Genomic DNA, 226,700 nt, shown 5'->3' with positions numbered 1-226,700 from the left:
TTGCGAGTTGAGTGGGGTGTATTGAGGTCGTTTCTGCCCACGATAGTACGGGTATTAAAGATAAAAGTAATGGGCTGCTTTGTTTTAAAATTTCAACAGTAATGAGGTTTTTGCGTGGGGAGAAAGCAGACATAGAGATACCTGAGCGATACAAAAAATCGGGTTAATGCAGGAGCGGCATAAACTTATTGGGCTGAAAGGGAGAGGTTTAGCATGCAATAAGCGGCTTAAGTATAGTTAAATAGGAATCATTTACAATAATGGTAGGGTTTATAAAAATTAAAGTATTGATAATGCATTTATTATTTTTGCTAATGAATGCTATTCATAGTTAAATATTTAAATAAATCATTTTGTTCATAGTGCTTTGTTCAGTAGGCTAAAGTCTCTAACAGTAGATTGAGAACAATAGACAGATGTCATGGATGCACATCATTTCAGATTTTATATGCTGAGCTTATATCGAGTACAACAATGACAAGATTAGATTTTGAAATCATTGATCCGCATATTCATCAGTGGGATCCTTATCACGCACCACATTCAGCAGCCTTATTGGTTAAAGCTTTGGGGAAATATCCTGTTGTCATGGATCGAGTGGTCAGATTGGTCAAGCCAAAGCCTTTATTGGATACTTTAGGCCTAACAGAATATGCCTTGCGTCCTTATTTACCTGAGCATTATCAGGCAGACACTTCGCCATTTTCAGTAGAGAGTGTAGTTCATGTCGAAGCCAACTGGCATCACCACAAAGGCTTTGGTGTAGTGGAAGAAACCCAATGGATTCAGCAACTAGATTTTAATGTACAAGGTCTAAAACTAGGCGCTATTGTTGCAACGGCTGATCCAAAAGATCGAAAGTTCAAAGATATTCTTAAAGCCCATCAGCAGGTGAGTCCACGCTTTCGCGGTATTCGTAAAATGGCGGCTTGGCATCAAGACAAGGGTGTTTACCGTTGGTGTGATCGGCCACATTTATATCAGAACAAGAGTTTTCTCAAAGGTTTTGAACAACTGGCAAAACTGGATTTATCTTTTGATGCATGGGGCTATTCTACTCAGTTAACAGAAATAACCAGTCTGGCGAAACAATTTCCTGAAACGGGTATTGTGGTTGACCATCTGGCGACACCTGTTGGTCTGTTTGGAGCCGTAGGCAAGAAAACGGGAATTACACAATCGCAGCGTGATGCCATTTTTAAACAATGGCAACAGGATTTGGCACGACTCGCAGAGCAGAAAAATGTCCATGCCAAAATTTCAGGTTTGATGATGCCCGTATTAGGACACCGCTTTTATCAGCAAGATCGAACGGCGAGTGTAAGTGAGATGGTGAATTTACTCACGCCGATGATTCAACATGCGATCACGGTATTTGGCACCGAGCGGATCATGTTTGCATCCAATTTTCCCATGGATAAGCCGAACACGCGTTTAAATGACTTAATCCATGCCTATATTCAAATGCTCAGTCCTTATGGTGAGCAGGCTTTGCATGCCATGTTTAGACAAAACGCTGCCAATTTTTATCAACTTTAAATAGAGTCATCACATGAAAAATTTTAATCAAAAAGTCGCTGCCATTACAGGCGCGGGATCTGGTATTGGGCAACAACTGGCGATTTTATTGGCACAGCAAGGTGCAGATTTAGCGCTGAGTGATGTCAATGAAAAAGGCTTGGTAGAAACACAGGCATTGCTGCAACAGTATCCAGTTAAAGTCACTTTGACTAAATTGGATGTATCTGATCAACAAGCCGTTCGTGACTGGGCAGAAGATAGTTTCAAAGCACATGGCAAGATCAACCTGATTTTTAATAATGCAGGTGTTGCGCTCGCCAGTACCGTTGAAGGTATGAGCTATGAAGAATTGGAATGGATTTTCAAAATCAACTTTTGGGGCGTAGTTTATGGCACCAAAGAGTTCTTGCCTTATCTTAAGCAAAGTGGAGAAGGGCATATTATTAATATTTCCAGTCTGTTTGGCTTAACCGCACAACCAACTCAAAGTGCTTACAATGCCACTAAATTTGCGGTTCGTGGTTTTACTGAAGCTTTACGACAAGAGCTCAAACTTCAGAATGATGGCGTGAGTTCAACCTGTGTACATCCGGGAGGAATCCGCACCAATATCGCCAACAGTGCGCGTATGAGTGACAGTATTCGCAGTTTAGGCATGAATCCTGTCAAGGCGAGTCAGGCATTTAACAAGGTTTTAAAAACATCACCAGAGCAGGCGGCTAAAGTCATTCTAGATGCGGTGAAAGCGGATAAAGCACGGATATTGATCGGTAACGATGCCAAGGTGCTTGATCTGATTCAACGCATTACCCCAACGCATTATTCGCATGCGCTAAGCTTTTTCACTAAGAAGTCCAAGAAAAAGAAAGCTTAAAGCATTCAGATAGGTATTGAAATCATTGAGATTAGATTCAGTTTTTAGACGACAACTTGATGCTTGGAACGTGCATAAAAGAAGGTTTAACTGAACTTTCTTTTATGCATATTGCGTTTAATCCAGACTTTCTAAAATACGGATCATTACCTCAGCATCATATTAAAATTTTGATTTTAGACAGTTCTTATTTAAAATTATAAAAGACAAGCGATACCCTTTATTACATTCTAGAGCCCTTTATCACGGTTAGTATTTTGTGGTTTTGCATAACTAAAACACTTATCGCTGAAATTTGCACGGGCGAAATCATCCTTGATCTTTGCAATGTTTTCATGTTTGCAGTTTTCATCATTCACCTCAGGCATCTTTTCTGAACAAGCCGAGACAAAGAATGTAAAAAGAAGAATAAGGCCTAATTTTTTCATATAAACAACCTTTATATTTTAACTGTCTATTCGTTTCTGGGTTGGGTGAAATTGATTTTTGGGGGTATCACCATCTATGTTTAATTTTTATGGATGAAGGCATTGCTCATTGTTAAACAAGGAGCGTTATAGGGTGAGCAATGCTTTCACATAGATCATATAAAACTGACGATCATTTGCAATAGAGAGAGCAAAATTGTCCCATCTTGTTCGTTTTAAAGGGTTTAATGGTGGTGTAGAGCGTGATAGAAGAGAAAGAGCTGAATAACTAAAGTCAGATTATGCATGTCATATGATTTTAAAACAGCAAAGATTGGCTACTTCGAACCAAGACAATATCTGATCGCCAAGCACAATGTCCGAGAGGAATGCCTATTAAAAAGCAGCTAGAACGATATCACTACAATTCTAAAGTCTCCTGAATGCAAAAATAATTCAAAATGTTGCATGAAAGCTTAAAAAACGATCCAAAATAGGGACTACTATTTATTTGCTAAATATTGAATCGGTTTACATACAGTTAGATTATTCGGTTTCGAGCTCTGATTAGTGTAAATTATTGCCCATGCCAAAGCGCTTTTTTAAAGTACTTCAGCGAATCCATTTTTTGTACATTCGAGAGAGAGTCTAAAGAGTAAAGTATGTCTGTGAGCCTTAGTAAAATCAAAAAACCTTTATATATTCACTATGCTGGAAACGCTCTTTTAGAACTACCTCTGTTAAATAAAGGCTCTGCTTTTTCTGAAGAAGAACGAGAGAATTTTAACTTACATGGGCTAGTTCCATACAATATCGAGAATATTGAAGAGCAGACGCAACGTTCATATCAGCAGTACCTTTCATTTGATAGTGACTTGAATAAGCATATTTATTTGCGAAATATTCAAGATACTAATGAAACCTTGTTCTATAACTTGTTGAGTCAGCATTTAGATGAAATGCTACCGATTATTTATACTCCAACGGTTGGCGAGGCTTGTCAGCGCTTCTCAGACATCTATCGTCGCCATCGCGGTATTTTTATTTCCTATCCAGAGCGTCAGTATATTGATCAAATTATCCATAACGTGAATAAGAAAAACGTTAAAGTGATTGTGATTACCGATGGTGAACGTATTTTGGGTCTCGGCGATCAGGGCATTGGTGGCATGGGTATTCCAATTGGTAAATTGTCGCTGTATACCGCCTGTGGTGGTATTAGCCCTGCCTATACCTTACCGATCACCATTGATGTTGGCACCAATAACCAAGAATTGCTTGATGATCCAATTTATATGGGGTGGAAACAGCCGCGTATCCGTGGTGAGCAATATTATGAATTTGTTGAGCAAATTATTACGGCAGTGCGTCAGCGTTGGCCAGATGTGTTGATTCAATTTGAAGATTTTGCGCAAACCAATGCCATGCCATTATTGACTCAGTACCGCGATAAAATTTGCTGTTTCAATGATGATATTCAAGGCACAGCAGCAGTGACTGTCGCCACATTGATCGCGGCATCACGTGCGCAAGGCAAACAGCTAAAAGATCAAACGGTTACTTTTGTTGGTGCAGGCTCAGCAGGTTGTGGGATTGCTGAACAGATTGTTAGACAGATGATGGACGAAGGTCTGAGCGATCATGAAGCACGTTCGCGTATCTTTATGGTGGATCGTTTCGGCTTGATGACCGATCAACAACCGAATTTACTCGATTTCCAGCAAAAACTTGCCACACCAGTCAATGCAATTAGCACTTGGGAATATACAGGTGAGAACGTCGCTTTGTTGGATGTGGTCAAGAATGCCAAACCAAGTATTTTGATTGGGGTTTCTGGGCAGGCAGGTTTGTTTAGTGAAGAGGTCATCAAAACCTTAGCTAAATATTATAAGCATCCGATTGTATTGCCGTTGTCGAACCCGACTTCACAAGTTGAAGCACAACCAAAAGATATTATTGAGTGGACGCAAGGCGCTGCAATTGTGGCAACAGGTAGTCCTTTTGCGCCAGTTTATTTCCAAGGCAAAGTGTATGCCATTGCACAATGCAATAACTCCTATATCTTCCCAGGAATTGGTCTGGGTGTCATTGCCTGTGGTGCAACCCATATTAGTGACTCGATGTTGATGGCTGCAAGTACCGCCTTGGCAGATTGTTCGCCACGTTTGAAAAATGCTGCAGCGGATTTGTTGCCGAATATTAATGATATTCAACAAGTGTCTAAGTTTATTGCCTTTAAAGTGGCAAAAGCAGCGATGGCGGATGGCTTGGCTGTGCCATTGAGTAATGATGTGTTGAAACAAGCGATTGAAGATAATTTCTGGACGCCAGAGTATCGTAACTACCGTCGTGTTAGTTATTAAGCCATTTAATTTAAAAAGGGACTCTAGCTAGAGTCCCTTTTTTTAGGTCTTATAGGTGGAGAGCAGGATACTGGTTTCACTATTGTAAATCCCTGAAATATTTCGGATTCGCTCTAGGGCTTTATCAAAGTTTTCCAGACTATCTGACTGCAGTTCAACCAGAATATCCCATTTACCGTTGGTGGTATGCAGACGTTCAACGGCTGATTCTAGGCGTAGCTCTCGAATCACGGCCTGCGCTCGGGTACCTTCCACCATGATATTCATCCATGCCCGAATGATGTTTTTTTCAGCATTGGGACGGAAACGCACGGTATAACCTGTGATAATCCCCGTTGATTCCATATATTCAATTCGCTTCTGTACTGTAGCACGGGACACACGTGCTTTTGCAGCCAAGTCGGTAATCGACATCCGTGCATTGTCTTTGAGTAGGCCTAATATAATATGATCGATATTGTTCATTTTGATTCTTTCTATTAGCAAATTGATAAAAAATAATTCATTTTAATCATTATAACGAATTTTGTGAATCAATTTGATTCTTAATAATAATAACAATACAACACCCCAAGCATTTTCACTTCGGCACGAAAGAAGCTGAATGCACATCAGGGAGGATGGGGGTAGGACGCCCTTAAACAAAGGGAATCTGTGAATAACAGGGACAATTGATTAATTAAGGAATAGATGATGTCTTTATCATATGCGGCTCAAAATGGCAGTGCTTGGCAAACTTTTCTCACTCAAGTCGATCGAGTGGCACCTTATTTGGATGCTAATCTCAGTAACTTTGTTAACACACTGAAAACGCCAAAACGTACTCTGATTGTCGATGTACCAATCGTCATGGATGATGGCTCAATTCGCCATTTTGAAGGTTACCGCGTACAACACAATTTATCACGTGGTCCAGGTAAAGGCGGTATTCGTTATCACCAAGATGTTGAATTGAATGAGGTAATGGCGCTGTCTGCATGGATGACCATTAAAACTGCAGTGTTGAACCTGCCGTTTGGTGGTGCCAAAGGTGGTATCCGTGTCAATCCAAAAGAATTGTCACCGCGTGAATTAGAGCGTTTAACCCGTCGTTTCACCAGTGAAATCAGCCCAATTATCGGTCCTCAAATTGATATTCCTGCACCCGATGTCGGTACCAATGCCAACATTATGGGCTGGATGATGGATACCTATTCAAGTATTAAAGGTCATACCGTAACAGGTGTGGTAACAGGTAAGCCTGTTCATTTAGGCGGTTCACTTGGTCGTGTTCGTGCCACAGGTCGTGGCGTATTCGTAACGGGTATGCAGGTTGCAGAACGCATTAAATTACCAGTCGAAGGCAGCAAAGTTGCGGTACAAGGCTTCGGTAACGTGGGGAATGAAGCGGCTTATTTGTTTAGCCATGCAGGCGCAAAAATCGTTGCTGTACAAGACCATACCGGTACCATTTTCAATGCAGAAGGCTTGGATGTCAAAGCATTGCAAAAGCATGTGCTTGAAACTGGTGGCGTGATGGGCTTTGCCGATTCAACTGTGATTTCAGATGAAGAATTCTGGACAGTTGATATGGATATTCTGATTCCAGCGGCATTGGAAGGTCAGATTACGGTCGAACGTGCACAAAAACTGAAAGCGAAAATCGTACTTGAAGGTGCGAACGGTCCAACCTACCCAGAAGCAGATGATGTATTTGTCAGTCGCGACATTACCGTTGTCCCTGACGTGATCTGTAACGCGGGTGGTGTAACTGTCAGTTATTTTGAATGGGTTCAAGATATGGCGAGTTACTTCTGGACTGAAGATGAAATCAATGAACGTCTTGATAAGTTGATGATCCAAGCGATTGCTGATGTTTGGAACACGGCAGCACAGAAGGAATGTAGCTTACGTACTGCAGCTTATATTTTGGCCTGTGAACGTATTCTGAAAGCGCGTAAAGAACGCGGTATTTTCCCAGGTTAAGTCATTTATAAAATTAAAGTGAAGGGCTTGTTGAGCATTCAACAAGCCTGAAGATTAAACAGGAAGTGAGTAAATAAAATGAGCGAAGTCGCAATTACACGTAGCAATTTTAATGATTGGATGGTTCCAGTTTTTGCCCCAGCAAATTTCATTTTAGTGCGTGGCGACGGGTCACGTCTGTGGGATCAAAACGATAAAGAATATATTGATTTTGCAGGTGGGATCGCGGTAAATGCCTTGGGTCATGCACATCCTGTTGCAGTAAAAGCCTTAACTGAACAAGCACAAAAGCTATGGCACATTGGTAATGGTTATACCAACGAGCCTGTATTACGCCTTGCGAAACAATTGGTGGATAGTACTTTTGCTGACAAAGTCTTTTTCTGTAACTCTGGCGCAGAAGCCAACGAAGCTGCATTAAAACTGGCGCGTAAAGTCGGTTTGCTGAGTGGCAATGCAAATAAGAACCAGATTGTTGCATTTAAGAATGCCTTCCACGGTCGTACTTTGTTTACCGTAACAGCAGGTGGTCAGCCAAAATATTCTCAAGACTTTGCACCTTTACCAGGTGGTATTGAACACACTGCGTTTAATGACCTTGAAGCAGCAAAAGCAGCGATCACTGAAAATACTTGTGCAGTTATTGTCGAGCCGATTCAAGGTGAAGGTGGCGTTCTACCTGCAGATATCGAATTCTTAAAAGGCTTACGCGCACTCTGTGATGAAAAAGGTGCTGTGCTGATTTTTGATGAAGTACAAACGGGTGTGGGTCGTACAGGTTCTTTGTATGCCTATATGAATACAGGGGTAACACCTGACATTTTGACCACTGCAAAAGCATTGGGTGGTGGTTTCCCGATTGGTGCAATGATCACTACAGATCATTATGCCAACATGTATGCTGTAGGCGATCACGGTACCACTTATGGTGGTAACCCATTGGCTTGTGCAGTTGCTGGCGCGGTATTTGAATTTATCAATACAGCAGAAGTGTTAGACGGCGTTAAACAACGTCACCAATATTTCATTGATGCCTTAAACAAAATCAATGCTGAGTATGGATTGTTCAAAGAAATCCGTGGTCAAGGTTTGTTAATTGGCTGTGTGTTGAAAGATGAACATGCTGGCAAAGCGAAGAATATCGTGACTTTAGCGGGTGAAGAAGGGCTATTGGCCTTGGTTGCCGGTGCAGATGTCGTACGCTTTACCCCTTCACTGATTATTCCTCAACACGATATTGATGAAGGTCTAAGCCGTTTTGTTCGTGCATTAGCACGCCTCTAAGTCTGCTGTGAGCATCTGCCCATGATGATTGTTCGACATGCAGCGCATCGGGACTTAGATGATATTTATCGTTTAGCGCAACGAGCGGGGGAGTCTGGCATTGGCCTGACTTCCTTACCACAAAATAAAGAAATCTTGGCTGAACGTATTACACGTACCACTCGCACTTTAGACGGCTTATCCGAAAAGTGCGAGGCAAGTTATCTATTTGTATTGGAAGACACCAGCATTCACAAAATTGTGGGTGTGAGTGCAATTGAAGTTGCGGTTGGATTGAATGAACCCTTTTACAACTTCCGTGTGGCCAAACAGGTACATGCCTCTAAAGCTTTAAATGTCTATAAAACTTTAGACACCTTGTTTTTAAGTAATGACCATACCGGTTGTAGTGAACTCTGTACCTTGTTCCTCGATCCTGAATATCGCAAAAACCAAAACGGAAAATTTTTATCCAAAGTTCGTTTTCTGTTTATTGCCGCATTCCGCTCTTTTTTCGAGGAAAGATTGATTGCCGAAATGCGTGGTTTCTCGGATCAAAACGGACAGTCACCGTTTTGGGATTCCTTGGGCTATTTATTCTTCAATATGGATTTTGCTGCCGCGGATTATCTCAGTGGTGTGGGGCAAAAAGCCTTTATTGCAGAGCTAATGCCGAGATTTCCAGTCTACGTTGACTTGCTGACTTCTGAGGCACGTAAGGTGATTGCAGAGGTGCACCCACATACACTGCCTGCGGCAAAAGTGTTGATGTCAGAAGGTCTTAAATATCAAGGTTATGTGGATATTTTCGATGCTGGGCCAACACTGGAAGCCAATACTGCCGATTTACGTGCGGTGAAAGAGAGTCGCTTGCTTAAAGTCATACTCACAGAACAAGTCGAAAGTACTGAGACACATTTTTTGGTTGCCAATGACCAATACCAAGATTACGCCGTGTTGCTGATCAATAACAAAGTCGGTACAGCTGATACTTTGCATATGACCGCAGCACAAGCACAGGCACTGAATATTGCTGAACACGATCAAGTCCGTGTTTTAGCATTAGAAAAAATGGAGAACAACTAATGTCACAAGGTGCATTATTAATTGATGGTGCTTGGGTTCAAGGACAAGGAACCACATTTGAAAAAACCAATCCTGTCAGCAATCAGCAAATTTGGGCGGGGCAAGAAGCAAGCCCAGCCGATGTTGAACAGGCATGCCATGCGGCGCGTCAGGCCTTTCCAGCATGGGCACGTTTGCCATTGGAAGAGCGTATTGTAATCATTGAGCGCTTTGCGGGCTTACTTGAACAGCATAAAACTCAATTGGCTGAAGTGATTAGCCAAGAAACCAGTAAACCACTTTGGGAAACCTTGACTGAAGTGCAGTCGATGATCGGTAAAGTGGCGATTTCGATTCGTGCTTATCATCAACGCACTGGTTTTAGCGAAACTGAAATGCCAGATGGCGTGGCTTCACTACGTCACCGTCCACATGGTGTTTTGGCTGTATTTGGTCCTTATAACTTCCCAGGTCATTTGCCAAATGGTCATATTGTTCCGGCATTGATTGCGGGCAATACTGTGGTGTTTAAACCAAGTGAACTCACCCCTTGGACGGCGGAAGAAACTGCAAAATTATGGCAGCAAGCGGGTCTACCAAACGGTGTGTTGAATATCGTACAAGGTGGACGCAGCACGGGTGAAGCACTTGCAGCAGCAGAACAAATTGATGGTTTGCTGTTTACGGGCAGTGCCAATACAGGCTATCACCTACATAAACAAATGGCAGGCGCACCTGAAAAAATCCTTGCTTTGGAAATGGGCGGCAATAATGCTCTGATCATTGATGAAGCAACCGATATTGATGCCGTGGTGAATTTAGCCATTCAATCCGCTTTCGTTTCTGCGGGGCAACGTTGTACCTGCGCACGCCGAATTATTGTCAAGCATGGTGCCAATGGTGATGCCTTCATTCAACGTTTTGTTGAAGTGGCAAAGAGTTTGGTCGTAGGTCACTGGAATGCTGAACCTCAACCGTTTATGGGGGGAGTAATTTCTGCGCATGCAGCGGAACAGATGTTGGTAGCGCAAAACAAACTGATTGCCTTGGGCGCAAAACCATTGTTAGAAATGACCCGTCCACAAGCGGATAGCTCATTGCTTACCGCGGGTATTTTAGATGTTACTCAGGTGACCGATATTCCAGATGACGAATACTTTGGTCCACTCACTACGATCTATCGCTACAACAGTTTCGATGAAGCCTTGAATATTGCCAATAACACCCGTTTTGGTTTGGCTGTTGGTCTAGTTTCACCTGACCGTGATTTATTTGATCGTGTACTGATTGAAGCACGTGCAGGCATTGTGAACTGGAATAAGCCATTAACAGGTGCTTCAAGTGCTGCACCATTTGGTGGTGTTGGAGCGTCTGGGAACCATCGTGCTAGTGCCTTCTATGCTGCAGACTATAGTGCATGGCCAATGGCATCGCTGGAAAGTGACAGCGTTACTTTACCTTCAAAATTATCACCGGGCATTGTGCTCTAAGACGGATCGCATCGGGACACAGGGAGAATAAAATGTCAGGTTATGAAATCAATTTTGATGGTTTAGTGGGGCCGACGCATCATTATGCAGGCTTATCGTTTGGTAATGTTGCATCGACCAAGAACCGTAATAATGCGTCAAATCCTAAACTCGCAGCTAAGCAAGGCTTAAAGAAAATGAAAGCCCTTGCTGACTTAGGCTTGAAGCAAGGTGTGTTTGCCCCACAAGAGCGTCCGCATGTACCAACGCTACGCCGTTTGGGTTTTACCGGCAGTGATATTGACGTGATAACCCAAGCCATGCGTACTGCGCCAGCTTTATTATCTTCGCTGAGTTCGGCTTCTTCGATGTGGACGGCCAACTCGTGTACGGTATCACCATCGGCAGATAGTGCTGATAAACGTATGCATTTTACCGCTGCAAACTTAAATAATAAGTTCCATCGATCAATTGAGCATCATACGACTACCCGTATTCTTCAAGCCATGTTCAATAATGATGTATATTTCGCGCATCACGAAGCACTGCCTGAAGCCGCTTTGTTTGGTGATGAAGGGGCAGCCAATCATAACCGTCTTGGTGGTGGATATGATCAGGCGGGTGTACAGGTCTTTGTTTATGGACAGCAACAACTGGGTGGAACAGTTGCACCGCAGAAATTCCCTGCGCGTCAAACCCGTGAGGCAAGTGAAGCGATTGCACGTTTGCATCGTCTGGATGCGAAACGCACCGTGTTCATTCAGCAAAATCCAGATGTGATTGATCAAGGTGTATTTCATAACGATGTCATCGCCGTGAGCAACCAGCAGGTCTTGTTCCACCATCAACAGGCATTTTTGAATCAGGCTGTGGCCTTGGATGAAATCCGTCACAAGATGGCAGGGATCGAACAAGATTTTATCTCGATTGAAGTCCCTAATAATCGTGTCAGTGTTGAAGATGCAGTCTCGACTTATTTATTCAACAGCCAGCTTTTAACCCGTGCAGATGGTGGCATGAGTATTGTGGTACCTGAAGAATCACGTCACAACAAGGCGGTATGGAGCTACTTGAATGACATGATTCAAATGGGTACGCCAATTGATGACATCAAGGTATTTGATTTGCGTGAAAGTATGCGTAATGGCGGTGGACCTGCATGTTTGAGATTGCGTGTTGCAGTGAATGAGGCTGAACTGAATGCGGTGAATCCAAACTTATTTATGAATGATGCATTATTCAAAACACTGAATCAGTGGGTCGATCAGCATTATCGTGATGAGTTAACACAAGATGATTTGGCTGATCCAAGCTTGTTGATCGAGAGCCGTACTGCACTCGATGAGTTAACCAAAATTTTAGCTTTAGGTTCGGTTTATCACTTCCAAAGATAAACAGTAAACAACGGCTTTTAAGGATGAAAGTACATGGTTGATCTATTAACGTTGACTTTAACGCAACGAATGCCTGTGCAGATGCAAGGTGAGACGACGGGATTTACATGGCAGTGGTTAGGTGAAGGGCTACTGCAATGTACACCGAAGACAAACTATGAAAAGACCATGCTGCTTTCTGCTGGAATTCATGGCAATGAAACGGCACCTATCGAGCTATTGGACCAGATTATTCATGATCTATTTGCCGAGCGTTTAACGCTTGCAGTACGGGTACTGTTTGTGCTGGGGAATCCTGAAGCGATTCGACACGGATTGCGCTATTTGGAAAATGATATGAACCGCATGTTTTGTGGTGCCTATCAGCAATTAGCCCAAGATCAGGAAACCGAACGGGCTGCTCACTTAGAGCAAGTGACAGCACAGTTTTTTGAACAAAGTCAGCCGCAGGCACAGCGTTATCACTATGATCTGCATACTGCAATTCGTGCTTCATTGCTGCCCGTTTTTGCCCTATTTCCATATCAAACACATGCCTATGATGAATTCCTCATCCAAAGTCTAGAGGCTGCTGATTTGGATGCTTTGGTCTATCACAATGCCGCAGGCAAAACCTTTACTCACTTTACGGCTGAAAAATTTCAGGCAGCCAGTAGTACTTTGGAGCTAGGTAAGGCCAAACCTTTTGGGACCAATGATTTAGTCCAGTTTGCCAGTACTGACCAGATGTTGCGCGCAGTCCTTGCAGATCAAGCATTGCCGATTAGACAGAAATCCGACATTCGACAGTTTAAGGTGGTGGATTCAGTAGTAAAACAAAGTGAAGATTTTCAACTCAAATTGAGTGCTGACGCACCAAACTTTTCTACTTTTCAGAAAGGTGAGTTGATTGCAATACAACAGGCTGGGGATTATGTTGCGCATGATCAACAAGTCTGGATTTTATTTCCAAACCCTAAGGTAAAAACAGGGCTTCGGGCTGGACTGATTTTAAAAGAAATTGAATAAGCAGTCGCCGCTTTAATAGTTTAACTGTCGGCAAGGAATAGATGAAATGGAGTTTGAATATGGATGTTCAATAGAACAAAACGTGTCAAAGAATATCGTTTAGATATTCGTTTTTATGAAAGTGAAACAGCAAGGACAGGTTGTCATAAGAATACAGTTGGAGTGACCGTGTATGAGTAACAATAACGAAAAGACATTTCCCTCAGGCCAAGCCCTGAGTGGACAATATGTACCACAGCAGGATGTTGCCAGTTTATCGCAAACTTCGAGCGCAGAGATTGAGGTGGGTAAACCATTGAAACGTGCCATGACCAAGCGTCATCTGGTCATGATTTCTTTAGGTGGTGCAATTGGAACAGGGCTGTTTTTAGGCTCTGGTGATGTCATTTCTCAGGCTGGTCCAGTCGGTGCGATTCTCTCTTACCTACTGGGTGGTGTAATTGCATACATGGTGATGTTGTGTTTGGGTGAACTCGCTGTACAAATGCCAGTTTCTGGTTCTTTTGGTGAATATGCCAGAACCTATATTGGCCCAGGCACAGGCTATATGATCACATGGTTATACTGGCTGACGTGGACTGCAACCTTAGGAACTGAATTTACAGCCGCTGCTTTATTGATGCAGGAATGGTTTCCGTCTATTTCCATGTGGACCTGGACCTTATTATTTGCAGGGCTGGTATTTAGCTTGAATGTCAGTTCGACACGGCTATTTGCTGAGTCAGAGTTCTGGCTATCTTTGGTTAAAGTCCTGACCATTATCTGTTTTATTGGATTGGGTTTAGCCGCTATCTTTGGCTTTATTTCTTATCATGGGCATGAGTCTGCACCGTTGTTCAGTAAGTTGACGGAACATGGCTGGTTTCCAAATGGTATTTTCCCAATTTTTGCGACCATGTTGATCGTGAACTTTGCATTCTCAGGTACAGAGTTGATTGGTGTCGCGGCAGGTGAAGCAGAAGAACCTGCGAAAACAGTACCTAAAGCAATCAATGCTGCGATTTGGCGTTTGTTGATTTTTTTTGTGGGTACCATTGTGGTGATTTGTGCATTACTGCCTTATGAAATGGCAGGTATAAATGCCAATAGTGTCAGCAATAGCCCATTTGTTACCGTATTTAATTATATTGGGATTCCATACGCAGAAGACATTATTCGTTTTGTGATTATTACGGCACTTTTATCTGCTGCAAACTCAGGTTTATTTGCTGCATCGCGGATGATGTGGTCATTGTCTGCAAAGAATCAGTTACCGAAGGTGTTTTCAAAATTGACCCGTTCAGGCACACCGATTATCGCGATTATTGTGACCATGTTTGGCGCGATTCCAGGGTTATTATCGGAACATTTTGCACCTGAAACAATTTTCAAAAATTTATTGGGTGTTGCCGCTTTTACCATGGTGGTGGTATGGATTTCGATTTGTGTTTCCCAATTTAACTTCCGCAGACAATGGATCAAATCGGGTAAAACAGTCAAAGACTTAAAATTTGCTGCACCATTATTCCCACTCACCCCGATTTTAGGAGGTGTGTTCTGTGTGATTACCTGTATCAGTATGGTGACCGATCCATCAATGCAAGTCGGTTTTGTCTGTTGTGTATTATTTATTATCGCCTGTTATGCGAGCTACAATATTTTTTATAAAAACAAAGCCATTTAAATAACATTTTTATTTAAAAATAAACGTATAGACGAATAGGTTGTAGGCGTGATCTGCAACTTATTCGTCTTTTTTATGTATGATGATAGGGCGATCTCTCGGTCGGTGATAGACTACCTATGCCTGAGCTTTGCTCTTTCAGATAAAGACTGAATAAGCCATCAATCGATATGATTAAGAATGCTTTTAGATGATGATTTGTTTACATATTGTGTAAGAAATATAGTCCTTGGTTGTGATTGCAAAAATAAAAGGTATAAATGGGTTAAGTCGATTTCTTAAACAACAATGAATCTGTGTAATGAGTTTGACTTTATGGCGAATAAAAATAATCCATCCTTAGTGATTGGTCAGCAAGTCAGACTCACTGAACTGGCGGGTTGTGAAGAATGCGATGCAATATATCGTAGGGTTGAGCTTGCATCGGGTGAACGAGCATATTGCACCTGTTGTGGTGCGGAGTTATATCGTCGAAGTCGATCTTTTTCGTCTTTGCTTGCCTTAGTCATTACCGCTTTGATTGTTTTTGTGATTGCCAATAGTTTTCCCATCGTTATTGTTGAGCTACAGGGCAATACCTCGCAGACCACTTTAATCGGTGCTGCATGGACCATGTTTCATATTGATCGTGCATTGGTCGGTGTTTTAATTCTGATTACCACTTTTATTGTGCCTTTGGTTGAACTGTTATTGTTGAGCTATGTGCTTTTCTTTATTAGTGTGTTGAAGGTTAGGCCTCAATTTTTGACTTTGGCACTGAGAGCCTTATTTCTGTTTCGGACATGGGGAATGGTTGAGGTTTTTTTAATTGGTGTACTGGTAACCTTGGTCAAACTTGTGGGGATGGTCACCGTCATTCCTGGTGTTGCACTGTGGGCATTTACATTATTGAGCGTGCTTTTGGTCTATATTGCTTCGGTCAAGATTAAAGATATCTGGGATGAAGTTGATCGGAGTTTGGGATGAAGCAAAAACACGACCATGACACCGAGATCGGTTCAATTGTAGAACACCTTTCCGATGTTGATTTACAGATCAAAAATTATGTCAGAGCAAAACAGGTCGGGCTCATTCAATGTCATTGCTGTGGATTACTAAATTCTGTAGCGACTCATGCAGATCAGCACAATCATGTTCAATGTTCGAGATGTAAAAGCACCTTGCACTCGCGTAAACCACAAAGTTTAAATCGTACTTTTGCTTTGGTGGTCGCTGCAGCAATTTTATATATTCCAGCAAATGTGCTACCCATGACGGTAACAGATTCTTTGTTGGGGCGTCAGCAAGATACCATTATCAGTGGTGTGATCTATTTTTGGCAAAATAGTGATTATCTGGTGTCCGTGGTTATTTTTATGGCCAGTATTTTTATCCCGATTTTAAAATTATTGATTCTGATTTTTTTATTAATTTCAGTCTATATGCAGTCATCATCGAGATGGCATTTTACCCCTGAACAATGTGCGCTGATGTATCGTATTGTTGAATTTATTGGGCGGTGGTCGATGATCGATGTTTTTGTGGTTGCATTGCTGACTGCATTGATTCAAATTCAGTCATTGGCAACTATTTTGGCAGGACCTGGCGCAGTTGCTTTTGGTGCTGTGGTGGTGTTAACCATGTTTGCTTCACTCAGTTTTGATCCAAGAATTATTTGGGACAATTATTTCAAGGCGCGTCACGCGAATGCGCAACAATCAAATCATTTGAAAGGAACGGCGATTCATCAATTAAAAAGTTAAGATTGACGATGAGCCTTATTTTTGACCTATAAAAGAAAGATCACTATGTCAGAAAATACCCCGAATAGCCAAGATTCTGAAGAAAACACTACGGTGTTGACGCAGAACGATGCAATCTTTGACGAACCTGAAAAAAAGAAGGGACGTTGGAGACCTGCGCTCATTTGGCTGGTTCCATTTGTTGCGCTTTTAATCGCACTTTCGCTTGCAGCAAAAGCCGTTTTGGATACAGGTCCAACCATTGAAGTGTCTTTCCGAACAGCAGAAGGCTTGGTTGCAGGGAAAACCACGGTACGCTATAAGCAGGTTGATATTGGTTTGGTTCGACAAATTGATCTTTCGGATGACCGATCTCATGTCATTGCCAAAATCGAATTACGCAAAGATGCCAGTAATTTTGCTGCCAAAGATTCGCGTTTTTGGGTGGTGAGACCTCGAGTAGGAACGGGCGGTATTTCTGGGATAGATACCTTACTCTCAGGGGCATACATTGAAGTCGATGGGGGAAAGGCTGAGCAGAAGCAAGAGAATTTTACTGGGCTTGAAGTTCCACCTGTCGTGTCATCGGATATTCCAGGTAAGGTATTTTTCTTAAAAGCACAGGACTTGGGATCACTTGATGTTGGCGTGCCGATTTACTATCGCAGAATTAATGTCGGGCAGATTACGGCATATAAATTGGCAGCTGATGGAAAAAGTGTTGAACTACAAACCTTTATTCAATCTCCTTACGATAAGTTCGTAACCACAGATGCACGTTTTTGGCAGGCCAGTGGGGTCGATGTGACCTTAAATGCATCAGGATTTAATCTGGATACGCAATCGCTTGCCAGTATTATTGCGGGTGGTATTGCCTTTGGTTATCCAGAAAATTCTGCTGGTGCTATTGCACCAGACAATAGTTATTTTACTTTGTCTGATTCTCGCAAAGAGGCCATGAAAGAGCCTGATGGTAAGCCGCGTCCAATTATTATGTACTTTGATCATTCGCTTCGTGGTTTAACCGCGGGTGCACCAATTGACTTTATGGGTATTGAGATTGGTAATGTCAAAGCGATCAACGTCGAATTTGATCAGTCTTATACACATTTAAGAATGCGCGTGGATGCAGTGATTTATCCATCGCGTTTAGCGCATGGCAAAGAGCTTGATCCAGATGGCGAAATTTTTAAATATTTTATTGAGAGAGGTTGGCGTGCGCAGATGCGGACGGGTAATTTATTAACAGGTCAGAATTATATTGCCTTTGATAAGTTTCCAAAAGCCAAAGCCGCTTCTTTAATCACGAGACCAGATGGGCGTGTTGAAGTACCGACCACGGCAACAGAATTGAGTGGCTTACAGGCACAAGTGTCCCAAATCGCGGATAAAGTGAGTAAGTTCCCACTCGAAGAGATTGGGCAAGATGTTCGTAAGACGCTTAATAATATGAACACCACCATCGAGTCGACAGACAAACTGGTGAAACAGTTGGATGGCAAAGTTGCACCAGGCTTACAAGCGACGCTGAATGATGTACGTAAAACCATGCAATCGAGTGAATCCATTTTATCTAGTGATGCACCAATGCAGCAGGATGTGCGTAAAGCATTGCAGCAAATGACTCGAGCTGCGGCATCCTTACAATTAATGGCTGATTATATTGAACAGCATCCTGAATCGCTGATTCGGGGTAAAAAAGCAGAGGCAAACAAATGATAAGAACAATCATCGCTAAACATTCATCTGCTGTAGCCGGAGTGCTCAGTAGCGTGAGCATCTTATCTGCTGCTGTATTGCTCACCGCTTGTTCGGGTTCACTCACACCGAATTATTACACCTTGGCAAGCAAAGTCTCTCCATTGCCAAGTTCAAAGGTCAAGGTCATTGAAGTATTGCCTGTTGGATTACCAGATCGTATCAATCGTGCGCCTATCGTGATACAGGATGCAGCAGGTAAATCTAAAATCATGGAAAACGAGCGTTGGACGTCCACGCTTGGAGCTGAATTAAGAGACAACCTGTCTGCTGGTCTACAGCAAAAGCTTGGTGCGGTTGACCGTTATAATAGCGGTATGGTGGGTGGCAAGGTGTCTTATCGTGTCGCAACCGATTTTGCACATTTTGATATCATTAATACATCCGATATCGCGAACAAAAATGTTGAAGTTTCGGTTGCGTGGATCATTAAGCGTAATGATCCAAATATCACCCTAGATCAAAACTCAACCCAAAATCAGCAGTTGGCATGTCGTATGACCTTTACTCAGCCAGTATCAAGTAAGAACAATCAGATACAAGATATTGTGAGTGGTGCGAGTAGTTCATTAAGTCGAGTGATTGATGCAATGGCATTGTCAATTGTGTCCTTAGATGCAAAAACCTCACCCAACATAAATGGGGTAATTTGTTCATAATTTGACTGAAAAGTGGTCGGATTGATCATTTTTGTTTTGTTCAGGTTTTATTGTTTATTCAGACATCACACTTTAATGTTGTTTTAAGTTGCTCTCTTTAATTTACCAGCTAATACGAACACCTCATTTCGTCTTTGGCTAAATCAAAACATTAAAGAGAGCATAAAAATGAATCAATGTGTGATGAGCGCAAAAAATATTATTCGTGGTAAGCACCACCCAGAATTTTTACAGCATGAAGTCCTTGCTGATATTTTTATTCAGACGGCACAGACATTTCCAGAAAAAATTGCCTTGATCGAGGCGGAACAAAAGCTGAGTTATGGCGAGCTCTACCAGCAAGCCTTGGTCATGGCACAGCATTTAACCCTTAAGGGGGTAAACGCTGGCGATATCATTGGCTTATGGCTGCCGCGTGGTATCGAACTATTAAAATCACAGTTAGCAATTTGTTTAAGTGGTGCGGCTTGGTTACCATTTGATATGGATACCCCCGCAGATCGAATCGCCGTTTGTCTTGAAGATGCTGCTGCGGTGGGCATGATTACCAGTGATGAATGGTATGAACATCTACAAGACGTCCCACAGAGCAAATGGACCAATACTGAATTACAGCGACCACTGCATGAGACTGTGGAATTAGCCAAAACTACGCCTGAACAGCCTGCATATATTATTTATACCTCGGGTTCAACAGGAAAGCCGAAAGGGATTGTGATCACCCAGAAGAATATTTGTCATTTCCTGCGCAGTGAAAACAGTATTTTAGGGATTCAGGAACAAGACAAAGTCTATCAGGGTTTTTCTGTTGCTTTTGATATGTCCTTTGAAGAAATCTGGTTGTCTTACCTCGTTGGAGCAAGCTTGTGGATTGCACCAAAATCCTTAGTGAGCGATCCAGAGCGACTCTGCCAAACACTAAAACAACAACAGATTACCGTATTACATGCGGTACCCACCTTGTTGGCGCTATTTCCTGAAGATGTCCCGAACTTGCGCATTATCAACTTGGGTGGGGAAATGTGCCCTGATTCATTGGTTGAACGTTGGGCCTTACCGCACCATCAAATGTTTAATACCTATGGACCGACTGAAACGACAGTATCGGCTAGTTTAGAATTATTACAGCAGGGTAAGCCCGTGACCATTGGTAAGCCATTACCGAATTATGGCATGTTGGTGATTAATGCAGAGCGAGAGTTATTGGCTCAAGGCGAAACGGGTGAGCTGTGTATTTTTGGTCCAAGTGTGGCACAAGGTTATTTAGGCCGAGCTGATTTAACCGCTGATAAATTTATTGAGAATCCTTGGGCAAATAATGAGGATGAAATCAGCTTGTATCGCACAGGAGACCTCGCCAAAATTGATGAATTTGGTCAGGTGCATTGTTTGGGCCGTGCTGATGATCAAATCAAAATTCGTGGTTTCCGAGTTGAACTTGGTGAAATTGAAGCAGCACTATGTGATCTGGATGGAATTGGAACGGCAGCAGTTATTCTAAGAGCTGAAGATGGTATTGATCAGCTGATTGCTTTTATTGCACCTGAGTTGGAGGCAAAACAAAGCATTGAGGTTAAACAGCTTCGACATCATCTGAGTCAGCGCTTACCGCCGTATATGGTGCCAAATCGCTTTGAAATTATTGAAGAAGTGCCACGACTATTATCTGGGAAAATTGATCGTAAGGCATTGAAGGCTCGCCCATTAACCAGTGTGATTGATCGGAGTGAATCAGACCAGCCACAGAATGAAGCTGAACAGATTTTATTTGAGATTCTAGGTCGTTTATTTCCGAATATCCCAATTAAGTTAGACTCAGATTTTTTTGATGATCTCGGAGGTCACTCCTTACTCGCTGCGGTATTGATCTCGAATTTACGTGAACACCCTCAATATAGCCATCTAACCATTCAAAGCTTATATCAGGCCAGAAAAGTTGGGGCGATTGCAGCTTTAATGTTAGAACAGCCTGAACCTTCCTTATTTGATCGTCAGATTGGGCAAGGTAATCCACGCAATCAAAGCTATAAATGGCTGTGTGGAATTGCACAAGCGGTGACGATTCCTGTACTGATCTCGATCAATATTCTGCAATGGTTGGCACCATTCTTTACTTATCACTATTTCACTGGGGGGACACGAGACAGTATTCCTTATGCGATCGCGCTGTCGTTATTGGTTTATATCAGTGTGATTATTGCCAGTTTTGCAGTTTCAATTACGGTAAAACGTTTACTGATGTTAGGGGTTGGCGCAGGTCGTTATCCATTATGGGGAATGACCTATTTCCGTTGGTGGTTAGCTGATCGGATCAGCAGTATTTCACCTGTGTATTTACTGTCTGGTTCAACCTTACTAAATTTATATCTCAAAGCACTTGGGGCGAAGATTGGGCATGATGTCACCATTAGCTCTGTGCATATCCGTATGCCATCACTATTAAAGATTGAAGATGGGGTCAGTATTGGATCTAATGTAAATCTGGAAAATGCTAAGGTGGAACACGGGCAGTTGGTATTAGGTTCAATCCAACTCAAACAAGACAGTTATGTAGGATCTTATGCAGTATTAGAAGAAAATACCGTGTTAGAACCGCAAGCGCATGTCAATGCTTTAACCTCAATTGAATATGGCACGACGGTACCTGCAGGCGAAATTTGGGATGGAACACCAGCGAAAAAAATAGGCCATATTGATGAGTTAGAATCATTGGCAGCACGTCCAAAATTATCTTTAATGCGCAAATTTTCTGAATATGGCTATTACAGTGTCAGTGCTTTAATCATTGCGTGTTTGTTCTTTATCCCGATTTTTCCAAGCTTTTTATTGGTCGACTGGTTAGATGTCAATGTGTTTAATATTGACCCCAATAATCATGTGCAAATCGCGCTGTATTATTTCATTCTTGCCATTCCTGCCAGTGCAATGATGATGGTGATCACTGCATTGATTTCATCAGCTATACGTAAAGTGGTGTTGCCGCGTTTAGAGACAGGCACTTATGCCATACATGGTGGTACTTATTATCGTAAATGGTTCGCAGCTCAGATTTTAGAAACCAGTTTACAGACTTTACATGGCTTGTTTGCAACCTTATATGCTCCGACATGGTTCCGGATGTTGGGCGCAAAGGTGGGTAAAAATACAGAAATTTCAACCGCTACAGGTGTGATTCCTGAAATGTTGACCCTAGGTGAAGAAAGCTTTATTGCAGATGCGGTGATGTTGGGCGATGAGGAGATTAAAGGCGGATGGATGTCGTTAAAATCTACTCAAATTGGGAATCGTAGTTTTGTTGGGAATAGTGCCTATATCGCGGATGGTACGGTATTACCGGATAATGTCTTGATTGGCGTGCAATCGAAAACGCCAGATAATCGAGAAATGTATTCAGGTCAAACATGGTTCGGTTCGCCACCTTTATTGTTGCCAGCGCGTGAAGCAGCAGCGCAATATCCAGATCATCTGACCTTTAAACCAAGTATCAAACGCCGTTTCATGCGCGGGTTGATTGAGGGTTTACGTATTGTATTACCGACAGCACTCGCCATTGGTGTAGGTTATATGATTGTTTTAGAAGTGATTGATGTCATTAATGACTATAGTATTGCGATGGGGCTATTGGCTTTAACGATGGCTGGACTGTTATATGGTGTCGGTTGTTTTGTCATCGTGACCGTATTGAAATGGGCTTTAATTGGACGTTATCAACCACGTTCAGCACCAATGTGGACCATGTTCGTTTGGTTAAGTGAAGGCATTACCAGTCTTTATGAATCTGTTGCGATTCCGAACTTTTTGAATTACTTAAGAGGGACACCGATGTTGCCTTTCTTCTTGCGTCTTTTAGGCGTCAAGATTGGTAAGGATGTCTATTTGGATACGGCTGATATTACTGAATTTGACTGCGTGAAGATTGGAGACCGTGCAGAATTTAACAGTTTCTCTGGACCACAAACGCATTTATTTGAAGACCGCATCATGAAAATTGGTCAAGTCAATATCGGCAGTGATGTCGTAGTGAATTCGCGTAGTATCATTTTATACAATGCCAATGTGGCTGATCATGCGGTATTGGGTCCACTGACATTGGTAATGAAAGGAGAGAATATTCCTGCAAAATCAGCATGGATTGGCTCACCTGCAGTACCTTGGAAACATAATTAATTTATTTCTAAGTGATCACTAAAAGGGATAAGAAAATAATTTTTCTTATCCCTTTTCTATATGTGCAGTGAAGAGGACTGAAGAAAGATTTAATGCGCTGTTGAAGCCAGTTTGGATTTAAAAAACACTAAACAGACAAGGATAAAAGCCAATAACACAAAAGAAGCACCGAATCGACTTAAATCCAGCCCACCATGATCAAGTGGTTTATCTAAGAAGTCACCTAAGACAGCACCGAGAGGTCTGGTTAAAACAAAAGCTGACCAGAATAAAAATGTTCTAGAGATTTTGGTCCAATAATACAAGACAATCAAGACAAGCAGTAATGAACCAAAGATCAGGGCAGCCCCTGTATAACCTAGGCCTTGGGTATCTGCTGTCCAGTCACCAAGCGCTGTTCCTAGGGTTTGAGAGAACATAATAGTGACCCAGTAAAAGGCTTCGGTCTTTGCGGACTGGACACTGTTCACTGCAATGTTGCCACAGCTCCAATACCAGATCGCAAGCGAGCTAAGCAGTAGGGTGAGTAAAATAATACTCCCCCCGAGATAGCCTATGCCTAGAGAGCGATCGACATAATCAGCAATGGTGGTTCCCAGTGTTGTGGTTGAGATAATGGTTGCCCAATATAAGAAGGGTTTGTATTGTTTGGCTTTCATTTGCAGTGAAACAAAGCCAATAAAAATAATAGAAAAAATACATGTACTTAAGATATAGCCCAGATTGAGCGACATTGATAAAGCATCGCCAGCCGTTTCACCGAGTGTTGTGGCTGCAATTTTTATAATCCAGAACAGCAATGTCACTTCAGGCACTTTGCTTAATACTTCGGGTAGCCTATTTTTGTTATCCATAATTCACTCCAATTTAAGGGTAGATCAAATTTAGGATTTTTTTATTAATAGCGACTTAAAACTAAATTGTAATTTTGTTTGGTTTTTTAAGAGTATTTAATTTTATTTTAAGCTGATATTTTTATATTTGCATCGTCAAAACATCATGGAACGATTGACGATGTCAATTGAAACTATCGATATCAGCTTATTTAATTGGATTAACTCGGTTGCAACTCAAAATCCTATTTTAGATAAAGTTGCATTATTCGCATCACATAATTTAATTGCAGTATTATTTGTATTTTTAATTGCTTCATTGTTTTTTAAGGATAAGAAATATCGAGTGCAGTTTATCAAGATGCTCATTACCATCGTTGCTTCATTACTCGTGACTCAGATCATTCATGCGGTCTACTACCATCCACGTCCTTTTGACATGGGAATCGGACACATCCTGACAGGACATGGTTCATCTTCTTCATTTCCAAGCCAGCATACCTTGACGGTGGCAACCATTGCTTTTTCCTATCTACTTTCAGGATATCGAAAAATAGGCAGTGCAGCTTTGTTATTGGGCTTAATTGTAGGTTGGTCCAGAATTTATATTGGTGTTCATTTCCCTTTCGATGTACTGGGATCATTTGTGATTGCTTTTATACTGGTATCGGGGGTGAATATCATATTTAAGGAATTTATTTTTAAAGTTAAAAAAACAGTTGCTATATCTGTTATTGATTAAGGTAATTTTAATTTTAGTATGCTATATGTTTAATTAAAATATTTAAATTTGATGTTGAAATAAAGCCTATCTATATAAAGGGGGAGGTTTTATTTTATTTAATTATGTTCTAGATATATTTAAGACTCATCTGCTCTTGCAGTTAATTGACCTTCCGCAGTCAGTTGTTCTGCCATTTCTTTGGTTTTTCTTAAACCCGGCATACGGTACTCAGTATGGCCATAATCTTTAATCGATTTCCAGCGACCGCCCCAAGTCAAACCAACGGATTCAGCCACTTGCCCATAGAGTTCATAACCACGCATCGCCCAAGGATCACGTTCCGTAATGACCACTTTGCCATTGCGTTTAAAGGCAACATCGGCAGCTAAACCGAATTGATGATAGCTTTGGTAACCTTTGGCGCGGGTTGTATTCGGATTCCCCGCCAACATATTCTGGCGGTTTGGACTACGGTAACCCTCCAGCAAGACCAACTCATAACCGTGTTGCTCTTTCATAATTTTAAAGACCATGAGCAGGCGTTGCTTATAACGAGGATTGATTTTGTCCCATTTACGATCAACCAAGGATGAATCTAAACTGCCATGTGAATGTGTAAGTGGAATCTCAATTTGAGAGGCATCAATACTCGGATCTGTCGGGTGCTGTGCTTGATACGCTTGTTCTAGACGGGTTGCTTCGACAATTGCATCTTGGATCAGTGTATCGTCAACATCAGGTGGAGGGCTTAGCATTTCACCATTAAGTAAGGTGTAAATTTGTGGATCTGTTTCTTTTAAATACTCGGCTTCAATTCGTGTGGAATTGATCGGGCGGGTAAACGCAAAAATCAAAATACTGGCAAATAAAAAGAAACCAGCGATTAAAATCCACCACTGCTGTAAATGCCAATGTGATTGCAATTTTTCTGGCGAAGCTGCTTGATGCATATGTTCTGCGAACTGCATGGCATTAACAATTTTCTTTTTGCTACTCGGTAATAATGAATGCAGTAGCTGTTTGCATTTATAGCGCAGCTCGTAAGACATGAGCAGCGTTAATCCGATCGCGACAGCGACGAAGCAAAAGAAAATAAGAAAAATCATGCTTTATTGCAGTTCATTCACAGCAAAAGGCTTTTGTGTGACTTTGATTTGTACCGTTGCCTCAGGTGCTTCCGCTTCTACCTCAGGTGTTTTAGCAGGCGCGGTAGTCTTTGTTGTTTGAGGAGCAGTCTTAACTACTTTATTCGTTGCTGCAGGGACTGCTTCATTCTTCCCAGAAATAGGTTTGGTTGGCGCTACAGCTTGTGCGGATTTTGCATTTGGCTCATTGGCAAATGGGGAAACGTGCTGTCCAGTCGGTGTTGGTGCGGCGGCTGGAGGTGTGCGTTGGAAGAATTTATTTAAATCATTACTACCGGGTTGAGTGAAATTATTATCCTCTACTGATTCGGCTGTTTCATGATGACTAGCTGTCGTTTCCTCTGAGCTTTGAGTTGTCGTTTTGGTATTATGGGCTTGAGCACGATTATTTTCTTCTACAGCTTGCTCTTGTTGCGTTGTAGCTGTATTGGTTCTACTCGAGTCCGTAACAAATAACAGAAAGAAAACCAGTGCTGCAAATATAACTCCTGAAATAAATCCAATCAGTAAATAAATGACAGGCGATAAGGTTTTTTTCTTATTGGTCTGTAATATGCGTAAAGAAGTTGCTCTTTCCTGAGTCATACGTGATCAACTAAGGCAAATGGATGGTGATATGTGCTTCTTCAGCAGGTGCTGAAATCACATTTTGATATGGGTTTAAAGTATTCTGGTTTTGCTTTGATAACATAAACTTAAGTCCAGCAAAGGTCAGTGCAGCAAACATGAGTAAGAAGATCAGAATCCAGAAAAAAGGCAATTCATGATGAATAATATGTTTAATTTGATCAGGAATTGCTGCAAATGGAGAAAAAGCTGCTTTTTTCCCTTTGAGATAATCAATCTCATCACCAACCCGAGCGACAAGATGGTTTAAGCTCTCAACTGATTCCAGACGATATTTTCCTTGAAAACCGAGTAATAAGCAGTAGTGGAAAACTTCAAGCGAAGCTAAACGCTCTTTACCACGACTGCGCAGTTGTTCCAAGATTTCAAAAAAACGATAACCAGCCAGTTGCGAGCCAAATAAACTCAATTGAAGTGGACTAATCAGCCAAGTATTTTGCAAGTTAAAGTAAGCAGGATCTTGTTGCGTAGCAATGGTTTCATCAATCAATGCACAAAATGCATATTTCGAATCATGAATATCATCAGCAGAAAATTGTAAGCGTTTGGCTTGTTGCTCAAATCGGTTCAATAAATCTACAATTTTTTCACGAAAATCATTTGGATTCGATGGGATATAACGGTTACGAAGCAAGAAGACTAAATAAAAACCGTCATGTAATAGATCAATCAAGTTAGTTGTTTGCACTTTATTTTGTGGTTGGTCAGACGTAGGGAAGCCTGAACCAATTTTTCCATCATCAAATAAAGAAGGGATGCCTGTTGGTTGAGTCATTGTGATTCTCTTAACTATTCATTACGGCAATGAGTTCAATACTGATATCTTGGAATCCAGCGGGTACATAGACACAGATCGATTCTGACTCAAGCATGCGTTGATACAATTCGTGATGTGGTTCGATTTCAAAATAGCTCACTCCAGAACGTACTGGAATTGCAGTTGGCACCTGCATTAAATGATGGAGTGGAACCGCTGGAAGAGCGGCAATAACACGTTGTTCTACATCAATTGTGCTACCCACTTTAAAGCGCAATGGAACGATTTGGATCAATTCATGGGTTTGCATCATGCTGCTTGAAACCGCGATATAGAGACGAGTGTCACGGGTAATTTTGTCAGACTCAAGACTACCAACCCAATACGATGGTCGTGTTTCTTTTAAAGCAATGCTGAAATAACGGCTCGAAATAATGGTGTCTAATAAATCTCGCAGGATGAGATCAAGCTGCTGAAAACTGTCTTGTAACTGATGATGTTTATACTGTGGCAAATGATCCACATCATAGGCAGTAGAGAACGTCAGTAAAGAACCCGTTAAACGTAATAATTCTGAGAATAAACGTTCAGGGTGAATGAGTGGGTATTGGAGTAAATGATTCAGTCCTGCATATGCCGTGTTTAAAGCATTGATCAACCAGAACGAAACAATATCACCTGAACGGAACTCAATCAGTTTCTGTTCATTTTCACGGTTATTACTTTGAATCATCTTAATTTTTGCCTTAATCACGTTCAAGGTACGTTTTAGGTTGTTCATTAAAGATTCTGACGCAGCAATATGTAAAATTGGCGGAATAAACTTATTATCTAATTCAAAATGACCTGAGCTTTGGCGTTTAATTCTAGCGACAGGGACATATAAGAAACCATCTAAATTTTGGCTCGGCTGAATATGTTGTTCAAGCAGCTTGAATTCGGCACGACGACGCAACAGATTTAGTTCAGCAGGGCTGGCATCGGTAAACAGATCATGAGTTTCTGTCAAATAGTTATGATAGCGACTAGAAACTGAGCGTGTTTCATCCGCGATATTCTTCTTATTGGCTTGTAAGATTGGGAGCGCCAAATAAACCGTCATCTCACCTTGTAGATTAAGATCATCCAGCAATAATGGCTCTGGCAATAAGTCTTGTGCAGGAGCGTGATAAATCTCGCCGTCTTGCCAAATGATTTCGACTTCTTGGAGTGCCAGAATATGGGTAGAAAGTTGAACCTCGTCAAATTTTAACTTTTGTACGCCATAGGCATGTGGAATCATCGCCCGAATCGTATGATTCAAACGTTGTTCATGATAGGTATCTTGGATCTGAAAATGCTGAGGACGTAAAAATAAGCCTTCACCCCAAAGAATCTTTTCTGCTTTAAACATATGTATTTACCAACAATTATTCGTATTCATTCTTTGGCTGAACACCAAGAGTGTCCTGTAGCATTTGTAAAGGATGCTCATCCTTAATCACCTGAGTTAACCATTCATGTAATGGCATCTGACTCCATTTAATCGTTTTTTGCAGCATATAGCTGACAGGGCTATGTGGCTCATTTTTCTGAAAATAAGTGGCAATTTCTTGTAGTACACGCATGGCCTGTTCACGGTTTTCGACATGCGATTGGACTTGGGGTTGGAAAGACAGTTGGTTTTGGGGTGCAGTAGATTGTGTCGTCACGGGTTGTACCATCGGCGTTGTCGATGTTTCGATTTCTGTCATGACAGTTTGAGTTGCCTGTTCAAACAGATCGGTCTTATAAATCTTTTTCAGCGTGATATGAATGGTGTCTAAGCTTGAATCGATTGCCGCAAAACTCGGTGAGTCTAAACCAAGCAGGGCATCTAAAACCTGTTTCAATGTTGCCCATTGTTGCAAGATTTCATTAAAACGTTGATAGTTTTGACGCTGAAAATTTTTATCTGTATTTGATAAGGCTTGTTCAAATTGCTCTAATTCTGTTGAACCACTTGAACCTTCATAATCATCGCTTTGTTTACGACGGATATTTTCGTGATAAAGAAAGTTGTCGTAGTCGAGCAAATGATAATAAGGCGCATGATTGATCAAAGAGACTTTTTTGATCAGTAGTGGCAGTTGGTTAATCAAGCCCTGTAATAAGCCAATACGTTGATCCAGATCCTCATCTTCAACTTCGGGATGTAGTGTTAACCAATATTGTTCTAATAAGCGATGACTGAGTTCCAGACTTTTGGAAACTCCTTCAAAACCATAAAGATTTGCCCAAGCTTCAGACAACCAAGTAAGTAAACGGATATCTTTACTTTTCGACTGGAGTAAATCTATAGATGTCATTGCGACAAAGTCCCAATCGGCCTGTTTGGGTTCAGTCACCCAATCACCCTGATCAAGCAGTACATCATCTTGGGTCTTTGCTTTTTTAATCGCATGGAACTCATTTGAAAATGAGTAATCTTCACCACAAGGTGATTGCTCATTAATTGGCGTTAGTAAAGATAAAATATCCATATGCATCACAAATTTGGCTCAATCTTAAAATTTACACTTCAGCTTTGGTTTTTTTACTCGAACGTTTCTTGCTTACTTTCTCAGCAGGATCTAATTGATAGGTAATTTCATCATCTTTGCTATCAATCACTATCAGTTTTGGTAACTTATGTTCAGCTAAAGCCACTAAAATTTCAGTTGCCAATGCAGGAAGGACGGTTGAGTTGAGGATGTTATCCACATTTCGCGCACCACTATCCACTTCAGTACAACGGCTTAACAGCAACTCGATTAAATCATCAGAATACTGAACCTTGGTTGCATACTGCTTTTCAATACGATCAACAATTTTCCCAAGCTTGTGTTTAATAATCCGAACCAATAACTCATCATGCAGTGGGAAGTAAGGCACAATGCGCATACGACCAATAAAGGCTGGTTTAAACTGCTTATATAAACTTGGTTTTAGATGTTCGATTAAGTCTTCGGCATGTGGCCATTCTTCTACAGGTTGATTTAAGCATGCCTGCATAATTGCACTTGAGCCTGTATTTGAGGTCAGGATGATTGTGGTGTTTTTAAAGTCAATCACACGACCTTCGCCATCTTCAAGCATTCCCTTGTCGAAGACTTGATAGAATAATTCTTGAACATCACTATGTGCTTTTTCAATCTCATCTAATAGCACCACACTATAAGGATTGCGACGAACGGCTTCGGTGAGAACACCACCTTGACCATAGCCGACATAGCCAGGAGGGGCACCTTTTAACGATGAGACAGTATGTGCTTCCTGATATTCAGACATATTGATGGTGATGAGATGATTTTCGCCGCCATACAGCTCATTGGCGAGCGCAAGGGCAGTTTCAGTTTTACCCACACCACTTGGGCCAATCAATAGGAACACACCTTGTGGTTTATTAGGATCTTCTAATTTTGCTTTAGAGGTTTTAATGCCTTGCACCAATTGAGTAAGCGCATAATCTTGACCCATGACGCGTTCGCCAAGCTTGTCTTCAAGGCTTAGAATTTGTTTGATTTCATCATTCACCATTTTCCCAACAGGAATACCGGTCCAATCTGAAATGATTTCATTGATGATTTGTGCATTGACACGTTCAAATACCAAAGGTGTTTGACCTTGTAATTGTGCTAAATCCGCTCTTAGTGAAGCAATGTGTGTCTTATTGTCCTGTTCTGTATGTGCATTCAATTGCTGGATTTGTTTAACCAGTGCTAATTCTTGCTGCCATTTAGTTTCAGTGTCTTGAATTTCTTTATCTAAGTTTGCAAGTTGCTGATTAAGATCATCTAACCGTTCATGATGGATCGGGAACTGTTGATGTTCGTGGCTAATAATTTGATGTTCTAATTTAAGATTATGTTGTTGTGCTTTGAGTTGATCCAGAATCACAGGTTGTGCATTCTGAGTTAAAGCAACACGGGCAGAAGCGGTATCGAGTACGCTTACTGCTTTATCTGGGAGTTGGCGACCACTGATATAGCGATGAGAGGCTTGAACTGCAGTAATAATGGCTTGATCTTCAATATGCAAATTGAAGTGACTTTGCATCACTGGAATCATGGCGCGTAACATATCGATCGCCACTTCTTCGGTCGGCTCTTCAACTTTGACCACCTGAAAGCGACGGCTGAGGGCTGCATCTTTTTCAAAGTATTGTTTGTACTCAGCCCAAGTTGTAGCAGCAATGGTTCTTAATTCTCCACGTGCTAATGCCGGTTTGAGTAAGTTTGCGGCATCATTTTGTCCAGCTTGCCCACCAGCACCAATCATGGTGTGTGCTTCATCAATAAATAAGATGATTGGGTGAGCAGAGGCTTGTACTTCTTGAATCACTTGTTTTAAACGATTTTCAAACTCACCTTTAACGCTTGCACCTGCTTGTAACAGACCCATGTCTAAACTATGAAGCTGTACATTTTTGAGTGCTTCGGGTACTAAGCCTTGTGCAATTTTTAAAGCTAATCCTTCAACAACAGCAGTTTTACCTACACCAGGCTCACCCGTCAAAATTGGATTGTTTTGACGACGACGCATCAAGATATCCAGCATGAGTCGGATTTCAAACTCACGACCAATAACAGGATCAATACCCCCTTGTTTTGCTTTTTCAGTCAGATTAATCGTGTATTGATCAAGGGCAGGTGTTTTTGCAGCAGTGACGGTAGATTCAGTATTTGATGTTTGTTCAGCATTGTTAGAGGTGTTTTCTGTTTGTGGTTGTTCGCTACTTTTTTCACAAATATCGAGAAACTTATGTTTCATTGTGTCGATTGGAAAACGTTCAAATAAGCTTGATGCTCTAAATGCGATTTGTTGTAAATCAGGCGCAGTTAACAATGCTATCAATAAATGACTACTACGTATTAAAGGCGTTTGTTCTGCAGAAGCGAGTAACCATGCTTGTTCAAATAACCGAATGATTGATTTTGCAAAGATGGGCGTACGGGTATTACCTTTAGGTAAAGAAGCAATGGTTTCTTTTAAATCAGTAATTAAGGCATCAGCAGAGATATTATTTTTTTTTAATAAAATGTGTAAATCATTGACTATGTTTTGATTTAATAATTCAACGAATAGATGTTCAATCTCAATTTCATAATTCAATTGGTTAATACAATAGTTTGCAGACTTTTCTAATGCAGTACGAGTAGGAGCTGATAGTTTTGTAATTAAAACTTTTAAGTTACTCATTTATTACTCACAATAATTTTTAAATACCAAGCGCTATTTACTAACTTCTAACTTGGTATGGTTGTTTTTGCTAGAAATATTTTTTGAATAAAATCAAAAACTTAATATAACTCTGCTCGAGTATACAGATTATTCTACAACAAAAAATGTCACTTTTAAACAAAAAATGCACTAGTTTTAAATTTTTTTTTACAGGAATGTCTGTCATGAAAATTTAATAATGTTAATAAACGTAACTAGTATTGACTTTGTATGTGTTTTTTTTGTTAAATTCGCGGAAATGATGTAAATGTACAAAAATTGACGAGTAAGAGGGTTTTTTAACAATAATTGTCAGCTCTTCAATTATAAGTTAAATAATGACGAGGCATATTTTGAAAAAAGGTATTGTAATATCAATTCTTTGTATAACAGCAGGTTTAATCGGTAATTCTGCTTTTGCTGATGATAAAGAAATAAAACCAATTAAGTTAAAAAGTAAATGTCTAAAACAGAATCCGTTGGCAGTAAACCAAACGGATCATGCTTTATTAGATATTTATCAACAAGTTTGTGACAAAGATAATGCTTCGCGTGTAAACGATTTATTGGCTCAAGCAGCAATGCGTATGTATGAATTAAAGCAACCGATGAATGCTTTAAAACTGGCAACGCAGTTACAAGAGCAAAATGTACGCGGTGCTACTTTAACGGATGTTACTTTTTTAGCCAGTGTTCAAATTGCCAATGAAGCATTGCAACATATGCGCTCAAGTGAAATGCGCTATTTGAGTAATGAGCTCACTTATCCACCAGCAAAACAGCTCAGTGACAGCATCCGTGTTGCTTTACCTGCTCCAGATACCTCAACGAGCAAGGCGATCACCGATGAATCAGTAAAAAATGAGATGCGAAATACGTCGACCAATAACACAACGCGACGTACAACGAACAGAAAAGTACGTACAACTCAACCAACACGTAGTACTGTTACTCAAACAGTTGCACCGGTAAAACGTCAAACGGCTGTAACACCAATAGTTAGCAAACAACCAAATACTGTTCAAAAGGCAGGTTCGAATCCATTCGATTCGTTGAAATAATAATCAAGGGTGAAAAGTTATGGCAAAGAGAGAAAGCGTACAGAAGAAACTGCAACGCATACGTCCCCCTCGTGTACAGCTGACATACGATGTCGAAGTTGGTGATGGTAAAGAGTCAAAAGAACTCCCTTTTGTTGTGGGTGTAATGGGAGATTTCTCCGCTGCATCAGAGCTAGAAAAGACCAAGTTAAAAGACAAAAAATTTATCAATGTTGATTTAGATAACATTGATGAAGTGATGGAATCTTTGGCTCCGCGTGCGGCTTTCCAAGTTGAAAATACTTTGACGGAAGAAGGTGGGCGCATGTCGGTTGACCTTACTTTCAACTCAATGGAAGACTTCCGCCCAGAGCAAGTGGTTCAACAAGTAGATCCATTACGTAAGCTGGTAGCAGCACGTGAGCGTTTGACTGATCTGCGTAACAAGATTTCAAACAGCGAACGCTTAGAAGATTTGTTAGATGAAGTGTTAAAAAATACGGATCAAGTCCGTCAACTCAGTGCGGAGGCTGAAAATGAGTAATTTACAAGCAGCTGCTGCAGCGAGTGTTGAAGCTGAGTCAGCAAATTTGTTGGATTCAATTGTTGAACAAAGCCGTATTGCCCGTAATGACGATGAACATGTTCGTGCAAAAAGCTTAATTGGTGAATTGGCCAAAGAAGTCATGGCAGGAACAATTACTGTTTCTGAAAATATGACCTTGTCGATTGATAAGCGTATTGCAGAAATTGATGCCTTAATCTCGAATCAATTGAGTGAGATTATGCACCATGAACAGTTCCAAACAATTGAATCGACATGGCGTGGTCTTTACTATTTTTGCCAAGAAACACCGTCTAACTCGATGATTAAAATTCGTATGTTGAATACGACCAAAAAAGAGTTGGTGAAAGACTTCCAAGGTGCAACAGATTTTGATCAAAGCACCTTGTTCAAAAAGATTTATGAAGAAGAATACGGCTCATTTGGTGGTGCGCCTTATGCAGCACTGATTGGTGATTTCGAATTTGATCGTACACCGTCAGATATGTATTTATTGGAACAAATTTCTCATGTTGCTGCAGCAGCACATGCGCCATTTGTTTCGGCAGCAAGCCCAAGCATTCTTGGTCTTGAGTCGTTCACGGATATTGATCGTCCACGTGATGTTTCAAAAATCTTCGAAACAGCTGAATACGTGCAATGGCGTTCTTTCCGTGACAGCGAAGATTCTCGTTATGTCGCATTGACCATGCCACACGTGTTAGGTCGTTTGCCATACCATCCGAAAGAAGGCACTGCAACTGAAGGCTTTAACTTCGTTGAAGATGTTTCTGGTGAAAACCATGATGATTATTTGTGGATGAATGCCGCTTATGCGTTCGGTACACGTTTAACCAATGCCTTTGATATGCATGGTTGGTGTGCGGCGATTCGTGGGGTTGAAGGCGGTGGCTTGGTTGAAGGCTTGCCAGTACACACCTTTAAAACCTCAGATGGTGAAGTGGTTTTTAAATGCCCAACGGAAATTGCCATTACAGACCGTCGTGAAAAAGAACTCAGCGACCTTGGCTTTATTCCATTGGTTCACTGCAAAAACACAGATTATGCAGCCTTCTTTGGTGCACAGTCTGCTCAAAAACCAAAGAAATATGACAGTGATACGGCGAATGCAAACTCTGCACTTTCTAGCCAAATCCAATACATCATGGCGGTATCGCGCATTGCACATTACTTAAAAGCAATGATGCGTGACAAAGTGGGAAGTTTTGCATCTGCAGGCAATGTCGAAGCGTTTTTAAATGAATGGCTCTCGCAATATGTCTTGCTAGATGATGGTGCATCTCAAGAAGCAAAAGCACAATATCCGCTTCGTGAGGCATCTGTAAAAGTTGTAGAAGATCCTGCTCAACCAGGTCACTACAAGTCTGTGGTTTTCTTAAGACCACATTTCCAGCTGGATGAGTTGTCTGTTTCTTTACGACTCGTGACTGAACTACCTCAGTCCTCAAATTAACAATGAGATCAGCTAGATAATAACTTTAAATAAAATAGAGGTAATTTTTAAATGAAAGATATATATGTTGAGTTTCGTGGTAAGTACAAGGTAGACGGAGAATCTCGCGATTCTGAACACAAAGGTTGGCTAGAAGTTAACTCTTGGTCTCATAACATTCGTCAACCTAAATCTGCGACTTCTAGTAGCGTAGGTGGCCATACAGCTGAACGTGTTGAGCATTCAGACATGATTTTCGTTAAAGATTTGGACGCAACTAGTCCTAAACTTTGGGAAGCGTGTTCTGCAGGTTATACATTTGATGAAGTACAGATCGATTACTACCGTGCAAATGGTGATAAGCGTATCAAGTACTTACAAATCAAATTGAAACACGTTCTTGTTTCTAGCGTAACACCGACTGTAAACGAAGAAGGTGTTCCGACAGAAACATTTGGTTTGAAATACGCTGCTGTTGAGTGGACTTATAACCAACAAGACATTAACGGTACTGCGAAAGGTGCTGTTACTAAGAAATGGTCACTTTCTAATAACACAGCTTCATACGCTGCGTAATTAGGATCGTGATTTTCTAATAGAGGTTAATAGGTGCCTATTAGCCTCTATTTTTCCAAGATGCTGTTCTTATAAAAATGAATTTAGATCATCTATATCCTTATGGATTCAGATCAACATTATTTGATCGTTTAGTACCAGAGCAAGAAGATTATTTAAGAGGGATGTCGATTCAGCAGTTACGAGAGTCAGTTGCTCGTGATTTGGAAGACTTGTTGAATAGTCGGGTCGCACAATTTGATCGAGATATGGATGAATTTCCGCTGGCAAAAAAATCAATTTTGCAGTTTGGAATTATCGATTTCGTCGGCTTGTCGACGGCCAATCCATTGGATCGAGATAAAATTTGTCAATCGATTGAGCAGTCCATTGCAGCGCATGAGCCGAGATTGCGGCAGATCAAAGTTGAGATGTTATTAGATGGGCATAATATGGGATCGCTGTGTTTGAGTATTCAGGCTTACTTAAATATTCACCCATTATATGAACCTGTTTTTTTCGATGCTTTACTCAAACCAACAACACAACAATATGTTATTTCTGCCAGAACTTAGTGTGAGCGAACAGTGATAGAGCAACTTTTACCGTATTATGAAAAACAACTACAAGAATTCGGTCAACAATCTCGAGAGTTCGCGCAGAAATATCCGAAGATTGCGCAACGTCTATCGCTCAACCAAGAACAAATTGATGACCCGCATATTGAGCGCTTAATTCAGGCCTTTTCACTGATTGCAGCGCGTATTGATAAAAAGTTAGCTGATAGCTATGAGCTATTTACCCATTCTTTATTTGAGGTCATGTTTCCTCAATATTTACGCCATTTTCCTGCTTGTACTGTGGTTAGTTTTGAAGATAGCAATAAACTTAAACAATTAACTGCAGCACATTTGATTCCGCAAAAAACCGCCTTGAAGTCACGCAGTTTTAAAGGTGTGCAATGTGAGTTTAATACCAGCAATGAGGTTCGATTATTACCAATTGAATTGACGCATTTGGAGTTTCAAACCTCACCGAGCACGCATATGCATTTGAATCAAAATGCGACCTTGAGTTTGAAATTTGAAATATTTAATGATGCTCAACAATGGATTTTGGATGAAAAATTACCGATCTATTTAGATGCGATTTCAAATTTTCCATTGCAAGTTTTGGATAGTATTTTTCGTAAAGATACAGGTTTTGCAATTCGGGTTGGGCAGCGCGTCATCGAGGTGAGTAATCCTTTTGAGGTGATGGGTTTTAGCGAGCAAGAAAGTCTATTGCCGATTGATCAGCATACCCACCACGCTTATCGCTTATTGATGGAATATTTTTGCTTCCCTGAGAAGTTTAATTATCTGAATCTTGATTTAAGTGTGCTCAAGGGATTATTACAGCAGCAGAACAGCTTTGAAATTTTGATCCATCTCAAACTTAATTTGAATGATCAAGCGGTGGTTCGCAATTATTCCGAGCTCAATATCGCTAACTTTAAATTATTTACGACACCAGCAATTAATCTGTTTGAAAAGCAGGCCGAACCGCAAAAGATCTCACATACGCAACTACAATATCCATTGGTCACGGATGCGCATCATCCTGAGTTGTATCAAGTCTATTCTATCCTTGAGATGAATATGGTGCGTGAAAAGACCAATCAGGATCAAACCCATCTCCCTGTATTGCCATTTTTTGCAATGAGTCATTATCACAATGATAAGGTGCAGTTTTTCTATTCTTTAAATTATCTGCCTTCTCAGACGAAAATTATGCAAATGGGGTATTCGATTGTTTCCAAACATTTGAAACCTTATGAAATCAAATCAGATTTTATTAGTACGCGGTTGCTGTGCTCCAATGGCGATTTGCCACATGAAGCCTTAAGTCAGAGCAATAATATTCTGAATCTCAATGACAGTAGTTTGGCAAGACGAGCCTTGATTTTAAAGCGTCCGACATCGCCTTATCATTTTGATAAAAACAGCAATGAGCAATGGCGCATTATTTCTCATCTTTCGTTGAATACTTTGGCCTTAATGAAAGGGGATGCATTGAGCCATGTGAAGGAGCTTTTGGCTTTATATAACTTACCGCATTCCAAAGAAAATATTTTATTGATTGACGCTCTGAAACAGCTCAACTTCTCAACCACCAATAAATTGATGAATGCAAAACCTTTCCCGATGTTCATTCGTGGGGTTAAGGCAGAGCTCTCGGTGAATAAGAGCGTTTTTCGTGGACATAGTCTCTATATTTTCAGCCAGTTATTAAGCCATATTTTTAATTTAAAGGTTCAAATCAATAGTTTTGTTGATGTGGTCGTCAAAGACAGTCTTAACCAGCAGGAGATATACCAATGCGTGCAGAACGTTGGTGGCAAGACTCTTCTGTAGTCGATCAAGTTTTTAAAAAGTCAGGTTCATTTGAATTTATTCAATCCACACGCTTGTTACGCCATCATCCACAGGCATCACAAGTAAAGCGTTGGTCTGAGGATTTTAAATTTGGCACCTCATTTAGTTTAAGTTTCCCTGCGACTGAAATTGAAGAACTCAGTTATCAAGATCAGCGTATTCATTTAACCAATCTGGTGGTCGGACTTACAGGGACACAAGGGGCACTGCCTTATACCTATACCAATAAATTAAAACAAAGTAGCCGACAGCAACGACTCGAGATTAAAGAATTTTTAGGTCTATTCAATCATAAGCTGACGGCCAAATATGTTGATGCTAGCTTGGCCTATAACTTGGCAGTGCGTTATGAGATTGAACAAGACAATCATTATCTGGATATTTTGCATGCTTTAAATGGTTATATTCGCGCCCAGCATGAACAACAAGATCTAGATGAGTATTTTGCAGAATTTTCTGGTTTGATGCAGGGGCAAAACAATACTGCGCATGCGTTAAAAACGGTGTTGACATGTGTGTTTAATCAACAGGTTCAGATCCAAGAATTTGTTAAAGAAACTTTTTATTTGGCTGATGAGCAGAAGACCCGCTTAGGCGGCAGCAATCCAAGCCTACTGGGTGTGAATACCTTTTGTGGAGATAAGGTTCAGCAAATTGATGGCAAAATCGAGATTCAAATCGGGCCATTACCCCGAGAACAGTATTTAGCTTTTCTGCCTGACCAGCCTTTAAATAAAAAGTTAAAACACCTAATCCAGACATGGTGCAGCCCAACACTGTTTATTGATGTACGTTTGATTTTGGATAAACGTGAAATCAATCCAATTTGTTTAAATTCTGGGCATCAGACTGGTCTGGGTCAAGGGGCATTTTTAATGCCATCTGAACAATTACAACATAACACGGAAACACGTTATGCACTTTTAGGAGCCGCATAATGGTGAAGAAAATTTTAGCGACACTCATCAGTTGCTTTATTTTGGTCGGCTTGGTGGTGGTTTATTACTGGCGTGATATTCAATATCAGCCAGAATCTGCCGATTTAATTAATTATTTCTTGATCTTGCCAGTTGTCATTACCTTGGTGTTACTGTCACCTTGGTTGATCTATAAAGCTTATCAACATCATAAAGAAAAAAAGCAACACGCTTTGCAGGCCGAACAAAACGCAGAGCAGAACACCACTGAATCACAACCGACTGTGTTAGAGAGTAAATGGTTAAAACTAAATCTCTATGCGGCAGGTGCATATAGTGCATTAGGTGAAAATGATTCGATTCTGGAGGGAATCAAGCAGTTTAGCAGTCCTCAATTAGATCAAGATCTGGTGAATTTTCATGGGATACCCATTCTCTCTTATCGCATTGCAGACTTAGATCAACAGGTGCAAAGCGAGGATGATGAGGAATTGCAGTTCTTGTCGGTTCGACAGCAGCGCATCATGGCTTTGATTCACCATCAAATTGAACAGCACACTGAACTTTTGGCTTCGATTTCAGACCACTTAAAGCGGTCTAGTTTGTTTTATGAAAGTCAAAATCTACATGAATACAGGATGCACCCTGCATGGATTGATCCAAGTTTCTCGGACGATGAAGCGCATGAATCCATTCAGGTAGAGCAGGTCTATCGTTTGGATAAATTAAATCTACACATTTTATTGTCTGAAGATGTGGTGCATACCTGGAATGACTTGAGTAGCAATGAAAGTATTCAGGCCATTTTTTACGATCTTAGCATCATTCCCCAAAAGTTCCATATTGAATATCACTACCTCAGTGCGGCATCGACTGAGCAACATCTGCTGGAGTTACTTGAGCGGATTCAAAACCAAGCTCATGAAATTTCATTGATCATTGCGGCAGATTCAGAAATTGATCAAGAAATTATTGATGAAAGATCTTGGGGAGCAAGTGCTTATATCCCTGCGGAATTTGTGAGCAGTAGTTGTCTAGCGAATCCTGCGGTGCAGCTAGAACAGTTACAACCCGAGAAGACCTTTAAGCTGGTCAGCAACCAAAATAATATCGATCAAATTTTCAAAGAGCTGGGGATTGATGACTTACCCCAGTATCAGGCTGAAGACCCTTTTGTATTGGTGGTTGAGGATGGTGCTGATGTCAAGGTGTCCAAAAAATTGGAACAGTTTTTTAAGCAAAGTCCAGTCGAGGCACACCATTACTTGTACTGCAAACCGATTTTTGGACACACCCAAAACGTGGCAAAACTGTTTGGATTAATGTTGGGGGCGCATTTTTCTGAGTCACAGGTTGCCTTTGTTTATGGACAAAATTTACAAGCATTTATCCAAGCTGTTCCTGAGATCACACCAGATCAGGAAAGTGTAGCAATTGCTGATTAATTAACTTTATTAAGAATTCGAGAACTCAATGTATATCATTTTAGGTTATCTGTGGCAGTACATCACGAATCCTAAAGCTATTATTGCTTTATCCTTATTCGTGGCACTGATTTCTTCATACTCGTCTATTCCTCGGCATATCTTTTGGGCATTGGCAGCAACCTATGCATTGGGTTTAATCATCTATGGCATCTATTGGCTGATTCAAAGAAAACGCCATGCTGAACAAGGTGAAGAACTGGCCAATGCGATTGAGCAAGACAGCCAAGCTGAATATGGTCAACATAAAGACAAAGCCGAGCTACAGTTAATTCAGCAGCAGATGAAAGAATCAATTCAATTGATTCGTAAATCTAAATTGGGTGATAAAAAGGGCAATGCCGCATTGTACGAATTGCCTTGGTATATGGTGATTGGTAATCCAGCTGCGGGTAAAAGTTCTGCAATCTATAATTCTGGTTTGAAGTTTCCCTTTGAAGAAACACATCAGAAAATGGTTTCAGCGGGTTTAAGTGGAACACGAAACTGTGATTGGTTTTTTTCTACAGAAGGGATTTTGCTGGATACCGCAGGGCGTTATTCGGTTTATTCCGAAGATCATTCTGAATGGTTGGGTTTTTTAAATATTTTAAAGAAAAATCGTTCCAAAGCGCCTGTTAATGGTTTGGTCCTGATTGTCAGTATTGCTGAATTGATCAGCCAGAGTCCTGAGAACTCAATAAAATTAGCCAAAAATCTGCGCGCTCGAATTCAAGACTTAACAGAAAAACTTGAGGTCGTGGTTCCTGTTTATTTAGTCTTTTCTAAAATGGACTTGATTGCAGGCTTTACAGAGTTCTTTGATTGCTATGAGTCACAAGAATATAATCAGGCATGGGGTGCAACCTTACCTTATGAGCAGAATTCATCTCAGAATGCAGTGGAATTATTCGAAAAACATTACAGCATTCTTTATGACGGTTTAAAAAGTGTCAGTACTACGCATTTAAGTCGTCGCCATTCGCAGAATATTTCGCCAAGTGTCATGACCTTCCCATTGGAATTTAAAACACTCAAACCTGCGCTAAAAAGTTTTGTCGGCACATTATTTGAAGATAACCCATACCAGTTCCAACCGATTTTCCGTGGTTTCTATTTTACCAGTGCCTTACAAGAAGGTGTGATTGAAAGCCCAATGACGGAGAACATTGCGCAAGAGTTTCAACTGCAGCAAGTTCAGGGCAATAGCCAAGACAGCGTAAATGCTTCGCTTGCACCCAACCATGGTTATTTCTTACAAGGTCTATTCTCTAATGTGATTTTGCGAGATAAAGATCTGGTGAAACAGCACATCAATCCTGCCAAAAAACGTCAGCGCTATATTGGCTTTATTGCGGCATTGGTTGGGGTTTCTTTGGTCTTGGGCGTTTGGGTCTGGTCATATCGCAATAACCAGCAATTGATTGCGGATGTACAGGCTGACTTAGATAAAGTGGTGCATCTGGAAAAAACCTCTGGGCAGCAATTATCGACTCAACTCGAAGCCTTATTGATTCTGCAAGAACGCTTGCAGCAGCTCGATGAGTTTGATGAGCATCGTCCGCTTAAATTCAGCTTTGGCCTTTACCAAGGGAATCAATTACGCGAGAGCTTAAAAGCCGAGTATTTGAAAGGGATCAAGCAAATTGTTCTGACCCCAACACAGCAAAATATTGCGCAATATTTACAGCGTGTTAAAAATAACGAGGCAACTTTAAAAGCCAATCACGTCAATGTCGAAATCAAACAAGTTGCGAAAACACAGCAGTATTTAGAGCCTTCGGATAGCAATCCACAAGATGCTTATAATGCATTAAAAGCCTATTTGATGATGAGTAACCATGAATATATGGATACCAGTCATTTAAGTGACCAAGTATCTCGTTTCTGGCGCTCTTGGCTAGATGCCAATCGCGGACAAATGCCGCGTGGTGAGATGATTCAGGATGCAGAGAAGATCCTTTCTTATGCCATGACTTTGGCCAATCAAGACGGCTTCCCTGTACTTGAAACTGATGCCCAAGTGGTCGATCAAACCCGTCAGGTTTTATTGTCAGTGATTCGTGGTATGCCAGCACGTGACCGTGTCTATAACGAGATTAAGATGCGTGCAGCGGTACGCTTCCCAGCAGTCACGGTTGGGCAAATTGTGGGTGAACAAAACCGTGCCATTGTTTTGGGTAGCTATGCATTACCAGGTGTGTTTACGCAAAAGGCATGGGATGAGTATGTTGAAAAGGCAATTGATGAAGCTGCGAATAAGCCAACAGACAGCAAAGATTGGGTATTGAATAGTCGTCAATCGGATGATTTAACCTTCTCTGGTAGCCCAGAACAAATCCGCAAACAATTGGTCGCATTGTATAAGCAAGAATATGTGGCGGAATGGAAAAAATTCCTGAACGGCATTTATTATGCCAAAAACGATCAATTTGCTCAGCAAGTGAAGAGTATTGATGTTTTAGGCGAACCACAAAATTCACCAATTCGTACTTTAGTACAACGCATTGCAATTGAAACAAACTGGGATAATCCAATTGTACAGGCGGAACTGGCTGTTCCTGAAAAAGGCTTTGTCGCTTGGTTTAAACGTAAAGTTCTGAACAATTCAGATGATAGAGCAGCAGCTCAAGCGATGGATCGTGCCCAAGGTGCAATTTCGCAAGAATATCAAATGTTCTATCAGTTGGTACGTAAGCGTGATGATTTACAAGATAAATCATTATTCGATGAGTACATGAACAATCTTGCCCAAGTGCGTAGTAAGTTCAATGACCTGAAAACCGCAGGTGAGATTGGTCCAAGTGCGATGGCATTGGTGAAACAGACCATCAATGATCAAACTTCAGTTTTTAATACCACACAGAAATATGTGGATGAGAAGATGATGGTGGGGCTGAAAGACACCGATCAACAGCTATTACAAAAATTGTTGATGACGCCACTGACGCAATCATTTGCCAGCTTGATTGTACCGACTCAAGATGAGTTGAATAAATTGTGGGGTATCCAAGCGTATCAACCATTTAAAACCAATTTAAGTCAAAAGTATCCATTTAATTCGGGTGTGACTTTACAGGCCACCAGTAGTGAAATTGGTCAAATCTTTGGTGAGACGGGTAGCATTGCGCGCTTTGTGAAAGAAGCATTAGATCCATTTGTGATCCGCCGTGGTTATGTCTTGACCTCGAAAACATGGAAGGATCTAGGGATTAGCCTAAATCCACAATTTGTCATGGCATTCCAGCAATATGTGGCACCGATCAATGGCATGGCAACAGGCAGCCTAGATCAACCTGCGGCTGCACCTGTATCGAATCAATCGAACTTCCAGTTCTATCCATTACCAAACCCACAATACTTGTCGTATACCATTGATATTGATGGTCAGCGCATGGTGTTTGAAAATGGGATCCAGCAATGGGTGAACTTCGTATGGCCGAACCAAGGTGCAATTCCGGGCGCGCGTATTACTGCAGTCGATTTGGAAGGTAAAACCCATACGATTTTTGAAGAACCTGGTGAATATGGGATTAACCGTTTGATCGATGCGGCGCAGCGTAAAGAGCAAAATGGTAGTTTTGAAATGACATGGACCAGCAAAACTGAACCATCTTTAACATTGAAGGTGAATTTCCGCCTCATTAGTGGTAATAGCTCGGGCAGTATTGGCTCTAGCCGTGGTTATGCAGGCTTACAATTGGTGGATAAAGTGGTGACAGAGAAAGCGGTACGTGTGGTCTCTGCGCAAGCAACACCTGCGGGGGCTGCTGCAGCTGTCGCACCAAAGCCACAAACCACTGCGCCTGCACAGTCAGGAGTAACGCCGTAATGTTCGGGATGATCAGGGAACAGCAGGAGGTGCTTGGATGCAGCAAGTAAAAACGACAGCTTTGTACTATGGAAAGACACCCGCTCGTGGTGACTTTCTGAAATCCAAAGGGCAGTATGCATTAATTCAAGTGCTGGATCAGTGGATTACGGAAGCACTTGAACATGCCATGCGCAGCCCTGAGTTCAAGCAACGTTATGAGTCTTTACCTTCTTTGGATTTTTTTATTGCTAATCCTGCCGAGTCGATGTTTTTAGCTGCAAACTTGATTACTAGTCAAGACAGCTCAGGACGTGCATTTCCGATGGTATTGAGTCAATTGCTTGAAGTTGAGCAGCCTTATCAAAATTTATTATTGGCGCCGTTTTATTACAAGTCAGTTTTGGTCGATTTATTCCAGCGTAATCGGGTATTACGCAGTATTCGTGATACCAATATTATGCTGGAGAAGCTCAACAACCTACCGAATGTGGTTCAGATTTTCACTGCCGAAGAATGCAATGGTTTTTATGAAAATCACACCATGCATTCCTTTGCCCAATTGATGAAAATCAATGTCTATGAACTGGCACAGAGCATGATCGGATTGGGACTTTTACTACAACCGATCTTAAAAAATGGTACCAGTCGTTTAAATAAGGTACTGATCCTACCGATCAATAACGCGATGTACTGCTATGAAATCGCAGCGTTTTGGGTTGGGATGATTGGACGCTTCTTAGGCATCAATAATACTGAAATCCTGATCGGCATCTTGCATCGTGAGGAGCCGATATTATTCATTGGTTTTCAAGGCGCGGACATCATGGCACTCAGCGATATTTTTACCCAAAACATGCAGAGCGAGCATTGGGTATCCTTAATCCAAGCACAATGGATTGATGCCTATTTAGAGCAGAATGCAGGCCTTGCCACACTCGAACAATCACTTTGTCAGCGTCAGTTGAGCCTTAACCAAGGTTTGAAGCTGTTCAGACAAACTTTTTTAGATGAATGAATATGAGAAATAATCCGAAATCTATCTGGGCAAGTTTACTGTTTGGCTTATGTATTTTAGGTCAAAGCCATCTACTCCATGCTGCGCCGATTGTGGTGGAGGGTGTGGTGCCCAATGAGGAGAGTAAGCAGGCGATCTTAGTCAAGATGCAGTCTGTTTATGGTGCAGATCAAGTCGTAGACAAAATTCAGGTACGTCCAGTGTCTGCGCCGAGTGGTTGGAGTGATTCAGTGACTCGTGTCATCACTCCTGATCTAAAAAAGATTTCACAAGGTCAGTTACGAGTTAGAGGAACTCAGGTTGATTTAACTGGTAAAATGACCGACCCAAATCAGATTCAACCGACCACCAATAATTTTCAGGCCTTGGTTCAGCAACCGTATCGCTTTAATGCACAACTTTCAGTGAATCAGGCCGAGCAAAAAATCATTGATGATGCTTTGAAGAACCGAATCATTGAATTTGAATCAGGTAGTGCCATTCTGACTGCGGCAGGACAACAGATTCTGGATGAAATGGCAGTGGCATTAAATAAGGTTGGTGGCAAGAAAGTCAAAATTATTGGCCATACTGATAGCTCTGGTGATGCCAATAAGAATACGGTGTTAAGTCAGCAACGTGCTGCAGCGGTACAAAGTTACTTGGTCAGTAAAAGTATTGCCGCAGATCGTTTAAGTACCGAAGGTAAAGGTTCAAGTCAACCTGTTGCAGATAATGCAACTGCAGACGGTCGTAAGAAAAACCGCCGAATTGAATTTGAAGTACTTTAATTATTTATAAATCCAAATGTGAGGGATGGGATTATGGCAACACCCTATATCGTTGTTGGTTGCCCAACCACAGGTGGTGGGCAGGTCATCAGTGGAAATAGCAGCTTTCTCATAGAAGGTATTCCGATCGCTTGTGTTGGGGATAAGGCTACTTGTCCAAAACATAAAACTGTGGCGACGATTGTTGCTGGTGATCCAAATATGCAAGTCATGGGTAAAGCCGCTGCTAGAGTGAATGACCCACTCTCTTGTGGCTGTAAATTATTGCCGAAACAGAATTTAGCGGTTAGAGATTAAGGCATGCTTTAAGCTTCAAATCTTGTAAAAGCTTAAAAATCATTTGGCACATCTTTTGCTGAAACAGAACAAGGGTAGCGATCTAGGCTATCTTTAGAAATAGACAAAGGCGTCTATTCAGCACCATTCAGTTGGTGTTTGGATAGGCGTCTTTTTTATTTTGGAAAGCAAAATATGGCTAATCGCTATATTTTTCGGTAAATAACGATTGAGTGAATGTTTGATCTATCGCTTATATCGGAATTTATATGGAGATGCACTAAATTGGCGAGAAACTGATTTTTTGCACCAAATAATGATCTTGATGCCAATTGTTAGATCATTTTGTTTCTCTATACGCAGATGATGGATTAAGGATAACAAGACTGGCGAATTGTTATTTTTAGTGTATCTTTATTAAGCGATATATTCTTAAAAACATATCGAAATTTGAGGACAAAACAATGCCAATAATGATGAAAAAAACCTATCTCTGTGCTGTCGCTTTCGGGGCCAGTTTATTGATGCAGAGCTATGCCGTAGCCGCGGACGCAATTACTGTGTACGCAGCGGCAAGTTTAACCAATGCAGTGAATGAACTCGATGTGATTTACGAGCAAAAGAATAAGACTGAGGTCAAAACCTCTTATGCAGGTTCTTCAACCTTAGCCAAGCAAATTGAAGCTGGCGCACCTGCAGATGTGTTTATGTCAGCCGATGTACAATGGATGGATTATTTACAGAATAAACAGCTAGTTGCACCAACCGATCGCATCAATTTACTGGGCAATCGACTGGTTGTAATTACGCCTAAAGAGCGTCCGATTAAATTAAAAATGGATAAGAGTTTTGATCCAACTCAAGTGATTCAAGGCAAGCTGTGTACCGGGGATACCAAGAGTGTGCCGGTCGGGAAATATGCTAAACAGGCGTTGACCTCACTAGGGTGGTGGGACAAAGTTCAACCACGATTGGTTGAAACAGAAGATGTACGTGCTGCTTTAAACTTTGTGGCCCGTGGTGAATGTCAGGTGGGGATTGTGTATGCGACGGATGCGGCCATCAGTAAAGATGTGGTTGTGGCGGGCATCTTCCCGGAAAATACGCATCCACCGATTATTTATCCCGTGGGTTTAACCAAGAAGAATGCGGAATCGGTTAAATTCTATAAATTTCTACAAAGCGGACAGGCAAAAACGATATTTAAAAAATATGGGTTTAGCGTGTTGCAGTAATTAAATGATGATCTTAAGCCCTGAAGAAATTGAAGTTCTCAAGCTGTCCTGCAAAGTGGCAGCAGCGTGTCTGGTGTTTAGCTTAATTCCTGCAACTTTAGTGGCTTGGGTATTGGCCCGCAAAGAGTTTTGGGGAAAGTCACTATTTGAGACCTTGGTGTTCTTACCTTTGGTTTTGCCACCTGTCGTGCCTGGCTACTTATTGCTGCAATTGTTTGGTAATCGGGGACTGTTGGGGCAATATCTTGCACCGCTGGGTTTAGAGTTTGCTTTTAATTGGAAGGGCGCGGTATTGGCTTCCGCGGTGATGGGCTTTCCTTTATTGGTGCAATCGATTCGACTGGCGATCGAACTGGTCGATCAACGCTTGGAACTGGCTGCGAAAACCTTGGGTGCATCTTCCTTTGGGGCATTTATCCAAGTGACATTACCGCTCGCCAGTAGCGGTATTTTGGTCGGTGCTATTTTATGTTTTTGCCGAAGTTTAGGTGAGTTTGGTGCAACCATTACCTTTGTCGGCAATATTGCTGGCGAAACCCGCACCTTACCGTTGGCAATGTATAGTTTAATGCAGCAACCCGATACCGAAGCCGCGGTATGGCGATTGATTATCCTGTCTTTATCGGTGGCGTTCTTTGCCTTATGGTTTGCACAGTGGTTCAACCGTTATCAGAAAAATAAGCGTGGATTTTCAACATGATTGATTGTCATATACAGTTACAACAAGGGCAATTTTGTCTGGATCAACGCTTTCAGTCTGATCAGTCGGTGATTGGTTTATTTGGAGCTTCGGGTTCGGGGAAAACCACCATATTACACAGCATTGCGGGCTTAATCCGACCTCAATCGGGTTGGATTAAAATCCAGAATCAGACTTGGTTCGATCAAGGTCAGAATATTCATCTCAGTACGCAACAGCGTCGTGTCGGTTTGGTCTTTCAGGATGCGCAATTATTCCCACATAAAAACGTCAAACAGAATTTACGGTTTGGCTTTAAGCATATTCCGCCACAACAACGACAGTTTGAAGTGGACTATATTGTTGAGTTACTCAAATTGGGGCATTTGCTGGAGCGTATGCCGATTAAACTGTCTGGGGGAGAAAAACAGCGAGTGGCATTGGGACGAGCCTTACTCTACTCGCCACAATTACTGCTTTTAGATGAGCCACTGTCTGCACTGGATACAGCGCATAAAGCTGAGATCATTCCCTTTTTTCAACGCGTTAAACAGGAGATCAAAATTCCGATGTTATACGTGAGTCATGATCATTCCGAGATTGAACAACTCACGGACGAAATCTGGTATTTATAGATAGCGTTGTAATAAGGTGAAAAACTTTTCGACTTCTTCTTCATCCACATGATCAGCACCTTTTAATACATGTTCTTTTAGGTGTTGTTCGATCAATTGGTTCATTAAACCATTCACCGCACCTTTGACTGCCGCAACCTGCTGTAGAACTTCTATGCAAGAACTTTCAGGATTTGTGAGCGATTTCTCGACTGCTGCGAACTGCCCTTGAATCCGTTTAAGACGATTTAAAATTTTTTTATCTTGATGGAGGTGAGACATACTTTTTTTCCTAAAAAAATATATACTAGGGGGAGTATATTGGAAGACTAAAATAAATGCAGCATAGTAACCTAGAACGACGTCATTCTCATCAGTTTGATCAAGGAAATCCTTTAGCACAAAAAAGAATTTTGATTGCCACTATTTTAACCGCAGTGATGATGGTCTTGGAAATTCTGGGCGGCTGGTTTTTTAATTCAATGGCTTTACTTGCCGATGGCTGGCACATGAGTTCGCATATGCTGGCCTTGGGACTTGCGTATTTTGCTTATCGTATGGCAAGACATTATGCGCAGGATCAACGTTTTAGTTTCGGCACATGGAAAATTGAAATCTTGGCGGGATACAGCAGTGCGATTTTACTGATGGTAGTGGCGCTGTTGATGGGGATTCAGTCACTCGAGCGTTTATTCAATCCTGTCACCATTCATTTTAATGAAGCGATTCCCATTGCGATTGTGGGGCTGATCGTCAATCTAATTTGTGCATGGTTACTACATGATGGGGGACATGAGCATCATCACCATCATTCACATCATCACTCTCATGGTGACGCAGATCATCACGGCCATGATCATCATCATGATTTGAATCAAAAAGCAGCTTTTTCACATGTGGTTGCTGATGCCGTGACTTCGGTTCTGGCGATTATTGCCTTATTTGCGGCCAAATATTTTGGCTGGAATTTTCTGGATGCTTTGCTGGGGATTGTCGGGGCATTGCTGGTTGCAAAATGGTCTTGGGGCTTGATGCAGGAAACAGGAAAAACCTTATTGGATGCAGAAATGGGGCATCCTGTGGTTGAAGAAATACGTGAGGTGATTGCCCAGTTTTCACAGGTTGAAATTACCGATCTGCATGTATGGAAGGTCGGGAAAGGCAAGTTCTCTTGCATTTTAGGACTGGAAACTACAATCACTGATCTCAATCCTGATCAGGTTAAAGCTGAATTGGCGATTCATGAGGAAATCGTGCATGCTTCTGTGGAAATTCACCATATTTAAGATTGAGTTACATCGAGTAGTGTTTCGATCTACTCGATACATTCAATTAAGCGCCAATATATAAAATTAAACCGCAAAAGGCCGATGCAAAAATCACATACAACACATTGAGCTGAAATTTGAATAAAGCAATCAGTGCAGCAACGGTAATAAAGGCCGCTTCATAATTAAACGGGTGATTAAAGCCATTTGGCCAGAGCACATGATAGCTAAAGAACAAAGCCAGATTTAAAATCACCCCGACTACGGCTGCTGTAATGGCAGTGAGTGGCGCAGTAAATTTTAGTTCATTGTGCGTAGATTCAATAATTGGTGCACCCGCTAAAATAAATACAAAGGAAAATAAAAAGGTAAACCAAGTGACAATCACCGCACCAATTGCACCTGCTAAAAAGAGTTGATCAGCCCCCAATAACGCATGGTTATAAGCCCCCAAAAAACCCACGAAAGCGACTACCATGATTAACGGGCCAGGAGTACTTTCACCGAGTGCTAACCCATCAATCATTTGAGTGGGACTCAGCCATGCATAATGATTGACTGCACCTTGATACACATAGGGCAATACCGCATAAGCACCGCCGAAGGTGAGTAGGGCTGCTTTAGTAAAGAACCACGCCATTTGGGTATAGCCATTTTGCCAACCGAGACTTAGGGTTAACAGTGTGATTGGAATGAACCAGAGTAAGGCTGCAATGATCACGATTTTAATAAGATTTGACCAATGGAAAATTGCATGGGCAGGTGTTGGCGTATCATCATCAATTAGAGCGGTCCCATAACTTTTATGACTGTTTTGATGGGAATTCTGAACCGTAAATAAATCTGGTTTTTTCTTACTCAGTACATAGCCTGTGATAGCAGCTGCTAACACGATCAGGGGAAAAGGGATGTTAAACACGAAGATGGCAATAAATGCGGCAGCAGCAATACCCCATAAAAACGGATTCTTTAATGAGCGACTGCCAATACGATAAGTCGCATGAAAGACAATCGCCGTGACCGCAGGTTTAATCCCATAAAACAATCCTGCAATAATTGGTACATCACCAAACTGCACATAAATCCATGATAGGGCGATCAGGATAAACAGTGAGGGGAGAACAAACAGAATACCTGCTACAAGCCCGCCCATCGTTCGGTGCATAAGCCAACCAATATAGGTGGCGAGCTGTTGTGCCTCAGGACCGGGAAGTAACATGCAGTAATTCAGCGCATGTAAGAATCTTTTTTCAGAGATCCAACGTTTATTTTCAACTAGTTCCTGATGCATTACTGCAATCTGTCCAGCAGGACCACCAAAGCTGATAAATCCCAATTTCAGCCAGAACAAAAAGGCTTGCCTGAACGGAATTGTTGGCGTTGGATTGGTAGGATCAGCTGATTGCATGATGTATTCCAAAGAGTTTTCTTTTTATTTCTAGATGATAAATAAAATTGAGTATTGAGTTTATAAATTTTAGTGAGTTAATAATTCAAAATGATGAAATTATTGAATTTAGATGAGTTAATCATTATTTTTTATTGGTGAGCTCTGTTGAACTAAAATCGGTTCTGCGGCTAATTTTTCTGCTAAATATTGAATGAATACACTCAATTTCGGTGGCACATGACGGGTAGGTGGATAGAGCAACCATGCGCCACCGCTATAGTGGGTTTTAAAATGCCAATCAGGTAAGACCTGAACAAGTGTGCCTTGCTCCAAAGCATGGCGTGCTACGAAGTACGGCAAACTGGCAATGCCTAAATGTTGTAAAGCGGCACTGAGGCGCACGCCTGTATGATTGGCAGCATAACGACCACGGACGGCAACGGTAATGGATTTCTGTTCTTGCTGGAACTTCCATTTCGAGTCATTCGGTTGTTCACCCAAATAGATACATTGATGCTGCTTTAAGTCGTGTGGATGCTGTGGTGTGCCATTCTTGTGTAAATATTCAGGTGTGGCACAGATTAAATGATCAATATCAATCAGTTTTCGCCCCATCAATCCACCTGGGGGGTGCTCGGTAATGCGAATCGCCAGATCGACACCATCATCAATCAAGTCAATATAGCGGTCTTCCAACAGCAGTTGGATATCAATTTTTGGATATAGGGCCAAGAATTCGGGCAGATGGGGATGCAGCATAAAATGCCCAACGGCCTTGGGCACGCTGATCCGAATAATGCCCTGTGGCTCAATATGAAACTGTCCTGAACTTTCCATCACCGCTTGCGCAGCATTGACCATGTCGACACAGCGTTCGTACACCTGTTGACCACTTTCACTTAAGCGCAGTTTACGGGTAGTGCGATGTAATAAGCGTGTGCCTAAAGCCCGTTCTAAACGTGCAATCGCACGGCTTACGGCAGAAGGGGTTGAACCGAGCTGACGTGCCGTTTCAGAAAAGCTTTCGGTTTCGACAACTTTGACAAAGGTTGCCATTTCATTTAACAGAACCAGACTTTGATTTGTGCTCATGAAGCAAAAGTTATTTGGAATTTGATTGGATTATCGCGCTTTAAAAAGCGCAATACAATCTTTTTCCTGTAGTCATGATGGAGATAAATCAAATGTGGCAGTTGTATGGACATGAGTTTCTGGCCTTGGCTTTGATCCATTTTATGGCCGTTGTTTTACCGGGTCCTGATTTTATTATTACAGTACGGCAGAGTGTTCGATATGGCTATCTAATTGGCTGTATCACTGCAATTGGTATTGGTGTCGGCATTTCGGTGCATGTGTTTTACACCTTGGTCGGGGTGGGCGTATTGATCCAGCAAAGCGTTTGGTTAATGTCGGTATTACGTGTAGCAGGGGGGGCTTATTTGATTTATTTGGGCTGGCAATGTTTACGTAGTCAACCGAATGCCAATCTGGATATTTTAGCTGGCGAGGTGATGGATAAACCGAGCTTAATTCAAGCCTTTAATATGGGTTTTCTAACCAATGCTTTGAATCCGAAAGCGACGATTTTCTTTCTGGCGATTTTTACCACCATTGTCAATCCGACCACACCGTTAAAGGTTCAAATTGGTTATGGCATTTGGATGTGTCTAGTCAATGCATTATGGTTTATTTTAGTCAGCATCATGTTTGCACAACCGATTGTGCGGAAACGCTTTTTGGAGTTCGGGGTGTATTTTGAACGGGTGATGGGGATTATCTTGAGTGCAGTTGCAATACGATTGATCTGGAGCGTTGCCTTTACTTGAACATAAAAAAGACTGCACTGAGGCAGTCTTTTTTATTGGAGAGGGGTTAGGTACTGCGCTTGTTTCTGGTCAGTTGATGCAAGACCGACACCAGTAAATCAATTTCTTCAGTGGTGTTATAAAAGGCCAAAGAAGGGCGCACAGTTTGCTCTACTCCAAAACGACGCAAGATCGGTTGAGCACAATGATGCCCAGAACGCACTGCAATCCCATGTTGATTCAGTGCCTTACCCACTTGCTCTGTCGAATAACCTTCAAGAGTAAAGGACATTACACTGGCTTTATTTCTCGCCGTACCAATTGGTCTTAACCCCGTGACACTGCTTAACGCATGCTGGCCATATTCCAGCAAGTCATGTTCATAACGCGCAATATTATGAATGCCAAGGCGTTCAACATATTCCAATGCAGCGCCTAAACCTACTGCATCGGCAATATTGCCTGTGCCTGCTTCAAACTTATTGGGGGCAGGTTGGTAAACCACTTGTTCAAAGCTCACATCCTGAATCATATTGCCGCCGCCTTCCCAGACGGGCATGGTCTCTAGGATTTCAGGCTTGGCATAAACTGCACCAATACCTGTTGGCCCAAACACTTTATGTCCTGAGAATACAAAGAAGTCGGCATCAATCGCTTGGACATCAGTTGGCATATGCGAAACCGATTGGGCACCATCAACCAAGACCCGCACACCTTTGGCATGCGCGATTTTGATCACTTCTGCCACAGGCGTCACCGTACCTAAGGCGTTGGACACTTGGGTAATCGAGATCAGTTTGGTCCGTTCATTGATCAGTTTTGGCAGTTCTTCCAAAATGATTTGTCCAGTATCATCCACAGGAATAACACGCAGTTTGGCGCCGACTTTTTTGGTGAGTTGGAACCACGGAACGATGTTGGCGTGATGTTCAAGATGCGAAACAATAATCTCATCACCTTCAGCAATATTCTGTTCACCCCAGGTCTTGGCAATCAGATTAATACCTTCGGTGGTGCCACGAACAAAAATGATCTCTTTGGATGATTTTGCCCCAATAAAACGGGCCACCACATTACGCGCATGTTCATAGGCATCGGTTGCACGTGCTGCCAGCTCATGTGCAGCACGATGAATATTGGAATTTTCGTGCTGATAAAAATAGGCAATACGATCAATCACACTTTGCGGTTTCTGCGTGGTCGCTGCATTGTCAAACCAAACTAAGGGCCGTCCATTAACGCGTTCTTGCAGAATGGGGAAGTCACGACGGATCGCTTGAATATCCAAGGGCTGAGCGGCATTGGCAACAAACTGTGGCTGAGAAGCTTGATAATTGCCATAATCTGCATTGTGTTGCGGCAGATCTAAGAAATAAAAACCTGAAGACGCATTATTTTTTGCTTGAGTAGAAGCTTGATTATCTTGCTGCAACAGACTTTTTAATGCATCGCCATGAGGCAATTGAAATGATTGTGCCGTGGCAAAATTGGCAGCATCAAATTCAGAACTGGATGAACTCGGTGCTGTAAAATCATTCAAAAAATAAAAGGGTGACGCATCACTTGTTGACGGGCGAGAGGGTTCAACTAAAGGAACGTTTGGTGCACTATGAACCGCTTGCGGAAAATTAGGTTCAATCGGTGGACGTGGTAAATTGGCACCACCCACGACTGGCGCCGAGGCGATCGCACGACGTTCAGGATAGTCAGGATAGTTCGGAATATGCTCAGGATATTCAGGGTTTAAACTTTTTTCATAAGCAATATTGGGCGCACGACCACTGAGCGCAGCTAAAGGTTCAGCGGGCTGTGGTTGATGTGGGGGCCCAACATGAGGTAAGTCCAAATTCAAACCAGAGGAATGACCACTGCCAGAATTTGGCAGGGCAGCAAAAAATTCAGAGGCAAGCCGTGAAAGTGTTGCTTCATCTGGGAAGTTGGACGGTGGGCTAACACCGACCACTTCAGAACCCGTTGGACTACCGTGTAAATTACTTGTAGTTAACTGGGTAGTCATGATACTTGTCCACCTCCACATCTTCGAGCACAGCCAATGCATCCTCAGTCAATACCGCCAATGAGCAGTACAGTGAGATCAGATAAGACGCAATCGCGTTGCGGTTGATGCCCATGAAGCGTACAGAAAGGCCTGGAGATTGTTCGCCAGCCAAGCCCGGTTGGAATAATCCCACCACACCTTGGCGTTTTTCACCCACACGCAGTAACAAGATTTTGGTTTTACCATCTTCTACAGGAATCTTATTTGATGGAATCAGTGGAACACCGCGCCACGTGATGAACTGTGAACCGAATAAGCTCACAGTTGGTGGTGGAACACCACGTCGGGTACATTCACGACCGAAAGCAGCAATTGCATCTGGATGGGCAAGGAAGAAACCAGGTTCTTTCCAGACCTTACGCAGTAAATCGTCAAAGTCATCGGGTGTTGGGGGGCCATTCAAAGTAGAGATACGTTGGTCTTCTGCGACACTGGCCAATAAACCATATTCAGGGTTATTGATTAGCTCACTTTCCTGACGTTCTTTAATGGTTTCAATGGTTAAACGTAATTGTTCTTTAATCTGATCATGCGGGCTGCTGTAAAGATCAGCAACACGGGTATGGATATCTAAAACAGTCGAAACACCATTTAAGAAATATTCACGTGGTTGTGCATCATAATCCACAAAAGTTTGTGGCAAAGTGGCCTCATCACGTTGGGTGCACGCGACTTGGATATCATCAGTATTGCTGACACGGTTAACGCGATAAATACCTGCTTCAACAGGAATCCATTGCAATAAATGCGTGAGCCAACGCGGGGTAATGGTCGATAGTTGTGGAACGGTCTTGGTGGCATTTGCAAGCTGTCTGGCTGCGTGATCACCAAGTGCAAGTTGGACTTTATCTGTGGTTTTTGCCATGAATCAATTTTCCTGTTGTTTTTGGCTTTGTTAATAAAATTGGTTTATTGCAATAATGTTGAATGATTTATTTAGTTAGACTAGAGACTATTTAGTATTTTTAAAAATATTATTATGAGATAAATAATCGTGAATTATTTACTTATTACTCATAAGAATATATTTATATGAAATAAATATAAGTATTGAATATACGTTTATTTATTCTAAGAACTATTTAAATAATTCATTCATTTAAACTTTACTATTGTGGAGTGACTCACTGGGTGACTGTAAAATCTGACTGCCTGCAGTAACGCTATGGGTGAGCCAGACATTACCGCCAATAATTGACCCTTTACCAATGGTGATACAACCTAAAATCGTTGCACCTGCATAAATCACCACATGATCTTCAACAATCGGATGACGGGCGTAATCTTTTTTCAAGGCACCATCTTCATTCAGTTCGAAACGTTTTGCACCGAGGGTCACGGCCTGATAAATACGCACATATTCACCAATCACTGAGGTTTCACCAATTACCACCCCTGTACCATGATCGATAAAGAAGCCTTTCCCAATTTGCGCACCTGGGTGGATATCAATCCCTGTGGCTGAATGGGCCAATTCAGAAATAATTCGTGAAAGTAGCGGAACGCTGTGATAGAGCTGATGTGCCACACGATGATGGATGATTGCCAAAATACCTGGGTAGCAGAGCAGGACTTCATCGACACTATGTGCGGCTGGATCTCCTTCATATGCGGCACAGACATCTGCATCTAATACGCGACGGATATCAGGCAAGGTATTGGCAAAGTCCTGTACGATGGTCTGTGCCAAAGCGATTTGCTGTTCATAAAGCAGACGTTCATTGCTTGAAACAGGGATCGGTTTGACGCGACTTTTGGTTTCGTAATTTAAGGCCAGTTTTACCTGTGAAAATAATTCATTGAGTACGCGGTCTAGGGTATAGGCAATATAGTAATCCTCAGTTTCTTGACGCAGATCACTGGGGCCAAGTCGCATTGGAAACAGAATTCCACACAGATCATCTAAAATTGACTTCAGCGCATCCTTAGATGGGAGTTCGCGTCCACCAAATTCTTTGATGCGATGTTGACGCTCTCTCCATTCGTGTCTCGCTTGTTGCAAACCTTCAACGACAGGCTGTATTTTCCATTGGCTCACGAGAATTCCTTGCAAATCAAAGTTATGAATAAATCGTTAATTTTTTGCTTAAGAAAGCAGCATTAATCTTGTAACCAAGGTAATTGGTGGGTACGCCAGCCATTACTTTGATTGCGCTGCTGCTGTTCGTTTAAATCACCCTCAAAACCTTCCAGTACGTTATAGACTTGTGCAAAACCTGCACTAAAAGCTGCTGTTGCAGCTAAAGCAGAACGTTTACCGCTACGACACAGCAATAAAATTGTTTTGTCTTTGCCGACTTTGCTATCCAGTTCTTTTAAAAAACGAGGATTGCGGTTAAAAGATGTACCTGTTGCCCATGCGACGTGGATACTTTCAGGCACATAGCCGACAAATTTACGTTCTTCATTGGTTCTTACATCAACCAAGACAGCATGGCCTTGTTGAACCAAATACCAAGCTTCGCTAGGAGGGATGCTGCCCGTGAAATCAAGTTCATTTTCTTCAGCATATTGCTGAGCACGTTGTAGGATATCTTGTGGATTGTTGAAAGAACCGTGGGAAGTAATGTTGGATTCCACAGCTTGAGTAGAATCAAATTGAGCATTCATTTTTACAACCTTTATATACATCAGCGGGATGATGTTTTTATCTTAGGACGGTTTTTATATTCAGGAAAATAAGCAAAATTTATTTATATATCTATTTTTGATAAATAATGAGCATTTATCGGCTTATTCGGAATATGGTTTAAAACCTAGCTTTAAATTGAATGATCTTATTTAATTTAAAGATGAAATTATCGAGATTAAATATTTTACTTTTCAATTAAGTTGGATGATAAATATTTAAAAGCATGATTTGGAAAATTAAATGCAAGCACATTAAAAATATCGCACTTGATGATAAAAGCAGCACAACATTGTCTAAGACTTATTCTTATCTCATAAAGGAATAAGCAAGTCACTTTTTCTTATTTTTAATCATAAAGCATGCCGCATACCATAAGCCTATATTGTTGAAAGATCATCTAATTATGGGCATCAAGAACACCAAGCCGTTAATCGTAACAGCGATCGTCCTTGTGGCGATTGTTGCTTTTATTGTCTATCAAAATCAAAAAGATGCTGCACCTGTTCAGTCTAAAAACAACAAAGCGGTGGTGATTGCCTACCAAACAGGTGTTGATCCAACCAAGGTTGCGCAGGCCAATGGTGATTATGAACGTAATAGTAATCAAGCGATTCAGTGGCGTAAGTTTGATGCAGGTTCTGATGTGGTCAATGCATTGGCTTCGGGCGATGTGGTGATTGGGAACATTGGTTCTAGTCCTTTGGCGGCAGCGGCAAGTCGAGATTTACCGATTGAAGTATTTCTTGTGACGGCTAAATTAGGTGGTTCTGAAGCCTTGGTGGTCAGCAATAAATCTGGCATTCAAAAACCACAAGATTTGATTGGCAAAACCATTGCCGTACCCTTCGTTTCAACCACACATTACAGCTTATTGTCAGCTTTAAAGCATTGGAATATTGCGGATAACCAAGTCAAGATTATTAACTTACGTCCACCTGAAATCACTGCCGCTTGGGAGCGTGGTGATATTGATGCGACTTATGTTTGGGAACCTGCGTTAAGCAAAGTCAAAGCCAGTGGCCATGTCTTAACCGACTCAAAACAAGTCGGCGAGTGGGGCGCACCAACTTATGATTTATGGGTGGTTCGTAAAGATTTCGCTGAGAAAAATCCAGAGTTTTTAAAGGCCTTTGTGCAAACCAGCTTGAAACAAGTTGAGGCGTACCAGCAGGATCCAAAAGCATTTGAGCAGAATGCTGACCATATCCAGAAAATCGCGCAACTGACGGGTTCTGATGTAAAAGATATTCCATTGTTGCTTTCAGGAAATATTTATTTGGATCGTCAGCAGCAACAAGCGACTTTATCAGGTGAGTTTGCCAAAAATATTTTCGACACCGCAACTTTCTTAAAGAGCCAAGGCAAGGTCGATCAAGTCAAACCTGATTATCAAGATAATGTGACCACCAATTTCTTACAGCCATAGGAGATCGAAATGAGCGTATTAGCTGCGGAGCATCTTCATTTAACTTTTCCAAAGCAGACCGTACCTGTCTTGCAAGATATCAATCTGAAGATTGAAGAAGGTACGTTGACTGTGATTTTGGGCGAGTCGGGTTGTGGGAAAACAACATTGCTGAATATTCTGGCGGGTTTTCAAAAGCCAAGTTCAGGTCAAATTACACTGGACCATGAAGTGGTGACTGCACCTGATGCGCGCCGTGCGGTGGTGTTTCAGGATCATGCTTTACTACCTTGGTTAAATGTCTTTGAAAATATTGGTTTTGCTTTGCAGCTCAAAGGTTTAAAAGCACATGAAATTCAACAGAAAGTCGATGCAATTCTTAAAATTGTCGGCTTGAGTCATGTGGCTAAAGCCAATATTTGGGAATTGTCAGGTGGCATGAAACAGCGTGTCGGTATTGCCCGTGCCTTGATCAGCCATGCAGCATTCATTTTATTGGATGAGCCTTTTGCTGCACTTGATGCATTTACCCGTGAAACCATGCAGCAGTTGGTGCTGGATTTATGGATTGAACAAAATAAATCCTTTTTCCTGATTACCCATGACATTGAGGAAGCACTTTTGCTGAGTAATCAATTGGTGTTGATGACGGCTCGTCCAGGTAAGATTGTCGAAACTTTAAAACTGGATTTCGCTGACCGTTATAAGCAAGGTGAATCCATCCGTGCGATTAAATCGGATCCTAAATTTATTCAATTACGCGAGCAATTGTTTGAACGCCTGCGTGTGCAGAAACAAGCAGGGCATGAGGTGGCTGTATGACGGGGCAAGCAAAAAATACAGCTTATGAGGTGAGTAAGGCCGAGGAACTGCAATCGACGAATCAAGCACAGTCGGGTTCGGTTTTTAGTCCAATTGGCGCCTTTTTTACTCGCCATCGTAGTTTGTTGTTGAGTTTATCGAGCGTATTGAGTGTCTTGATCATTTGGTATTTGATCACTGCATTAAAAATTGTCCCAAGTTTATTTCTGCCGAGCCCACAAGCGGTATGGCAAAAGTTCCTTGAAGTCAGCCAACAAGGCTTTATGAAAGCCACCTTATGGCAGCATTTGGCGGCGAGTATCTCGCGTGTTTTGTTGGCTTTAGTTGCCGCGATTGCTATTGGTGTGCCTTTAGGTTTATGGATGGGCTTAAACAAGTGGGTGCGTGCGGTGCTTGATCCATTGGTTGAGTTATTGCGCCCGATTCCACCGTTGGCTTATTTACCATTATTAGTGATTTGGTTCGGGATTGGCGAAACCACCAAGGTGCTTTTGATTTTCTTTTCGATCCTTGCACCTGTGATTATCAGCAGTACCCATGGCGTACTCAGTCACCAGCTCAATCGTGAACGTGCCGCCTTATCTTTAGGGGCAAGCCAATCACAAGTGTTTTGGCATGTGATTCTGCCGACGGCCTTACCGCATATTTTAACGGGTATTCGTATTGGTCTTGGCGTGGGCTGGTCAACTTTGGTGGCTTCGGAATTAGTTGCAGCAGATCGCGGTATTGGTTTTATGGTGCAGTCAGCGGCACAGTTCCTGATTACTGATACAGTGGTTCTCGGCATTATTGTGATTGCGATCGTCGCGGTTAGTTTTGAATTGTTTTTGCGTTGGTTACAGAAGCAATTATCTCCTTGGTATGGCCAACAGTTATAAGTGTGAGTAGTAGAAAATGACCTTAAATATTGAAGTTATTAAACCAACAATCGGTGCAATTATTCACGATGTTGACTTAAACACGGCTGATGAAAATACTACGCAACAAATTCAACAAGCTTTGCTGGATCATCATGTGATCTTCTTCCGCAATCAGCAGCTTGCACCTCAGGCACAAGCGGAGTTGGCGCGTGGTTTTGGTTCTTTGCATATTCATCCGATCTATCCATCAGTTGCGAATGTACCCGAAATCATTGTATTGGATAGTTGGAAACAGGATTTACGTGACAATGAACTTTGGCATACCGATGTGACCTTTAGCCAAAAACCACCATTGGGCTGTGTCTTACAAGCGATTAAGATTCCGCCTGTAGGTGGCGATACGCTGTGGTCGAGTGGAGCAGCTGCATTTGCTGCGCTAGATCAAGATTTACAGACGAAGTTAAAAGGCTTAACTGCAACGCATGATATTCGCCAGTCTTTCCCGATTGAGCGTTTTGCACATAATGATGTTGAGCGTCAAAAGCTGGAAGACACATTTAAGCGTAATCCACCCGTTGTTCACCCTGTGGTGAGAACACATCCAGTCACAGGTCAGCCAATTTTGTTTGTGAGTGAAGGATTCACCACGCGTATTAATGAGTTAGATGAAGCTGAAAGTGCTGAGTTGTTGCAGTATTTATTTGCGCATGCCACCAATGAGCGGTTCCATTTGCGTTGGCAGTGGCAAGCGGGTGATGTGGCGATTTGGGATAATCGTTGTACGCAGCATAAGGCTTTATTTGATTATGGGGAGGCGCACCGGATTATGCATCGTGCCACGATTAATGGTGATGTGCCGTTTTATCAGGCAGCAAGTTAAAATTTAGTTTTAATTTTTTGCTTCGGTGGAATCTTATAGAGATCTCATCTTATTTTGGATAAGCATCCGTTTTCTCTCTTACTTTTCAGGGATGAAAAGTAACAAAAATCCTTTGTTTGGCTGATGATACTTCCTTGTATCACAGCCAAACTGGCGGCATCCATGCCGCCGAGCGCGGTAGTGAATATTTGCGAGAATTTTAAATTACAAGAAAAAGCATTTACGGTTCGGTTTTATCTACATCTGCGCTTGGAAATTTCTAGACAGTTTTTATTCTTAGGCATTATGTAAAATGCTCTCTTGTTTATAAACCGAAGGCGCTTGCCCAGTCCAGCGTTTAAAGGCACGTCGAAATTCACGTAATTCACTAAAACCTAATTGTAGGCTAATCTCACTCATGGATAGGTTCTGTTCCAGTAATTGTTTAGCTTTCCGCTCCAACACATTTTGCCGAATTTGTTGAAAACTCAAACCTTCTGCCAATAATTGTCGTCTTAAATGACGCTCGCTGAGGTGTAATTGTTCGGCAGCTTGTTGCATCTCAAAACGTTCAGGTAAATGCTGTTCAATCAAATGATCAAGTAAATGGACGTAGCCGACTTGATTGAGCTGGTCTATTTCTTTTAACGCCTGTTCACAAATGTTTAGTGCAGTTGCATAGTTGGCGGGGCTGTAATTTTTTAAGTTACGCTGCAATAGGCGACTACTAAAACGCATGATATTTTTATCACGGTTAAATTGGACAGGGCAGCCAAAGAGATCATTATATTGTTGTTGATATTCGCTTGGAAAATAGCTGAGTTCAAGACTCACTACATCATCATGATCGCCCAGCATTGCATTTAAACAGGTGATGATGCTGCTAAATAATTCATCATAGAAAAAAGCTTTGAGTTCATTGCAGGGAGAGGTTTCAGTGACTTCTAATTCACAGAGATCAGCGTGGATGGAAAAGTTGATATTTAAGACGCTGCCTGAAATACGATGATAACGCAGCGCAATGTCTAAAGCATCTGCAACAGTCTTGCAGGATTGCATGGCGAAACCGAGAATCCCCATTGAAATTAAACCTTCACTACTGCCAAGCTTTAAACCGAGGTCGGGTTGTTGGTAGGCTGTCATGGCCTGACGTATCACATCACACAATTGAGAGAAGCGAACCACGCCTTGGGTTTGCTGTATTTGTGCAATGTCTAAACCTGAATGCTGAAACCATGCAGCATAATTCCACTGTTGTTGCTCTGCATAATGGATCAGGCTGGCCAGAATGGTGGGTGGAATATATTGCTGTGTTTCAGCGCTATTGATGAATTGTTTAGGCATAAGTCCGTTTTGCCCCCCAAAGAAAAGTGTCTTTAACCCTGTTGGGTATCGCATAATTTTGATTAACTTTCAACAGGCTTTAACACAGTTAGAAAAAGAACTGAGAAAGGGACGCGCCAATGTATCAAGTGGGCTGGGATAAACAACAAATCAAAGTTACACCGAAAGGCTATGCCATGTTTGGTTATGGGCAATGGTCACATCGGGCCTATGAACAGCGCACAGCTTTATTTGCACGTAGCGTGAGTATTGCCGATTCATCCGATCATCGACTGCTGCTTTGTTGTCTTGATTTAGGTTGTATTACCCATGCCATGCGCAGCCAAACGGTAGCGCGACTCACGCAAATCATAGGTACGCCATTTGATGAAAATCAACTGGTGTTAATGGCAACCCATACCCACTCTGGGCCTGGTGGTTGCGGTTATGAAGCTTTATATAATATGCCAACACCCGGTTTTGTGCCTGAGCATCTCAGTGCAATTGTTGAGGCGATTGTACTGAGTATTCAAAATGCGATTGCATCTGAACAAGACACCGAGATTTTCTTGGGCACGCAACATTTTTCAGAACATACCGCTGTGGCGTGGAATCGTTCGATCAAAGCCTATAATCGTAATCCAGAGGTTTTGCCACGCACTAATGCTGAAACGCATTTGGCTTTGAATCGTGAAATGCAATTGCTTGGTTTTTATCGTGAACAAAAATTGCAGTCCTTTATTTCATTATTTGGGGTACATGCGACTTGTTTGGGAAATTCCTTAAACGCCTATGATGGCGATAATAAGGGTTATGCAGCTGCATTTTCTGAGCAGGCTTTAATTGAGCAAGGAGTTGATAATCCAGTCACGATTTTTGCCCAAGCAACCGCTGGGGATGTATCACCGCATTTCCATGGTAAAGATCAGCTCAAGATTCGCAATCAAATTAAAGGTGAGCAGGAGTATCAATATGCGCAACAAAATGGGCGTTATCAGAGTGAATTGGCTTTAACTAGCTTACAGGGGAATATTGCTAAAAATTTGCAAAAAGTTGAAGGCAAGATCGATGCTGTTTTGTCCTATGTAGATCTGAGCAATATTGAGATTCCCGATGCATTTGCAGATGGTCAAAAGCATGCAAAGACCAGCCAGCCTTGTCATGGCACCGCATTTTTTGCAGGTACGCCTGTCGATGGTCTAGGTGCACCCAAACCCTTAATGATGGGGATGCAATTTTTAGCCGATCAATTTCGCAAACAAAAAATCAAACATCCCAAAGCAGCAGACTTTGTAGCATATCAGCAGCTGTATGCATCTCAAGGACCGAAACGGATTTTACTAGAATCAGGTGCCAAAAAGATTCTAGGTCAACCGATTGGTTTTCCACCGAGTATTCTTGATCCGTTGATTGCAGAAATGAACCGACAAGTGAAAGCTGGGGCGATTCAGCAGAGCCCTTTAGTCCCGAGCGTGGTTCCCTTACAAATTGTGCGATTAGGGTCTCTGGCATTGATATGTTGTCCGGGAGAGTTTACCACTATTGCAGGGCAGCGTGTGGTTGATACGGTTAAACAGACGCTTGCTGCACAGGCTTCGATTGAAAGAGTTTGGTTAGCATCGTACTGCAATGATTACATGGGTTATGTCACCACCTATGAAGAATACCAAGTGCAGGCGTATGAAGGTGGGCATACCTTATTTGGTCAATGGACATTGGCAGCCTGTCAGAGCAAGTTCCAAGGCTTAGCAGAACAATTATTGTTAGAAAAAGATAAACGTCATTACGATGAAATGACACGACCGCCGCATATTCCAGTGCAGGAACTCGCAAAACGCAGCAATCATGGCAATTTAAAAACTGCCGTTAGCCAAGGAGAGGCAGTATGAGTGATTTAACACAAGGCATCTGGACAAACTGGTCAGGTTTTCAAAAATCTATGCCGCAACAGATTTTGCAACCTGCCAATATTCAAGAACTACAGGCTATTGTGCAAGCGCAGAAAAAAATACGGGTAGTCGGTGCTGGGCATTCTTTTACGCCGTTGGTGTGTACCGATGCAACCTTATTGTCTTTGGATCATATTGCAGGAATTGCATCGACTGATCTTGACCGATGTCAGAGCAGTATTTATGCAGGCACACGCTTATATGACCTAGACCAACATTTACAGCAACAATCCATCAATCAGGCTTTAATGAATCAAGGAGATATTGATCAGCAAAGTCTGGCGGGTGCAGTCTCTACAGGCACACATGGCACAGGTGCAGATTTACATTGTATTTCAGCCTATGTTGAAGCTTTTGAGCTATTGACGGCTTCGGGTGAAATCCTAAAATGTAGTCGCACAGAGCATCCTGAAATCTTTGCCGCAGGGCGAGTCTCTTTGGGTAGCTTAGGCATCTTGACCCAAATCACTATGCAAAATCGTCCGCGCTATAAACTCAAAGAACACATTCAACTTTGTCCTGTAGAGGACATGATGCAGCATATTCAGCAATGGAAGCATCAGCATCGGCATATTGAGTGCTTTGTATTTTCCTATGAAAAGCAGTTGATGTTAAAAACACTGGATGAGACCGATGAGGAAATTCTGCCACGGAAGGAGAATTTCCCTTCCGACGATACCTTGCTCACTTTATGTTCTGAGCTGACCAAAAATTTTCCTTCGTTGAATCCTTATTTACAGAAGCTACTCGGCATTTTTGTTAAACCGACGACTTATATCGATTGGTCGAGCAAGATATTTCCAACACCGCGTAATACCAAGTTCAATGAAATGGAGTATCAGATTCCTGTTAATCGCGGATTAGAGTGTTTGGATGAAGTGTTGCATGCCTTAAGAACGTATAAAGTGGCCACATTTTTTCCGCTCGAATTCCGCTTTGTTAAAGGTGATGATATTTGGCTCAGTCCTTTTTATCAGCAGGATTCCATTTCGATCTCGGTTCATCAATATCATAAGCAAGACCCGCGTTTGATTTTTGATGTGGTTGAGCCAATCTTGCAAAAATATAAGGGGCGTCCGCATTGGGGTAAAATGCATCAAATGAACAAGACACAGCTTCGGGCTTTATATCCAAAGTGGGATGATTTTATGGCTTTGCGTCAGCAGCTTGACCCAAAAGCCAAGTTTTTAAATCCCTATCTGGAAAAATTGTTCTTAGGTTAAATCGAATTTTTATGAGTTGAAAGTGCTTAATGGAGTCATATCGGGTTCTCATCCAATTAAGGGTTAAGCTTTTCAGCTGGACTTACTTTGGCTCCGCCCTGAGAAGTGTTTGAAGCTTCGTAAGATGTATTTAAACTCTTGCGTTTTGCCAAAGCTTTGGTCGCTTTGGCTTGCTCAGGTTGTAGATGACATTCCCTCGTATAAGATGGTTTTTTAGGCTCACGATTAAATAAAAAAGGTATAGCCATGTTGGATCATTATTTTAAACAACTCAATCTCGATCTGAAAAAACAGGGGATTGCGACTCCGCAACTCATTATCGATGAAGCAGCGTTAACACAAAATATCCAGCATGTTCAAATTCGTCTTGCTCATGCCAAACACTTAAAAGCACGCTTGGTGGTAAAGTCTTTAGCGAGTTTAGATTTACTCAAACTGTTATCTGAACAGATCAATACACAACGCTTTATGGTGTTCCATCAACCACATATCATTTCAATCTTAGAAAATTTTGCTGAAGCCGATATCTTGTTGGGTAAGCCGATGCCCGCTCAAGTAGTACGCCATTTTTTTGAACAGCATACAGAATGGTCGAATGCTAAAATTCAGTGGCTGATTGATAGCAAGCAACGCTTACAGCAATATCTCGAGATCGCTCAGCTCTATTCTCTGTGCTTAGATGTGAATATTGAAATTGATGTGGGCTTACATCGTGGTGGGGTACAATCGACACAACAGCTGACCGAAATCTTAAAGCTGATTCAGCAGTATCCACAGTATTTAAAACTCTCTGGTTTGATGGGCTATGATGCGCATGTCACTAAAATCCCAGCCATCATTAAAAAGCCTGAATTGGCTTATCGAAGCTCGCAACAGACTTATGCCGATTACCAAAAGCTGATTCAAAAACAGTTCTCAATGCTATGGCGTGATGAGCTTTGCTTTAATGGTGGTGGTAGTCCAACCTTTAGCTTTCATACGACTGAAAGTGTCTGTAATGACTTGTCTTTTGGTTCAATGTTGTTAAAGCCTAGTGATTTTGACAGTGATTTTTTAAGGGTATTACAACCTGCATTCTGGATCGCAGCGCCTGTGTTAAAAATATTGTCATTTACTCAGCTTCCTTCAATGTCTTTATTGGATAAATTGCCACATAGATGTAAGGCGCTGTTTATTTATGGTGGCTATTGGCTGGCTAATTATGTCTATCCTGATCAAGCACATACCCACGTATTGTACGGGCGTAGCAGTAATCAGGAATTGGTCAATGTACCTAAGGATTGTGATATTCAGGTCGATGATTTTGTATTTTTAAGACCCACACAAAGTGAAGCGATTATCCCTCAGTTCTCTGAGCTAAAGCTGTATCGCAAACATGCTTTTGAGACATGGCAAACGTTTAGTGAATAACGGTATTGCGATTACCAATATTTGATCTAAAAGTCTGCCGCGTATTTTGAGCCTTAAAATAAATCACTCAAATGGCAGCTTTTTGCTTCAGTCAGATTGTCAATGGACTCGACCAGTAAAACATTGGTATCCTTTTCGCTTTTATATGCTGCAATCACTTCTGCATAAATCGGCTGTTTGAGTGTCGTGGCTTTAGATAGAAAGCCTGAAACCGCCTTTTCCTTAGACCAGTCCGCATCTTTCAACACATATTCATTCTGTGCAATATCGCATCGCGTTAAAATGGCTTTGTTATCCTTTATCGTTAAGGTGCCCATAAAAATATCCATACTTTCTTTGGGATCAGTCGGATTGGCATAAGTGGTAAAAGGAAAAACTAAGCTAGATATAAATATTGAAAAGACAAGAGCGTTTTTTTTCATTGGATTTTTCCTAGAGATGACATTCATTATTAAAATAATGCTTTGAGATTCTAAGCTAATCCGTTGATTGAAAGCCAGAAAATAGCCAAGTAGGAGCAAGACCAGAAGCAGATCTGTTCCTATTTGGCTTGATGAGATGTCGTGATTAAAAGTGATAGCCTATTTTCAAACCATAAGCGATTGCACTGTTATCTTTAAAATCGGCCTGTTCAGCAATCGGTTTAATCCCTGGTACAGGAATGTAATAGGTACCGTCTTCGGCAACCACATCACCTAACCAGAAGTATTTAACTCCAGCCGCAATAAAATAGTTCGGGGCAGGATTAAACTGAGCGCCTAGACCAATACCCCAAGACCCTTTGGTTGGATTCAACGTGGATGCAGGGTCGCCTGTACCCGAGTCCCAACTGACTTCAGTTGATGCACTCCATTTTTCAGTAAACTGATGTCCAAGTCCGACATTGACCGTCCACTGATCCTTTTGGTAGCTATCCAGATCAAAACCACCCGTATAGCTTCCTTCGCTGATCAAACCTGTCAGATACTCCGTAACTGCGCCAAATTGAGTCGGTCGAATATGAAAATCTTTCCAGTTGACCCAACGTAGATTGGTATAGAGCAGGGTGTCTTTATACACACCCGTTTGAAAATCAACATTCACCGATTGTGGTGTTGAAATTCTGGTTTTACTTGGCGTAGTGACTTGCAAAGGTTGACCAAACATGGTCTCAGTCACCTGCATATCGTGGTCAATCTTGGAGCGATAGGTCACAGCGGCTTTTAAGGCAATATCTGGGATTTGATAGCTCAGGCCAGCCAGCCAACCGACCGCATGATCCTGTTTAAATTTGGCATCATAGCCATTAAAGGCTTCACTGTATGAATTACCACGCAGCGCGACATCACCTTTGACCGATTGATAGACAGCTCCGCCATAGAGTTGAAAGTTGCTAAACGGACTCACACCTAAAATCATGCTAATGCTTTCAGTATCAACATTGACCGATGTGCCTTGCTGGGTAAATTCATTGTCCGAAAAAGTATTGTTGGACTGCATCGGATAGGTAATATCAGCACCAAAAGGTTGGTCATAGAGCAGACCAAAGCTGATTCGATCAGTCAGTTGAAGTTTGAGCGCGGCACTATAATATTGAAAGCTATTGCCCATATTGCCTGAGTTAAGATTCTGCGGATCATTGACCAGTTCTGGACGATTACGAATTTTTCCTGAAATATCAGCATCAACAGCTGTGGCATTGACCTCGACATAATTGCCATTTTCTAGAAAAGGGAGAATGGATTGTCCCGATTGATCCAGTGCTGCTGCGTGGTTTAATGTACTGATACATATCCCACAGAGGCCAATCACCATTGGGTTGAGTTTCATATTGATCATCCTTGTAAAACCGTGTCTTATTCTTAAACATGCTGTTTTTATTGACGGTCATTTTTTCTGGCGATAGTAAGCTGATTCGACTCACTATTTTGACTTGAAAATAAATGTCCAATTGCTAGTGAAGCATCTTTTACACGGCTGGAATAGGGTTGAAAATGATCAATATGGGGGGTGGAACGGTCATTTCCCTAACTTTGAGGCAATAAAAAAAACCTTGTATCGAGACACAAGGTTTTTTAGTTCAAGCAAACAGTTATTGCTTCACAATCAGCACTGGAGTATGTGATTCTGTTAAAACAGCACGCGCCACACTACCCAACAATAAACGTTTTACGCCTGTGCGGCCATGTGAACCCATAATAATCAGATCAGCACCGACTTCATCTGCAACAAAGATAATCCCTTCACTGGCTGAGCCATGATGAATTTTGGTATTCACCTGAATGCCATCACGGACAAAGGATTGAGAAATGTCTTGTAGTTGTGTTTTGGCTTGTGCCTCGGCTTGCATAAAATAATCGGTCACCGCAGGGGCAACTTGATAAAAATCCACACCGATAAATGGGTCAACCGCAACCACACTGAGAATGGTGACCTTTGCCCCAGAGAGTTTTGCTAAAGAAAGCGCATGTTCGACTGCGGCATAGGAAATTGGAGAGTCATCAACAGGAACTAAAATATTTTGATAAGACATATTTACTCCTTATAGTTTATCGTTGTAAAAAATAGAAAACATAACAAGGTGATAACATATTGAGCCTGTGCTAGCAAATCAGCACGGCTTAAAAATATATGATAAAACTGAAAATAATGTAGAAAAACAGCGTATTCCGCAGCAAAATAGCGGTATAAGAAAATCACTGTATTTTTGTAATTCAGTTGAGAGTCAACAATGAAATTTAAGCACGATTTAAATCAGAAGGACGCTTTGTGTTATTCAGTTTAGAGGCATTTAAACAACAAAAATTTGACCAGATGGCAGCCAAAATTATGGCTGATCCAGCGTTTTATTTGGATTTTGATTCGGTTTCAGATTTCTACAAAGCGGCATGGTTAGATGAGTTTCCGCAAGGCACCACGTGGTCAGCGACAGGGTTGGATGATGGAGCAGAACATTTTTATGCAGTAATTGAATATGGCGATCATTATCTTTATATCAGCAGTATGGAACGGGTTACGGTCAAATTAGGTATACGACATCATTACAATAAAAATAACTAATCCATGCAGTCATCCTTTTTTATCTGATCAGATTTAGAGATGCAAATGAGAATGCTATACTTTTGTGCAATGATGAAATCCTAATAAAACGAAATGGACATTTAAAAATGGCACATCAATTTACGGTTAATGAAACAATTCATGGTGTTTCAATTGAAGACTTTTCAAGACTGGTGGCGGATACTTCATTGCATGAAGCAGTATGTAAACGTATTCCGGGTGAGAACTTGGAAATTATCGAATCGAATATTAATGGTGATATTTATACCTTACGCCGTGAATATAATCTGGATGTCAATATTCCAGAGGTGGCAAAAAAATTATTAAAGAATGCATTCCGCTTAAAACGTGCTGATGTGACGCATTTGAAAAACTTAACCTCTACGGTTGAATTGGGTGCAAATCTACCTTTGGAAGCGAAGGGCGAGCGCAGTGTGACGGGTGATAGTGAGAAGGTGAATATCTCTTTAACATGGACTGTTAAAGTTAAAGTGCCATTGATTGGTGGGATGTTAGAGAAGCATGCAGAAGGTGAAATTCGTAAATTCAGCACGCTTGAAATCGAGATCGTAGCCGATGAATTAAAGAAACACCTTTAATTTTCGCAGAAAAGAAAGCTCTCCATTTGGGGAGTTTTTTTTGTTTTAGAAGCGCAGGAAATAGGGAACAATCGAAAGGACCACCCCAATGATACTGATCATGGTGGTGCTATCAATAAAGTAGGTGAAGAGCATCAAGACCAAACCACAGACCAAAGGCACGGTCATTTTTTGCTTTTTGCCATACATAAAATAGCCTAAGCCAATTGAGCTAAAGATGACACCTAGAAATAGTTGGGTTGCATTCATGTGCTTTGCCATGCGTTATTTTTATCGCGAATATATTATGACAAGATTCTTAAATGAAAATTATGGTAACGCGATAAAATATCCAATACGATAATATTCACTATTTGGTCAAAACAATTATAAGGGCGTGGGATGAGTGTAGTTCTACCAGTAGCACAACGTGGTGAAGAAGTTTTAAAAATTAAAGCGGCTGCTGTCGCGAACGGGGAATTTAACAGTGAGTGGCTATTGCAACTGGCATCTGCGATGCATGCGACCATGCTGGAGCGCAATGGGGTTGGGATTGCGGCACCACAAGTTTATATTTCTAAGCGATTAATTATTGTGGCATCTCGTCCCAATCCACGCTATCCCGATGCGCCTGAAATGGATGCGGTGGTGATGGTCAATCCTGAGATTTTGGCATTTTCTCAAGAATCTTGTTTGGGCGAGGAAGGTTGCTTAAGTGTGCCAGATGAGCGTGGGCAGGTTGAACGGGCGCAAGCAATCAAAGTACGTTATTACACTTTACAAGGTGAAGTGGTTGAAACCGCTTTTGAGGGTTTTCCAGCACGGATTGTTCAGCATGAGGTGGATCATTTGGATGGAATATTATTTGTAGAACGTCTGAGTTAGTTGTGTATGTAAGCTCATAAAATCATTACAAAAGCTATAATTTTAATATGATCAGTCCTCTGTACTATAAACGCTTATCCAAATTAAAACTTGAAACATTTAAAGGCTAGATGACCATGAAAACTCCACTTCCTGATTATTTGGCGCATGTGATTGATGCCTGCGATATCGATAACAGTGGGCATCTCGCAGATTATATTCCTGAGTTAGCCAATGCCAATCCAGATCGTTTGGCGCTGGCTTTGTCGACCGTCGATGGTGAAATCTATTCCGTTGGGGATGATGAAATTGAATTCACCATTCAGTCGATGTCTAAACCCTTCACGTATGCCTATGTGCTGCAACAGCTTGGAATAGATGCTGTATTAGAGAAAGTTGGGGTTGAGCCTTCGGGTGAGGCATTTAATGAAATTTCACTGGGGAAAGATCGCCGTCCTAAAAATCCAATGATTAACTCAGGTGCAATTACTACGCATTCACTCATTCCTGCCAAAGAAGGTGTATCAGGCGCAGAAATTTTACGTCGATTTATGAGTGAGCTGGCAGGACGTGAGCTGCAATTTGATCATGCGGTATATGAATCTGAGGTAAAAACGGCTTATCGCAATCTCTCGATTGGTTATATGTTAAGAACTGTGGGGATTTTGGAATCCGATCCTGAAGAGATTGTGAACGGCTATATTCGCCAATGCGCGATCTTGGTGACGGTCAAAGATCTGGTACGGATGGGCAGTGTTTTTGCTAATGGCGGGGTAGATCCTAAAACTGGAAAACGCTTATTGAATCGTGCTGTAGTACGCCAAGTCCTGAGTGTGATGATGAGCTGTGGGATGTACGATGCCGCGGGGGATTGGCTCACAACGGTGGGTATTCCTGCCAAAAGTGGCGTCGCAGGTGGAATCTTGGGTGTGTTGCCAGGTCAGGTCAGTATTGCCGCTTTTTCTCCTCGCCTCGATGAACATGGCAATAGTGTACGTGGCATTGATATCTTGGAACGGCTCTCCCGTGATATGGGCTTGCATTTGATGGAAGGGACACCTTCTGCACAAACCATTGTGCAGAGTCATTATCGCACTGGAAAAGATGCTTCTTTAAGTGTGTATGTGCTTCGCGGTGTATTGAAATTTACTGAAGCGGAAATGTTATTACGAACCTTGCAATGTGAGCCTGTCGATAAAAGTTCTATTGTGATTGATTTAACTCAGATTTCACTAATTCATGATGTCGGAAAACGGATGTTTTTGGAAGGGGTTGATCGTCTGATCGATGATGGTCACACCTTGCTGTTGGTTGATCCTGAGCAGCGTCTGGATCATGCACGAACGCATAAAGATCGGGTGTTGCATGTTTATCAGAATCTTGAGGATTTGATAGAGAAGCATAAAGAGCTGTAGTAGGAGAGAGCCTATATTGAAATGATATTGGCCTAAAATTATTGTGATGTTTTTCCGATGTAAGGTTTAAACATCGTATTAAATAATATTGTTGGTTGAATTGTCGCTTGTGGGGCGTATTTACTTCAAATTTTATTTATACTGAGCCGATTAGTTTTTGCAGAATATCTAAAATGAAAAATATAATATTGGGTTTAGCATTGATGAGTATGGTTTCACAGCCACTCTTTGCAGCTCCATTTGTTCAACCTGTGATTCAGGGTAAAACGTACAATAATTGGGAGGTGCCTATACGTTCATTGGGTAAACCGAAAAGTGTTGTTAAAGGAAAACCAGATGAATGTAACGGTGGCTATTTCCCTGATGAATATGATTATGGCAGTTTTAAACTTTTAGACACGGGTGTCATTAAAGAGGTTTATTTTAGTCAGAACAATGCGCTAGTATTTCATGGACAAAAGATTCGTAGTGGGATAGATCAAAAGAGTTTTATGCAACAATTCAAAAAATATGAATTGTGGATGGACGCTGAAAATAAGAATGTTGTTTATAGTGGGCTGGCTGAAAGTGGAAATGATTCAATAGAATTTGTTTTTAAAAATGGAAAACTTCTAAAATATAAGTTGTTCTTTGATGATTGTTAATTGTGAAAGATAAACTATATAGAATCTGTAAGCTGGAGATTTAAAAGCCTTTTGTTTGCTAATTCTATTCTAAAGCTGAACGAACGGACTCGATGTCACCTTACAATAAAAATCTAAAACAGGCTTCCCGAAATTTAAGAAGTCATATGACAGAAGCTGAGCAATTGCTATGGCAACAAGTCAGACGTAAACAGATACTAGGATTACAGTTTTATCGACAAAAACCGATTCTAAACTTTATTGTGGATTTCTATTGTCCCGCAGTAAGTTTAGTAATTGAATGTGATGGTGGGCAGCATTACACCGAAATAGGGTTGGGAGCCGACCAAAATCGTGATCATGCTTTAAGTGAATTAGGGCTGATCACTTTAAGATTTAGTAATCATCAGATTTTGACTGAGCTTGATGTTGTAGTAGAGCAGATTTATTATGTGGTTCGGCAAAGGTTAGAACCCTTATAATCCCGCTTTATAAGAGGTAAGCTTTGCTGTGAATTGGATCTATGTCGTGGATTCGCGCGGCTCCCTCCTTTTTAAAGGAGGGTTGGGGAGGATTAAGAATTTCCTTCGTATATTTTTTTAGCTTCTACTGCTTTATCTAGTTTTCGATGAATAAGAGAAATCATTGATAAAATATCAAGAGCATCTTGTTCATTAATTTCCCATGTTATTTTTGGAGCATGTGCTGTAGTGTTTCTAAAAGTTCCAAAAACCCCTTTTAATAAATTCATGAATCCTTTTTGCTCGCTTTCATGACTGGCAGTTGTTAGGTTATTTAATGCTAAATAAGGAATTTTACCTTTATATGAAAAAGCATGATCTATTAATTCTGAACCGTCAGTAGTTAAGTCAGTTTCTATTCTAATTTTTTCTGCAATACTTTTAGTTGCTTCAAATACAGCATGAAAATAATTATCGACAAGTAATTCCGCTTTGCAAAAAGTAAGGACGTCAGAATGAATTTTTCGGTCTAATAATGTTTTTCTTAAATTTTGAGCTCGTTCTTCAGCTTCAGAAAAAGTTTTTACTCTATCTGTTGCTCTAATATCACCACTTTCAGTTAGTTCAAAGCCTTCAAATGACAATACATAATTTAGTTCCGTTCTTATGTTTTTAAACCATTCTTTTCTATGGATGTGTCGGGATGGGCGTAGAACATATTTAATAAATGCTAGAACATTGTTGGAACAGCGATCTTCACTTTGCTTGATACTAAGAGCATCATACAAACGCTTCCATTTTGTAGAGTTTAATTGTGGATCTTTGATATTTGTTTCAGCCAGATATTTGGAAATTTCAGTTCCTGAAATCCCATTATTTGTATCACCTAAAATTTTACAAATACTTTCTAGGCTACCAAGATCAATATTTTTAATTATTGCCATTATTTACTTTAATTTTTAAGGATGCGTATATTCTAAGTATATGTTTTTGGAATATCAATTCAATCCCTCCCAACCTCCCTTTGAAAAGGGAGGAGCAGTCACGTAATTCATTTGATACGCAAAAGTTCCCCTCTTTTTAAAGAGGGGTTAGGGGAGATTATAAGAACTCTAAATTAACCAATCGAATCATCTAAATTCGGTGCTAACCAACGCTTCGCCTCATCCAGTGTCCAGCCTTTACGTTTCGCATAATCCTCAAGCTGATCTTGAGAAATCTTGCCCACATTAAAGTATTCACTTTCAGGGTGTGAATAATAGAAACCACTGACAGAAGAAGGTGGCATCATCGCAAAGTGTTCAGTCAACTTGGTACCGATCTTCGCTTCCGAACCTAACCAGTCAAATAACACCGCTTTTTCTGAATGCTCTGGGCAAGCAGGGTAACCCGGTGCAGGACGTATACCGACATACTTCTCTTTGATCAATTCTTCATTGCCCAAAGTCTCATCAGCTTTATAGCCCCAGAATTCTTTACGAATACGCTCATGCAAATGCTCGGCAAATGCTTCGGCAAAACGATCAGCCAAAGACTGAACCAAGATTGCTGAATAATCATCACCTTTGGCTTTATATTCATTTGCCAATTCTTCAGCACCAAAGATCGATACAGTGAAACCACCCAAATAATCAGTATTGTCTTTAGAAGTGCTAATAAAGTCCGCGAGAGATAAATTCGGTTTGCCTGTGACTTTGTCAGATTGCTGACGAATATGCTCAAAGGTATGCGTAACATTCTGACCAGATTCATCAAACACGCTGACGGTATCCGCAGCTGTACGTTGTGCAGGGTATAGACCAAACACCGCACGCGCATCAAAACGATGATTCTCGATGATGTCTTTCAGCATCTCTTGTGCTTGGTTATATAAATCAGTTGCCGCTTCACCCACGACTTCATCTGTCAGGATTTTCGGGAATTTACCCGCCAAGCTCCAAGAGATAAAGAATGGTGTCCAGTCAAAATATTCAACTAAGGTCGCCAATGGGTAATTGGTAATCACTTGCGTACCTAAACGATTTGGAATCGGTGGCACATAGTTGTCATCCACCTTGAAACCATTTTCAATTGATTCGGCATAGCTGAGTTTGGCTGCTTTCGGTTGCTTATTGGCTAGGCGTTCACGAATCTTGGCATATTCAGCACGATGTTCTGCTATAAAATTGCCACGCATTTCTTTTGATAATAGGGTAGTTGCCACGCCAACTGCACGAGAAGCATCGGCCACATAAATCACAGCATCATTCTGATATTGCGGATCAATCTTCACTGCGGTATGGGCTTTCGAGGTGGTTGCACCACCAATTAATAAAGGAATGTTAAAGCCTTTACGCTGCATTTCTTTGGCAACAAACACCATTTCATCCAAAGATGGGGTGATCAAACCAGACAAACCAATGATGTCACATTTCTCATCAATCGCAGTTTGCAGGATTTTTTCCGCAGGGACCATCACGCCAAGGTCAACGATGTCGTAACCATTACAGCCCAAGACTACGCCCACGATATTTTTACCAATATCATGTACGTCACCTTTTACGGTTGCCATTAACACTTTACCTTTAGACTGGCTACCCGTTTTTTCAGCTTCAATGTACGGGTTCAGCCATGCCACGGCTTGTTTCATCACGCGTGCAGATTTCACGACTTGCGGCAGGAACATTTTACCTGAACCAAACAGGTCACCAACCACGTTCATGCCATCCATCAATGCGCCTTCAATCACATCAAGAGGACGTTTGGCTTTTAAACGGGCTTCTTCGGTATCTTCATCAATATACGTGGTGATACCTTTAACTAAGGCATATTCAAGACGCTTTTCAACCGACTCATTACGCCATTCTAGATTTTCAGCTTCGCGTTGCGCACCCGTATGACCACGGAATTTTTCTGCCACTTCAAGCAGTTTCTCTGTCGCGTTTTGACCTGATTCACCTTGGTTCTGGTTTAGAACAACATCTTCAACGGCTTCTTTCAGTTCTTTTGGAATATCGTCGTAAATTGCCATTTGACCCGCGTTCACGATACCCATAGTCATGCCTTGTTTGATGGCATGGTATAGGAATACCGAGTGAATCGCTTCACGCACAGGCTCATTACCACGGAAAGAGAACGAAACGTTAGAGACACCACCTGAGATCATGGCATGCGGCAAGTTCTGTTTAATCCAACCTGTGGCTTCAATAAAATCGACGCCATAGTTGTTGTGTTCTTCAATCCCTGTTGCCACGGCAAACACGTTCGGGTCAAAAATAATATCTTCAGCAGGGAAGCCGACATCATTGACCAAAACATCATAAGAGCGTTTACAGATTTCACGCTTCCGTGCAGCGGTATCGGCCTGACCTGTTTCATCAAAGGCCATCACAATAATTGCAGCACCGTACTGACGGCATAGGCGCGCTTTTTCGACAAACTCGTCATAACCTTCTTTCAAGGAAATTGAGTTAACAACAGGTTTACCTTGTACACATTTTAAACCTGCTTCAATGATTTCCCATTTCGATGAGTCAATCATGATCGGCACACGAGAGATATCTGGTTCAGATGCAACTAAATTGAGGAAATGCACCATCGCATTTTGCGAATCGAGCATGCCTTCATCCATGTTGATGTCGATGATCTGTGCACCAGCTTCAACTTGTTGTTGAGCTACTTCTAAAGCTTCGGCAAAGTTCTCTTCACGGATTAAACGTAAGAATTTTTTTGAACCCGTCACGTTGGTACGTTCACCAACATTCACGAATAATGAATTTTCATCAATGTTAAATGGTTCTAAACCACTTAAAAGGCAAGCAGGAACAGTTTCAGGCACTTGGCGTGGCTGAATGTCTTTGACTGCATTATAAATAGCACGGATATGGTCGGGTGTGGTACCACAGCAACCGCCCGTGATATTGATCAAACCACTTTCAGCAAATTCTTTGATGAATGCTGCCGTTTGTTCAGGTGTTTCATCATATTCGCCGAAGGCATTCGGTAAACCAGCGTTTGGATGGGCAGAAATAAAGGTATCTGCAACATCAGAAATCGTTTTCACATGTGGACGCATGGCATCTGCACCCAAGGCACAGTTAAAACCAATCGACAGTAAATCACCATGACGCACCGAGTTCCAGAACGCTTCTGCGGTTTGACCTGTTAAGGTACGGCCAGATGCATCGGTAATGGTGCCTGAAATCATCAACGGCAGTTCATGACCAAGTTGCTTGAAGACTTCTTTGACTGCGAAGATTGCGGCTTTACAGTTTAAGGTATCGAACACGGTTTCGATCAAGAGAATATCTGCACCACCTTCAATCAAGGCGTGGGCAGCTTCAATATAATTTTCTTTTAATTCATCAAAGGTAATATTACGGAAGGCTGGGTCGTTAACATTCGGTGAAATTGAACAGGTACGTGAGGTTGGGCCAAGTACGCCTGCAACAAAACGTGGTTTCTCTGGAGTTGAATATTTTTCACATGCTGCTTTAGCTAAACGTGCCGCTTCACGGTTGATCTCTGGAACAAGGTCTTCCATGTGGTAGTCAGACATTGAAACACGGGTGCCGTTAAAGCTGTTGGTTTCGATAATATCTGCACCTGCATCCAAATAAGCTTCATGGATGCCTTGAATAATCTGAGGTTGGGTTAAAACCAATAAGTCATTATTGCCTTTAAGGTCTGATGCCCAATCTGCAAAACGTTCACCACGATAATCTTCTTCTTCTAGTTTATGGCGTTGAATCATGGTTCCCATTGCACCATCAATAATCAGGATGCGTTGGGCAAGAAGTGATTGTAGGGTGGTAAGCGTGGACATTCAGAAACCCCAGTCGATGATCAAGATAAAAAGCAGGGGCATTGTAACAGAAGCTACGTCAAAGCGCGTATTTTCAGCAAGCTAGAACAGTGATTCATCGGGTCACTTAGAAAATGTCATAAAATGTTCATGAAGTTGTCACAATTGAATTGAATAATGCTTAAAAAGAAAACATCCAGTTCGAAATGTGACAGTTTAATGTCATATTTCGTAGCATTTGTTGCAAAATCAGACAAACAGTTCTATCGCTGTTTTTTGTTTTATAATGCATTGTTTTTTATTAATTAAAATAAAACATAAGGTGGGTTTATTACTGAAAAATACAAAAAAATGTGATGAAAACATGAAATTTTGGCTTTATGTGACAGTCCTTTGTCATATAATTGTCATAATTTAATTAAACAATACAGGGGATTTTATTATCCTCTAACCGTCTACATGAATTCTAATCTTCCTCCTGTTTCGGATTCACCGCTTGCCAGCTCTCAGGCAAAATCGACGAATGTACATGTACCAACACCGAAATTCTTTATGCCGGTGTTTTTGACAATTATTGTTGCAACACTGATTTATATCGGTTTTCAGCTCAGTGCTGATTTGGCACATGTACCGCCTTTAAGTTTATATTCAGTTATTCTTTTATCGACGGCACTTTTCATTGCTTTAGGCTTTGAATTTGTAAATGGTTTTCACGATACGGCGAACGCTGTAGCGACGGTTATTTATACCAACGCACTACCTGCTCCAGCAGCAGTAATGTGGGCTGGCTTCTGTAACTTCCTTGGGGTTATGGTCGCGAGTGGTGCGGTTGCATACGGTATTATTGCATTACTCCCTGTAGAAATGATCATGAATGTCGGCAGCGGCGCTGGCTTTGCGATGGTTTTTGCATTATTAATCGCGGCGATTCTATGGAATTTAGGAACGTGGTTTTTGGGGATTCCTGCATCAAGTTCACATACCTTAATCGGATCGATTTTGGGTGTGGGCATCATGAACCATATCTTAAATGCTTCAGCTGGTGCGACCAGCAGTGGTATTGATATGGATCAGGTGATTAAAGTTGGTAAGGCATTATTATTCTCACCATTGATTGGTTTTGCATTTGCAGCAATTCTATTCTTGTTGGTGAAGAAAGTATTTAAACGCCAAATGGAGCTGTTTCAGCCACCAGAAGGTAACAAGCCACCACCACCAGTGATTCGCGCAATTCTAATTTTTACTTGTACAGGTGTGAGCTTTGCACACGGTTCAAACGATGGTCAAAAAGGCATGGGTTTAATCATGTTGATCTTGATCGGTTTAGTTCCATTGGCTTATTCATTGAACAAAAATTTAGACGCACAGCATTTACAGTCTTTTGAACAGCTTTCTGCAAAAACGGCGACGGTTTTAAACGTTAATCAAAACGAGCTGACAGATGAGAAAGCGCGTGAAGTATTAACCAAATATATTCAAACCAAAGAACAAACTGCTGAGGTTGTGCCTGCGTTGGCAAGTATGACAGAGCACTTGGGTACACGTGTTGCTGGCTATGGCGATCTTAAGGCGATTCCTGAAGCTGCTGTTAGTGAAATCCGCAATGACATGTATTTAAGCACCACAACGTTTAAGCGTTTAGATAAAGCTGAAGCTTTGCCAGAAATGGATAAAGACCAAGCCAAACTTGTGAAAGAATACCGTAGTAGTTTAGATTCATTCCTTCAGTACATTCCAAACTGGGTGAAAGTTGCAGTTGCACTTGCGCTTGGTCTAGGGACCATGGTGGGTTGGAAGCGTATTGTTGTGACTGTCGGTGAGCGTATTGGTAAGAACCATATGACTTATGGTCAGGGTATGTCTGCTGAGCTTGTGGCGATGAGTACCATTGCTGCGGCAGATGGCTTGGGTATGCCAGTATCAACCACACACGTGTTAAACAGTGCGGTTGCAGGTACGATGGTTGCCAATAAATCAGGTTTAAACTTCGCAACAGTTAGAACGATTCTTTCTGCGTGGATATTTACCTTGCCTGCAACGATTGCCTTATCTGGCGGCTTATACTGGTTGTTCTTGCAGTTCGTTTCATAATGTTGAATCCTTAAGTTTAAGATAGAATTTAAAGGCTTTGCTTCGGCAAAGCTTTTTTATGTCTATTATTTTCGTTTTCTCCAAGATTGTCTGATTTTAGCTATGAGTTGTCCTTTTAAAGTGGGTCAGCATACTCCTGTCAATTTATGATGCGCTGAATGGCGGCTGAATGGCGGCTGAATGGCGGCTGAATGCGGTGTTAGCTTGGGATAAATGATCGCAATAAAGTTGCTTTTATTCCCCAAAAGAGGAATAGTTTTTCTTTAAGCTTATCCGTTAGTATGAATAGACAGATCGTGCTAGGTTGTGTTTTTTATTCTAATAATAAGTAATGTTGGTTCTATTTACACTCCGCCATTCTCTGATATAGAGAGTGGCTTTTTTTAGCTTTGATTTTAATGTAAATGTTTTAAAGACTTGAAACAACAAAATAAATACAATACTTTTATGTGTAGGTGCAACTGAAACATAAATGAAATGGAATTACTTGAAAATTATTATAATGACTTATGTGAATTAATTTATCAGATTCCCTTAAATAAAGATGGGTGGTTTAATTTTTCCAAACAGCTCCTTAAGGTTTTGGATGTATCTTATGTGCATATTCAAGCCATCGACTTTTCTTATAACGTACTATCTTTTAGTAATGGGGTTGGTTTATTACCATTAGATAGCTATGCCGCGGCTGAATTGGCTTATCTACGTTATCCAGCTGAAGTAGATCCACGTTGGGAAAAATTTCTAGACCCTGTGCGACAGGGATGGTACCAATGTCATACTCATGTACCAGAAAAGTTTGTGGCAGAGTCTGATTTATATCAAAAAATATTACTTCCAATTGGCTTACGCTTTGTTGCTACGCATGAACTGATTTGGGATGAAAAACTGTGTGTGTTTTGGAGTATTAGTTCATCACAGCAACGGCAGCCACTCAATTCACAGGAGTTGGAGTTTCTAGATCGTTTGTTGCCACATTTAAAGCGTATCGTCATGGCACAGCGGCATTTATATGAATTTTCTTTAGATCATATCGTTGGCTATAATCTGATTGATAAGTTGAATCAACCTATTATGCTGTTAAATCTGTCAGGGCAAGTGGTACATCACAACCCAATGATGCAATGCCTTTTGGACGAAACTGAATCAATACAGATCATCAAGCAAAGACTGATTTTACCTGACTGTGAGCAAATAGAATTTTTAGAAAAACTCTATCAAATAGAAGAAGCATTCCGATATAAACAGGCACAATTGGAACAATACAAAGATGTAAAATTTTCAATAGCGGGAATAGGTCAGCGCTGGCTGTGTACAATCAATTTGCTGGCCTCGGAAAAAGAAATGTCCTTTTTTGGTATTCGTCCATTGGTGATGTTACATTTTGATGATTCTCAAGTTGTACTCAAAAATAGTCAGGAAGCTGGACAAAAATATTATTTAAACCATAAGCATCTAAAACAAAATTATAACTTGACTAAAAGAGAGTTGGAGCTTTGCGAGTTGTTTGTCAATGGCATGAATTTGGAGCAGCTAGCACAACATATGGGGCTGACCCGGAGTTCAATACGAACTTATCTTCGTAATATCTTCGCCAAAACACCTTGTAACTCTCAGGTCGAGTTAATGCAATTGCTGATGAGTCTTCGTCGTTAACTCTTGGTTCGAATAGAAATTAATTTTCAGCAAAAGCTTAATTTTTGCTGAAAACATCCTTAAATGAGGATATGTGCCTATTGTGTGACTCAGTTAGCATGAATCTGTGTACGATTTAACTCGGGGGATACACAGATGTTGGCTGAACAAGAAAATAAAGTTATTGGCATGATTTATGAAGCTGCTTTAAATCCAGTGCTATGGCAGGAGGTGCTGGCTGAAATTGTGGACTTTACAAGAAGTAGCACTGCAATTTTTACTGCAACAGATCAGTTAAGCCCAAATTATGATTTTCTCTTTACGCACAATATAGCGCCTGAAAGTATGCGTGCCTATCAGGATGAGCAGGTAAAAGTATTAGATATGCGTTTACATGCACCTTATTGGGCAGAAAAAGCATTGGGTGATACTGTGTTGAACACTTTTGCTCATTATGCTGCTATGCCCGAGGAAACTGATGAATTTCTTTTTTATCAGAAATGTGCCAAACCCACCAATGTCAGTCATGTGGCAGCAGTTATATTAGAGCGAAGCGCATATAGTTGGGCGGTATTTGCAGTACATCGTGCACCACAATTAAATGAATACACTGAACAAGAGGAAAAAATATTAAAGCGTTTAGGGGTTCATTTACGTCGTGCATTACAAATTTATCGTCAGATGATAATATTAAAAGAAGATAGAGATAATATTTACCAGGTGTTAAATAATTTTAAAATTGGGGTGGTTTTGATTAATCAGGATTATCATCTATGTTATTCAAATTCAATTGTAAAAGAAATATTTGAAAAAAAATCTATATTGGAACTTGATAGAAACAATAGTTTAAAGACCTTAAAAATCTTTCAGGAAAAACTAAATCAACTGATCCGTAGTGCCTTGTTTGAGGGTGATGATTTGAAAAATGAAGCGGGGGGCATCTTGGCACTTTATGATGATAATAATTCACTGATGCTCAGTATATTACCTTTTTCAGAAACAGAAGCGCAATATCATCAAAAACAAGCCATTATTTTTGTGACTCAAACTAATCAACCACAATATTTAGCTAAAGATTACCTTATCCAAAAATATAAACTGGCTAAACGTGAACTGGAAGTTTGTGATTTATTTGTCAATGGTCTCAGTCTGGAACAGATTGCTGAACACATGAATATTACCTATGGTTCTATTCGCGTTTATATTAAAAATATTTTTGCTAAAACAGGGTGTACTTCCCAAACTGAATTGATGCAGTTATTGATGGGAGTAACACTTGAGTTTGAGCATATTTAATACCTTTTTTATAGTTTTATGAAATAAGGAATACTTCATAGTTGTTTTACCAATATTATTTAAATCATTTATCTTTTAGTTAAATATGGTAGAGAGGGGCTTCTCTATTCCATATTATTCTATTTAACTGGTTAAGTTTTGTTAGTGTACTTTAATTTTTTATGGCTTGATATTCCCATTTGGGAGTGTCTGTGAATTATATGATTAGGTTAGCATATTTGTTAATATCTATTGGTGGGGAAAATTTATGAAACGTTCATTAATTTATACAGCAGTGTTTAGTGCCATGTTGATGGTGACAGGGTGTGGAGGTGGAGGTGGAGATGAAGGTGTTACAATCACGAATCAACCTGCTAATCAAGTTGATAAGGACAATAAAGGCGAAGATAATACTAAAAATATCGATAATGATGAAGCCGAGATTATCCTAACCACAGCTTTAGAAACGATAACAGCACCTTATCCTATATCTAAAGCCAAAAAACTTAGTATTGGTCAATCTGTGGAAATTTCTAATGAAGCTGATATCTATTATGCAGTTGAATTGACTGAATTAGGGCTTTATTCATTTGATATTGGTACACTAAATGAAAAAAATACAAATTATAATGGAGGGTGGGAAATATATGATGCGACAGGTACAGAAATTGATATGAATATGAGTTATAACTTGGGTTATTCTTTTAGTTGGAGATGGACGCCACCAGCAGCAGGTATTTATTATATCCGACCAAAACAAGGAACGGTACTGAAAATCAAGAAACATGGCACTGCAAGCGCTGATCCTTATACCATAGGTAAACAGTTTTGGGTTTTTGATAAATTAACTCTAACTGGTAATAGAGAGGAATATAAATTTTCTCAACAACTTACTAATTTGTATGCGAATGAAGTTTATCGTATTAAGTATAGGAATTCAGGGCCAGAGGGTGATATGTCACTCACAACAGTAAGTGGCAAAGAAATATATTCATCTAAGATTGGGAACAGTGAAACTCTAACGCTACAAGTAAGTGGTCTAGATTCGGATACTTATATTATTGGATTTAAAGGCACATCAAGAGTTACAGGAATAACTATTGATCGTTTACCAGATTCTGATGGAGATGGTGATCCTGATGAAACTGATCCATATCCAAATGATCCTGTAAGAAATAGTAATAGTGGCAATAATAATACTAGTGGTGGTAATGGTACTGATGATAAGAAGATAGAAAATTGTAAAAAACCATATACTGGTGATTCATCAGACCCTCAAGTTTATACTTTCGATTATATTGCTCAGGTTGCGCAGTGTTCGTATCGAGCAACAGGAAATACTAGCTATTTAACATATGGTGATACACAATGCCAGGTATTAGATGGATTATTGTCATCTATAAAAAATAAATTTAGACCTCAATATTGTTCTGGTTCAAAAATGATAAGGTAGTTTGTTGTTGCTATAATATCTTTATATCAAATATCCAGCCTGCCGAAGTGGCAGTATAAAAAATGGCACAAAATATGATAGTAAACAACATTACCAATGTAAAGATTGTAAGCATCAACTCATTGGTGACTACGTACTTGGCTATCGAGGTTACTACTTAGACATTACAAAAAATATTACATCTCATAGTTAGAGGTGGTGGAGTAAGAGATATATACGAACAGAAAATTAAATTATATAAAAATGGCTACCTTAAAGTAGCCATTTTATTTATTTAGTAGGTTTTAAGCTTGTTGGATACCTGCAACAACCCAATCTTGTTGTGAACCAGCAGGCTTCACAAAATGCCAGATTTCAGCAAATGGTTGAGGCAAGCTGTTCAAGTCTTCACTCACAGTACCGGTAAAGCGTACGCTAACAAGATATTGACCATTTTCAGTGGTGCTTTCAACAACCATTGCATTGAGGTTGCTAAATTCAGCAACGTCTTGGTCTTGGTTCGCCATAATGTCGCTGTACATTGAATTATAAAGTTCAGGTGTCAAATAACGACGAATTTCTTCAACATTGCTCGCACTGTTTACCGACTGAATGTGGTTAAAACGTTGACGCGCAATACGCAAGAATGCAGCAGGTTCAGTACCATCTGGTAATTGGTTACCACTACTCATTGATGCAGCACCAAATGGCGCCTGTGGAGCAGCAGCGCCACCAGCTACAGATTGACCAAAGATGTTGGTGTTATCATTTGCTTGACGTGCAGCAGGCTGCGGTCGGGTTTGACGGCCAAAGTTATTTTGACCGCCATTGTTTGGTGCATATGGATTATTGGCTGCTAATTTTTTTTTTGCGCCTAATTTGCGGAAAACAAAGAAGGCGATCGCTGCAGCAAGAAGTACCCAAAGCCAGCTAGGGATGCCACCTTTTTCTTCCTGTTGTTGCGCTTGTTGAGTTGCTTGTTGCTCAGTTGCCGTTGGGTTCTGTTGCTTATCATCTGCCAACGCATTCGCTGCAACTGCACCAACTGCAGCACCTGCGACACCCGCAGCAACCATCGTACCTACGCCTGGACCAGATTTCTGTGGTGCAGTTTGTTGTTGAGGTGCTGGAGTTGCTTGGCGTGATGGTTGGTAAGATTGGCTAGATGAACTAGATCTGCTCATGCCGTGGCTTTTACCGCCACCTGCACGTTTTGCTTCCGCAAGCGGTGCAGCAACCAAAGTTGCCATTAAAAGAGCTGCCATCAAGCCACGCTGGTGTACTTGCATCGAAAATTCCTATTTAAATCCAATTTGTAAATGTATTTATGCATGTATTTCGATGGAATTTCAATAACAAAAGTATGTTTTTTTATGTCAAGCCATTACATTAGCCCAACTCATCACTTAACTGCATAGCTTCGGTCAGTGCTTCATGTAAGCGTGCCACGGCAATGATTTGTACGCCATCAATTGACTTCTGTGGCGCGTTGCCTCGAGGTAAGATCACATACTTAAAGCCATGTTTTGCTGCTTCTTTTAGGCGTTCTTGACCATTTGGTACAGGACGAATTTCGCCAGAGAGTCCGACTTCACCAAAGACCGCCAATTGCTGCGGTAAGGCTTTGCCTCTTAAACTGGAAGCACATGCCAGTAGTACCGCGAGGTCAGAACCGGTTTCGGTAATTTTCAAACCACCCACCACATTGACATAGACATCTTGTCCTGAGGTCTGTACGCCACCATGTCTGTGCATCACTGCCAGTAGCATATTTAAACGGTTTTGTTCCAAGCCAAGTGCTACACGACGGGGTTGTCCATGAGCATCATCAACCAGTGCCTGTACTTCAACGAGTAGTGGACGTGTCCCTTCACGGCTAATCATTACGATAGAACCTGGAATGGCTTCATCATAGCGACTTAGGAAAATCGCCGATGGATTGGCAACTTCACGTAGACCTTTATCGGTCATCGCAAATACACCGAGTTCATTGACTGCACCAAAACGGTTCTTTACAGCACGTATCATGCGATAACGAGAGTCAGATTGCCCTTCAAAATAAAGTACACAATCGACCATATGTTCTAAAACACGTGGACCTGCTAATGCACCTTCTTTGGTGACATGACCCACAAGGAATAAAGCAGTGCCGCTATTCTTTGCAAACCGAGTTAGCAGGGCAGCAGATTCACGGATTTGTGAGACACCACCAGGTGCTGATTGCAGTGTTTCGGTATATAAGGTTTGAATTGAGTCCAAAATTGCAACAGCGGGACGTTCTTGTGCCAGCACTTCACAAATGCGCTCGACACAGGTTTCCGCCATCACCTTAAGTGAGTCTGTGGGTAGATCTAAACGTTGAGCTCGTAAGGCAACCTGTGAAAGTGATTCTTCACCCGTCACATAAAGCGCCGAGCTTTTTTTACTGGCCATATGGGTTGCGGTTTGCAACAGGATGGTTGATTTACCAATCCCAGGATCACCACCGATCAATACAACTGAACCAATGACTAGGCCACCACCAAGCACACGATCGAATTCGCTAATTCCTGTCGGAACGCGGGTTTCATTGGAGACGGTGACTTGATTGAGCGTGGTAATACTGGCTGCTTGCCCCGCATAGCCGCCTATTTTAGGTTGACCACGATGGGTAACCACTGGTTCGACACGGACTTCCAGTAAACTATTCCATTCGCCGCATTCAGAACATTGCCCAGCCCATTTGGGATGATCTGCACCACATTGTTCACATCTGTAAACGGATTTAATTTTTGCCATAAGATAAAATTGAAAACTTTCTTAAAATTAGATAAAAAAGAGTCAGGACGAAAATTTCTAACAACGCTGATCGTTCTTTATAAGGATAAAACAAGAAGACAGTACGGTTTCGTCGCAGATTGGTTAAAGGGAAGTGCTCAGAAAAATAACATGATATACAACTTTTACAAGTTATAGACAGTGTGTTTTTAGCAATCGCTTTTTTTGTTCAATTCACTTTTTCCATGGATGGTGTTGGTGTGTTCGCTTATTTGTTGTCATGAGGTTTTGATCGAATGGCATAGATATTGCTCATGCTCAGACGAATGGAAATTTAGCAGTGGCTATTTTTTCAAAATATATAATAAAGGTTGATGTCTATGAGTGCAGCAGAAATTGTAAATTGGGTAAATGGAATTATCTGGAGTCCAGCGCTGATCTATTTATGCCTAGGCGCTGGTTTATTTTTTTCTATTTTAACTCGGTTTGTGCAGGTTCGCCAAATTAAGGAAATGGCAAAGCTGTTAATTAATGGTTCATCCTCCGCGCAAGGGATTTCCTCATTCCAAGCGCTGTCAGTGTCCTTATCTGGACGTGTCGGGGTCGGTAATATTGCGGGAGTGGCGGCGGCAATTGGGTTTGGTGGTCCAGGCGCTGTATTTTGGATGTGGTTGGTTGCATTTTTGGGTGCAAGTACCGCGTATGTCGAATCCACTCTCGGCCAAATTTATAAGGTCGAATACCTAGGTGAATATCGTGGTGGGCCTGCATTTTATTTTGATCGTGGTTTAGGCCAGCGCTGGTTAGGGATTCTCTTTGCAATTGCTGCAATTGTCTCCTGTGGTTTATTCCTGCCTGGCATTCAAGCGAATGCGGTGGGTAATGCGTTTACCCAAATTACAGGTCAGGGCGCCATCGTATTTGGTAATGTCGGGACTTATAAATTATTAGCCTTAATCGTGATCGTCTCTTTATTGGCAATTATTATTTTTGGTGGAATCAAACGTATTGCTCGCTTCGCAGAGCTGGTTGTTCCATTTATGGCCTTGGGTTATATCTTGATGGCTGTCATTATTGTTGGGATGAATATCCAAGAATTGCCTGGCGTGATCAAACTCATCTTTGAAGATGCATTTTCGCCAATGGCAGGGATTGGTGCCGCCATTGGTTGGGGGGTAAAACGTGGTGTTTACTCCAATGAGGCAGGACAAGGGACTGGACCGCACGCTGCTGCAGCCGCAGAAGTTCAGCATCCAGCACAACAAGGTTTTGTGCAAGCCTTCTCCATTTATGTCGATACGCTATTTGTATGTTCAGCAACAGCCTTTATGATTTTGATTACAGGCATGTATAACGTACAGGGTACCTTAGAAGCTGGGCAGTTTATCGTGCAAAATGTAGCAGCTACCACTGAAATTGGTTCACCTGCATTTACACAAATGGCAGTGAGCACCGTATTTGGTGGTTTTGGTCAAATCTTTGTTGCCTTGGCGGTATTCTTCTTCGCCTTTACCACGATTGTGGCGTATTACTATATTGCTGAAACAAATATCACTTATCTGAGCTATATCACTAAAACGCCATCTCTTTTATTTATCACCAAATGCTTCATTATGATTTCTGTGGCGTATGGCGTACTCAGCGCAACAGGTTATATTTGGGGGATCGGTGATATTGGGGTCGGTCTGATGGCATGGATTAATATCATCGGTATTATCGTGACCTATTTTGTATGGAAACCGACCATTAAGGCTTTACGTGACTATGAAGAACAACAAAAAGCAGGAGTTAAGGAGTTTACATTTGATCCAATTAAATTGGGTATCCGCAATGCAACTTTTTGGGAGGAGCGTCTTAAAAATAAACAGAAGCAAACTTCTAATGATTGAATTATAAATCAATATTTTCTCGAGTAGAAAAAGAGTGGCTTAAATCGCCACTCTTTAATTTTGAAGTACCTTTTTATGACTGATGAGTTGCCCTCATAAGTTCATTGTATTGTTTTGGCCTTGTGCGTATGATCGAATTCGATTGTATTTCACTTGAAAAAAATACAGGTAAAACACTTCTTAGCTAAAGCAAGCCAACTCATGAATAACGAGAAAAGATACTGAAAATGGTACGAATCGTTGTTAGGCGTTGTTTCAGCTAATGAACTAAAACACTGGAGAGTTTTTGTAAAATGTCGAATCAAAATCTGAGTGAGGCTGCTGAACAAAGCGGACTTCACCGTAGTCTATCTAATCGACATCTGCAGTTGATTGCGATTGGCGGTGCCATTGGAACAGGGTTGTTCATGGGATCTGGTAAAACCATTAGTTTAGCTGGACCATCAATTCTATTTATTTACATGACCATTGGTTTGATGGTGTTCTTCGTAATGCGTGCATTAGGGGAGCTGTTACTATCCAACCTTAACTACAAATCTTTTATCGATTTATCGACGGATTTAATTGGTCCGTGGGCAGGTTATTTTGTTGGTTGGACCTACTGGCTCTGTTGGGTCACGATTGGTATCGCAGATTTATCAGCCATTATTTACTATCTAGAATTCTTTAATGGCGGTGAGTCATTTACACCATTGGGTGGTTTGCTGATTAGTACTGTCGCTATTGCTTTTGTGCTTGGCTTGAACTTAGTCACCGTAAAATTATTCGGTGAAATGGAGTTCTGGTTTGCGATGGTGAAGATCACAGCGATTATTGTCCTGATTGCTGTTGGTCTATGGATGATCTTTACTGGGTTTACTAGCACTACGGGTACGGTTGCAAGTGTATCTAACCTTTGGACACATGGCGGCATGTTCCCTAAAGGTTTAGATGGTTTCTTGGCGGGTTTCCAAATTGCAATTTTTGCCTTTGTTGGGGTGGAATTGGTTGGGACCACGGCTGCTGAAACACAAGATCCGAAGCGTAACTTACCGAAAGCGATTAACTCGATTCCAATTCGTATCATCATTTTCTATGTGTTGGCATTGTTCGTGGTGATGTGTGTGACCCCTTGGGATCAGATCAATCCTAAAGTCAGTCCATTCGTCAATATCTTCTCACAAGCAGGTATTGCTTCTGCCGCGATTATCATGAACTTGGTGGTGTTATCGTCAGTCATGTCATCAATGAACAGTGGTGTATTCTCGACCAGCCGTATGTTGTTTGGTTTATCAGGGGATCAACAAGCACCAAAACTATTTGCGAAGCTTTCTAAATCTGCGGTTCCTGCAAAAGCATTGATTTTCTCATCAATCTGTATCTTTATTGGTGCATTTGTTCAGTTTGTTTATAAATTACAAACGGGCACCAATGATGAAGTGACGGCGTTTACCTTAGCAACAACGCTCTCTACGATTCTGTTCATCTGTGTATGGATGATCATTATGTGGAGTTATATCAATTACCGCAAAAATCGTCCTGAATTACATGCGCAATCAACATTTAAATTACCTGGCGGCGTGTTTACTTGTTGGGTGGTGATTATTTTCTTCCTTGCAACGATCTACTTCCTTGCCTTGGATGAAACGACGTTGGAATCACTTAAAGTTAGCCCGATCTGGTTCGTTATTTTGGCGATTGGTTATTTCTTCTATAAGAAGAAAAAGTAATTATTTGGCCGATTTAATCCAAAACGCCGACTTCAAAGTCGGCGTTTTTTTATGGTTATTGTTTGAATCGTTCAAGTTTAGACTTTAGCCGATCTAATGATCACGCTATACTGCTCCGAATTGTAAAAGTTAGGTGCACAGATGCTTAAAGTCATTTGTTCTATCAGTGTGTTGCTGAGCAGCGTTATTTTAACTGCATGTGGTCAGTCAGGTGCATTGCAATTACCGTCTGATCAAAATCAGGATAAGCGCGCTAAATATCTGCTTTATAAAAATGAAGCACCTCAGGCTAAGGCTTCATCTGACGCAAAAGCAGATCAAGCAGAGGTAGAACGCCAAGTAATATCGTCAACGACTCAATCACAGACCATCTCACCTTAAGTTTGTAAATAAGGACATCTTCATGAGTTTCACTCGCATTAATGGAGTATTGCACGCTGAGCAATGTTCACTGGATCAGCTCGCACAGCAATATGGCACGCCTTTATATGTGTATTCAAAAGCAACTTTTGAAAAGCATTATTTGGATATGCACCGTGCTTTTGATTTTATTGATCATCAAATCTGTTTTGCAGTGAAGTCAAACTCAAATATCGCTGTTCTGCGTGTATTGGCAAAAGTCGGTTCGGGTTTTGATATTGTGACCGGTGGAGAATTAGCACGTGTTCTGGCGGCAGGTGGTGAGCCTTCGAAAATCGTGTTTTCTGGTTTAGGTAAATCTGAAGCAGATATCGAAAAAGCCTTAAATGTTGGGATTGCTTGTTTTAATGTAGAATCACATGCCGAGCTAGATCGCATTCAAAAAGTAGCAGCGAAATTAGGCAAAAAAGCACCGATTTCTTTACGTGTGAATCCAGATGTAGATGCCAAAACACATCCTTATATCTCAACAGGGTTGAAAGAAAACAAGTTTGGTATTCCAAGTGATGCGGTGAATGAAACCTATCAATATGCAGCGTCGTTACCAAATCTTGAAATCATCGGGATTGATTGTCATATCGGTTCACAGTTGACCGAGACCAAGCCTTTTGTGGATGCACTTGATCGTGTCATTTTGATGATTGAGCAATTGAAAAGCTTGGGGATCAACCTCAAACATATTGATATCGGTGGTGGTTTGGGGGTTCGTTATAAAGATGAAACCCCGCCAAGTGTTGCAGAATATGCTAATTCGATGCGTCCAGCTTTAGAAAAGTTGGGTCTCAAAGTCTATATGGAACCTGGGCGTAGTATTTCTGCCAATGCAGGCGCATTATTAACAAAAGTTGATTTATTGAAACCAACAAACCATCGTAACTTTGCCATTATTGATGCGGCGATGAATGATTTAATTCGTCCTGCTTTATATGAAGCATGGATGGATATTCAGTCGGTCAATCCAAATCCTGATGTTGCAGTTAAAACTTGGGATTTGGTGGGTGCCATCTGTGAAACAGGCGATTTCTTGGGGAAAGAGCGTGATTTAGCACTTCAGGAAAATGATGTGTTGGCGGTATTGGGTGCGGGTGCATACGGTTTTGTGATGAGCTCTAACTATAATACCCGTGGTCGTGCCGCTGAAGTTATGGTCAGTGGTGATCAAGCCTATTTAATTCGTGAACGTGAAACCATAGAATCACTCTGGGAAAAAGAGCGTTTGTTGCCTGAGGAGTAAATTAAGATGTATTTAGAATTTACCAAAATGCATGGTCTTGGCAATGATTTTATGGTCGTTGACCTTGTGACCCAGCGAACTTATTTAGATACAGTCACAATTCAGCGTTTAGCTGATCGTCATTTCGGTGTGGGTTTTGATCAACTACTGATTGTTGAACCGCCTGATTTGCCAGATGTCGATTTTAAATATCGAATCTTTAATGCCGATGGTTCTGAAGTCGAGCAGTGCGGTAATGGTGTGCGTTGTTTTGCGCGCTTTGTACATGAGCGTCAACTCACGACCAAAACTAAAATCCGCGTGCAAACCAAAGCAGGGATAGTTGAACCTGAATTGGGTGCCAATGGTTGGGTTCGCGTCAACATGGGACCACCAAAATTTCTTCCAGAAGAAATTCCATTTGTGACCCAAGAACATGAAGATATTGAAGGTTTATACGCATTAGAACTTGCTGATAATCAGAGCATTAATATTGATGTGGTGAACATGGGTAATCCGCATGCGGTCACCATTGTTCCTGATGTATTGACTGCGGATGTTGAGCGAATTGGTCCACAAGTGGAATCACATGCACGTTTTCCTGCACGTGTGAATGCTGGATTTATGCAAATTCTGGATGAAAAGCATATCCGTCTACGTGTGTTTGAACGTGGTGTAGGTGAGACTTTGGCTTGTGGTACAGGGGCTTGTGCCGCAGCGGTCAGTGGTATGCGCCGTGGTTTGCTAGCAAATGAAGTTGAAGTTCAGCTTGCAGGTGGTAAGTTACATATCGCTTGGCGTGAAGGTGATGTGGTGTGGATGACTGGTCCAACCACGCATGTTTATGATGCCCGTTTGGATTTACGATATTTTCAAGGCTAAATTAGGCTGATTCTAGGTAAAAAGTCTGAAATTAGACTTTTTACCTTTTATTTTTACAATAATAAAATGAGAGAAAATGAAAAATAAGATTCGTGGTGCTATTTATGGTTTATTAATCGGAGATGCGGTTGGTGTGCCTTATGAATTTAACTTACCTGAACAACTCCCTCATATTGTTGATATCGATATGATTCCGCCTAAAAATTTTAGTCGAACCTATCCTGATATTCCAATTGGCACATGGTCAGATGATGGAGCACAAGCTTTGTGTTTATTGGCATCTTTACTTCATTGTCAAAAGTTAGATTCAGTTGATTTAATGAATCGCATTGCGAATTGGTATCAGTTTGGATATATGGCTCCTGATTATCATGTATTTGATGTGGGTGTGCAGACAGCAACAGCCATTCGGCAATATTTACAAGGCACGCCAATTATGCAAGTCGCGATTGATGATGAACATGCTAACGGCAATGGGGCATTGATGAGAGTTCTACCATTAGCGTTGTGGCATCAAGGGACAGACGAGGCATTAATTTTAGCTGCCTATTTACAATCTCATATTACGCATGCGCATCTACGCTCAAAAGTATGTTGTGCTTTATATTGTTTATGGGCGAGATATATTTTAAAAGGAATGACGGTTAATGCAGCGTGGTCACATGCTGTGACTATCTTAAGAGGATATTATGGAAATCGACCAGATGAATTGGAGCAATTAGAATTTTTCATCCGCCCTGATGATTTGGAGGGAGGAACGGGAAGCGGTTATGTTGTGGATTGCCTCAAATCAGCTTATTTAGCCTTACAAGAGTCCAGCTACCAAGCCGTGATAAAAAAAGCAATTTCTTTGGGGCGTGATACGGATACAACAGCATGTGTGGCTGGTGGATTGGCAGGACTTGCTTTTGGGTATGAGGATATTCCTGCTGTATGGTTACAACAGTTAAGAGCCAAGGAAATGGTTGAGCCTTTGCTTGCACAATTGATAGAAGACTGATGAGATGAACATCGTCTTTCTTGCTGGTGCATCAGGCAATACACAATTTTGGAATTCGCTGATTGCACAGCTTCCTCATAATTATACGAAACAGGTGATTGCTTACCCTGGGTTTCATGGGGTGGCAACAGACCCTGATATTCACAGTTTTAATGATCTGAGCAATTATGTGCTTGCACAAATTCAACAACCTTCTATTCTGATTGCACAATCAATGGGTGGAATTTTTGCGATTGCAGCAGCATTACAAAAATCAGATCTGGTTAAAGGTTTGGTATTGATTGCAACTTCTGGTGGAATTAATTTAGACCGATTTCAAGTTCAAGACTGGCGTCAGTTTTATCAGCAAGCATATATTGAATATCCTGACTGGTTCGTGACAACGAAAGTCGACTATGAGCAAAATTTACCAGATGTAGAGATAGAAACCTTACTAATCTGGGGTAATCAAGATCCGATTAGTCCGATTGAGGTTGGACAATATTTAAATCAGATCTTGCAAAAATCTGAACTCTATATTGTTGAAGGTGGTAATCATCAGTTGGCAGAGCAATGCGCTGATGAAGTCGGCATACAGATAAACGATTATTTAAAAAAATTAGAGCGTAATTGAAATTGGGCGTGCTGATCACAGCACGCTTTTATATTGTTTATCGTTTACTCAATGCAAGTTTGAGTGCAAATAAAATGAAAATACTGCCTGTGATGCGATCCATATAGCGAATAAATTTAGGTTGTTTTAAATAAGCAGAAATGGACTGCATCGCAGCGATCAGAAAAATTGACCAGATCAAGCCGATTACGACATGAATCATCACCAGTCCCATGGTCCAAATAATTGGAGATGAAGACTGTGGAATAAACTGAGGTAGGAAAGAAATATAGAAAATACCGACTTTGGGATTGAGTAAATTGCCCCAAAAACCTTTAATAAACCAGTTTTGTGTTGTCATTGTTGAATCATTTAGATTCGCAAGTTGGCTGCGGGGTTTTAAAAGGAGATTAAGTCCTAACCATGTCAAGTAAATTGCACCCATCCATTTCAAGGCATTGAAGGCCAGATCCGAAGTCATCAGTAATGCACCTAAACCACAAGCCACAATTATTCCCCATACAATACAGCCGAGATTAATCCCTAAAGCCGCTTGGAATGCTTTGGCTTTACCTTCTAATGTAGCGGTTCTAATAATCAGCGTAGTATCTAAACCAGGTGTAAGCGTGAGCAGGGTAATTGCAATGAGATAAGGAATAAGCATGGCTGTCATCGGTCAAGCACCATATAAAACTTGAAAATGATTGTAGTACAGAGCAATAGATTCTTCGATATTTGTTTAATGATAAATAGAAGTAAAATTTGTTAGACTGTCTTTGTTGGTATCGGCATAACACTGGAGAGCAACTTGGAAAGCCCTGAAAAACTGCTGTCCATGTGGTTAAAAGAACGGATCATTCAAAATCAGTCTGAACATACCATTGCAGCCTATCAGCGTGATTTAACCGAATTCTTTAAGTTTTGTGTATACAAGCAACTGCAACTGCAAGATGTTGAAGCCTCTGATTTGCGGGAATATCTGGCTGCAAGGGTTGAGCGAGATCAACTGAGTAGCAGTAGCTTACAGCGTCATTTAACGTCAATTCGCCAATTTATGAAGTGGGCGGAACAAGGTCAATATCTGGAGCAGAATCCATCCGAAGATTTTAAATTAAAGCGTCAACCACGACCTTTACCGGGGATGATTGATATTGAAACGGTCCACCAAATTTTAGATCAAGCAGCGCCAGAAAAGCCGATCGAACAACAATTATGGTTACGTGATAAAGCCATGCTCGAATTGCTCTATTCTAGTGGTTTACGTTTGGCTGAATTACAAGCACTGACTGTTAAAGATGTCGACTTTAACCGACAGCTTTTACGGATTACAGGTAAGGGTAATAAAACGCGTATTGTTCCTTTTGGCTTGAAGGCCAAAGACAGTTTAGTTGAATGGTTGAAAATCTATCGAATTTGGCTAGGTGGTTTTAATGCCGACTCAGCTGTTTTTATTTCGCAGCGTGGTAATGCTTTGACACCGCGTCAAATTGAAAATCGAGTCAAACTGCAAGCTCAGCGTGCAGGTGTAAATGTCGATTTGCATCCACATTTATTAAGACATTGTTTTGCCAGCCATATGCTATCCGCCAGTGGTGATTTACGTTCTGTACAAGAAATGCTTGGACACAGTAATTTGTCGACTACCCAGATTTATACCCATGTTGACTTTGAACAACTGGCAAAAGTGTATGATCAGACCCATCCACGTGCGCAAAAAAGCTAAATCTTGATATATTATGTTGCAAAATTGAGCGTTTAATAGTCGACTACTTTTCCCGTTTATTTCTGGTATTCGTTTAATTGCTGTTCTTACTTAATTGCCACGTTTTTGTAAAATCCAAAACACTTGTAATTTTGCTAGAAACGATCCGTTACAGATCATCCTTATTTAAATCAAAATGCCTGTTTTAGATCGTTGAATTTTATAAAATATTAAAAAAATCAAAGTTTAATATTCATCACATTTATAAACTAAATTTGTAGCACCAATAATTATTTTCAATATGTGAACTGAGCGTTTCATCTTTTTTATTGCCATAGCGGAAATTGTGACTTGACCGAAATGCCAAATACATTGCAAGATAGGGCACCTAAAAAGTTTCAATCGAAGAGTTAGAATGCTCTTCATTACATTTACTTGCTTAGAACAGCCGAGGATTACATGAAGGCTCTTGTCGCTGTAAAACGTGTGGTTGATGCCAACGTAAAAGTTCGTGTTAAGCCGGACAATAGTGGGGTTGACCTTACCAACGTTAAGATGTCAATCAACCCATTCTGTGAAATCGCAGTGGAAGAAGCGGTTCGCTTAAAAGAAAAAGGAACAGTTTCTGAAATCGTTGTTGTTTCAGTGGGTTCTAAAGACGCTCAAGAACAAATTCGTTCTGCAATGGCTTTAGGTGCTGACCGCGGTATTTTAGTTGAAACTGCTGATGAAGTTGGCGCTTTAGAAGTTGCTAAAATCTTGAAAGGCGTTGTTGATGCTGAAAAACCAGAACTTATTCTTCTTGGTAAACAAGCAATTGATGATGACTCTAACCAAGTAGGTCAAATGCTTGGTGCTTTACTTGGTGCTGGTCAAGGTACTTTCGCATCTGAAGTTAAAGTTGATGGCGGTAAAGTTCAAGTAACTCGTGAAGTTGACGGCGGTCTACAAACTGTTGAGCTTGCACTTCCTGCAATCATCACCACTGACTTACGTTTGAATGAGCCACGTTATGCTGCTCTTCCAAACATCATGAAAGCGCGTAAAAAACCGCTTGATACTAAGTCACCTGCTGATTATGGCGTTGCAACAGGCACTAAGCTTAAAACAATTAAAGTTGAAGCTCCTGCTGAACGTAAAGCTGGCGTGCAAGTGAAGTCTGTAGACGAGCTTGTTGAAAAATTGAAAAACGAAGCGAAAGTGATCTAATACAGAAGGATAAAATCATGAGTATTTTAGTTATCGCTGATCACAACAACCAGACACTTAACGGTGCAACTTTAAACGTTGTTGCGGCAGCTCAAAAAATCGGTGGTGATATTACTGTATTAGTTGCTGGTTCTGGCGCTCAAGCAGTTGCGGATGCTGCTGCTAAAGTTGCTGGTGTGAGCAAAGTATTACTTGCTGACAATGCTGCTTATGCAAACCAATTGGCTGAAAACGTTGCTGGCTTAGTTGCTGACATCGCGAAAGGTGGATACAAATACGTATTAGCTGCTTCTACAACAACGGGTAAGAACCTTCTTCCACGTGTTGCTGCGCTTCTTGATGTAAGCATGATCTCAGACATCATTGCTGTTGAATCTGCAAACACGTTCAAACGCCCAATCTATGCAGGTAATGCGATTGCAACTGTTCAATCTGACGAAGCTATTATCGTTGGTACAGTTCGTGGTACAGCATTTGATGCAGTTGCTGCTGAAGGCGGTTCTGCTACAGTTGAAGCTGTTGCTGAAGTGAAAGATGCGGGTATTTCTAAGTTTGTAAGCGAAGAAATCGTGAAACTAGATCGTCCAGAATTAACCGCTGCACGTATCGTTGTTTCTGGTGGTCGTGGTGTAGGTTCTGGTGAGAACTATCACAAAGTACTTGACCCATTAGCTGACAAGCTTGGTGCTGCTCAAGGTGCTTCACGTGCTGCGGTAGATGCTGGCTTCGTACCAAACGATTTCCAAGTGGGTCAAACGGGTAAAATCGTTGCTCCAGATCTTTATATGGCGATTGGTATCTCTGGTGCGATTCAGCACTTGGCAGGTATGAAAGATTCTAAAGTTATTGTTGCAATCAACAAAGATGAAGAAGCGCCAATCAACAGCGTTGCTGACTACTGGTTAGTGGGCGATTTGAACACTGTTGTGCCTGAATTGGTATCTAAACTTTAATTCTTTGTGAATCAAGTTTGAAAAACGCTCCGAAAGGGGCGTTTTTTTATGTGGTTAAAAAAGATTGAGATATTTGATTTAATATAAGACATCAATTTTGTTTTATTAATATCTGGAGATATTAAAAAGCTAAGTTGTATTCACTTGGCACATCTATCTAGTTTTTGTTCTTGTCTTCATTGAAGAGAGTGCATATATGCTCTCATGTGTATTGCATTGAAGTTATACGAGCGATACAGGGCTTCCTATACACCAACTACTGATATAGTCAAAATTATTAGTAGATCAAAGGAGTGGCTCTATAAGGGGGAGATAATAAATAGTCGTGAATATTCGAGGGATGACTTATGGGTATGCAGGATTTTTATTAAAGATGTACTATGTTTTTCTTTTAGCGGAAGCACTTTGCTTTGTTTGATATTTTTTCTCGAACTAAACTGTGGGATCTTCAACGCATTCTCATAATATGAATCCTTATTTCTGCATTTATGGGGGGTAATGAGATTGATCTTAAGAAAAAGATAAATCTCATTTAATTCAACACTTTTATTCTATTACTTGACGATCTTTTGCCCAAAACAAGAAAGATTCAACTTTTATCGATTGAGTTTTGATTTGGTAATTTTAAGTTATTAATTTATATAATTTTTTTATTGTAAAAAAATGCTATTTTTAGATGTGTAAACTCACAGTTAGTGAGTGCTTTGTGCTATAATTTTTCGCTGTATTTTTTATTTTTAGTTCAAGCCCTTGAGCTAAATTTTTGCAAGATTGAAGACATAAAAACAGGTACAACTCTCTACCTGTAAACAAGGAGTATGCATGAGCGTATCGGAAATCAGACCGATTGCCATTGAGGACGAACTCAAGCATTCATATCTAGATTACGCGATGAGCGTAATCGTATCTCGTGCATTGCCAGATGTTAGAGACGGTCTAAAACCTGTTCATCGTCGCGTATTATATGCGATGCACGAATTGGGCAATGATTATAACAAAGCGTACAAAAAGTCTGCTCGTGTTGTCGGTGACGTGATCGGTAAATATCACCCTCATGGTGACAGTGCAGTATACGAAACAATTGTTCGTATGGCGCAGGACTTCAGCTTGCGTTACATGTTGGTTGATGGTCAGGGTAACTTCGGTTCAGTCGATGGGGATAGCGCGGCAGCAATGCGTTATACCGAAGTTCGTATGCAAAAACTCACCCATGAAATCTTAGCTGATCTAGAAAAAGATACGGTTGATTGGGAAGATAACTACGACGGTTCTGAACGTATTCCTCAGGTGATGCCAACGCGTATTCCAAATCTTTTGATTAATGGTACGACAGGTATTGCGGTAGGTATGGCGACCAATATGGCGCCACACAACATGACTGAAGTAGTCAATGCATGTTTGGCCTATGCTAATAACCCGAATATTTCTATTGAAGGTTTGATGGAGCACATTACGGGCCCAGATTTCCCTACAGGTGGTATTATTTACGGTAAATCAGGCATTGTAGATGCTTACCGTACGGGTAAAGGTCGTTTACATATTCGTGGTAAGTATCACTTCGAAGAAGACCAAAAAACAGGTCGTACCACGATTGTTTTCACTGAAATTCCATATCAAGTCAACAAAGCAAGAACCATTGAGCGTATTGCTGAGTTAGTCAAAGAAAAGAAACTTGAAGGTATTTCTGAGCTTCGTGACGAATCTGATAAAGATGGTATGCGTATTGCCATCGATTTGAAGCGTGGTGAAAACGCTGAAGTTGCGGTAAATAATTTATTCTTGCATACGCAATTGCAAAACTCGTTCAGCATCAACATGGTCTGCCTAGACAATGGTCAGCCAAAGTTGATGAACCTGAAAGATATTATTGCGGCATTTATTCGTCACCGCCAAGAAGTGGTCACGCGCCGTACCATGTACGAATTGCGTAAAGCACGCGAGCGTGGTCATATCTTAGAAGGTTTGACGGTTGCATTAGCCAATATTGATGCAATTATTGAAACTATCAAAACGTCTGCTAACCCAGCTGAAGCGCGTGAGCGATTACAAGCAGGTGAGTGGTCAGGCGGTGGTGTGGTTGCATTGCTCGAAAAAGCAGGTGCGATTTCTGTTCGTCCAGATGAGATCGAAGGCGAAGACCCAGCGCGTCCATTTGGTTTGTCTGGTGACGTCTATCGTTTGTCACCAACACAAGTAGGCGCGATCTTAGAATTACGTCTTCACCGTTTAACGGGCTTGGAACAAGACAAGTTACACGCAGAATATACTGAAATCTTAGGTCAAATTGCTGAATTAACTGCAATTCTGAATGATTTTAATTTGTTGATGAATGTGATTCGTGAAGAACTTGCGTTGATCTTGCAACAATATGGTGATGGTCGTCGTACTGAAATTGTAGAGTCTGGTGTTGATTTCTGCCGTGAAGACTTGATTCCTGAAGAGCAAGTTGTATTGACCGTTTCTCAAACTGGTTATGCAAAAACTCAACCACTTTCTGATTATCAAGCGCAACGTCGTGGTGGTCGTGGTAAGTCTGCAACAGCAATGAAAGATGATGATATCATCCAGCATTTAATTGTTGCCTCGAACCATGCAACAGTACTGTGCTTTACCAATGTGGGTAAAGTTTACCGCTTACGCGTATTTGAAGTACCTCAGGCGTCTCGTGGTGCAAAAGGCCGTCCGATTATTAATTTGCTTCCATTGGATGCGAATGAAACCGTAACCGCAATTTTACCGCTGACAGAATTCCCTGAGAACCATTATGTGTTTATGGCAACTGCGTCAGGTACGGTCAAACGTGTAGAACTTGCACAATTTAGTAATGTTCGTTCAAACGGTTTACGTGCGATTGAACTGAATGAAGAAGATACCTTGATTGGCGTTGCGATTACCGATGGTAACCAGCAGATCATGTTGTTCTCGAATGAAGGTAAGGCAATCCGTTTTGCTGAAACTGATGTTCGTGCCATGGGTCGTACTGCTAAAGGTGTACGTGGTATGCGCGTCAGCTTCGCCAGCAATACGATCGAAGCTGAAGATGCTGATGTTGAAAATGATGACAGCGATGACAATGATGATTCATCAGATTCAAACTTAGTCAGCCGCATTGTTTCACTCGTCGTTGTGCCTGAAACGGGTGAAGTGCTGTGTGCATGTGCCAATGGTTATGGTAAACGTACCCCAGTTGATGACTTCCCAACCAAGAAACGTGGTGGTAAGGGTGTAATTGCGATTAAGACCAGTGAGCGTAATGGTGAGCTTGTCGGCGCAGTATCAATTGATGAAAGCAAAGAACTGATGTTGATTTCTGACGGTGGTACATTGGTGCGTACGCGTGCTGCTGAAGTTGCAACCACAGGCCGTAACGCGCAAGGTGTTCGTTTGATCCGTTTAAGCGATGCTGAAACTTTAGTTGGTGTTGTTTCGATTGAAGCGGTAGAAGATGACGAAGAGTTAGATGCTATTGATGAAGTAGAAAATACCGAAGCTGAAGCAATCACTTCTGAACAAGTCGCTGTTGAACCGAAAGATGATACGCCAGAAGCGTAAGCAATAATTTTTTAAAAAACCCAAAGTTATCTTTGGGTTTTTTTATGCTTATTACGAAATTGACTTTGTTTTCTATATATTGGTCAATCTAATATTTTTAATTTGAATGTATAAGATATATTGATAAAAAATAAAGGGAATATAAAATGCAAAAAAACTATGCACCAATCTATCCTCATGACCCGATTATTGAAATTTTTGAAAATATTTATTTATTAAGAGGAAGTATCAGGCTTGGAATTGGGCTTTCCATGAATCGCAATATGATTATTATTAAGCAAAACAATGAGCTGACATTAATCAATGCAGTTAGGATGTCTGAAACAGAATTAGAAAAACTGGAAGCCTTAGGGTCGGTTAAACATATTATTCGCTTAGGTGACTTTCATGGCTTAGATGATCAATTTTATATTGATCGCTATCAGGTAACATTTTGGAGTCAACCACACCATGTGAACTATCCAGATTTATTTCCGACAAAGACTATTCAATCAGATGCTATTCCACCCATTAAAAATGCTGAATTCTTTATATTTGAACAAGCAACTTGTCCTGAAGCGATTTTATATATAGAGGATAAAAAGCTGTTAATCACGACGGATAGCATTCAATACTGGAGTGATTGGAAATATTTTAGTTTACTGAGCAAAATCATCATTTACCTTATGGGATTTCGACTCGGTTTATTTATTGGTGGGCCTTGGTTAAAACGTGTTACCCCTAAGCATGGAAGCTTGAAAAGTGATTTTGATCGCTTGTTGCGACTCGATTTTCAGCATTTAGTTGCAGCACATGGCACAGTTCTAGAAAACGCAGCTAAAGAAAAACTAGTAAACGTTGTCAAAAAGCAATTTGGTATCTGATGATAAAAAGGAAGCTATTCAGCTTCCTTTTTTATTGGTTCGATCATGACTAAGCGATAATAAGAAATTGCCAATAATATTGCAGCGACTGTCGCAAGATAAATCAGTTTTGGCACAACAATGGATGTAGGTACACCCATCTGATTGAGTTGTACAAACATTTGTACACCATGCGTTGAAGGCAGTGTCCATGCAAACCATTGCATCCAATGCGGCATGGCTTCATGTGGCCATGCGGTACCTGTCAGCAAGAATAAGGGTACTGAAGTCACTACAATCAAATGACCAACCCGCTCTGGCATATCAACCAGTGAACCGACCAACATACCCAAACCAATTATGCAGCTGACATAAATCGGTACGGCAAGTAGCATGCCCCAGAAATTGCCGCCATGTGGATATTCATATAGCCAGAAGGTAAAGCCAAATAAATACAGGCAACCCAAACAGCCTGTGGTAAAGATGGCTGCAAAAGTTGCCCAGAACTCGATGGGTTCTGCCACCCAGCCTTGTTCACGGTAACTGGCAATCAGCATCGCGAGACCCAGTAGAATAGTCTGATGAATAATCAAACTGGCGACAGCAGGAAAAATATAACTGCCATAACCCGACAGGGTATTAAACAAAGGAATTTGATGAATTGAAATTTCTGGTTCAAAAGCAGAAGCACTGCCGAATTTTTCCAGATGCTCTTTTAAGGTATATTCAATAGAACCTGCTAAACCTACACCCACTTCTTTGGTTCGGATGAAATAAGCCGTACTCAAGTATAAGCCAATGCCGCCCATCTCACCACGTTTTAAGCTATTGGTGAGATTTTCAGGGAGTAACAAAATACCTTCAGCTTGCTGGTTTTTTACCATGCGCTGTGCTTCGAGAAAGTTATCTGTCACCGTCGTGATTTTGATATGTGGGCTATTCGATGCTTGGCCGATGATTTTTGAGGTCAAAACGCTCTGTTCTTCATCCACAATCACAATCGGAATATCTTCTGCCGATTGTGCTTTATAGGCAGTTGGATAGAAAAAACTATAGAGTAAGATCGCCGCAATCAGGGTGGTAAACACCGAGCTATTGGCAAAAATGTTTTTAAAGGTCTGTAGGTAATAGCCGAAAAATGATTTCATGAGCATAGCTCCTGAGTATTTTTCTTTAACAGACGGACACTTAGCACAAAAAATAAGCCTGCAAAGATCAGTAATACCCCTAATGGAACCAGTGAAACATACAGATCACTGCCAATAATCCATTGCTCGGTTTGTAGTTTGGCATAAGGGGTGTAGGGAATAATCATCGACCAGAATTGAGTAAATGCGGGTGCATTATTCAGTGGTAATGTAATTCCAGAAAAGCTTGGCGATGATCCACCATAAAGCGCGATAAAACCAAAGGTTTTGGGTAAATTCTGGGTAGCTAACACCACTGTACTGCTAATCACGGCATAGGCAAAATACAGCAAAAACTGTGCAACCAGAATGAGCATCAGTGAACCCGCGATAAAGTAACCACGTATATGTGCGAGCCAGAACATCCAGCACCACGTCCATGCACAGAAAATAAAGACATAGAGCAGAATTTTACCGAGTAGACTGGAGATAATTTGTTTTGAGTTTACCCATTCGCCAACGGTCTTGCGCTTAAATTCCTGACCAATGGCAAAAGCCACACAGCAACATAGGAGTAAATGTAAAACTGCTGGCACCATAAAAGGTTCCAGAAACAACTCATAACTCATGCTTGGGTTATACAAGGTTGAGATCTTGATGTGCGGTGTTGGCATATCCAAATAGGGAATCGTATTGGCCAAATAACTGTGCCCCATATAATCAGCCAGACCATTTAAGGTACTGATCAACATGGCAGAGGAAATGGTATTACCGATACTAAAAAAAGACTGGTTATAGGCAATACTGATCTGCGCATCTTGGGCTTTGACCAGACGTTGCTCAGCCCCCTCAGGGATCATCACGAATCCCCAAGCTTCGGTTTTATTGATGAGTCGTTCGGCTTCATCTTGGCTAGCGGTAATTGTTTTAACCTTCAAGGTATGATTGATACTGAGTGCATGAATTACCTTGCGGCTCATTTCACTTTGATCTTGATCAATCACCACAATCGGTAAATGTTCCGCTTTACCCGCGGAAAACATACTGCCAAATAACAGAATCACTAGCAAAGGAGCAATAACTGCCATAAACAAATCAACTTTATGGCGTTTTAAATAGCGCAATTCCCGCAGCATCACTGCAAACATCGCTTACTTTGCCTCTTCAATTTTGAATAGTACGCTCATACCGACTTTTAAATCTGGAATACTTTGCTCTGGAACCAAGTGGAACTTAAAACTGCGAATATCATAACCACCAGTTTGGCGCGTGGTTTTGATGGTTGCAAAGTCACCTTCAGCATCAATATTTTTGACTTTAAACGTGGCTTTTCGATTGAGGGCCGGTATAAAGCCTTCTATCGTTTTCATTTTATAAACAGAGCTATACAGATCTTCGCGGACATTTAAGCTGACCCACAAATCATGATCTTCGATAATGCTGACCACAGGAACTGCAGTTGCTACCAATTCTGTTGGTTTACCATAAGTCTTAGATACGGTTCCATCTGTTGGTGAATACAGCTTGGTTTCTTCAGTTAAGGCATTGGCTTCTTTTACTGCGGCTTGCGCCATCGCAACTTGTGCATCGGCAGTTGATTTTTGTTGTTCAGTACTGCCACGTTTGGCACGGGCATATTGTTGATAAGCTGCCTCGGCTGTTTCACGGGCAGAGGTTTGTGCTGCGAGCATTTCATCACGGCGTTGACGCGAGATTACACCTTGTTGAAATAAGGTTTCACCACGCTTATAAGTTGTTGCTGCTAACTCCGCTTGAGTTTTCAGGGCTTGCCAATTGGCATATAGCGTCTCGATATTCTCTTGTTGTGCACCACGATATACGGTTGAGTGAAAGGCAGTTGCACTTTGTAGTGCCGCTTGTGCCTGTTCCTTTTTCGCTTCTAATTCTGGGCTGACAAAACGAACCAGTGCTTGACCTTTTTTAACAGCTTGACCTTCAGATACGTAAAACTCTTCAATTCGGCTCGGGACTTTGGTGCTGATATGTACCGTTTCTGACTCAACCCGACCTTGTAACTCAATTGCTTGCGGTTGATAGGCTTTCCATAAACCAAATGCAATCAGACCTAAAAGCAGAATTAAAATAATTAAGCCGATGATTTTTGCCTTGCCTTTTTTGGGTGGTTCGGTAGGTGGTTGCTGTGTATTTGAGTTTGAGGTCTCAGATCTCGGCTGTTCTACCTTTTCTGTAGAGGTCACTTGTGCTTGAGATGGTTCAGAAGCTTGAGTCTCAGTCTTATTTTCCACTTGATCTGTATCACGTTCTGAATTGGATGCTGATTGATCTTGGCTCATAAATTTCTCCAATTAACGGATATAGTCAGTACGTGGTTGGTTAACATAAAGTTTGAACTCATCAATCGAGCCGTAACTTTGTAATAAAGTCGCTAAAGATAAGATGTATTTATAGGAATTTATCGCCATCTCACTTCTTAATGCACTGAAGGCATTTTGTGCATCAATCACTTGAGTCGCAGTGCCCATACCTTCTTTAAATGAAAGCTGTTGGATACGTAAGTTCTCTTGTGCGGCTTTGGTGTTTTGGGTTAACAGTTGATGGCTGGTCTGAGACGCATTTAATTCGCTATAAGATTTGTACAGCACATTTTCGACTTCTTGCTTGGTGCGCTCTGTCATCAATTCTGCAGCGTATTTTTTCAGTTCGGCAGCACGAATATTTTTATTGTTATCAATGCCCGAGAATAGATTGTATTTGGCCATCACACCGACAATCCAATTCTCTTTATTGTCCAACCCATATTCACCAAAGGCAAACAGGCTTGGTTTTTTCGCAGACTGTTGTACTTTGATATTTTCATTGGCAAGCTGAGTGTCCATTTGCAGCTTTTTAATCAAACTTGAGTTTTGATCGTAATTTGCGAGCAGTTTATCCAAAGAGTGATTTTGGCTCGTATTTACAAACAGGGGAGTACTTAGGTTTAAAACTTCTTTACTCTGTAGGAGGTTTTTGAGACTAAACTGACTCGCTTGCAGATTCGACTGCGCATTTTGATAGGTGCGTTCTGCATTATTGCGCGCCACTTCAAACTGCATACGTTGCCCTTTATTAATAAAACCTTGTTTCTCTAATTTAAGTGCATTGTTATAGTGTTCTTGCATCGCATTTAAATTAAACAGGCTGGCGTTGAGTAACTGTTGTTGTAATTGCACATTAAAATAGGATTGAATCATCTCAAAGCGTTGTGAATCTTGTTGTTGTTTTTCACTGATATTTGAGCGTTGTGCTTGAATGGTGGCAATCTGTTTGGCACTGTTAATTTTACCGCCAGTATAGAGTGGCATCACCATTGAAATTGAAGTGCGTACATCATGGTCTTTCACCGTGACATCCAGATTGTTGGGTACCTGATTTAAACCTTCATGGACCGTCTGATCAAAACCTTGGCTGACTTGATCAATCACTTCTGGCGGAAGCACATTGCCCCATTGTGATAATTTGTCGTCAAATCCGCGAGTGAGTGAATTTTCGAGTCGACGTTTACTTGATTCTAAGGGCACGCTGGTTTCGCTATGAAATGAATAGGCGCGGGCATTTAAATCAATACGAGGTAAACCGAGGTGTTTGACAGCTTCCATTTCAAGTTGGGAGGCCTGTTGTAAGGCCTGTTGAGCTTGTGTTGAATAGGCATTTTCCACAACATATTGTTCAGCTTGGCTATAACTCAATGTTTGTGCAAATAGGGCCGTAGGAAATAGGGCACAGCTGATTAAGCCTATACTCAAGCTTAACATTTTAGGAAAGCGCTGGACCTTAAAACTCGGTCGATCATGTCGTTTCAACATTTGGTTATGTCGCAATTTAATAATATCCTGAGTAAGTCTAAATTCTTTTTATAAAATTGAAATAATATGTTTTTAATTAAATAGTTATATCGACACTTTTGGTGTAGTGAAATTGTAAAAAGTAGAGTTTTTAATCTAAATAAACCTCAGAAAAAACATGAAAATGAGCTGTTTTAATCGACTGTTGAGGCTTGGCCTAAAATATTATTTATGAACCTAACAGGATTGAAAAATTAATATTATTTTCTCGGTTAAATTGAAATATTTAGGTGATAAGCTGCTGCAAGCTTCGCCAATCTATGGTTAAATTCCCATTCCAATTTGTTCCACTTTAACAAGGGAAAAACTCATGCGTGCTTATAATTTCTGCGCTGGTCCTGCTGCATTACCTACTGCCGTTTTAGAAAAAGCTCAACAAGAATTGTTGAATTGGCAGGGCAAAGGTCTGTCGATCATGGAAATGAGTCATCGTAGCAATGACTATGTTGCTGTGGCAGAGAAGGCTGAAGCTGATTTACGTAAGCTCATGAACATTCCTGAAAATTATAAAGTCTTGTTTTTACAAGGTGGTGCATCTTTGCAATTTTCAGCGATCCCACTGAATTTATTGGGTAAAAACAACAAGGCGGATTATATCCATACGGGTATTTGGTCTGAAAAAGCACTCAAAGAAGCCAAACGTTATGGCGATATTAATATCGTTGAAGCGGGGACTTTAATTGATGGTAAACATGCAATTACTGAACAGAGTACTTGGAACCTTTCAAACGATGCTGCTTATGTGCATTATGCGGATAATGAGACTATTGGTGGCTTGCAATTCGCGGCTATTCCAGATGTGAATGCACCGTTGGTTTGTGATTATTCATCTAGTATTCTGTCTGCGCCATTGGATGTCAGCAAATTTGGTTTGATCTATGCGGGTGCACAAAAGAATATTGGCCCAGCAGGTCTAACTATTGTGATCATTCGTGATGATCTATTAGATCAAGCAAAACCTGAAATTCCAAGCATCTTAAAATATGCCGATCAAGCTAAAAATGGTTCAATGGTGAATACGCCTGCGACCTACGCATGGTATTTATCTGGTCTAGTATTTGAATGGTTGCTTGAGCAGGGTGGGGTAGATGCGATCTATAAAGTGAACCAAGAGAAAGCCAAACTGCTTTATGGTTATATTGATTCTAGCGATTTCTATAACAACCCAATTGCCATTCCAAACCGTTCAATGATGAACGTACCTTTTACTTTAGCGGATGAAGCACTTGAAAAGATCTTCTTGCAAGAAGCTGAACAAAATCACTTACTGAACTTGGCAGGCCACCGTTCAGTGGGCGGTATGCGTGCAAGTATCTACAATGCTGTACCCTTAGAAGGTGTTCAAGCATTGGTGAACTTTATGGATGATTTTGCGAAACGTCATGGTTAAGCCATAGAGTATCGATAAAATAAAAGCCCTCAACATTGAGGGCTTTTATTTGCGAATAGGGTAGTGGTCAAAAAGTTTAAAAAAAGCCAATTCGATGAAACATGAGTGCTGCTAAAAACATACCAAGTAAAAAAAAGCAAAAAGCACCAACATCAAGTTTAAGACCTTGATCACTCGAATGAATCAGACTGGTGGTCGTTTGTTCTGGTATAATTTTCATTAGAACGCCTAAAATGCCATTTATGTGATTTTTTGTCACTTATGTGCAGTTTTAGCATAAATATTAGTATGAATAAAGATCAATTTAACTTTATTACATACCATTTCACAAAAAACATATAAACTTCAATTCTCAGCTTGTTTCACCATTACCAACCATTTCATAATACAACACTCTATTTCATGTCATTTGTGTACATATTCGTGTACATAATGGCTTATTACGATTTTTAAATCGATTGTGTGTACATATTATTTTTAGAGTTTGAAATGGCATTATCTGAAGCTTGGCTAAAAGCAAATAATGGTAAAGAGCGAGAAGCGGTTGAAGTAGTTGCCGACCGTGACTCTATGAGTGTAAGAATATCACCGAAAGGTAAGATTGTCTTCCAGTTGAGGTACAGATTCAATAATAAACAAGAAAGGGTTGATCTTGGTACCTACCCACACATAAGCCTCAAAGATGCACGCTTGGAAGCTACACGGCTTCGTGGCCTGTTAGATCAGAATAAAAATCCAAAGTTGGAATTGCTGGTAGAGAAAGAAAAGAATATAAACCCCGTCACATTCAAAGAAGTTTTTTTAATGTGGTATGAATCATATTGCTCTAAAAATAAAAAAGAACATGAAAGCATTAAGCGCATGTTTGAGAATCATCTATTTAATAAGCTGGGTAATCACCCTATAGATCGAATCGATATTAGTGATTGGTTAGGGATTTTTGAGGAATTAGCAGGGCGTATACCAGGCACAGCAAAAAACCTTTTATCGAACACAAAACAAATGCTGAAATGGGCCGCTAAACGCAAATATATTCAAACCAATATTCTTGCTGACGTTTACCCTAAAGCCGATCTTAATATTACATCGATACCAACAAAGCGCGTTTTAACTGACGATGAAATTGTGGTTTTCTATGAATGCTTAAAATGGTCGAGATTGACTACTAAAAATAAAATCTTTTTAGAATTGTGCCTGATCTTTGCATGTCGTAATGGCGAACTTAGAAGGGCGGAAAAGAAACACTTTGATCTAAAGCGGAAAATTTGGAAGGTGCCGCCATCAAACCACAAAACAGGGTACAAGAACGATAAAACGCTGATACGTCCTATTTTGCCGTATATGGAAGATTTGATCCGTGAGGCGATGGAACTAAGCGAGGGTAAGTATTTATTCAGCAATGGCAAAAACATTGACGAATATCTGACTGATCCAGCATCCACAGCATTGCCTAACAGTGTGATCGGCTGGGTGAAGCGATTCAAAAAAGAAACGATGGAGCATTGGTCATTACACGATCTACGCAGAACAGCACGCACAAACTTTAGTGCATTCTCAAAAAATAGAGATATTCACGAAATTATGATTGGGCATGTTCTACCCAACAACCAAGAGGTATATGACTTATATGGTTATGTCTTGGAGCAAGCGGAAGTTTATGAAAAATGGATTGAGAAGTTACAACATTTGAAGGGATAAAAAAAGCGGCTCATGCAGCCGCTTTCTTTTTTGTACACTGTTTTATCCAGTTATCTACATCAGATTGCAAGTAACGTTTTGGTGAACCCCCAACAGAGGGAAACGCAGGCGCTGGGAATGGGATTCCCCATTGTGTTTTTTCCTCCCAACGCCAAAGTGTGACTTTTTCAATACCAAACATTTCGCACACTTTATTTGAAGTAATATATTTAGCCATTCGTTGCACTCTCCGCATCCGCTTTTGCTTTTTTAGCTGCATCTGTTAATTCTTCAATGGCTTTTACAATGTCGTCGATCTCAAAATCTTTTCGGGAACTGACATCGAATAAACCGCATAAATGCCCATGTATTTTATAAATGCCACGCTCCCAGCGATCTTTCCGAACAATCTTGCCATCATCTCTAAATTCGAAATGCTCTGGCTTTAGATCTCTATTCTGAAACTCAGGGCAGCGCAGATCGAATTCTGTTACTTCACGCTTACTCATTTCCGCCCCTTGCTGCTTCTACCATTGCCTTATAAATGAATACTGGTAAATCAGCAGTTGCAAATGCATGCTCTGATTCCCAATTTGGTACTTCTTTGTTTAGCCATTCAGGGATTTCATCCGCAAACATATCCAAATGACGTTTAAGGGTTTTAGGGCAATATCTATCTTTGTTTTGCATATATCGACCAAGGATACGGGCTAAGCCACCCCATTGATCTTCTGTCGGCTCAACAGGCACCACCACGCTGCCTTCAAGTTTTGCTTCTGCATGAATGGCAGAGGCTTGCCAAGATTCCCATGCAAAATTCATTGATTCTGGGGCAGAGTCTGGGCAAAAATCCTCATTTGGATAATACGAATTAGTATCTTCAGAGTACCTAACCCAATCCTGATCCAAAGCAAGCTTGGCAAGTGGTAGAGCCTCAAAAGCCTCTCGTTCTTTATCGATATTCATGCTGCCACCTTATCCTTGTTGCTGAATTGCTAGATTTACTGCATTGATGTCATTTGAAGGTGCTTTTTTCCCTTCTGATAACTCTTGCTCGTTCTTCTCAGCCATGACGGTTTGCCATGTGGTTTCACCGTTTTTGATTGCACCAAATACAGCGCGTAATTCATCAATTTGAGCAGGTGAGCATTGATCAAGAGGGCAGCCGATATAATCAACAAGGTTTTGCGCTTTAACGCCAATGTTGTTGAATGAATCTACTATCTGTTTGCGATACTTCTCTGGATCTTCTTTGATGCCACTTTGCCGTGTTTGGAGAATTAAGCTTTCTGCTTCATCCTGCAAGTCACCAGGAATAATACGCAAACCGGCATTACGAATTGCCTTTGAAATTGCAGCATTACGCTTATTTAGCATTTCATCCTCAGTAGCAATTACTACAAAGATTTTTTGCCCTGAGCTATTCAAACGCTCACTGACAACTTCACGACCTGCACTAGATTTGCGTTCAACCGTTTTATTAATTTTGATGTCTTGAGGGTAAGTGGTATTTGACTCAAGATCAGTGACAGATACCCGGTGAATCTCTTTATGATCATCTTCAAAGATCATGGTGGTTTCGGTAAGGATGTTTGTCATACAGCGAATAGCTACTTCAACAAAGCGGATACCTAAACCAGTCACAGATGAGCCACCGCCAACAGGCTTTTTGTAGTAGGTAGATGTATTATCAGCAAATGACGGGCGACGGCATTCTTTTAAAAGGTCTTGACGCACAGCATCCCAATTTCTAGGACGATGCATAGCCATCATATAACGTGCTTCAACTTGTGCCTTTGCTTGAGCTGCAAGTACATTTGCCGCTGTTTCAGCTTGAGGAACAATGCCTTGATTTAATGTTGCAAGCATATTCATTGTTATTCTCCTAGAAATTCTTTCTTAGCCCATAAAGGCAAATCAATTGGTTGAATCTGTTTTGTATAGCCTTGCCACTCATTTGATTCTTTGCATTGCAGTAGAGTTAGCATTGCAGATCGGCGTTTTTGCTCACCAATAAACAGCATTTCCTCAGTTGCGTAATAAATGATTGACTCATGTGGCTTGTCTTCTTCCACTGCAAAAAATAAGAAAGAAGGGTTGTAATCTTCACCGTAATAAGCTTTATAACCATTGATATACATGGCTGCAGAAAGTGAGTAATCGTAGTTCTGACAACTTCGTGAAAATGCATTTGCACGAGCATCAGTTGTCTTCTTAATATCTACAATTAACCCATTAGGGAAGAACTCACTTGTTTCAGGTGCTACATGCCAATCTGGGCGGATACGACATTCAAGACCTGTTTCCTCATCATAAAAAAAGATAGAAGCTTCACGAATACCGCCCGATAAAATCATGTTGTACATTGGGTGGCGTTTCATTGCTTCCGCAGCTTTAGCGGCTGCTTGATATTGTTCTTCTGTAATGATCGACTTGTTAACGTTCTCTACCAAGAACTTAGTAATCGCTTCTTTACCTGCATTTGTTCTCTTATTGACAATTGGCTCTATAGCTATCTCATCATTAAAAGCTTCTGGCTCAAGGAAAAGAACATGCACAGCCGTGCCAAGTGCCATTGCTGGAGTCTGCTTGTGTTCTTTCTCTGCCATGTGTTCTGCTAAGAAGTGTGCAGGAGAACGTAAAATGGTTTTAAGCTGAGAGCTACTAACAGCCGAATGAGCGTGATAAGCTGCATTAGACATGTTATGAACCAAGACTGGCGCATTCATAACTATCTCCTAAGCTGCTAAAACTTTTAAAAGTTGTTCTGTTTTTTTGGCTTCGACATTTCTGATAGTCTCTTGCCATTCACGGTATTCTTGAGAGCTGATCACATTGAACTGAAAAGCGAACTCGACTACTTGTTCAAGTGAGTTGAAATCTTTCTGTGACAACTCTTTGATGTATGATTGAGCGTTCATTAGCAAACTCCTTTCATATCAATAGTTTTGGTTACACCAACAAGAGAGCGCCAAGTATTTTTCGCCCAATCTTTATTTTGTTTGCGAATGCCACGGCAAAACTCTAGAGTCACCCATTGGCCATCGTCGTACTGTCTACCGCAATTTAAACAAGTGGTATGCCACCCATGCCAATGCTGAAAGAATGCTAGGGCAAAAGTCTTTTTCTTACAGTCCAGACATTCAAATCGATAGCAGTCTTTTGCTGCATAACGAGGGCGATTAATGTGAATGTTCATCCCTTAATCCCCCTCAGCGCTGCAACAACTTGCTTGATTTCTTCTTCGGTGCGCCAAGCTCCGAATTGAATCCACATATCGGAAAAAGTACCTTTCTTATAGCCAAACTTATCGCCCATCCACCCAGAATCATTACATGGCTGAATTACATAAAATTCATCGCCTTCCTTCGGCTCAAAAGGAGCTGGAATCTCTAGGCTCAGGGTTATGGTGTGGGGTTTGAGACGGAACTTTGTGTTGATACGTTCGGCATCGTCTGAACAAACGAAATAACCACCAAAAAATTCTTTTGCACTCAAACTGTCTGCGGTATCTTTCCAACCTTGATTACCTTTAGATGGGTTATAAAACTCAACCTCTTTCCCATCCGCCAAAGCTCTTAACGCATCAGCTCCACTAATCAGGCCTTGTTCTGGTTCTGTTGGTTGTTGGGTTTGTTCTTTGATTAATGTAATTGGCATATCAACAAAAGTTGAGATATCCCCATCAATCGTATAAAACACTGCTTCATGCTTATGAAAGAAATGCCAATCGCCAGAGCTATCTAAGAATAGATACGTTCCACAAGCTGCTTCATGAGTCGTATCCTTCACATCATTACGATGCAAAACAACAAGGTCGCGAAGCTGAGGTAGGGTGAGTTCTTTATATTCTTGTTTATGGCAAAGACCTGTGCCCGTAGTCAGATGCTCACCATCAAAAAAAATAAATTCACCATTGTTCACTTCATCAAAAAAACAAGTTCTTCCACTAGCCCATACAGCACCAATGGCAAAAAACAACTCCTGAGCCTCTTTACTTTCAGCCTCATCATTCGCTTTGATTTTGTAGTTTTTCATCTCAATCACCTATTCAATTCCAAGACCAAGATAAATGGCGCTCAGATCTTCAATAACTTGCTCAAAGTTGCTTGCATGATCATCTGTATTCCAACTTCCATCGATGTGAATACTTGCTCGATATAATGTGTTTTTACTGTCGACATCCCAGTTTTTATAAACTTCAATTTCTAGAAGGTTGCAGTGGGCTTGGAAGTTACAGAAGGCATCAATTTTCTTTTCCACCTTCAACTCAACACACTTCTTCATGATTAGAGCTGTTAAATGAGCTTTAGTTTTCATCTCAAACTCCCATCACAGCAGGGCAGATATGCGCATACAGAACATAAAGGAAAGCGATAAACACCATAAAGAACACAACCATTAAGGCTTTGATTGATTTTTGTTGGTCGATCATTGTGGTTCTCCTGTAGGACGTTGCTCTAAAGTGTTTTCCCAAATCGCACAACCATTTAGATCTGAATCCAAAAAACCAAGTGGGATGCTTTTATCAAAAGAGTGCCAGCAATTAGCAAGGATCATTAAAAAAGTCTCAACCACATAACCGTGTTTTCTGCCATTTGCATCAGTAGCAATAAAATTGACCTTGTGTGGAACCTTTGACCAATCATATTTAGTAGTCATTCTTCTTCTCCGAAGCCATTAAGCGGGCTTTCTCAATTCTTGTTCGATTACTTGGACGATCTCTTGCACATCAAGACGATCAACATAGGCGTTTAGTACTTCGCCATCTTCGTTGTATACGTGGATGTCTTTAATCTGGTGGACTTCTACTTCATCCCAGTTGTGACCTACGCCATTGCTGTGATTGGTGTATGTAGATTCAAAATCCACTTCTAAGACATACTCAGAATTAGCAGTCTCAAATACAGCCTGATCTTTCTTCTCGAATTCAACGAAAGTGAAAGGAGCCATTACATAGACTGGTTCAGTTGGCTTAGCAGGTTGGAACGCATAAGCTGCTGTTAATGCACTTACTACGCCTGCAAAGCCGATGGATTTGACCAAACTGTTTTTTATGTTCATACTTATCTCGCTCTTTGAGTAAAAGCCCTTTGGATGTCGAGTCTGGAAGGGCTTTTTTGTGACTTGATAAGATTTATAATAACGATGTTATTATTTTAGATCAATAGCATTGTTATTAAATTTACAATTATTTTACTAACACATCTTTTTTTAGTTATTAAAAAACCCGCACAAGGCGGGTTTCAATAGAATTGTTATTAACTTCTTAGTGGAATGTCGTGCATATGTCGACTTGGCGGAACAATATCAATGATAGGAACAATAGCTTCAATTTCATTCATATCGTAGGTGAGCCGAACCTCTCCATTTACCCCAATTAGATGCAGAACATTATTTACAATTGTGATGTATTCTTTAATTGTTCTGCGGCCATCTTTAAAACGAACTTCAACAAATTCAGTAGATACTGGGTTTTCGTCAGGATCGCATACAGCAAACCATCCGTGCCTAATCTCTGGATACATTGATAATCCGTTACCCTTAACTGCATAGGCATTTGGTCCAGCTGTTAAAGATGGTACAAACCCATCTCCACCATCACCCAAATAGCCCATATCCTGATAGTAACCGTCATCGCCCATTTTGCTGTAAGCCTTTACTGGCACCCATCTCCCAGCCCTCTTGTTAGTAGTAATCATTTGTTTATCGTTATTTTCTTGTTCTATAGATACAGATTCTATGCCTGTGGCAAGTGATGGGCTAATCTCAGCAGGATTAACACCAAAATATTTTGAAAGTTTAATTAGAGCGTCTAGGTTTAATGGAGTCCTTGCGTTCAAGTAAGCACTGAATGCTCCTTGCGTTCCCCATCCACACGCAAAAGAAACATCTTCTTGCGTTACTTTACTGCCTTCCGACTTTTGTGATTCACGAAAAGCAGCCCAAACCTTTTTTAATCGGTCTGCATCCTGTTGACGTTCCAGCGATAGTGGTCTTCTAGCCATTATGCACATTTCTAATTTTAGCCCTTGATGGTCAAATCATAATAACAGCGTTATTAAATAACAAATAACAATGTTATTGCAAGTACTAAATAGCAGTGTTATTATTTTAATTGTTTTAACTAGCATAGTTATTATTATGGAAACAGTTCCTTTAAACACTTTGATTGATAAACATGGGCGTGAGGCAGTTGCTGAAATGGTTGGTTGCCATTTAACCAATATAAATCATGTTTTAAAAAATAATCGTGAAGTGTACGCAGTTTTAGAAGACGGTTCGCAAATTGATCATTGTTATGAAGTGCGTAAATTTCCGAATAGAAATATTTCTAAAGCAAAAAAACAAAAAGCCCTTAGCGGTAACTAAGGGCAGTCATTCACACAGGAGTAACTGTATGAACTATCAAATATTAGCAGACATTGAACTAAATCGGAAGATTAGTTTGTTTCAGAAAGCGGTTGAGGCTTACACGCTTAATCGGACACTCGAAAATTCAGTTGCTTTGGCAAAAGCTAAAGCTGACTTGGCTTGTTTTGTGTGGGGTGGCTGATGAGTGCATTAAAAATTATGCCTTTGGAGAATGTAGACATTCATCCAAGCACAGCAAAAAGGAATGAGCAAAAAGCCATGTCCAAAAAAGAAGATGGTTATACACCATTGCCTAATTTTGTTTGTGATGAAGGTTATTTAGCTGTTTTAAGTGGTGAGGCCATCAAGTGTCTAGTTTTGCTTAATAGGCATATCAAGGGCTTTCATGAAGAAAACAAAGCTATTGGTGAATCATTAATCTTGAAATTAGCAGGCTTTAAAGACAAGAGAACTGTCAGAAAAGCTATGTCTGATTTAGCAAAGTACAACCTTGTAAAAATCACAAAAACTTTGGGGAAATCTAAAAGCTATGAAGTAACTTTTGAGTCAAGATTTTCTATTGAACTAGTAACATCAAATGATACTGGTGCATTAAAAGTAGTTACATCAAATGTACCTAGACTAGTAACATCAAATGATACTGGAACTAGTAGCATCAAATGTCACTCTGTAAAAGAAAAGAAAATAAACTTAAAAGAAAGTGATGAGCATGGAAATCCAGTCGATGAAGTTTTAAATATTTGGCAACCAGATTTACATCAACTCAATTCTTGGATGCAAAGATCAGGGTTGCCAAAAATCAATCAAGCTCAGGTCGAAGAATTACTACTTGAAATTAATCCTCATTACGAAAGCAAAATCCATACTGGTGCAGTAACACCAAACCAAATGTATTCAAACTTCGTGAAGTGGGTGAAGCGAGATTTCAAACTCACTGAAAAACTATTCAAACAAGCTGCACAAGACAACACACAAGCTATCAATCCTGAAAGCTTTGAAGCTGACATGGGGGATTGGTAATGAGTCATATCCACAATATCCCAATGGAACAAGCTGTACTTACAGCACTCATGACAGTTGCGAACTCGTTTGATGTGGTGAGCAATGATCTTGATGAAGAATGCTTCTTCCCAGAGCGTCATAAGCAAATTTTCAAAGCAATTGCTGAATTGGCCAATGAAAGCAAACCGTATGATTTCGTAATGGTTGAACAACAGCTTAAACAGAAAAATGTAATTCATTTGATGGGTGGTTCTGAATACTTGCTTCAAATGAGCAGTGAAGCACCTTCGAGTTTTTACAATCTTGAGTCGTATACGGCTGAACTCAATAAGTTCAAAGCTCACCGTGAAGTTGAGAAAATGGGTGAAAGTATCGCTCAAATTTCGCAAGACCTAACCATTCCAGATATTCACATTGCAGCTGAATCGATTCTTGATGGGAAAAAGACTGGAAATGATGTTGAGAAGTCTAGTTTCACATTTGAGGAAGCTATCACACGCGCGACTGATCGGCTGATCCAAAAGGCTGAGGCTAAGGCAAACAAGCAATATACTGGTGTGCAATTCAACCTTACTCATGTTGATCACCTGATAGGGATGATTCAAAAGGGTCACTTCTGTGTCGTTGGAGGTCGTCCAGGCTCAGGTAAGTCAACACTCGCTCAAATGCTTGTGATCCAGACTGCAATCCAGTACCGAGAACCAGTCCTTGTGGTATCAGCGGAAATGGATGTTGAGACATTCACAAATCGTTGTATCTCAGCTTTGACGTATATCCCGTATGACAATATTCACAATGCAGAGCTGTTTGATGGGATGTTAGGCCAGTTTGCGGATGCTCAAAAGCGTTTCAGCCAATTACCAATTCATATCGAAGATAAGCAGAAGCCAACGATTGCTGAAATCCATTCTTATGCACGTAAGGCTAAACGCAAATATAAGCGCCTTGGGTGCATTGTTGTTGATTACTTGCAGTTAGTACGCGACCCAAGCAAAAAAGACCGCTATCAAGAAGTAAGCTCAATTAGCCGTGATTTAAAAGCATTGGCTAAGGAGTTCAATTGCCCAGTGATTGCTTTGGCTCAGTTAAACCGTGAATCAGAGAAGGGTAAGCGGCCAAAGGCTTCTGATCTCAAAGAGTCAGGTCAGATTGAGCAGGATGCAGATCAAATCATCTTGGCTCATCCAATTCTCCATTCAGATGACGAATTACCAAGTGGCATTACAGAAATCATTGTTGCGAAAAACCGACATGGCAAGCGCGGAGTAGTGCGTGTTCTAGACCGTTTAGATATCTGTCGTTTTGCTTCGATTAAGGAAGAAGTTGGAGGTGCAGCGTGAGCAATTACACCGAAATATTCGATTCAATGGTCTTTGTGCTTAGTCAGTTTGCTCAAAGCAATAAAGCTTTAAACACAGATGAAATCATTTATCGCTTGGGAATGAGCAGAAGAACAGTACAACGAATTACAAAGGCATTAAAAGAATCTGGATGGTTGGACTACAAGAAGGTTGGGCGTAACCATCTCTACTTTGCAACTGATAAGACCATGCAGCTTTTTGGAGATAAGCAATGAACGGACAAGACTTAATCCAGTGCGTCAAACGTCAACAAGCACTTAGCAATGAAAGCGGAATGATTGAAAACAAGAAGGCCTTAAGTGCAGAGCTTAATTCTGAAATTGAAGCTTGGTTGGCTAATGGTGGTCAGATCAAAGATTTGAATATGGACCAACGCTTTCATGTTGAAACTTTCAATGGCAACACACAACAGAAAACTAAACGTGTGCGCCTTTCAGGTGAAGCACGCAGGGAGCTCAGAAGAAAGGCGAAATCTTCTATCACGGTCAAGAGTGCGCAGTTTGCAAGAGCACTTATCGCTATGTCCAAAACATGAATTGCGTTGCCTGTAATCGTAGACGTGCAAATCAGCGCGGTAAAGGCAAAGTGCAGCGTGTAGTTGGAGAGATGGCATGAACGACAACGTGAATCATCCAAAGCACTACACAAGTGATCCAAGTGGTGTTGAGTGTATCGAGATTACAAGACACCGTAACTTTAATATTGGTAATGCTATCAAATATTTATGGCGCGCAGGTCTTAAAGATTCAGATAGCCAAGTACAAGACCTACAGAAAGCAGTTTGGTACATCAATGACGAGATCAAGCGTTTAGAGAACGTGACCAAGCGTGACGGAGAAGGGCGATGAATGCAAAAACAAGGACAAAGGCAGAAATATTGAAATCTATTGATGCGGTTGTTGAAAGAGTGCTTGCTCATGATGCTAGTGACTCAGAAACGGCTAATTTACTGTCGTTTGTTGTTAAAGAGCTTGATCCTGATCTACACGCTGCAATAAGAGAAGAAAACAAGCGGAGATATGGGAAATGAACGCGATCACCTTTATAAAGCAGCACGGTGTTGAGAAGGCGAGGGAAGTTGTTGCTAAAGACAAGTTCGTTGCCGACCTTTGTTTAATTACTCCATCAGGCAACCTAATTTACTACAAAGAAGTTAAAGGTTCATTCCCTGAAGTAACTGATTTCGGGAGGGTTGAATTGACTGCTGATGATTATTTGATGTTTGATCTTTCCGACCTCAAGAGCATAGTTGAGAGTGTGGATTTAGTTGAAAGCTTAGGTGGAGTGAAAGGTGCGGAAACAGAAGCGCACAACTGCCGCTACTACGAATACGCAGATATGACACATAGAGCTAAGATGATTTATGAAGCTGTAGCTGACTACGAGTTGATTTATGGAGGTGAGCATGTTTAAGGTCGGGGATAAAGCTCTGTTTCCTGTTCGTCACTCAGGGAAAATCGAATGGTGTGAAGGCCGAATTGGTGCCTATAGATCAGATACGAACAAGTTTGATTTATGTGGCACTCGTCATTGGGGTTGGTACTTCGCACATGAACTAAAGCCAGTTACAGAAACCCTAGACTTTCCAGAAGATTACACATCTCCAAATTGCAAGAAATATGAAAGGTGAATGATATGAACACTATTTGGTTTGCAATGTTTGTAGGCTTGGTCTGCTTTATCTGGGGCTTTGCGTTTTATCACTCAACGCTGAAAGAGGATGTCGAGAAGGACAACATCATCAAGATCAATGGAAAGATTTACAAATTGGTTGAACAGAAGGTCGAGGTGAAGTGATGAGAAGTGATTTTGAGAAGTGGTTTAAGACATCAAGGTCATACTTAATTCTTAAAGAGGCCAATTATTACGATCTTGACCTATTTGAGTTTAATGAAATCTACAAGCGCTATATTCATAGCGGAGTTCAGATTGCTTTTGAAACATGGCAACACCGCCAGACCGAGGTGGATGAGCTGCAAAAGGAATTGCAATTAAGTCAAACAGAAATTAAATCGCTAGTAAGTCGTGCTGGCATTGATCACAAGAAAATTGAGTTTCTTAGTAATAGCACTAATGAGCTGCAAAAGCGGGTGGATGCGTTTAAAGAACACACTGTCATGCTGAGAGAGGCTGCTAAGTCTTATGTATATACAGAGCGAGAGCAAAACATCCTATTAAGTCAGGCAGATGATATTGAGAAGATTCTAGGGATAGAGCAAGCGCTCAAGGGTGGTTTAAATGAGTGACTACATGCAAATGACTCTTGAGCAGCTTCAGCAAGAACATGCTGAGTTGCTTGAGTTTAATGAGAGTCTTGATAAGAAATACAAGCATCATGCAGCAAGAGCAGAAAAGTACAGACGCAAATGTGAATCTATAGCGAGTTTATTTGTCGTTCCAAGTGAAAACCACCAAATGACGATTAAGGCAATCCAAACTATTTTGGAAAGGGTTGGTGAAGCATGAATGATGTTATCAAACTTGTATTTCGATACCCAGATCATCGTGTAAAAGTTTTCAATCTGAGTAAATGCATATCAAGAAGAGATGCTATTAAGTTCAGACAGAAAATGGGTATTAAAGGTTATTCAATACCAAGCCTAAGTTATGCGATTTTGGAAAATGGGTGGTGCGTATGAACACAACATTCAAACAGGCTCAAAGAAGTAGATCAAAACCTGTGGCGCGTTCAAGCGTGTCACGGAAGTTTGGAAAGACAGTCAGCAAGGGTGAGGCTCTATTGGAGAATCACCTCAATGCTCTAAAGATTCCATTCACGAAAGAGTACCGGTTTCATCCTGAGCGCAGATGGTTGGCAGATTTCAGAATTGATGACATGCCTATCTTGGTTGAGGTTGAAGGTGGTGTATTCAGCAATGGTAGACACACGAGAGGTGAAGGCTACACAAAAGACTGCGAGAAGTATTCAGCAGCAGCTGTAAACGGTTGGTTCGTGATTCGTGGCACTACAGCACAGATCAAAGAAGGATTAGTCATCCAATGGATTGAGAAGCTTATTGAACGGTTGAGAGGTGGGTGATGTGTAGAGAATCTTGGCTAAAAGACAGCGCAACAGGTGAACAATTCGCTGAAGCAATGATGAAGTGTCAGCATCCGTTTGGTCTTTGTGGTCAAGATCAATACTGTCACTACGAGGGTAAATGCTTCAAGAAAGATGTTAAGACAAAAATCCAAGCTTTGACTGAAAGGGTTGAAGCTTTAGAAAAACAATTGGCAATTACGAATATTTGAGGTGACGGTATGAATGCGGCAGTAAATCACATTATGCAAACAGTGGACTGGACTCGTTTTAGTCTTGAAGAGTGGCTTTATCAGTTTGGTGCTTGGATGCATTCAAACTCTGGAACTTGTGGTAAGTGCATAAACCCGATTGCTGTCGCAATGGATACTGCCGCAAAGAAAGCGAAGCAGAAAAAACTATCAATCTTGACTGAAAAAGACATTATTGCAGGCTATTTTTGCGGTGAAATAGAGCCGAATCTTAGCTTAAAGCGCCCTCAGTCTGTTTGCCAAATCACAGACAATGAGGCGCGAGCTGTACAACGTTTGATTCTCGATATGCAAGGGAAGTCCGAAGTGTTGGATGAGTGGCTTGATGCAGTGATCAACCGTTATTTTTATAACAATTCATGGTCTGAAATGGCTGTAACTAGCATGAATCCAGTTGGTGACTTGGTTGTTGTTTATTCTCAGAACGATGCGAGATCAGATGTTAAGTGTGGAATAGCTGCATTACATAGCAGATACAGTTTCATTAAATATAAGTAGCTTGACCTTGTACAAGGTATATGGCATATTCGTGTTATAGTGGACGAAGTTATAGTAATTCACTAAGTATTTAAAAGCTCATCGAAAGGTGGGCTTTTTTGTTGTCTGTAAAAAGACAGCACGTGAGATGCAGAAACCAACGTAAATGGTTTGAATCCAATCTGATTTCGTCACAGATTGAGTTAGCCTCAGAGCCCTAAGTTGTGGGTGACACCCCGCCCAAAGCAAACGAAAGACACAAAAGCCAATCAATAGCTAACTTTGATAAGTAAGTAGTGTTGAGTAGCAGTAGGCCACAGTACTGATAAGGCTGTGGCAATCCAGTTTCCTCTTTATGCCCTGCTTCGGTGGGGCTTTTTTATTGGAGCATCGAAATGGATGACTATTCAAAAAGAATGCAAGAAAGAATAAGAAAGGCTGACCGTGATGCAGATATACATGGATGTATGTGTTTAGGTTCTATTCTTATTGTCCTTGGTTTGGCTGTATATGGCGCATATAGATTAATAATGGGTTAAATATGGACACAATCGAAGCGAAGAAGAATCTTGATCTGCTTTATGCTGATAGATACCAATTAGAAAATTTAAATCATCTCAATGCGACACATCAGTTCAAAGAAGACTGCAAACGCCGAGTTAGAGATATCGATACTCAAATCTCAAACATCAAACAGAATTTGAAAGGTGTACACAATGGAAAATGAGGAATTACTAGGGCAGCTTGAATCAGTTGCTAATTTCATGCGTGGCATGCAATTCGATCCACGTATCCCAGAAGATGTAAAAGAAGCATTAAGTTATCGAGTTGAGAAGATTGACGAACTTGTTGATCAGCATCCAGATGCATCGATTGCTCAATTCACCGAATACTTAAACGACATACATGTATTTTGTTTGAAACAAGGCTGCTATTTAGAAACGCCTGAAGATTTGAAGTGGGCAAGAGAGTGATATTGTGTTAAATATTAGGCTCAACAAAAACTAATTGAGTATAAACATGAGCTTATTTGAAGATAAAATCACTATTAAAGATGATAAAGGTAATGAACAAGTTGTAAAAGCATTGTGTGAAACTGGAAGAAGTGCACCCAATTTAGATGGTGATGCAGGAAATATGATCAAGGTTGTTAAGGTTGTATTTATCGACGGTCATGAAGTTAAGGTAGGTGTTGATGGAAGCTTCTATCATCCAGACACAAGAGTATTATATTCAGTTTGAGTTAAACCGCCCAAGTGGCGGTTTTTTAATGAGGTAAATATGGAACAAATCAAAGGCGCAGAACCTTTAAAAAATCTACGTCACGAAGAGTTCTGCCACGAATATTTAAAAACGTTGAGTCCACAGGCAGCAGGCGAAGCTGTAGAGTTCAAAACCCGTCAATATGCATGGGAAGTACTGCAACGTGAAGAAGTTGAAGAACGTATTGCTTATCTCAATACACAGCGCTTAAACCGTGTTGATGTTGATGCGGATTATGTGCTTAAAAGATTAGCCGAAATTGATCAAATGGACATCTTAGATATCTTGGATGACAAGGGTAATTACAAGCAGTTAAAAGAATGGCCTAAGATTTGGCGCCAATACATCAATAATGTTGAGAGTGTCGAATTGTCTGATGGTGAAGGCTGGCTCAAAAAGATCAAATGGCCTGATAAGGTAAAGAATCTGGAGCTTCTTGGTAAGCATATTGCCGTGGGTGCATTTAAAGAAAGTATTGATCACAAACACAGTGGTAACGTTGATCTCAATTTAAAGGTGGTATTCGAAGATGAAGGAGAAGCGAGTACCAAGTAAGTTCAAGCCGCTATATACGCACCTAACAAATGACAAGCTTTTCTATGTTTACCATGGTGGTCGTGGTGGTGGTAAGTCATGGGAAATTGCAGACTATTTACTAATTGAAGGGGCGCAGAGAAAGCATCGAATCCTATGCTGTCGTGAAATTCAGAAATCAATCAAGCAATCTGTGCACAAGCTCTTATCAGATCGGATTGTTTCACTAGGCTTGGAAAGCTTTTATCAAATCCTTGATACTGAGATTAGAGGTGCAAACGGCACTGAATTTTCTTTCTCAGGTCTGCAAAACCATACAGTTGATTCCGTCAAATCCTTTGAAGGTGCAACCATTACATGGATTGAGGAAGCTCAAACAGTAAGTGGTTATTCACTCAAGATTCTTATTCCAACAGTAGTCCGTACTCCCAATTGCATGATCATCATGTCTATGAACCCGAAACTGCCAAGTGATGCAGTTTATCTAGATTATGTGACTGTAGAGCGGGATGACACTGTGGTGGTGCAGATCAATTACACAGACAACAAGCATTGCCCTGATGACCTAATCAAATTAGCAGAGCAGATGCGAGACTCTGATTACGATGAGTATGAGCATATTTATCTAGGTCGACCAAAAGAAATCGCAGATGGAGCAATCTATAAGGCTGAGTTTGAGCAAATCAAACGTGAAAACAGGATTTGCAAAGTACCTCATGATCCTAATCTTCCTGTTTACACATCATGGGATTTAGGAATTTTAGACCCAACTGCTATTTGGTTTTTTCAAGTATTTGGCAAAGAGGTTCGAGTAATTGACTACTACGAAGCGAACAATGAGCCTTTGGCGCACTACGCAAGGATTCTTGATGAGAAGGCACAAAAGTATGGCTATAACTACAGCAAACACTTTGCGCCACATGATATCGCAGCACGTGACTTTTCAAGTGGTGTGAGTCGTGAAGAAACAATGGCTAATCTTGGTTATCGTGTAACTAAGGGTGCAAGACTTAATGTTGAAGATCGAATTGAGGCAACACGCCAAATGCTAAAAAACTGTTGGTTTGACGCTGAAAAGTGCAAACATGGTATTAGAGCACTACAAAACTATCGTCGTGAATTTAACGACAAACTAGAGCAATTTAAGGCTACTCCTGTGCATGACTGGGCATCACATGGCTCTGATGCATTTGGTGAAGGTGCATTGAGCATCAATAAAATGTGTGAGCCAATTAAATCAGCACCACCACCACCAAGAAGACGCGCTGATCTTTAACTTTGGAAGATAAACATGACAGATAACAAAGATCAAAAAGATGATCAGGGCATCCTTTATGCTGCAAAAAAATTCAGAGATGAAGCTCAAGATTATTGGCAACCAATTTACGATCAAGGCTTAGAAGATAAAGAGTTTGTGACCCTTGAGGGTGCTCAGTGGCATCGTGATGTAAAACATCAACGTGATAAAGATGGCAAACCAACGCTTGAGATCAATCTATCAAGAGCTTATGTGCAGCAGCAAATCAACACTATGCGTCAGAATAGGCCGCAAGCTAAAGTTGTGCCAGTTGATAATGGTGCTGATCCTGAAACTGCAAAGCTACTTGAAGGGTTAATCAAGGACGTGGAAGAAGCGTCAAACTTTGAAGATGCTTTAGATACAGCCACAGCCAATCAAGTGCATGGAGCAGTCGGATTTTATCGAATTGTCACCGACTACATTGACGAGAAATCATTCAATCAAGAACCACGCTTTAAGCCAGTAGAAAATCCACAAGCTGTTTTGATCGATCCATTATCAAAAGCACTCGATGGCTCGGACATGTGCAAAGCTTTAGTGTGTGAGTGGATTTCTAAAGACTTAATCGAAAAGCAGTACCAAAAAGACGCTGTTTCTGATTTTGAAATGGATGGAAATACTGACTGGTACAATTACACAGATAAGACTGTATGTGTTGCTGAGTATTTCTACAAGGAAGAGGTCAAAGACACGCTTATCATGTTAGAAGATGGATCAACTGAGTTTAAGTCTGATCTATTAAAGCAATTCTCAGAAGATGAAGTCAAAGACATTACAGTCAATGAACGTGCAACAACTCGCACCGAAATAAAGTGGGCTAAATTGACGGGATGCAAAGTACTAGAAAAGGGCGTGTTCCCTGGTAAATACATTCCAATCTTTCCAGTTTATGGCGAAGTTACTTGGATTGAGAATTGTCGACATATTTTCTCATTAGTCCATTTTGCAAAAGATGCTCAAAGACTGTTCAACTATTGGAAGTCAGCCGAAGCACACATTTTGCAGAAAAACCAAGATGAAATGACGATAGTTGATGATCGAGGTATTGCTGGCTTTGATGAATGGAATAACCCATCAAGTGCAATGTATTTAAGATTCAGAGCAACTGATGAGCAGGGGAAGCAAATCCCTTACCCAACGCGATTGGGTGCAGCTGCTCCACCAGTTGGCATTTTGAATGCATCAGAATCGGCTAAATCTCTTATTCCTGACATTTTAAACATGCATGCGCCACAGATGGGGCAGGATGTAAATCAACAGTCAGGACGAGCAATAGGCTTGCTTCAACGTCAAGCAGATACAGCACAGTTCCATTTCCAAGATAACGTCAATAAAACTATTCGTCATTCAGCGCGTGTTTTGATTGGTTTGTTCCCAATTCTCTATGACACAGAAATGGTACGACGGGTAATTGGCGCAGATGGTGATAGTGAGCTTGTTCGATTGAATGCAAAACCTGAAAACCAAGAGGAAGAAGACAGAGCAATCAATGGCATTCTAAATGATATGTCTATTGGTCGTTTTGATGTTCGTATGGACACAGGCCCATCATTCAATACACAACGTGAGCAGTCATTTGCTTTAATGATGCAGCTAGTTCAGAGCAACCCGAATCTATTCAACTTAGTCGCAGATTTGATTGTTATCAACTCACCATTGCTAAATGCTAAAGAGATTGCTGAACGAGTGAAAACGCTCATTCCACCTCAAGCACTTGGCAAAGATAAGATTGATCCTGAACAGGCAAAAGCACAGATTCAACAGCTTGATCAACTTGTTCAGAAGCAAACCCAAGATATTGAGATGCTTCAACAAGCGTTAAATGACAAGAATGCTGATCGCAATTTAGAGACTTTCAAAGCTGAATTACAAGCCCAGAAGGATATTGAGGTTGCAAAAATTAATGCGGCAAGTCGAGCTGATGTGCAAGAGCTTCGCGGGGTAGTTGATTTGATTAAGCAAAATATGAATATCAGTCAAGTGCCTGGAAACTGGATTCAGAATGGCGAGGATGTTAATAACTACCAGCCTGAACCACAAGAAAATTACTCGCAAGAGGTGAGGATTGATCCACCTGATCAGATTGCGCAACAGACAGAAGAAAGCCCTGCCAACGAGCAGGGTTTTTTAATGCCTGAAAATTCGGATCAACAAAACTTCGCTCCTGAACCTAGCCAATTCGGGGACAGCGCAATGGCTACTGATGAGCAGTTATTGCCATCAATTGAGGGTGTAAACAATGACAGTGGAATCCAGTGAAACTCAAGACATCGTAGAAAAAGCTACTACGGAAAATAACAGCGATGACAGTCAAGAGAATCAAGAAGAGCAGCAGCAAGAACAGGAAACTCAAGAGACGGAGACAGAAACTCACGAACAAGAGAAACCAAAGAAAAGTCGAGCACAGGAACGTATTGAACAAACAACACGTGAAAATGCTGAACTCCGACAAAAGCTTGCTGAATTTAAAGCTCAAAAGAATGCTCCAAAACCTCTAGAGAAGCCAAAAGTAGAAGACTTTGAATCATGGTCCGAGTTTGAGGATGCTCAAGAGGAGTGGCGCATTAATGAGGCCATGCGCCGAATGGAGGAAAAACAAGGGAAGTCAACGCAGGATAAAGCGCAAATTGATAGTCAAATTGCGTTTGATAGTGCTGTGGCTGAGCTTGAGTCAGAAGGCGTTGATGTAAACAAATACATTGAACGTGCAAATGAGTTACCTCCATTGCCAATTCAATTAGACCAATTTGGGCTATCCGCAAAAGATACCCTAAAACTAGCAGCTGATTTGTTAGATGACGAGGAAGTATTTATTTCCTTATCTCGAATGAACCCAGTTCAAGCAGCTGCGAAGATTGGTCAAATCATTGAAAGCGGTAAAACCAAAAAACCACCTACTGTCAGCAAAGCACCTAAACCAATTACTCCAGTACAGGCCAATGCGGCAACTACTCGCGATCCATCAAAGATGAGTGATGACGAGTGGTATCGATCTGAAAAAGATAAACGAAAAGGAAAATAATTTATGGCTAATACCGTTTTAACACATCAAATGATTGCTCGTGAAGCAGCAAAAATGCTTGAAGAAGAAGCACCGTTTTTAGCAAACATTAACCGAGGTCGTCAGGACGAGTTCGGCAAAGATGTACAGGGTTATCAAAAAGGTGACACAGTAAAAATCAAAATCCCTACTGCAGGGCAAGTGTTTAATGGTGCAATCTTTGCTGAAGGCAACGGTGCATCAGCATTTGTTGAAGAATCTGTAAATCTGAAATTGGATACTCAAAAGCATGTTGCTTTGCAGTTTGGAGCAAAAGAAAAGCTACTTGATTTAACCGATTTCCGTGAGCGTATTCTTCGTCCTCAAATGCAAACACTTTCTTCTGTTGTTGAGGCAGACTTGATTGGCCGTGCTGTTCTTGCTACTCCAAACCAGGTTGCAATGAGCTTATCAGGTACCAATCCTTCAAATGCACTTGCTTTAGCTCGTGCAAAACTGAACCGCTATTTATCACCAGCAGGTGAGCGTTCAGCAGTTCTTACAAGTGAGGCAAACGTAGCTTTAAGTGGCGAAGTATCACGTATGTATAACCCAACACGCACAAGTGAAAAGGCTTATCTTCAGGGTTATGTTGCAACTGCTTTTGGTGCTGATTTGTATGAGCACCAGTCAATTGCAGTCTTTAATAATGGTACAGCAGCAGGTGTGACTGTTTCTGCAGCAGGACAGACAGGCAAATCAATAACAATGACTGCATCCACGCCTGGAACATTAACCCAAGGGACAATTATCACAATCTCAGGTGTTAATGCGGTGCATCCATTAACAGGCCAAGATACTGGCGTTCTGCAACAATTCGTTGTGACTGCAACAACAAATGTAACAACAGGAACAGCGGTTCCAATTTACCCTGCAATCAACCCAACAGCTCCGAACAAAACCACAAGTGCAAGTCCTGCAAGTGGCGTAGCGGTAACAGTGGTTTCAACAAATGGTTTCCAGAGCTTGGAATTCCACAAGGATGCATTCACAACTGCTTTTGCTCCTTTGCCAGTTCTTGCATCTTGTGAAGGTTACACTGCGCGTTTGCCAAGCGGTGTGTCAGTCCGAGTGATGACCTTTGGTGATGGCAATAACGATTACGAACGTACTCGTATTGATGTCTTGTATGGCTTCCAAGCTGTACGTGGTATCCATGCGTGCCGTATCACCCAATCTTAAACCCAACCAGCAACGACAAATGCCCGCACTTTGCGGGCGTCGTTGTTTTTAGGAGACCAAAATGGAATATCCAAAGGCTTTATACCTTGGCGATACAGAACATCATAATGTGACTTTTGTTAAAGATTATTCAGAAGAAGAAGCTCAACGAGGGAATGGTTATGTAGATTTTTATGATTTGCTTGAGCCAGAACCAGTCAATGCTATTTCAAATGGTGATGGATTATCATCTAACCAAAATTTAGAAACCGCAAACGATAGAATCGCTCAACTTGAAGAAGAATTGGCAGATTTTAAAGGCACACATATTGCCTTTATTAATGATGTGCCAGCCATGAAATCTCGAATTTTAGAACTTCAAGGTGATACCTACGTTGGGCAATCAAGCGAATTACCAGATTATAGCTCAATGACATCAGACCAAATCCGCGCAGTCCTAGATGGAAAAGGTATTAAGTGGTTAGCTCGAGACAGTAAAGATACGCTGCTTTCATATCTCACCAAAACAAAAGAGTAAACACTATGAAGGTCAGCAAATTAGTAGATTTAGCTTTAAAGCAATTGGGTGTATTAGCAGCTGGTGAAAATGCAAAATCTGATGAAGTTGCTGATGCTGTAGATTCTCTTCGCGGACTCTTGGCGCAATGGGCAACTGACAGGCTTTTTGTATATAAAGCTCAAACTGTAGTCATGCCGCTGACAAGGGGTAAAGGAGCGTATTTAGTTGGATCAATTGATGAGTGTTGTTGTGATCAGAATGATAATTGCTATACAGGCCCTATTCCCGACTTAGATATAGATATTTCATTGGTAGCGGAAAAAGCTTGGTTGGATGACTGTGAGATTAAACTCATCCGAGATCTGAACAACACTGGAATCAACATCAAAGTGACTTATCAGGAAGATAAGCCTTTTTGGACTTTCAATGTTTTAGATGATGCGCAGAATCTGAAGATCAAAGTCTATTCTTTGCCATCTGATATATGTGCAACTGATGAGTTGACGTTTCCTGATAAATATCAAAGAGCACTGATTCTTAGCTTAGCTTTGGAAATAGCCCCAATGTTTGCGGTAGAGCCAAGTGCATTACTCTTGAGAAATCAAAACAGTGCAATTGACCTCCTTAAAAGAAGCAATTCAACTCCAACTTATGCGAAAAATGACTTGCCAGTAGGTATTTGTCGAGGATGGCATTATGGCAGGTATTATTGATATTCCAATTGTTGGTCCATCATATCATTTAAAAGATTGGGCTATTGATTGCCAAAGAACACTAAATCTTTACCCACAAGTAGTTGAGAGTGGAAAAGCCCCACAAGTATCAGCATTACTCCCAACTGAGGGTCTTTTCAAGCGTTATGAATTTAGTGGGCCTATTCGTGGCTTGTATGCTCTCTCAGATCGTGTTCTTGTTGTGGCTGGCTCAAAGCTTCATGTAATAAAAAATTCTATTACGAGCGAAATAGGGGGCATTGATGGAACCGATCTGGTCACGTTTGCAGATAATAGTTTGCAAGTAATGATTTCAGCGGAGAGCTCATATAAATATGCTATTGAGGATGGAACTCTATCAAAGTTGTCAATTGATGATAATACTGGGTTCTTTGGTGCATCTTCAGTGACCTTTCTGGATTCACGTTTTATATGGACAGTCCCAAATTCTGGTCGTATTCAATGGTCAAAACTACTTAGCACAGATACAACTGCACTTAGTTATTCAACTGCTGAATCCAAAAGTGATGATCTAGTCAGAGTTGTAGCAAGCAATGGACAATTGTGGTTGATAGGTACAAATACAACTGAGATTTGGAACAGTACAGAGTCACTTGATCGCCCTTATGTAAGGCAATCAGGCGCATACATTCCAGTAGGTTGTGCAGCAAAAAACTCAATATCTGTATTTGGATCAAGTTTAATTTGGCTTGCTCAAACAGAGCATGGTGAAAATCAAATTATGATGACGCAAGGCTATCAAATGCAGCGCATCAGTAATCATGCAATTGAAACTGAAATTTCAAATTATCCCAAAACCAATGATGCATATGCTTTTTCATACCAACAAAATGGGCATGGGTTTTATTTGATCTCATTCCCGAGTGCAAAAAAAACATGGGTGTTTGATGCAACAACAAATATGTGGCATGAACGAAGTTTTTACAAGCCAGCAAATGCAACACATGAACACCATCGAGCACAAACTCATTGTTTTTTTAATAATGAGCATCTAGTTGGTGATCGAGAAAATGGCAAAGTTTATTCATTAAGCCCGAAGTATGAGACAGATGATGGCTCATTAATAATGCGAGAACGAACAACACCTTGTTTGAATCCACAAGCAACTCGAATTGTTTTTGATGAGGTGCAGCTTATTTGCCAAGTGGGACAAGACCGTGATGTTAATCCATTGGTGATGTTTGATTGGTCAGATGATGGGGGGAGAACATGGTCTAATGATCGCCAAGAAAGTATTGGGGGGATTGGTGAATATGAAAAGCGTGTGATATTCAGACGACTTGGGCAATCTTTTAATCGTGTTTTCCGAGTGAGAATGACAGATGCCGCTAGATTGGTACTACTAGGAGCAAAAGCGAGGGTGCGTTAATGATTATTCCAAAAATCTCTCAAGTGCCAATTCGTCAACCTATGTATGTGAATGGTGTAATGCATCAGGTTTGGATTGATTTTTTTGAGAAACTTGCCGCACTAACAAACACTGATGATTACATAGACTTGATTGAGTTAGCGCAAAAGGCAGCAGAGCTACCATCACAAGCGACACAAGGGCAACAAGGTTTCGCAATATCTGATTTACAAAATCAATTCCAACAGAGCTTTTTACCCCAAATTGAGACATTAAATACTTTTGATTTGGTGCCCATATGTTGCATTCAGAATGAAGAATCACCGCCATTGCAGGCGGTTTTTTTATGCCCTGAACCATATATCCAGTTAGCTCAAGTTACATCAGGAGCAATTATTCATGATTAAGTATTTATCACCATTCAAGACTCAAGCTTTAGCAGCTGGGGATAACTTGGCTTATACAAATCCAGCAAACACCGCTACACAAATTAGAGCTCTTTCATTTCATAACACGACTGCAGGGAACATTTCTGTAGAAGTGTATGTAATACCCACTGGTGTTGCTACAACAGCAGATGCTCAGCGGTTAGTCAAAAAGACATTGGCCCAAAATGAATCCTATCTTTGTCCTGAAGTAATTAATCACAATCTTGTCGATGGAGAGAGGGTGGTTTTAAAAGGAACAGGTGTTAATGCCAAATTGTCAGTTGCAGAGCAGCCAGTGTGATTACTGTAAGGCGTGAAAAGTGGATAGATTGTATAGATCAGATTATGCCACTTTGCCTACAAGTATTTGATCTTGAAGAAGCCAAGTTTACAGGACTGCAACTTGATTTTGATACAGACATGTATATCGAATCTGAAGAGTTTGGATTTTTCCATTGCCTTGTGATGCGTGAGGATGGGCGACCTATTGGGTTCCATTGGATTGTGATAAGCCCCATGCCACGACATAAGGGTAAAAACCATGCGCACACTGATGCAATATTTGTAGATCCTGAACACCGTATTCATTCTAAACGATTGCTTGAGTTCTCAGAGCAATACATCAAAACAAGAGCAGATTTCTGGACTTTGGCAAACTTAAGAGCCGAGGACAGAAAACCAATGTGGGAAAGAAAAGGATTTAAGCCCATTGAGACAATAATGTTCAAGAAATTATGAGGTTAAACCATGTTTAATGTTGGTGATTACATTGTTTTAAAAGCGTCATATGACAGTCGTCCGATGCCTGTTCTGTTGATTACTGAAGAAGATGATAGCGACTACATCACGCCAAATGGATTTGTAGACAAAGATGATGCACACCGTTGGCGAATTGCTACTGCAGAAGAAGTTGCTGTCGGTCATCGGCTAGATTAAGGAGAAGCACCATGTCATTTGTAGGCAAAGCAATTGGTGGAATTACTGGAGCAAACAGCCAAGCCAAAGCAGCTCAAAATGCTGCTAGCACTCAAGCAGATTCTGCAAAGTATGCTTCAGACATTCAAAAGCAAATGTTTGATCAAACACGAAAAGATCAGCAGCAATATATGGATGCCGGTGGAGCAGCCTTAAAAAAACTTTTAGGACTCTCTGGTTTAAATAACGAAGATACAAGGAATGTTCTTTACAGTGATCCTGGTTATCAATTCAGATTAAACCAAGGATTAGATGCAACTCAATCAAGTGCGGCAGCTGGAGGTGGTTTATTAAGTGGTGCCACACTCAAAGCCCTAAATAATTACGCGCAAGACACTGCTAGCAACGAATATGGGAATGCCTATAATCGTTTATCAAACCTTGTTGGTTTGGGTCAAAACGCAGCAGCAGGCGTTGGCAATGCAGGATTACAAACAGGTCAGGCTATGGCAAATAATGCCATGGCAGGTGCTAATACAACAGCCGCAGGGCAGATTGCAGCAGGTAATCGTAATGCCAATAACTTCCAACAAATGTTAGGTTTAGGCGGGTTGGCTGCTGGCTTATTTATTTAAAAGGTGCGGATATGATTGATCCTAGAATCCCTCTTGTGGGAAGTCAGCAACAAGATCCATTTAATCAATTAGCGAACAATATTGAACTTGGCCAAGGCTTGCGCCAACTTATTGCAGGTAGACAGATAGGGAGGATGAGACAACTGTCGACTCCAGAAGCACAAAAGGAATTTGCCAACAACTCTATGTTTGGACGTGAGCTTAATGCGCAGTTACGGGCAGACCAATTGTCAGCAGCCAAAGCAGAGCAAGATGCATTAAAAGCTCAAGCGGAGATTGGCAATATTAATGCCCAAGCGGCTGAAAGAAATGCTAATGCTGGCAATACAAGTCAAAAGACAAATCTAGGTAAGTTTGGAGCAATTCAAGGTGCTTTCCAGCAAGCAGCATTAAGTGGAGATAAAAACACTGCTTTATTGGCTTTAAATGGATTGCAACGGGCAGGAGCAATCACGCCTGAGGAATACTCACAACAATTTGAAGTTGTTCAAGCTATGACACCAGATGAATTCAAAACATATGCAAGCGGATTGGCTTCAAGTAACAAGGATGTTTCCCCTTATCTATTTCAAACCGCAAACAATGCTGCTGATAATGCTACAACAATGCGTGGTCAGGATATTAGCTCTGAAACAACAAGACGTGGACAGGACATTTCAGCCCAGACTGCAGCAAATGATCTTGCACAGGAAAAAATCATCAAAGAGCAAGAACTCGCATTAAAACGTGGTGAATTTGAAACAATGACGGGTACTGATGGTAAGGCTTATGCCGTTTATAAAGATGGACGTGTTGAACCATTGTTGTTGAGCTCAGGGGCAAATCTAAATCTTCAAGGCAAGACAAATAACCCTCAAAGTGAAGAAAGACAGCGTATAAATCGTGTTGATGCTGTCCTAAATGAGATTGAAGATATTCTCCCACAATCCACATCAAGCTATTTAGGGAGGGGGGTTGATTATCTGGCTCGTGGAGTGGGAGCCGCAACTCCAGGGGACATTGCGTCTGGCAAACTAGGAACTTTAGGGGGGCAATTGGTTGCATTAATGCCAAAGATGTCTGGTCCACAATCTGATAAAGATGTTGCGATGTATAAGCAAATGGCAGGGCAATTAGATGATGCAACAATCCCATTAAAAATTAGGCAGGCTGCTCTTGAAACAATACGAAGTCTGAATAATAAATATGCTGAGATGAACAGTCAAAACCAGACAACTATTCCATATAGGAATACAACGCAACAAGAAGGTAATGTTGACCAAGGAAAGTTAAACAGTATTTTGTTTGGTCGATGATTGTGCTATAAATCCCTCATAACAAATGGGGGATTTATGAGAAAAGTATTTTTAATCTTGTCTGTTTTTTTATTAACAGCTTGTGCAACAGGATATAAAAACAGTGGATTTGGTGGTGGATTTGAGGATACTGAATTATCTCCAGGTTATTTTAGAATAACTTTTAAGGGTAATGGAGTTACTTCAAGTGAAAGAGTAAGTGATCTTGCTTTATTGAGAGCATCAGATTTGATGCAATCAAAAGGATGTAAAAGCTTCCAAGTGCTTAATGGGAAAGATTCAATTAGCACTTCATATGTTGATTTGCCAAGAACAACTACAACAAATGCAAATGTGTATGGCTATGGTAATTATGCCACTGGCAATGCAACAACGACAAGTTATGGTGGTGGCTTGCAAAGTGTTCATCGTGCTAAAACAACAATTGATGTAAGATGTGTTGAGGCTGAAGCAGACCCATCTCAAAATATTTTTGATACTAATTTCATTAATCAAAAGCTAAAGCAAAAATATAAGATCAACTGATTTAGACTAAAGCACCCTAGGGTGCTTTTCTTTTTGCTCTAGATAAACTTTGAAGTGCCCCATGTATTTTGTCTTCTGTCACACCCTGATCTTTTATAGCACCTAAGAGTTTACTAACAGTACCCTCTAGCAAGTCAGCAATTACAGCATCACTAACAGCATCAATGTATGGTGTTTCAAAACTTTGTTCTAAGCGGGACACAATTTCCTGATTTATTGATCTGTTATTTTCTTTAGCTGAACTCATAACCTTGTCACGCAATTCTTCACTCCAACGCAACTTGTATTGAGGCTCTTTTTGATTTTCACTCATTAAAACAAACCATATACCGCAAAAATAACATACTCATCATAAAGTACCTCTTTGATGTTGACAATGCCATAAAAGAGGTACATTATAGAAACGTACCTAATTGATGTTATGGAGAAGATATGAGCATTAATCAGAAAGGCCAGCAATATAAACTACGATTCTTAGATGATAAGGATCATGAAGCTTTAAAGCAGATAGGTAAGAAAGAAGATAGATCACTTAATTATCTAATCAATCAAGCAATAAAAAGATTTTTACAAGAGAGTGCGAAAGCATGAAATCAATAGACAACAAAAAAGCCCAACACTTGCAGGCGACGGGCTTAATTGATTGTCACAAAGGAGATGTAACTAAGATGAATATACCATTCGAATTCAATAATGACAAGGTTCCTGATCTTCAGGACTTACTTCCGAGTATGCCAATCGACCTTTTAGTAAAGGTTGCAGATAAAAAAGAATTCGTTTCACAAGAAGAGGAAGAATTTTTAGTGAAAGCTAGCCGTGCTGCTGAGAATGCCAATGAACCTGTATTAAAAGGATTAAGTGCAATTGGCGTGTTATTAGCCAATGCAAATGAAGAAATTCCGCTTGAAACTTTTAACGATATTGGTTGGTTGATTCAATCTTTAGGGGAGCAGGTAGTAGCTCTACAACGGGTTGAAGGTGAAGCCAAAGCACTTTTAAATGCTAGCAACATGAATAAAATCTCGAAAGGAAATGGAGGGTTGATGTCATGAATATGTTAGTAAATCAAGATTCTTTAATTCCAGTAGTAGATATGGATATTGGTGGAGAAGTGCAACCTTGTGTCGATGCTCGAGAACTACATAAGTGGCTAAAGTCTGGTGAAATGTTCTCAAAATGGATCATAGGACGTATAAAAAAGTATGGCTTTGATGAAAATCAAGATTATGTTTGCTATTGGGAGTTTTCCCAAACCCAAACTAAGACAGGTAGAAAAGGTAAAGCAAAGGTTAAAACATATGCATTGTCATTGGATATGGCAAAAGAACTTTCTATGGTGGAAAATAATGATCAGGGCAGATTGGCAAGACGATATTTTATTAACTGCGAAAAAGCACTGAGACAATCTGCATATGGATTATTAAACCAATTTAATAAGGCAATGCTTGAGTTTGAAAAACTAACAGATATTGCCTCCAATGCTGGCCGTACTTTGCGGATGGTTGGGCGTAAATATAAGCCAGAAGCCAAACAGAAAGTTGATGACCTAAAAAGTAGGATCAACCCATTGTTGCCTTTGGAATGGAAAGATAATCCAGAGGACGAACAATAAAAACCATGAAACCCGCTTCGGCGGGTTTTTTATTACCCAAGGAAAAGTTATGGCCACTCTCAAACAGATTTATGATGCTTATAGCAATCCAAATGCAAAGCGGTTTTTAGATTTTATTGCTGATGCTGAAGGAGTGAAGAATGGCTATAACACCTTATTTGGCAATCAGCGTTTTGACAATCTATCTGCTCACCCTAATGTGAGAAAAGCGTTCAAGCAAACAGATGGTACGACAAACTACACCACCGCAGCTGGTCGGTATCAATTCCTAAAAGGCACATGGGATGGTTTGGCTAAACAGTATGGGTTTAGAGATTTTTCGCCTCAGGCACAAGATATGGGCGCTCTTGCACTCATTGCGAGTCGAGGTGCGTTGGATGATGTTCTAAAAGGCAATTACACATCAGCAGTACAGAAACTAGGAAAAGAGTGGGCCTCATTACCAAGTTCTACTTATGCTCAAGGAAAACGTTCTTGGGATTTTGTTAAGCAAAGATTAGGTGGGGAAGTTCCGACCTCAAGGTATTTAGATAGTAATCAAATTTCAAAAGTTCTTCCTCAACTTGCTCAGAATAAATCAAGATACTTATCACAAGATCAAGTGAATCAATTATTACCTCAAATCTCCCAAACAAGCTCAAATCGGTTTTTATCTCAAGACCAGATATTAAAGGTTTTGCCACAACTAAGCAGAGGCTAATATGGCTACTCAAGAAGATATTTCAAAAAGAATTCAAACAGCCAAAGAAGCAGGATTTAGTGATGATCAAATCTATTCCACTTTGGCAAACAACCCCGAATTTAGCAAACGTATAACCATGGCAAAGAGGGAGGGGTTTTCTGATGCGCAAATTGCACAAAACCTTGGACTTGGGATTCAAAAAGATTTAGGAACTCAACAGCCGATCAAGATTCAAGCCACTCGACAGCCCTACGACTGGAAAGCTGAACAACAAAAAGCAATGCAGGAAGAGGCCAAGAAAGCAGGACCTACAAATACATTCCAATCATCTTTATTGGGTGGTTCAGACTTGGGCGCTGGTGTACTTCAAGGGTTCAGTAAAGTGGCTGATGTGGCTAGCTCGGGCATCAATAAATTATTAGGAACGAATCTCGACACAAATTCTTATGATCGAGTTACCCAACAACGGAAAGAAATTAATGACTGGCACAACTTGCGTAGGCAAGCAAATAATCAAGGTTTTGATTGGGGGCGCTTAGGAGGCCAAGTTGCTAGTACTTTACCCTTAGTCATGACTGGTGGAGGAGGTTTAGGGGCTGCAGTTGGGCGTGGGGCTTTAACAGGTGGAACAATTGGTGCAACATCCTATGCTAAAGACTCAAATGAGCGATTTAATAATACAGCATTAGGAGGTGTTGGAGGTGCTGCTGGTGGGGCATTAGGCACACTCATAGGTAAGGGGGCTACAAAAGCCATTAATGTTTATAAAAACAACCTCCAAAAAGGTGCAAAAGAGATAACTGATCTTGGTGAAAAATATGGTGTGCGAACATCGGTTGGTGACGCAGGACGAAATCCTCATGTGCAACGAGCAGAAAGTGCTCTAGATCAAGTGCCTGTTATTGGTACATCTGGATTCCGATCTGCACAACAAGCTGAGGTTAAAGGTGCAGCAAACAAAGTTGTTGATAAACTTCGGCAAGAAATGTCAGATGTTGATTTTAAAAGCTTAGGTAAAATCCAAGCTGCAGCAGCAAGTGGCGATAAAAACGCAACTCGGATTTTAGGTATTGTTAACAATGCAGGAGATGATTCTGGAAAGGTTATGCAAGCAGCAGCAGAAATCAAGAACTGGCGCGGTTCACAAATAGCTTCACAAATGTATGACCGAGTTGGAGCGTTGGCTGGTAATACTACTATCAACCCATCTAAAACAATCACTGCAATTGACAATGTGATTTCAAAGGACTCAAAGGTTGTTCCCAACCAAGAGCTAATCAAAGAGATATCAAGCATAAAAACAAAGCTTAATGATCCGAGCATCAATACATCATTTGGTGAATTGAGGGCTGCACGTTCTAGACTTGGAGAGCTAGTCGATGAGTGGGGAAGACAAGGCAAGAGTACATCAGGACTTACGCAAATCCGAACGGCTATTGATGATGATATTAAAGACTTTGCTATGGGCTCTGGCAAACAAGGCCTGATAAGTGAATATCGTCGTGCTGATGCATTCTACAAGCAATTACAAAGCAATAAAGACAAGGCTTTGGCAAACTCAATGAGAAGCAGCGAACCAGATCAAATATACAGAACATTTGTACAGTTTGGAAAAGGAGACAAGGCTGCTAATTTCTACAAAAACTTAGACCCCAAAGGGCAATCTGCAATCAAATTTGAAATGGCAAACAGAGCGCTAGAAAAAGCAACCAATGAAAGCACAGGTGTTTTTAGTCCAGCAAAGTTTGCTAATGAGTTTGAACGACTCGGGGAGCCTTATAAAAACATTTTTACAGGTGCAGATAAGGCTGAAATGGATGGTTTCATTAAATTAATGAGGCATGTTGAGCGTGCAGGTCAATATGCTGAGAATCCAGCAAATGGAAGTCGATTATTGATGCCTGGAGCAATGTTAGCCACTGGGGCATCTGCTGTTGCCGCACCTGTTTCAACAGGATTTGGTGTTGCAGGTATATATGGGATGTCAAAACTATTCACCACATCAGCAGGTAAACGCATTCTCTTAGCAGCTAAAGATTTACCACCAAACTCACCAAAGCTTGCAAATCTTCTAAAACAAGCCGAGCAATTATCTACAGTCACAGGTGCCAACGCTTCTAAAGACTAATTAAATTAACCCAAAAAGAAACCGCCTTTCGGCGGTTTTTTGTTGTCAGGAGGAATTATGGCAACTTCTCTAAGCTCAGCTTTAACACGCTTCTATGATCGCTGTGGACGCCCTCTAGTTGGTGGAAAAGTTTTTACCTATGAAGTTGGCACAACTACCTTCAAGCCAACATATACAGATTCTCAGAAAAATTCTGTGAACACAAATCCAGTTATCTTGGATAGCATGGGCCAAGCACGGATCTTTTTGGATGGTGCATATCGTGTTCGAGTCTTTGACTGTAAAGATGTGTTGGTAGAAGAAATCGATTACATCGAATCATGGATGTCTAGCAGTGAAAACGAAAAGATTTATGAAGCTATTGATGATGCATACAACAGAGCTGTTTCAAAAATCTACTATGACAATCAAATGTGGCAAGGTGCTCTTTCTGCATGGCAAATGGGCCACGCATTATCCGTAGATCCACTTCAAAGGCGACAAATCCCTGTGGGTATAACACACGCACGCACTGGATTTGGCAGCGGAACAACGATATTCCATGTCAATGGTACATATGAACAGGATGCAATGCGTATTCAACGCACAGCAGGGAATACCAGTACATCCGACCACAATTTTGTTATTAATTTTTCATTTGATGAAGCAAAGCATTTATTTGGCAATAAATGTTGTCTTGCTTGGCACATGTTCAAAGGTGCTGACTATGCTGCCTCCAGTGTGAATGTAAAAATACTTGGCTCAGAAGAGTTGGAGCAGCCAATTCTTAGATCTGATGGGATTTACAGTAATGGAAACGTTGTAATTTCTAGTCAAGATTTCACAATTGAAGCACGAAGCAAAGACAACCCGTTTTCTCTTGTTTTTGATTTACCTTTCAACTTCACACAAATTGCTGTCCTTTTCACAATCAAATTCACAAATGCTACAGCGCTTGCTGATGATTATTTGGAGTTTGAAGGCCTTCAAGTTACGCAGTCTGATGGTTATGTGAAAACTTTAAAACTTCAAAAAAATGATGTTTTAGAAAAGGCTATGACTCGTTATCAAACTACATATCCATATGGTGCACCACGGGGTGTAAATACTGAGCAAGGCTCTATTCAGATGATTGCTGTCAATTCAAATGTGAATTGGGCATTTTCAGAGAACATTAAATTTAATCCTCCAATGCTTATTCCTCCTCAGTTCATGTTTCAAGCACCAACTAGCAGTCAAGAGTCACGGTTTTTAGATAAGGATTCCGCATCAACAGTAACAGGGCTTGCGTTCAATCTTAGTGAAAGCGGGGTAAGTGTGACAACAAATAGTGGATCAATTGTGGCAGGTCATCGTTATTTGTGTCACTGGACTGCTCAAATTATATTTTAGGAGAGGGAAAATGCCAGTTATTGTAGGTGTTAAAAGAGAGTATGAATTTACTGGAAATGACCTAAATGGTGATCCTTGTATTTTCCCAAGATTGCCGTCAAATCACGTTTTTGTTCAGGCTTTCGATTTTAGAACTAAGAATATTGTTGTTACACCTGAATACTCTGCATTTCCATTTGTTGATAAGATAAATGGCGCAATTGTAGGTATTTGCTCAGAAGGACCCGCCCATGCGCAGTCCGAAAAACAAACAATGTATGTTTCCAAAGACAATGGCGTTACATGGGAAGTTAATGAAAATTTCTTTATTAATGCAACTATGCAGTTTGATTTCTCGTTGCTTGAAACTGTGATGAGTAATGGTGATGTTCTTATACTTAAAACATTCACAATTAAGCGATTAAATGATGTTATATCAGCCACCATTAATCCATACATCTCGGCATCTGGCAAAAACTATGCTGTCTGGTCCAGACCACAAGTTAAAGCTGGAGTTTGGTATCGGACTGGCTACTATTATGATTCTGTAAATGCCGTAAGTGAGACAGCATTATTTACATCTACTGATAAAGAGAATTGGACTTTCAAGTCAATCATGTTCAGTGGTGCTGGCAAGATTTATACTGAAGCTGATCTTGTGAATACAACAGGTACAACATGGATAGCGTATTGCCGAGAAGATTCTTCATCAACCACAAACCCACTCTATAAAAGCGTTTCAACTGATGATGGTGCCACATGGTCAGCGCCTGTTTTGCAAGATGTATTGTTAATGGATGGTCGCCAGCCAAATCTAACCAAGCTTTCTGATGGCTCAATCATTCTAGCAACTGGTGACCGCAGTGGTTCGTCAGGTCATGCAGGATCTGCTGGCGACATCATATGGGGAACAAATACAACTGGAGTAACCGTGTTTCGAAGCACTGATGGCGGCTCTACTTGGTCATTTAGGACACGTATTGCTCCTATTTTCTCTACTGATGGTGGACAACCATTTGTTGTTGAAACAACTCCTGCAAGAATCATATGTGTTTATTACGCAAGAAGAAGAACGAAAGATAGACCTATTATCTCGAGCTGTTCGCTTGATGTAGTGAACCTTTAATAAATTACAAAGCTAAGCCCCGTTTGGGGCTTTTTTATTATCTGGAGAAAAGTGAATGCAAGATCATGAAAAGACAATACTAACCTTGTTTGTAGTTGGAGGGCTTATCGGTATGAGCAGACTCTTAGTTTCAAGCGATCCGCTATCAGTGCGTTTGATTATTGGGCGGACAATTCTAGGTTCAGCAACTTCATCTATTGCAGGTGTTGTTTTAATCCAATTTCCAACATTAAGCCCGATTGCTTTGGTTGCTATTGCATGTGCACTCGGCATCTTAGGAAGTACGTTTATTGAAGAGTACTTGAAGAAAAATGTGAATAAGTGGGGTGGGTGATGACAACTAAAACGTTTTTCGATGCTGCGCGAGAGATTGCAGGCGGAAAACTGACACAATCTCAAGTTGATAGGCTTAATGACGTTGTTGACAATTTGCAAATGATAGGCATGAAAACCAGTCAAGTTGGTATCGAACTAATCACAAGCTTTGAAGACACCGAGCTAGAAGCCTATGATGATGGTGTGGGTGTTTGGACTATTGGCACCGGCACCACAGTTTATCCGAATGGTACTAAAGTGAAGAAAGGCGATGTTTGTACACTTGAGCAAGCCAAGTCATACTTTGCACATGATCTAAAGCGATTTGAAGCATCAGTTAATAACTTGGTGAAAGTGCCTTTATCTCAAAACCAGTTTGATGCGCTTGTAAGTCTTGTCTATAACATTGGCCAAACAGCATTTAGCAAATCAACTCTTTTGAAGAAACTAAATGCTAAGGATTATCAAGGTGCCGCAGACCAGTTTCCTGAGTGGAATAAAGGTGGCGGAAAAGTGTTAAAAGGCCTAGTTCGTCGTCGCGCTGCAGAACGAGCACTCTTTCTAAAGAAGTAACTTATATGTGCCAACGATCCAAACTTGCTTCGCTTGTCACAGTGCTGTGTCTCTTATTTTCTGGATGCACAGCTCATAGCATTAAAACAAATGTCAGTATTTCGGTTTGCTTGCAGTGTGTTCAGCATTAGCAAGCTTACTCCCTCACAACCTCTACACCTTTCAGCTTTCTTCCTCTGGTCACCATGAATCTATCTGCCTCTCGTTTTTCTAAAAACTTTTTTGCATCATCTTTGGTATCTAAAAATACATACTGCTGGGTGACCATTGCATTGATATCTGAATAGTCTTGATAATCTTCAAAAAGTGAGTGCTGTATATGCAAATATTGCCTGCCTTTCTTTATGTAGAAGTAGCGCATTTTAGATTCTCCAAAAAGTAGAAGCCCATAAGGGCTTTTATCTACTGTGTACATATGTGTGTACATATTTGGATTTCAGAATGCTTTTATTTTTATTAAAGCATTGATATTTAATTTAAAAACACCTAAACACTAGGGGTTTTAGCATAAATATTGGCCTGAATCCATAGGTTACCGCGAATATATTGGCCAATGTTAAAGTTTTTATACAATTCATTCTTCGTTGCAATACGAATCAAGATCGCAGGTAAATCATCTTCTAATACCAGCGTCACATCATAAAGGGTATATTCTTCTTGCATAAACTGCATAGAAGTTTTGCCGACGATATTACCTTGGAACCAAGCCTCATCTTCTTGACCTAATGTTTCACCAAATAAGTAAGCCACCATTTTAGAAAAGTCGACAGTGACAGGTTCTTGATCTTCTGGTGTTTTTGGTTGCCAGTCATTAATCAATTCTTGTAAATTGTCTGGGGCAATTCCATTATGCTCTGTCAAAATCGCATTTAATGCACGGTGATGCTTAATTGAAGCCGGGTCATCAACAATGATTTTTTCATCAGCCGAAACTGTTTCTAATTCATAGGCCCAAGCATTAAATTGAACTTGATAGGTTTGATTCTTGTCATATTGACAGCTATTTACACTGAATAAATTATCGAATGCATAAATAATGGTATTTTTATTTAAGTTCAAACGTAATACGGCTTGAGTTGAAGAATCACAGGTAATAATTCGCTCGATTTGCGCATCATATTTATATGGGCTATCAAAACTTGGAAATGCAGTTTTTAATGCACGGGGTTTTTGATCTTCAACCGCAATAATTTGATTAATCGAAACAGCTTCGCCACTCGGACCCTGAATCAACCAAAATGATTGATCCATCTCATGCTCGTCCTGACAGAGACCCATCGGCATTACCGGTGCATCAAGAGCCAATCCTAACCATTTGGGAACATCCGTTTCGGGAGTATCTGTCAGTAAGTTCCAATGCTCGACATGATTACCGAAATTTTGATCTTGAATTTTAATGATTTCTGGACTGTTTTGATTTTTCATAAAGCGTAATGCTAAAAAGATTGAACTTACTCTATTAAATCGAGGGTAACTGTCATATTTCAAGTCTGAATCTGTAATTCTCTACAATTAATTTACTTTTTAGCTCGAAATATCAATATGCTGCTTAAGTGTGTTGGACAAGGATGAGCGATGTGAATAGTTGGATGATCTTAATTCTACTTTTCCAGTAATCTGTTACACTATATTTTTTACTTTCATGAGCTTTTGCCAACGTGCTGCCATTCAAATTGTGGGTAGATGCTGATGCTTTGCCTAAAATTTTACGTGAAGTAATTCTACGTGCATCTGATCGTTATCAACTTGAAGTTATTTTTGTTGCCAATCAAAATGTTGGGATTACGCCGTCATTGCGGATTAAATCCATTCAAGTGATGAGTGGCGCCGATAAGGCTGACCAAGAAATTGTAGATCGGATGCAAGAAAATGATATTGTCATTACACAGGACATACCTCTTGCAGCACAAGTGATTGAAAAGGGTGGGATTGCGATTCATCCACGTGGTGAAATCTATACCACCGCCAATGTGAAAGCGCGTCTGCATTTGCGCGATTTTATGGATACTTTACGTGGTGCAGGGGTGCAAACCGGTGGGCCACCTCCGATCTCAGAACGAGACAAACGAGAGTTTTCAAGTTCACTTGATCAGACCATTTTAAAACAGAAACGTAAGACAGCTTCTTGAGTCGGTTATGCCATCACGTATTAACCTCATGCTTACTTATGGACTATTAGTCTTTATTTGGGCAACTACACCTTTGGCGATTGTATGGAGCGTCTCTGACCTGCATCCAATGTGGGCATTGGTGATCCGCTTCTTTATTGCTTTGCCTTTGGCTGTAACGGTGTTATTGCTATTGAAGGTTAAGTTCCCAGTTCATAAAATTGCAGTATTAAGTTATGCCGCGGGTTCATTAAGCCTGATTGGATCGCAAATCTTTACCTATGCGGCAACAGCTTATTTAAGTTCTGGATTGATTGCGCTGATGTTTGGTTTGGCGCCGATTATGGCCGGTTTAATTGGGCGCTTTGGCTTCCAGCAAAAACTAGCGGGTTTACAGTGGTTAGGTATGGCAACATCGATTGTTGGATTGGCCATGATCTGCCTGAGTGGTAGCCAGCAACATGTGCAGCCGATTGGTATTATTTTAATGCTGATCAGTGTTTTTTCTTATTCATTGTCAATTTTTCTAGTGAAGAAGATTAATGCAGATTTGCCTGTCATGGCACAGGCAACGGGTTCAATTCTGGTTTCAACAATATTGGCAACCATGTTAATCCCGTGGATCTGGCAATATGTTCCAACGCATTTCCCGTCAGCCAAATCATTATTGGCATTGGCTTATACGGTGATTATGGCATCGTTGATTGCCATGTTCTGCTACTTTAAGTTGGTGCAAAATCTAAAAGCAACGACATTGTCATTAACAACAGTGATGACGCCAATGTTGGCGATCTTGATCGGAGCATACCTGAATCATGAACAATTGTCCGCTCAGGTCTTTATTGGGGCGAGTATTATTTTATTTGGATTACTGCTTTATTTCTTTAAAGATTTAAGAGCATATCGCCGTTTAAAAATATAAGAAAAAAGTGGGAATTAATTGCTTTCCGTTTGTTGTGTTTGTTGAATACTGGCCGCTAGTTTAGCCCGGTCTTGCGGATTTAAAGTAATGAAATAAGCGCCGATACGGAACTTACCTTGTTCGTCTGCCGTGCTATGTGCCACTTGTGCTGTTGCCGCAATATGGAAGAAATTTTCTGGGTGGCTCAAGGTAATATGAATATAGGTGCCTTCAATAATATCTTGTGAACTATAGAAACTTAAACCATTCTCTGAAAAATTTACTTGTTCAGTAACGGGCAATAGGGATTGCACGATATTGTCGTAAAAAGAGCCTGTAATCAGATTCAATTTTTGGTTAAAAAGGGATAAGATGCGAGCAATTTGTTGATCTTTTTCATTTAATTGTTCTAATTCGTAGCGAAACGCATGATCAAATTGATCTAATTCTGCAAGTAGTAGAAAATAGCGAGGCAAAACGAAATGGGAATCATACGGGTCATTCAACGCAACATCATCTGGAATGATTTGATAGTTGATTCTCAACACAGCATCAATACGAGACATCACTCGACGTTCAGTGTTGTCGTCAACAAGATGATGTTGTGAATTTTCCATAATAAATCACCTCGGACTAGATGGTATGTTTAAGCCAATTTCGCTGTATATAGGGTTGAGATACACTCGTGCTCAGCGGAGTAATCATTTTATTTCTTTTGTCGCTTTAGTTTCCATGATCGGCTTGACACTTGGTGTCGCTGTTCTCATTACAGTGTTATCTGTTATGAATGGTTTCGATCGCGAATTAAAAAATCGTGTCCTTGGAATGGTTCCACAAGCCACTGTTTCTTCTACTCAAATTCTAACAGATTGGCCTGAGCTTGTAAAAAAAGTTGAGAACCACCCGCATGTCACTGGTGCTGCACCATTTACTCAATTGCAAGGGATGTTAACCGGGCAAGGTCAAGTTGCAGGCATTATGGTGACGGGGATTGATCCTGAATATGAAAAGAAGGTTTCAATTATCCAGAACCACATGGTTTCAGGTGATTTAAATGCATTGAAAAAAGGTGAGTTTGGGATTGTCCTTGGCAAGGATATGACCGATGCGTTGGGCCTTGGCTTAAATGATAATGTGACCTTAGTGCTGCCCGAAGCGACACCGTCACCTGCAGGTGTAGTACCACGTTTCAAACGTTTTAAAATCGTGGGGATTTTTAGTGTCGGTGCTGAAGTGGATTCAATGGTCGGTTATATCGCCTTGAATGATGCTTCTACTTTATTGCGTTTACCAGATGGTGCACAAGGTATACGCTTTAAAGTGGACGATATTTTTGCTGCTCCTGAAGTAGTTAACCAGATTGTTAAACAATTACCTGATAATTTTTATGCAACAAGCTGGAAGGAAACGCATGGGAGTTTATTCAGCGCAGTAAAAATGGAAAAAAACCTTGTCGGGTTGCTGTTATTTCTGATTATTGTGGTGGCAGCATTTAATATCGTATCGTCATTGGTGATGGTGGTCACCGATAAAAAGGCCGATATTGCGATTCTACGTACTTTAGGTGCTTCTCCAAGATTTATCACGTCTGTTTTTATTGTACAGGGTACCATTATTGGTGTTGTGGGTACTGTGATCGGGGTTATTTTAGGAAGCAGTTTTGCATTAACCATCAGTGATTTGGTTGGCTGGTTAAATCATACCTTTGGACTGAATTTATTTAGTGGTTATGTTATTGGCTATTTGCCTTCCTATTTACGCTGGCAAGATGTATTGATTGTTGTGACAGCATCGTTATCTATCAGTTTTTTAGCAACAATTTACCCCGCTATTCGTGCAGCGAAAACGCAACCAGCTGAGGCATTACGTTATGAGTAAGATCGTTCTAGAATCAAAAAATATCTTTAAGCATTTCGATGATGGCAAAAGTAAAGTTGAAGTGATCAAAGGCTTATCCCTTCAAGTCAATGCGGGCGAGTTCGTTTCTATTGTGGGGTCAAGTGGCTCGGGTAAAAGTACCTTATTGCATGTGTTAGGTGGCTTGGAGCAACCTTCACAAGGACATGTGTTTTTACAAGGCCAACGCTTTGATAATTTAGGCGAGGCAGAACGTGGTTATAAGCGTAATCAGTACCTTGGTTTCGTTTATCAGTTCCATCATTTACTCCCTGAATTTTCAGCCTTAGAAAATGTGGCGATGCCGTTAATGTTGCGCAGAGAAAGCAACTTTAAGGACGTGAAGAAGCAAGCAGAATATTTGCTGGATCGTGTAGGTCTATCCCATCGTATGGATCACAAACCAGGCGAATTGTCGGGTGGAGAACGACAACGTGTGGCTTTGGCTCGTGCGTTAGTGACGAAACCAGCTGTGGTGTTGGCAGATGAACCAACTGGTAATCTTGATCGTAAAACAGCGCTGAATATTTTTGAATTGCTCACCGATTTGAAAAAAGAGCTCAACATGGCGATGTTGATCGTGACACATGATGAGCAATTGGCACAGTCAGCAGATTCAATTTTGCATATGCAAGATGGTATATGGGTGGGTGAGCATGTTTAAACCCATTTCATTTTACATTGGGCTGAAATACACACAAGCGAGAAAAAAAAGCCGCCTGGTGTCATTTATTTCATTGATGACAATGATTGGTCTAACTTTGGGTGTGGCGGTGCTGATTACGGTTTTATCCGTCATCAATGGTTTTGATCGAGAATTGAAAAACCGTATTCTAGGTATTGTGCCGCAAGCGACCATTGCCTCAACTCAGATTATGACAAATTGGGAGGGGTTAGCGAAAGATATCTCTAAACAACCCCATGTACTTGCTGTTGCGCCGTATACCCAATTGCAAGGGATGTTAACGGCACATGGTCAAGTGACTGGGATTATGATCTCAGGCATTGAGCCAAAATATGAAAAACAAGTCTCTATTGTTCATGATTATATGCAAGCAGGCAGCCTAGATGCGCTTAAAAAAGGGAAATATGGCATTGTATTGGGGCAAGATCTAGCAGATAGCTTGGGACTTAAACTGAATGATCCTGTCACGCTGGTTTTACCAGAAGCGACGAGTTCCTCGGCCGGTGTCGTGCCACGATTTAAACGTTTTGAAGTCGTTGGAATATTTAAAATCGGGACTCAAGTCGATTCGATGGTGGGTTATATTGCACTCAATGACGCATCAACTTTATTACGCTTACCAGATGGTGCGCAGGGCATACGTTTAAAGCTGGATGATATTTTTGCCGCACCAGAAATTTCTGAGAGCATTATCAAAAAATTACCAAGTAATTTTTATGCTTCTAATTGGACATATACCCAAGGTAATTTATTTAGTGCCATTCAAATGGCAAAAAATATGGTTGGATTATTACTTTTACTGATTATTATCGTGGCGACTTTTAATATCATTTCATCTTTGATGATGTTGGTCACGGATAAAAAATCAGATATTGCAATATTACGTACTTTAGGGGCATCCCCCTTATTGATTACTCAAATTTTCATGGTGCAGGGTACGATTATTGGGGTGATTGGAACAGGTTTAGGGACTGTTTTAGGTATTATTTTATCTTTAAGCATTGGTAATATCGTATCTTGGATCAATACCACCTTTGGCTTGAATCTACTCGATGCATATTTTGTACATTATCTGCCTTCCTATTTACGCTGGCAAGATGTCTTGCTTGTTGTAAGTGTCTCACTACTGTTAAGTCTACTTGCAACAATTTACCCCGCTTTACGCGCAGCAAAAGTTCAACCTGCTGAAGCATTACGTTATGAATAGTCTATAAATATTGAATTAGACCTCTTGTTAAAGCCCTGAAAAAGGGCTTTAATTTTGTCTTTAGAAAAACTAAATCTAATTTTAAGAAATGTTGAAAATTGTTTTAATCAGCTGGATTGCTGGTATTGCCCTGATGGGACATGATTTTAGCTTTGCCGCACAGACTTGGTGGATTTGGCTAGCGTTAGCGAGCGTGATATTCGGTCTGGGTTTATATAAAAGAACGTTATATTCTGAATCTGTTGCTTATAGTTTTTTACTCTTATGCAGTGTCAGTTGGGCCTTGTTCTGTACCGGCTTTTATTATGCCGATTCAGTCCTACAGCAACGGCTAAAATTCAAAGAAATTGAAGTGCAGCCCTTTGAAGCAATTGTATATATCAAAAAAATCGACGAGCTAAGCGAAGATGGGCAGAAACAAATCGCGGAAGTGCTCAATCGGTACACGCAGCCCGTTGATTGGTTGCTTTATATAAAAAAACAAAATAATCCAATTGTTCAGCAGCAAAACCTACAGTTGGGTCATTATTATCGTTTATCTGGGAGGATTAAACCTGCACATAGCTATGCTGTCGCAGGTGCATTTGATCAGGAAAAATGGTTTTTACAACAAAATGTCATGTCTGCCTATCAAGTCAGCGACATTCAGTATTTAAGTCAAGATCAGATCTATCGTTTGGGCTACCACCAGCATCTTAAGCAACAACAAACACTACAAGAAAAATTTCTGCTCAATGTTGAAATGCTGCGCTTGTCATTCCGTGAAATGCTGCAAAAGAGTACTACGCTACAGCACAAAGGGTTGTTATTGGCTTTGTTGACAGGCGACGAAAGCTTGTTATCAAATCGTTTAAAACAACAATTCCAACAATTGGGTATTTCACATTTATTGGCAATTTCTGGTCCGCATGTCTTGGTTTTTGCACTGATGCTGACATGGGTGTTGACGTGCATCGTACAGCGTTATGCGCCAAAATTATATTTATGGCAACCACGACAGGTTCTAGTACTGTTGCCTTTTGGAGTCAGTGTACTGTTGTATGTGGCCTTTGTTGGTTTTGAAATTCCTGCACTACGAACTTTATTAACGGTACTGCTTGCAAGTGTTTTTCTATGGTTTCGACAGTTGATTCAGCCATTCGCATTATTGATTTATAGCGCAAGCTTATTGCTGATCTTTGATCCATTCAGTATTTTGTCTACCGCATTTTGGTTGTCCTATGGGGCATGCTTTATGCTGCTGCACATCTATCAAACCATTATTGATATACCTCAAGAACAAGTCATCACAAGCACTCAAAAATTACGTCTAGCGGTGAAGCTTCTGATTGAGTCGCAATGGAAAATATTTATTGCATTACTGCCTTTGGTGCTTATTTTCTTTCAGCAGATTTCATGGCTTGCACCAATCAGTAATCTGATTGCCATTCCATTACTCAGTGGATTAGTCGTCCCTATTGGGATTATCGCAGCATGCATTTGGTTGTTGATTCCTGCACTTGGACAACTGCTATTTCAGTTGAGTGATGGATTACTGGCTTTTTTGCTATGGCTACTCAATGGCCTACAACATATTTCACCTGAGTTATATGGTGTCAGTTATACACCCCAGATGATGCTGGGCTTTATGGTTGGTATCGTCATTCTATTTCTGCCAAGAGGCACAGTCCCCAAGCTATGGTCGCTGGTGTGCTTTTTACCGATTTTTCTTGGAATAAAAGTCCAATCAACGGTATTCACTATTCTTGATGTCGGACAGGGACAGGCCGTATTTTTACAGCATCCAGAACTGAGCCTAATGATTGATACGGGTGGGTCATATGATGAAAGTAAGTTTAGCTTAGCGGAGCGAGTCATTATCCCTTTTTTAAGACAGCAAGGGATACGAACATTGGATCACGTCATTTTGTCCCATTTAGATCAAGATCATAGTGGTGCATTTGCAGCAATCCAAAATGCTTTTGCAATCACTCAAGTGCAGTCCAATGAGCATAATGAAAAGATACCCTTCAAAAATAATTTCTCATTGTGCCAACAAGGTCAAACTTGGTCATACCCAAATCTAAAAATAGAAATCTTATCACCTGATCAGGAAGGTTTAGCAGTTGCAAGAGATCAGCAAAATGAACAGTCTTGTGTGGTATATCTGCAATTCTTAAATGCTCAACCGTATCAACATTTTCTGATTATGGGGGATGCAGGGTGGGAAACTGAATATAAGTTATTACGTCAGTATCCTGATTTAAAAGTGGATGTTTTGGTGCTTGGTCATCATGGCAGTAAAAATAGCTCTGCATATGATTTTTTAGCTGTTTTAAAACCGAAACTAGCGATTGCTTCAGCAGGGTTTAATAATCGTTATGGTCACCCAAGCCAAGAACTACAAAGTCGTCTTCAGGCCTTAAATATTCCTTTGCTGAGTACCGTGCAGACAGGCAGTTTGAGTTTTGTTTTTGACCGTGACACTGTAAAGTTAAAACAACAGAGGCAACAATTGAAGTGGTTGAGAAGAGAATAGCCTAAGCATTCTCTTTTTGCTGTGTTTGGAGGCGTACTTCAGCCACTTTTGCCAGCGCTTCATTTTCATCAATATCGTAGATTTTCTTTAAAGCGGGGTTAGCGCGAAAACGTTTATAGCTCCAGTGATAATGTTCTGGGTAACGTCGAATCAGCTGTTCCAAGGTTTGATGAACAATCAAAGTTCCATCTTCAGCATTGCCTTCATAGATTTGAGGGTTGATCGGCTCGATATACATATCAAAGCCATCCTGATCATTTCTGATGGCATAAAATAATAAAGCTCGAGCCTTGGTTTTTTGAATGAGCTTAGCACTGAGACTGCTAGAAGCTAATGGAATACCAAAATAATCGACCATATCGCCACCATGATCGGGGGTGTGGTCTGGAAGAATAACGGTAGTTCCACCTTGTTTTAATGCTTTGAAGATCTGTCGTACCCCGCTTTCATCAGTAGGTACTAAATTTGCCTGATTACGGCTACGCGCATCACGAACAAAACGATCAGCATCAGGGTTTTTGACAGGTTTATATAGGATTGTCATTTGAGTATGTTGTGCCAACCATGCATTCATGACTTCCCAAGTCCCCAAATGAGGCATAATCAGAACGACGCCTTTTTTTTCTGCTAAAGCTTCATGGAAATAATGTTCACCATGAATATTTTGGATTCTCTGAATATTTTTGGCATCTGTTGAGCCCCAAATACTAAAAAATTCAAAATAAGAACTCAATTCATTTCGAATGGCTTGTTTGGTGATTTGTTGCCTATACTGTTGATCTATCTCTGGAAAAGCAATTTGTATATTCAAACCAATTGTTTTGGAAAGCTTGGACAGTGGAAGAGTAGTGACCAAGGCTGCAACCATACGTGCAAAGAAGCGCCCTAATTGAATCGGCTGGCGACTAACAAACTGAATAAGACGGTAACTTGTGCTGCTTGATTTAGGCTGAGTCATGTATCAATAATTAGAAAAAATTACAAAGGGAAGTATAAAGCAAAAAATAATTATAAGTTAAGACAAGTTATTTAAACAGTTTTGTTCAAATCCACGTATATAATAAAGTCACTTTAAAATATATTGGATTGGAATCTTATGTCCGATTGGCCACCAAAACCACAAAACGAATCTACAAATAGTAATAATGTGACAGGCAAAGAATGGCAGATTTTAGAAAAAGCCGTTCTTGCTTCTGTTGAAGAACAACGTCGTAGCCGTCGTTGGGGTATTTTCTTCAAATGTTTGGGCTTTGCATATCTACTGATTGTATTATTAGCAATGACCAAGAGCTGTACTACCTCATCAGATAAAACCACCACAAGTATTAGTAGTAATCACTTGGCAGTGGTCGATATTGTGGGAACCATCGATTCATCTGCTGGTCAATCTACAGTGAATAGTGAAGATACCAACAAAGCCTTAAAACGTGCATTTGAGGCGAGTGGAAGTAAGGCCATTGCTTTGAATATTAATTCACCTGGTGGTTCGCCAGTACAGTCGGATGAAATTTGGCAAGAAATCCGTTACTTGAAAAAACAGCATCCAGATAAAAAAGTTTATGCGGTGATTGGTGATATGGGTGCATCAGGTGCGTACTATATTGCTTCAGCAGCAGATGAAATCATTGTCAATCCATCAAGCCTCGTCGGTTCAATCGGTGTGATTATGCCGAACTATGGTTTGAGTGGACTGGCGCAGAAGTTAGGCATTGAAGACCGTACTCTGACTGCAGGTAGTAATAAAGATATTTTAAGCATGACCAAGCCACTTGATCCAGCACAGAAACAACATGTGCAGTCGGTGCTTGATAATGTGCATACTCACTTTATTAATGCAGTGAAAGAAGGGCGTGGTAAACGTTTGAAGTCAAATGATCCTGCGATTTTCTCTGGATTGTTCTGGACAGGTGAACAAGCTGTTGCTTTAGGTGTTGCTGACCGTAGTGGTAGTTTAACGACATTGATGCGTGATCTGAAGATTGAGCAAAAAGTGGATTATACGGTGCAACGTAATCCTTTAGAATCAATTCTAGGACGTATGGGTGCGCAGCTTGGTGCAGGTATTAGTAGTTCGCTTGCGGCTCAACTTGAGACTCAGCAGAACGCGAAAATACAATAACATATATGCTTTGATCAAAGCACTACGTTGATTTTAATGGGGCTGTGTATATCACAGCCTTTTTTATTCGAAAAATAACTGGACAGTTATCCTTTTAATTTGCAATACATCTGTAGAGCAGGATAATTGACCAATCAGTGAAAATAAAAGACAAGCTTATGAAACCTTTGATTCATTTTGCCCATGCCAATGGTGTTCCGTCTAAAGTTTATCAAAAGCTGTTTGATCAGTTAAAAGATCAATACGACATTATTTATGTTGCTGAGATTGGAAATGACAAACGTTATCCAATTACCCATGGCTGGACACACTTAGTCGATCAGATTATTGATAGCATTGTACAGCAAGCACAAGGGCGTAAAGTGATTGGCTTGGGACATTCATTGGGTTCAGTCTTGACACTGATGGCCGCTTATCGCCGTCCAGAACTATTTTCACAAGTCATTATGCTTGATCCACCTTTAATTATTGGTAAGTCGTCTTTTATTTTTCATCTTGCTAAAATCTTTAAACCTAAATTAGTGGATAAAATCACTCCAGCGGGTTTGTCGGTACGCCGACGTGATCATTGGGATTCGCGGGAGCAAGCTGCAGAGCTATTAGGTTCTAGAGGTTTTTATCAGCACTTTGATCCTGATTGTTTCCAAGCCTATATTGCACATGCTTTGACGGATGATCATCAAAATGGTGGGGTGACTTTAACGATTCCTAAAGAGGATGAAGTGGCTATGTTTAGAACTACACCATCTATGTGGTGGTTACCGATGCCAAAACCTCCTGTACCTGTACATTTGGTTGTGGGACAAGACAGTGTTTTCTTAAAAGAAAAGTTTCCGCAAGTGGCGAAAAAGAAATTGGGTATTCCTTTTTCTGTTGTGGATGGCGGGCATATGTTCCCATTAGAACATCCGATGGAAACAGTTGAGAAAATTAAAAGTTTAGTGGTTTAAATCAATAAAAAACGCATCCGAGGATGCGTTTTATTTTTTAGAATTGTGCGAATTGAATTGGCCGTTCTAAAGGTTTCTGATTGAAATAGGCTTGACCGTTTTGCCAGATCAGTTGACCTGTACAGAACCATTGTGCAACTTGAGGATAGATAAAATGCTCAAGTTCATGCACACGTTGTGCCAAGCTTGTTACAGAGTCATGCAAACCAACTTGAATTGCCGATTGTGCAATACTTTGTCCAGCATCCAATTCAGCAGTGACAAAATGAACTGTACAGCCATGCAAACGATCTCCAGTATTTAATACACGTTGATGTGTATTAACACCTTTATAGAAAGGTAGGAGTGAGGGATGGATGTTTAACATTTTGCCTTGCCATTGACTGACAAAGTTTGGTGTTAAAATACGCATAAAACCAGCAAGGATTACCAGATCAACTTGCCATGCCAACAATTGCTGATGCATGGCTTCATCGAAGCTTTCGCGATTTGGATAATCTTTATGTGAAATGACAGCGGTCGCAATATTGGCATCTTTGGCACGTTGCAATGCATAAGCATCTGCTTTGTTAGATAAGACACCAATGATTTGCCCTGACAGATTTGCATCGATCAGGGCCTGTAAGTTGCTACCGTTGCCAGAGACAAGGACAGCAATTCTCATTATGCAAAGATCACGCGAATTTTTTCGTCTGCGCCTTCAACTGATTCAGCATTTTCTTGGATATAACCAATTTTCCATGCTTTCTCGCCTTGAGCATTTAAGAGATCAATTGCTTTTTCCGCTTCGCTTGCATCAACCGCAATGACCATACCTACGCCACAGTTAAATGTACGGTACATTTCAAAGCGTTCTACGTTACCTTCACGTTGTAACAACTGGAATAATTCAGACCATTCCCAGCTTGATTCATCAATGACCGCTTGTGCACCATTTGGAAGAACACGTGGTAAGTTACCTGGTAAACCGCCCCCAGTAATGTGTGCCATGGCATGAACATCAACTTGTTTGCACAGTTCAAGTACTGGTTTTACATAGATACGTGTTGGTTCCATTGCGACATCTGCAAGTGGGCGACCATCAACGATTTGAGTTAAGTCTACATTCTTAACATCTAAAATTTTACGCAATAATGAGTAACCATTTGAGTGTGCACCACTTGATGCAACACCAAGAAGTACGTCACCAGACTTCACTTTGGTTCCATCGATAATTTTGCTGTGTTCTACAACACCCACTGCAAAACCAGCAAGATCGTAATCTTCACCTTCATACATACCTGGCATTTCAGCAGTTTCACCACCGACCAATGCACAACCAGCAAGCTCACAACCTTTACCAATACCTGTCACTACATCTGCTGCAACATCGACATTTAAATGACCAGTTGCATAGTAGTCGAGGAAAAATAATGGCTCAGCACCACAAACAAGTAAGTCGTTTACACACATTGCAACGAGATCTTGACCAATCGTGTCATGACGGTTTAGGTTTAGTGCTAAACGTAATTTAGTCCCTACACCATCTGTTCCTGATACTAAAACAGGTTCTTCATAACCTTTTGGAATTTTGCATAAGGCACCGAAACCACCAAGACCGCCCATTACTTCAGGACGAGTGGTGCGTTTAGCGACAGATTTGATACGATCGACCAATGCGTCTCCCGCTTCAATGTCGACGCCAGCATCTTTATAGCTTAAACCAGTATTTGGGGTAGAAGTTGAGTTGCTCATAGTGAAGTCTCCGCAGTGGCGGCAGATTATAACCTGAATATACGAAACTCTTATGTTATTTATGCTCGAAAATGCTATCTTTAATTAAAATTTTTTTCCATTTATAACGATTACACGAAAAAAGGCTAGATTTTATGCAAGATCAGGTACTACGTCGTATCTTTATCCTCGCTGGGCTCGCATTACTTCTTTGGGTGCTCTATCTATTAAAGCCCATTGTGATTCCTTTTGTAGGTGCTTTTTTCATTGCCTACTTATTTAGCCCGCTTGTGGATGTTCTTGTCAAAATTAAATTGCCCCGTTGGCTCGCAATTAGTATCGTGTTTATTGGTATTGGTGTGACTTTGACCATGGTTTTATGGTTCTTAGTGCCCCTGATTTGGAAGCAATTGATGTATGCGCGGGATAGTATTCCTGCGGGAATTCACTGGATTAATGCAACCTTCTTACCGTGGGTATCACATACTTTTAATGTGGTGCCGATGGAAATCGATACTGAACAAATTACCAAAGCGTTCATGGATTATATTCAGACCAACTACAGTGCTGACAGTATTCAAACCATGGCTTTAAGAGTTGCCCAATCTGGATTGAACTTTATTCAGTTGGGTGGTGTGGTGATTTTAATTCCAATTATCTCTTTCTACTTTTTACTTGATTGGGAGAGAATGCTACAAAGCTTTAGACGTTTAATTCCACGTCCTTATGAAGCGTCAACGTTAACCATCGTTCGTGAATGTCATAGTGTATTAGGTGCTTTTGTAAAAGGTCAATTCCTCGTTATGCTTTTATTAGGCATTGTTTATGCTGTTGGCTTACAACTGATTGGTCTTGAGGTTGGCTTGATTATTGGAATGATTGCCGGTTTAGCCAGTATTATTCCTTATTTAGGCTTTGGTGTCGGCATTATCGCTGCTGTTATTGCAACCCTGTTTCAATTTGGCTTAGATTGGACACAGCTGCTTCTGGTTGGTGTTGTGTTTATGATTGGCCAGATGGTCGAAGGCTATATTCTTCAACCCTTCTTATTGGGTGATAAAATTGGTTTATCTCCTGTAGCCGTTGTTTTTGCAGTATTGGCTGGTGCACAACTTGGTGGTTTCCTTGGAATGTTAATTGCCTTACCTGTGGCTGCTGTCATTGTTGTATTATTAAAACATGCACGTGATAATTATGAAAAAAGTCGCTTATATGGATTACCAACAGAAGTTGTGTTGGCAGAAGGGGAAATTCAACACATAAATGTTGAAACTGGCCATGTAGAGCTTGATATTCAAATTAAAAACTCTCAAGATACAGAGACTTCAAACTCGAATGACTTAAAGTAATTGAGGAACACATTAAATCTATGCGTCAACTACAACTGGATATAGAACCTCAACTCGATGCCCGAATCAGTGATTTTTCGGGACCGGGATGGGGACCTGTGGTTGATGCAGTTCGGCAGTTACATGCAGGTTTAGTCAATCGTTTTTATGTTTATGGGGGAGCCGGCACAGGCAAGAGTCATTTGCTCTCAGCGATCTGTGATTCATATCTTGAGTTAGGTCGACCTGCAATAAAAGTTTCATTGTTAGAATTATTAGACGCACCCATCGAAGCAATTACGTCTTTAGAATTTTATGACTTAGTGGCATTAGATGATATTGATTCGATTAGTGGGGTTCCGCATTGGCAGAAAGCCGTTTTTCATCTAATGAATAATCATGAAGGGCAGTTGGTTTTTTCTTCTCGTGTTGCGCCAATTGAGTTAAAGCTTGAATTACCAGATTTACAGTCAAGGTTGACCCAGGCTGTCAGTGTAAAAGTGCCGAATGGCAGTTCCTATATTGATCGGCATGCTTTACTACAATCAGTTATGACTCGACGTGGTATTCATTTTGATCAACAGATTGTAGATTACTTGTTAAGCAATGGTCCGCATCAAGCATCAATTTTATTACAAACACTGGCTCAGCTCGAAAAAATGCTAAAGGGCGAAAAAACTAAGCTTTCAAATACAACACTTAAGCAGATTTATGCTTTGATTGATGAATATCGCCAATAGCATAAAATTTCTTGAGTAATTTCGAGAGCTATGACAAAGTACGCACAAAGGAATGTGGTTACAAACACTGAGTTTGTAATACGAAGAAAAATGAAAAATAGAAGGAGATCGGTATGCTCAAACGGACGCTTGCCTGCGCTTTATTTGCGATTACTGGACATGCATATTCTGCGGATATTCAAGTTACAACATTGGCTGATGAAGACAAAGATGATGCCGTTTGTTCATTACGAGAAGCCGTTGAGTTTTTAAATAAAAGAAGCCAAAAAGAATTTGAAAATGGTTATCACGGGTGCGGTAATAAAGATGCAAGTAATAATATTATTTTACAACGCGAAAAAGAATATATTCTCAACTCTGCAATTACGATAAAAGCGACTGCTAATATTAGTACTGCATTAAGTGGTGATTTTAATGATAGTCAAAAAGGTATGCATAATGCAACCATTAAAATAATGGGTAATGATCGTTTATTTGTTATTGATGATGGAAGTGTTGAAAATAATCTTATTCCAGTTGGTTTTTCTGAAATAAATTTTAAAGGATCATTAAGTAAAATTAATGATGGGGGGTTGATTCTTAATCGTGAAGCCTTGTTTATTCAATATTCCCGTTTAAGTGGTGGGAGTGCTACTAGGGGCGGAGCAATTTATAATGCTGGTATAAGATCGGAAGAACAAAAGACTGCTGGAGTTGTTTCTGTTACTAATAGTCTTCTTGAAAATAATAAGGCAGAGCAAGGAGCTGTTATTTATAGTGAAATGCCATTATATCAGATAGCACAATCTGTAGTTCGTAATAATGAAGGAATGCCCGGTTCAAATGGTGCATTGTTATATGTTCAAACAGGATTTAATGATGATACGATCGGTAGTGCATTAGCTCAAGGAAGTTCAGGGATTAAGAATAGTACTTTTTATAATAATAAGGGCGGGTATATTGCAAATATTCGTGAAGGAATGCTATTAAATAATCTTACAGTAGTTAAGAATGCAGCTGGTTTTTATTTGCAAGCATTAAAATGGAAGAAAACTATAGAAGAAACTATAGGTGAGGAGAAAAAAGAGGTAGTTAAAGAATTTCCAAGCTCCTATGTTTCGAATAGTATTATTGTAGCAAATGGAAATAATGATTTTAGTAGTAGTTTAGATGATACGACAATTGTGCAAAGCAATTTCACAACGATAGAATGTAAAAGTTATAATGAAATAAAATGTTTGCCTAACGTAATTTGGGATCAAAATAATCCAGAACAGACATTAATTTCTGGTGACAAAGATGAAGGTATTTGTACAGCTCCACCAGCTAAGGGCTTATTATGTCCATATTATACACCCAAAGATCAAATGCTTGGTTTCTTTAAGCCTCGTTTATTAGTGTCTTATAAGCAACTAACAAATTCTCCTATTGTAAATCGAGGGCGGATTTATAGTGATCGTACAGATTATAATTTAGGTGGTTGTGAAGGAAGTGATCAAAGAGGTAAAAGCCGTAGTGGATATGATGAGTTATGCGATTTTGGGGCAATTGAGCTAATTGTTAATCGTGCAGAAATTCCGATTGTTGGACAAGATATTTTTTATGGACAGACTGCAAAATTTAGTGTTGCTGATAGTTTATTGGATGGAGAGTTATTAGATCCTGCTACATGTGAGGCTCAATTAGGTAAGCGACCAGATGGCCAGCCTTGGCAAGTTGGATGTTTGGAGGTTGTACAGACGCAAACTGCATCAAAAGGAAAATTAACAATCGATCAAGATGGTAATGTGGTTTATGTTCCAAATGGAGATTGGCATGGTGCAGATAAATTTAATTTAAGAGTAATGACAACAACGACCCGTTTTAATGATGTGTCAAATTATTTTATTAATATACCAGCAACGATTGTACAAGACCCGCCGAATAATTTTCAAAGTAAAACGGTTAATGTGAGTGGTGGTAGTCTAGGGATAGGAGCAATTTTTGTATTATTAGGTTTGGCTCGATTACGTCGTTTTAAGTCATGATCAGGGATGAGGATATGAGAAATTATAAAAAAACGTTATTGGCAACTATGATTATGGCAACTATGCCGTTATTGGCTGCAACAAGTAGTGAGCCAATTAAAGTTACGACTTTTATTGATGAGGATGGTGAAAATCTAAACGCCTGTTCATTGCGTGAAGCATTAAAAACAGCTGAAACACGTATCTCATATGGTGGTTGTACGGTAACGGATAAATTATCAACAACGCAAAAGGTTATCCAGCTTGAAAAAGGGACGTATACACTTAAAAAAGAACTGGCGCCTAATGTAGATGTCTTAATTATTGGAGCTAGTCCAGTAGATTGGCAGGAAAAAAATGTTTTAATAAATGATATAGTGAATCAATATCCAGCACAGCTTACTTTGCAAACGACTATTAAGGCTGATAATTCCCGTATTTTTAATACAACAATTGGGGCGAAATCTCTCAGTCTCCGTAATCTAATTTTATCAGGTGGAAATACTATTGATAGCGGTGGTGCAATCTATGCGGGAGCTAATATTGCATTGGAAAGCGCACAAGTTCTAAATTCTAAAGCAAAAGAAGGCGGGGCAATTTTCTTAGCAGGACCATCAGCATCTTTAGTTTTATCAAAAAGCTTGATACAGGGTAACCAAGCTGAAAAAGGTAGTGTTTTGGCTATGAGTTGTTTTAATGATATTACGTATGCTAAACATAATATCAATATAGCATCAAATAGCTTTGTTAATAATGGTTCTGAAAATTCAAATAGTATGTTTGAATTTTGTGGTGAACCTACAGTAATTATTAATACGAATACAATTGCTAAAAACATTGTAAGTAAAATTAGTGGTAATTTAATTAAGTTTTCCGGTGATACTAAAGCTGGAACTGCTGTCGATAACACGTCAAGTATTTTGAGTAATGCAAGTAATATTACTTTGTCAAGTAATACTATTGTGGAGAATTCGGCATATACTACATTTTTATATGACAAGCTAGGTGGTAAATTATTAAACTATAATGTTATAGCATATAATGGTGATGCCAATAGTTATGCTTGTCGTTATTTATTGGGGGATGCATCAGTTCAAATTGGTGTCGGTTTGTCTGTTGGTTATAATGCATTCTCATTCAAGGATGGAGATGTTGAAAAAACAATTAATAATAAATGTGATCTACCAAAAGAATCTTTAAAAGATAATAAAACTAATTTTAATGTTGATGGAGTAAATATTCAGACAATATTAAGCTCATTGCAGCCTGCGTCACAATATACTGCTTTTTTACCAATTTATTATCCGAAAAGAAATACAATAGAAACTGTAGATGAAAAAGGAAATAAAAAACTAATTGGCTTGCTAGATACCGGTAGTACAGGTTGCACCACAATAGATCAACGTGGGTTGTCTCGTATTGTTGATGGTACATTATATTATGATCCTAATAATAGAAATACCTGTGATATTGGCTCAATTGAATTAATGAAGTTCACTGCAGGTGATTTACAGGATTTATCTAATACCTCTATTAGTTCATTAATTGCAGATTATCAAACACAATTTGATTTTTTTGATAATATGGTTAAAAGCCCAAACAACACCGATTTTGTTACTTATTATAAATTTCGTTTGGATCAATATCAGAAACTATTAAAATATACTAAAGAAAATTTGAATTATCGTGCAATATATATAGATTTAAGAAATAGTGAATTACCACTGCCTGAAGATTTAGAACAAAGTGACGGTAGTTATAAATTACAGTTTTTTAGCTCAGATTTGTATAATGTTACAACGGAGCCTTTAGGTAAAGGGCAAATTAATGACACAGCGACTGATATTGATGAGAGTGATAAGAAAAATTTAGTTTGTAGCTGGAACAAAGATTTAGAGCAAATCATTCTTTATCGCAAAGATGATAGTGTTACTCAAGCAGGTGATAAGGTTTTTTGTAAATACACGATTACCTCTAAAGCTAATCCAAATGTTAGTTCTTCAGGCTTAATTAGAGCTGCGTTTGTTAATATTCCACCTGTTGCAACTGATACATCTTTGACTTTTAAATATAAGGAAAAACAAAAGCTAAGTCTGAATTTATTAAACAATGCCAATGATAATGGCGATACAGGGGTTAGTGGAGGCGGACCAGAAAGTAATCCAAATAAATCACAGTTTTGGAAAAATGCAGATGGTGTTGAGTTACCAATTCGTTTGACGAATGTACCTACGAAGGATCTTAGTGTGACAGCAGATCGCACAGGGCCATGTCCAGAACCAGACCAGAAAGAAACTTGTTATGGTGGAAATCTTTATGTTCAGGAAGTAAATGCATTTAACCCATTTAACTTCTCATTTAACTACCAAGTTTATGATGCTGATGGTGCTTCGTCGAATACTGCAACTGTACGAACCATTAGTACAGCAACCACGACTGATGATACTCGTCCAGCGAGCAGTGGTGGAGGAAGCATTAGTTTCTATTCGATATTTGGTTTAATGGGACTATTAGCTTATCGCCGCTTTAAGAAATAAGCTGACCCAACATAAAAAAATAGCGCCTTAAAGGCGCTATTTTTTATTTTTATAAATAAATTAAAAATTAGTGTTCAGCATATTTAGTAAGATATTCTTCTCTGATATTGACACGTTCTTCGTTACTGGCATTTAGCATGCGTTTACGTAGCGTGTTACGTTCTTGCATACTCATTTTTTGCCATACATCACGCATTTTCTGTTTTTCATCTTCAGGTAGTTGCGTAAACCATTCCATCCGTTGTTGCAGTTGGGAACTTTGGTTGGTCGGAATTTCTTTCAAGGTTTGATAACGTTTGATTAAAACACGCTGCTCTTCAGGTGATAAGTCATCCCAAGCTTCTTCAGCTGCCGGTTTATTCGGTTTAGAGAATACCCAAAAGCGTTCTGAACCTGCAAAACTGGTTTGTAATAAGCCGAGTGTACACACAACAAGTGCTAATTTTTTAGCTGCCATGTGGAACTTTATCCTCACCTAAGACCAATAACATTTCCATATCTTCAACCATTTGCGGTGAAAGTTTTGGATTTACCACAACCTGATTTTGAGGTTGGTCCGCCAATTGCAACGAGCTAGGCAGAACCACAATCCCCATGAGGGCAGCAGCAAACGCAAAACCAGTCATTTTCCAAATACTGTAATAAGAGGTTGGTTTCTTTTGTACAGTATCAAGAACATGATTCATCACCATCATTTTATTGCGGTGCTGTTCTTTCGCAAGTTGGTCGAGTCTGGATGTCACATGTTTCGTGAACTCATCTTTTTTCATCTGATGATCCTCCCGTGTGCGGGTTTAAATGCTCTAAAGCAATTCTGAGTCCCTGAATCGCACGGTGGTAATGTGTTTTCACACTGCCTTCACTGCAATCCATAATCTGTGCTGTGGTCATGGTGTCGAAACCTTCCCATGCTCTTAGCATAAATGCTTGTTGTTGACGAACGGGTAATTGATTGACTGCAGCTTGAATTTCCTCCATCGTGACTTCTTGATCAAGAAATTCAAACGGATTAGGGGTCGATTCATCCACAACATCAATGATTTCTTCGTCATCATCTAAACTAATTTTTTTAAATAATGAAAATGGGCTAGCACGACGAGCTTCTTTACGTCGCCAATCCTGAAGTTTGTTATTTAATATGGTGTAGAACAGGGGATACCATTCTTCTATATTTTTATCAGCATATGACTTGTGCAATGAAATAAATGCTTCTTGCACTAAATCCATCGCAATGCCTTGTTGTCCCTGCGTTGCGCTTTCCATCATAACCAAGGCACGACCTGTAACGTCTTGCATAAAAAAACGCAGACGTTGTTCAACGGTACTGCGATCAGTACTGTTTTCGGTTCGAGCCTGTTTCGGTGCTAAATCCATAGAGATGGAAAATCCTGTCATGGATACCCACCATTAATTCCAATTCATTAATCATATAACGTTGAAAATGGTGGGCGCGTTGACAACTTAAGCAATTATTTTTAGTAGTGTAATTGATTTTCTCAGTAAAAAAATCGTAATTAAAATAATTTAACGTTTTTACTGACGTTGACGAACCATTTCAAAAAAGCATACTGAGCCTGCAATTGCGACATTAAGTGACTCTTGTCCACCAGGTTGAGGGATCGCCACTGCTTGAGCATGCTCAAGTGCATAGTCACTCGCACCTTGACCTTCGTTGCCTAAAATCCAGACGCATGCTTGAGTTAAATCTTGGCTATATAAGCTGGTTGAGCGGTGTGAACTGGTCACAAAAACTGGAATTTGAAATTTCGGAAGAATATCCGTGAGCTGGAAGTTTTCAAAACATTGAAGACTAAAATGAGCACCCATCCCTGCTCGAAGCACACGTGGAGACCACAGTGCAGCTGAACCTTGTGTACAAATCACCTGTTTGATATTTGCAGCGGCAGCAGAGCGGAGGAGTGTACCTACATTTCCAGGATCTTGAACATTTTCTAGAATTAAAGTGTCGGCCTTAAAATCAATGGTAGCAGCAGTTTTGGGCAGGTCGACAATCGCTAGACATGGAAGGGTTGTGCCTAATGTGCTTAAATCTTTATACAGGACTTCACTGATAACGAAGATGTGAGCTTGATGGAGTTCAATCACCTCTTGTAAATCTGGATGTTCTAAGGCTTGTTCGGTGGTAAAAAGAGAAAATATTTTTTTCTGCTGTTGCAACCAAGCCAAGCACAGATGTGTACCTTCTAGAACGGTTTGCTGATGTTTTTTTCGGGCACTGTTGAGCTCGATCAGACCACGCAAATGTTTGATTTTTGCATTGTCTTTGGATTCTAGGAAAATAACCGCCATAAGATAAACATCCAAAAGGGCATCATAACTTTATAATGCCCTGATTATAAAAAGTAATTAGTGGTAGCTTGTTACGCGTTCTACTTCGTTTTTAGAGCCAATAATAACAGGAACACGTTGGTGTAGTTCTGTTGGTTGGATATCCATAATACGAACACGACCTGTTGTAGATGCGCCACCTGCTTGTTCAATCAGCATGCTCATTGGGTTTGCTTCATACATCAAACGTAAGCGGCCTGCTTTCTTCGGATCTTTTAAATCGTAAGGGTAAAGGAAAATACCACCACGGCATAGAATACGGTGAATATCACCGACCATACATGCAACCCAACGCATATTAAAATCTTTTTCACGGACTGATGTTTTACCCGCTAAAAGCTCATCAATATAACGTTTCACAGGGTTTTCCCAGTGACGTTGATTTGATGAGTTAATTGCAAACTCTTGTGTATCCGCCGCAACTTGTACTTGTTCAGTGGTTAATAAGAAACTTTGAGTGGTTGGATCGAAAGTAAAGAACACCACACCTGCGCCCACAGTAAGCGCTAACATGGTCGAAGGACCATAAAGCACATAACCCGCAGCAACTTGTTCAGTACCTGCTTGCATAAAGTCGGCAGATTGAGTCACAGCATTCTTTGCAGGAAGGATAGAGAAAATCGTACCCACACACATATTAATGTCGATGTTGCTTGAACCATCGAGTGGATCGAATAAAACGAGATATTTACCATTTTCCTGAGCAGGGGTGAAATCATCTAACTCTTCTGAAGCTAGACCGCCGACTTGTGGGTGTGCTTTTAAAGCATCAATGAGGTAATCATTAGAAATAACATCGAGTTTCTTTTGTGTTTCGCCTTGAACGTTCTCGTTGCCTGCACTGCCCAAAATACCAGCTAAAGCACCTTTTTGAAGTGCCTGATCAATGGTTTGGCATGTAGCAGCAATGGTTTCGATCACTTGTGCCAACTCTGGAGTCAAATTCCCATTATGTTGTTCTAGGTATTGGGTCAAATTAAGGTTTGACATATTGAATAGCTCCGATTTAGCCGCGTCAAAAATTGATAAAAAAGAATGAGGGTATTCTAGATGAGATCGTGCAAAAATAAAAATTATCTTACTTTATTTATGTTGCTTTTATGATTACAAGCACGTTATTACATGCTATGTTGCATAGATACTAAACAGGATGTTTGGAGGTTAAATATGACAACCAAGAATTTTGAGGCAACGCCCACGCCGAGCGAACCGATTAGCTTAGATACGATTTCCAAAGAAAATGTGCAGGATGCATGGAAACAGTATGAGGCGAAGCCAGAATACAAAGAGTTTAACAAGCATGATTTGATTGAGTCGATGCAAAACAAGTCTGACCCTCAATCTTCGTCTTGATGAATGATATAAAAATGCTCACATGAAGTGAGCATTTTTATTTAAAGCGGAACCACGGTTATTTTAATAGTGGTGGAACAGCTTCGTAGTTGATTTCTACACGGCGATTTTCTTTCCATGCAGCTTCATCATGACCTGCGTTCACTGGTGATTCTTTACCATAGCTAACTGCTTCAAGTTGCTGTGGGTTTACACCATTGGTAATCAAAAAGCTTTCAACCGCTTTTGCACGGCGTTCGCCAAGTGCCATATTGTATTCACGTGTACCACGCTCATCGGTGTGACCTGTAAGGGCAACACGAGAGTTAGCATTGGCAACTAAGAATTGAGCATGTGCTTGAAGGGTTTGATAGTCTTCATTCGATAAGTCACTGCTGTCATAGTTGAAGTGAACAACGCGCTTAGCCAAGAAGGCTTTATTTGCAGCAGTGACGCCTTTTGAAGATGCGCCCGCCAAGTTTTGCGCGTTTAATGCTGCATCTTCACTTAAACCATCTGTACTGACTGTGGTTGAGCCATTTGGATTGGTACCAGTGGTAATATCAGCAGCAGGTTTACGACTTGCACAACCTGTGAATACAAGCGTAGCAGCAATCAGCGGAAGCGTAAGATATTTAATGTTCATATGATTCTCCAATCGATTAAACTTATTTTGGTGCCCAAGCTGGTTCACGAACTTCACCTTGTTCGCTTGGTAAATTCATGCGGAAACGGCCGTCAGTAGACATAACCGATAATAAACCACGGCTGCCTTCACGCGTTGCATAAACCACCATCTGTCCATTTGGTGAGAAGCTTGGTGATTCGTCTAAACTGGTTGGTGTGAGAATATTGGTGATACCGGTATTGATATCTTGGATTGCAACTTTGTAGTTACTGCCACTTGGGCGGTGAACTAACGCAATCTTTTTACCATCAGCACTTAAGGTTCCACGTGCATTGAATGCACCTTTGAAGGTCAAGCGTTTGACCGAACTGTCATCAAAACTATAGCGATAAATTTGTGGTGAACCGCCACGGTCCGAGGTAAAGATAAATGATTTACCATCGGGTGCATAACGTGCTTCGGTATCAATCGCAGTATCATTGGTCATGCGTTGAACTTGGCGTGTGCTTAAATCCATTTGATAAACTTCAGGGTTGCCATGCATTGAAGCAGTGAACAACATTGATTTACCATCCGGTGAGAAGCTTGGGGCACCATTCAATCCACGGAAGCTGGCTAAAACTTCACGCTGGCCTGTGGCTAAATCTTGTAAATAAATTGCAGGACGCTTAGTTTCAAATGACACGTATGCAATTTTCTTGGCATCTGGTGTCCAAGCAGGAGACAGAATAGGATCTCGTGAGGTCAGGACAGTTTTAGGCTGTTCGCCGTCTGTATCTGCAATCTGTAAGGTATAGCGCTGAGCAGGCGTGGCCTGATTACGCAGTACATAGGCAATACGACCGCTAAAGTCACCTGCAATACCTGTCAATGCTTGATAGATGGTATCACTGATCATATGACCCGCTTGGCGAATACGTGAGCTAGGTACAGTCAGCACTTCATTGAGTAAATATTGTTGTTTTTGTACATCATAAAGTTGGTAATGAATTTCAAATGTGTTGGCATCAACGGCTTTCATTTGCCCAACGACAACATAAGGTACACCTGCATTTTGCCAATCACCCGCTTGAACCTGATTAAGGCTTGCGGTTGCTGGTAAATTTTGAGATGCGCTGGTAAAGCGGCCTGAACGATTTAAATCACGCTCGACAATCGGATAGATTGCGCTGTCATTAGCAAACGGTACAATTGCGATTTTCGGCGCTTGTTCAGGTGCTTTGGCAATTTCAAGCTGTAACTGCGCAAATGTTGCTGTTGGAACAACTGCGCTAATTGCTGCGAAAACTGCTAAGGAGAGTAGGTGTTTACGAGTCTTATCCATAGTTACAATTACTTGCATTCGTATTTTTGTGGCTGTTGATTATTTAACATAGTTACAGGCTTTGTGCTATTAAAAGCCTGTAACGTTAACTATTCATTACTATTTTGCAGTAAAACTTGAAGTAAAGCTTCTAGCTTCACGGCGAGCAACTGGATCATCTGGCATTGGATAGGGTGCAGCAGCCCGAATTGCAGCCTCTACACTGGCTTTAACGTCTGGGTCACTTGCTGTTACGACAACTGATAAAACTGAACCACTATCGCTTAATGTCACGCGTGCGCTGGCACGTTGACCTGAAGAACCTGCTGGCATATTCCACGCACGATAGATTTTTTGTTCAAAATCTCGTTTCGCAGTTGATGCAACGCGTTTTGCATCGGCCTTTTTCTGAGCCGCTTCTTGTTCAGCTTTTTTGGCAGCTGCGGCTTTGGCATCTGCTTCAGCTTCGGCTTTACGTTTGGCATCTGCCTCAGCTTTGGACTTTGCGTCTGCATCTGCTTTGCGTTTTGCATCAGCATCGGCTTTTGCCTTTGCATCGGCATTTGCTTTACGTTTTGCATCAGCATCGGCTTTTGCCTTCGCATCAGCATCGGCTTTACGTTTAGCGTCTGCATCAGCTTTTGCTTTGGCGTCTGCATTCGCTTTGCGTTTCGCATCTGCCTCAGCTTTAGCCTTGGTATCTGCTTCGGCTTTACGCTTCGCATCTGCGTTGGCTTTCGCTCTCGCATCGGCCTCAGCTTTACGTTTTGCATCGGCTTCAGCACGTGCCTTTGTATCAGCATCGGCTTTACGCTTCGCATCTGCGTTGGCTTTTGCTCTCGCGTCGGTCTCAGCTTTACGTTTTGCCTCAGCTTCAGCACGCGCCTTGGCATCTGCCTCAGCTTTGCGTTTAGCATCCTGTTGCGCTTGAAGTTTTGCGTTTTCGGCAGCTTTTTGCTGTCTTAATTTCGCATCTTGCTCCGCTTTTTGGCGCGCCTTAGCTTCAGCCTCTGCTTTGGCATTTTGTTCAGCTCTACGCTTCGTATCTGCTTCAGTCCTCGCTTTTGCCTCTGCTTGGCGTTTCGCTTCAGCGTCCGCACGTTGCTTTTGTGCTTGAGCTTCTGCAAGTTTACGTTGTTCTTCAACTTGCTGTGCATGAGCAGCTTCATCTGCTTTGCGTTTTTGCTCAGCAAGTTTGGCTTGCTGTGCCTGTTCAGTTTTTTGCTTTTCAGCCGCAAGTTGTTGTGCAGTTGGTGGCGGAGGGGTTACAGGAATATTTTCAGGAAGTGTTGTATCCACGACAGGGCTTTGCACTTCTTCTGCCTGATGTTCAGCAGAGACTTGTTGCTCAGGTTGCTGTAAAGACTGGGGTAAATCTTCTGGCTTCACCAAAATAGTGGTCAGTTTTTTAGGTTCTTCAGGGGGTTTACTCAAGCCTAAAAACAGTAAGCCAACAATTGCGATTGCATGGACACCGAGTGTGAAACCCAGTGCAATCGCATTTTGTTTAAAAGGTGGCTCTTGAAATTTTTTCATAGCTTATTTTAACGGCTCTGTCAGTAAGCCAACTTGAGTAAGGCCTGCTTCTTGTAGACTCGCCATCAGTGAAACAACTTCACCATAAGGACGAGATTTATCACCATTGACCAATACAGTCAGTTGTTTATTGTCCTGTTCAGCTTGCGTCTGGGCTTCACTTAAAACAGTTTCAAGTTGTTCAAGCGAAAGGGGATCACTGCCTTTGTACTCTTGATATTGCAAAAAGATATTGCCATCTTTACCAATGGTCACCATGGCTGGCATATCTTTGGATTCAATTGGATGATTGTTTGCTTGAGGTAAATCGACCTTAATACCACTGGTGATCATGGGTGCTGTCACCATGAAAATGACCAACAGCACCAACATGACATCGATATAAGGAACGACGTTCATGTCGCTTTTCAGTGGTTTTTTAATCCGTTCAAAACGTCCAGATCGTTGAATCGCCATTATGCATCTTCCTGTGTCGTTCCAATCGCTTGACGCTGTAAAAGGGCAACCATTTCTTCTGCGAATAATGCACGATCTGAATAAGTTGCTTCACCTTTAGCGGTAAAGTGGTTAAACGCAAGTACAGCAGGAATTGCTGCAAATAAACCAATCGCTGTTGCAATCAGGGCTTCTGCAATACCAGGTGCAACAGTTGCCAAAGTCACTTGGTCAACAGCAGCAAGACCGATAAAGGCATTCATGATGCCCCAAACTGTACCGAACAGGCCGATATAAGGCGCAACTGAACCAATACTGGCAAGCGCACCTAAACCGACTTCCAAGCCGCCTTGATCACGGCTTAAGCCTACACGCAGGATACGTTCAGTTCCCTCGATGGTTTGAGTGGTATCTGCTTTACGTTTTTGTAGCTTAAAAAACTCACCGAGGCCTTGATAGAAAATATCTTCTAGGCCACGGCGTTTAGAGTTCAGTTGAGCATTATTGTAAAGCGTATTTAATTCGGCACCTGACCAGAACATTTTTTGAAAATGCTCATCCTCTTGTTCTGCTTTTTTAAAGCCCATATACAATTTGGCAATTAAATACCAGCTATAAATTGAAGAGAGTAGCAGGATCAGCATGACCAGTTGTACAACAGGACTTGCTTGTAAAATTAGGTCAGAAATATGCAGGGAAGATTCTAAGTTAGTTGCCATAAGTTGCTGTGCCGAAAGTTTATTTTAGTCCTGTGCTAATTCTTTTTGAATCAGATCACGAATTTCATCAGGAAGTCTACGTGGCATTAACTCTTTGTTTAAACATGCCAACACAACCTCACCTGAAGCCAGCAAGATTTCACCACGATAAATATTTTGTTGCAACACAAAAGATGCGGCTTTACACGAAATAACACGTGCTGTAACGGTAATTAAATCATCCATTAATATTGGGCGTACATATTTAACAGCAATTTGATGTACTACGAAGTTGTAATCTTTTTGATGCCAATAATGGTCAACACCTGCTGCACGTAGCCATTCGGTACGAGCACGCTCCATAAAACGGATATGATTGGCATGGTAAACGATACCGCCTGCATCTGTATCTTCGATATAAACGCGAATGTTGAACTCAAAATGATTTGCCATGATAAAAATCCATTCTTGATACGAGGTGTTGAATAGTGTCGCAGTTTAGCATATTGATTTTTGGGGCAAATGGCACAACAGATCAAGCAAGCTATTCGTTTGAGTTTTTATCTAAGATTAAAGTCTGCGTTGCATAATCTTCTAAATGTTCAGCAAAATAGCCTGCAACAATCAAGGTTTTTAGAGGATCATCTTTTACTTTGTTGTATTGAATGTAATCTTTTACACGGTCGTATAGCATACATAAACCTAAAAAACCAACTGCAAAAATGATAAATACCAACCATTCTGGGGCTTGGTTAAATAAGTAAAGTGAAATGCCGAGCATACAGCAACTGATCAATAGAATTGCCAAGTTTTTCAAAGTCAGTATAGGTTTGCGCGGTGGGCGATGTTCCTCGACCATCTGCTTTAGATCGTCTTGAAAGCATAATGAAATAAAGATTGTAGCGTGTGTATGGTCAAAGGCAAGGCTTGTGAGTGACCAGTTCAAATGTGAGGTAGTGTTGAATTGTTCAAGCTGCTCACTAGAAAGGGAAACAGCTTGTTGTGTTGAATCGACAAATTGACAAGAGAGTGACAATGCAGAATGAGCTTGGAGAAGAGCATCTAAAAATTGTCTTTGTTCTTGGCGATATTCCGAAAACATCACATATCGAGGCAACTCTTCGATAGGCGGTAAATCAGAAATAACGTCTTGATACGATACTTTAATTCTTTCTATAAGTTGTTGTTCATCTAGGGCTTGAGTCATGATTTATCTATATTTATGATTCAGGTGGTGTCATACCAAATTGTAAATATGCCATATTGGTTGCAATACGGCCACGTGCGGTACGCATCACATAACCTTGTTGAATCAAATAGGGCTCAATTACGTCTTCAAGTGTGCCGCTGTCTTCTGCCATGGCTGCGGCTAAGGCTTCAACACCAGTTGGTCGACCCTCAAAGCGTTCCAGTAACATACTGAGATAACGCCGATCGAGCGTATCTAAACCAGCTTTATCGACATTGAGCATGTCCAAAGCCCGTTGCGCCATATCCTGAGTCACTTCACCAGTGCCTTTGACTTGGGCATAGTCACGGACACGACGTAATAATCGATTGGCAATACGGGGCGTCCCGCGTGCACGACGGGCGATTTCTGTTGAACCTTCATGAGTAATCGGCACATCCATTAGGTTCGCTGAACGGGTCACGATATGGGTCAGGTCTTCAACTGAATAGAACTCTAAACGCTGTACAATCCCAAAACGGTCACGTAACGGGGAGGTGAGCAAACCTGCACGTGTTGTGGCTGCGACTAAAGTGAAGGCTGGCAGATCGAGCTTGATTGAACGAGCCGCAGGGCCTTCACCAATCATAATATCCAGTTGGTAATCTTCCATGGCTGGATAGAGAATCTCTTCAATCACGGGTGAAAGACGATGAATCTCGTCAATAAACAGCACATCACCTTCTTCTAGATTGGTGAGCATTGCGGCTAAGTCACCTGCACGTTCCAATACCGGGCCAGAAGTTGATTTTAAATTACCGCCCATTTCTCTTGCGATAATATTCGCCAACGTGGTTTTACCTAAACCTGGTGGACCAAAGATCAAGGTATGATCCAGTGCTTCACCACGACCACGCGCTGCACCAATGAAGATTTCCATTTGCTCACGAACCACGGGCTGACCAATATAGTCAGCCAATGAGGTTGGGCGAATGGCACGATCAAAATGATCTTCAGGCTTTTCTGTTCCGCTAATAAGACGATCTTGCATATATCTATTACTTCATCATGGATTTGAGCGCAGCACGGATAATGTCAGCCGATTCAGTATAGTCTGCTTTGACTGCTGCCACTGCTTTTTGTGCTTCTGCTGGTTTATAACCCAGCGATTGTAAAGCGGCTTCAGCTTCGGCAACTGGTGAATTTGCCATAAATTGAATTTGAGCAACTGCTGCATTCGTGGTACCGCCGGTTGAATGCGCTAATGCTTTGAAACGATCACGTAATTCAATCATTAAGCGTTCTGCAGTTTTCTTGCCCACGCCAGGGACTTTAATCAGCGTATTAATATCATCATGTTCAATCGTGTGAATCAGTAGCTCAACACTTAATGTCGATAAGATGCCCAAAGCCATTTTAGGACCAACGCCATTCACTTTGAGTAGTGTACGGAAAATGGTTTTTTCTTGTGCATCACTAAAACCATAAAGTTGCTGAGCATCTTCACGAACCACTAAGTGCGTCCATAAAGTGACTTTCTGTCCTTTTTGTAATTGGCAAAATGTCGAAAGTGGTGTGTCAATTTCATAGCCAACGCCGTTTACGTTGAGTAATACGGTTGGGGCTTCTAGGGCAAACACTTCGCCAATTAAACATCCGATCATTGAGTCTTTTCACTTATTTGTTAATGGTTGAATAGTAGATGCCATTTGTTCTAAACGCAAAATGGCTTTGAGAATTTCTTTACGATTTCGTGTGGATTTTATCCAAGCAGGTAAACGGGAAAAATAACTACCATTTCCTGTTTGAGAGGTTCGCTCTCGCAACCCAGCTTGAATATATGTTTTTAGCTCTTTTAAGTGCTCAATATTATAAACGGAAATCTCCCCATGCCGAGTTGGGGTTTTTAAATATAGTTCTAAGCCATAGATTGTGCGGCCCATATTTTGATCCATAATAAAATTAAGCCCAAATTGGTCAAATTTTGAGATATGTTGGCAAAGGTGGCATCTTGCCTGAATAAATGGTGGTAATGAACCTGCATTAAGCAGCTTTTGCTTTGCGCTTAACCATGCTCCACCACATTTTTGACAACGTTTGTACGTTGTAGCGTAATAATGACCATTATGAAGCTGAGCAGTATCACTTTGGCTTGGATTAATTTGGTAAGCACAATGTAAACAACTCAATAAAAATATACCTTGATACCTATTTTTTTTAGGTGTTTGTGGTTCTTTGTATTTTAAAATACATGGCTGATTGCACTTAGGGCATTTAACCCATTGATCAAGATAAATAAAATTTGATAGATAAACTCCATTATCTACATGCCGCTCCAGCATTAAAAGAACCCTATCTTATTGCCTTGCAACTCTTGAGCCAGACTATAAGCCTGATGATCCGAGAACTTACTAATAATATCGAGAACTTGCATAATATTATTATAGTGGTTGTTTTGCAGATTTACCCCTGAATGTTGCAAAATAGACATTAAGCGTTGCTCTTTAAAGCTTAAGGTTTTATGTGGCATGGTCAGTGGGATAAAGGCATCCAGAATGGTTTGTAGGCTTTGATGGGCAATAATCTCTAAACCAGATTTTTGAGGATGCTCAAAAATACGGTCTTTGGCCAGATTTTTTGCAGTTTGAATGCCTGCTTCAATATCGGGTGAGCAATATTGTAATAGGCTACCTTTAAGCTGGCCGGTTAAAATTTCATAATGATGCTTGGCGAAAGCGGTGGTGACTTCATCGACGAGACGCTTCATTACACGACCGCGTAAAGCTGCAATCTTTTGCTGCCAAGTGGTATGCGGTAAATGTAATTCTTCTGGATAACCATAATCAGCAATCAAATTCAGAAAAATCGGCTCAACTTCAGCATAGTTCAACATATTGAGAATGATGCCATCTTCTAAATCAATCAGGGCATAACAAATATCATCAGCCGCTTCTAATAAATAGGTCAGCGGATGACGACAATAATGGTATTCACCAAGCTGAATGAGACCGAGCTGTTCTGCCAACTGTCTTAAAATTTCTTTTTCAGATTGATAACAGCCAAATTTTGCCCGTTGATGCGAGGGCATATCACCTTGTTCTTCAATTGTTTTTGAGAGCCATGGATATTTTAAATAAGCACCCAAGGTGGCACAGGTTAAACGCATGCCACCATCATCAGGGTGGTAATCAATACGACTTAAAAGGCGAAGTCCTTGAGCATTGCCTTCGAATTGGCGTACATCGGCTGCCTCTTCTGGAGTGAGCCTAGCCAGAAAGTCGCGATGTGAAGCATCATCAAACCATTCCCGAATGGCATATTCACCTGCATGGCCAAAAGGAGGATTGCCAATATCATGTGCTAAGCAGGCTGCTTGAATAATCGCACCAACATCCGCAGGTGAAATCCACATCGGTAATTCATCTTTGATTTTTTCTGCGGCGAGCATGCCGAGTGAACGACCGATACAAGAAACTTCAAGCGAGTGTGTTAGACGGGTGTGAATCCCATCATGTTGAGTCAGTGGGTGAACCTGTGTTTTTCTATTTAGCTGGCGAAAACTTTGGGAAAATATAATTCTATCGTAATCTTTATGGAAAGGGCTTCGAGCCAATTCAGTACTACTTTTTTTACTACCTAAACGAATTGCAGAAAGCAATTCTACCCAACGCATTTGTTCCATTCATCATTATTCACTATGAGTTCAGGATCATGATGCCAAAAAAAAGATTAAAGCACTAGAGTAGGGCGACATAAGTTGTCTTTTAAAAAGGTACAAGCAGGGCTCATCTGGTTGCACAATAAAATAGTTTATATAATAACGGCAATAAATATAGAAAATGATTGGACATTTTAATGGGTAAGCAAAAAAACTTTTGTCTTTTTTTAATTGTCTTGCTGGCAAATGCGAATGTCATGGCTGAATGTGAACAACTTTCTGTTCAGGAGCTTGCAGATTTGGCATTTAAAGATATTCAAGATCTGCTAGTCGTAGAGCCAGAGCAAAACATAAATCCATCTGAACTCATTACGACGATGATGGTTGAAAATAAAAAACAAAATATAACGGAGAAATTTGACAAAAGTGAAATGGAGAAAATTAAATTAAAAAGCATGGATATTTTGAATATTGAAAAAGTACTTTATCAAAATCGGGTGAGTGAAGGGTTTAAGTTACCTCAGGAGACAGCAGATCGTCTTAATAAAATTCCATATTCAGTCATTTGGGTTGATGCCACAAAAACTGATGAATGTTCAGGTAAGGTGCTACAGGTTAAAGAGAAAAGATTAATCATTCCGAAAAAGGTCATTGAATATCAAAATTTATCTGGGGATAAACGATACTTGCTTCCAATTGAATTATGGAAAGTTACTGAGTCAAACAAGAGTGTTTTTTTCGAAAACCCGTATATTGAGCTTTTTCTGTTCCAGCAGACAGGGGCGGACGGATTCCAATTAGTAAGTCGGACACCCCCGCATTATGATGGATTTGAAAATGAAAATTTTGATTTGATCTATGATGAGTTAGTCAAGAATATCACCCCGCTCGGCTTAAACCGGATGGGAAGTTATTTTGAGAAAATCTATTCTCTTTTTTCATATCCCATCCCCTCTATAGCATCATGGGATATTTTGATGTTCTCAGAAGACGATTTTATTCAGAATTTTGCGTTAGATCTTTCACGAGAGAATACATTTACAGAAAATGTTGCTGAAAATTTACGTTATAAGTTTAGTTCTACTTTAAAAATATTAGCTCAAAAAGATCAAGAATATTTTCCAATCGAAATAAAGTATAGCGGTACAAGAATGAATCGGTATGGTGCTGTAAAACCAAATAATAAGATCGTAAGTTTGTATTTCGATCAAAATAAAAAAGTCTATTTATATAATTCATCGACTTATCAAATTTTACTCGATGAACAGTAGGCTGTTATCAAACAAATTTTGATTATTTTAAGGTAGATATGGCTAGCTGAAATGAGCCTTTCACAGTAGAATATGCGCTCTTTCATAAGTCACATTGTGGTAGGTTCGTTAGACCCACCCGTGGAGCCAAAGTCAACATGTTTATCGTGGCCGGTGCATCAGCACATTCTTCTTTCAAGAAAGCTCAACTCTTAAACCGATTAACGTCAATGAGTTCTGTTCAATCTTTTGACAGCCAGTGGGTTTATTTGTTTGATCAAGCGCTCAACGAGCAGCAACATCAATCGGCATTACAACTTTTAAACGATGGTCAATCTTTCGAACTTCGCCAAGCTGCAAGTGATGAAATCCAGATTTTAGTCACACCGCGTGTAGGGACAATCTCGCCGTGGTCATCTAAAGCAACCGATATTTTCCAAAACTGTAATACACCCATTCACCGTTTAGAGCGTGGTCTGTTATTTACACTGAAAGGTGTGAAAGAGATTTCGAACGAAGTGAAATTGGCCTTACATGACCGTATGACAGAGAGTGTTTTTGCTCAAATTGATGATGCAAAAGCTCTATTCTCAGAAACAGCACCGAAGCCATTGAACTCAATTGATATCTTGGGTCAAGGAAAAGAAGCATTAGTCAAAGCCAACAATGAGTTTGGCTTTGCTTTATCTGAGCAAGAAATTGATTACCTCACCGAAGCATTTACCAAGTTGGGTCGTAATCCAAATGACATCGAGTTGATGATGTTTGCACAAGCAAACTCTGAACACTGTCGTCATAAAATCTTTGGTTCTGAATGGACAATTGATGGTGAAAAACAACCATTATCTTTGTTCCAGATGATTAAAAATACTTATAAAGAATCTCCGACCGATGTGTTATCAGCATATAAAGATAACGCATCTGTGATCGTGGGTTATGACACCATGCGTTTTTATCCGAAAGCGGATGAAAATGGTCACTTCGTTTATAAATATAAGAGCCAAGCTGCTCATATTTTAATGAAGGTTGAAACACACAACCATCCAACTGCCATTGCTCCATTTGCTGGGGCTGCAACAGGTTCGGGCGGCGAAATCCGTGATGAAGGTGCAACGGGTCGTGGTGGTAAACCAAAAGCGGGTTTAACAGGCTTTACTGTTTCGAACTTAAATATTCCTGGTTTTGAACAGCCTTGGGAAGATAACTACGGTAAACCTTCACGTATGGCTTCGCCATTACAAATCATGATTGAAGGTCCATTGGGTGGCGCTGCGTTTAATAACGAATTCGGTCGTCCAGCATTGAATGGTTATTTCCGTACTTTTGAACAGAATGTCAATGGTGAAGTGAAAGGCTTCCATAAGCCAATCATGATCGCTGGTGGTTACGGCAACATTCGTCCTGACCATGTTGAAAAAGATGCAATTCAACCGGGTGACTTGCTCATTGTGTTGGGCGGTCCTGCAATGTTGATCGGTCTTGGTGGTGGCGCAGCGTCTTCTGTAGACAGCGGTACCATGGGTGAGAGCTTAGATTTTGCTTCGGTACAACGTGAAAACCCAGAAATGGAACGCCGTTGTCAAGAAGTGATTGATACCTGCTGGCGCTTAGAAGACTTTAACCCAATCGTGTCTGTACATGATGTGGGTGCAGGTGGTGTATCTAATGCTATGCCAGAACTTGTGAATGATCATGAGTTGGGTGCAGTGCTGAACCTGCGTAAAATTCCATCATTAGAGCCAGGTATGAGCCCGATGGAAATCTGGTCAAATGAAGCGCAAGAACGTTATGTGCTTGCCATTCGCCCAGAGTCTTTAGAACAATTTGAAGAAATTTGTGCACGTGAACGTTGTCCGTTTGCAGTATTGGGTGAAGCGACTGAAGCGCGTCACTTAACGGTTGAAGATCCGTTGTTTGAGAACAAGCCTGTTGATATCCCAATGCAGGTGATCTTAGGCGGTACACCGCGTATGCAACGTTCATATGAAACGATTGAGCGTACAGGCAATGACTTTGACGCTGCAAAAGTTGATTTAAAAGATGCGATTTTCCGCGTATTGAAGAATCCTACAGTCGCATCTAAATCATTCTTGATCACCATTGGTGACCGTTCGATTACGGGTATGGTTGCACGTGATCAGATGGTGGGTCGCTGGCAGGTGCCTGTTGCAGATGCAGCAGTAACCACCACTAGCTTGCAAGGCTTTACAGGTGAAGCAATGGCAATGGGTGAACGCCCACCAGTAGCATTATTGAACCCTGCTGCATCTGCACGTTTAGCCGTTGCTGAAGCGATTAGCAATATTGCCTGTGCCAACATTGAACAAATCAGTGACATCAAGCTTTCTGCAAACTGGATGGCTGCGGCAGGTCAAAAAGGTGAAGACCAAGCCTTGTTTGAAGGCGTGAAAGCGATTGGTATGGAAATGTGTCCTGCATTAGGCATTGCAATTCCAGTTGGTAAAGATTCACTTTCAATGCGTACCACGTGGAACGATGGTGAAGACAAAGCGGTGACTTCGCCAATGACCGGTGTGATCACAGCATTCGCACCAGTGTTAGACGTTCGTAAAACCTTAACGCCTGAATTGAAAAATTTAGCTGATTCAGTATTGGTTCGTATTGATCTATCTAAAGGTCAATTCCGCCTAGGCGGCTCGATCCTTGCACAAGTGTATAAAGCCATTGGTTCAGTGACTCCTGATGTCGATAGTTTTGATGACTTCAAAGCATTCTTTGCCTTGATTCAAGACTGGAACAATCGTGGTGTGATTAAGGCTTACCATGATATCGGTGATGGCGGCCTATTGGCGACTGTTGCGGAAATGATGTTTGCTTCACGCTTAGGTGTGGCATTAGAAAATCAAAGCACTGAAAGTTTATTCGCTGAAGAAATTGGTGCTGTGCTGCAAATCACAGCAGCGGATTGGGCTCAGTTAGAAGTTGAAGTTGCAGCATCAAGCCTGAAAGATGCAATTGCAGTTGTGGGTCGTGTCAATACAACCGATCAATTGGCTGTCAATGGTTTGACTTTAGAACGTGCTGAATTACAACAAGCATGGGCAGAAGTATCACACCAAATTCAACGCTTACGTGACAACGTAGAAACTGCGGATCAAGAGTTTGCTTTAATTGCAGATCAAAACCACAAAGGTTTAATTGCACAAGCAACCTATGATTTAAATGAGCCTGTTGAAGCGCCGTTTATCAATACACGTCGTCCTAACATGGCGATCTTGCGTGAGCAGGGTGTTAACGGTCATGTTGAAATGGCCGCTGCTTTTGACAAAGTTGGCTTTAATACCATCGACGTACACATGAGTGACTTACTTGCAGGTCGTGTCAACTTAAGCGACTTCGAGGGTTTAGTGGCGTGTGGTGGTTTCTCATACGGTGACGTGATGGGTGCTGGTGGTGGCTGGGCGAAATCAGTCTTGTTCAATGCCAAATTACGTGACCAGTTTGAGCAGTTCTTCCATCGTCAAAATACATTCAGCTTAGGCGTATGTAATGGCTGTCAAATGATGTCTCAACTTGCACCACTGATTCCAGGTGCAGAGCATTGGGGCCGTTTCCACCGTAACACTTCAGAAGTATTTGAAGCGCGTGCCGTGAACGTTCGTGTAGAAAAATCAGTTTCGGTCTTGCTTGAAGATATGCAAGGTTCGATTTTGCCAATCGCTGTTGCGCATGGTGAAGGTCGTCTAGTTGCAACTGAACAGCAAATTGCTGCTTTAAATGCTGAGAACCAAGTGATCTTACGTTATGTGGATAGTTTGGGTAATCCAACTCAACACTATCCATTGAACCCGAATGGTTCACCTGAGGCGATTACAGGTCAAACTTCTAAAGATGGCCGTGCGACTGTGATGATGCCGCATCCAGAGCGTAACTTCCGTGCCTTACAGCATTCTTGGAAGCCAGAAGACTGGGCTGAAGATGGTGCTTGGTTACGTATGTTCCGTAACGCACGTAAATTTATTGGTTAATTAAACCCATGCAATAAGCCACCGTCAGGTGGCTTATTTCATTCAGTATAAAATAATCATCAATGGACAAGAAAAATGAAATCAAAAATCCATTTCCACGAATTTGCACTGCTGATGGCATTACTGATGTCCATTGTCTCATTTTCAATTGATGCTGTTTTACCTGCACTCGGTGAAATTGGTCGTGTTTTTACTTTGCAAAATAATAATCAGGCACAATGGGTCATCATCAGTATTTTCTCTGGAATGACCATTGGGCAGTTGATTGCAGGGCCATTGTCCGATGCGATTGGACGGAAACGGATTTTATTTACAGGCATCGTGATCTACTTTTTAGGTAGTTTATTATGCTATTCCACCCAAAGTTTTGAATGGTTCTTGCTGGGACGTTTTATTCAGGGTGTTGGTGTTTCAGGGCCTTATGTGGCTTCGATTTCGATTGTTCGGGATAAATACAGTGGTGCCCAAATGGCGCGGATCATGTCACTGATCATGATGGTGTTTATGGTCGCACCTGCAGTTGCACCGAGCTTAGGTCAGCTGATCATCCATTTCTTTGGCTGGCGCGATATTTTTGTGTTGTATATGGTTTATGCGGTAGCTGTTGGAGCTTGGGTGGCTTTGCGCTTGGAAGAGACCTTGGTACCTGAAAATCGTCTGCCAATGCGGGTACAAGCCTTTAAGGATGGTTTTAAGGAAGTGGTGAGCAATAAAACCACTATGAGCTATTTGTTATGCGCAGGCTTTTGTTTTGGTGGATTTATTGGCTATCTCGGAACCTCACAACAAATTTTTATGCAGCAATTTGGCAAAACAGGGCAGGAGTTTAGCACTTATTTTGCTTTACAGGCAGGTATGGTGGGGATTGCATCCTTTGCTAATTCAAGAATTGTCATGAAGTTTGGTATGCGCCCTATCTGTATTTATGGCTTTCTTGGTTTAAGTCTAATCTCATTGCTGTTCCTCATCATTCAGCTGTCTGGCGTATCCATCTCATTCTGGATGTTTATGTTGTATACCTGCATTTTGTACTTATTGTTTGGTAGCTTATTTGGCAATCTCAATGCGATTGCAATGGAACCCATGGGGCATGTTGCGGGTATGGCTTCTGCCATTATTGGCGCATCGTCTTCGGTATTATCGCTGATTCTCGCTTCTATTATTGGTCAGTTATATAACGGAACTTTAATTCCAATGACCAGTGGTTTTGTGATTTTATGTGGTTTGGCATTTGCGCTGACCTTATATGAAAAAAGGCAGTTAACTAAATTAGAAAGTTAAGTCTTATGGTTTGATTTTTGCACTGAAATCTGTTTAAAAGCCATCATCAGATGGCTTTTTATATTTAGCTTTTGATGCAACTCATTAATGCATCACGCGCTCTGAATCCACCGCTAATGGAGGATGCGTAAATTGTTTTGCCCTGCAATAGAATTTCCATTGCGCCAACATCATCCAGCTGGGGAGCCGTCTGTACCATAGTTACAGGAACGAACAGCATACCTTTGTTTTGGCTAGGAAGTAGAGTCGCCTCAGTTGGCATAACGGAATGATCTGTTCGTATCACAATATCGAGTTGTTGATTGCTGGTGGTGATTGGTATATGAGGACCAGTAAAAAGTAACGCTCCTGTATTTTTTTCTGTCGGGCCAAAGAGGGTGAGCTGATTTAATCCTGAATTATAAGAGACAGCACATCCTCCTTTCCTGCCTCTGTATTTGGAGAGAAACCAGATTCCATGTTCACCTTGATAAATTTGTTTCATGTTTTTAGAGGGTGTTGATGAGTAGTGTGAATTTGAGTCAGTTTGAGTGGACTCATTTGCATAGAGAAAGGTTGATTCTGTTAAAGCAGTAAAAGTGAAAATTAGGGTCATTAGAGGTTTATGGGGCATATAAATACTCTTGCTTTGCATTCTAGTTTTAAAAATTCTATTTACTCGCTTTAAAATCTAATTGAGCGAATCATGGGATATTTGACTGAGCGTTATATATCCTGATTGGTCTTTTATATATTTTTTTAACATAGGTTAAAAGATCATAAGATGATCAATAGTTAAAATTGTCCTATGATGTTTATTATTAAAGAATAAGGTGTTTGATAATATGACCTTTCAATTTCTAAATGGGTACTTTTTAAATAATAATATATAAAGATCTGATTACACTTTTTTTATAAAGATTTAACTTATTGGGACAATTTCTCTGTTTGACTTTCAATGTTGTTTTCATCTTCTCAGAATTTAGTAATCTTGAAGATAATTCACTTTTTAACAAAGAGAGATAAGAGATGAAAGCAAATTATGGTTTATTTATTGGATTGGTTTTTGCTGGCTTAACTCCGTTCTCTGTAGCACAGGTTCCGATTGCCCCTGGTGTTTATGCTTGCGATGGTGCAGCACAAGCAGGGCCATGTAATGGTGGGAATGCGAGTGGTGGTTCATCAAGTTCACCTTATGGTGTCGTAGGGTATGCTCATGCTGCACCAAAATGGGCAGATCGATGGGGAGCGTTCGCAGGAGATGGGTCTATTGCAGGGATAGTAACTGGTTTGTCTTCTAAAGCTCAAGCAAGAGATAAGGCAATTCTACAGTGTAAAGAGAGAGGTGGTGGCAATTGTAAAATTATAACAATCTTCCATAATCAATGTTTAGCCATTGCCACAGGACAAACAGGGTCTAATTTTAATAAAGCACCGAGCGAAGTTTTGGCCGTGAAAGATGTAATTAGCTCTTGTGAGAAGAATGGTGGAAGTTGTAATGTCTACTATTCAGGCTGTAGTCTTCCTGAACAGATTCAGTAAAAGGCTTTTGTAAATAGAGTATCTGGAAATCAGCAATATAAAAGTGTATATGAACTCATTAATTTAAAAGCGCATACTAGATGATCCTTTATATAATGATCAGCATAATTAAGGCATTAGAGATTCTTATACATGGTTGATTTTATTTCTGAGTTGATAAGCTGTCGACATGAAGATACGCATTTGCCTTTTTATCCAGAACATATTCAAGGCTATACAGAGCAAGAACTTGACCAGATTGCTGAAATTTATAATCTAGAGATACATGGGCAGTTCCGAGAGTTTTTATTGCAAATGGGAAGATGCTCAGGTGGTTTATTGTGGGGCTCTGTATCTATGTTCAGATATTCATGGAATAAAGAGGCTTATACAGACTATCAAAAAGTTTTAGATGATGAAGATGAAATAAATAAACCTAATGGGTGGATTAGTGCAGTTGAAAATAAACTCTTCCCATTAACAAATGAAAATGAAGGCAATCAGTTTGCATATCTGGCGACTGCTTTAAAGAATGATTATGTTTGGTTATGGGATGATGGACAACCAGAATTTGAATTTAGTCGTACTGGATCTACACTTTTAGAATATTTAAAATGGTTAGTAGAATATGAGACTAAACAAGCACGGTTTGGAGAAAAATCGGTCAACTTTGAACAGGGTAAACAATATATTACGGGAAGATTGTTAAACTAAGTCATTGGTTTGAAACTAAAAGTTTTATATATAACTTCGAGCGACTAAAAGTGCCGTGCTATGAAAAAAGTTGTTCCTGTAATTTTAAGACATTCAAATCAAGGCCGAGAAATATTGGCTTTTCATCATCCGCTTGCTGGGACTCAATTGGTTAAGGGCACTATTGAACATGATGAGCAATATGAACAGGCTGCGATCCGTGAGTTATTTGAAGAATCAGGCTTGATTGCTCAGCCTAATCCCAAGTTTATAGGTGATCTCATACTGAATGTTAATCAGCAAAACTGGTATTTCTATTTATGTGAAGTGACTTGCGAATTGGCTGAAACGTGGCACCATCATTGTCAGGATGATGGTGGGTTAGATTTCAAATTCTTTTGGTATCCTTTAGATCAACAACCAGATGATCATTGGCATGAAACCTTTAGAGAAGCCTTAGGTTTTCTAAATAGTCTGATTGTAGGCAGAAAATAATTTAGTGAACAAATTAAAGAATGTTGTCTACTTATTGGCTGAAAAAATCACAAATCGCTACCATGACTATAATGGGTTTTGGGGCATAGGAGTCCTTTATTCAGATTGTTTACAGTATAATACGACTCGAATTGAATTAGATTTACTTCATCAAACGTCTAGTTTAGAAAGCAAAAATTCGATTCATTTTTTGAATGATTTAATAAAAATACTCATGTTTTATTTAGATAAAAATAATTTAAATTTAGAGCAGTTAAAAGCTGTAAAAATTATAATTGAATATGATCTTTCACAAAGAAATGTATTGTATGGAGATATTTACAGTGTCGAGGTTAAGATCATGACCATTTATGATCGGATGTATAAACAAGAACGTTATGGTTATTGTTTTCCTCACTTGATGTGGGATCGTGAAAAATGTGGTTTATCTGACACGATCTCACCGAGGACCATGCATTTTTTGAAAAATTATTTCTATAAGAATAAATAAATGATGAATAATCAGCATTTTTAAGCTTCAAGATCAATTTTCAGTGGCTCAATTCTTGCTTCTTATATTTTGAAAATGAACAAAATATGAGAAATCGGATAATGAAACATGAAAATTATTTAAGAACATTGCATACAAAAGATCGAGGTTGGTTTTGGTTTGGCTCGACCGTCGTTATTCAAATCGTACTGATAAGCGTGAGCTATTTGATGATGAATATTTCACTTTGATTTTTAGACTTTTTTAGCGTTATGATTCATGAATTGATTATCCATGATTTGAGTCATTTCGATAATGCTAAAACTGATTTATTACGTGCCAGAATCTCACCTTGAATCTACAAAATCTGCCATTTTTAAAGCAGGAGCAGGTGGTATTGGCAATTACGAACATTGTGCTTGGCAAGTAAAGGGTGTTGGTCAGTTTAAGCCTGTAAAAGGTGCAAATCCCTTTTTAGGGCAATTAGATGAATTAGAGCAACTCGAAGAATGGCGAGTTGAAACCATTGTCTCTGAAGAAAAGGCAAGTGCTGTGGCAAAAGCTTTAAAGGCAAGCCATCCCTATGAAGAACCTGCTTTTGAGTTTATTCAGATTTTAGAGATTCAATAAACTTTATTCTTTTCTAAGCATATTGCTTTGAATTAATCGAGCAATATCCGTTGTTCGTGCGCTCACCAGTTCAGCTGCATTAGTACAAGCTTCTTCTAGGCTAATCGGGCCTGAGGTTAATGAAAAAGCAGCCGTAATACCATGTTCATATAAAGCTTGATAGTTTTGCCCAAGTGTTCCTGCAATCACAATCACAGGGATATTGGCGGCTTGTGCAATTTTGGCGACACCAAATGGGGTTTTACCATTCAAGGTCTGCTCATCAAACTTGCCTTCACCTGTAATCACCCAATCTGCACCTTGGATTTTGGCAGCGAGCTGATTTAATTCAGCAATGACTTCGACTCCAGATCGAAACTCGGCTTTTAAGAATGTTTTAGCAGCAAAACCAAGTCCACCAGCAGCTCCTGCACCAGCTTCATTTCGTTGATCGACGCCAAGCAATTGTGTGGTGACATCGGCAAAATGGGAGAGGGCTTGGTCTAACTCTAACACTTGTTGAGGTGAAGCCCCTTTTTGTGGCCCAAAAATATGAGAAGCGCCATTGGTTCCACATAAAGGATTGGTCACATCGGCGGCTAATCGAAATTGGGTTTGTTGAATCCGTGGATCAAGCTGATCTAAATTGATTTTAGCTAAGTTTTGCAGTGCAATGCCGCCAGCGGCTAGGGGATTATGCTTTGCATCTAGAAATGTTGCCCCTAATGCCGTCAATAAGCCTGTACCTGCATCATTGGTTGCGCTGCCGCCGACAGTCAGTACAATTTCCTTTGCACCCGCATCCAAAGCAGCGAGGATCAGTTCACCTGTACCAAAAGTACTGCTGATACATGCATCTCGATCAGCAGGTTGCACCAACTGGATACCACTGGCTTGTGCCATTTCAATAATGGCAATTTTTTCTGTGGCTAACCAGCCCCATTTAGCCAGTACAGGTTCACCTAACGGACCTTGTACCATTTGCTCACGCCATTGTCCCGAGCAGACTTCTAAGACAGCCTCGATAGAGCCTTCGCCACCATCCGCCATGGGGCATTGAATGATTTCTGCATTAGGAAAGACCTGTTGCCAAGCTAAAGCAATTGCTTGAGCAATCTCCTGTGCAGATAGGCTGTCTTTAAAGGAATCTGGGGCAATCACAACTTTCATAATTGTTTGTAACTTTATCTTGTTCTGACCTGAGCTTAGTCTGTCTAATGTTGAATATCTAGATGAATGACAAAAATAAAAAAGCCACTAAGTAGCAACTCAGTGGCTTGGTTTAATCAACGACTATCGCATTAATTAAACTGAGAAAAATCAGGTTTACGCTTTTGCATAAAGGCTTGTACTGCTTCCATCATTTCAGGAGAACGCACACGTTGCATAAAGATTTCAGCTTCATCATCAACACACTGAATGATTTCAGCCAAGTCTTGCTTCATTAGTGCCTTACTTTGTTTGATCGAAGCCAATGGTAATGCAGCTAAATGTTGAGCTGTTTGTTGCGCAGTGGCATAGACATCTTCAACCACATCGTTCACCAGATTGGCTTTCACCGCAGTTGCTGCATCAAACTTCTTCGCAGTAAATAGCAATTCAGCAGCTTTTTGATAGCCCGCTTGTTTGACTAATAAACGACTTGCAGCACCTTCAGGAGACAGACCAAGGCTGACAAATGGAATTTGGAACAGGGCGGTATTATCTGCGAAAACGAGGTCAGCATGTAATAGCAGCGTTACACCAATACCAATTGCTACACCTTTGACCGCAATGATCAATGGCTTAGACAAACGTGCAGCAGCTTTTAACAATACAAATGGAGGTTGATCGCCAGCTTTACCTTCATGTGGCTTTTGGATAAAGCCCATAAAGTCTTTCATGTCATTACCCGCAGTAAAGTCTTGTTCTGCACCACGGAAGATCACCACACGAACGTCTTTATCCGCATCTGCTTCATCCAAAGCTTTTGCGATCCAAAGGTAAAGTTCGCCATAGAGTGCATTTTTTGCTTCTGAACGGTTAATGGCTAAGGTGAGTACGCCATCTTCTAAATTTGCTTGCAAATGTTGATGAGGTTGTTGAATACAGCTAAGCGTCATCGTACTATCCTTGCTTTAATCCAGATTGATTTTTAAGTGCCCTCATTATGTCGCATATTTTTCTGAATGACACAACTGATGAGTTCACAAAAAGTGAAATTACGCCTATGTATACATTTGACTATCTTGTTTTTATTGGACGTTTTCAGCCTTTTCATTTGGCACATATGCAAACCATTGAAATTGCGTTACAGCAAAGTCAGAACGTGATCTTGGCTTTGGGCTCGGCTCAATCTGAACGGAATATCAAAAATCCCTTTTTAGCCACTGAACGTGAACAGATGATTTTATCGAATTTTTCTGCACAAGATCAAAAACGGATTCATTTTGTGCATGTCGTCGATGTGTATAACGATGAAAAATGGGTTAAACAAGTTAAAGATTTGGTCAATGCAGTCATTCAACCCAATGCGAAAGTGGGGTTAATTGGCCATTTCAAGGATGAGTCTTCGTATTATTTACGTTTATTCCCCGAGTGGCAGATGGTTGAATTAGATAGTTTGAAAGATTCAATTTCAGCTACGCCAATGCGTGAAGCTTATTATCGGGGGGAGATTCAAACTGAATTTTTTCCTGAAGGGACGATCCAGTTTCTGAATGAGTTTCAAAAATCATCCATCTACGCTGAATTACAGAAAAAATATTTGACGGATGATCGCAGCAATATTGAATAATTTAATTGACGTTTGTTAACTCGTTGATCAGGAAATCAATCAAAACACGGAGATGAAAAGATTCGTGTTTTTTCGATGGATAAACCAAAGAAAAAGGGCGGGATGCACCAGAAAATTCAGTTAATACTTCAACAAGCGTATGATTTTCGATTTCTTTTTCAACAATAAACCGATAGGTCTGTAATAAACCTGCACCATGCTTGGCCAGAGTAACCGTGCCTAAGATATCATCCAAACAACGTATTTTTGCAGTCGTTACATATTCTACAATTTGGCGATTTAGATTGAATAGCCAAGGAACATTTTTTCCTGTGCTAGGTAATACAAACTGAATGCATTGGTGATGCTGTAAATCCTCAAGGTATTGAGGGGTACCAAATTGCTTTAGATATTCTGGTGATGCAACTACGATCAACTCAGCTTGTTCAAGTTGACGTGCAATCAGATTCGAATCAGCGAATTGTCGGCCACGAATCGCTAAATCATACCCTTCTGCTATAAAGTCCACATTTTTATTGGTGAGTTGTACATCAACTTCAATTTTTGGATATTGTTGTGAGAATTTTGCCAGTAAAGGCAATATTCGATAATGCCCATAAGGTGTGGGAACACTGAGTCTGATGAGACCTGTTGGTTGCTGATTTTGATTCTTTAATTGTTGTTCTGCTTCAAGAATTTGATCTAATGCTTGTTTGCATTCATTAAAATAGATTTTTCCTTGTGGGGTTAAACGGACTTGGCGTGTCGTTCGGATAAACAGTGGAAGGGTTAAATGCTTTTCAAGACGTGCAATTGAACGACTCACAGCTGCTGGACTAACACCTGCATGTAGCGCCGCTTTAGAAAAGCTTTCGTATTCAGCAACTAAACAAAATAGTTCGACGCTGCTAAGCATCATTCGTCTAAGTTGCTGTGACATTCATTACACCATGTAAAAAATGATTTGAGTTGTATGCTATTTAAGCACATAAATGTAAATAATAAGATAGCTTCATCCCTTGTGATGGAGTGATTGTATGAAACTATTTTATTCACCAAATGCTTGTTCTTTAGCCCCGCATATTGTTTTAAGAGAGCTTGGAATTCCATTTGAATTGATCAAAGTCGATCTACAGCAGCATTTGACTGCATTGGGCGACGATTTTTATCAACTTAATTCCAAAGGACAAGTCCCTTTACTCCAGTTGAATGATGAATCATTTTTATCGGAAGGCAGTGTGATCAGCCAGTTTTTAGTGGATCAAGCTGGGCGAAAAGATCTATTACCTGAAATCAATACACCTCAACGTTATCAGGTACTGGCGTGGATGAATTTTATTGCTTCAGAAATTCATAAGGCATATACGCCTTTTTTTCATGACAGCTATGCTGATCAGTGTAAAGCAGTATTTAGCTCAATATTAAATAAGCATTATAGATGGCTAGATCAGCAATTCGCTGAGCAGCATTACTTAACTGGACAAGATTTTACGATTGCAGATATTTATCTGTTTGTGGTGACACGCTGGGCAGCCTTTATTGAATTGGATCTAACAGATTGCATACATTTGACCAGATTTATGCAGCGAGTTGCCAATCGTGAGAGTGTTAAAAATGCGATTGCAGCCGAAGCCGCTTAGCGCATTAATCTCAATAAAATCATTTTAGAAGAGAAAAATCATGCCTTATATTTTGATTCAAATTACCAAAGAGAATGTTTCAGTACAGCAAAAGCAGCAATTGATTAAAGAAGCGACAGAGCTTGTAGTTCGGGTATTGGATAAAGACCCTGCAACCACATTTGTGGTGATTGATGAAGTGAATACAGATAATTGGGGAGTCGCGGGAGAGACAGTATCCATGCGACGACTGAAGCAACCCGTCCATAATGGTGAGGCGAGGAGGTAGTCAATATGGTTAACAATGCAATTTCAGCGATTCATTCGCAACTGCAGCAATATTTTGATGCTTTATATTTTTGTGATGTGAACCGTTTGCAACAAGTATTTCATTCAGATGCCATTTATATCAACGCAACGGATCATCCTTTGTTAAAACTGGAGATGGCAAGCTATTTTTCTATTGTGGAAAAGCGTATTTCACCCGCTTCTCAAAATGCACTAAGACAAGATAAAGTGGTTTCCATCAACTTGATTCACGAACGATTGGCAATTGTGCATGTTGAATGTGCAATTCAGCCAAAATATTTTTATGATGCATTAACATTGATATATGAACATCAACAATGGAAAATTATTAGCAAAGTTTTTCATTATGAAATTGTATAGCCCTAAATCCTTTAAGCATAAAGAGGAAGCTGCTTGAGTTTATATTGCTTAAGCATCTTCCCAAAAAATAATTCGATTGGAAAATGGATCGGTAATACTCAGCTCCAATGTTTCCCAATCGGTCTTCTCTACTTGAGGCTTTGCAAATTTATAGTCTTTTGCATCCAATTCTGCATGAAGCAAACTGAGATTCTCCCAATAAATGCGAATGGCACTATGCGGGCTGGCATCACCGAAATGTTCAGATAAGTGGATAATGCAATCGCCTTTGGAAATCTGTAGATAAATAGGAAAGTTATCCCCAAAAGTATGTTGCCAGTCCAATTGGAAGCCCAAATACTCAAGATAAAATGCTTGAGCAAGTTCAACATCAAAAATACGAAAAATCGGGGTAATTGATCCAGATTGCATGGTTCTTCCTCTTAGCGAACACCAAATTGTTGAGCCCAATAACTCTTTTGTTTGGTTGAGGCATCGACTGTACAGGCTAGCGCGTAGTCTGTAAATTTGGGATGCATTAAATTATGACAATGCACAGGACTGGCAAGCCATGTTGCCATCACAACATTTAAATTTTTTTGTCCACGTGCTACGTTTTCACCGCCGCCTCGACCTTTAAATTGTGTTTGTTTTAGACGAGTTCTAAAATCTTGACCTGTGCTACTGACATGTCCAAGCACACTGTACTGCGCCATATCTTTGGCATGAGCTAAGGCACTTTGATATAAGTGATTGTTCCATCTAAGTGGTGCAACTGCGGGAAAATACTGTCCACCACATTGACGGGGGTGTTGTCGAATTTCATTAATTGCATCAAGAAGCACTTGTTGATAAGCAGGGTTTTGTAGGTCTTGGCAGCGTATTTCGGTCGCTGGTTTTTGAATTTGTGCGACTAAGGGGGCAGAATCTTGAGAAGTAGTAGGGGCATTGGAGTTACATGCTGCCAGAAAAAATAACAAGGATAGGGGCAAAAAAGCATTGAGATAAATCATTTTAAATGTCTTTAATTTAATTCTTTTAATCTATTTATCATACGTCAATCGCAAAGCTAAGGGCAATTTGCTGGCATAAAAAAAGCGAGTCTTTAACTCGCTTTTTTGTTACTTAACATGATTATGCTGATTGTAATGCTTTTAAGTCTTCAAGCACTTGTTCTGCATGTCCAGCAGCCTTGACTTTACGATAGCTTTTGACCAATTGCTGGTTATGGAAAATAAAAGTTGAGCGTTCGATGCCCATCACTTGTTTACCATACATATTTTTTTCTTTGATCACATCGAAATGCTTGCATAACACTTCTTCTTTATCACTGATTAAATCAATCGTCAGTGCCTGTTTTTCAGTGAAGTTCTGATGCGCTTTGACTGAGTCACGTGAGACGCCAATAATTTGACAGTTTAACGCATCAAATTGGTCTTTTAAGCAAGAAAAGCCAACAGCTTGAGTGGTACAACCTGGGGTTGAATCCTTTGGGTAGAAATAAAGCACCAGCCATTCACTACTCAGCTCTGCAAGATTCACTTCACCCTGTGTAGTTGGGAAGCTGTGATTCGGTAATTGAATATTCTCAGACATTGTTCATCCTTCGATAAAATTAATGTTGTTCAAGCTCAAGCGGTAAAAAAGCATATTCCTCATGATAAACAATATCGCCTTGGCGTACAGGAATAGCTTTGTTAAAAATTGGTCCATCAATCACCGTGGTGTGGAATTCACCACCTTCACCACATGGATCAATGCCACGATTTTCTAATTCTTGGATGTAGTCTAGGGTAAGGATTCTACCTAAATCTTCAATTTTCATACCAAGTTTGAGATTGACAGTGACGATCACACTGCGAAAACCAAGATTGATAAACTCTTCTACCACTACTTTATGTGGGCGTAACCACAATGGCATGCCTAATTTTAGTCCCACTTGCTGAGTCACACGATCATGCCAGCAGCCATGCTCAGGCATATCCAGATCACCAGTTACCAGTACTTCAGCACCTTGTTGTTTGGCTTGATTCAGCAGCGCAATAAACTTTGTTTCATAATCAGCCCAACTTGATGACGTCATATACACGGGTAAACCAATTGAATCTGCTTGGGCGCGGATAATATCGAGCGGCATCGCGTGTGACCGAGAACGTTGTCCTTGTTCTTCCAGCATCATAATCAAGCCGATCACAGTACCAGTTTGCATGGCATGGTATAAGGCGAGGGAACTGTCTTTGCCACCACTAAAAGAGACAACTGATTGCCTTTGATTAGCATTGGTTTTCCATGGGTCGTGCATGGTGTGATTCAACCGATTCTAAATAAAAGAGATTTTAACAAAACCCAATAAAAAAGCCCGCATAAATGCAGGCTTTATTTTGAGCAAGACAAGCTTATTTTTTCGGTGCTTGTTGCTGCTGTTGCTGAGCAGCTTTCATTGCTTCTTCAGTGAGCTTTTCTAACTTGCTCACAAGCGGTGCACCTAAGCAAGCTTGTAAATCTTTATTTTGCTGTTGTACAAAACCTAAAGTACTTGGACTTTTCTTCGCATTGATTGCGCTTTGGATTTCCCATTTTTGTGCTTCAGTTACTTTACCTTGCGCGTCAATTTGACAACCACAGAATTTGCTCACTTCCGCTGCTGTTAATTTACCGCCTTTTGCAGTTTGGTCTTTACATACATTGACCAATGCTGATTTTACATTGGTACTTTTATACGCAGTTTGTAATGGATTATCAGCTGCGTGAGTTGCAGTTGCAAATAATGCAGCAGCTGACATCATTGTAGAAAGAATAAGATTTGATTTAGAAAACTTCATATAATGTACCTAATTTTTACCCTAATATCGGTTATTCAGCGTAACGCGTTGGATCCGCAATACCTGCTTCGATAAAACCTTGTTGACGTAAACGACAGCTGTCGCATTTGCCACATGCACGTCCTTGAGCATCTGCCTGATAGCAGGATACCGTTTGACTATAGTCTACGCCATGTTCGATGCCTAAGCGTATAATATTCGCTTTGGATAAATGTAACAAAGGTGTTTCAATTTTAAGGGGTTTTCCTTCCACACCAGCTTTTGTTGCCAGACGAGCCAAATTGGCAAAAGCATCAATAAATTCAGGGCGACAGTCCGGATATCCTGAATAATCAACAGCATTGATTCCAATCACGATGGCAGCAGCGTCAAAAACCTCGGCTGCAGCAAGTGCATAAGATAAGAAAATAGTGTTACGTGCTGGAACATAAGTTACAGGAATGCCTTCTTGTAATTGTTCTGGGACCTCAATGTTATGATCTGTAAGTGCAGAGCCACCTAAATTACCCAAATCAATATTAATGACACGGTGCTCTACGCCTGCACGTTGTGCAAGTGCTTTTGCTGCATCAAGTTCAGTCGTCGAACGTTGACCATACATAAAGCTTAAAGCGATACATTCATAATTTGCCTGTGCCCAAGCAAGACACGTTGTTGAGTCTAAGCCGCCAGACAATAATACGATGGCACGAGAACGCATATTATTTTCCATGATTCAACCTAAAAATAAAATTTGATAAAAGCCGATCTATTTTGCAGAACGGATATGGTGAGTATTTTAACGACCAGATTCGTCATTCCATAACAGCTTATGTAACTGTAATTGGAAACGAACAGGGAGATGGTCTTCTAGAATCCATTGGGCTAAGTCACGCGCCAAGGCCGGCAGGGCGACAGCACCTTTTTCAACTGCAAAAGCAGGTGAGAACCAGACGGTACTTACTTTATCTTGCAACTGAAATTGTTCAAGTTGTTGTCTTGACCACTCATAATCCTCACGATTACAAATCACAAATTTAATCTGATCATGTGGCGTTAAGTAGTCAAGATTGCTGTATAGATTTCGATGATCTTCTTTAGAGGTCGGTGTTTTTAAATCCAGTACTTTGGAAACACGTGGATCGACTTTAGATACATCTAAGGCACCACTGGTTTCCAAGGAAACTTCAAAACCGAGGTCACATAGGCGCTGTAATAAAATCAGGCAATTGGGCTGAGCAAGTGGCTCGCCGCCAGTGACACAAATATAAGGGGTTTTATGTTGGCTTGCAGTTTCGATAATGTGTTCAAGCGATAAACGCTCACCACCTTCAAAAGAGTAGGTCGTATCACAATAACTACAGCGTAAAGGGCAACCTGTTAAACGAATAAAAACGGTCGGTAGACCAAAGGTATTCGCTTCGCCTTGCAAAGAGTAAAAGATCTCCGTGATGCGTAAACCCGCCGAAGGATCGGAGACAGGAATTGCAGAGGAACGTAAGGAAGCCATAAACAGTTACCACAAACAGTTGCTACACAAGCAGCATGCTACATAAAAAACAAAATCTCTACGACCATGACTGATCGTAGAGACGGGGAACGATCAAGTTCCGCAATAAATATTACAAATTAGTCTGCGCGTAATAAATCGTTCAAGCTGGTTTTAGCGCGAGTTTTCGCATCTACTTTTTTCACGATGATTGCAGCGTAAAGGCTGTAAGTACCGCATTTAGATGGAAGGCTACCCGCAACAACCACAGAACCTGCTGGTACGCGGCCATAATGAACTTCACCAGTCTCACGATCGAAGATCTTGGTTGATTGACCAATGAAAACGCCCATTGAGATGACAGAACCTTCTTCAACAATCACACCTTCAACAATTTCAGAGCGTGCACCGATGAAGCAGTTGTCTTCAATAATGGTTGGGTTTGCTTGTAATGGCTCTAAAACACCACCGATTCCAACGCCACCAGATAAGTGAACATTTTTACCAATTTGTGCACATGAACCTACAGTTGCCCATGTATCAACCATCGTACCTTCGTCTACATAAGCACCGATGTTGACATATGACGGCATCAAAATCACATTTTTCGCTTGGAAACTACCACGACGAGCTACAGCAGGTGGTACAACACGTACACCTGCTGCTTTGAACTGCTCTTCCGTCCAACCTGAGTATTTCGTATCTACTTTGTCATAGAAACGAAGATCACAAGCTTCAATTGGTTTATTGTCATTGAGTTTGAATGAAAGTAAAACTGCTTTTTTTAACCATTGGTGAACAACCCACTCACCATCGATTTTTTCCGCGACACGAAGTGTACCGTTGTCTAAAGCAGTCAATGCTTCTTCTACAGCTTGACGGATTTCTGTTGGGCAGTCCGTTGCGCTATAGTTGGCACGGTCTTCAAATGCTTGCTCAATGATTGTAGAAAGCTGAGACATGATCTTCGTTCTTCCAAAAAAATTTTGAAGATTTTACACTAATTTTCTAGGGTCTGTTGCCATTTTATAAATAGGTTGCGTTATAGGCTTAAATTTTATCAGACGAGGTATTAAACGCAGGGAATGGCTATTCCCTTGCCAAGTTTCATAACGAAGTATGAGGGAATTTAAGCCATAACCCGAGCAAGAGCAAAGCACTACTTTGATTGCAACGCATGGCGAAGGTTAATGATATGGACATTTTTGTCGCTACATCGTGATGTCTTGTTCATTTAGAGTGGCTAAATTTCACAAGTAATGCCTTGTTATCGCCTAAGAAATCTTGCACCCTGTACGGCTTATGTCGCAAGCATAGATAAAGTGGCGGCAGACTCTCAGAATCTTTGAAAAAAGAAGTTACAATATATTGTTTTAAATTTGAGCAACAAAACTGTAATAAAAATGGAGACCATTGTTTTTTATCTATAATTTATAAATACATAATTCATTCGAATTTGTATCAAAAAATAACAAAAAGTAATCAGTTTCTGTATAAAAAGTTAGCGATCATTCTTTTATGCTTATTCCACAAGCAACAATTATACATTTATTTAAATAAAAGCGTTTTTTGAGGAGACTTCAATGAAAGCTTTGCGTGTTATGTTAGCAGCAGGTGCATTAACAGCGATTGCAGGTACTGCATTTGCAGCAGATGAACAAGTGGTGAAGGAATCAGTTTATGCATTCCCTTCATACTTAGATCCAGTTTCAGTTCGTGCTGAGGTAGGTACTACAGGCTACGGTGGTGCAATTTCATATCGAGTCAATCCATACGTGAGCTTAAGCCTTGGTTATAATGGTGGCGATATTTCTTGGTCAGACAGTTTAAAAATTGATGGCACGAAATATGATATGGACATGGACAATAAAACAGCATATTTAAATGCTGAAATTTATCCATGGGGTACTAATCAAAATGCATTTGCTCGTGCTCTTTATGTAGCAGCAGGCGTTGGTTATTTAGACAACGAATATAACTTGAAAAAACGTGTTGGTGGCAACAGTTTAGTTAAGGTTAATGGTGAGCGTTTTACAACAACCAACACTCAGAGTGCACAAATTGATGGTACGATGAATTATGATAATGATATCGCACCATACTTAGGTCTTGGTTTAAATGCTCCTGTATATAAAAATATAGGCGTGTTTGGTGAAGTTGGTGCTTATTACACAGGTAATCCAACTGTTAACTTAAAAACTTCTGGCGATGACCAAATCATCGGTAGTAATGGTAATACTTTAGAAAGCGCTGTTGATAAAGAACAACGCAATATTGAAAACAAAAGCAGATATGAGTGGATGCCAGTTGCAAAAGTGGGTGTGAGCTTTAAGTTCTAATCCATGCATTCAGCATAAAAAAACGAGCTTAATGCTCGTTTTTTTATGCTCTTTAATTAAGTCAAACAAAAGGCTCATGATGAGCCTTCTGTTTTCTGGATAATTTATTCTTCTGGATAAGCCACTTTTTTCAGTGCCTTAATATCTGTTTCTGGTGAGCAGAGCGAAATAAATTCATAACCATAGCCACGGAGTAGGTGTCCTTTGCGTACCGCAATCCAAGTGGTATTAACACCAAATATATCTGTTTTGATTTGCTGTAAACGATAATCACGCTCTGCGTCATAAGCGACATCGTTGACAATTCCGACACCCATATTTAGTTCAACATAGGTTTTGATGACATCGGCATCAAGTGCAGACATTACAATGTCAGCATGCAATTGTGCATCTTCAAAGGCCTTATCAATTTTAGAACGCCCTGTAAAACCACCATGATAAGTAATCAATGGATATTCAGCTAAGACGTCCAGATTGATTTTATCTAGTTTTGCCAAAGGATGGTCTTTTGGGGTGATAATGCTATGGTGCCATTCATAATAAGGTACGCTTGCCAAGTTATCTTCTGTTGTTAAAGACTCAGTTGCAATACCAATATCTGCTTCACCTTGGAGTAGCATTTCTGCAATCTCAACAGGGCTGGCTTGTTGTAATACCAAATGTACTTTTGGAAATAACTTTTTAAACTGATTCACAATCGGGGGCAGCACATAACGTGCCTGAGTATGTGTGGTTGCGATAGTCAGTGTACCTTCATCAACTTTATTAAAATCATCGGCTAGACGTTTAATATTGTCAGCATCGACCAACATCCGTTCTACAATGCTTAATAAGGATTGGCCCGGTTCGGTGAGGCCTAATAAGCGTTTACCTTTGCGTACAAATAGCTGTACACCTAATTCATCTTCTAAGTCTTTAATGTGTTTACTGACACCAGATTGGGAGGTATAAAGTGCCGCAGATGCTTCAGTTAAATTAAAGTTTTGGCGAACAGTTTCTCGAATAATTCTGAGTTGTTGGAAGTTCATAAAAGTTTTTCCTCGTAAGAGGATGGGGCGTGTTTTACCCCATCAATATTATTTTAAGCAACTTGCGTTGTTTGATCTGCGAATAAATGAAGTTGAGCTGCACTGATCCAAACGGTTTGATTTGGTTTGAATTGATGTAAGTTCGCCTCTTCTACACTTAATAAAATTTCGATAGTACGTCCACTACGATCTTGTAACTCCGCCACAACTCGACCTGCAATCCACACTTCACGTAAGAACGTTGCCTCAATGGTGTTGGCTTGAGGTTGGGTATGAATATGTAATTCATTTGGTCGTGCAAATGCAATCACTTTCCCTTGCGGGGCATCTAATAGCATTGGTAGCTGAATACGATCATCACCGATACGGATAATACCGCCAGTATGCTCACCTTCAAAACGATTTGCTTGACCAAGGAAATCAAAAACAAATGGGGTTGCAGGTTTTTCATACACTTCACGTGGTGAACCAATCTGTTCAACATCACCTTTGTTCATCACGATAATCTGATCAGCGACTTCTAAAGCTTCTTCTTGATCGTGAGTCACAAAAATTGAAGTGATATGCAGCTCATCATGTAAGGTACGTAACCAACGGCGTAATTCTTTACGTACTTTGGCATCAAGTGCACCAAATGGTTCATCAAGTAACAAAACACGTGGTTCAACTGCGAGTGCACGGGCTAATGCAATACGTTGACGTTGACCACCAGATAGCTGAGCTGGATAGCGATCCGCTAAGAAACCCAGTTGTACCAAATCCAGTAAGCGAGTCACACGTTTTTTTATTTCAGCTTCAGATGGACGTGTTGCGCGCGGGCGAACGCGTAAACCAAAGGCAATGTTGTCAAAAACAGTCATGTGGCGGAACAGGGCATAATGTTGGAAAACAAAACCAACTTGACGTTCACGCACGTGGATGTCCGTTGCATCTTCACCTTCAAGTAAAACCTGACCACCATCTGCAGATTCTAATCCTGCAATGATGCGTAATAAGGTTGTTTTTCCGCAGCCTGAAGGACCAAGTAGGGCAACTAATTCACCTTCAGGAAAGTCCAAAGAGATATTTTTCAGCGCATGGAATGCACCAAAGTGTTTTTCAATATTTTTAACTTGAATACTCATGTGTTTATTCCTTAGTGATTCGGCTGATGTTTATTTGCTTGCTCTTGACGAATTTCCAGCCAAGTTTTCAAAATCAATGTAATGATCGCTAAAAATGCCAGTAATGAAGACACAGCAAATGCAGCACTAAAGGTATATTCGTTATAAAGAATCTCGACGTGTAACGGTAAAGTGTTGGTTTGACCGCGAATATGACCTGAAACCACGGATACCGCACCGAACTCACCCATTGCACGGGCATTACACAGAATTACGCCGTAAATCAGACCCCATTTGATATTAGGTAAAGTCACTCTCCAGAAGGTTTGCCAACCTGAAGCACCGAGTACAATCGCAGCTTCTTCTTCCTCAGTCCCCTGTGCTTCCATTAAAGGAATTAACTCACGTGCTACGAAGGGAACAGTAATGAAAATAGTGGCGAGTACAATCGCAGGTACGGCATACAAGATTTTGATGTCATGATCCATTAACCAACTGCCCATCCAGCCTTGTGTACCAAAAATCAGAACTAACATTAAACCTGCGATCACTGGTGATACTGAGAAAGGCATATCAATAATGGTGGTTAAGATGGCTTTACCACGAAACTGGAACTTTGCAACTGCCCATGCAGCTGCGACACCAAACACCACATTAATGGGTACTGCAATCGCGGCAGTGAGCAAGGTCAGTTTGACGGCTGATAAAGTATCTGAATCGGTTAAAGCATTAATATAAACGGTCAGACCTTGTTTAAATGCTTCAACAAAAACCAAAATCAGCGGGAGGATTAAGCAGCTCAGGAAAAAGATCAGTGCAACACCAATCAAGGTATAGCGAACCCAAGTCGGTTCACGGGTTGCATCTCTAGTTTGTAATTTGAGTGCTAAAGCATTGCCATTGGTATTTAAACTCATTGTGCAACTCTCCCTGTACGACGGCTAGCCCATGCTTGCACCAAGTTAATTAAAAATAAGATGCCAAAAGAGAGGACGAGCATAACCACAGCGATGGTGGTTGCACCTGCGTAATCGTATTCCTCTAAGCGAGAGATGATCATCAAAGGTGCAATTTCTGTTTTATAAGGTTGGTTGCCTGCAATGAAAATAACAGAGCCATATTCACCAACGCCACGTGCAAATGCTAAGGCAAAACCTGTTAGCAAAGCAGGGAATAAAATCGGCAAAATGATTTTAGTAATGGTTTGCCAACGATTCGCTCCTAATGCTGAAGCGGCCTCTTCCAATTCAGTTTCAATATCACTGAGTACAGGTTGTACAGTACGAACCACGAAGGGAAGACCAATAAAGATTAAAGCAAGTGTGATCCCAATCGGGGTATAAGCCACTTCAATCCCGAGTGGAGAAAGGTATTGTCCAATCCAGCCTGTTGGGGCATATAAAGAGGTTAAGGCAATACCTGCAACAGCAGTCGGTAGGGCAAACGGCAAGTCCACCAAAGCATCGACAATACGTTTGCCTGGGAAGTTATAACGGACCAGACACCAAGCCAATAACAAACCAAAAATAACGTTCACTAAAGCGGCAATCAGTGCGGCACTAAAGCTAAGCTGTAAGGATTTTAAAATTCGTTCTGAGGTTAAGATTTCCCATAAGCCATCCCATCCAATCCCAAAAGATTTGATAAATACAGCAGATAAAGGAATAAGCACAATCAAAGACACGTAAGCGAGGGTGAAGCCTAATGAGAGACCAAACCCAGGCAGCACTCGGGAACGCTGCGACATGATATTTCCTCAAAGAGAAATGTTTGCTAAAACAAGCAAATAAATAATGCGAATACTAGAATTACGGAAAGCTGGGGTTAGGCAAATTTCAAATTAAAATTTGCCTGACTCATTCGGACGATAGGCTGCATCTTTTTTTCAGGGAGCAAGTAGTTCAGGATATCAGGGAAGGGGCCAAATCCAGATGCGACATTGATATGACCAACTGGACCTAAATTAATCGGTGTTAATTTCCATGCCTGAGCCAATTGCAAGGCATCGACATAACCCAACCAAGGGTCATTTTCACTAATCAATAATGTGGTTGGCACTTCTATTTTGAGCTGCTGAAAATACTGCTTATAGTCAGTCAAGCTATGACGCGCAAAACCTGCTTCACCAAACCGTGCAGGGTTCGCCGGTGCAACCAAAATCAGATTTTTAACTTTTGCTCTGAGTTCTGGGTGTTCAGCCAGCGCTGCTACACTGGTTAAGCAGCCAAAGCTATGTGCAACGATTTGAACAGGCGCTGGAGCGGCTGAAACAGTTTTAACAAATTGCGCCACCCATTCGCTGAGCACAGGACGATCCCAATGTTGCTGTTGAACGCGAGAGCTAGACACGAGTTGCTGTTGTAACCAAGACTGCCAATGCTGCGCTTCGCTACCACCTACACCTGGAACAATTACGGTATGAATCATGTCCGCTCTCCCTATTTACCCGTTGAGTAAATTATTTTGTTGTACTGTTGATCTTGACGATTTGGTCAAAGATACCGCCATTATCAAAGTGAGTTTTTTGCACCTTAGTCCAGCCGCCAAACTCTTGGTCAATCGTCACCAATTTAAGTGGTTTAAACACGTTGCTGTATTTCTTTAATACTGCGGCATTACGTGGACGGTAGAAGTTGCGTGCGGCAATCTCTTGTCCTGCTGGTGAATACAGGTAGTTCAAGTAACCACGAGCGATTTGTAGATTACCTTTTTTCTCAGCATTCTTTTCAACGACAGCCACTGGTGGTTCTGCAAGAATAGAAAGAGTAGGTGTGACGATTTCGAATTTGCCTGGTTGCTCACGTACGGCAAGATAAGCTTCATTTTCCCAAGCCAGCAATACATCACCGATACCGCGTTCAGCAAATGTTGTGGTTGCACCACGTGCGCCTGAGTCAAGTACTTTGGTTTGTTTATAAATTTGACGAACAAATTCTTGAGCTTTAGCGTCGTTACCACCTTTTTGATGTTTCGCCCACGCCCAAGCACCTAAGTAGTTCCAACGTGCGCCACCCGATGTTTTTGGATTTGGTGTAATGATTTCTACACCTGGCTTAACAAGATCACCCCAATCTTTGATTTGTTTTGGGTTGCCTTTACGAACAAGGAATACAATTGTTGAGGTATATGGCGTAGAGTTGTTCGGTAATTTCTTTTGCCAGTCTGCTGGAAGTAGTTTTGCATTTTCCGCAATCTCATCGATATCTGCTGCAAGTGCAAGTGTGACTACATCAGCATTTAAACCATCAATCACGGCACGGGCTTGTTTACCTGAACCACCGTGTGATTGTTTAAAGTCGATGTCTTGACCGGTACGCTGTTTCCAGAATGTACCGAATTGTTTGTTAAAATCTGTATATAACTCACGAGTCGGATCATAAGAAACGTTTAAGAATTCTTGTGCCGCAAATGAAGAAACTGAGAGCAATGCGGCAATGACGCCGACTTTAACTTGAGAAAAACGCATGGAAAACCCCTTTAAATTGATCTGTTATAAGCAGATCTTCAATCACTGTTTGGAATATGTACGCAGCATAACGCCAGTTTTTTTGCAAAAAAAATAATAAAAATCGAATTTGTTATGAAAAAAATAGAAATAGATAAAACAGATAAGCTTTGCTGAATTATTGATAAATAAGAAATTTTTAATTCTCAGTTTAAGTTGTTATACTTATTTAAAATCAATGGCTTATTTGTTTTTATGGTAGGTCTTATATAGAGTGGATAGGTACTTAAATCATGCAGTGTTATAAAAATGGACAATTGATTGACTCCATTCCTTTATTAGACCGAGCTTTTCACTATGGAGATGGTTGCTTTACCACCGCACGTATTTTTCACGGAAATTTTGAGCTAAAAGAACTACACTTTGCACGTTTAAAATTGGCGTGTAATAGCCTCAGTCTTGATGCAGATTTATCCTTTGTTGAAAAGTCTTTTGTGCACTTACAACAGCAACATCCAAATCTGAATGGCACTTTAAAAGTCGTGATTAGCCGTGGTGAAGGTGATCGTGGCTATAGTCTGCCATTACATGCGGCTGATGTTTATGTATGGTATTACCCAAGAGTGACACAGGTTTTTCAGCCTGAGTGGATTGAAAGTGGCATGTTAAATCATGCTTTGGGTTTGAATATGCCTCATTTAGTGGGTTTAAAAACGTTGAACAGATTAGAACAAGTTTTACTAAAACAAGAAGCTGATCAGCGTGGTTGGTTAGAAGCCCTCGTTAGTGATGTACAAGGCTATATTGTTGAAGGGGTGAGCAGTAATTGTTTTATTCGTATAAATGATCGATGGATTACGCCTGAACTTCGTTATAATGGCGTCCACGGTGTGATGAGAGCCAAAATCTTGTCGAGAATGCAGCAATATCAGATTGAATGTGAGCAGCGCTGTATCGATATGAATGAGATTGGCCATATCCAAAGTTTATTTTTTTGCAATGCGTTACATCCAATGAAAGCGGTTGTTCGATTTAATGATCAGGCCTTAGCGCAGCAACCCTATCTTGATTTATTTGAAACTTTAAAACTTAGCCAGATTGATTAATATGCCAAAGCCGCCTAGTTCCAGCAAAAGTAAGAAAAAGCCCAAAGCGAAACCGAAATCCAGATTTTCTTTTTTTAAAGCCTTTTTGATCGCCATTGTTATTTTTGTTTTGGTGATCTTTGGCATTGTATGGTCGAGTTTATTTAAAAACTACCCTGTAGACAGTAAAAAACAGCTTTTAGTGATTTCTTCTGGTGATACCTATTCAAGATTTATTGACCGTTTAGCCAAAGAAAATAAAGTGAATTTTCCAATAGTTTTAAAGTTGTATCAGAAGTTTATGATTCATGACACCATGAAAGCGGGTGTCTATGAAATCACAGAAGGCATGAGTATTCGTCAGGTGATGGATATGTTGTCTGATGCAGATAATGCGCAGATGAACCGTATTCTGGTGATTGAAGGGACGACCTTTTCACAGTTGATTCAGAGTTTGCGAAAAGATTCGAATGTCACCAATACATTGCTTGATCTTCCTCAAACTGAATTGTTAAAACAATTAGATATTCCTTTTACACATCCAGAAGGTTTGTTTGCACCTGATACGTATTTCTTTGCCAAAGGCGAAACGGATAAAAAAATCTTAACTGATTTGTATCGCCGTCAAATGAAATCTTTGGATGAGGCTTGGGCCAAGAAAGCACCGAATTTACCTTACAAAGATAAGTATGAAGCCTTGATCATGGCTTCGATTATTGAAAAAGAAACCAGTTTAGATAGTGAGTTAGAACAGGTTTCAGGTGTCTTCGTCCGTCGTTTGAAAATGGGGATGCGCTTACAAACTGATCCAACCGTGATTTATGGTATGGGGGAGAATTATAAAGGCAATATCACCCGTAATGACTTGCGTACGCCAACGGCGTATAACACCTATACCATTAACGGTTTACCACCAACGCCAATTGCTTTACCAAGTAAAAAAGCAATTGAAGCAGCGATGCATCCAGATGATGCCAAAAATATCTATTTTGTTGCCACGGGCAATGGTGGGCATAAATTTACCGCGTCTTTAGAAGACCATAATCGTGCAGTGCAAGATTATTTAACTGTACTACGTTCAAAGAAAAAGCAGGGCGAATAATGTTTATTAGTTTTGAAGGTACGGAAGGTGTTGGTAAGACTACGCTGATTCGTAAAATTCATCAGTACTTTGAACAGCAAGGTAAAGAAGTGGTGTTGACCCGTGAACCGGGTGGAACACCATTGGCTGAGCAGATTCGCTCACTGTTGTTGGCGGTGAATCATGAAGAGCAAATGAGTCATGATACCGAGCTGTTATTGATTTATGCAGCACGGGCACAGCATTTACAGCAAGTGATTTTACCTGCATTAGAGGCAGGCAAAATTGTGCTGAGTGATCGTTTTACCGATGCCAGCTTTGCTTATCAATGTTCTGGACGCGGTTTAAGTCAGGAAAAGCTGCAATTGTTAAATCAAACTTTTGTGGCGAAAATGCCAAATATCACCTTTTGGTTAGATGCACCGATTGAGTTGGGCATGACCCGTGCGCGAGAGCGTGGTGCCTTGGATCGTTTTGAGCAAGAGAAATTAAGTTTCTTTGCTAAAGTTCGTGCAGGTTATGAGACTTTATGGCAAGCAGAGCCTGAACGGATCAAGCGTTTGGATGCAACACAGAATGCGGATATTGTGTTTGAAGAGGCTTTGCAATATTTGAAATAAAGATTTTTATTCTAAATTTGCATTGCCACATAGTTTTTGTGGCAATGCATTAGGTCATATTGTTCTTGTCTTTTTTCTAAGGTGAGAGGTAATAAGTGAATATGCGCTGTTATAAATAAGATTTAAAACTAATTATAGTTCACGGATTTTTTATATATTTAACTTGGAATTTTAATAAGAGGATTTTTTAATTTAAATGAATGTTGCGAAGTATTTGACTCTTTGTTAATTTACAGCGACAAATAGTAAGGGGTCGATATTAATGAGAAATATATTATTTTTTAGTTTTGTTTTTACTTTAGTTGGTTGTTCAACAGTACCTGTAACGACTGATTCAGCTAAAAATCTTCCAATGGATTGAATTTATAATCCTGAATACTTTTCAAAACAATCACCAGATCAAGCAAAAGTAACCTTTTTAAGAGATAAAGGGTTTACTGGAGGTGGTTGTTCGCATGATATTTATGTAAATAATACTAAAGTATTCTCCATTCGTCCTAATGAAAAGGGCGTTATTTATCTGAAACCAGATTATTACATTTTTAGATTAGAAACTGGTGGTGGCATATGCCCAAATATTGCGACTTCGCAAGAGACGACATTAAAGCCAAATGCGGAGGCAGAATATCGAATCTTATTACCGTCTGATATGAACTTGAGACTAACTAGAATTAAATAATAAAAAGCTAATATTTAAAAGAGTTTGATGCATCGATTGAATTGGGGATGACTCGTGCGTGCGAGCATGGTGCATTGGACCGTTTTGAGCACGAGAAATAAAGTTTCTTTGCTAAAGTTCGTGCAGGTTATGAGACCTTATGGCACGCAGAACCTGAACGGATGAAGCGTTTGGATGCAACAGAGAATGCGGATTTTGTGTTTGAAGATGCTTTGCAATATTTGAAATAGGCCTTAAGTAATATCCAGTCCGAAAAATAGCCTGTTTTTTAGTATTTGAATTCAAGTTGTTATTTACTATCGAGATTGGCGGCATGGATGCCGCCAGTTGGACAGGGGTAACAAGGATGTACCCTCTGTCTAACAAGGGATTTTGATTACTTTGATCCTTCAAAGTAATGTATTGCCTATACAAACAGCATCTAATTATTCTGATTATATGAGGCAGTGCCAATTAAAAAATAATAGGTGAATAAATTGAGTGTTATTCATTCACCAACGGCTGTTCTACTTTAAAATTTGGTGGCGTGAGTACTGTCTTACGAATCTCATTTGAGAGTTCAGGATAATCTAGCGTGTAATGCAAACCGCGTGATTCCTTACGTTCCATTGCGCAACGTACAATCATTTCAGAAACTAAAACTAGATTACGCAATTCAATCAAGTTTTTGCTGACACGATAATCCTGATAATACTCAGTGATTTCACGTTTCAACATTTCAATACGGTGTAAGGCGCGTTGCAAACGTTTGGTGGTACGCACAATACCCACATAGTTCCACATAGTAGAACGTAGCTCATCCCAGTTTTGCAGGATTACCACATCTTCATCTGCATCAGTCACTTGCGTTTCATCCCAAGAAGGAACTTCGGGCAATTTAAAGTCTGCATCAAATTTCTGTTCGATATCTTCTGCTGCACTCATGCCATAAACAAAACATTCAAGTAGTGAGTTACTTGCCATACGGTTAGCACCATGCAAACCAGTATATGAGGTTTCACCAATGGCATATAAACCATCTAAATCGGTTTGGCTATGTTCATCCACCACCACACCGCCACAGGTGTAATGTGCAGCTGGAACCACAGGAATCATATCTTTGGTGATATCAATACCGAGTTCAAGCAAACGTGCATATAGTGTCGGGAAGTGTTCGGTAATAAACTCAGGTGATTTATGCGTGATGTCTAACCAAACATGACGAATACCTAAACGCTTGATTTCATGGTCGATGGTACGTGCCACAATGTCACGTGGAGCAAGTTCAGCACGTTCATCAAAACGTAGCATAAAACGTTCGCCGTCTGGTAAACGCAAATAAGCACCTTCACCACGCATCGCTTCGGTGATCAAGAACGAACGCGCTTTTGGATGGTATAAACAGGTCGGATGGAATTGGTTAAATTCCATATTGGCCACACGGCAACCTGCCCGATAGGCCATAGCAATACCATCACCGGTCGCAATATCAGGGTTCGAGGTATAGAGATAAGCTTTCATTGCACCACCACAGGCAAGTGCGGTGAATGGCGCGAGGAAAGTATGAACCTGTTCATTAGCTTCATCTAAAGCATATAGACCGATTGAACGATTGGCTTGGTTTTGATGCCCAAGCTTGTGTAGGGTAATCAGATCAATCGCAATATAATTTTCAAAAATTGTAATATTTCGTCGTTCTTTCGCACGTTCAACCAAGGTGGTTGAAATGGCTTTGCCTGTTGCATCGGCAGAGTGAATGATACGGCGTTGTGAATGTCCACCTTCACGGGTAAGGTGCAACTGCTCGTCATCATCTAGCGTAAATTGCACACCTTGCTTGAGCAGGAAATCAACCGAAGGTTTACCACCTTCGACGGTGTGTTTGACGGCATCTAATTCACAAAGATGACCGCCTGCAATCATAGTGTCATTAATATGTTGTTGAATAGAATCTGTTTCGTCTAAGACTGCAGCAACACCGCCTTGCGCATAGAAGGTACTGGCTTCTGTCAGCGCTGCCTTGGCTAAAATTGCAATGTTGTAATGACTTGGTAAAGAGAGTGCAAGACTTAAACCTGCACCGCCACTGCCCACAATAATCACATCAAAATGGTGAATTGTTTTTAAATCAGGCATGTCAATCTGCTTCAGTTTTAAACGTTCGCTAATGACACCGCTTTTTTATCAAAAAGGCAAGGGCTAATCTGCCTAGAATTGAGTGAATTTTTAGCGAATGCGACTTATTTGCCGATTATTTTTTGCCTCATCTGTATGAATGAGAAAATGATTAGGTTTCAGTACATTGTTTTAATCTATCGTTAAGCTGTTCAGGATAAAACCATTTCTATCGGGTAAAGTATGGCGTGTTTCTCCATAGTTTATTCACATTTCATCATTCTAGATCGTTGTATGCATTGAAAATATAAACATATTTTTACGAAAAGAATGATGGGTGTGTGCTAGAAATATAGACCTAAATTTCATTTTAATTATCAGTATGTAGGTTCTTGCTTCATGAAAAGTCGCTATTTACAACAAGGAATGTATGCTGCGGTATTTACGATAGCAGCATCTCAAGTCAATGCTGCATCGCCAGTAGATTTTTCAAATCTCGTTGAGCAGGTCAGTCCTGCGGTCGTGAGTGTCAATGTTGTTAAGAAAATGACTCAGGAAGAGTTATTACAGCAACAAGTCCCTGAAATTCTACGTCGTTTTTTTGGTAACCAAGTGATTATCCCTCAACAGCAGGGACCTCAAGAAAAAACGGCATATGGTAGTGCCTTCTTTATCGGGAAAGATGGCTACTTACTCACGAACCGTCATGTAATTGCAGATGCTTCACGTATCAGTATTACCTTAAATGATCGTCGTGAATTGGATGCGACACTTGTAGGAAGTGATGAGCGTACAGATATTGCATTGCTTAAAGTGAGTGGCAATAATTTTCCAGAATTAAGAATTGGTAATGTAGATCAACTCCGAGTAGGCGAGCCTGTACTCGCCATTGGTTCACCATTTGGTTTTGATTATTCCGCTTCGGCAGGGATCGTCAGTGCAAAATCAAGAAATATGAGTGGGGAAACTTCGGTTCCATTTATTCAAACTGATGCGGCTTTAAACCCAGGTAACTCAGGTGGTCCATTGTTTAACCAGCGTGGTGAAGTGGTGGGTGTCAACTCACGTATCTTTAGTGGTACGGGGGGGTATATGGGCTTATCATTCTCGATCCCAATTGATGTGGCGATGGATGTCGTACAACAATTGAAAACCACTGGTAAAGTCACCCGTTCTTATCTTGGTATTATGATGCAGGATATTGATCGTAACTTGGCAGAAGCCTATAAACTGCCGAAACCAGAAGGCTCATTGATTACTCAGGTTGCACCAAAGTCCCCAGCTGAAAAAGCAGGTCTAAAATCTGGTGATGTGATTTTAAAAGCCAATGGTGCGCCAATTTCGCGTACCAGCGATTTGCTTTATTCACTAAATCGTATTGCGCCGAACCAAACTGTTCAACTGGAAATTCTACGTGATGATAAAACACGTACAATTTCTGCAACATTGGGTACTGCACCAGATGACACTGCTGCTGATGCTGAGAAAAATAACCCAACCAGTGGTTTAGGCATGAGTATCCGTGATCTAACTGCAGCTGAGCAAGCGCGTTTAGATGTGCGTGGTGGTATCTTGATTCAAGATGTGAAGCGTGGTGGTACTGCGTCCTTATCAAATCTGGTTGGGGGTGATGTGATAGTGCAGGTGAATGGTACAGCGATTACCAACAGCCAACAGTTTGCAAAAACTGTTTCTGCCTTACCAAAAAATAGTGTTGCGCGTGTAACGATTATTCGCCAAGGTCAACGTGCAATCCTTGGATTACGTTTACCTTAATGCTGGCATGAAGGCTATGTTGCTAAAACCACTCTAGATTAGGGTGGTTTTTATTTTGAAATACTTTCGTGTTTAGACTAGTGTAGCTAGTGGCACATTGTTTGATGAAATATACAATATTATGAGTACGATTTTTGATTTAAAAATACAAGTCCAGCCCAAGCATATCGATGTATTGGGTCATGTGAACAATGTGATGTACATCCAGTGGATGCAAGATGTTGCTTCAGCACACATCGAAACATTGGGTTTAGGTTTGGCACAATATTTAGAACTGAAACACGCTATGGTCGCGGTTGAACATCATGTTCAATACCGTAAGGCAGCACTGGAAGGTGAGGAAGTCATCTTGCGGACATGGCTAGATGATATTAATGCACTTTACTCGTTCCGTCAGTACGCCTTCTATCGACCTAAAGATCAGAGTGTTTTATTTGTTGGTAATACTAAATGGGCGTGTATTGAAATTGATTCAGGGCGACCAAAGCGAATGTCGCCGAGTTTTACCCAAGCTTATCAACCGATTGCTGCAGACTTAGATCCTATGGATTTTAGTGTGAACTATTTTGAATAGAAAGCATTAAGTTTCGAGCAGATGAGAGCGTATTTGATGCAACCATTGAAGACATTAGCAACAGAACGTTTGATTTTAAATAGCCTACATTTAGATGATACTGCATTTGTTCTCGATATGTTTTCAAATGCTCAAGTACTCGAATTTTATGATTTAGATGCTTTTTCTGGGATTGAACAGGCGGAAGCACTGATTCATCGAATGCATCATCGTTATTGTTCAGCATCGGGCTTTCGTTATGCGATACGTTTTAAGACTGGTGAAATGATTGGCGGTTGTGGTGTTAATCGCATTATTGAGGAGGGTGGTGATCATCGTGCGATTATTGGTTATGACTTACATCCGAATTACTGGGGAAATGGTTATATGCTTGAGGCAATTACAGCGATGTTAAATTTGATTCGAACTGAATTGTTGTTTGATCGAAAAATTCGCCATGTAGATGCACAAGTCATGCAGCAAAACCTTAAATCACAACGACTATTACAGAAATTAGAATTTCATCAAATTCAACCTGTGGTCGAAATGGGGCGAACATTCTTGCAATTTCGATTGTCGTTATTTTGATATTGAGTTATTTGGGCCTAATGCTATACCGCATAAAACGTCTAGGCATAAATTTCTTTCGTCTTCATACCGACCTTCTGTTATAATCGCGGGCAATTTTATTAAACCATTTGGCTCACTACTTTTTGAAAGTATAGAGCGTTCTATTTTGTTAAGGTAACCCATGGCGCAAGCTAAAAAATCCGTAGATATCAAAAATATACGCAATTTCTCGATCATTGCTCATATTTATGATTGAAGTGGAGTAGCTAAAAGTCGCTATCGGACACAATAAGTCAAGAAATCAAGTAAAGCCCACATGTTGGGCTTTTTTTCACGGTCACTATCGGACATAATCAGACACTAAGCGAACCTATAAGCAAAGCAAATTATGTACACAAATGAGTACATATTTGAGGGTTTTTCACTGTTCCTTCAGTTTAGTGTTGGTATTTATGGCTCTTACAGAATCTTGGTTAAAAGCGCAGCTCGGAAGGGATAGAGATAAGCTAGAAGAATTTTCAGATCGTGATGCCATGGGGGTGAGAATCACACCCAAGGGCAAAGTTATATTTCAATTACGATACCGCTATAACGGGAAACAACACCGACTTGATCTTGGCTCATATCCAAACATCACTTTAAAAGAGGCCCGTTTAGAGTCGGATCGTTTACGTGCTCTATTGGAAAAAGGCCATGACCCTAAACAAGTAAGATTAAAAGAGCTTTCAAGCATTCAGAATGCCTATACATTTGAAAAACTATTTTCTGAATGGTATGAAAAATTCTGTTTTCCTAACAAAGCTAGTCATCATGATATTAAGCGTTCATTCGAAATTTATGTTCTGCCGAAATTTGGAAGCCAAAATAGTGATGACATTACAGCTTATCAATGGATTTCATTATTAGAGGATGTCGTGCGTCATAGCCCATCAATTGCAGCACGTTTACTTTTGAATGCTAACCAGTGCTTAAAATGGGGCGGTAAGCGGGGTATAGTTACTACGAACCACCTTGCCAACGTCTCAGCAAAACATGACCTTAGAATCGAGAAGAACGTAAAAGAGAGGGCATTAAGTGATTATGAAATTCATATCTCATTTGATGCGTTGAAAAATACAAGAATGGCCAAAAAGAATAAGCTATTTTTAACGATGCTATTGGTATATGGATGCCGAGTAGGAGAGTTAAAATTAGCCAAGAAATCAGATTTTGATTTTGAAAAGAATATTTGGTCAGTACCAGCAGCAAACCATAAAACTGGCAAAAAAACTAAAAAACCTTTAATCAGGCCAATTACCGAAAACATCAAGCCATATTTGATGCAAGTTATGAAGTTATCACCTGAATCAGTTTATCTATTCACTGCAGATGGATCAGATCAGCCACTTGGTGAATCATCACACCTGACAATGCCATATAACATTTTTCAATGGTTAAAGCGGCATAAAGGGATTGAGATTCAACACTGGTCAGTGCATGACTTGAGACGTACCATGAGAACAAACATGTCTACGATTGCACAGCCGCACGTATGTGAGATCATGCTAGGGCATGCATTGCCTAAAATTTGGGGAACATACGATAAGCATGATTATTTAGATGAGCAATATGAAGCTTATACGAAGTGGGTAGAACGGTTAGAAAATATTTGGATAGATGAAACGCTAGCGAACTAGCGTTTTTTCTTTTTGCGGAGTGGCAACGATTGAAACCATGTAAGGATTTTGCCTGAGTCATAATTGTTGCCTGAATTACGGCATGCTGAGAATGGCTTAGGCATAGGGTTCTCAAATTCTTCCTCATCTTGCCAGCGACATAATGTACGTGATGAGCGTTTAAGAATTTGCTCTAGATCTGCAGTCTTTAATACCGGTTCAGACTTCAAAGCTTCTTCAATTGTCATACCTTGAAAACTAGCCATTTATTTGCTCTCCACATTTTCTTTTCTATTTGCATCGCGTATAGCTTTCGCCCAAGATTCAATTTTTTCTATAGTTTGGTACCGCCATTCTGGAACAGCTTTTTCACCTTCGATATTATCAATCACTAGGTCATTGCAGATTGCAATAATTGCATCAGCTGCTTTTGCAGTTAATTCATTCATGCTGCAGCCCTCACGCTTGTATTGGATCTAATGCCTCTAACTCTGTATCCGAGTTTGGTGCGACTCATGCCGATCTGATCTGCAGCTAAACGCTGATTACCTTTGCTATAAATTAATGCTTTTTGAATGATGGTCATTTCAATATGCGATAGGATTCTTTTAACCGCCGTACCTTCGACCTCAATTGCACATTCAATATCATTCTCACAAAGAACAATCCCTGTATTTTTAGCTTTTAGCCAGGTATCCCAAAGAACTACAATTTGATCGAATCTAAAAATGCAGTTTGTGTCACGCTGGATAGAATGGATACTGCCTTTCTGATCCCATTCAATTTTCAACACACCTAAAGCTTTAACATGATCCATAAAGTATGCTTGCTCAACTTTAATATTTAGCATGATGTTCTCCCAACTACTTTAACCAGGGCGCGGTATTGATCTTGTAATTCCCCAGCACGTTTCTCAATCCACCGACTTTTTTGGCGTGTGAGCTCTTGCTCTGTACAATACCGGTTCATGTTTTTAAAGATGCCAAAGTTCTCGGCCAATTGTTCTTCTGCACGTTTAGTGGCAGTTTCTAAGCTCAACTCTGCAGGCATAAGAATAAATTTTTCTTGATCTTGATTTGACATCACTTTCTCCAAATCGATTCTTTAAATTTGGCGTTGGCCACCAGATCCGTTATTTCTGATTCATTCACATTTTGGAAAATGTGCGTCATATTTCCCCCGAATACGTAAAGTATTCGGGTTTTGGTTGAGTAGTTGAATCTCATGGCAGATCCTCATCAATGGAAGTTGATGCAGATTGTTCTAACTCTGCTCTGCGTGAACTGACATAACGCATCATTTCTGGTTGTGCTATTGGGTCCATAGCAGACACATCGATTTCAAGTGCATCCAGTGCAGTTAAATCAGGTGCATTTTGGATTTGTGCCATTAAAGATGGTTGTTTATCCGCTTTCTCGTTTTGAAGTACTTCTAAGCGTTTATGCATGTACTGCAGCAAAGGTTGACGCTGATCTGCTGACCAAGAATTAGTTGATTTAATAACTGTATTAACCTCATCAGGCGTTGTAGATTCATCAACTCGTTTCTTTAATTCAATAAGTTTGCTTTGGTATTTTTCCTCTTCTTCTTCGATTGGCTTGCGCTCATTGTTTTTTTGCACAGTTTCAACATCTATATTTTGTGCCTGGGCAACAGCTGCAGCTGCTACAACATTTATATCAACTGGTGCTTGCTGTGTTGAAAATGAAGTAAGTTTTAATTCAAGCTCTTTGGCTAGAATTTCATGCTCATATTCTTCCAATCCAGTGCTTGTATTAATTCGGCCATGAATAACATTTAGTTTAGCGGGGGTGGTTGCTTCCATTATTTCCCCGATAAATGCCTCACATAAAACAGATAACTCTGGTTCCGATTTGTCCTGGATAAACAGCTCATGATCTTCGCTTTCAGCTGCAACCTTTTCTTGTGCTAACTGTTCCAGTTTTGCAAGTTTGGCACCAGTGATAGCTTCAAGTTGCGCTTCATTAAAACCGTTTCCATCTAAACCATAACAAGTGGTTTCAACTTCCTCTGCAGTCAAACAAGTAGCGATCGCATCAATAACAAGATCCTTGTTGTGTTCAATTTGTTTGACTTTTTCCTTTTGAGCATCAGCAGTTGTGATATTTTCTTGCGGCTCTTTTTTGCGTTTTATTTTACTAGGCTCTTTACCAAGACGAGTAACAGTTACATCGTTATTAAACTCACGTCCTAATGCTTTTGATATGGCCTTTAATTGAAGCTCAGCATTTTCAGCGTCACGTTGAACAAAACCACTATTAATAGATTCAACAAGCGCACTGGTTTTGAAGTTCATGACATAGATTGAAGGGGCATAAGTACAAATAACAAATACATCTTGCCCTTCTTGATATTCATCAACCGTAAGTGGCTTTGTAAATTTAATACCAGCTAATTCCAACATTTCTAATTGAATGCAAAATTCATAATTAGGTAGGCCAAAAACGGTCGCAGGCATTTGGTCCAGAGTGTTGAAATCTTTATCTGCATGAAGAACGCCATCACCAGCATAACGGCACAGTACTGTTTTACCCTTTTGAAGAGCAGCGAAAGCCTCTTGGGCATTTAAAATATTATTCATAGCCGTGTCCTAGTGATGCATCTGATTAGTTTGTTGATTTTGAACTTGTGAAGGCATTGGTAATTCCCAGCCTTGCTGGTCGGCACGCGCCTGGCATGCTTTTCTGATACCGGCATAAAAATTAGTGCCGTTAAACGTACTCAATGCCTTTTCTAAAGTTGCAGGATTATTTGCCTTGCTGATTGATACCAAGGCATCCTGAAAGCGCTGGCCAAGAGACTTTTGAACAGGCTGATTCTGTTGCTGAGATGTGTTTTGGTTTTGCTGGTAATTCCCACGCTGGTTGTTCCGGCCATTAGCACTTTGTTGGTTTTGGCCTCTACCTGGCTGGTTATTTTGACCCTGTGATCCAGCTTGTTGTTGGTATGCATCCGTATCGGCATCTTGGGTATCATCAATCAGAAATAGGCCATTTAATGCGTATTTACGTGCGTATGAGCTTGAAGCACCAAAGGTTTGAGCTACGTCCATTCCTTTTTTATCAATGTCCACACCTGCATGGGCAGTTACTACTGTTTGCTTGCCATTTGCATCGGTAAAAACGGCTTTAGCTGTTAGTACAACCACAGAACCTATTTCTTGAACTTCATCTGTTAGGACCAGGGTTGCATTATGTTGAAGTAAAAATGGTTTTACTCCCTCTAAGATGTCCTCAAGGCTGCGATAATGGAATTTACCAAACTTGTTATATTTACTTTTTGGTGCCTTTAAATCCTGTTGAATGGTGCGTAACACATCTAATTCAGCAGATTGTGATTGTTGTTGAGTCATGACAGATCCCCTTAATTAGATTGTGCGTTGTTGTATGAGGTGCGTTGATTTGCGCTATAACGTGAACCTTGGCTGTTGCGTGCCGTGCGTTCTATAGCTCTTTGATAGTTAATTACCTTTTTTAATGCACCTTTAAACCATGTCTTAGATAGATCATCTGTAGTGATCTGGCGAAGTTCGCCATCTTGTGAATCACGAACACGGATTGAATACCAATCGAATTTTAGGTCCTGGGCACCGCCAAAGAACTCATTGTCAAAGTCTGGTGTATAGTTCAATGAAAGCTTGGCCAAGTAGATTTTTGGACCAAGGCGAACGTTGTAAAAACCATCTTTGTCTTTGCAAAGGTACTGGCTAAAAGGGGTAGTGAATTTAGTAATCATGATCACCCCGTACCATTTTATTTTTTTCGATGTGGGCGGTGATGATCGAAATCATGTTCCGAATATCATCAGCGTTTGTGAAATCGCCGTAGTTATCACCATTAGGGGTGAATACCTGGTCTACGGCAAAATTATAGATATATACAGCTTCATCATTGCTGCCTAACTGGCCGTTATCATCTGCAACAAATTCAAAATCAAAGCTTGCATGTACTCGGAAACCATCAAGGTTGATTACTGCTTGGCCAGTGCGCTGGTCAGGTGTGATTTGAACAGCTAACACGCCATAATTTGATTGTGTATTTGCATAGTTATAAGAAGGGGCTATTTCGACTGGCTTAGTAACCAATGCATAAGCACCAGTCAAAGCACCAATTCCAAGAGCTGCAACTGTGCAATTTTTTAACAAGCTCTTGCCCATTGCGTAGTTGCGATTGTGGTTTAAAACATTTTGTTCCATAATGAACCTCATGTTGTGAAGAGCCCTGTTCGCCGTGGTAAGTGTTCAGGGCTTTTTGCTGTCTGTGAAGTAAAATATAACTATAGTTATTTTAATAGTCAAGAATATAATTATAAAATTATCGCTTTAGTTATAATTGTGTTTTAATAGACAAAAGAAAACCCACAGTGGGTGGGTTGGAAGGGGTTTATTATGTTAACAAAATCTGAGCAAAAAAATATTCGTGAAAAGTTGATCAGTATACAGATGAGCTTGAGCTCAAATAATAATGTTATTGCCACTGATGATTTATCAGCCAAAGAAGATGATATGCATTGGCGTACTGACCACACTAAGCAAATTAATGAGGTAGAAGCTATAGCTAGTATACTGGGGATTAACCTCTGTAGCGACCCTCAATATACTTGTGATAATAAGCACCCTTAGATGGTGCGGCCATAAGCTCATTGAACACCTGGAAAGGTACATTGTAAAAAGTGTAAGAAATCGGATTGTTTATAAATTTAATAGCAAGTTGTTTTGTGGTTACGTCATATCCGATAGCATCAATAGCGCTTGATCTTACAGGAATCATATTCATACGTTTCTCCACCCGATCATTCTAAGGGCTGTGTCGGGTTCACAGTAAATTATTTTATGGGTGTGTATTTTAAAAGTGCATTAATTGTTTGGCGGTAACTATTATGATTAGAAAAAACAGCTCGGCCAGAAGAGTCAATGTGGTAGGACTTTTTATATTGCTCTTGGTATTCTTTAACAGCCCTGTCAAAGCCAATACCCTTGATTCGATCAAACCAAGTTCTGTGGAAGTAGCGGCTTCGCAATCTCAACAAATCAGCTTTGCTGACAGGATTGCTGAAAATCCTATCGCCCTCGGCATGCAATTGAGCGATCAGAGTATCATGTATAGGAGCCGAGATAGTCAGAAACTCGGCTCGACGATCCTTGTTGATAGCATTCCTGTTACCAATCCAAGCTCCGATAAGAAGAGTGATGAAGGGGATGATATAAGGTATGTGCTTGATGTAATCGTTAGCTTCTACTTCACTCATTCTATTCTCTGTAATTCGATACTAACTTTTATATATGGTTTTTTGTGCGGTAGTGGGATGTTGTTTTCTCGGCGCAAATAAATAGTTTTAGGTTCAAGACTTTACTATTCATCACGCCAATAACGAGCTATTTAAACCTTTGAATACTTTTCTAAAAACTCATCAATCCAACTCTCAGCCTGCTCCAAATTACTTATATCAGCCAGCTTTAGATTGGTCTCTTCCGCTTCGTTAAATCCTTCAATTATTGCCTCAAAGATATTTGCTTCGTTAATAACTTCGCGTGCCATTTCAGCAGCGTCATAACTTTGCTTGGCTTTTTTAAGTGAAGCTATCTGTTTATCAATACCATCACCTATTTTTCCTAATGCCGCCTTAAATTCTTGCTTGTTAATAGATAGGGTGGTTTTGGATTTATTGAGTGTTGCGATCATGATTAAGACTCCCTTTAATATCTCGTGTATTTACCAACCACCTTTCCAACTAGCCGACATGTGTGGTCAAGCAGCATAAGCTGTGGTCGCCAATTTGGATTTAATGGCTGTAAGTAATAATCCCCATCTTCAGAAATAAGCTTTTTAAAAGTAGCCTCACTATCCCCATTGCAAGCCATTACCACTAAAGCACCAGTATTTAGTTCGTCTATTTGATAAGTAGGGTTAATGTAGATAAATTCATCAGCCTTAAAATCAGGCTCCATAGACGCACCTTTTACAATTAGTGCAAAGCCATTTGCCCCCGCTCTTGAATCATAAGGTATCCAGTCGATGGCGCTTGACAGGTCACTAGACAGCACATAGCTAAAGTCGCCAGCCTGCACCCAGGATAAAACGGGTGTTTGCCGCGGGCTTTCATTGGGAGTCAAATCAATAGGAGGAACAAAGTTCATGTGCTGGGGTTTTCTCTGATCTTCCCCATTTCCAGTTTGAAGCCAATATGCGTCAACGCCTAAGAACTTAGCAATAGCAGGTAGAAAAGAAGATTTTTGATTTTTGCCCGACTCGAGTGCTTGATAAGCAGGTTGAGACATTTTTACTGCCTCAGCTACTTCAGCTTGTGTCTTTCCAGCTTTCTTTCGAGATTCTTTTAATCTCTCTTTGAGTGTAGTCATAAACCGCGCATCGCCTTTTTACATCAATATATAACCTTGGTTATAAGTAATCAAATAACTATAGTTATTGACTGATAATAACTATAGTTATAATATGGCTATATCTTTACACAGGATATAACCATGAGTGAGTTACAGAAAAACATCTATCAATCTTTGGTTGATCACTTTGGAGGGCAAGAAAATACAGCCAATGCCCTAAAAGTCTCCCAACCATCAGTATCCGGATGGGTACGACAAAATAAAAACATGTCTGAACTTGTAGCGATCCGTGCTGAAAAGGCTACAGATGGGAAATTCAAAGCAGTGGATTTATGCCCATCCCTAAAGGAATTCCAAACCCCGACTGTGGAGTTGCAGCAATGCAGAACATAAAACCAAAACTTTTAGAACCTTTGACGACACGCGTACCTATCGAAATAAAGCAGCTAGTAGATGATCTGGCTGATGGTAATCGAGCGAAATGGATGAGAGAGGCCATTGATTTAAAACTTCAAATCGATTTAGGCCAATCATCAATCGAATTGCTAAAGAAATCAAAGAATACAAAGTATTCAAGCGAATACATGAATGTACTCAAAACAATTATTTCCGTATTCCAGATAAGCAAAAAGCCCGAAGTTGCAATTCGAGCTTTCAGCAGTGTTCATTAATCAAGGAAATCTTAGAACATGACAAATATATCAAAGCCAAAGCAAGCAAACAATAGTGATTTTGTAGTGGGCGACACAGTTGTTTTTATAGATGCAACCAAACCCGATCACTTAATGATCGTCTATCAAGTGCAAAAAAACGGCGTCCTGCTCAATGGGAATAACAGCTTTGCTCTTAACCATTTGATTCGACACGCAACGGTTTTTGAAGTGCTGGAAAAAAAGCGCCATACCACTTCTATCGATGATCTTTTTGAAGTACTGGGCTTTGGGGATGATCGCCACATTGAAAATCACATCTCACCCAGATGTGAAAATATTTCCAATGATGAGCAGATTCATTTAAGCAAGGCCTTTGCAGCACAAAAGGAGGTCTCATGAATAGTTCATCTAGACTTCCAGATTACAAACAGATCCAAGCAATCCAGTCTTGGTATGAACCAGCATTGAGAACATTAAATAATTTGTTAGATGTTCGAAAAGCCAATTTACGAAAAATCAATCGTGATGAGGCCAATGCTGCAGTAACGCGAGATGAGCTCATTGAGGCATTACATCAGCATCACCGTATGAGCTATGGCGATGCCAGTTTGGTTATCACCAGTCTGCATCGTGCTGACAAAATCCTTATGTTTGGCCGCTTTATACAGGTGAAAGACCAGGGTGGTGAGGTATGAGTAAATATACCCCGAATACCTTTCATGTTGTAATCAAAGCTAATTTTATAGGAGCTACAACATGAAAAATGAATTTGTGATTTGCCAATATTGCGAAGAAGAGTATGCGGTTGATTATTACAGCAAAATTCACCCTGAAGTTATTTTATGCAATCCATGTGCAAACATGATTTTGGATGCTGTGCTTATAGCGCAATATGGCCGAGACGTT

Annotated in this window: 246 protein-coding genes and 3 pseudogenes (1 of these 249 running past the window's edge); 149 read left to right on the top strand and 100 right to left on the bottom strand. The window is 40.6% G+C overall.

What is annotated here, in order from left to right:
* A protein-coding gene (locus A7P55_RS21350; RefSeq protein ID WP_171553710.1) for a TonB-dependent siderophore receptor crosses the window boundary here: on the bottom strand, positions 1–133 show its 5' end (the start). 2,036 nt of this gene lie to the left of the window's left edge; the window shows 133 of its 2,169 coding nt (coding positions 1–133); the start codon lies at positions 131–133; the stop codon falls past the left edge of the window.
* 341 nt (positions 134–474) lie between these two features.
* On the opposite strand from A7P55_RS21350, the gene A7P55_RS21345 reads away from it, so the two are divergent.
* Both A7P55_RS21345 and A7P55_RS21340 read left to right on the top strand, forming a co-directional pair.
* Complete coding sequence (locus A7P55_RS21345) at positions 475–1,539, top strand: amidohydrolase family protein (protein WP_171553709.1); 1,065 nt, start codon at positions 475–477, stop codon at positions 1,537–1,539.
* Positions 1,540–1,552: 13 nt separating this feature from the next.
* Entirely contained in the window at positions 1,553–2,395 is an 843-nt protein-coding gene (locus tag A7P55_RS21340) for an SDR family NAD(P)-dependent oxidoreductase (protein WP_171553708.1), read from the top strand.
* A 230-nt stretch (positions 2,396–2,625) separates the two neighbouring features.
* Here A7P55_RS21340 and trbK read toward each other — a convergent pair whose 3' ends face one another.
* On the bottom strand, positions 2,626–2,823 hold the full coding sequence (gene trbK / locus A7P55_RS21335; protein WP_016541801.1) for an entry exclusion lipoprotein TrbK: 198 nt from the start codon (positions 2,821–2,823) through the stop codon (positions 2,626–2,628).
* Between the two features lie 641 nt (positions 2,824–3,464).
* Here trbK and A7P55_RS21330 point away from each other — a divergent pair.
* A complete protein-coding gene (locus A7P55_RS21330) occupies positions 3,465–5,165 on the top strand; it encodes an NAD-dependent malic enzyme (RefSeq protein ID WP_171553707.1) in 1,701 nt (566 codons plus the stop codon).
* A gap of 42 nt (positions 5,166–5,207) precedes the next feature.
* On the opposite strand, the gene A7P55_RS21325 is transcribed toward A7P55_RS21330, so the two are convergent.
* Positions 5,208–5,630, bottom strand: a complete 423-nt coding sequence (locus A7P55_RS21325; RefSeq protein WP_016541799.1) for an Lrp/AsnC family transcriptional regulator — start codon at positions 5,628–5,630, stop codon at positions 5,208–5,210.
* Positions 5,631–5,855: 225 nt separating this feature from the next.
* On the opposite strand from A7P55_RS21325, the gene A7P55_RS21320 reads away from it, so the two are divergent.
* The 12 genes from A7P55_RS21320 to posA all read left to right on the top strand — a co-directional run bounded on the left by A7P55_RS21320 (position 5,856) and on the right by posA (position 23,297).
* The gene (locus A7P55_RS21320; protein ID WP_171553706.1) at positions 5,856–7,130 is read left to right on the top strand and encodes a Glu/Leu/Phe/Val dehydrogenase; all 1,275 of its coding nucleotides are present in this window, start codon (positions 5,856–5,858) and stop codon (positions 7,128–7,130) included.
* A 78-nt stretch (positions 7,131–7,208) separates the two neighbouring features.
* On the top strand, positions 7,209–8,414 hold the full coding sequence (locus tag A7P55_RS21315; protein ID WP_171553705.1) for an aspartate aminotransferase family protein: 1,206 nt from the start codon (positions 7,209–7,211) through the stop codon (positions 8,412–8,414).
* 21 nt (positions 8,415–8,435) lie between these two features.
* Positions 8,436–9,479: an arginine N-succinyltransferase gene (astA, locus tag A7P55_RS21310; protein ID WP_171553704.1), complete on the top strand. Its 1,044-nt coding sequence runs from the start codon at positions 8,436–8,438 to the stop codon at positions 9,477–9,479.
* Positions 9,479–10,948: a succinylglutamate-semialdehyde dehydrogenase gene (astD, locus tag A7P55_RS21305; protein WP_171553703.1), complete on the top strand. Its 1,470-nt coding sequence runs from the start codon at positions 9,479–9,481 to the stop codon at positions 10,946–10,948. Before astA ends, astD begins: the two co-directional genes overlap by 1 nt.
* Positions 10,949–10,980: 32 nt before the next feature.
* Complete coding sequence (gene astB / locus A7P55_RS21300; protein ID WP_171553702.1) at positions 10,981–12,321, top strand: N-succinylarginine dihydrolase; 1,341 nt, start codon at positions 10,981–10,983, stop codon at positions 12,319–12,321.
* Between the two features lie 33 nt (positions 12,322–12,354).
* Positions 12,355–13,329, top strand: a complete 975-nt coding sequence (astE, locus tag A7P55_RS21295; RefSeq protein WP_171553701.1) for a succinylglutamate desuccinylase — start codon at positions 12,355–12,357, stop codon at positions 13,327–13,329.
* A 172-nt stretch (positions 13,330–13,501) separates the two neighbouring features.
* On the top strand, positions 13,502–14,992 hold the full coding sequence (locus A7P55_RS21290; RefSeq protein ID WP_252727912.1) for an amino acid permease: 1,491 nt from the start codon (positions 13,502–13,504) through the stop codon (positions 14,990–14,992).
* Positions 14,993–15,307: 315 nt separating this feature from the next.
* Complete coding sequence (locus A7P55_RS21285; RefSeq protein ID WP_171553700.1) at positions 15,308–15,958, top strand: paraquat-inducible protein A; 651 nt, start codon at positions 15,308–15,310, stop codon at positions 15,956–15,958.
* Positions 15,955–16,734, top strand: coding sequence for a paraquat-inducible protein A (locus tag A7P55_RS21280; RefSeq protein WP_171553699.1), 780 nt, complete (start codon positions 15,955–15,957; stop codon positions 16,732–16,734). The genes A7P55_RS21285 and A7P55_RS21280 overlap by 4 nt, the downstream gene beginning before the upstream one ends.
* A 39-nt stretch (positions 16,735–16,773) precedes the next feature.
* Positions 16,774–18,432, top strand: a complete 1,659-nt coding sequence (locus A7P55_RS21275) for an MlaD family protein (protein WP_167515406.1) — start codon at positions 16,774–16,776, stop codon at positions 18,430–18,432.
* A complete protein-coding gene (locus tag A7P55_RS21270; protein WP_171553698.1) occupies positions 18,429–19,130 on the top strand; it encodes a PqiC family protein in 702 nt (233 codons plus the stop codon). The genes A7P55_RS21275 and A7P55_RS21270 overlap by 4 nt, the downstream gene beginning before the upstream one ends.
* A 168-nt stretch (positions 19,131–19,298) precedes the next feature.
* Entirely contained in the window at positions 19,299–23,297 is a 3,999-nt protein-coding gene (gene posA, locus A7P55_RS21265; protein ID WP_171553697.1) for a delta-poly-L-ornithine synthetase PosA, read from the top strand.
* 89 nt (positions 23,298–23,386) lie between these two features.
* On the opposite strand, the gene A7P55_RS21260 is transcribed toward posA, so the two are convergent.
* Complete coding sequence (locus A7P55_RS21260) at positions 23,387–24,151, bottom strand: hypothetical protein (RefSeq protein WP_171553696.1); 765 nt, start codon at positions 24,149–24,151, stop codon at positions 23,387–23,389.
* A 160-nt stretch (positions 24,152–24,311) separates the two neighbouring features.
* On the opposite strand from A7P55_RS21260, the gene A7P55_RS21255 reads away from it, so the two are divergent.
* Positions 24,312–24,872 (top strand): undecaprenyl-diphosphatase, encoded by a 561-nt coding sequence (locus A7P55_RS21255; protein WP_171553695.1) that lies wholly within the window; start codon positions 24,312–24,314, stop codon positions 24,870–24,872.
* A 119-nt stretch (positions 24,873–24,991) separates the two neighbouring features.
* Here the strand turns inward: A7P55_RS21255 and A7P55_RS21250 are convergent, their stop codons facing one another.
* From A7P55_RS21250 to tssH, 6 genes are read right to left on the bottom strand one after another with little or no spacing between them, the layout of a single operon-like run.
* On the bottom strand, positions 24,992–25,960 hold the full coding sequence (locus A7P55_RS21250) for a M15 family metallopeptidase (protein WP_171553694.1): 969 nt from the start codon (positions 25,958–25,960) through the stop codon (positions 24,992–24,994).
* 3 nt (positions 25,961–25,963) lie between these two features.
* Entirely contained in the window at positions 25,964–26,584 is a 621-nt protein-coding gene (locus A7P55_RS21245; RefSeq protein ID WP_171553693.1) for a hypothetical protein, read from the bottom strand.
* Between the two features lie 10 nt (positions 26,585–26,594).
* Complete coding sequence (gene icmH / locus A7P55_RS21240) at positions 26,595–27,401, bottom strand: type IVB secretion system protein IcmH/DotU (RefSeq protein ID WP_171553692.1); 807 nt, start codon at positions 27,399–27,401, stop codon at positions 26,595–26,597.
* A 10-nt stretch (positions 27,402–27,411) separates the two neighbouring features.
* Complete coding sequence (gene tssK / locus A7P55_RS21235; protein ID WP_171553691.1) at positions 27,412–28,776, bottom strand: type VI secretion system baseplate subunit TssK; 1,365 nt, start codon at positions 28,774–28,776, stop codon at positions 27,412–27,414.
* A gap of 16 nt (positions 28,777–28,792) precedes the next feature.
* Entirely contained in the window at positions 28,793–29,890 is a 1,098-nt protein-coding gene (tssA, locus tag A7P55_RS21230; RefSeq protein WP_171553893.1) for a type VI secretion system protein TssA, read from the bottom strand.
* A 25-nt stretch (positions 29,891–29,915) separates the two neighbouring features.
* Positions 29,916–32,582: a type VI secretion system ATPase TssH gene (gene tssH, locus A7P55_RS21225; protein WP_171553690.1), complete on the bottom strand. Its 2,667-nt coding sequence runs from the start codon at positions 32,580–32,582 to the stop codon at positions 29,916–29,918.
* Positions 32,583–32,956: 374 nt separating this feature from the next.
* On the opposite strand from tssH, the gene A7P55_RS21220 reads away from it, so the two are divergent.
* The 15 genes from A7P55_RS21220 to A7P55_RS21150 all read left to right on the top strand — a co-directional run bounded on the left by A7P55_RS21220 (position 32,957) and on the right by A7P55_RS21150 (position 49,416).
* Positions 32,957–33,664, top strand: a complete 708-nt coding sequence (locus tag A7P55_RS21220; protein WP_171553689.1) for a hypothetical protein — start codon at positions 32,957–32,959, stop codon at positions 33,662–33,664.
* Between the two features lie 19 nt (positions 33,665–33,683).
* Entirely contained in the window at positions 33,684–34,187 is a 504-nt protein-coding gene (gene tssB, locus A7P55_RS21215; protein WP_004805522.1) for a type VI secretion system contractile sheath small subunit, read from the top strand.
* Positions 34,180–35,661 carry a type VI secretion system contractile sheath large subunit gene (gene tssC / locus A7P55_RS21210; protein WP_004805523.1) on the top strand — a complete coding sequence of 494 codons (1,482 nt, stop codon included), beginning with the start codon at positions 34,180–34,182 and terminating at the stop codon, positions 35,659–35,661. Before tssB ends, tssC begins: the two co-directional genes overlap by 8 nt.
* A 51-nt stretch (positions 35,662–35,712) precedes the next feature.
* Complete coding sequence (locus A7P55_RS21205) at positions 35,713–36,216, top strand: type VI secretion system tube protein Hcp (RefSeq protein ID WP_004654761.1); 504 nt, start codon at positions 35,713–35,715, stop codon at positions 36,214–36,216.
* Positions 36,217–36,293: 77 nt separating this feature from the next.
* The gene (tssE, locus tag A7P55_RS21200; RefSeq protein ID WP_171553688.1) at positions 36,294–36,770 is read left to right on the top strand and encodes a type VI secretion system baseplate subunit TssE; all 477 of its coding nucleotides are present in this window, start codon (positions 36,294–36,296) and stop codon (positions 36,768–36,770) included.
* A 12-nt stretch (positions 36,771–36,782) separates the two neighbouring features.
* The gene (gene tssF / locus A7P55_RS21195) at positions 36,783–38,591 is read left to right on the top strand and encodes a type VI secretion system baseplate subunit TssF (protein WP_171553687.1); all 1,809 of its coding nucleotides are present in this window, start codon (positions 36,783–36,785) and stop codon (positions 38,589–38,591) included.
* Positions 38,555–39,550: a type VI secretion system baseplate subunit TssG gene (gene tssG / locus A7P55_RS21190; protein WP_171553686.1), complete on the top strand. Its 996-nt coding sequence runs from the start codon at positions 38,555–38,557 to the stop codon at positions 39,548–39,550. Before tssF ends, tssG begins: the two co-directional genes overlap by 37 nt.
* Positions 39,550–40,974 carry a hypothetical protein gene (locus tag A7P55_RS21185; RefSeq protein ID WP_171553685.1) on the top strand — a complete coding sequence of 475 codons (1,425 nt, stop codon included), beginning with the start codon at positions 39,550–39,552 and terminating at the stop codon, positions 40,972–40,974. Before tssG ends, A7P55_RS21185 begins: the two co-directional genes overlap by 1 nt.
* A 28-nt stretch (positions 40,975–41,002) precedes the next feature.
* Positions 41,003–44,824: a type VI secretion system membrane subunit TssM gene (gene tssM, locus A7P55_RS21180; protein WP_171553684.1), complete on the top strand. Its 3,822-nt coding sequence runs from the start codon at positions 41,003–41,005 to the stop codon at positions 44,822–44,824.
* Between the two features lie 37 nt (positions 44,825–44,861).
* A complete protein-coding gene (gene tagF / locus A7P55_RS21175) occupies positions 44,862–45,821 on the top strand; it encodes a type VI secretion system-associated protein TagF (protein ID WP_171553683.1) in 960 nt (319 codons plus the stop codon).
* Positions 45,818–46,591: an OmpA family protein gene (locus A7P55_RS21170; RefSeq protein ID WP_171553682.1), complete on the top strand. Its 774-nt coding sequence runs from the start codon at positions 45,818–45,820 to the stop codon at positions 46,589–46,591. Before tagF ends, A7P55_RS21170 begins: the two co-directional genes overlap by 4 nt.
* A gap of 33 nt (positions 46,592–46,624) precedes the next feature.
* Entirely contained in the window at positions 46,625–46,888 is a 264-nt protein-coding gene (locus A7P55_RS21165; protein WP_171553681.1) for a PAAR domain-containing protein, read from the top strand.
* A gap of 443 nt (positions 46,889–47,331) precedes the next feature.
* A complete protein-coding gene (modA, locus tag A7P55_RS21160) occupies positions 47,332–48,102 on the top strand; it encodes a molybdate ABC transporter substrate-binding protein (protein ID WP_171553680.1) in 771 nt (256 codons plus the stop codon).
* A gap of 4 nt (positions 48,103–48,106) precedes the next feature.
* On the top strand, positions 48,107–48,802 hold the full coding sequence (modB, locus tag A7P55_RS21155) for a molybdate ABC transporter permease subunit (protein ID WP_171553679.1): 696 nt from the start codon (positions 48,107–48,109) through the stop codon (positions 48,800–48,802).
* Positions 48,799–49,416 (top strand): ATP-binding cassette domain-containing protein, encoded by a 618-nt coding sequence (locus tag A7P55_RS21150; protein WP_171553678.1) that lies wholly within the window; start codon positions 48,799–48,801, stop codon positions 49,414–49,416. The genes modB and A7P55_RS21150 overlap by 4 nt, the downstream gene beginning before the upstream one ends.
* On the opposite strand, the gene A7P55_RS21145 is transcribed toward A7P55_RS21150, so the two are convergent.
* Entirely contained in the window at positions 49,411–49,677 is a 267-nt protein-coding gene (locus A7P55_RS21145; protein ID WP_016651958.1) for a metal/formaldehyde-sensitive transcriptional repressor, read from the bottom strand. The two genes, A7P55_RS21150 and A7P55_RS21145, sit on opposite strands and share 6 nt — an antisense overlap.
* Positions 49,678–49,733: 56 nt before the next feature.
* Here A7P55_RS21145 and dmeF point away from each other — a divergent pair, with 56 nt between their 5' ends.
* Positions 49,734–50,681, top strand: coding sequence for a CDF family Co(II)/Ni(II) efflux transporter DmeF (gene dmeF, locus A7P55_RS21140; RefSeq protein ID WP_171553677.1), 948 nt, complete (start codon positions 49,734–49,736; stop codon positions 50,679–50,681).
* A 46-nt stretch (positions 50,682–50,727) separates the two neighbouring features.
* Here dmeF and chrA read toward each other — a convergent pair whose 3' ends face one another.
* Both chrA and A7P55_RS21130 read right to left on the bottom strand, forming a co-directional pair.
* Positions 50,728–52,071: a chromate efflux transporter gene (gene chrA, locus A7P55_RS21135; protein WP_171553676.1), complete on the bottom strand. Its 1,344-nt coding sequence runs from the start codon at positions 52,069–52,071 to the stop codon at positions 50,728–50,730.
* Positions 52,072–52,188: 117 nt separating this feature from the next.
* Positions 52,189–53,145 carry a LysR family transcriptional regulator gene (locus tag A7P55_RS21130; RefSeq protein WP_171553675.1) on the bottom strand — a complete coding sequence of 319 codons (957 nt, stop codon included), beginning with the start codon at positions 53,143–53,145 and terminating at the stop codon, positions 52,189–52,191.
* Between the two features lie 92 nt (positions 53,146–53,237).
* Between A7P55_RS21130 and A7P55_RS21125 the strand changes: the two genes are divergently transcribed.
* Positions 53,238–53,879, top strand: coding sequence for a LysE family transporter (locus tag A7P55_RS21125; protein WP_171553674.1), 642 nt, complete (start codon positions 53,238–53,240; stop codon positions 53,877–53,879).
* Positions 53,880–53,925: 46 nt separating this feature from the next.
* On the opposite strand, the gene A7P55_RS21120 is transcribed toward A7P55_RS21125, so the two are convergent.
* The 4 genes from A7P55_RS21120 to A7P55_RS21105 form a co-directional block, all read right to left on the bottom strand.
* A complete protein-coding gene (locus A7P55_RS21120; RefSeq protein ID WP_171553673.1) occupies positions 53,926–55,875 on the bottom strand; it encodes a family 2A encapsulin nanocompartment cargo protein cysteine desulfurase in 1,950 nt (649 codons plus the stop codon).
* Entirely contained in the window at positions 55,850–56,782 is a 933-nt protein-coding gene (locus A7P55_RS21115; RefSeq protein ID WP_016541761.1) for a family 2A encapsulin nanocompartment shell protein, read from the bottom strand. The genes A7P55_RS21120 and A7P55_RS21115 overlap by 26 nt, the downstream gene beginning before the upstream one ends.
* A 234-nt stretch (positions 56,783–57,016) precedes the next feature.
* On the bottom strand, positions 57,017–57,955 hold the full coding sequence (epsC, locus tag A7P55_RS21110) for a serine O-acetyltransferase EpsC (protein ID WP_023270361.1): 939 nt from the start codon (positions 57,953–57,955) through the stop codon (positions 57,017–57,019).
* A gap of 62 nt (positions 57,956–58,017) precedes the next feature.
* On the bottom strand, positions 58,018–58,527 hold the full coding sequence (locus A7P55_RS21105; protein WP_171553672.1) for a rhodanese-like domain-containing protein: 510 nt from the start codon (positions 58,525–58,527) through the stop codon (positions 58,018–58,020).
* Positions 58,528–58,934: 407 nt separating this feature from the next.
* Between A7P55_RS21105 and tauA the strand changes: the two genes are divergently transcribed.
* Genes tauA through tauD form a run of 4 tightly spaced genes read left to right on the top strand, consistent with a single transcriptional unit; the run spans position 58,935 to position 62,516 of the window.
* Entirely contained in the window at positions 58,935–59,975 is a 1,041-nt protein-coding gene (tauA, locus tag A7P55_RS21100; protein WP_171553671.1) for a taurine ABC transporter substrate-binding protein, read from the top strand.
* 9 nt (positions 59,976–59,984) lie between these two features.
* Positions 59,985–60,776, top strand: a complete 792-nt coding sequence (locus A7P55_RS21095) for an ATP-binding cassette domain-containing protein (RefSeq protein WP_171553670.1) — start codon at positions 59,985–59,987, stop codon at positions 60,774–60,776.
* Complete coding sequence (gene tauC, locus A7P55_RS21090) at positions 60,773–61,654, top strand: taurine ABC transporter permease TauC (RefSeq protein WP_171553669.1); 882 nt, start codon at positions 60,773–60,775, stop codon at positions 61,652–61,654. The genes A7P55_RS21095 and tauC overlap by 4 nt, the downstream gene beginning before the upstream one ends.
* A gap of 16 nt (positions 61,655–61,670) precedes the next feature.
* A complete protein-coding gene (gene tauD, locus A7P55_RS21085) occupies positions 61,671–62,516 on the top strand; it encodes a taurine dioxygenase (RefSeq protein WP_171553668.1) in 846 nt (281 codons plus the stop codon).
* A gap of 276 nt (positions 62,517–62,792) precedes the next feature.
* Here the strand turns inward: tauD and A7P55_RS21080 are convergent, their stop codons facing one another.
* Positions 62,793–63,893, bottom strand: coding sequence for an AraC family transcriptional regulator (locus tag A7P55_RS21080; protein WP_171553667.1), 1,101 nt, complete (start codon positions 63,891–63,893; stop codon positions 62,793–62,795).
* A 65-nt stretch (positions 63,894–63,958) separates the two neighbouring features.
* On the opposite strand from A7P55_RS21080, the gene A7P55_RS21075 reads away from it, so the two are divergent.
* The gene (locus tag A7P55_RS21075; RefSeq protein ID WP_171553666.1) at positions 63,959–65,707 is read left to right on the top strand and encodes a neutral/alkaline non-lysosomal ceramidase N-terminal domain-containing protein; all 1,749 of its coding nucleotides are present in this window, start codon (positions 63,959–63,961) and stop codon (positions 65,705–65,707) included.
* On the top strand, positions 65,704–66,990 hold the full coding sequence (locus tag A7P55_RS21070) for a D-arabinono-1,4-lactone oxidase (RefSeq protein WP_171553665.1): 1,287 nt from the start codon (positions 65,704–65,706) through the stop codon (positions 66,988–66,990). Before A7P55_RS21075 ends, A7P55_RS21070 begins: the two co-directional genes overlap by 4 nt.
* A 56-nt stretch (positions 66,991–67,046) precedes the next feature.
* On the opposite strand, the gene A7P55_RS21065 is transcribed toward A7P55_RS21070, so the two are convergent.
* The gene (locus tag A7P55_RS21065; protein WP_171553664.1) at positions 67,047–67,238 is read right to left on the bottom strand and encodes a hypothetical protein; all 192 of its coding nucleotides are present in this window, start codon (positions 67,236–67,238) and stop codon (positions 67,047–67,049) included.
* Here A7P55_RS21065 and A7P55_RS21060 point away from each other — a divergent pair.
* Complete coding sequence (locus A7P55_RS21060) at positions 67,237–68,400, top strand: alanine racemase (RefSeq protein WP_171553663.1); 1,164 nt, start codon at positions 67,237–67,239, stop codon at positions 68,398–68,400. The two genes, A7P55_RS21065 and A7P55_RS21060, sit on opposite strands and share 2 nt — an antisense overlap.
* 53 nt (positions 68,401–68,453) lie before the next feature.
* On the opposite strand, the gene A7P55_RS21055 is transcribed toward A7P55_RS21060, so the two are convergent.
* The 3 genes from A7P55_RS21055 to A7P55_RS21045 form a co-directional block, all read right to left on the bottom strand.
* Positions 68,454–68,822: a hypothetical protein gene (locus tag A7P55_RS21055; protein WP_171553662.1), complete on the bottom strand. Its 369-nt coding sequence runs from the start codon at positions 68,820–68,822 to the stop codon at positions 68,454–68,456.
* Between the two features lie 145 nt (positions 68,823–68,967).
* Positions 68,968–70,209: an outer membrane protein transport protein gene (locus A7P55_RS21050; protein ID WP_171553661.1), complete on the bottom strand. Its 1,242-nt coding sequence runs from the start codon at positions 70,207–70,209 to the stop codon at positions 68,968–68,970.
* Between the two features lie 262 nt (positions 70,210–70,471).
* Positions 70,472–70,912 (bottom strand): universal stress protein, encoded by a 441-nt coding sequence (locus tag A7P55_RS21045; RefSeq protein WP_171553660.1) that lies wholly within the window; start codon positions 70,910–70,912, stop codon positions 70,472–70,474.
* A 236-nt stretch (positions 70,913–71,148) separates the two neighbouring features.
* Here A7P55_RS21045 and A7P55_RS21040 point away from each other — a divergent pair, with 236 nt between their 5' ends.
* Both A7P55_RS21040 and A7P55_RS21035 read left to right on the top strand, forming a co-directional pair.
* Positions 71,149–71,439 (top strand): hypothetical protein, encoded by a 291-nt coding sequence (locus A7P55_RS21040; protein WP_171553659.1) that lies wholly within the window; start codon positions 71,149–71,151, stop codon positions 71,437–71,439.
* A 107-nt stretch (positions 71,440–71,546) separates the two neighbouring features.
* The gene (locus A7P55_RS21035; RefSeq protein ID WP_171553658.1) at positions 71,547–72,038 is read left to right on the top strand and encodes a DUF2505 family protein; all 492 of its coding nucleotides are present in this window, start codon (positions 71,547–71,549) and stop codon (positions 72,036–72,038) included.
* Between the two features lie 45 nt (positions 72,039–72,083).
* Here A7P55_RS21035 and A7P55_RS21030 read toward each other — a convergent pair whose 3' ends face one another.
* Entirely contained in the window at positions 72,084–72,287 is a 204-nt protein-coding gene (locus A7P55_RS21030; protein WP_171553657.1) for an amino acid transport protein, read from the bottom strand.
* A gap of 132 nt (positions 72,288–72,419) precedes the next feature.
* On the opposite strand from A7P55_RS21030, the gene def reads away from it, so the two are divergent.
* From def to A7P55_RS21010, 4 genes are all read left to right on the top strand, one after another.
* Complete coding sequence (def, locus tag A7P55_RS21025; RefSeq protein WP_171553656.1) at positions 72,420–72,902, top strand: peptide deformylase; 483 nt, start codon at positions 72,420–72,422, stop codon at positions 72,900–72,902.
* Positions 72,903–73,018: 116 nt separating this feature from the next.
* The gene (locus A7P55_RS21020) at positions 73,019–74,296 is read left to right on the top strand and encodes a glutaminase (protein WP_171553655.1); all 1,278 of its coding nucleotides are present in this window, start codon (positions 73,019–73,021) and stop codon (positions 74,294–74,296) included.
* Positions 74,297–74,469: 173 nt separating this feature from the next.
* Positions 74,470–74,940, top strand: a complete 471-nt coding sequence (locus A7P55_RS21015) for a hypothetical protein (RefSeq protein WP_171553654.1) — start codon at positions 74,470–74,472, stop codon at positions 74,938–74,940.
* A gap of 92 nt (positions 74,941–75,032) precedes the next feature.
* Positions 75,033–75,401: an endonuclease domain-containing protein gene (locus tag A7P55_RS21010; protein ID WP_171553653.1), complete on the top strand. Its 369-nt coding sequence runs from the start codon at positions 75,033–75,035 to the stop codon at positions 75,399–75,401.
* A gap of 92 nt (positions 75,402–75,493) precedes the next feature.
* Here the strand turns inward: A7P55_RS21010 and A7P55_RS21005 are convergent, their stop codons facing one another.
* The gene (locus A7P55_RS21005; protein ID WP_171553652.1) at positions 75,494–76,324 is read right to left on the bottom strand and encodes a TIGR02391 family protein; all 831 of its coding nucleotides are present in this window, start codon (positions 76,322–76,324) and stop codon (positions 75,494–75,496) included.
* 173 nt (positions 76,325–76,497) lie between these two features.
* On the bottom strand, positions 76,498–80,184 hold the full coding sequence (metH, locus tag A7P55_RS21000; RefSeq protein ID WP_171553651.1) for a methionine synthase: 3,687 nt from the start codon (positions 80,182–80,184) through the stop codon (positions 76,498–76,500).
* Between the two features lie 438 nt (positions 80,185–80,622).
* Here metH and A7P55_RS20995 point away from each other — a divergent pair, with 438 nt between their 5' ends.
* The 4 genes from A7P55_RS20995 to A7P55_RS20980 all read left to right on the top strand — a co-directional run bounded on the left by A7P55_RS20995 (position 80,623) and on the right by A7P55_RS20980 (position 86,614).
* Complete coding sequence (locus A7P55_RS20995; protein ID WP_216078129.1) at positions 80,623–82,254, top strand: inorganic phosphate transporter; 1,632 nt, start codon at positions 80,623–80,625, stop codon at positions 82,252–82,254.
* A 477-nt stretch (positions 82,255–82,731) separates the two neighbouring features.
* Complete coding sequence (locus A7P55_RS20990; RefSeq protein WP_171553650.1) at positions 82,732–83,907, top strand: helix-turn-helix transcriptional regulator; 1,176 nt, start codon at positions 82,732–82,734, stop codon at positions 83,905–83,907.
* A 135-nt stretch (positions 83,908–84,042) separates the two neighbouring features.
* Positions 84,043–85,182 carry a helix-turn-helix transcriptional regulator gene (locus tag A7P55_RS20985; protein ID WP_171553649.1) on the top strand — a complete coding sequence of 380 codons (1,140 nt, stop codon included), beginning with the start codon at positions 84,043–84,045 and terminating at the stop codon, positions 85,180–85,182.
* A gap of 247 nt (positions 85,183–85,429) precedes the next feature.
* A complete protein-coding gene (locus tag A7P55_RS20980) occupies positions 85,430–86,614 on the top strand; it encodes a hypothetical protein (RefSeq protein ID WP_171553648.1) in 1,185 nt (394 codons plus the stop codon).
* Positions 86,615–86,898: 284 nt separating this feature from the next.
* On the opposite strand, the gene A7P55_RS20975 is transcribed toward A7P55_RS20980, so the two are convergent.
* Both A7P55_RS20975 and radA read right to left on the bottom strand, forming a co-directional pair.
* Positions 86,899–87,882 (bottom strand): Tim44-like domain-containing protein, encoded by a 984-nt coding sequence (locus tag A7P55_RS20975; protein WP_171553647.1) that lies wholly within the window; start codon positions 87,880–87,882, stop codon positions 86,899–86,901.
* Between the two features lie 100 nt (positions 87,883–87,982).
* Positions 87,983–89,371, bottom strand: a complete 1,389-nt coding sequence (radA, locus tag A7P55_RS20970) for a DNA repair protein RadA (RefSeq protein ID WP_004805571.1) — start codon at positions 89,369–89,371, stop codon at positions 87,983–87,985.
* 359 nt (positions 89,372–89,730) lie between these two features.
* Between radA and A7P55_RS20965 the strand changes: the two genes are divergently transcribed.
* The 7 genes from A7P55_RS20965 (at position 89,731) to A7P55_RS20935 (ending at position 97,076) form a co-directional block, all read left to right on the top strand.
* A complete protein-coding gene (locus tag A7P55_RS20965) occupies positions 89,731–91,239 on the top strand; it encodes an alanine/glycine:cation symporter family protein (protein ID WP_171553646.1) in 1,509 nt (502 codons plus the stop codon).
* A gap of 293 nt (positions 91,240–91,532) precedes the next feature.
* Positions 91,533–92,948 (top strand): amino acid permease, encoded by a 1,416-nt coding sequence (locus A7P55_RS20960; protein ID WP_171553645.1) that lies wholly within the window; start codon positions 91,533–91,535, stop codon positions 92,946–92,948.
* A 141-nt stretch (positions 92,949–93,089) separates the two neighbouring features.
* Complete coding sequence (locus A7P55_RS20955) at positions 93,090–93,329, top strand: lipoprotein (protein WP_171553644.1); 240 nt, start codon at positions 93,090–93,092, stop codon at positions 93,327–93,329.
* Positions 93,330–93,351: 22 nt separating this feature from the next.
* Positions 93,352–94,602, top strand: coding sequence for a diaminopimelate decarboxylase (gene lysA, locus A7P55_RS20950; RefSeq protein ID WP_171553643.1), 1,251 nt, complete (start codon positions 93,352–93,354; stop codon positions 94,600–94,602).
* Between the two features lie 6 nt (positions 94,603–94,608).
* Positions 94,609–95,463, top strand: coding sequence for a diaminopimelate epimerase (gene dapF, locus A7P55_RS20945; protein WP_171553642.1), 855 nt, complete (start codon positions 94,609–94,611; stop codon positions 95,461–95,463).
* A 76-nt stretch (positions 95,464–95,539) separates the two neighbouring features.
* Entirely contained in the window at positions 95,540–96,463 is a 924-nt protein-coding gene (locus tag A7P55_RS20940) for an ADP-ribosylglycohydrolase family protein (protein ID WP_171553641.1), read from the top strand.
* A gap of 4 nt (positions 96,464–96,467) precedes the next feature.
* On the top strand, positions 96,468–97,076 hold the full coding sequence (locus A7P55_RS20935; protein WP_171553640.1) for an alpha/beta hydrolase: 609 nt from the start codon (positions 96,468–96,470) through the stop codon (positions 97,074–97,076).
* Positions 97,077–97,113: 37 nt separating this feature from the next.
* Here A7P55_RS20935 and A7P55_RS20930 read toward each other — a convergent pair whose 3' ends face one another.
* Positions 97,114–97,728: a LysE family translocator gene (locus A7P55_RS20930; RefSeq protein WP_171553639.1), complete on the bottom strand. Its 615-nt coding sequence runs from the start codon at positions 97,726–97,728 to the stop codon at positions 97,114–97,116.
* 162 nt (positions 97,729–97,890) lie between these two features.
* On the opposite strand from A7P55_RS20930, the gene xerA reads away from it, so the two are divergent.
* From xerA to A7P55_RS20905, 5 genes are all read left to right on the top strand, one after another.
* Complete coding sequence (xerA, locus tag A7P55_RS20925; RefSeq protein ID WP_171553891.1) at positions 97,891–98,778, top strand: site-specific tyrosine recombinase/integron integrase; 888 nt, start codon at positions 97,891–97,893, stop codon at positions 98,776–98,778.
* A 438-nt stretch (positions 98,779–99,216) separates the two neighbouring features.
* Positions 99,217–99,966 (top strand): electron transfer flavoprotein subunit beta/FixA family protein, encoded by a 750-nt coding sequence (locus A7P55_RS20920; RefSeq protein WP_004654672.1) that lies wholly within the window; start codon positions 99,217–99,219, stop codon positions 99,964–99,966.
* 17 nt (positions 99,967–99,983) lie between these two features.
* Entirely contained in the window at positions 99,984–100,919 is a 936-nt protein-coding gene (locus tag A7P55_RS20915; protein ID WP_171553638.1) for an FAD-binding protein, read from the top strand.
* Between the two features lie 822 nt (positions 100,920–101,741).
* The gene (gyrA, locus tag A7P55_RS20910) at positions 101,742–104,471 is read left to right on the top strand and encodes a DNA gyrase subunit A (protein WP_171553637.1); all 2,730 of its coding nucleotides are present in this window, start codon (positions 101,742–101,744) and stop codon (positions 104,469–104,471) included.
* A gap of 146 nt (positions 104,472–104,617) precedes the next feature.
* Positions 104,618–105,334: a hypothetical protein gene (locus tag A7P55_RS20905; RefSeq protein ID WP_171553636.1), complete on the top strand. Its 717-nt coding sequence runs from the start codon at positions 104,618–104,620 to the stop codon at positions 105,332–105,334.
* Positions 105,335–105,348: 14 nt separating this feature from the next.
* Here the strand turns inward: A7P55_RS20905 and A7P55_RS20900 are convergent, their stop codons facing one another.
* Genes A7P55_RS20900 through A7P55_RS20885 form a run of 4 tightly spaced genes read right to left on the bottom strand, consistent with a single transcriptional unit; the run spans position 105,349 to position 110,264 of the window.
* Positions 105,349–106,461: an ABC transporter permease gene (locus A7P55_RS20900; RefSeq protein ID WP_171553635.1), complete on the bottom strand. Its 1,113-nt coding sequence runs from the start codon at positions 106,459–106,461 to the stop codon at positions 105,349–105,351.
* A complete protein-coding gene (locus A7P55_RS20895; RefSeq protein WP_171553634.1) occupies positions 106,458–107,588 on the bottom strand; it encodes an ABC transporter permease in 1,131 nt (376 codons plus the stop codon). The genes A7P55_RS20900 and A7P55_RS20895 overlap by 4 nt, the downstream gene beginning before the upstream one ends.
* Positions 107,589–107,591: 3 nt before the next feature.
* Entirely contained in the window at positions 107,592–108,755 is a 1,164-nt protein-coding gene (locus A7P55_RS20890; RefSeq protein ID WP_171553633.1) for an efflux RND transporter periplasmic adaptor subunit, read from the bottom strand.
* A gap of 12 nt (positions 108,756–108,767) precedes the next feature.
* A complete protein-coding gene (locus A7P55_RS20885; protein WP_171553632.1) occupies positions 108,768–110,264 on the bottom strand; it encodes a TolC family protein in 1,497 nt (498 codons plus the stop codon).
* A gap of 349 nt (positions 110,265–110,613) precedes the next feature.
* Here A7P55_RS20885 and serC point away from each other — a divergent pair, with 349 nt between their 5' ends.
* A complete protein-coding gene (gene serC, locus A7P55_RS20880) occupies positions 110,614–111,693 on the top strand; it encodes a 3-phosphoserine/phosphohydroxythreonine transaminase (RefSeq protein WP_171553631.1) in 1,080 nt (359 codons plus the stop codon).
* 76 nt (positions 111,694–111,769) lie between these two features.
* On the opposite strand, the gene A7P55_RS20875 is transcribed toward serC, so the two are convergent.
* Positions 111,770–111,913 carry a hypothetical protein gene (locus A7P55_RS20875; protein ID WP_004654651.1) on the bottom strand — a complete coding sequence of 48 codons (144 nt, stop codon included), beginning with the start codon at positions 111,911–111,913 and terminating at the stop codon, positions 111,770–111,772.
* Positions 111,914–112,182: 269 nt separating this feature from the next.
* Here A7P55_RS20875 and A7P55_RS20870 point away from each other — a divergent pair, with 269 nt between their 5' ends.
* On the top strand, positions 112,183–113,391 hold the full coding sequence (locus tag A7P55_RS20870; protein WP_171553630.1) for an integrase family protein: 1,209 nt from the start codon (positions 112,183–112,185) through the stop codon (positions 113,389–113,391).
* Positions 113,392–113,401: 10 nt separating this feature from the next.
* Here the strand turns inward: A7P55_RS20870 and A7P55_RS20865 are convergent, their stop codons facing one another.
* The 12 genes from A7P55_RS20865 to A7P55_RS20810 all read right to left on the bottom strand — a co-directional run bounded on the left by A7P55_RS20865 (position 113,402) and on the right by A7P55_RS20810 (position 119,378).
* On the bottom strand, positions 113,402–113,608 hold the full coding sequence (locus A7P55_RS20865) for a hypothetical protein (protein ID WP_171553629.1): 207 nt from the start codon (positions 113,606–113,608) through the stop codon (positions 113,402–113,404).
* The gene (locus A7P55_RS20860) at positions 113,601–113,879 is read right to left on the bottom strand and encodes a hypothetical protein (protein WP_171553628.1); all 279 of its coding nucleotides are present in this window, start codon (positions 113,877–113,879) and stop codon (positions 113,601–113,603) included. The genes A7P55_RS20865 and A7P55_RS20860 overlap by 8 nt, the downstream gene beginning before the upstream one ends.
* Complete coding sequence (locus tag A7P55_RS20855) at positions 113,872–114,336, bottom strand: hypothetical protein (protein WP_171553627.1); 465 nt, start codon at positions 114,334–114,336, stop codon at positions 113,872–113,874. Before A7P55_RS20855 ends, A7P55_RS20860 begins: the two co-directional genes overlap by 8 nt.
* 9 nt (positions 114,337–114,345) lie before the next feature.
* Complete coding sequence (locus tag A7P55_RS20850; RefSeq protein WP_171553626.1) at positions 114,346–115,245, bottom strand: hypothetical protein; 900 nt, start codon at positions 115,243–115,245, stop codon at positions 114,346–114,348.
* Between the two features lie 2 nt (positions 115,246–115,247).
* Positions 115,248–116,099, bottom strand: a complete 852-nt coding sequence (locus A7P55_RS20845) for a PD-(D/E)XK nuclease-like domain-containing protein (protein ID WP_171553625.1) — start codon at positions 116,097–116,099, stop codon at positions 115,248–115,250.
* A 9-nt stretch (positions 116,100–116,108) separates the two neighbouring features.
* Entirely contained in the window at positions 116,109–116,291 is a 183-nt protein-coding gene (locus tag A7P55_RS20840) for a hypothetical protein (protein WP_171553624.1), read from the bottom strand.
* Positions 116,291–116,569: a hypothetical protein gene (locus A7P55_RS20835; RefSeq protein ID WP_171553623.1), complete on the bottom strand. Its 279-nt coding sequence runs from the start codon at positions 116,567–116,569 to the stop codon at positions 116,291–116,293. The genes A7P55_RS20840 and A7P55_RS20835 overlap by 1 nt, the downstream gene beginning before the upstream one ends.
* A complete protein-coding gene (locus A7P55_RS20830) occupies positions 116,566–117,408 on the bottom strand; it encodes a hypothetical protein (protein ID WP_171553622.1) in 843 nt (280 codons plus the stop codon). Before A7P55_RS20830 ends, A7P55_RS20835 begins: the two co-directional genes overlap by 4 nt.
* Positions 117,409–117,417: 9 nt before the next feature.
* Entirely contained in the window at positions 117,418–117,690 is a 273-nt protein-coding gene (locus tag A7P55_RS20825; protein ID WP_171553621.1) for a hypothetical protein, read from the bottom strand.
* Between the two features lie 111 nt (positions 117,691–117,801).
* Positions 117,802–118,032 (bottom strand): hypothetical protein, encoded by a 231-nt coding sequence (locus tag A7P55_RS20820; protein WP_171553620.1) that lies wholly within the window; start codon positions 118,030–118,032, stop codon positions 117,802–117,804.
* 18 nt (positions 118,033–118,050) lie between these two features.
* Positions 118,051–118,434: a hypothetical protein gene (locus A7P55_RS20815; RefSeq protein WP_171553619.1), complete on the bottom strand. Its 384-nt coding sequence runs from the start codon at positions 118,432–118,434 to the stop codon at positions 118,051–118,053.
* Between the two features lie 197 nt (positions 118,435–118,631).
* Positions 118,632–119,378: a LexA family transcriptional regulator gene (locus A7P55_RS20810; RefSeq protein ID WP_171553618.1), complete on the bottom strand. Its 747-nt coding sequence runs from the start codon at positions 119,376–119,378 to the stop codon at positions 118,632–118,634.
* Between the two features lie 70 nt (positions 119,379–119,448).
* On the opposite strand from A7P55_RS20810, the gene A7P55_RS20805 reads away from it, so the two are divergent.
* The 35 genes from A7P55_RS20805 (at position 119,449) to A7P55_RS20635 (ending at position 139,574) form a co-directional block, all read left to right on the top strand.
* Positions 119,449–119,742 carry a hypothetical protein gene (locus A7P55_RS20805; RefSeq protein WP_171553617.1) on the top strand — a complete coding sequence of 98 codons (294 nt, stop codon included), beginning with the start codon at positions 119,449–119,451 and terminating at the stop codon, positions 119,740–119,742.
* A 28-nt stretch (positions 119,743–119,770) separates the two neighbouring features.
* The gene (locus tag A7P55_RS20800; protein WP_171553616.1) at positions 119,771–119,926 is read left to right on the top strand and encodes a hypothetical protein; all 156 of its coding nucleotides are present in this window, start codon (positions 119,771–119,773) and stop codon (positions 119,924–119,926) included.
* On the top strand, positions 119,926–120,765 hold the full coding sequence (locus A7P55_RS20795) for a replication protein (protein ID WP_171553615.1): 840 nt from the start codon (positions 119,926–119,928) through the stop codon (positions 120,763–120,765). The genes A7P55_RS20800 and A7P55_RS20795 overlap by 1 nt, the downstream gene beginning before the upstream one ends.
* A complete protein-coding gene (locus A7P55_RS20790; RefSeq protein ID WP_171553614.1) occupies positions 120,765–122,087 on the top strand; it encodes a DnaB-like helicase C-terminal domain-containing protein in 1,323 nt (440 codons plus the stop codon). The genes A7P55_RS20795 and A7P55_RS20790 overlap by 1 nt, the downstream gene beginning before the upstream one ends.
* Positions 122,084–122,323: a helix-turn-helix domain-containing protein gene (locus A7P55_RS20785; RefSeq protein WP_171553613.1), complete on the top strand. Its 240-nt coding sequence runs from the start codon at positions 122,084–122,086 to the stop codon at positions 122,321–122,323. Before A7P55_RS20790 ends, A7P55_RS20785 begins: the two co-directional genes overlap by 4 nt.
* Positions 122,320–122,643: a hypothetical protein gene (locus A7P55_RS20780; protein ID WP_171553612.1), complete on the top strand. Its 324-nt coding sequence runs from the start codon at positions 122,320–122,322 to the stop codon at positions 122,641–122,643. Before A7P55_RS20785 ends, A7P55_RS20780 begins: the two co-directional genes overlap by 4 nt.
* Positions 122,644–122,719: 76 nt before the next feature.
* A complete protein-coding gene (locus A7P55_RS20775; protein WP_171553611.1) occupies positions 122,720–122,956 on the top strand; it encodes a DUF3310 domain-containing protein in 237 nt (78 codons plus the stop codon).
* On the top strand, positions 122,953–123,138 hold the full coding sequence (locus A7P55_RS20770) for a hypothetical protein (RefSeq protein ID WP_171553610.1): 186 nt from the start codon (positions 122,953–122,955) through the stop codon (positions 123,136–123,138). Before A7P55_RS20775 ends, A7P55_RS20770 begins: the two co-directional genes overlap by 4 nt.
* Positions 123,135–123,521, top strand: coding sequence for a hypothetical protein (locus tag A7P55_RS20765; protein ID WP_171553609.1), 387 nt, complete (start codon positions 123,135–123,137; stop codon positions 123,519–123,521). The genes A7P55_RS20770 and A7P55_RS20765 overlap by 4 nt, the downstream gene beginning before the upstream one ends.
* Positions 123,514–123,738, top strand: a complete 225-nt coding sequence (locus tag A7P55_RS20760; RefSeq protein ID WP_171553608.1) for a hypothetical protein — start codon at positions 123,514–123,516, stop codon at positions 123,736–123,738. Before A7P55_RS20765 ends, A7P55_RS20760 begins: the two co-directional genes overlap by 8 nt.
* A 5-nt stretch (positions 123,739–123,743) precedes the next feature.
* On the top strand, positions 123,744–123,905 hold the full coding sequence (locus tag A7P55_RS20755) for a hypothetical protein (RefSeq protein WP_171553607.1): 162 nt from the start codon (positions 123,744–123,746) through the stop codon (positions 123,903–123,905).
* Positions 123,905–124,354, top strand: coding sequence for a hypothetical protein (locus tag A7P55_RS20750; RefSeq protein WP_171553606.1), 450 nt, complete (start codon positions 123,905–123,907; stop codon positions 124,352–124,354). Before A7P55_RS20755 ends, A7P55_RS20750 begins: the two co-directional genes overlap by 1 nt.
* The gene (locus A7P55_RS20745) at positions 124,347–124,574 is read left to right on the top strand and encodes a hypothetical protein (RefSeq protein WP_151981642.1); all 228 of its coding nucleotides are present in this window, start codon (positions 124,347–124,349) and stop codon (positions 124,572–124,574) included. The genes A7P55_RS20750 and A7P55_RS20745 overlap by 8 nt, the downstream gene beginning before the upstream one ends.
* A gap of 169 nt (positions 124,575–124,743) precedes the next feature.
* Complete coding sequence (locus tag A7P55_RS20740) at positions 124,744–125,148, top strand: hypothetical protein (protein ID WP_171553605.1); 405 nt, start codon at positions 124,744–124,746, stop codon at positions 125,146–125,148.
* Positions 125,148–125,360, top strand: coding sequence for a hypothetical protein (locus A7P55_RS20735; protein WP_171553604.1), 213 nt, complete (start codon positions 125,148–125,150; stop codon positions 125,358–125,360). The genes A7P55_RS20740 and A7P55_RS20735 overlap by 1 nt, the downstream gene beginning before the upstream one ends.
* Positions 125,361–125,369: 9 nt before the next feature.
* Positions 125,370–125,897: a hypothetical protein gene (locus tag A7P55_RS20730; protein WP_171553603.1), complete on the top strand. Its 528-nt coding sequence runs from the start codon at positions 125,370–125,372 to the stop codon at positions 125,895–125,897.
* 374 nt (positions 125,898–126,271) lie between these two features.
* Positions 126,272–126,415 (top strand): hypothetical protein, encoded by a 144-nt coding sequence (locus A7P55_RS20725; RefSeq protein ID WP_171553602.1) that lies wholly within the window; start codon positions 126,272–126,274, stop codon positions 126,413–126,415.
* A gap of 2 nt (positions 126,416–126,417) precedes the next feature.
* On the top strand, positions 126,418–126,603 hold the full coding sequence (locus tag A7P55_RS20720) for a hypothetical protein (protein WP_171553601.1): 186 nt from the start codon (positions 126,418–126,420) through the stop codon (positions 126,601–126,603).
* Entirely contained in the window at positions 126,593–126,850 is a 258-nt protein-coding gene (locus A7P55_RS20715; protein ID WP_171553600.1) for a hypothetical protein, read from the top strand. Before A7P55_RS20720 ends, A7P55_RS20715 begins: the two co-directional genes overlap by 11 nt.
* A 46-nt stretch (positions 126,851–126,896) precedes the next feature.
* Positions 126,897–127,118: a hypothetical protein gene (locus tag A7P55_RS20710; protein ID WP_171553599.1), complete on the top strand. Its 222-nt coding sequence runs from the start codon at positions 126,897–126,899 to the stop codon at positions 127,116–127,118.
* A gap of 39 nt (positions 127,119–127,157) precedes the next feature.
* Entirely contained in the window at positions 127,158–127,694 is a 537-nt protein-coding gene (locus A7P55_RS20705) for a terminase small subunit (RefSeq protein WP_171553598.1), read from the top strand.
* Complete coding sequence (locus tag A7P55_RS20700) at positions 127,669–128,949, top strand: PBSX family phage terminase large subunit (RefSeq protein ID WP_171553597.1); 1,281 nt, start codon at positions 127,669–127,671, stop codon at positions 128,947–128,949. The genes A7P55_RS20705 and A7P55_RS20700 overlap by 26 nt, the downstream gene beginning before the upstream one ends.
* Before the next feature lie 15 nt (positions 128,950–128,964).
* Positions 128,965–131,232, top strand: coding sequence for a portal protein (locus tag A7P55_RS20695; RefSeq protein WP_171553596.1), 2,268 nt, complete (start codon positions 128,965–128,967; stop codon positions 131,230–131,232).
* A complete protein-coding gene (locus A7P55_RS20690) occupies positions 131,213–131,995 on the top strand; it encodes a hypothetical protein (RefSeq protein WP_171553595.1) in 783 nt (260 codons plus the stop codon). Before A7P55_RS20695 ends, A7P55_RS20690 begins: the two co-directional genes overlap by 20 nt.
* A 3-nt stretch (positions 131,996–131,998) precedes the next feature.
* The gene (locus tag A7P55_RS20685; protein WP_171553594.1) at positions 131,999–133,195 is read left to right on the top strand and encodes a P22 phage major capsid protein family protein; all 1,197 of its coding nucleotides are present in this window, start codon (positions 131,999–132,001) and stop codon (positions 133,193–133,195) included.
* Between the two features lie 61 nt (positions 133,196–133,256).
* Positions 133,257–133,712 (top strand): hypothetical protein, encoded by a 456-nt coding sequence (locus tag A7P55_RS20680; RefSeq protein WP_216078128.1) that lies wholly within the window; start codon positions 133,257–133,259, stop codon positions 133,710–133,712.
* A 5-nt stretch (positions 133,713–133,717) separates the two neighbouring features.
* Positions 133,718–134,407, top strand: a complete 690-nt coding sequence (locus A7P55_RS20675; RefSeq protein ID WP_171553593.1) for a hypothetical protein — start codon at positions 133,718–133,720, stop codon at positions 134,405–134,407.
* Complete coding sequence (locus tag A7P55_RS20670) at positions 134,391–135,797, top strand: packaged DNA stabilization protein (protein ID WP_171553592.1); 1,407 nt, start codon at positions 134,391–134,393, stop codon at positions 135,795–135,797. The genes A7P55_RS20675 and A7P55_RS20670 overlap by 17 nt, the downstream gene beginning before the upstream one ends.
* Entirely contained in the window at positions 135,797–136,183 is a 387-nt protein-coding gene (locus tag A7P55_RS20665; protein ID WP_171553591.1) for a hypothetical protein, read from the top strand. The genes A7P55_RS20670 and A7P55_RS20665 overlap by 1 nt, the downstream gene beginning before the upstream one ends.
* A complete protein-coding gene (locus A7P55_RS20660) occupies positions 136,176–136,505 on the top strand; it encodes a hypothetical protein (protein WP_171553590.1) in 330 nt (109 codons plus the stop codon). Before A7P55_RS20665 ends, A7P55_RS20660 begins: the two co-directional genes overlap by 8 nt.
* A complete protein-coding gene (locus A7P55_RS20655) occupies positions 136,502–136,942 on the top strand; it encodes a GNAT family N-acetyltransferase (RefSeq protein WP_171553589.1) in 441 nt (146 codons plus the stop codon). Before A7P55_RS20660 ends, A7P55_RS20655 begins: the two co-directional genes overlap by 4 nt.
* Before the next feature lie 9 nt (positions 136,943–136,951).
* A complete protein-coding gene (locus tag A7P55_RS20650; protein WP_171553588.1) occupies positions 136,952–137,140 on the top strand; it encodes a hypothetical protein in 189 nt (62 codons plus the stop codon).
* A gap of 11 nt (positions 137,141–137,151) precedes the next feature.
* Positions 137,152–137,754, top strand: coding sequence for a DNA transfer protein p32 (locus A7P55_RS20645; RefSeq protein WP_171553587.1), 603 nt, complete (start codon positions 137,152–137,154; stop codon positions 137,752–137,754).
* Between the two features lie 11 nt (positions 137,755–137,765).
* Entirely contained in the window at positions 137,766–139,049 is a 1,284-nt protein-coding gene (locus A7P55_RS20640) for a hypothetical protein (RefSeq protein WP_171553586.1), read from the top strand.
* Positions 139,050–139,085: 36 nt separating this feature from the next.
* The gene (locus tag A7P55_RS20635) at positions 139,086–139,574 is read left to right on the top strand and encodes a hypothetical protein (RefSeq protein ID WP_171553585.1); all 489 of its coding nucleotides are present in this window, start codon (positions 139,086–139,088) and stop codon (positions 139,572–139,574) included.
* 16 nt (positions 139,575–139,590) lie between these two features.
* Here A7P55_RS20635 and A7P55_RS20630 read toward each other — a convergent pair whose 3' ends face one another.
* A complete protein-coding gene (locus A7P55_RS20630; protein ID WP_171553584.1) occupies positions 139,591–139,887 on the bottom strand; it encodes an Arc family DNA-binding protein in 297 nt (98 codons plus the stop codon).
* A 119-nt stretch (positions 139,888–140,006) separates the two neighbouring features.
* Here A7P55_RS20630 and A7P55_RS20625 point away from each other — a divergent pair, with 119 nt between their 5' ends.
* From A7P55_RS20625 to A7P55_RS20585, 9 genes are read left to right on the top strand one after another with little or no spacing between them, the layout of a single operon-like run.
* The gene (locus A7P55_RS20625; RefSeq protein ID WP_171553583.1) at positions 140,007–140,165 is read left to right on the top strand and encodes a hypothetical protein; all 159 of its coding nucleotides are present in this window, start codon (positions 140,007–140,009) and stop codon (positions 140,163–140,165) included.
* Positions 140,162–140,626, top strand: a complete 465-nt coding sequence (locus A7P55_RS20620; protein ID WP_252727911.1) for a hypothetical protein — start codon at positions 140,162–140,164, stop codon at positions 140,624–140,626. The genes A7P55_RS20625 and A7P55_RS20620 overlap by 4 nt, the downstream gene beginning before the upstream one ends.
* Positions 140,623–141,186, top strand: a complete 564-nt coding sequence (locus A7P55_RS20615; protein ID WP_171553582.1) for an antA/AntB antirepressor family protein — start codon at positions 140,623–140,625, stop codon at positions 141,184–141,186. Before A7P55_RS20620 ends, A7P55_RS20615 begins: the two co-directional genes overlap by 4 nt.
* Positions 141,187–141,235: 49 nt before the next feature.
* A complete protein-coding gene (locus A7P55_RS20610; protein WP_216078127.1) occupies positions 141,236–141,886 on the top strand; it encodes a glycoside hydrolase family 104 protein in 651 nt (216 codons plus the stop codon).
* A 1-nt stretch (position 141,887) separates the two neighbouring features.
* Entirely contained in the window at positions 141,888–143,996 is a 2,109-nt protein-coding gene (locus A7P55_RS20605) for a hypothetical protein (protein ID WP_171553581.1), read from the top strand.
* A gap of 57 nt (positions 143,997–144,053) precedes the next feature.
* On the top strand, positions 144,054–145,367 hold the full coding sequence (locus A7P55_RS20600; protein WP_171553580.1) for a hypothetical protein: 1,314 nt from the start codon (positions 144,054–144,056) through the stop codon (positions 145,365–145,367).
* 10 nt (positions 145,368–145,377) lie between these two features.
* The gene (locus tag A7P55_RS20595; protein WP_171553579.1) at positions 145,378–146,472 is read left to right on the top strand and encodes a sialidase family protein; all 1,095 of its coding nucleotides are present in this window, start codon (positions 145,378–145,380) and stop codon (positions 146,470–146,472) included.
* A 55-nt stretch (positions 146,473–146,527) separates the two neighbouring features.
* Positions 146,528–146,806 carry a holin gene (locus A7P55_RS20590; RefSeq protein WP_171553578.1) on the top strand — a complete coding sequence of 93 codons (279 nt, stop codon included), beginning with the start codon at positions 146,528–146,530 and terminating at the stop codon, positions 146,804–146,806.
* Positions 146,806–147,360, top strand: coding sequence for a lysozyme (locus A7P55_RS20585; RefSeq protein ID WP_171553577.1), 555 nt, complete (start codon positions 146,806–146,808; stop codon positions 147,358–147,360). The genes A7P55_RS20590 and A7P55_RS20585 overlap by 1 nt, the downstream gene beginning before the upstream one ends.
* A gap of 136 nt (positions 147,361–147,496) precedes the next feature.
* Here A7P55_RS20585 and A7P55_RS20580 read toward each other — a convergent pair whose 3' ends face one another.
* Together A7P55_RS20580 and A7P55_RS20575 are read right to left on the bottom strand one after the other, a co-directional pair.
* Positions 147,497–147,721 carry a hypothetical protein gene (locus tag A7P55_RS20580; RefSeq protein WP_171553576.1) on the bottom strand — a complete coding sequence of 75 codons (225 nt, stop codon included), beginning with the start codon at positions 147,719–147,721 and terminating at the stop codon, positions 147,497–147,499.
* Between the two features lie 125 nt (positions 147,722–147,846).
* Positions 147,847–148,785: a hypothetical protein gene (locus A7P55_RS20575; protein WP_171553575.1), complete on the bottom strand. Its 939-nt coding sequence runs from the start codon at positions 148,783–148,785 to the stop codon at positions 147,847–147,849.
* Between the two features lie 233 nt (positions 148,786–149,018).
* On the opposite strand from A7P55_RS20575, the gene A7P55_RS20570 reads away from it, so the two are divergent.
* Both A7P55_RS20570 and A7P55_RS20565 read left to right on the top strand, forming a co-directional pair.
* Entirely contained in the window at positions 149,019–149,489 is a 471-nt protein-coding gene (locus tag A7P55_RS20570) for a YaiI/YqxD family protein (RefSeq protein ID WP_005151751.1), read from the top strand.
* 7 nt (positions 149,490–149,496) lie between these two features.
* Positions 149,497–150,390 (top strand): EamA family transporter, encoded by an 894-nt coding sequence (locus A7P55_RS20565; protein ID WP_171553574.1) that lies wholly within the window; start codon positions 149,497–149,499, stop codon positions 150,388–150,390.
* A 14-nt stretch (positions 150,391–150,404) separates the two neighbouring features.
* On the opposite strand, the gene A7P55_RS20560 is transcribed toward A7P55_RS20565, so the two are convergent.
* Positions 150,405–150,986, bottom strand: a complete 582-nt coding sequence (locus A7P55_RS20560) for a PilZ domain-containing protein (RefSeq protein ID WP_171553573.1) — start codon at positions 150,984–150,986, stop codon at positions 150,405–150,407.
* Positions 150,987–151,011: 25 nt separating this feature from the next.
* On the opposite strand from A7P55_RS20560, the gene A7P55_RS20555 reads away from it, so the two are divergent.
* From A7P55_RS20555 to A7P55_RS20540, 4 genes are all read left to right on the top strand, one after another.
* Positions 151,012–152,247, top strand: a complete 1,236-nt coding sequence (locus tag A7P55_RS20555; protein WP_171553572.1) for a lipoprotein-releasing ABC transporter permease subunit — start codon at positions 151,012–151,014, stop codon at positions 152,245–152,247.
* The gene (lolD, locus tag A7P55_RS20550) at positions 152,240–152,929 is read left to right on the top strand and encodes a lipoprotein-releasing ABC transporter ATP-binding protein LolD (RefSeq protein WP_171553571.1); all 690 of its coding nucleotides are present in this window, start codon (positions 152,240–152,242) and stop codon (positions 152,927–152,929) included. The genes A7P55_RS20555 and lolD overlap by 8 nt, the downstream gene beginning before the upstream one ends.
* Positions 152,922–154,157, top strand: a complete 1,236-nt coding sequence (locus A7P55_RS20545; RefSeq protein WP_171553570.1) for a lipoprotein-releasing ABC transporter permease subunit — start codon at positions 152,922–152,924, stop codon at positions 154,155–154,157. Before lolD ends, A7P55_RS20545 begins: the two co-directional genes overlap by 8 nt.
* Positions 154,158–154,245: 88 nt before the next feature.
* Positions 154,246–156,675 (top strand): DNA internalization-related competence protein ComEC/Rec2, encoded by a 2,430-nt coding sequence (locus A7P55_RS20540; RefSeq protein ID WP_171553569.1) that lies wholly within the window; start codon positions 154,246–154,248, stop codon positions 156,673–156,675.
* Between the two features lies 1 nt (position 156,676).
* Here the strand turns inward: A7P55_RS20540 and A7P55_RS20535 are convergent, their stop codons facing one another.
* Complete coding sequence (locus A7P55_RS20535; RefSeq protein WP_171553568.1) at positions 156,677–157,633, bottom strand: lysophospholipid acyltransferase family protein; 957 nt, start codon at positions 157,631–157,633, stop codon at positions 156,677–156,679.
* A gap of 138 nt (positions 157,634–157,771) precedes the next feature.
* Between A7P55_RS20535 and sppA the strand changes: the two genes are divergently transcribed.
* Both sppA and A7P55_RS20525 read left to right on the top strand, forming a co-directional pair.
* Positions 157,772–158,794, top strand: a complete 1,023-nt coding sequence (sppA, locus tag A7P55_RS20530; RefSeq protein ID WP_171553567.1) for a signal peptide peptidase SppA — start codon at positions 157,772–157,774, stop codon at positions 158,792–158,794.
* 158 nt (positions 158,795–158,952) lie between these two features.
* On the top strand, positions 158,953–159,744 hold the full coding sequence (locus A7P55_RS20525) for an alpha/beta hydrolase (RefSeq protein ID WP_171553566.1): 792 nt from the start codon (positions 158,953–158,955) through the stop codon (positions 159,742–159,744).
* A 37-nt stretch (positions 159,745–159,781) separates the two neighbouring features.
* Here A7P55_RS20525 and purN read toward each other — a convergent pair whose 3' ends face one another.
* Both purN and purM read right to left on the bottom strand, forming a co-directional pair.
* Positions 159,782–160,411, bottom strand: a complete 630-nt coding sequence (purN, locus tag A7P55_RS20520; protein WP_171553888.1) for a phosphoribosylglycinamide formyltransferase — start codon at positions 160,409–160,411, stop codon at positions 159,782–159,784.
* Entirely contained in the window at positions 160,408–161,478 is a 1,071-nt protein-coding gene (purM, locus tag A7P55_RS20515; protein ID WP_171553565.1) for a phosphoribosylformylglycinamidine cyclo-ligase, read from the bottom strand. The genes purN and purM overlap by 4 nt, the downstream gene beginning before the upstream one ends.
* A 134-nt stretch (positions 161,479–161,612) precedes the next feature.
* Between purM and cxpE the strand changes: the two genes are divergently transcribed.
* The 4 genes from cxpE to A7P55_RS20495 all read left to right on the top strand — a co-directional run bounded on the left by cxpE (position 161,613) and on the right by A7P55_RS20495 (position 168,047).
* Positions 161,613–162,806, top strand: coding sequence for a chloramphenicol efflux transporter CxpE (gene cxpE, locus A7P55_RS20510; RefSeq protein WP_171553564.1), 1,194 nt, complete (start codon positions 161,613–161,615; stop codon positions 162,804–162,806).
* Between the two features lie 20 nt (positions 162,807–162,826).
* Positions 162,827–163,525, top strand: coding sequence for a DnaA/Hda family protein (locus tag A7P55_RS20505; protein ID WP_005204903.1), 699 nt, complete (start codon positions 162,827–162,829; stop codon positions 163,523–163,525).
* A 113-nt stretch (positions 163,526–163,638) separates the two neighbouring features.
* A complete protein-coding gene (gene rbtA, locus A7P55_RS20500; RefSeq protein WP_171553563.1) occupies positions 163,639–165,531 on the top strand; it encodes a rhombotarget A in 1,893 nt (630 codons plus the stop codon).
* A gap of 14 nt (positions 165,532–165,545) precedes the next feature.
* On the top strand, positions 165,546–168,047 hold the full coding sequence (locus A7P55_RS20495) for a CSLREA domain-containing protein (protein WP_171553562.1): 2,502 nt from the start codon (positions 165,546–165,548) through the stop codon (positions 168,045–168,047).
* 67 nt (positions 168,048–168,114) lie between these two features.
* Here A7P55_RS20495 and A7P55_RS20490 read toward each other — a convergent pair whose 3' ends face one another.
* From A7P55_RS20490 to A7P55_RS20470, 5 genes are all read right to left on the bottom strand, one after another.
* On the bottom strand, positions 168,115–168,504 hold the full coding sequence (locus tag A7P55_RS20490) for a DUF3106 domain-containing protein (RefSeq protein ID WP_171553561.1): 390 nt from the start codon (positions 168,502–168,504) through the stop codon (positions 168,115–168,117).
* Positions 168,494–168,817: a hypothetical protein gene (locus tag A7P55_RS20485; protein ID WP_171553560.1), complete on the bottom strand. Its 324-nt coding sequence runs from the start codon at positions 168,815–168,817 to the stop codon at positions 168,494–168,496. Before A7P55_RS20485 ends, A7P55_RS20490 begins: the two co-directional genes overlap by 11 nt.
* Positions 168,804–169,421, bottom strand: coding sequence for an RNA polymerase sigma factor (locus tag A7P55_RS20480; RefSeq protein ID WP_171553887.1), 618 nt, complete (start codon positions 169,419–169,421; stop codon positions 168,804–168,806). The genes A7P55_RS20485 and A7P55_RS20480 overlap by 14 nt, the downstream gene beginning before the upstream one ends.
* 159 nt (positions 169,422–169,580) lie before the next feature.
* Positions 169,581–170,357: an RNA methyltransferase gene (locus tag A7P55_RS20475; RefSeq protein ID WP_004805656.1), complete on the bottom strand. Its 777-nt coding sequence runs from the start codon at positions 170,355–170,357 to the stop codon at positions 169,581–169,583.
* A gap of 57 nt (positions 170,358–170,414) precedes the next feature.
* Positions 170,415–171,386, bottom strand: coding sequence for a class 1 fructose-bisphosphatase (locus A7P55_RS20470; RefSeq protein WP_171553559.1), 972 nt, complete (start codon positions 171,384–171,386; stop codon positions 170,415–170,417).
* A gap of 177 nt (positions 171,387–171,563) precedes the next feature.
* Between A7P55_RS20470 and A7P55_RS20465 the strand changes: the two genes are divergently transcribed.
* Positions 171,564–171,749, top strand: a complete 186-nt coding sequence (locus tag A7P55_RS20465) for an NF038105 family protein (protein ID WP_016540876.1) — start codon at positions 171,564–171,566, stop codon at positions 171,747–171,749.
* 58 nt (positions 171,750–171,807) lie between these two features.
* Here the strand turns inward: A7P55_RS20465 and pal are convergent, their stop codons facing one another.
* The 11 genes from pal to A7P55_RS20410 form a co-directional block, all read right to left on the bottom strand.
* Positions 171,808–172,374, bottom strand: a complete 567-nt coding sequence (gene pal / locus A7P55_RS20460; protein ID WP_016540877.1) for a peptidoglycan-associated lipoprotein Pal — start codon at positions 172,372–172,374, stop codon at positions 171,808–171,810.
* A gap of 22 nt (positions 172,375–172,396) precedes the next feature.
* Positions 172,397–173,680 (bottom strand): Tol-Pal system beta propeller repeat protein TolB, encoded by a 1,284-nt coding sequence (tolB, locus tag A7P55_RS20455; RefSeq protein ID WP_016540878.1) that lies wholly within the window; start codon positions 173,678–173,680, stop codon positions 172,397–172,399.
* Between the two features lie 99 nt (positions 173,681–173,779).
* Positions 173,780–175,195 (bottom strand): cell envelope integrity protein TolA, encoded by a 1,416-nt coding sequence (gene tolA / locus A7P55_RS20450; protein WP_171553558.1) that lies wholly within the window; start codon positions 175,193–175,195, stop codon positions 173,780–173,782.
* A gap of 3 nt (positions 175,196–175,198) precedes the next feature.
* Positions 175,199–175,651 (bottom strand): protein TolR, encoded by a 453-nt coding sequence (gene tolR, locus A7P55_RS20445; protein WP_016540880.1) that lies wholly within the window; start codon positions 175,649–175,651, stop codon positions 175,199–175,201.
* A complete protein-coding gene (gene tolQ / locus A7P55_RS20440; RefSeq protein ID WP_016540881.1) occupies positions 175,651–176,349 on the bottom strand; it encodes a protein TolQ in 699 nt (232 codons plus the stop codon). The genes tolR and tolQ overlap by 1 nt, the downstream gene beginning before the upstream one ends.
* A gap of 24 nt (positions 176,350–176,373) precedes the next feature.
* A complete protein-coding gene (ybgC, locus tag A7P55_RS20435; protein WP_004654599.1) occupies positions 176,374–176,781 on the bottom strand; it encodes a tol-pal system-associated acyl-CoA thioesterase in 408 nt (135 codons plus the stop codon).
* A 91-nt stretch (positions 176,782–176,872) separates the two neighbouring features.
* A complete protein-coding gene (locus A7P55_RS20430) occupies positions 176,873–177,535 on the bottom strand; it encodes a hypothetical protein (protein ID WP_171553557.1) in 663 nt (220 codons plus the stop codon).
* Positions 177,536–177,548: 13 nt separating this feature from the next.
* A complete protein-coding gene (ruvB, locus tag A7P55_RS20425; protein WP_008941766.1) occupies positions 177,549–178,547 on the bottom strand; it encodes a Holliday junction branch migration DNA helicase RuvB in 999 nt (332 codons plus the stop codon).
* 7 nt (positions 178,548–178,554) lie between these two features.
* A complete protein-coding gene (ruvA, locus tag A7P55_RS20420) occupies positions 178,555–179,160 on the bottom strand; it encodes a Holliday junction branch migration protein RuvA (protein ID WP_005274094.1) in 606 nt (201 codons plus the stop codon).
* A gap of 9 nt (positions 179,161–179,169) precedes the next feature.
* The gene (locus A7P55_RS20415; protein WP_065342398.1) at positions 179,170–179,838 is read right to left on the bottom strand and encodes a hypothetical protein; all 669 of its coding nucleotides are present in this window, start codon (positions 179,836–179,838) and stop codon (positions 179,170–179,172) included.
* A complete protein-coding gene (locus tag A7P55_RS20410) occupies positions 179,838–181,178 on the bottom strand; it encodes a deoxyguanosinetriphosphate triphosphohydrolase (protein WP_171553556.1) in 1,341 nt (446 codons plus the stop codon). The genes A7P55_RS20415 and A7P55_RS20410 overlap by 1 nt, the downstream gene beginning before the upstream one ends.
* A gap of 173 nt (positions 181,179–181,351) precedes the next feature.
* Here A7P55_RS20410 and A7P55_RS20405 point away from each other — a divergent pair, with 173 nt between their 5' ends.
* From A7P55_RS20405 to A7P55_RS20395, 3 genes are all read left to right on the top strand, one after another.
* Entirely contained in the window at positions 181,352–182,425 is a 1,074-nt protein-coding gene (locus tag A7P55_RS20405) for a hypothetical protein (RefSeq protein ID WP_171553555.1), read from the top strand.
* Positions 182,426–182,562: 137 nt separating this feature from the next.
* A complete protein-coding gene (gene purL, locus A7P55_RS20400) occupies positions 182,563–186,393 on the top strand; it encodes a phosphoribosylformylglycinamidine synthase (protein WP_171553554.1) in 3,831 nt (1,276 codons plus the stop codon).
* Between the two features lie 75 nt (positions 186,394–186,468).
* Positions 186,469–187,674 (top strand): multidrug effflux MFS transporter, encoded by a 1,206-nt coding sequence (locus tag A7P55_RS20395; protein WP_216078125.1) that lies wholly within the window; start codon positions 186,469–186,471, stop codon positions 187,672–187,674.
* 64 nt (positions 187,675–187,738) lie between these two features.
* On the opposite strand, the gene A7P55_RS20390 is transcribed toward A7P55_RS20395, so the two are convergent.
* Complete coding sequence (locus A7P55_RS20390; RefSeq protein ID WP_171553553.1) at positions 187,739–188,287, bottom strand: hypothetical protein; 549 nt, start codon at positions 188,285–188,287, stop codon at positions 187,739–187,741.
* A gap of 395 nt (positions 188,288–188,682) precedes the next feature.
* On the opposite strand from A7P55_RS20390, the gene A7P55_RS20385 reads away from it, so the two are divergent.
* The 6 genes from A7P55_RS20385 to A7P55_RS20365 all read left to right on the top strand — a co-directional run bounded on the left by A7P55_RS20385 (position 188,683) and on the right by A7P55_RS20365 (position 191,461).
* Positions 188,683–189,195: a DUF4189 domain-containing protein gene (locus A7P55_RS20385; RefSeq protein ID WP_171553552.1), complete on the top strand. Its 513-nt coding sequence runs from the start codon at positions 188,683–188,685 to the stop codon at positions 189,193–189,195.
* 132 nt (positions 189,196–189,327) lie between these two features.
* Positions 189,328–189,888, top strand: coding sequence for an SMI1/KNR4 family protein (locus A7P55_RS20380; protein WP_171553551.1), 561 nt, complete (start codon positions 189,328–189,330; stop codon positions 189,886–189,888).
* 60 nt (positions 189,889–189,948) lie between these two features.
* Positions 189,949–190,362, top strand: coding sequence for an NUDIX domain-containing protein (locus A7P55_RS20375; protein WP_171553550.1), 414 nt, complete (start codon positions 189,949–189,951; stop codon positions 190,360–190,362).
* Between the two features lie 4 nt (positions 190,363–190,366).
* Positions 190,367–190,852 (top strand): hypothetical protein, encoded by a 486-nt coding sequence (locus A7P55_RS20370; RefSeq protein WP_171553549.1) that lies wholly within the window; start codon positions 190,367–190,369, stop codon positions 190,850–190,852.
* A 98-nt stretch (positions 190,853–190,950) separates the two neighbouring features.
* Positions 190,951–191,082: a KGW motif small protein gene (locus A7P55_RS22760; RefSeq protein WP_354667330.1), complete on the top strand. Its 132-nt coding sequence runs from the start codon at positions 190,951–190,953 to the stop codon at positions 191,080–191,082.
* Between the two features lie 64 nt (positions 191,083–191,146).
* The gene (locus A7P55_RS20365) at positions 191,147–191,461 is read left to right on the top strand and encodes an NGG1p interacting factor NIF3 (RefSeq protein WP_216078124.1); all 315 of its coding nucleotides are present in this window, start codon (positions 191,147–191,149) and stop codon (positions 191,459–191,461) included.
* A gap of 3 nt (positions 191,462–191,464) precedes the next feature.
* Here the strand turns inward: A7P55_RS20365 and A7P55_RS20360 are convergent, their stop codons facing one another.
* Entirely contained in the window at positions 191,465–192,610 is a 1,146-nt protein-coding gene (locus A7P55_RS20360) for a glycerate kinase (RefSeq protein ID WP_171553548.1), read from the bottom strand.
* Positions 192,611–192,741: 131 nt separating this feature from the next.
* Positions 192,742–193,542 (bottom strand): enoyl-CoA hydratase-related protein, encoded by an 801-nt coding sequence (locus A7P55_RS20355; RefSeq protein ID WP_005322055.1) that lies wholly within the window; start codon positions 193,540–193,542, stop codon positions 192,742–192,744.
* Positions 193,543–193,649: 107 nt separating this feature from the next.
* Here A7P55_RS20355 and A7P55_RS20350 point away from each other — a divergent pair, with 107 nt between their 5' ends.
* Positions 193,650–194,216 carry a nicotinate-nicotinamide nucleotide adenylyltransferase gene (locus A7P55_RS20350; RefSeq protein ID WP_171553884.1) on the top strand — a complete coding sequence of 189 codons (567 nt, stop codon included), beginning with the start codon at positions 193,650–193,652 and terminating at the stop codon, positions 194,214–194,216.
* A 1-nt stretch (position 194,217) separates the two neighbouring features.
* Here the strand turns inward: A7P55_RS20350 and A7P55_RS20345 are convergent, their stop codons facing one another.
* A complete protein-coding gene (locus A7P55_RS20345) occupies positions 194,218–195,135 on the bottom strand; it encodes a LysR family transcriptional regulator (RefSeq protein WP_171553547.1) in 918 nt (305 codons plus the stop codon).
* A gap of 97 nt (positions 195,136–195,232) precedes the next feature.
* Between A7P55_RS20345 and gstA the strand changes: the two genes are divergently transcribed.
* From gstA to A7P55_RS20330, 3 genes are read left to right on the top strand one after another with little or no spacing between them, the layout of a single operon-like run.
* Positions 195,233–195,835, top strand: coding sequence for a glutathione transferase GstA (gene gstA, locus A7P55_RS20340; protein WP_171553546.1), 603 nt, complete (start codon positions 195,233–195,235; stop codon positions 195,833–195,835).
* A gap of 40 nt (positions 195,836–195,875) precedes the next feature.
* Entirely contained in the window at positions 195,876–196,103 is a 228-nt protein-coding gene (locus A7P55_RS20335; protein WP_171553545.1) for a 4-oxalocrotonate tautomerase family protein, read from the top strand.
* A 5-nt stretch (positions 196,104–196,108) separates the two neighbouring features.
* Positions 196,109–196,483: a nuclear transport factor 2 family protein gene (locus A7P55_RS20330; RefSeq protein ID WP_171553544.1), complete on the top strand. Its 375-nt coding sequence runs from the start codon at positions 196,109–196,111 to the stop codon at positions 196,481–196,483.
* Positions 196,484–196,531: 48 nt separating this feature from the next.
* On the opposite strand, the gene A7P55_RS20325 is transcribed toward A7P55_RS20330, so the two are convergent.
* The 8 genes from A7P55_RS20325 to dapD form a co-directional block, all read right to left on the bottom strand.
* Entirely contained in the window at positions 196,532–196,894 is a 363-nt protein-coding gene (locus A7P55_RS20325) for a glyoxalase superfamily protein (RefSeq protein WP_171553543.1), read from the bottom strand.
* Positions 196,895–196,905: 11 nt separating this feature from the next.
* Entirely contained in the window at positions 196,906–197,475 is a 570-nt protein-coding gene (locus tag A7P55_RS20320; protein ID WP_171553542.1) for a CAP domain-containing protein, read from the bottom strand.
* Between the two features lie 121 nt (positions 197,476–197,596).
* Positions 197,597–198,058 carry a peroxiredoxin gene (locus A7P55_RS20315; RefSeq protein ID WP_016164241.1) on the bottom strand — a complete coding sequence of 154 codons (462 nt, stop codon included), beginning with the start codon at positions 198,056–198,058 and terminating at the stop codon, positions 197,597–197,599.
* 19 nt (positions 198,059–198,077) lie between these two features.
* Positions 198,078–198,764, bottom strand: coding sequence for a diphthine--ammonia ligase (locus A7P55_RS20310; protein WP_171553541.1), 687 nt, complete (start codon positions 198,762–198,764; stop codon positions 198,078–198,080).
* Positions 198,765–198,858: 94 nt separating this feature from the next.
* Complete coding sequence (locus A7P55_RS20305; RefSeq protein WP_004654556.1) at positions 198,859–199,284, bottom strand: hypothetical protein; 426 nt, start codon at positions 199,282–199,284, stop codon at positions 198,859–198,861.
* A gap of 31 nt (positions 199,285–199,315) precedes the next feature.
* Positions 199,316–199,984 (bottom strand): 7-cyano-7-deazaguanine synthase QueC, encoded by a 669-nt coding sequence (queC, locus tag A7P55_RS20300; protein WP_201772399.1) that lies wholly within the window; start codon positions 199,982–199,984, stop codon positions 199,316–199,318.
* Between the two features lie 78 nt (positions 199,985–200,062).
* Positions 200,063–200,773 (bottom strand): 7-carboxy-7-deazaguanine synthase QueE, encoded by a 711-nt coding sequence (gene queE / locus A7P55_RS20295; RefSeq protein WP_171553540.1) that lies wholly within the window; start codon positions 200,771–200,773, stop codon positions 200,063–200,065.
* A gap of 119 nt (positions 200,774–200,892) precedes the next feature.
* Complete coding sequence (gene dapD / locus A7P55_RS20290) at positions 200,893–201,714, bottom strand: 2,3,4,5-tetrahydropyridine-2,6-dicarboxylate N-succinyltransferase (protein ID WP_171553539.1); 822 nt, start codon at positions 201,712–201,714, stop codon at positions 200,893–200,895.
* A gap of 621 nt (positions 201,715–202,335) precedes the next feature.
* Here dapD and carO point away from each other — a divergent pair.
* A complete protein-coding gene (gene carO / locus A7P55_RS20285; protein WP_171553538.1) occupies positions 202,336–203,091 on the top strand; it encodes an ornithine uptake porin CarO type 5 in 756 nt (251 codons plus the stop codon).
* Between the two features lie 104 nt (positions 203,092–203,195).
* On the opposite strand, the gene A7P55_RS20280 is transcribed toward carO, so the two are convergent.
* From A7P55_RS20280 to A7P55_RS20255, 6 genes are all read right to left on the bottom strand, one after another.
* Positions 203,196–204,119 (bottom strand): CysB family HTH-type transcriptional regulator, encoded by a 924-nt coding sequence (locus tag A7P55_RS20280; protein ID WP_005151839.1) that lies wholly within the window; start codon positions 204,117–204,119, stop codon positions 203,196–203,198.
* A 53-nt stretch (positions 204,120–204,172) separates the two neighbouring features.
* Positions 204,173–205,243, bottom strand: a complete 1,071-nt coding sequence (locus tag A7P55_RS20275) for a TOBE-like domain-containing protein (RefSeq protein ID WP_171553537.1) — start codon at positions 205,241–205,243, stop codon at positions 204,173–204,175.
* Positions 205,244–205,254: 11 nt separating this feature from the next.
* On the bottom strand, positions 205,255–206,139 hold the full coding sequence (cysW, locus tag A7P55_RS20270) for a sulfate ABC transporter permease subunit CysW (RefSeq protein ID WP_171553536.1): 885 nt from the start codon (positions 206,137–206,139) through the stop codon (positions 205,255–205,257).
* Positions 206,136–206,969: a sulfate ABC transporter permease subunit CysT gene (gene cysT / locus A7P55_RS20265; protein ID WP_005274145.1), complete on the bottom strand. Its 834-nt coding sequence runs from the start codon at positions 206,967–206,969 to the stop codon at positions 206,136–206,138. The genes cysW and cysT overlap by 4 nt, the downstream gene beginning before the upstream one ends.
* 77 nt (positions 206,970–207,046) lie before the next feature.
* Positions 207,047–207,649, bottom strand: coding sequence for an alpha/beta hydrolase (locus A7P55_RS20260; RefSeq protein ID WP_171553535.1), 603 nt, complete (start codon positions 207,647–207,649; stop codon positions 207,047–207,049).
* 31 nt (positions 207,650–207,680) lie between these two features.
* On the bottom strand, positions 207,681–208,688 hold the full coding sequence (locus A7P55_RS20255; RefSeq protein ID WP_171553534.1) for a sulfate ABC transporter substrate-binding protein: 1,008 nt from the start codon (positions 208,686–208,688) through the stop codon (positions 207,681–207,683).
* A gap of 272 nt (positions 208,689–208,960) precedes the next feature.
* Here A7P55_RS20255 and pabC point away from each other — a divergent pair, with 272 nt between their 5' ends.
* The 5 genes and pseudogenes from pabC to A7P55_RS20235 form a co-directional block, all read left to right on the top strand.
* A complete protein-coding gene (gene pabC, locus A7P55_RS20250) occupies positions 208,961–209,773 on the top strand; it encodes an aminodeoxychorismate lyase (protein ID WP_171553533.1) in 813 nt (270 codons plus the stop codon).
* Position 209,774: 1 nt separating this feature from the next.
* A complete protein-coding gene (gene mltG, locus A7P55_RS20245; protein WP_171553532.1) occupies positions 209,775–210,854 on the top strand; it encodes an endolytic transglycosylase MltG in 1,080 nt (359 codons plus the stop codon).
* Positions 210,854–211,453, top strand: coding sequence for a dTMP kinase (gene tmk, locus A7P55_RS20240; RefSeq protein WP_171553531.1), 600 nt, complete (start codon positions 210,854–210,856; stop codon positions 211,451–211,453). Before mltG ends, tmk begins: the two co-directional genes overlap by 1 nt.
* 262 nt (positions 211,454–211,715) lie before the next feature.
* A pseudogene (locus tag A7P55_RS22915) lies at positions 211,716–212,132 on the top strand (hypothetical protein).
* 23 nt (positions 212,133–212,155) lie between these two features.
* Positions 212,156–212,362: pseudogene (locus A7P55_RS20235) on the top strand (dTMP kinase); the annotation flags it as partial.
* 253 nt (positions 212,363–212,615) lie between these two features.
* Here the strand turns inward: A7P55_RS20235 and nadB are convergent.
* On the bottom strand, positions 212,616–214,253 hold the full coding sequence (nadB, locus tag A7P55_RS20230; protein WP_171553883.1) for an L-aspartate oxidase: 1,638 nt from the start codon (positions 214,251–214,253) through the stop codon (positions 212,616–212,618).
* A gap of 372 nt (positions 214,254–214,625) precedes the next feature.
* Between nadB and A7P55_RS20225 the strand changes: the two genes are divergently transcribed.
* The 4 genes from A7P55_RS20225 (at position 214,626) to A7P55_RS20210 (ending at position 218,801) form a co-directional block, all read left to right on the top strand.
* Positions 214,626–216,002 (top strand): Do family serine endopeptidase, encoded by a 1,377-nt coding sequence (locus A7P55_RS20225; protein WP_171553530.1) that lies wholly within the window; start codon positions 214,626–214,628, stop codon positions 216,000–216,002.
* 121 nt (positions 216,003–216,123) lie between these two features.
* The gene (locus A7P55_RS20220; RefSeq protein WP_171553529.1) at positions 216,124–216,576 is read left to right on the top strand and encodes a thioesterase family protein; all 453 of its coding nucleotides are present in this window, start codon (positions 216,124–216,126) and stop codon (positions 216,574–216,576) included.
* Positions 216,577–216,612: 36 nt separating this feature from the next.
* On the top strand, positions 216,613–217,143 hold the full coding sequence (locus A7P55_RS20215; RefSeq protein WP_171553528.1) for a GNAT family N-acetyltransferase: 531 nt from the start codon (positions 216,613–216,615) through the stop codon (positions 217,141–217,143).
* A gap of 434 nt (positions 217,144–217,577) precedes the next feature.
* Positions 217,578–218,801, top strand: coding sequence for a site-specific integrase (locus A7P55_RS20210; RefSeq protein ID WP_171553527.1), 1,224 nt, complete (start codon positions 217,578–217,580; stop codon positions 218,799–218,801).
* Here A7P55_RS20210 and A7P55_RS20205 read toward each other — a convergent pair.
* The 8 genes from A7P55_RS20205 to A7P55_RS20170 form a co-directional block, all read right to left on the bottom strand.
* Positions 218,798–219,046, bottom strand: a complete 249-nt coding sequence (locus tag A7P55_RS20205; RefSeq protein WP_004805755.1) for a hypothetical protein — start codon at positions 219,044–219,046, stop codon at positions 218,798–218,800. The two genes, A7P55_RS20210 and A7P55_RS20205, sit on opposite strands and share 4 nt — an antisense overlap.
* Complete coding sequence (locus tag A7P55_RS20200) at positions 219,047–219,229, bottom strand: hypothetical protein (RefSeq protein WP_004805757.1); 183 nt, start codon at positions 219,227–219,229, stop codon at positions 219,047–219,049. It abuts the gene before it with no gap.
* Positions 219,226–219,630 carry a helix-turn-helix domain-containing protein gene (locus tag A7P55_RS20195; protein ID WP_004805759.1) on the bottom strand — a complete coding sequence of 135 codons (405 nt, stop codon included), beginning with the start codon at positions 219,628–219,630 and terminating at the stop codon, positions 219,226–219,228. The genes A7P55_RS20200 and A7P55_RS20195 overlap by 4 nt, the downstream gene beginning before the upstream one ends.
* The gene (locus A7P55_RS20190) at positions 219,624–219,863 is read right to left on the bottom strand and encodes a hypothetical protein (RefSeq protein WP_004805761.1); all 240 of its coding nucleotides are present in this window, start codon (positions 219,861–219,863) and stop codon (positions 219,624–219,626) included. The genes A7P55_RS20195 and A7P55_RS20190 overlap by 7 nt, the downstream gene beginning before the upstream one ends.
* Positions 219,864–220,002: 139 nt before the next feature.
* On the bottom strand, positions 220,003–221,382 hold the full coding sequence (locus A7P55_RS20185) for a hypothetical protein (protein WP_004805763.1): 1,380 nt from the start codon (positions 221,380–221,382) through the stop codon (positions 220,003–220,005).
* Positions 221,383–221,391: 9 nt separating this feature from the next.
* Positions 221,392–222,153: an ERF family protein gene (locus tag A7P55_RS20180; RefSeq protein WP_004805766.1), complete on the bottom strand. Its 762-nt coding sequence runs from the start codon at positions 222,151–222,153 to the stop codon at positions 221,392–221,394.
* A gap of 11 nt (positions 222,154–222,164) precedes the next feature.
* Positions 222,165–222,536, bottom strand: coding sequence for a hypothetical protein (locus A7P55_RS20175; protein ID WP_004805768.1), 372 nt, complete (start codon positions 222,534–222,536; stop codon positions 222,165–222,167).
* Positions 222,526–222,996, bottom strand: coding sequence for a hypothetical protein (locus A7P55_RS20170; protein ID WP_004805770.1), 471 nt, complete (start codon positions 222,994–222,996; stop codon positions 222,526–222,528). Before A7P55_RS20170 ends, A7P55_RS20175 begins: the two co-directional genes overlap by 11 nt.
* 192 nt (positions 222,997–223,188) lie before the next feature.
* Between A7P55_RS20170 and A7P55_RS20165 the strand changes: the two genes are divergently transcribed.
* Entirely contained in the window at positions 223,189–223,422 is a 234-nt protein-coding gene (locus tag A7P55_RS20165; protein ID WP_171553518.1) for a hypothetical protein, read from the top strand.
* On the opposite strand, the gene A7P55_RS22910 is transcribed toward A7P55_RS20165, so the two are convergent.
* The 5 genes and pseudogenes from A7P55_RS22910 to A7P55_RS22755 form a co-directional block, all read right to left on the bottom strand.
* Positions 223,373–223,570 carry a KTSC domain-containing protein gene (locus A7P55_RS22910; RefSeq protein ID WP_354667329.1) on the bottom strand — a complete coding sequence of 66 codons (198 nt, stop codon included), beginning with the start codon at positions 223,568–223,570 and terminating at the stop codon, positions 223,373–223,375. The two genes, A7P55_RS20165 and A7P55_RS22910, sit on opposite strands and share 50 nt — an antisense overlap.
* Positions 223,571–223,625: 55 nt before the next feature.
* A complete protein-coding gene (locus tag A7P55_RS20155; RefSeq protein WP_171553525.1) occupies positions 223,626–224,048 on the bottom strand; it encodes a hypothetical protein in 423 nt (140 codons plus the stop codon).
* A 131-nt stretch (positions 224,049–224,179) separates the two neighbouring features.
* Positions 224,180–224,482, bottom strand: coding sequence for a hypothetical protein (locus A7P55_RS20150; RefSeq protein WP_171553524.1), 303 nt, complete (start codon positions 224,480–224,482; stop codon positions 224,180–224,182).
* 14 nt (positions 224,483–224,496) lie between these two features.
* Positions 224,497–224,937, bottom strand: coding sequence for a S24 family peptidase (locus tag A7P55_RS20145; RefSeq protein ID WP_252727924.1), 441 nt, complete (start codon positions 224,935–224,937; stop codon positions 224,497–224,499).
* A gap of 18 nt (positions 224,938–224,955) precedes the next feature.
* A pseudogene (locus tag A7P55_RS22755) lies at positions 224,956–225,159 on the bottom strand (helix-turn-helix transcriptional regulator); the annotation flags it as partial.
* Positions 225,160–225,282: 123 nt separating this feature from the next.
* On the opposite strand from A7P55_RS22755, the gene A7P55_RS20140 reads away from it, so the two are divergent.
* From A7P55_RS20140 to A7P55_RS20125, 4 genes are read left to right on the top strand one after another with little or no spacing between them, the layout of a single operon-like run.
* Positions 225,283–225,534: a Cro/CI family transcriptional regulator gene (locus tag A7P55_RS20140; RefSeq protein ID WP_171553522.1), complete on the top strand. Its 252-nt coding sequence runs from the start codon at positions 225,283–225,285 to the stop codon at positions 225,532–225,534.
* On the top strand, positions 225,522–225,812 hold the full coding sequence (locus A7P55_RS20135; RefSeq protein ID WP_171553521.1) for a hypothetical protein: 291 nt from the start codon (positions 225,522–225,524) through the stop codon (positions 225,810–225,812). Before A7P55_RS20140 ends, A7P55_RS20135 begins: the two co-directional genes overlap by 13 nt.
* 18 nt (positions 225,813–225,830) lie before the next feature.
* Entirely contained in the window at positions 225,831–226,193 is a 363-nt protein-coding gene (locus A7P55_RS20130; RefSeq protein ID WP_171553520.1) for a hypothetical protein, read from the top strand.
* Entirely contained in the window at positions 226,190–226,489 is a 300-nt protein-coding gene (locus A7P55_RS20125) for a hypothetical protein (protein ID WP_171553519.1), read from the top strand. Before A7P55_RS20130 ends, A7P55_RS20125 begins: the two co-directional genes overlap by 4 nt.
* The last annotated feature ends 211 nt before the right edge of the window (positions 226,490–226,700 follow it).

Source organism: Acinetobacter sp. Ac_5812, from assembly GCF_013072695.1.
Taxonomy (GTDB): domain Bacteria; phylum Pseudomonadota; class Gammaproteobacteria; order Pseudomonadales; family Moraxellaceae; genus Acinetobacter.
This window is presented reverse-complemented; position numbering and strand designations above follow the sequence as displayed.

What these genes read in the sequence shown, in the direction of transcription:
- A7P55_RS21345 (WP_171553709.1), top strand. Translation starts at nt 475, where the DNA reads ATGACAAGATTAGATTTTGAAATCATTGATCCGCATATTCATCAGTGG.
- A7P55_RS21340 (WP_171553708.1), top strand. Translation starts at nt 1,553, where the DNA reads ATGAAAAATTTTAATCAAAAAGTCGCTGCCATTACAGGCGCGGGATCT.
- trbK (WP_016541801.1), bottom strand. Translation starts at nt 2,823, where the DNA reads ATGAAAAAATTAGGCCTTATTCTTCTTTTTACATTCTTTGTCTCGGCT.
- A7P55_RS21330 (WP_171553707.1), top strand. Translation starts at nt 3,465, where the DNA reads ATGTCTGTGAGCCTTAGTAAAATCAAAAAACCTTTATATATTCACTAT.
- A7P55_RS21325 (WP_016541799.1), bottom strand. Translation starts at nt 5,630, where the DNA reads ATGAACAATATCGATCATATTATATTAGGCCTACTCAAAGACAATGCA.
- A7P55_RS21320 (WP_171553706.1), top strand. Translation starts at nt 5,856, where the DNA reads ATGATGTCTTTATCATATGCGGCTCAAAATGGCAGTGCTTGGCAAACT.
- A7P55_RS21315 (WP_171553705.1), top strand. Translation starts at nt 7,209, where the DNA reads ATGAGCGAAGTCGCAATTACACGTAGCAATTTTAATGATTGGATGGTT.
- astA (WP_171553704.1), top strand. Translation starts at nt 8,436, where the DNA reads ATGATGATTGTTCGACATGCAGCGCATCGGGACTTAGATGATATTTAT.
- astD (WP_171553703.1), top strand. Translation starts at nt 9,479, where the DNA reads ATGTCACAAGGTGCATTATTAATTGATGGTGCTTGGGTTCAAGGACAA.
- astB (WP_171553702.1), top strand. Translation starts at nt 10,981, where the DNA reads ATGTCAGGTTATGAAATCAATTTTGATGGTTTAGTGGGGCCGACGCAT.
- astE (WP_171553701.1), top strand. Translation starts at nt 12,355, where the DNA reads ATGGTTGATCTATTAACGTTGACTTTAACGCAACGAATGCCTGTGCAG.
- A7P55_RS21290 (WP_252727912.1), top strand. Translation starts at nt 13,502, where the DNA reads ATGAGTAACAATAACGAAAAGACATTTCCCTCAGGCCAAGCCCTGAGT.
- A7P55_RS21285 (WP_171553700.1), top strand. Translation starts at nt 15,308, where the DNA reads ATGGCGAATAAAAATAATCCATCCTTAGTGATTGGTCAGCAAGTCAGA.
- A7P55_RS21280 (WP_171553699.1), top strand. Translation starts at nt 15,955, where the DNA reads ATGAAGCAAAAACACGACCATGACACCGAGATCGGTTCAATTGTAGAA.
- A7P55_RS21270 (WP_171553698.1), top strand. Translation starts at nt 18,429, where the DNA reads ATGATAAGAACAATCATCGCTAAACATTCATCTGCTGTAGCCGGAGTG.
- posA (WP_171553697.1), top strand. Translation starts at nt 19,299, where the DNA reads ATGAATCAATGTGTGATGAGCGCAAAAAATATTATTCGTGGTAAGCAC.
- A7P55_RS21260 (WP_171553696.1), bottom strand. Translation starts at nt 24,151, where the DNA reads ATGGATAACAAAAATAGGCTACCCGAAGTATTAAGCAAAGTGCCTGAA.
- A7P55_RS21255 (WP_171553695.1), top strand. Translation starts at nt 24,312, where the DNA reads ATGTCAATTGAAACTATCGATATCAGCTTATTTAATTGGATTAACTCG.
- A7P55_RS21250 (WP_171553694.1), bottom strand. Translation starts at nt 25,960, where the DNA reads ATGATTTTTCTTATTTTCTTTTGCTTCGTCGCTGTCGCGATCGGATTA.
- A7P55_RS21245 (WP_171553693.1), bottom strand. Translation starts at nt 26,584, where the DNA reads ATGACTCAGGAAAGAGCAACTTCTTTACGCATATTACAGACCAATAAG.
- icmH (WP_171553692.1), bottom strand. Translation starts at nt 27,401, where the DNA reads ATGACTCAACCAACAGGCATCCCTTCTTTATTTGATGATGGAAAAATT.
- tssK (WP_171553691.1), bottom strand. Translation starts at nt 28,776, where the DNA reads ATGTTTAAAGCAGAAAAGATTCTTTGGGGTGAAGGCTTATTTTTACGT.
- tssA (WP_171553893.1), bottom strand. Translation starts at nt 29,890, where the DNA reads ATGCATATGGATATTTTATCTTTACTAACGCCAATTAATGAGCAATCA.
- tssH (WP_171553690.1), bottom strand. Translation starts at nt 32,582, where the DNA reads ATGAGTAACTTAAAAGTTTTAATTACAAAACTATCAGCTCCTACTCGT.
- tssB (WP_004805522.1), top strand. Translation starts at nt 33,684, where the DNA reads ATGGCAAAGAGAGAAAGCGTACAGAAGAAACTGCAACGCATACGTCCC.
- tssC (WP_004805523.1), top strand. Translation starts at nt 34,180, where the DNA reads ATGAGTAATTTACAAGCAGCTGCTGCAGCGAGTGTTGAAGCTGAGTCA.
- A7P55_RS21205 (WP_004654761.1), top strand. Translation starts at nt 35,713, where the DNA reads ATGAAAGATATATATGTTGAGTTTCGTGGTAAGTACAAGGTAGACGGA.
- tssE (WP_171553688.1), top strand. Translation starts at nt 36,294, where the DNA reads ATGAATTTAGATCATCTATATCCTTATGGATTCAGATCAACATTATTT.
- tssG (WP_171553686.1), top strand. Translation starts at nt 38,555, where the DNA reads ATGCGTGCAGAACGTTGGTGGCAAGACTCTTCTGTAGTCGATCAAGTT.
- A7P55_RS21185 (WP_171553685.1), top strand. Translation starts at nt 39,550, where the DNA reads ATGGTGAAGAAAATTTTAGCGACACTCATCAGTTGCTTTATTTTGGTC.
- tssM (WP_171553684.1), top strand. Translation starts at nt 41,003, where the DNA reads ATGTATATCATTTTAGGTTATCTGTGGCAGTACATCACGAATCCTAAA.
- tagF (WP_171553683.1), top strand. Translation starts at nt 44,862, where the DNA reads ATGCAGCAAGTAAAAACGACAGCTTTGTACTATGGAAAGACACCCGCT.
- A7P55_RS21170 (WP_171553682.1), top strand. Translation starts at nt 45,818, where the DNA reads ATGAATATGAGAAATAATCCGAAATCTATCTGGGCAAGTTTACTGTTT.
- A7P55_RS21165 (WP_171553681.1), top strand. Translation starts at nt 46,625, where the DNA reads ATGGCAACACCCTATATCGTTGTTGGTTGCCCAACCACAGGTGGTGGG.
- modA (WP_171553680.1), top strand. Translation starts at nt 47,332, where the DNA reads ATGCCAATAATGATGAAAAAAACCTATCTCTGTGCTGTCGCTTTCGGG.
- modB (WP_171553679.1), top strand. Translation starts at nt 48,107, where the DNA reads ATGATGATCTTAAGCCCTGAAGAAATTGAAGTTCTCAAGCTGTCCTGC.
- A7P55_RS21150 (WP_171553678.1), top strand. Translation starts at nt 48,799, where the DNA reads ATGATTGATTGTCATATACAGTTACAACAAGGGCAATTTTGTCTGGAT.
- A7P55_RS21145 (WP_016651958.1), bottom strand. Translation starts at nt 49,677, where the DNA reads ATGTCTCACCTCCATCAAGATAAAAAAATTTTAAATCGTCTTAAACGG.
- dmeF (WP_171553677.1), top strand. Translation starts at nt 49,734, where the DNA reads ATGCAGCATAGTAACCTAGAACGACGTCATTCTCATCAGTTTGATCAA.
- chrA (WP_171553676.1), bottom strand. Translation starts at nt 52,071, where the DNA reads ATGCAATCAGCTGATCCTACCAATCCAACGCCAACAATTCCGTTCAGG.
- A7P55_RS21130 (WP_171553675.1), bottom strand. Translation starts at nt 53,145, where the DNA reads ATGAGCACAAATCAAAGTCTGGTTCTGTTAAATGAAATGGCAACCTTT.
- A7P55_RS21125 (WP_171553674.1), top strand. Translation starts at nt 53,238, where the DNA reads ATGTGGCAGTTGTATGGACATGAGTTTCTGGCCTTGGCTTTGATCCAT.
- A7P55_RS21120 (WP_171553673.1), bottom strand. Translation starts at nt 55,875, where the DNA reads ATGACTACCCAGTTAACTACAAGTAATTTACACGGTAGTCCAACGGGT.
- A7P55_RS21115 (WP_016541761.1), bottom strand. Translation starts at nt 56,782, where the DNA reads ATGGCAAAAACCACAGATAAAGTCCAACTTGCACTTGGTGATCACGCA.
- A7P55_RS21105 (WP_171553672.1), bottom strand. Translation starts at nt 58,527, where the DNA reads ATGAATGCTCAATTTGATTCTACTCAAGCTGTGGAATCCAACATTACT.
- A7P55_RS21095 (WP_171553670.1), top strand. Translation starts at nt 59,985, where the DNA reads ATGAGCGTATTAGCTGCGGAGCATCTTCATTTAACTTTTCCAAAGCAG.
- tauC (WP_171553669.1), top strand. Translation starts at nt 60,773, where the DNA reads ATGACGGGGCAAGCAAAAAATACAGCTTATGAGGTGAGTAAGGCCGAG.
- tauD (WP_171553668.1), top strand. Translation starts at nt 61,671, where the DNA reads ATGACCTTAAATATTGAAGTTATTAAACCAACAATCGGTGCAATTATT.
- A7P55_RS21080 (WP_171553667.1), bottom strand. Translation starts at nt 63,893, where the DNA reads ATGCGATACCCAACAGGGTTAAAGACACTTTTCTTTGGGGGGCAAAAC.
- A7P55_RS21075 (WP_171553666.1), top strand. Translation starts at nt 63,959, where the DNA reads ATGTATCAAGTGGGCTGGGATAAACAACAAATCAAAGTTACACCGAAA.
- A7P55_RS21070 (WP_171553665.1), top strand. Translation starts at nt 65,704, where the DNA reads ATGAGTGATTTAACACAAGGCATCTGGACAAACTGGTCAGGTTTTCAA.
- A7P55_RS21060 (WP_171553663.1), top strand. Translation starts at nt 67,237, where the DNA reads ATGTTGGATCATTATTTTAAACAACTCAATCTCGATCTGAAAAAACAG.
- A7P55_RS21065 (WP_171553664.1), bottom strand. Translation starts at nt 67,238, where the DNA reads ATGGCTATACCTTTTTTATTTAATCGTGAGCCTAAAAAACCATCTTAT.
- A7P55_RS21055 (WP_171553662.1), bottom strand. Translation starts at nt 68,822, where the DNA reads ATGAAAAAAAACGCTCTTGTCTTTTCAATATTTATATCTAGCTTAGTT.
- A7P55_RS21050 (WP_171553661.1), bottom strand. Translation starts at nt 70,209, where the DNA reads ATGAAACTCAACCCAATGGTGATTGGCCTCTGTGGGATATGTATCAGT.
- A7P55_RS21045 (WP_171553660.1), bottom strand. Translation starts at nt 70,912, where the DNA reads ATGTCTTATCAAAATATTTTAGTTCCTGTTGATGACTCTCCAATTTCC.
- A7P55_RS21035 (WP_171553658.1), top strand. Translation starts at nt 71,547, where the DNA reads ATGGCACATCAATTTACGGTTAATGAAACAATTCATGGTGTTTCAATT.
- A7P55_RS21030 (WP_171553657.1), bottom strand. Translation starts at nt 72,287, where the DNA reads ATGAATGCAACCCAACTATTTCTAGGTGTCATCTTTAGCTCAATTGGC.
- def (WP_171553656.1), top strand. Translation starts at nt 72,420, where the DNA reads ATGAGTGTAGTTCTACCAGTAGCACAACGTGGTGAAGAAGTTTTAAAA.
- A7P55_RS21020 (WP_171553655.1), top strand. Translation starts at nt 73,019, where the DNA reads ATGAAAACTCCACTTCCTGATTATTTGGCGCATGTGATTGATGCCTGC.
- A7P55_RS21015 (WP_171553654.1), top strand. Translation starts at nt 74,470, where the DNA reads ATGAAAAATATAATATTGGGTTTAGCATTGATGAGTATGGTTTCACAG.
- A7P55_RS21010 (WP_171553653.1), top strand. Translation starts at nt 75,033, where the DNA reads ATGTCACCTTACAATAAAAATCTAAAACAGGCTTCCCGAAATTTAAGA.
- A7P55_RS21005 (WP_171553652.1), bottom strand. Translation starts at nt 76,324, where the DNA reads ATGGCAATAATTAAAAATATTGATCTTGGTAGCCTAGAAAGTATTTGT.
- metH (WP_171553651.1), bottom strand. Translation starts at nt 80,184, where the DNA reads ATGTCCACGCTTACCACCCTACAATCACTTCTTGCCCAACGCATCCTG.
- A7P55_RS20995 (WP_216078129.1), top strand. Translation starts at nt 80,623, where the DNA reads ATGAATTCTAATCTTCCTCCTGTTTCGGATTCACCGCTTGCCAGCTCT.
- A7P55_RS20990 (WP_171553650.1), top strand. Translation starts at nt 82,732, where the DNA reads ATGGAATTACTTGAAAATTATTATAATGACTTATGTGAATTAATTTAT.
- A7P55_RS20985 (WP_171553649.1), top strand. Translation starts at nt 84,043, where the DNA reads ATGTTGGCTGAACAAGAAAATAAAGTTATTGGCATGATTTATGAAGCT.
- A7P55_RS20980 (WP_171553648.1), top strand. Translation starts at nt 85,430, where the DNA reads ATGAAACGTTCATTAATTTATACAGCAGTGTTTAGTGCCATGTTGATG.
- A7P55_RS20975 (WP_171553647.1), bottom strand. Translation starts at nt 87,882, where the DNA reads ATGCAAGTACACCAGCGTGGCTTGATGGCAGCTCTTTTAATGGCAACT.
- radA (WP_004805571.1), bottom strand. Translation starts at nt 89,371, where the DNA reads ATGGCAAAAATTAAATCCGTTTACAGATGTGAACAATGTGGTGCAGAT.
- A7P55_RS20965 (WP_171553646.1), top strand. Translation starts at nt 89,731, where the DNA reads ATGAGTGCAGCAGAAATTGTAAATTGGGTAAATGGAATTATCTGGAGT.
- A7P55_RS20960 (WP_171553645.1), top strand. Translation starts at nt 91,533, where the DNA reads ATGTCGAATCAAAATCTGAGTGAGGCTGCTGAACAAAGCGGACTTCAC.
- A7P55_RS20955 (WP_171553644.1), top strand. Translation starts at nt 93,090, where the DNA reads ATGCTTAAAGTCATTTGTTCTATCAGTGTGTTGCTGAGCAGCGTTATT.
- lysA (WP_171553643.1), top strand. Translation starts at nt 93,352, where the DNA reads ATGAGTTTCACTCGCATTAATGGAGTATTGCACGCTGAGCAATGTTCA.
- dapF (WP_171553642.1), top strand. Translation starts at nt 94,609, where the DNA reads ATGTATTTAGAATTTACCAAAATGCATGGTCTTGGCAATGATTTTATG.
- A7P55_RS20940 (WP_171553641.1), top strand. Translation starts at nt 95,540, where the DNA reads ATGAAAAATAAGATTCGTGGTGCTATTTATGGTTTATTAATCGGAGAT.
- A7P55_RS20935 (WP_171553640.1), top strand. Translation starts at nt 96,468, where the DNA reads ATGAACATCGTCTTTCTTGCTGGTGCATCAGGCAATACACAATTTTGG.
- A7P55_RS20930 (WP_171553639.1), bottom strand. Translation starts at nt 97,728, where the DNA reads ATGACAGCCATGCTTATTCCTTATCTCATTGCAATTACCCTGCTCACG.
- xerA (WP_171553891.1), top strand. Translation starts at nt 97,891, where the DNA reads ATGTGGTTAAAAGAACGGATCATTCAAAATCAGTCTGAACATACCATT.
- A7P55_RS20920 (WP_004654672.1), top strand. Translation starts at nt 99,217, where the DNA reads ATGAAGGCTCTTGTCGCTGTAAAACGTGTGGTTGATGCCAACGTAAAA.
- A7P55_RS20915 (WP_171553638.1), top strand. Translation starts at nt 99,984, where the DNA reads ATGAGTATTTTAGTTATCGCTGATCACAACAACCAGACACTTAACGGT.
- gyrA (WP_171553637.1), top strand. Translation starts at nt 101,742, where the DNA reads ATGAGCGTATCGGAAATCAGACCGATTGCCATTGAGGACGAACTCAAG.
- A7P55_RS20905 (WP_171553636.1), top strand. Translation starts at nt 104,618, where the DNA reads ATGCAAAAAAACTATGCACCAATCTATCCTCATGACCCGATTATTGAA.
- A7P55_RS20900 (WP_171553635.1), bottom strand. Translation starts at nt 106,461, where the DNA reads ATGAAATCATTTTTCGGCTATTACCTACAGACCTTTAAAAACATTTTT.
- A7P55_RS20895 (WP_171553634.1), bottom strand. Translation starts at nt 107,588, where the DNA reads ATGTTTGCAGTGATGCTGCGGGAATTGCGCTATTTAAAACGCCATAAA.
- A7P55_RS20890 (WP_171553633.1), bottom strand. Translation starts at nt 108,755, where the DNA reads ATGAGCCAAGATCAATCAGCATCCAATTCAGAACGTGATACAGATCAA.
- A7P55_RS20885 (WP_171553632.1), bottom strand. Translation starts at nt 110,264, where the DNA reads ATGTTGAAACGACATGATCGACCGAGTTTTAAGGTCCAGCGCTTTCCT.
- serC (WP_171553631.1), top strand. Translation starts at nt 110,614, where the DNA reads ATGCGTGCTTATAATTTCTGCGCTGGTCCTGCTGCATTACCTACTGCC.
- A7P55_RS20875 (WP_004654651.1), bottom strand. Translation starts at nt 111,913, where the DNA reads ATGAAAATTATACCAGAACAAACGACCACCAGTCTGATTCATTCGAGT.
- A7P55_RS20870 (WP_171553630.1), top strand. Translation starts at nt 112,183, where the DNA reads ATGGCATTATCTGAAGCTTGGCTAAAAGCAAATAATGGTAAAGAGCGA.
- A7P55_RS20865 (WP_171553629.1), bottom strand. Translation starts at nt 113,608, where the DNA reads ATGGCTAAATATATTACTTCAAATAAAGTGTGCGAAATGTTTGGTATT.
- A7P55_RS20860 (WP_171553628.1), bottom strand. Translation starts at nt 113,879, where the DNA reads ATGAGTAAGCGTGAAGTAACAGAATTCGATCTGCGCTGCCCTGAGTTT.
- A7P55_RS20855 (WP_171553627.1), bottom strand. Translation starts at nt 114,336, where the DNA reads ATGAATATCGATAAAGAACGAGAGGCTTTTGAGGCTCTACCACTTGCC.
- A7P55_RS20850 (WP_171553626.1), bottom strand. Translation starts at nt 115,245, where the DNA reads ATGAATATGCTTGCAACATTAAATCAAGGCATTGTTCCTCAAGCTGAA.
- A7P55_RS20845 (WP_171553625.1), bottom strand. Translation starts at nt 116,099, where the DNA reads ATGAATGCGCCAGTCTTGGTTCATAACATGTCTAATGCAGCTTATCAC.
- A7P55_RS20840 (WP_171553624.1), bottom strand. Translation starts at nt 116,291, where the DNA reads ATGAACGCTCAATCATACATCAAAGAGTTGTCACAGAAAGATTTCAAC.
- A7P55_RS20835 (WP_171553623.1), bottom strand. Translation starts at nt 116,569, where the DNA reads ATGAACATTCACATTAATCGCCCTCGTTATGCAGCAAAAGACTGCTAT.
- A7P55_RS20830 (WP_171553622.1), bottom strand. Translation starts at nt 117,408, where the DNA reads ATGAAAAACTACAAAATCAAAGCGAATGATGAGGCTGAAAGTAAAGAG.
- A7P55_RS20825 (WP_171553621.1), bottom strand. Translation starts at nt 117,690, where the DNA reads ATGAAAACTAAAGCTCATTTAACAGCTCTAATCATGAAGAAGTGTGTT.
- A7P55_RS20820 (WP_171553620.1), bottom strand. Translation starts at nt 118,032, where the DNA reads ATGACTACTAAATATGATTGGTCAAAGGTTCCACACAAGGTCAATTTT.
- A7P55_RS20815 (WP_171553619.1), bottom strand. Translation starts at nt 118,434, where the DNA reads ATGAACATAAAAAACAGTTTGGTCAAATCCATCGGCTTTGCAGGCGTA.
- A7P55_RS20810 (WP_171553618.1), bottom strand. Translation starts at nt 119,378, where the DNA reads ATGGCTAGAAGACCACTATCGCTGGAACGTCAACAGGATGCAGACCGA.
- A7P55_RS20805 (WP_171553617.1), top strand. Translation starts at nt 119,449, where the DNA reads ATGTTATTGCAAGTACTAAATAGCAGTGTTATTATTTTAATTGTTTTA.
- A7P55_RS20800 (WP_171553616.1), top strand. Translation starts at nt 119,771, where the DNA reads ATGAACTATCAAATATTAGCAGACATTGAACTAAATCGGAAGATTAGT.
- A7P55_RS20795 (WP_171553615.1), top strand. Translation starts at nt 119,926, where the DNA reads ATGAGTGCATTAAAAATTATGCCTTTGGAGAATGTAGACATTCATCCA.
- A7P55_RS20790 (WP_171553614.1), top strand. Translation starts at nt 120,765, where the DNA reads ATGAGTCATATCCACAATATCCCAATGGAACAAGCTGTACTTACAGCA.
- A7P55_RS20780 (WP_171553612.1), top strand. Translation starts at nt 122,320, where the DNA reads ATGAACGGACAAGACTTAATCCAGTGCGTCAAACGTCAACAAGCACTT.
- A7P55_RS20775 (WP_171553611.1), top strand. Translation starts at nt 122,720, where the DNA reads ATGAACGACAACGTGAATCATCCAAAGCACTACACAAGTGATCCAAGT.
- A7P55_RS20770 (WP_171553610.1), top strand. Translation starts at nt 122,953, where the DNA reads ATGAATGCAAAAACAAGGACAAAGGCAGAAATATTGAAATCTATTGAT.
- A7P55_RS20765 (WP_171553609.1), top strand. Translation starts at nt 123,135, where the DNA reads ATGAACGCGATCACCTTTATAAAGCAGCACGGTGTTGAGAAGGCGAGG.
- A7P55_RS20760 (WP_171553608.1), top strand. Translation starts at nt 123,514, where the DNA reads ATGTTTAAGGTCGGGGATAAAGCTCTGTTTCCTGTTCGTCACTCAGGG.
- A7P55_RS20755 (WP_171553607.1), top strand. Translation starts at nt 123,744, where the DNA reads ATGAACACTATTTGGTTTGCAATGTTTGTAGGCTTGGTCTGCTTTATC.
- A7P55_RS20750 (WP_171553606.1), top strand. Translation starts at nt 123,905, where the DNA reads ATGAGAAGTGATTTTGAGAAGTGGTTTAAGACATCAAGGTCATACTTA.
- A7P55_RS20745 (WP_151981642.1), top strand. Translation starts at nt 124,347, where the DNA reads ATGAGTGACTACATGCAAATGACTCTTGAGCAGCTTCAGCAAGAACAT.
- A7P55_RS20740 (WP_171553605.1), top strand. Translation starts at nt 124,744, where the DNA reads ATGAACACAACATTCAAACAGGCTCAAAGAAGTAGATCAAAACCTGTG.
- A7P55_RS20735 (WP_171553604.1), top strand. Translation starts at nt 125,148, where the DNA reads ATGTGTAGAGAATCTTGGCTAAAAGACAGCGCAACAGGTGAACAATTC.
- A7P55_RS20730 (WP_171553603.1), top strand. Translation starts at nt 125,370, where the DNA reads ATGAATGCGGCAGTAAATCACATTATGCAAACAGTGGACTGGACTCGT.
- A7P55_RS20725 (WP_171553602.1), top strand. Translation starts at nt 126,272, where the DNA reads ATGGATGACTATTCAAAAAGAATGCAAGAAAGAATAAGAAAGGCTGAC.
- A7P55_RS20720 (WP_171553601.1), top strand. Translation starts at nt 126,418, where the DNA reads ATGGACACAATCGAAGCGAAGAAGAATCTTGATCTGCTTTATGCTGAT.
- A7P55_RS20715 (WP_171553600.1), top strand. Translation starts at nt 126,593, where the DNA reads ATGGAAAATGAGGAATTACTAGGGCAGCTTGAATCAGTTGCTAATTTC.
- A7P55_RS20710 (WP_171553599.1), top strand. Translation starts at nt 126,897, where the DNA reads ATGAGCTTATTTGAAGATAAAATCACTATTAAAGATGATAAAGGTAAT.
- A7P55_RS20705 (WP_171553598.1), top strand. Translation starts at nt 127,158, where the DNA reads ATGGAACAAATCAAAGGCGCAGAACCTTTAAAAAATCTACGTCACGAA.
- A7P55_RS20700 (WP_171553597.1), top strand. Translation starts at nt 127,669, where the DNA reads ATGAAGGAGAAGCGAGTACCAAGTAAGTTCAAGCCGCTATATACGCAC.
- A7P55_RS20695 (WP_171553596.1), top strand. Translation starts at nt 128,965, where the DNA reads ATGACAGATAACAAAGATCAAAAAGATGATCAGGGCATCCTTTATGCT.
- A7P55_RS20690 (WP_171553595.1), top strand. Translation starts at nt 131,213, where the DNA reads ATGACAGTGGAATCCAGTGAAACTCAAGACATCGTAGAAAAAGCTACT.
- A7P55_RS20685 (WP_171553594.1), top strand. Translation starts at nt 131,999, where the DNA reads ATGGCTAATACCGTTTTAACACATCAAATGATTGCTCGTGAAGCAGCA.
- A7P55_RS20680 (WP_216078128.1), top strand. Translation starts at nt 133,257, where the DNA reads ATGGAATATCCAAAGGCTTTATACCTTGGCGATACAGAACATCATAAT.
- A7P55_RS20675 (WP_171553593.1), top strand. Translation starts at nt 133,718, where the DNA reads ATGAAGGTCAGCAAATTAGTAGATTTAGCTTTAAAGCAATTGGGTGTA.
- A7P55_RS20670 (WP_171553592.1), top strand. Translation starts at nt 134,391, where the DNA reads ATGGCAGGTATTATTGATATTCCAATTGTTGGTCCATCATATCATTTA.
- A7P55_RS20665 (WP_171553591.1), top strand. Translation starts at nt 135,797, where the DNA reads ATGATTATTCCAAAAATCTCTCAAGTGCCAATTCGTCAACCTATGTAT.
- A7P55_RS20660 (WP_171553590.1), top strand. Translation starts at nt 136,176, where the DNA reads ATGATTAAGTATTTATCACCATTCAAGACTCAAGCTTTAGCAGCTGGG.
- A7P55_RS20650 (WP_171553588.1), top strand. Translation starts at nt 136,952, where the DNA reads ATGTTTAATGTTGGTGATTACATTGTTTTAAAAGCGTCATATGACAGT.
- A7P55_RS20645 (WP_171553587.1), top strand. Translation starts at nt 137,152, where the DNA reads ATGTCATTTGTAGGCAAAGCAATTGGTGGAATTACTGGAGCAAACAGC.
- A7P55_RS20640 (WP_171553586.1), top strand. Translation starts at nt 137,766, where the DNA reads ATGATTGATCCTAGAATCCCTCTTGTGGGAAGTCAGCAACAAGATCCA.
- A7P55_RS20635 (WP_171553585.1), top strand. Translation starts at nt 139,086, where the DNA reads ATGAGAAAAGTATTTTTAATCTTGTCTGTTTTTTTATTAACAGCTTGT.
- A7P55_RS20630 (WP_171553584.1), bottom strand. Translation starts at nt 139,887, where the DNA reads ATGAGTGAAAATCAAAAAGAGCCTCAATACAAGTTGCGTTGGAGTGAA.
- A7P55_RS20625 (WP_171553583.1), top strand. Translation starts at nt 140,007, where the DNA reads ATGAGCATTAATCAGAAAGGCCAGCAATATAAACTACGATTCTTAGAT.
- A7P55_RS20620 (WP_252727911.1), top strand. Translation starts at nt 140,162, where the DNA reads ATGAAATCAATAGACAACAAAAAAGCCCAACACTTGCAGGCGACGGGC.
- A7P55_RS20615 (WP_171553582.1), top strand. Translation starts at nt 140,623, where the DNA reads ATGAATATGTTAGTAAATCAAGATTCTTTAATTCCAGTAGTAGATATG.
- A7P55_RS20610 (WP_216078127.1), top strand. Translation starts at nt 141,236, where the DNA reads ATGGCCACTCTCAAACAGATTTATGATGCTTATAGCAATCCAAATGCA.
- A7P55_RS20605 (WP_171553581.1), top strand. Translation starts at nt 141,888, where the DNA reads ATGGCTACTCAAGAAGATATTTCAAAAAGAATTCAAACAGCCAAAGAA.
- A7P55_RS20600 (WP_171553580.1), top strand. Translation starts at nt 144,054, where the DNA reads ATGGCAACTTCTCTAAGCTCAGCTTTAACACGCTTCTATGATCGCTGT.
- A7P55_RS20595 (WP_171553579.1), top strand. Translation starts at nt 145,378, where the DNA reads ATGCCAGTTATTGTAGGTGTTAAAAGAGAGTATGAATTTACTGGAAAT.
- A7P55_RS20590 (WP_171553578.1), top strand. Translation starts at nt 146,528, where the DNA reads ATGCAAGATCATGAAAAGACAATACTAACCTTGTTTGTAGTTGGAGGG.
- A7P55_RS20585 (WP_171553577.1), top strand. Translation starts at nt 146,806, where the DNA reads ATGACAACTAAAACGTTTTTCGATGCTGCGCGAGAGATTGCAGGCGGA.
- A7P55_RS20580 (WP_171553576.1), bottom strand. Translation starts at nt 147,721, where the DNA reads ATGCGCTACTTCTACATAAAGAAAGGCAGGCAATATTTGCATATACAG.
- A7P55_RS20575 (WP_171553575.1), bottom strand. Translation starts at nt 148,785, where the DNA reads ATGAAAAATCAAAACAGTCCAGAAATCATTAAAATTCAAGATCAAAAT.
- A7P55_RS20565 (WP_171553574.1), top strand. Translation starts at nt 149,497, where the DNA reads ATGCCATCACGTATTAACCTCATGCTTACTTATGGACTATTAGTCTTT.
- A7P55_RS20560 (WP_171553573.1), bottom strand. Translation starts at nt 150,986, where the DNA reads ATGGAAAATTCACAACATCATCTTGTTGACGACAACACTGAACGTCGA.
- A7P55_RS20555 (WP_171553572.1), top strand. Translation starts at nt 151,012, where the DNA reads ATGTTTAAGCCAATTTCGCTGTATATAGGGTTGAGATACACTCGTGCT.
- lolD (WP_171553571.1), top strand. Translation starts at nt 152,240, where the DNA reads ATGAGTAAGATCGTTCTAGAATCAAAAAATATCTTTAAGCATTTCGAT.
- A7P55_RS20545 (WP_171553570.1), top strand. Translation starts at nt 152,922, where the DNA reads ATGTTTAAACCCATTTCATTTTACATTGGGCTGAAATACACACAAGCG.
- A7P55_RS20540 (WP_171553569.1), top strand. Translation starts at nt 154,246, where the DNA reads ATGTTGAAAATTGTTTTAATCAGCTGGATTGCTGGTATTGCCCTGATG.
- A7P55_RS20535 (WP_171553568.1), bottom strand. Translation starts at nt 157,633, where the DNA reads ATGACTCAGCCTAAATCAAGCAGCACAAGTTACCGTCTTATTCAGTTT.
- sppA (WP_171553567.1), top strand. Translation starts at nt 157,772, where the DNA reads ATGTCCGATTGGCCACCAAAACCACAAAACGAATCTACAAATAGTAAT.
- A7P55_RS20525 (WP_171553566.1), top strand. Translation starts at nt 158,953, where the DNA reads ATGAAACCTTTGATTCATTTTGCCCATGCCAATGGTGTTCCGTCTAAA.
- purM (WP_171553565.1), bottom strand. Translation starts at nt 161,478, where the DNA reads ATGAGCAACTCAACTTCTACCCCAAATACTGGTTTAAGCTATAAAGAT.
- cxpE (WP_171553564.1), top strand. Translation starts at nt 161,613, where the DNA reads ATGCAAGATCAGGTACTACGTCGTATCTTTATCCTCGCTGGGCTCGCA.
- A7P55_RS20505 (WP_005204903.1), top strand. Translation starts at nt 162,827, where the DNA reads ATGCGTCAACTACAACTGGATATAGAACCTCAACTCGATGCCCGAATC.
- rbtA (WP_171553563.1), top strand. Translation starts at nt 163,639, where the DNA reads ATGCTCAAACGGACGCTTGCCTGCGCTTTATTTGCGATTACTGGACAT.
- A7P55_RS20495 (WP_171553562.1), top strand. Translation starts at nt 165,546, where the DNA reads ATGAGAAATTATAAAAAAACGTTATTGGCAACTATGATTATGGCAACT.
- A7P55_RS20490 (WP_171553561.1), bottom strand. Translation starts at nt 168,504, where the DNA reads ATGGCAGCTAAAAAATTAGCACTTGTTGTGTGTACACTCGGCTTATTA.
- A7P55_RS20485 (WP_171553560.1), bottom strand. Translation starts at nt 168,817, where the DNA reads ATGAAAAAAGATGAGTTCACGAAACATGTGACATCCAGACTCGACCAA.
- A7P55_RS20480 (WP_171553887.1), bottom strand. Translation starts at nt 169,421, where the DNA reads ATGGATTTAGCACCGAAACAGGCTCGAACCGAAAACAGTACTGATCGC.
- A7P55_RS20475 (WP_004805656.1), bottom strand. Translation starts at nt 170,357, where the DNA reads ATGGCGGTTATTTTCCTAGAATCCAAAGACAATGCAAAAATCAAACAT.
- A7P55_RS20470 (WP_171553559.1), bottom strand. Translation starts at nt 171,386, where the DNA reads ATGTCAAACCTTAATTTGACCCAATACCTAGAACAACATAATGGGAAT.
- A7P55_RS20465 (WP_016540876.1), top strand. Translation starts at nt 171,564, where the DNA reads ATGACAACCAAGAATTTTGAGGCAACGCCCACGCCGAGCGAACCGATT.
- pal (WP_016540877.1), bottom strand. Translation starts at nt 172,374, where the DNA reads ATGAACATTAAATATCTTACGCTTCCGCTGATTGCTGCTACGCTTGTA.
- tolB (WP_016540878.1), bottom strand. Translation starts at nt 173,680, where the DNA reads ATGGATAAGACTCGTAAACACCTACTCTCCTTAGCAGTTTTCGCAGCA.
- tolA (WP_171553558.1), bottom strand. Translation starts at nt 175,195, where the DNA reads ATGAAAAAATTTCAAGAGCCACCTTTTAAACAAAATGCGATTGCACTG.
- tolR (WP_016540880.1), bottom strand. Translation starts at nt 175,651, where the DNA reads ATGGCGATTCAACGATCTGGACGTTTTGAACGGATTAAAAAACCACTG.
- tolQ (WP_016540881.1), bottom strand. Translation starts at nt 176,349, where the DNA reads ATGGCAACTAACTTAGAATCTTCCCTGCATATTTCTGACCTAATTTTA.
- ybgC (WP_004654599.1), bottom strand. Translation starts at nt 176,781, where the DNA reads ATGGCAAATCATTTTGAGTTCAACATTCGCGTTTATATCGAAGATACA.
- A7P55_RS20430 (WP_171553557.1), bottom strand. Translation starts at nt 177,535, where the DNA reads ATGACTCAAGCCCTAGATGAACAACAACTTATAGAAAGAATTAAAGTA.
- ruvB (WP_008941766.1), bottom strand. Translation starts at nt 178,547, where the DNA reads ATGCAAGATCGTCTTATTAGCGGAACAGAAAAGCCTGAAGATCATTTT.
- ruvA (WP_005274094.1), bottom strand. Translation starts at nt 179,160, where the DNA reads ATGATCGGATGTTTAATTGGCGAAGTGTTTGCCCTAGAAGCCCCAACC.
- A7P55_RS20415 (WP_065342398.1), bottom strand. Translation starts at nt 179,838, where the DNA reads ATGCTGGAGCGGCATGTAGATAATGGAGTTTATCTATCAAATTTTATT.
- A7P55_RS20410 (WP_171553556.1), bottom strand. Translation starts at nt 181,178, where the DNA reads ATGGAACAAATGCGTTGGGTAGAATTGCTTTCTGCAATTCGTTTAGGT.
- A7P55_RS20405 (WP_171553555.1), top strand. Translation starts at nt 181,352, where the DNA reads ATGGGTAAGCAAAAAAACTTTTGTCTTTTTTTAATTGTCTTGCTGGCA.
- purL (WP_171553554.1), top strand. Translation starts at nt 182,563, where the DNA reads ATGTTTATCGTGGCCGGTGCATCAGCACATTCTTCTTTCAAGAAAGCT.
- A7P55_RS20395 (WP_216078125.1), top strand. Translation starts at nt 186,469, where the DNA reads ATGAAATCAAAAATCCATTTCCACGAATTTGCACTGCTGATGGCATTA.
- A7P55_RS20390 (WP_171553553.1), bottom strand. Translation starts at nt 188,287, where the DNA reads ATGCCCCATAAACCTCTAATGACCCTAATTTTCACTTTTACTGCTTTA.
- A7P55_RS20385 (WP_171553552.1), top strand. Translation starts at nt 188,683, where the DNA reads ATGAAAGCAAATTATGGTTTATTTATTGGATTGGTTTTTGCTGGCTTA.
- A7P55_RS20380 (WP_171553551.1), top strand. Translation starts at nt 189,328, where the DNA reads ATGGTTGATTTTATTTCTGAGTTGATAAGCTGTCGACATGAAGATACG.
- A7P55_RS20375 (WP_171553550.1), top strand. Translation starts at nt 189,949, where the DNA reads ATGAAAAAAGTTGTTCCTGTAATTTTAAGACATTCAAATCAAGGCCGA.
- A7P55_RS20365 (WP_216078124.1), top strand. Translation starts at nt 191,147, where the DNA reads ATGCTAAAACTGATTTATTACGTGCCAGAATCTCACCTTGAATCTACA.
- A7P55_RS20360 (WP_171553548.1), bottom strand. Translation starts at nt 192,610, where the DNA reads ATGAAAGTTGTGATTGCCCCAGATTCCTTTAAAGACAGCCTATCTGCA.
- A7P55_RS20355 (WP_005322055.1), bottom strand. Translation starts at nt 193,542, where the DNA reads ATGACGCTTAGCTGTATTCAACAACCTCATCAACATTTGCAAGCAAAT.
- A7P55_RS20350 (WP_171553884.1), top strand. Translation starts at nt 193,650, where the DNA reads ATGTATACATTTGACTATCTTGTTTTTATTGGACGTTTTCAGCCTTTT.
- A7P55_RS20345 (WP_171553547.1), bottom strand. Translation starts at nt 195,135, where the DNA reads ATGTCACAGCAACTTAGACGAATGATGCTTAGCAGCGTCGAACTATTT.
- gstA (WP_171553546.1), top strand. Translation starts at nt 195,233, where the DNA reads ATGAAACTATTTTATTCACCAAATGCTTGTTCTTTAGCCCCGCATATT.
- A7P55_RS20335 (WP_171553545.1), top strand. Translation starts at nt 195,876, where the DNA reads ATGCCTTATATTTTGATTCAAATTACCAAAGAGAATGTTTCAGTACAG.
- A7P55_RS20330 (WP_171553544.1), top strand. Translation starts at nt 196,109, where the DNA reads ATGGTTAACAATGCAATTTCAGCGATTCATTCGCAACTGCAGCAATAT.
- A7P55_RS20325 (WP_171553543.1), bottom strand. Translation starts at nt 196,894, where the DNA reads ATGCAATCTGGATCAATTACCCCGATTTTTCGTATTTTTGATGTTGAA.
- A7P55_RS20320 (WP_171553542.1), bottom strand. Translation starts at nt 197,475, where the DNA reads ATGATTTATCTCAATGCTTTTTTGCCCCTATCCTTGTTATTTTTTCTG.
- A7P55_RS20315 (WP_016164241.1), bottom strand. Translation starts at nt 198,058, where the DNA reads ATGTCTGAGAATATTCAATTACCGAATCACAGCTTCCCAACTACACAG.
- A7P55_RS20310 (WP_171553541.1), bottom strand. Translation starts at nt 198,764, where the DNA reads ATGCACGACCCATGGAAAACCAATGCTAATCAAAGGCAATCAGTTGTC.
- A7P55_RS20305 (WP_004654556.1), bottom strand. Translation starts at nt 199,284, where the DNA reads ATGAAGTTTTCTAAATCAAATCTTATTCTTTCTACAATGATGTCAGCT.
- queC (WP_201772399.1), bottom strand. Translation starts at nt 199,984, where the DNA reads ATGCGTTCTCGTGCCATCGTATTATTGTCTGGCGGCTTAGACTCAACA.
- queE (WP_171553540.1), bottom strand. Translation starts at nt 200,773, where the DNA reads ATGGCTTCCTTACGTTCCTCTGCAATTCCTGTCTCCGATCCTTCGGCG.
- dapD (WP_171553539.1), bottom strand. Translation starts at nt 201,714, where the DNA reads ATGTCTCAGCTTTCTACAATCATTGAGCAAGCATTTGAAGACCGTGCC.
- carO (WP_171553538.1), top strand. Translation starts at nt 202,336, where the DNA reads ATGAAAGCTTTGCGTGTTATGTTAGCAGCAGGTGCATTAACAGCGATT.
- A7P55_RS20280 (WP_005151839.1), bottom strand. Translation starts at nt 204,119, where the DNA reads ATGAACTTCCAACAACTCAGAATTATTCGAGAAACTGTTCGCCAAAAC.
- A7P55_RS20275 (WP_171553537.1), bottom strand. Translation starts at nt 205,243, where the DNA reads ATGAGTATTCAAGTTAAAAATATTGAAAAACACTTTGGTGCATTCCAT.
- cysW (WP_171553536.1), bottom strand. Translation starts at nt 206,139, where the DNA reads ATGAGTTTAAATACCAATGGCAATGCTTTAGCACTCAAATTACAAACT.
- cysT (WP_005274145.1), bottom strand. Translation starts at nt 206,969, where the DNA reads ATGTCGCAGCGTTCCCGAGTGCTGCCTGGGTTTGGTCTCTCATTAGGC.
- A7P55_RS20260 (WP_171553535.1), bottom strand. Translation starts at nt 207,649, where the DNA reads ATGATTCATACCGTAATTGTTCCAGGTGTAGGTGGTAGCGAAGCGCAG.
- A7P55_RS20255 (WP_171553534.1), bottom strand. Translation starts at nt 208,688, where the DNA reads ATGCGTTTTTCTCAAGTTAAAGTCGGCGTCATTGCCGCATTGCTCTCA.
- pabC (WP_171553533.1), top strand. Translation starts at nt 208,961, where the DNA reads ATGCAGTGTTATAAAAATGGACAATTGATTGACTCCATTCCTTTATTA.
- mltG (WP_171553532.1), top strand. Translation starts at nt 209,775, where the DNA reads ATGCCAAAGCCGCCTAGTTCCAGCAAAAGTAAGAAAAAGCCCAAAGCG.
- tmk (WP_171553531.1), top strand. Translation starts at nt 210,854, where the DNA reads ATGTTTATTAGTTTTGAAGGTACGGAAGGTGTTGGTAAGACTACGCTG.
- A7P55_RS20225 (WP_171553530.1), top strand. Translation starts at nt 214,626, where the DNA reads ATGAAAAGTCGCTATTTACAACAAGGAATGTATGCTGCGGTATTTACG.
- A7P55_RS20220 (WP_171553529.1), top strand. Translation starts at nt 216,124, where the DNA reads ATGAGTACGATTTTTGATTTAAAAATACAAGTCCAGCCCAAGCATATC.
- A7P55_RS20215 (WP_171553528.1), top strand. Translation starts at nt 216,613, where the DNA reads ATGCAACCATTGAAGACATTAGCAACAGAACGTTTGATTTTAAATAGC.
- A7P55_RS20210 (WP_171553527.1), top strand. Translation starts at nt 217,578, where the DNA reads ATGGCTCTTACAGAATCTTGGTTAAAAGCGCAGCTCGGAAGGGATAGA.
- A7P55_RS20205 (WP_004805755.1), bottom strand. Translation starts at nt 219,046, where the DNA reads ATGGCTAGTTTTCAAGGTATGACAATTGAAGAAGCTTTGAAGTCTGAA.
- A7P55_RS20200 (WP_004805757.1), bottom strand. Translation starts at nt 219,229, where the DNA reads ATGAATGAATTAACTGCAAAAGCAGCTGATGCAATTATTGCAATCTGC.
- A7P55_RS20195 (WP_004805759.1), bottom strand. Translation starts at nt 219,630, where the DNA reads ATGCTAAATATTAAAGTTGAGCAAGCATACTTTATGGATCATGTTAAA.
- A7P55_RS20190 (WP_004805761.1), bottom strand. Translation starts at nt 219,863, where the DNA reads ATGTCAAATCAAGATCAAGAAAAATTTATTCTTATGCCTGCAGAGTTG.
- A7P55_RS20185 (WP_004805763.1), bottom strand. Translation starts at nt 221,382, where the DNA reads ATGAATAATATTTTAAATGCCCAAGAGGCTTTCGCTGCTCTTCAAAAG.
- A7P55_RS20180 (WP_004805766.1), bottom strand. Translation starts at nt 222,153, where the DNA reads ATGACTCAACAACAATCACAATCTGCTGAATTAGATGTGTTACGCACC.
- A7P55_RS20175 (WP_004805768.1), bottom strand. Translation starts at nt 222,536, where the DNA reads ATGATTACTAAATTCACTACCCCTTTTAGCCAGTACCTTTGCAAAGAC.
- A7P55_RS20170 (WP_004805770.1), bottom strand. Translation starts at nt 222,996, where the DNA reads ATGGAACAAAATGTTTTAAACCACAATCGCAACTACGCAATGGGCAAG.
- A7P55_RS20165 (WP_171553518.1), top strand. Translation starts at nt 223,189, where the DNA reads ATGTTAACAAAATCTGAGCAAAAAAATATTCGTGAAAAGTTGATCAGT.
- A7P55_RS22910 (WP_354667329.1), bottom strand. Translation starts at nt 223,570, where the DNA reads ATGATTCCTGTAAGATCAAGCGCTATTGATGCTATCGGATATGACGTA.
- A7P55_RS20155 (WP_171553525.1), bottom strand. Translation starts at nt 224,048, where the DNA reads ATGAGTGAAGTAGAAGCTAACGATTACATCAAGCACATACCTTATATC.
- A7P55_RS20150 (WP_171553524.1), bottom strand. Translation starts at nt 224,482, where the DNA reads ATGATCGCAACACTCAATAAATCCAAAACCACCCTATCTATTAACAAG.
- A7P55_RS20145 (WP_252727924.1), bottom strand. Translation starts at nt 224,937, where the DNA reads ATGAACTTTGTTCCTCCTATTGATTTGACTCCCAATGAAAGCCCGCGG.
- A7P55_RS20140 (WP_171553522.1), top strand. Translation starts at nt 225,283, where the DNA reads ATGAGTGAGTTACAGAAAAACATCTATCAATCTTTGGTTGATCACTTT.
- A7P55_RS20135 (WP_171553521.1), top strand. Translation starts at nt 225,522, where the DNA reads ATGCAGAACATAAAACCAAAACTTTTAGAACCTTTGACGACACGCGTA.
- A7P55_RS20130 (WP_171553520.1), top strand. Translation starts at nt 225,831, where the DNA reads ATGACAAATATATCAAAGCCAAAGCAAGCAAACAATAGTGATTTTGTA.
- A7P55_RS20125 (WP_171553519.1), top strand. Translation starts at nt 226,190, where the DNA reads ATGAATAGTTCATCTAGACTTCCAGATTACAAACAGATCCAAGCAATC.